This is a genomic window from Brachybacterium sp. FME24, assembly GCF_014897705.1.
In the GTDB taxonomy this organism is placed as follows: Bacteria; Actinomycetota; Actinomycetes; order Actinomycetales; family Dermabacteraceae; genus Brachybacterium.
The window spans coordinates 57,672-240,808 of the sequence record NZ_JABUXV010000008.1; the positions used below are offsets into that span (position 1 = coordinate 57,672).

The 183,137-nt window shown below is 69.4% G+C and carries 163 protein-coding genes, 2 tRNA genes and 1 other RNA gene (1 of these 166 only partly in view); 94 read left to right on the plus strand and 72 right to left on the minus strand.

Annotated features, from left to right (window positions below; translation table 11 throughout):
• The 5 genes in view from INT51_RS10510 to INT51_RS10530 are tightly spaced (at most 54 nt apart) and all read right to left on the minus strand, a layout consistent with a single transcriptional unit that may run on beyond the window.
• Positions 1-1,366 carry the 5' portion of a biotin carboxylase N-terminal domain-containing protein gene (locus INT51_RS10510; RefSeq protein WP_193105258.1) on the minus strand. 413 nt of this gene lie to the left of the window's left edge, so 1,366 of the gene's 1,779 nt are visible here — the first part of the coding sequence; its start codon is at positions 1,364-1,366; its stop codon lies beyond the left edge, outside the window.
• 54 nt (positions 1,367-1,420) lie between these two features.
• On the minus strand, positions 1,421-2,173 hold the full coding sequence (locus INT51_RS10515; RefSeq protein WP_193105259.1) for a nucleoside triphosphate pyrophosphatase: 753 nt from the start codon (positions 2,171-2,173) through the stop codon (positions 1,421-1,423).
• Entirely contained in the window at positions 2,170-3,867 is a 1,698-nt protein-coding gene (locus INT51_RS10520) for a DUF885 domain-containing protein (protein ID WP_193105260.1), read from the minus strand. The genes INT51_RS10515 and INT51_RS10520 overlap by 4 nt, the downstream gene beginning before the upstream one ends.
• Positions 3,868-3,909: 42 nt before the next feature.
• Positions 3,910-4,173 carry a hypothetical protein gene (locus INT51_RS10525; protein WP_193105261.1) on the minus strand — a complete coding sequence of 88 codons (264 nt, stop codon included), beginning with the start codon at positions 4,171-4,173 and terminating at the stop codon, positions 3,910-3,912.
• A complete protein-coding gene (locus tag INT51_RS10530) occupies positions 4,170-5,759 on the minus strand; it encodes an acyl-CoA carboxylase subunit beta (RefSeq protein ID WP_193105262.1) in 1,590 nt (529 codons plus the stop codon). Before INT51_RS10530 ends, INT51_RS10525 begins: the two co-directional genes overlap by 4 nt.
• Positions 5,760-5,937: 178 nt before the next feature.
• Between INT51_RS10530 and INT51_RS10535 the strand changes: the two genes are divergently transcribed.
• The 14 genes from INT51_RS10535 to INT51_RS10600 are packed head-to-tail and all read left to right on the plus strand — an operon-like array spanning position 5,938 to position 22,350.
• On the plus strand, positions 5,938-6,864 hold the full coding sequence (locus tag INT51_RS10535) for a biotin--[acetyl-CoA-carboxylase] ligase (protein WP_193105263.1): 927 nt from the start codon (positions 5,938-5,940) through the stop codon (positions 6,862-6,864).
• Complete coding sequence (locus tag INT51_RS10540) at positions 6,861-8,027, plus strand: adenylate/guanylate cyclase domain-containing protein (protein WP_304502152.1); 1,167 nt, start codon at positions 6,861-6,863, stop codon at positions 8,025-8,027. Before INT51_RS10535 ends, INT51_RS10540 begins: the two co-directional genes overlap by 4 nt.
• 48 nt (positions 8,028-8,075) lie before the next feature.
• A complete protein-coding gene (locus INT51_RS10545; RefSeq protein WP_304502153.1) occupies positions 8,076-8,771 on the plus strand; it encodes a response regulator transcription factor in 696 nt (231 codons plus the stop codon).
• 3 nt (positions 8,772-8,774) lie between these two features.
• A complete protein-coding gene (locus INT51_RS10550; RefSeq protein WP_193105265.1) occupies positions 8,775-10,139 on the plus strand; it encodes a HAMP domain-containing sensor histidine kinase in 1,365 nt (454 codons plus the stop codon).
• Between the two features lie 19 nt (positions 10,140-10,158).
• Entirely contained in the window at positions 10,159-11,379 is a 1,221-nt protein-coding gene (locus INT51_RS10555; protein WP_370540800.1) for a 5-(carboxyamino)imidazole ribonucleotide synthase, read from the plus strand.
• On the plus strand, positions 11,376-11,894 hold the full coding sequence (gene purE, locus INT51_RS10560) for a 5-(carboxyamino)imidazole ribonucleotide mutase (protein WP_193105266.1): 519 nt from the start codon (positions 11,376-11,378) through the stop codon (positions 11,892-11,894). The genes INT51_RS10555 and purE overlap by 4 nt, the downstream gene beginning before the upstream one ends.
• Positions 11,891-13,015, plus strand: a complete 1,125-nt coding sequence (locus tag INT51_RS10565) for an acyltransferase (protein ID WP_193105267.1) — start codon at positions 11,891-11,893, stop codon at positions 13,013-13,015. Before purE ends, INT51_RS10565 begins: the two co-directional genes overlap by 4 nt.
• Positions 13,016-13,038: 23 nt before the next feature.
• Positions 13,039-13,725: an acyltransferase gene (locus tag INT51_RS10570; RefSeq protein ID WP_193105268.1), complete on the plus strand. Its 687-nt coding sequence runs from the start codon at positions 13,039-13,041 to the stop codon at positions 13,723-13,725.
• Complete coding sequence (locus INT51_RS10575) at positions 13,722-14,831, plus strand: DegT/DnrJ/EryC1/StrS aminotransferase family protein (RefSeq protein ID WP_193105269.1); 1,110 nt, start codon at positions 13,722-13,724, stop codon at positions 14,829-14,831. Before INT51_RS10570 ends, INT51_RS10575 begins: the two co-directional genes overlap by 4 nt.
• A 2-nt stretch (positions 14,832-14,833) precedes the next feature.
• Complete coding sequence (locus INT51_RS10580; protein ID WP_193105410.1) at positions 14,834-15,847, plus strand: Gfo/Idh/MocA family protein; 1,014 nt, start codon at positions 14,834-14,836, stop codon at positions 15,845-15,847.
• The gene (locus tag INT51_RS22690; protein ID WP_193105270.1) at positions 15,837-17,333 is read left to right on the plus strand and encodes a glycosyltransferase; all 1,497 of its coding nucleotides are present in this window, start codon (positions 15,837-15,839) and stop codon (positions 17,331-17,333) included. Before INT51_RS10580 ends, INT51_RS22690 begins: the two co-directional genes overlap by 11 nt.
• Positions 17,334-17,373: 40 nt before the next feature.
• Positions 17,374-19,332 carry a DUF6541 family protein gene (locus INT51_RS10590; protein WP_193105271.1) on the plus strand — a complete coding sequence of 653 codons (1,959 nt, stop codon included), beginning with the start codon at positions 17,374-17,376 and terminating at the stop codon, positions 19,330-19,332.
• Between the two features lie 22 nt (positions 19,333-19,354).
• Complete coding sequence (locus tag INT51_RS10595) at positions 19,355-21,229, plus strand: ABC transporter ATP-binding protein (RefSeq protein ID WP_193105272.1); 1,875 nt, start codon at positions 19,355-19,357, stop codon at positions 21,227-21,229.
• Positions 21,226-22,350: a glycosyltransferase gene (locus INT51_RS10600; RefSeq protein WP_193105273.1), complete on the plus strand. Its 1,125-nt coding sequence runs from the start codon at positions 21,226-21,228 to the stop codon at positions 22,348-22,350. The genes INT51_RS10595 and INT51_RS10600 overlap by 4 nt, the downstream gene beginning before the upstream one ends.
• Here the strand turns inward: INT51_RS10600 and INT51_RS10605 are convergent.
• On the minus strand, positions 22,337-24,568 hold the full coding sequence (locus INT51_RS10605) for a glycosyltransferase (RefSeq protein ID WP_193105274.1): 2,232 nt from the start codon (positions 24,566-24,568) through the stop codon (positions 22,337-22,339). The genes INT51_RS10600 and INT51_RS10605 overlap by 14 nt on opposite strands.
• 152 nt (positions 24,569-24,720) lie before the next feature.
• Here INT51_RS10605 and INT51_RS10610 point away from each other — a divergent pair, with 152 nt between their 5' ends.
• The 4 genes from INT51_RS10610 to INT51_RS10625 all read left to right on the plus strand — a co-directional run bounded on the left by INT51_RS10610 (position 24,721) and on the right by INT51_RS10625 (position 29,488).
• Positions 24,721-25,896, plus strand: coding sequence for a glycosyltransferase family 1 protein (locus INT51_RS10610; RefSeq protein WP_193105275.1), 1,176 nt, complete (start codon positions 24,721-24,723; stop codon positions 25,894-25,896).
• A gap of 109 nt (positions 25,897-26,005) precedes the next feature.
• Positions 26,006-27,187: a glycosyltransferase gene (locus INT51_RS10615; RefSeq protein ID WP_193105276.1), complete on the plus strand. Its 1,182-nt coding sequence runs from the start codon at positions 26,006-26,008 to the stop codon at positions 27,185-27,187.
• A 43-nt stretch (positions 27,188-27,230) separates the two neighbouring features.
• Entirely contained in the window at positions 27,231-28,295 is a 1,065-nt protein-coding gene (wecB, locus tag INT51_RS10620; protein WP_193105277.1) for a non-hydrolyzing UDP-N-acetylglucosamine 2-epimerase, read from the plus strand.
• The gene (locus tag INT51_RS10625) at positions 28,295-29,488 is read left to right on the plus strand and encodes a glycosyltransferase (protein ID WP_193105278.1); all 1,194 of its coding nucleotides are present in this window, start codon (positions 28,295-28,297) and stop codon (positions 29,486-29,488) included. Before wecB ends, INT51_RS10625 begins: the two co-directional genes overlap by 1 nt.
• Positions 29,489-29,554: 66 nt before the next feature.
• Here INT51_RS10625 and INT51_RS10630 read toward each other — a convergent pair whose 3' ends face one another.
• The 4 genes from INT51_RS10630 to INT51_RS10645 all read right to left on the minus strand — a co-directional run bounded on the left by INT51_RS10630 (position 29,555) and on the right by INT51_RS10645 (position 34,349).
• Positions 29,555-30,559, minus strand: coding sequence for an acyltransferase (locus INT51_RS10630; protein WP_193105279.1), 1,005 nt, complete (start codon positions 30,557-30,559; stop codon positions 29,555-29,557).
• Between the two features lie 97 nt (positions 30,560-30,656).
• Positions 30,657-32,585: a DUF6541 family protein gene (locus INT51_RS10635; RefSeq protein WP_304502154.1), complete on the minus strand. Its 1,929-nt coding sequence runs from the start codon at positions 32,583-32,585 to the stop codon at positions 30,657-30,659.
• 8 nt (positions 32,586-32,593) lie between these two features.
• Positions 32,594-33,019 (minus strand): DUF2304 domain-containing protein, encoded by a 426-nt coding sequence (locus INT51_RS10640; RefSeq protein ID WP_193105281.1) that lies wholly within the window; start codon positions 33,017-33,019, stop codon positions 32,594-32,596.
• A gap of 4 nt (positions 33,020-33,023) precedes the next feature.
• Positions 33,024-34,349 (minus strand): nucleotide sugar dehydrogenase, encoded by a 1,326-nt coding sequence (locus INT51_RS10645; RefSeq protein WP_193105282.1) that lies wholly within the window; start codon positions 34,347-34,349, stop codon positions 33,024-33,026.
• A 168-nt stretch (positions 34,350-34,517) separates the two neighbouring features.
• Between INT51_RS10645 and INT51_RS10650 the strand changes: the two genes are divergently transcribed.
• Positions 34,518-35,237, plus strand: a complete 720-nt coding sequence (locus INT51_RS10650; RefSeq protein WP_193105283.1) for a glycosyltransferase family 2 protein — start codon at positions 34,518-34,520, stop codon at positions 35,235-35,237.
• 82 nt (positions 35,238-35,319) lie between these two features.
• Here the strand turns inward: INT51_RS10650 and INT51_RS10655 are convergent, their stop codons facing one another.
• Complete coding sequence (locus INT51_RS10655) at positions 35,320-36,828, minus strand: ankyrin repeat domain-containing protein (protein ID WP_193105284.1); 1,509 nt, start codon at positions 36,826-36,828, stop codon at positions 35,320-35,322.
• A 191-nt stretch (positions 36,829-37,019) separates the two neighbouring features.
• Entirely contained in the window at positions 37,020-38,078 is a 1,059-nt protein-coding gene (locus tag INT51_RS10660; RefSeq protein WP_304502155.1) for an LCP family protein, read from the minus strand.
• Between the two features lie 417 nt (positions 38,079-38,495).
• Here INT51_RS10660 and INT51_RS10665 point away from each other — a divergent pair, with 417 nt between their 5' ends.
• From INT51_RS10665 to INT51_RS10690, 6 genes are all read left to right on the plus strand, one after another.
• Positions 38,496-39,503: a glycosyltransferase gene (locus INT51_RS10665; protein ID WP_193105285.1), complete on the plus strand. Its 1,008-nt coding sequence runs from the start codon at positions 38,496-38,498 to the stop codon at positions 39,501-39,503.
• Positions 39,500-40,381, plus strand: a complete 882-nt coding sequence (locus INT51_RS10670; RefSeq protein WP_304502156.1) for a glycosyltransferase — start codon at positions 39,500-39,502, stop codon at positions 40,379-40,381. Before INT51_RS10665 ends, INT51_RS10670 begins: the two co-directional genes overlap by 4 nt.
• Positions 40,382-40,492: 111 nt before the next feature.
• Complete coding sequence (glf, locus tag INT51_RS10675) at positions 40,493-41,650, plus strand: UDP-galactopyranose mutase (RefSeq protein WP_193105286.1); 1,158 nt, start codon at positions 40,493-40,495, stop codon at positions 41,648-41,650.
• A gap of 58 nt (positions 41,651-41,708) precedes the next feature.
• The gene (locus tag INT51_RS10680) at positions 41,709-43,838 is read left to right on the plus strand and encodes a glycosyltransferase (protein ID WP_193105287.1); all 2,130 of its coding nucleotides are present in this window, start codon (positions 41,709-41,711) and stop codon (positions 43,836-43,838) included.
• Positions 43,835-44,770, plus strand: coding sequence for an ABC transporter permease (locus tag INT51_RS10685; protein WP_193105288.1), 936 nt, complete (start codon positions 43,835-43,837; stop codon positions 44,768-44,770). The genes INT51_RS10680 and INT51_RS10685 overlap by 4 nt, the downstream gene beginning before the upstream one ends.
• A gap of 13 nt (positions 44,771-44,783) precedes the next feature.
• Positions 44,784-45,554: an ABC transporter ATP-binding protein gene (locus INT51_RS10690; RefSeq protein WP_193105289.1), complete on the plus strand. Its 771-nt coding sequence runs from the start codon at positions 44,784-44,786 to the stop codon at positions 45,552-45,554.
• Positions 45,555-45,610: 56 nt separating this feature from the next.
• Here the strand turns inward: INT51_RS10690 and INT51_RS10695 are convergent, their stop codons facing one another.
• Together INT51_RS10695 and INT51_RS10700 are read right to left on the minus strand one after the other, a co-directional pair.
• Positions 45,611-46,336: a TIGR03089 family protein gene (locus tag INT51_RS10695; protein WP_193105290.1), complete on the minus strand. Its 726-nt coding sequence runs from the start codon at positions 46,334-46,336 to the stop codon at positions 45,611-45,613.
• The gene (locus tag INT51_RS10700) at positions 46,333-47,598 is read right to left on the minus strand and encodes a coenzyme F420-0:L-glutamate ligase (protein ID WP_304502157.1); all 1,266 of its coding nucleotides are present in this window, start codon (positions 47,596-47,598) and stop codon (positions 46,333-46,335) included. Before INT51_RS10700 ends, INT51_RS10695 begins: the two co-directional genes overlap by 4 nt.
• Positions 47,599-47,736: 138 nt before the next feature.
• On the opposite strand from INT51_RS10700, the gene INT51_RS10705 reads away from it, so the two are divergent.
• From INT51_RS10705 to INT51_RS10715, 3 genes are read left to right on the plus strand one after another with little or no spacing between them, the layout of a single operon-like run.
• On the plus strand, positions 47,737-48,036 hold the full coding sequence (locus tag INT51_RS10705) for a WhiB family transcriptional regulator (protein ID WP_304502158.1): 300 nt from the start codon (positions 47,737-47,739) through the stop codon (positions 48,034-48,036).
• Between the two features lie 12 nt (positions 48,037-48,048).
• Positions 48,049-51,474 carry a hypothetical protein gene (locus INT51_RS10710; protein WP_193105291.1) on the plus strand — a complete coding sequence of 1,142 codons (3,426 nt, stop codon included), beginning with the start codon at positions 48,049-48,051 and terminating at the stop codon, positions 51,472-51,474.
• Positions 51,467-53,116 (plus strand): DUF5719 family protein, encoded by a 1,650-nt coding sequence (locus INT51_RS10715; RefSeq protein WP_226832227.1) that lies wholly within the window; start codon positions 51,467-51,469, stop codon positions 53,114-53,116. The genes INT51_RS10710 and INT51_RS10715 overlap by 8 nt, the downstream gene beginning before the upstream one ends.
• A gap of 49 nt (positions 53,117-53,165) precedes the next feature.
• Here INT51_RS10715 and INT51_RS10720 read toward each other — a convergent pair whose 3' ends face one another.
• The gene (locus INT51_RS10720) at positions 53,166-53,621 is read right to left on the minus strand and encodes a metallopeptidase family protein (protein ID WP_193105292.1); all 456 of its coding nucleotides are present in this window, start codon (positions 53,619-53,621) and stop codon (positions 53,166-53,168) included.
• Positions 53,622-53,709: 88 nt separating this feature from the next.
• On the opposite strand from INT51_RS10720, the gene INT51_RS10725 reads away from it, so the two are divergent.
• A complete protein-coding gene (locus INT51_RS10725) occupies positions 53,710-54,072 on the plus strand; it encodes a DUF3499 domain-containing protein (RefSeq protein ID WP_193105293.1) in 363 nt (120 codons plus the stop codon).
• Positions 54,065-55,780: a phosphomannomutase/phosphoglucomutase gene (locus tag INT51_RS10730; protein WP_193105294.1), complete on the plus strand. Its 1,716-nt coding sequence runs from the start codon at positions 54,065-54,067 to the stop codon at positions 55,778-55,780. Before INT51_RS10725 ends, INT51_RS10730 begins: the two co-directional genes overlap by 8 nt.
• A 67-nt stretch (positions 55,781-55,847) precedes the next feature.
• Here the strand turns inward: INT51_RS10730 and INT51_RS10735 are convergent, their stop codons facing one another.
• Positions 55,848-56,699: an RDD family protein gene (locus INT51_RS10735; RefSeq protein ID WP_193105295.1), complete on the minus strand. Its 852-nt coding sequence runs from the start codon at positions 56,697-56,699 to the stop codon at positions 55,848-55,850.
• A gap of 117 nt (positions 56,700-56,816) precedes the next feature.
• Between INT51_RS10735 and INT51_RS10740 the strand changes: the two genes are divergently transcribed.
• Together INT51_RS10740 and INT51_RS10745 are read left to right on the plus strand one after the other, a co-directional pair.
• Positions 56,817-57,812 carry a stage II sporulation protein M gene (locus INT51_RS10740; RefSeq protein ID WP_193105296.1) on the plus strand — a complete coding sequence of 332 codons (996 nt, stop codon included), beginning with the start codon at positions 56,817-56,819 and terminating at the stop codon, positions 57,810-57,812.
• 16 nt (positions 57,813-57,828) lie between these two features.
• Complete coding sequence (locus INT51_RS10745) at positions 57,829-58,428, plus strand: bifunctional 2-polyprenyl-6-hydroxyphenol methylase/3-demethylubiquinol 3-O-methyltransferase UbiG (RefSeq protein WP_193105297.1); 600 nt, start codon at positions 57,829-57,831, stop codon at positions 58,426-58,428.
• Between the two features lie 11 nt (positions 58,429-58,439).
• Here INT51_RS10745 and INT51_RS10750 read toward each other — a convergent pair whose 3' ends face one another.
• From INT51_RS10750 to INT51_RS10770, 5 genes are read right to left on the minus strand one after another with little or no spacing between them, the layout of a single operon-like run.
• Positions 58,440-59,738, minus strand: a complete 1,299-nt coding sequence (locus tag INT51_RS10750) for a DUF58 domain-containing protein (protein ID WP_193105298.1) — start codon at positions 59,736-59,738, stop codon at positions 58,440-58,442.
• A gap of 10 nt (positions 59,739-59,748) precedes the next feature.
• Positions 59,749-60,819, minus strand: coding sequence for a MoxR family ATPase (locus INT51_RS10755; protein WP_193105299.1), 1,071 nt, complete (start codon positions 60,817-60,819; stop codon positions 59,749-59,751).
• On the minus strand, positions 60,816-62,036 hold the full coding sequence (locus INT51_RS10760) for a DUF4350 domain-containing protein (RefSeq protein WP_304502159.1): 1,221 nt from the start codon (positions 62,034-62,036) through the stop codon (positions 60,816-60,818). Before INT51_RS10760 ends, INT51_RS10755 begins: the two co-directional genes overlap by 4 nt.
• Entirely contained in the window at positions 62,033-62,725 is a 693-nt protein-coding gene (locus tag INT51_RS10765) for a DUF4129 domain-containing protein (RefSeq protein ID WP_193105300.1), read from the minus strand. The genes INT51_RS10760 and INT51_RS10765 overlap by 4 nt, the downstream gene beginning before the upstream one ends.
• Positions 62,722-63,858 (minus strand): glycerophosphodiester phosphodiesterase, encoded by a 1,137-nt coding sequence (locus tag INT51_RS10770; protein ID WP_193105301.1) that lies wholly within the window; start codon positions 63,856-63,858, stop codon positions 62,722-62,724. The genes INT51_RS10765 and INT51_RS10770 overlap by 4 nt, the downstream gene beginning before the upstream one ends.
• A 187-nt stretch (positions 63,859-64,045) precedes the next feature.
• On the opposite strand from INT51_RS10770, the gene mtrA reads away from it, so the two are divergent.
• From mtrA to secA, 7 genes are all read left to right on the plus strand, one after another.
• Positions 64,046-64,741 carry an MtrAB system response regulator MtrA gene (mtrA, locus tag INT51_RS10775; protein ID WP_304502160.1) on the plus strand — a complete coding sequence of 232 codons (696 nt, stop codon included), beginning with the start codon at positions 64,046-64,048 and terminating at the stop codon, positions 64,739-64,741.
• A 16-nt stretch (positions 64,742-64,757) separates the two neighbouring features.
• Positions 64,758-66,518, plus strand: coding sequence for an MtrAB system histidine kinase MtrB (gene mtrB, locus INT51_RS10780; protein WP_304502161.1), 1,761 nt, complete (start codon positions 64,758-64,760; stop codon positions 66,516-66,518).
• On the plus strand, positions 66,515-68,218 hold the full coding sequence (locus tag INT51_RS10785; protein ID WP_193105304.1) for an LpqB family beta-propeller domain-containing protein: 1,704 nt from the start codon (positions 66,515-66,517) through the stop codon (positions 68,216-68,218). Before mtrB ends, INT51_RS10785 begins: the two co-directional genes overlap by 4 nt.
• Before the next feature lie 152 nt (positions 68,219-68,370).
• Positions 68,371-69,162 (plus strand): ComF family protein, encoded by a 792-nt coding sequence (locus INT51_RS10790; protein ID WP_226832228.1) that lies wholly within the window; start codon positions 68,371-68,373, stop codon positions 69,160-69,162.
• 164 nt (positions 69,163-69,326) lie between these two features.
• Entirely contained in the window at positions 69,327-69,995 is a 669-nt protein-coding gene (gene hpf, locus INT51_RS10795; protein WP_193105305.1) for a ribosome hibernation-promoting factor, HPF/YfiA family, read from the plus strand.
• A 92-nt stretch (positions 69,996-70,087) separates the two neighbouring features.
• Complete coding sequence (locus INT51_RS10800) at positions 70,088-71,479, plus strand: winged helix-turn-helix domain-containing protein (protein ID WP_193105306.1); 1,392 nt, start codon at positions 70,088-70,090, stop codon at positions 71,477-71,479.
• Between the two features lie 99 nt (positions 71,480-71,578).
• On the plus strand, positions 71,579-74,647 hold the full coding sequence (secA, locus tag INT51_RS10805) for a preprotein translocase subunit SecA (protein WP_193105307.1): 3,069 nt from the start codon (positions 71,579-71,581) through the stop codon (positions 74,645-74,647).
• A 1-nt stretch (position 74,648) separates the two neighbouring features.
• On the opposite strand, the gene INT51_RS10810 is transcribed toward secA, so the two are convergent.
• Together INT51_RS10810 and INT51_RS22265 are read right to left on the minus strand one after the other, a co-directional pair.
• Entirely contained in the window at positions 74,649-75,050 is a 402-nt protein-coding gene (locus tag INT51_RS10810) for an Rv3235 family protein (RefSeq protein ID WP_193105308.1), read from the minus strand.
• Positions 75,050-75,883: a LysM peptidoglycan-binding domain-containing protein gene (locus INT51_RS22265; protein WP_226832229.1), complete on the minus strand. Its 834-nt coding sequence runs from the start codon at positions 75,881-75,883 to the stop codon at positions 75,050-75,052. Before INT51_RS22265 ends, INT51_RS10810 begins: the two co-directional genes overlap by 1 nt.
• Before the next feature lie 309 nt (positions 75,884-76,192).
• On the opposite strand from INT51_RS22265, the gene INT51_RS10820 reads away from it, so the two are divergent.
• The gene (locus INT51_RS10820) at positions 76,193-76,738 is read left to right on the plus strand and encodes a hypothetical protein (RefSeq protein WP_193105309.1); all 546 of its coding nucleotides are present in this window, start codon (positions 76,193-76,195) and stop codon (positions 76,736-76,738) included.
• Between the two features lie 108 nt (positions 76,739-76,846).
• Here INT51_RS10820 and INT51_RS10825 read toward each other — a convergent pair whose 3' ends face one another.
• Complete coding sequence (locus INT51_RS10825) at positions 76,847-77,086, minus strand: AlpA family transcriptional regulator (RefSeq protein WP_193105310.1); 240 nt, start codon at positions 77,084-77,086, stop codon at positions 76,847-76,849.
• Between the two features lie 239 nt (positions 77,087-77,325).
• Here INT51_RS10825 and INT51_RS10830 point away from each other — a divergent pair, with 239 nt between their 5' ends.
• The 3 genes from INT51_RS10830 to INT51_RS10840 are packed head-to-tail and all read left to right on the plus strand — an operon-like array spanning position 77,326 to position 79,642.
• Positions 77,326-77,946 (plus strand): SAF domain-containing protein, encoded by a 621-nt coding sequence (locus INT51_RS10830; protein ID WP_226832230.1) that lies wholly within the window; start codon positions 77,326-77,328, stop codon positions 77,944-77,946.
• Positions 77,943-79,169, plus strand: a complete 1,227-nt coding sequence (locus tag INT51_RS10835) for a P-loop NTPase (protein ID WP_193105312.1) — start codon at positions 77,943-77,945, stop codon at positions 79,167-79,169. The genes INT51_RS10830 and INT51_RS10835 overlap by 4 nt, the downstream gene beginning before the upstream one ends.
• A gap of 26 nt (positions 79,170-79,195) precedes the next feature.
• Positions 79,196-79,642: a hypothetical protein gene (locus tag INT51_RS10840; RefSeq protein WP_193105313.1), complete on the plus strand. Its 447-nt coding sequence runs from the start codon at positions 79,196-79,198 to the stop codon at positions 79,640-79,642.
• Between the two features lie 436 nt (positions 79,643-80,078).
• On the opposite strand, the gene INT51_RS10845 is transcribed toward INT51_RS10840, so the two are convergent.
• Positions 80,079-80,585: a DUF2505 domain-containing protein gene (locus INT51_RS10845; protein ID WP_193105314.1), complete on the minus strand. Its 507-nt coding sequence runs from the start codon at positions 80,583-80,585 to the stop codon at positions 80,079-80,081.
• A 95-nt stretch (positions 80,586-80,680) separates the two neighbouring features.
• Between INT51_RS10845 and INT51_RS10850 the strand changes: the two genes are divergently transcribed.
• Positions 80,681-82,171, plus strand: coding sequence for a sensor histidine kinase (locus INT51_RS10850; protein WP_193105315.1), 1,491 nt, complete (start codon positions 80,681-80,683; stop codon positions 82,169-82,171).
• Between the two features lie 97 nt (positions 82,172-82,268).
• Here the strand turns inward: INT51_RS10850 and INT51_RS10855 are convergent, their stop codons facing one another.
• Positions 82,269-82,517 (minus strand): WhiB family transcriptional regulator, encoded by a 249-nt coding sequence (locus tag INT51_RS10855; RefSeq protein ID WP_193105316.1) that lies wholly within the window; start codon positions 82,515-82,517, stop codon positions 82,269-82,271.
• Between the two features lie 348 nt (positions 82,518-82,865).
• Between INT51_RS10855 and INT51_RS10860 the strand changes: the two genes are divergently transcribed.
• Entirely contained in the window at positions 82,866-83,315 is a 450-nt protein-coding gene (locus tag INT51_RS10860) for a hypothetical protein (RefSeq protein WP_226832231.1), read from the plus strand.
• A 199-nt stretch (positions 83,316-83,514) separates the two neighbouring features.
• On the opposite strand, the gene INT51_RS10865 is transcribed toward INT51_RS10860, so the two are convergent.
• The 6 genes from INT51_RS10865 to INT51_RS10890 form a co-directional block, all read right to left on the minus strand.
• Complete coding sequence (locus tag INT51_RS10865) at positions 83,515-86,010, minus strand: ABC transporter permease (protein ID WP_304502162.1); 2,496 nt, start codon at positions 86,008-86,010, stop codon at positions 83,515-83,517.
• Between the two features lie 17 nt (positions 86,011-86,027).
• A complete protein-coding gene (locus tag INT51_RS10870; RefSeq protein ID WP_193105318.1) occupies positions 86,028-86,777 on the minus strand; it encodes an ABC transporter ATP-binding protein in 750 nt (249 codons plus the stop codon).
• Positions 86,778-86,962: 185 nt separating this feature from the next.
• On the minus strand, positions 86,963-87,652 hold the full coding sequence (locus INT51_RS10875; RefSeq protein ID WP_193105319.1) for a response regulator transcription factor: 690 nt from the start codon (positions 87,650-87,652) through the stop codon (positions 86,963-86,965).
• The gene (locus tag INT51_RS10880; RefSeq protein WP_193105320.1) at positions 87,649-88,995 is read right to left on the minus strand and encodes a sensor histidine kinase; all 1,347 of its coding nucleotides are present in this window, start codon (positions 88,993-88,995) and stop codon (positions 87,649-87,651) included. Before INT51_RS10880 ends, INT51_RS10875 begins: the two co-directional genes overlap by 4 nt.
• 153 nt (positions 88,996-89,148) lie before the next feature.
• Entirely contained in the window at positions 89,149-89,895 is a 747-nt protein-coding gene (locus tag INT51_RS10885; protein ID WP_193105321.1) for an SOS response-associated peptidase, read from the minus strand.
• A 1-nt stretch (position 89,896) separates the two neighbouring features.
• Positions 89,897-91,060, minus strand: a complete 1,164-nt coding sequence (locus INT51_RS10890) for a YihY/virulence factor BrkB family protein (RefSeq protein ID WP_193105322.1) — start codon at positions 91,058-91,060, stop codon at positions 89,897-89,899.
• A gap of 205 nt (positions 91,061-91,265) precedes the next feature.
• Here INT51_RS10890 and INT51_RS10895 point away from each other — a divergent pair, with 205 nt between their 5' ends.
• The 13 genes from INT51_RS10895 to smpB all read left to right on the plus strand — a co-directional run bounded on the left by INT51_RS10895 (position 91,266) and on the right by smpB (position 102,630).
• Positions 91,266-92,492, plus strand: a complete 1,227-nt coding sequence (locus INT51_RS10895; protein ID WP_193105323.1) for a CpaF family protein — start codon at positions 91,266-91,268, stop codon at positions 92,490-92,492.
• On the plus strand, positions 92,489-93,361 hold the full coding sequence (locus INT51_RS10900) for a type II secretion system F family protein (RefSeq protein WP_193105324.1): 873 nt from the start codon (positions 92,489-92,491) through the stop codon (positions 93,359-93,361). Before INT51_RS10895 ends, INT51_RS10900 begins: the two co-directional genes overlap by 4 nt.
• Positions 93,358-94,302 (plus strand): type II secretion system F family protein, encoded by a 945-nt coding sequence (locus tag INT51_RS10905; RefSeq protein ID WP_193105325.1) that lies wholly within the window; start codon positions 93,358-93,360, stop codon positions 94,300-94,302. The genes INT51_RS10900 and INT51_RS10905 overlap by 4 nt, the downstream gene beginning before the upstream one ends.
• Before the next feature lie 126 nt (positions 94,303-94,428).
• Entirely contained in the window at positions 94,429-94,698 is a 270-nt protein-coding gene (locus tag INT51_RS10910) for a hypothetical protein (protein WP_193105326.1), read from the plus strand.
• A 27-nt stretch (positions 94,699-94,725) separates the two neighbouring features.
• The gene (locus INT51_RS10915; protein WP_193105327.1) at positions 94,726-95,187 is read left to right on the plus strand and encodes a TadE family protein; all 462 of its coding nucleotides are present in this window, start codon (positions 94,726-94,728) and stop codon (positions 95,185-95,187) included.
• A gap of 65 nt (positions 95,188-95,252) precedes the next feature.
• Entirely contained in the window at positions 95,253-95,714 is a 462-nt protein-coding gene (locus INT51_RS10920; RefSeq protein ID WP_193105328.1) for a hypothetical protein, read from the plus strand.
• Between the two features lie 110 nt (positions 95,715-95,824).
• Complete coding sequence (locus INT51_RS10925; protein ID WP_226832232.1) at positions 95,825-96,232, plus strand: pilus assembly protein TadG-related protein; 408 nt, start codon at positions 95,825-95,827, stop codon at positions 96,230-96,232.
• Positions 96,229-97,404 (plus strand): glycerate kinase, encoded by a 1,176-nt coding sequence (locus tag INT51_RS10930; protein ID WP_193105330.1) that lies wholly within the window; start codon positions 96,229-96,231, stop codon positions 97,402-97,404. The genes INT51_RS10925 and INT51_RS10930 overlap by 4 nt, the downstream gene beginning before the upstream one ends.
• A 72-nt stretch (positions 97,405-97,476) precedes the next feature.
• Positions 97,477-98,592, plus strand: a complete 1,116-nt coding sequence (prfB, locus tag INT51_RS10935; RefSeq protein WP_193105331.1) for a peptide chain release factor 2 — start codon at positions 97,477-97,479, stop codon at positions 98,590-98,592.
• 184 nt (positions 98,593-98,776) lie between these two features.
• The gene (gene ftsE, locus INT51_RS10940; protein WP_193105332.1) at positions 98,777-99,685 is read left to right on the plus strand and encodes a cell division ATP-binding protein FtsE; all 909 of its coding nucleotides are present in this window, start codon (positions 98,777-98,779) and stop codon (positions 99,683-99,685) included.
• Positions 99,682-100,599: a permease-like cell division protein FtsX gene (gene ftsX, locus INT51_RS10945; protein ID WP_193105333.1), complete on the plus strand. Its 918-nt coding sequence runs from the start codon at positions 99,682-99,684 to the stop codon at positions 100,597-100,599. The genes ftsE and ftsX overlap by 4 nt, the downstream gene beginning before the upstream one ends.
• Before the next feature lie 2 nt (positions 100,600-100,601).
• The gene (locus INT51_RS10950) at positions 100,602-101,933 is read left to right on the plus strand and encodes a murein hydrolase activator EnvC (protein ID WP_193105334.1); all 1,332 of its coding nucleotides are present in this window, start codon (positions 100,602-100,604) and stop codon (positions 101,931-101,933) included.
• A gap of 193 nt (positions 101,934-102,126) precedes the next feature.
• The gene (gene smpB, locus INT51_RS10955; RefSeq protein WP_193105335.1) at positions 102,127-102,630 is read left to right on the plus strand and encodes an SsrA-binding protein SmpB; all 504 of its coding nucleotides are present in this window, start codon (positions 102,127-102,129) and stop codon (positions 102,628-102,630) included.
• A gap of 22 nt (positions 102,631-102,652) precedes the next feature.
• Here the strand turns inward: smpB and INT51_RS10960 are convergent, their stop codons facing one another.
• Positions 102,653-103,216 carry a hypothetical protein gene (locus INT51_RS10960; protein WP_193105336.1) on the minus strand — a complete coding sequence of 188 codons (564 nt, stop codon included), beginning with the start codon at positions 103,214-103,216 and terminating at the stop codon, positions 102,653-102,655.
• Between the two features lie 213 nt (positions 103,217-103,429).
• Between INT51_RS10960 and ssrA the strand changes: the two genes are divergently transcribed.
• Positions 103,430-103,800, plus strand: a transfer-messenger RNA (tmRNA) gene (gene ssrA / locus INT51_RS10965).
• 71 nt (positions 103,801-103,871) lie between these two features.
• Here ssrA and INT51_RS10970 read toward each other — a convergent pair.
• From INT51_RS10970 to tdh, 4 genes are all read right to left on the minus strand, one after another.
• Positions 103,872-105,902 carry a glycoside hydrolase family 3 N-terminal domain-containing protein gene (locus tag INT51_RS10970; RefSeq protein ID WP_193105337.1) on the minus strand — a complete coding sequence of 677 codons (2,031 nt, stop codon included), beginning with the start codon at positions 105,900-105,902 and terminating at the stop codon, positions 103,872-103,874.
• Between the two features lie 124 nt (positions 105,903-106,026).
• A complete protein-coding gene (locus INT51_RS10975) occupies positions 106,027-106,896 on the minus strand; it encodes a sugar phosphate isomerase/epimerase (RefSeq protein ID WP_193105338.1) in 870 nt (289 codons plus the stop codon).
• A 427-nt stretch (positions 106,897-107,323) separates the two neighbouring features.
• The gene (locus INT51_RS10980; RefSeq protein ID WP_193105339.1) at positions 107,324-108,538 is read right to left on the minus strand and encodes a glycine C-acetyltransferase; all 1,215 of its coding nucleotides are present in this window, start codon (positions 108,536-108,538) and stop codon (positions 107,324-107,326) included.
• A gap of 70 nt (positions 108,539-108,608) precedes the next feature.
• Complete coding sequence (gene tdh / locus INT51_RS10985) at positions 108,609-109,673, minus strand: L-threonine 3-dehydrogenase (RefSeq protein WP_193105419.1); 1,065 nt, start codon at positions 109,671-109,673, stop codon at positions 108,609-108,611.
• Positions 109,674-109,882: 209 nt separating this feature from the next.
• Between tdh and hrpA the strand changes: the two genes are divergently transcribed.
• The 8 genes from hrpA (at position 109,883) to INT51_RS11025 (ending at position 123,358) form a co-directional block, all read left to right on the plus strand.
• Positions 109,883-113,812 (plus strand): ATP-dependent RNA helicase HrpA, encoded by a 3,930-nt coding sequence (gene hrpA / locus INT51_RS10990; RefSeq protein WP_193105340.1) that lies wholly within the window; start codon positions 109,883-109,885, stop codon positions 113,810-113,812.
• A 416-nt stretch (positions 113,813-114,228) separates the two neighbouring features.
• On the plus strand, positions 114,229-114,846 hold the full coding sequence (locus INT51_RS10995; protein ID WP_193105341.1) for a hypothetical protein: 618 nt from the start codon (positions 114,229-114,231) through the stop codon (positions 114,844-114,846).
• A 131-nt stretch (positions 114,847-114,977) separates the two neighbouring features.
• Positions 114,978-116,435, plus strand: a complete 1,458-nt coding sequence (locus INT51_RS11000) for an NAD-dependent malic enzyme (RefSeq protein WP_193105342.1) — start codon at positions 114,978-114,980, stop codon at positions 116,433-116,435.
• Between the two features lie 144 nt (positions 116,436-116,579).
• Entirely contained in the window at positions 116,580-117,746 is a 1,167-nt protein-coding gene (locus INT51_RS11005; protein ID WP_193105343.1) for an exo-beta-N-acetylmuramidase NamZ domain-containing protein, read from the plus strand.
• Between the two features lie 256 nt (positions 117,747-118,002).
• Positions 118,003-119,658 (plus strand): ABC transporter substrate-binding protein, encoded by a 1,656-nt coding sequence (locus tag INT51_RS11010; RefSeq protein WP_193105344.1) that lies wholly within the window; start codon positions 118,003-118,005, stop codon positions 119,656-119,658.
• Positions 119,659-119,672: 14 nt separating this feature from the next.
• Positions 119,673-120,650: an ABC transporter permease gene (locus tag INT51_RS11015; protein ID WP_193105345.1), complete on the plus strand. Its 978-nt coding sequence runs from the start codon at positions 119,673-119,675 to the stop codon at positions 120,648-120,650.
• A 3-nt stretch (positions 120,651-120,653) separates the two neighbouring features.
• Entirely contained in the window at positions 120,654-122,504 is a 1,851-nt protein-coding gene (locus tag INT51_RS11020) for a dipeptide/oligopeptide/nickel ABC transporter permease/ATP-binding protein (protein WP_193105346.1), read from the plus strand.
• Positions 122,501-123,358, plus strand: a complete 858-nt coding sequence (locus INT51_RS11025) for an ABC transporter ATP-binding protein (protein ID WP_193105347.1) — start codon at positions 122,501-122,503, stop codon at positions 123,356-123,358. The genes INT51_RS11020 and INT51_RS11025 overlap by 4 nt, the downstream gene beginning before the upstream one ends.
• A 45-nt stretch (positions 123,359-123,403) precedes the next feature.
• On the opposite strand, the gene INT51_RS11030 is transcribed toward INT51_RS11025, so the two are convergent.
• Genes INT51_RS11030 through INT51_RS11040 form a run of 3 tightly spaced genes read right to left on the minus strand, consistent with a single transcriptional unit; the run spans position 123,404 to position 125,929 of the window.
• Positions 123,404-124,543, minus strand: a complete 1,140-nt coding sequence (locus INT51_RS11030; RefSeq protein ID WP_193105348.1) for a serine hydrolase — start codon at positions 124,541-124,543, stop codon at positions 123,404-123,406.
• The gene (locus tag INT51_RS11035) at positions 124,540-125,403 is read right to left on the minus strand and encodes a MurR/RpiR family transcriptional regulator (RefSeq protein ID WP_193105349.1); all 864 of its coding nucleotides are present in this window, start codon (positions 125,401-125,403) and stop codon (positions 124,540-124,542) included. The genes INT51_RS11030 and INT51_RS11035 overlap by 4 nt, the downstream gene beginning before the upstream one ends.
• A 19-nt stretch (positions 125,404-125,422) precedes the next feature.
• Complete coding sequence (locus tag INT51_RS11040; protein WP_193105350.1) at positions 125,423-125,929, minus strand: VanZ family protein; 507 nt, start codon at positions 125,927-125,929, stop codon at positions 125,423-125,425.
• Positions 125,930-126,018: 89 nt separating this feature from the next.
• Between INT51_RS11040 and INT51_RS11045 the strand changes: the two genes are divergently transcribed.
• Together INT51_RS11045 and INT51_RS11050 are read left to right on the plus strand one after the other, a co-directional pair.
• Positions 126,019-126,402, plus strand: a complete 384-nt coding sequence (locus INT51_RS11045) for a DUF3039 domain-containing protein (RefSeq protein WP_193105351.1) — start codon at positions 126,019-126,021, stop codon at positions 126,400-126,402.
• Between the two features lie 175 nt (positions 126,403-126,577).
• Positions 126,578-128,383 carry a DEAD/DEAH box helicase gene (locus INT51_RS11050; protein ID WP_304502163.1) on the plus strand — a complete coding sequence of 602 codons (1,806 nt, stop codon included), beginning with the start codon at positions 126,578-126,580 and terminating at the stop codon, positions 128,381-128,383.
• A 33-nt stretch (positions 128,384-128,416) separates the two neighbouring features.
• On the opposite strand, the gene INT51_RS11055 is transcribed toward INT51_RS11050, so the two are convergent.
• Positions 128,417-129,796, minus strand: coding sequence for a nicotinate phosphoribosyltransferase (locus INT51_RS11055; RefSeq protein WP_193105353.1), 1,380 nt, complete (start codon positions 129,794-129,796; stop codon positions 128,417-128,419).
• A 123-nt stretch (positions 129,797-129,919) separates the two neighbouring features.
• Here INT51_RS11055 and clpS point away from each other — a divergent pair, with 123 nt between their 5' ends.
• The 6 genes from clpS to rdgB all read left to right on the plus strand — a co-directional run bounded on the left by clpS (position 129,920) and on the right by rdgB (position 134,018).
• Entirely contained in the window at positions 129,920-130,243 is a 324-nt protein-coding gene (clpS, locus tag INT51_RS11060; protein WP_193105354.1) for an ATP-dependent Clp protease adapter ClpS, read from the plus strand.
• Entirely contained in the window at positions 130,243-130,875 is a 633-nt protein-coding gene (locus INT51_RS11065; RefSeq protein ID WP_193105355.1) for a DUF2017 family protein, read from the plus strand. Before clpS ends, INT51_RS11065 begins: the two co-directional genes overlap by 1 nt.
• Before the next feature lie 133 nt (positions 130,876-131,008).
• Positions 131,009-131,821, plus strand: coding sequence for a glutamate racemase (gene murI / locus INT51_RS11070; RefSeq protein WP_193105356.1), 813 nt, complete (start codon positions 131,009-131,011; stop codon positions 131,819-131,821).
• Positions 131,818-132,600: an MBL fold metallo-hydrolase gene (locus tag INT51_RS11075; protein WP_193105357.1), complete on the plus strand. Its 783-nt coding sequence runs from the start codon at positions 131,818-131,820 to the stop codon at positions 132,598-132,600. The genes murI and INT51_RS11075 overlap by 4 nt, the downstream gene beginning before the upstream one ends.
• 21 nt (positions 132,601-132,621) lie before the next feature.
• Entirely contained in the window at positions 132,622-133,380 is a 759-nt protein-coding gene (rph, locus tag INT51_RS11080; protein ID WP_193105358.1) for a ribonuclease PH, read from the plus strand.
• A complete protein-coding gene (rdgB, locus tag INT51_RS11085; RefSeq protein WP_193105359.1) occupies positions 133,377-134,018 on the plus strand; it encodes an RdgB/HAM1 family non-canonical purine NTP pyrophosphatase in 642 nt (213 codons plus the stop codon). The genes rph and rdgB overlap by 4 nt, the downstream gene beginning before the upstream one ends.
• A 109-nt stretch (positions 134,019-134,127) precedes the next feature.
• Here the strand turns inward: rdgB and INT51_RS11090 are convergent, their stop codons facing one another.
• From INT51_RS11090 to INT51_RS11100, 3 genes are all read right to left on the minus strand, one after another.
• A complete protein-coding gene (locus INT51_RS11090; RefSeq protein ID WP_193105360.1) occupies positions 134,128-134,667 on the minus strand; it encodes an NUDIX hydrolase family protein in 540 nt (179 codons plus the stop codon).
• On the minus strand, positions 134,664-135,398 hold the full coding sequence (locus INT51_RS11095) for a histidine phosphatase family protein (RefSeq protein ID WP_193105361.1): 735 nt from the start codon (positions 135,396-135,398) through the stop codon (positions 134,664-134,666). Before INT51_RS11095 ends, INT51_RS11090 begins: the two co-directional genes overlap by 4 nt.
• A 32-nt stretch (positions 135,399-135,430) precedes the next feature.
• Positions 135,431-135,512, minus strand: a tRNA-Leu gene (locus INT51_RS11100).
• Positions 135,513-135,658: 146 nt separating this feature from the next.
• On the opposite strand from INT51_RS11100, the gene INT51_RS11105 reads away from it, so the two are divergent.
• Positions 135,659-136,414: an SDR family oxidoreductase gene (locus tag INT51_RS11105; RefSeq protein ID WP_193105362.1), complete on the plus strand. Its 756-nt coding sequence runs from the start codon at positions 135,659-135,661 to the stop codon at positions 136,412-136,414.
• Between the two features lie 106 nt (positions 136,415-136,520).
• Positions 136,521-136,883, plus strand: a complete 363-nt coding sequence (locus INT51_RS11110) for a DUF3618 domain-containing protein (RefSeq protein WP_193105363.1) — start codon at positions 136,521-136,523, stop codon at positions 136,881-136,883.
• Between the two features lie 78 nt (positions 136,884-136,961).
• Here the strand turns inward: INT51_RS11110 and INT51_RS11115 are convergent, their stop codons facing one another.
• Positions 136,962-137,378: a YchJ family protein gene (locus tag INT51_RS11115; protein WP_193105364.1), complete on the minus strand. Its 417-nt coding sequence runs from the start codon at positions 137,376-137,378 to the stop codon at positions 136,962-136,964.
• A 52-nt stretch (positions 137,379-137,430) separates the two neighbouring features.
• Here INT51_RS11115 and INT51_RS11120 point away from each other — a divergent pair, with 52 nt between their 5' ends.
• Positions 137,431-137,889 carry a GNAT family N-acetyltransferase gene (locus INT51_RS11120; RefSeq protein WP_193105365.1) on the plus strand — a complete coding sequence of 153 codons (459 nt, stop codon included), beginning with the start codon at positions 137,431-137,433 and terminating at the stop codon, positions 137,887-137,889.
• Positions 137,890-137,966: 77 nt separating this feature from the next.
• Positions 137,967-138,551: a sugar O-acetyltransferase gene (locus INT51_RS11125; protein ID WP_193105366.1), complete on the plus strand. Its 585-nt coding sequence runs from the start codon at positions 137,967-137,969 to the stop codon at positions 138,549-138,551.
• Positions 138,552-138,573: 22 nt separating this feature from the next.
• Here INT51_RS11125 and INT51_RS11130 read toward each other — a convergent pair whose 3' ends face one another.
• Positions 138,574-139,470 carry an NAD(P)-dependent oxidoreductase gene (locus INT51_RS11130; protein ID WP_193105367.1) on the minus strand — a complete coding sequence of 299 codons (897 nt, stop codon included), beginning with the start codon at positions 139,468-139,470 and terminating at the stop codon, positions 138,574-138,576.
• Positions 139,471-139,656: 186 nt separating this feature from the next.
• On the opposite strand from INT51_RS11130, the gene INT51_RS11135 reads away from it, so the two are divergent.
• Positions 139,657-139,730 (plus strand) — tRNA-Lys (locus tag INT51_RS11135).
• A gap of 123 nt (positions 139,731-139,853) precedes the next feature.
• Here INT51_RS11135 and INT51_RS11140 read toward each other — a convergent pair.
• The 3 genes from INT51_RS11140 to INT51_RS11145 form a co-directional block, all read right to left on the minus strand.
• A complete protein-coding gene (locus INT51_RS11140; protein WP_193105368.1) occupies positions 139,854-141,782 on the minus strand; it encodes a S9 family peptidase in 1,929 nt (642 codons plus the stop codon).
• Between the two features lie 180 nt (positions 141,783-141,962).
• A complete protein-coding gene (locus INT51_RS22540; protein ID WP_255509779.1) occupies positions 141,963-142,091 on the minus strand; it encodes a hypothetical protein in 129 nt (42 codons plus the stop codon).
• A 208-nt stretch (positions 142,092-142,299) separates the two neighbouring features.
• Positions 142,300-143,031 carry an SDR family NAD(P)-dependent oxidoreductase gene (locus INT51_RS11145; RefSeq protein WP_226832234.1) on the minus strand — a complete coding sequence of 244 codons (732 nt, stop codon included), beginning with the start codon at positions 143,029-143,031 and terminating at the stop codon, positions 142,300-142,302.
• A gap of 110 nt (positions 143,032-143,141) precedes the next feature.
• On the opposite strand from INT51_RS11145, the gene INT51_RS11150 reads away from it, so the two are divergent.
• Complete coding sequence (locus tag INT51_RS11150) at positions 143,142-143,741, plus strand: TetR/AcrR family transcriptional regulator (protein ID WP_193105370.1); 600 nt, start codon at positions 143,142-143,144, stop codon at positions 143,739-143,741.
• A gap of 282 nt (positions 143,742-144,023) precedes the next feature.
• Here INT51_RS11150 and INT51_RS11155 read toward each other — a convergent pair whose 3' ends face one another.
• The 3 genes from INT51_RS11155 to INT51_RS11165 all read right to left on the minus strand — a co-directional run bounded on the left by INT51_RS11155 (position 144,024) and on the right by INT51_RS11165 (position 148,696).
• The gene (locus INT51_RS11155; protein WP_193105371.1) at positions 144,024-144,863 is read right to left on the minus strand and encodes an alpha/beta fold hydrolase; all 840 of its coding nucleotides are present in this window, start codon (positions 144,861-144,863) and stop codon (positions 144,024-144,026) included.
• A gap of 137 nt (positions 144,864-145,000) precedes the next feature.
• Positions 145,001-145,720 (minus strand): GPP34 family phosphoprotein, encoded by a 720-nt coding sequence (locus tag INT51_RS11160; protein ID WP_193105372.1) that lies wholly within the window; start codon positions 145,718-145,720, stop codon positions 145,001-145,003.
• 240 nt (positions 145,721-145,960) lie between these two features.
• Positions 145,961-148,696, minus strand: a complete 2,736-nt coding sequence (locus tag INT51_RS11165; protein WP_226832235.1) for an AAA family ATPase — start codon at positions 148,694-148,696, stop codon at positions 145,961-145,963.
• A gap of 645 nt (positions 148,697-149,341) precedes the next feature.
• Between INT51_RS11165 and INT51_RS11170 the strand changes: the two genes are divergently transcribed.
• Entirely contained in the window at positions 149,342-150,085 is a 744-nt protein-coding gene (locus INT51_RS11170) for a MerR family transcriptional regulator (RefSeq protein WP_193105374.1), read from the plus strand.
• A 59-nt stretch (positions 150,086-150,144) separates the two neighbouring features.
• Here INT51_RS11170 and INT51_RS11175 read toward each other — a convergent pair whose 3' ends face one another.
• Complete coding sequence (locus tag INT51_RS11175) at positions 150,145-150,957, minus strand: CPBP family intramembrane glutamic endopeptidase (protein WP_193105375.1); 813 nt, start codon at positions 150,955-150,957, stop codon at positions 150,145-150,147.
• Positions 150,958-151,162: 205 nt separating this feature from the next.
• On the opposite strand from INT51_RS11175, the gene INT51_RS11180 reads away from it, so the two are divergent.
• Positions 151,163-153,097, plus strand: a complete 1,935-nt coding sequence (locus INT51_RS11180) for a carboxylesterase family protein (protein ID WP_193105376.1) — start codon at positions 151,163-151,165, stop codon at positions 153,095-153,097.
• 338 nt (positions 153,098-153,435) lie between these two features.
• Here the strand turns inward: INT51_RS11180 and INT51_RS11185 are convergent, their stop codons facing one another.
• The gene (locus tag INT51_RS11185) at positions 153,436-154,371 is read right to left on the minus strand and encodes a CPBP family intramembrane glutamic endopeptidase (RefSeq protein WP_193105377.1); all 936 of its coding nucleotides are present in this window, start codon (positions 154,369-154,371) and stop codon (positions 153,436-153,438) included.
• 147 nt (positions 154,372-154,518) lie between these two features.
• Here INT51_RS11185 and INT51_RS11190 point away from each other — a divergent pair, with 147 nt between their 5' ends.
• The 5 genes from INT51_RS11190 to INT51_RS11210 all read left to right on the plus strand — a co-directional run bounded on the left by INT51_RS11190 (position 154,519) and on the right by INT51_RS11210 (position 158,860).
• Positions 154,519-155,151, plus strand: coding sequence for a TetR/AcrR family transcriptional regulator (locus tag INT51_RS11190; RefSeq protein WP_193105378.1), 633 nt, complete (start codon positions 154,519-154,521; stop codon positions 155,149-155,151).
• A gap of 139 nt (positions 155,152-155,290) precedes the next feature.
• Entirely contained in the window at positions 155,291-156,199 is a 909-nt protein-coding gene (locus tag INT51_RS11195; RefSeq protein WP_193105379.1) for an ABC transporter ATP-binding protein, read from the plus strand.
• Between the two features lie 9 nt (positions 156,200-156,208).
• Complete coding sequence (locus tag INT51_RS11200) at positions 156,209-156,949, plus strand: ABC transporter permease (protein WP_193105380.1); 741 nt, start codon at positions 156,209-156,211, stop codon at positions 156,947-156,949.
• Positions 156,950-156,953: 4 nt separating this feature from the next.
• On the plus strand, positions 156,954-158,234 hold the full coding sequence (locus tag INT51_RS11205; protein WP_193105381.1) for a sensor histidine kinase: 1,281 nt from the start codon (positions 156,954-156,956) through the stop codon (positions 158,232-158,234).
• Positions 158,231-158,860: a response regulator transcription factor gene (locus INT51_RS11210; RefSeq protein ID WP_193105382.1), complete on the plus strand. Its 630-nt coding sequence runs from the start codon at positions 158,231-158,233 to the stop codon at positions 158,858-158,860. The genes INT51_RS11205 and INT51_RS11210 overlap by 4 nt, the downstream gene beginning before the upstream one ends.
• Before the next feature lie 33 nt (positions 158,861-158,893).
• Here the strand turns inward: INT51_RS11210 and INT51_RS11215 are convergent, their stop codons facing one another.
• From INT51_RS11215 to INT51_RS11250, 8 genes are all read right to left on the minus strand, one after another.
• A complete protein-coding gene (locus INT51_RS11215) occupies positions 158,894-159,919 on the minus strand; it encodes a hypothetical protein (RefSeq protein ID WP_193105383.1) in 1,026 nt (341 codons plus the stop codon).
• A gap of 84 nt (positions 159,920-160,003) precedes the next feature.
• Positions 160,004-160,777, minus strand: coding sequence for an ABC transporter ATP-binding protein (locus INT51_RS11220; RefSeq protein ID WP_193105384.1), 774 nt, complete (start codon positions 160,775-160,777; stop codon positions 160,004-160,006).
• Between the two features lie 91 nt (positions 160,778-160,868).
• Positions 160,869-163,388, minus strand: a complete 2,520-nt coding sequence (locus tag INT51_RS11225) for an ABC transporter permease (RefSeq protein ID WP_193105385.1) — start codon at positions 163,386-163,388, stop codon at positions 160,869-160,871.
• Complete coding sequence (locus tag INT51_RS11230) at positions 163,385-164,152, minus strand: ABC transporter ATP-binding protein (RefSeq protein ID WP_193105386.1); 768 nt, start codon at positions 164,150-164,152, stop codon at positions 163,385-163,387. The genes INT51_RS11225 and INT51_RS11230 overlap by 4 nt, the downstream gene beginning before the upstream one ends.
• Positions 164,149-164,430: a hypothetical protein gene (locus INT51_RS11235; protein WP_193105387.1), complete on the minus strand. Its 282-nt coding sequence runs from the start codon at positions 164,428-164,430 to the stop codon at positions 164,149-164,151. Before INT51_RS11235 ends, INT51_RS11230 begins: the two co-directional genes overlap by 4 nt.
• A gap of 153 nt (positions 164,431-164,583) precedes the next feature.
• Positions 164,584-165,234, minus strand: coding sequence for a response regulator transcription factor (locus INT51_RS11240; RefSeq protein ID WP_193105388.1), 651 nt, complete (start codon positions 165,232-165,234; stop codon positions 164,584-164,586).
• On the minus strand, positions 165,222-166,493 hold the full coding sequence (locus INT51_RS11245) for a sensor histidine kinase (protein ID WP_304502164.1): 1,272 nt from the start codon (positions 166,491-166,493) through the stop codon (positions 165,222-165,224). Before INT51_RS11245 ends, INT51_RS11240 begins: the two co-directional genes overlap by 13 nt.
• A gap of 115 nt (positions 166,494-166,608) precedes the next feature.
• Positions 166,609-166,983 carry a VOC family protein gene (locus INT51_RS11250; protein WP_193105389.1) on the minus strand — a complete coding sequence of 125 codons (375 nt, stop codon included), beginning with the start codon at positions 166,981-166,983 and terminating at the stop codon, positions 166,609-166,611.
• 78 nt (positions 166,984-167,061) lie between these two features.
• On the opposite strand from INT51_RS11250, the gene INT51_RS11255 reads away from it, so the two are divergent.
• Positions 167,062-167,505: a MarR family winged helix-turn-helix transcriptional regulator gene (locus INT51_RS11255; protein ID WP_226832236.1), complete on the plus strand. Its 444-nt coding sequence runs from the start codon at positions 167,062-167,064 to the stop codon at positions 167,503-167,505.
• Here the strand turns inward: INT51_RS11255 and INT51_RS11260 are convergent.
• Complete coding sequence (locus INT51_RS11260; RefSeq protein ID WP_193105390.1) at positions 167,493-169,772, minus strand: cation-translocating P-type ATPase; 2,280 nt, start codon at positions 169,770-169,772, stop codon at positions 167,493-167,495. The genes INT51_RS11255 and INT51_RS11260 overlap by 13 nt on opposite strands.
• Before the next feature lie 91 nt (positions 169,773-169,863).
• Positions 169,864-170,079 carry a heavy-metal-associated domain-containing protein gene (locus INT51_RS11265; protein ID WP_193105391.1) on the minus strand — a complete coding sequence of 72 codons (216 nt, stop codon included), beginning with the start codon at positions 170,077-170,079 and terminating at the stop codon, positions 169,864-169,866.
• Positions 170,080-170,252: 173 nt separating this feature from the next.
• Between INT51_RS11265 and INT51_RS11270 the strand changes: the two genes are divergently transcribed.
• The gene (locus tag INT51_RS11270) at positions 170,253-171,095 is read left to right on the plus strand and encodes a maleylpyruvate isomerase family mycothiol-dependent enzyme (protein ID WP_193105392.1); all 843 of its coding nucleotides are present in this window, start codon (positions 170,253-170,255) and stop codon (positions 171,093-171,095) included.
• Positions 171,096-171,125: 30 nt separating this feature from the next.
• Here the strand turns inward: INT51_RS11270 and INT51_RS11275 are convergent, their stop codons facing one another.
• The 5 genes from INT51_RS11275 to INT51_RS11295 all read right to left on the minus strand — a co-directional run bounded on the left by INT51_RS11275 (position 171,126) and on the right by INT51_RS11295 (position 175,615).
• Entirely contained in the window at positions 171,126-171,761 is a 636-nt protein-coding gene (locus INT51_RS11275; RefSeq protein WP_193105393.1) for a Pr6Pr family membrane protein, read from the minus strand.
• A complete protein-coding gene (locus tag INT51_RS11280) occupies positions 171,758-172,543 on the minus strand; it encodes an NAD(P)-dependent oxidoreductase (RefSeq protein WP_193105394.1) in 786 nt (261 codons plus the stop codon). The genes INT51_RS11275 and INT51_RS11280 overlap by 4 nt, the downstream gene beginning before the upstream one ends.
• A 48-nt stretch (positions 172,544-172,591) precedes the next feature.
• Positions 172,592-173,359 (minus strand): GTP pyrophosphokinase family protein, encoded by a 768-nt coding sequence (locus INT51_RS11285; protein WP_193105395.1) that lies wholly within the window; start codon positions 173,357-173,359, stop codon positions 172,592-172,594.
• A gap of 173 nt (positions 173,360-173,532) precedes the next feature.
• Positions 173,533-174,369, minus strand: a complete 837-nt coding sequence (locus INT51_RS11290; RefSeq protein WP_193105396.1) for a methylenetetrahydrofolate reductase — start codon at positions 174,367-174,369, stop codon at positions 173,533-173,535.
• 1 nt (position 174,370) lies between these two features.
• Positions 174,371-175,615: a glycine cleavage T C-terminal barrel domain-containing protein gene (locus INT51_RS11295; RefSeq protein WP_193105397.1), complete on the minus strand. Its 1,245-nt coding sequence runs from the start codon at positions 175,613-175,615 to the stop codon at positions 174,371-174,373.
• Between the two features lie 158 nt (positions 175,616-175,773).
• On the opposite strand from INT51_RS11295, the gene INT51_RS11300 reads away from it, so the two are divergent.
• Entirely contained in the window at positions 175,774-176,550 is a 777-nt protein-coding gene (locus INT51_RS11300) for an IclR family transcriptional regulator (protein WP_226832237.1), read from the plus strand.
• 39 nt (positions 176,551-176,589) lie between these two features.
• Here INT51_RS11300 and INT51_RS11305 read toward each other — a convergent pair whose 3' ends face one another.
• The 3 genes from INT51_RS11305 to INT51_RS11315 form a co-directional block, all read right to left on the minus strand.
• Positions 176,590-179,112 carry an FAD-dependent oxidoreductase gene (locus INT51_RS11305; protein WP_193105398.1) on the minus strand — a complete coding sequence of 841 codons (2,523 nt, stop codon included), beginning with the start codon at positions 179,110-179,112 and terminating at the stop codon, positions 176,590-176,592.
• 135 nt (positions 179,113-179,247) lie between these two features.
• Entirely contained in the window at positions 179,248-180,375 is a 1,128-nt protein-coding gene (locus INT51_RS11310) for an alpha/beta hydrolase (protein ID WP_193105399.1), read from the minus strand.
• 385 nt (positions 180,376-180,760) lie between these two features.
• Positions 180,761-181,099, minus strand: a complete 339-nt coding sequence (locus INT51_RS11315) for a helix-turn-helix domain-containing protein (RefSeq protein WP_193105400.1) — start codon at positions 181,097-181,099, stop codon at positions 180,761-180,763.
• Between the two features lie 76 nt (positions 181,100-181,175).
• Between INT51_RS11315 and INT51_RS11320 the strand changes: the two genes are divergently transcribed.
• The 3 genes from INT51_RS11320 to INT51_RS11330 form a co-directional block, all read left to right on the plus strand.
• The gene (locus INT51_RS11320) at positions 181,176-181,832 is read left to right on the plus strand and encodes an FMN-dependent NADH-azoreductase (RefSeq protein ID WP_193105401.1); all 657 of its coding nucleotides are present in this window, start codon (positions 181,176-181,178) and stop codon (positions 181,830-181,832) included.
• 95 nt (positions 181,833-181,927) lie between these two features.
• Entirely contained in the window at positions 181,928-182,182 is a 255-nt protein-coding gene (locus INT51_RS11325; protein ID WP_193105402.1) for a hypothetical protein, read from the plus strand.
• A gap of 154 nt (positions 182,183-182,336) precedes the next feature.
• Positions 182,337-183,137 (plus strand): DDE-type integrase/transposase/recombinase (locus INT51_RS11330; protein WP_193105403.1); only part of this gene is annotated, 801 nt, incomplete at its 3' end.

A 183,137-nucleotide genomic window follows, 5' to 3' on the forward strand; every position in this document is an offset into this window, starting at 1 on the left:
TCTCGATCCAGCGGGTGTGGATGCTGAAGGGAGTCTTGGGGTCCGCAGGAGCGAAGGCGGGATCCTCGACCACCGCGCGGTGGAAGGGAAGCACGGTCGGGATGCCGTCGACGCGGAACTCCGCGAGCGCCCGACGGGAACGCTCGAGGGCCTCCTGACGGGTGGCGCCGGTGACCACGAGCTTGGCGAGCATGGAGTCGAACGCTCCGGAGATCTCATCGCCCGCGCGCACGCCCGACTCGACGCGCACGCCCGGGCCCGAGGGCAGGTCGTAGCGCTGGATGCGGCCGGGGGCGGGCATGAAGCCGCGTCCGGGGTCCTCGCCGTTGATGCGGAACTCGAAGGAGTGGCCGCGCACGATCGGGTCCTCGTTGCTGATGCTCTCGCCCGCGGCGATGCGCAGCTGCTCGCGCACCAGGTCCACGCCGGCGACCTCTTCGGTGATGGTGTGCTCGACCTGGAGGCGGGTGTTGACCTCGAGGAAGGAGATGGTGCCGTCGATCCCCACGAGGAACTCGCAGGTGCCGGCGCCGATGTAACCGGCCTCGCGCAGGATCGCCTTGGAGGAGGAGACCAGCTGGGCGTTCTGCTGGGAGGTGAGGAACGGCGCGGGGGCCTCCTCGACGAGCTTCTGGTGGCGACGCTGGAGGGAGCAGTCGCGGGTGGAGACCACCTGGACGTTGCCGTGCCTGTCCGCGAGGCACTGGGTCTCGACGTGGCGGGGGGAGTCGAGGTAGCGCTCCACGAAGCATTCGCCGCGGCCGAACGCCGCAGTGGCCTCGCGCACTGCGGAGTCGAACAGCTCGCGCACCTCGGACTCGTCGCGGGCGACCTTCAGGCCGCGGCCGCCGCCGCCGAACGCGGCCTTGATGGCGATCGGCAGGCCGTTGGCACGGGCGAAGTCGACGACCTCGTCGGAGTTCTCCACCGGATCCTTGGTGCCTGCGACCAGCGGGGCTCCGGCCTTCTGTGCGATGTGTCGGGCGGAGACCTTGTCGCCGAGCTTCTCGATCGCCGAGGGGGGCGGACCGATCCAGGTGAGTCCGGCGTCGATGACGGCCTGGGCGAAGTCGGCGCGCTCGGAGAGGAAGCCGTAGCCCGGGTGGATCGCGTCGGCACCGGAACGGTGGGCGATGTCCAGGATCTTGTCGACCACCAGGTACGAGCTGGCGGCCGTCGTGCCGCCGAGGGCGTAGGCCTCGTCGGCGATCTGCGTGTGCAGCGCGTCGCGGTCGGGATCGGCGTAGACGGCGACGGAGCGGAGCCCGGCGTCCCGGCAGGCCCGTGCGACCCGCACCGCGATCTCTCCACGGTTGGCGATCAGCACCGTGGACAGGGGGCGGGACTTCGAGGAGCGTGCGGGCATGGTCGAGGGTTCCTTCCGGGAGTCAGCAGAGGCCGAGTCTAGTACCGCGTCCGCTCACTCGGACGCAGGGCTCGATGTGGCCCCTGCTGGCGTGTTCGACGCCTCCTCGAAGGGTGCGTCTTCCCACAGCTCGTGAACGGCGATGCCGATCTCGCGGAGCATCCCGCGCAGCAGCGGCAGGGAGAGGCCGACGACGGCGTGGGGGTCCCCGTCGACACCCTCGATGAACGGCCCGCCCAGAGCGTCGAGGGTGAAACCGCCGGCCACCCCCAGGGGCTCGCCGGTGGCGACGTAGGCGTCGATCTCCTCGTCAGAGAGGGCCGCGAACGTGACCTGGCAGCTCGCGGTCGCCCCGAAGGTGGCGGCGGTGCCGCCGTCCTCCTCGTCGCGGTCGTCGACCAGCCAGTGCCCGGAGTGCAGGGTGCCGGTGCGGCCGCGCATCGCGTGCCAGCGAGCGGTGGCGGCCTCGACGGTGCGGGGTTTGCCGATGACCTCGCCGTCGAGCTCGAGCATCGAGTCGCAGCCCAGCACCACGTAGCCGCCGTCGCTGCGGGAGGTCGCGGCCACGGCCTTCTCGCGGGCCAGCAGCAGCACCTGATCGGAGGGGAGCAGGGCGTCGTCAGGGTCACCGGAGGCCGCCGCCCGCTGGTGGGCCGCGGCGAGGATCGCCTCCTCGTCGAGATCGACGCTCATCGTGCTGTGCTCGATGCGAGCGGAGCTCAGGGTGGCGCGGCGCCCCGCGGAGGCGGAGGCGAGCAGCAGCAGCGGATCGTAGTCGGTGGAGTTCTCGGTGGACTCGGCAGTCATGACAGGGCTCCTTCGAGGACGGACAGTGGCAGGCTTCCCAGCTCGAGGGCGCGGCGGTGGAAGTCGCGCACCTGGTCAGGATGATCGGTGGGGCCGGTCGCGGCCTCGCGCAGCTGCTCCCAGACCCGTTGGCCGATCTTGTAGGAGGGGGCCTGTCCGGGCCAGCCCAGGTACCGGTTCAGCTCGAAGCGCTGCTCGGCCTCGGTGACGCCCCAGTGCTCGGTCATGAAGTCCCAGGCCTTGTCGTAGGTCCACGCGCCTCCGGCGGACCCCGCCAGGGACTCCGGCATGGCCAGGCCGACGTGGAACCCGATGTCGAGCACCACCCGGCCGGCGCGCAGTCGCTGGGCGTCGAGCATCCCGAGCCGGTCGCCGTCGTCGGACAGGTATCCCAGCTGGTCCATGAGGCGTTCGGCGTACAGGGCCCATCCCTCGCCGTGGCCGGCGACCCAGCACATCATCGCTCGCCAACGGTTCAGGGTGGTGGCCTGCAGGGCCTGGGTGCCGACCTGCAGGTGATGGCCGGGGACGCCTTCGTGGTAGACGGTCGTGGTCTCCAGCCAGGTGTGGAACTGCGTCGTTCCCGCGGGAACGTCCCACCACATGCGACCGGGCCGGGTGAGGTCCTCACTGGGCCCGGTGTAGTAGATGCCGCCGGAGCCGGTCCGGGCGATGCGGCACTCGAGCCGGCGCAGCGGCTCGGGGATGTCGAAGTGGGCTCCGGCGAGCTCGTCGATGGCGCGATCGCTGAGGTCCTGCATCCAGGTGCGCAGGGCCTCGGTGCCGTGCAGGATCCGTGCCGGGTCGGCGTTCAGGCTCTCCTTGGCGGCGGCGACCGAGCTCCCGCCGCCCTGGCCGTGGCGTGCGTTGATCCGCCGGGCGACCTCCTCCTGCTCGGCGACGACGGAGCGCAGCTCCTCGATGCCCCAGGCGTAGGTCTCCTCGAGGTCGATCTCGGTGCCCAGGAAGGTGCGCGAGGACAGCTGATAGGTGTCGCGGCCCACGGCGTCGGCCTCCGGGGCGCGGTCCACGAGGGAGGTCAGCTCCTCGGCGAGGGCGAGATAGCCGTCGGCTGCGGTGCGGGCCGCTTCGGCGACCCGGTCGCGCTGGGCGTCGTCCCCCTGGGCCTGGGCGGCGAAATCGGCGAAGAAGCCGTCCTTCGCGGCGAAGCCGCGAGCCTGCTGCGCCCCGAGCAGGAGCTGGCGTCGGGCCGAGACCGCACCATGGTCCGCGGCCTCGCGCAGCGACTCGGCCCAGCTGGACAGTGCGCGCGGCATGGCGGCCATCCGTGCGGCGATCACCTGCCAGTCCGCGGCGGATTCCGTGGGCATCTGATCGAGCGCATCGCGGGATTGCAGGGGGGAGGCAAGATTGTTGACCGTGGCGATGTCCAGGCGCTGCTCGGCGCGCTCGACCTCGAGGCCCAGGCGCTCGGTGAGGGCGGCGCGGGTGACCGCGTCGGTCTCATCCTCATCAGGGACGCCCTCGAGGCGGTTCAGCAGAGCGCGGGCGGCGTCGGTCCGCTCGGCGACTGCTCCGGGGGAGAAGTCGGTGACCTCGGCGTCGTGACCGGCGATGCCGAGCTCGGTGGCGAGGAACGGATCCAGAGCGGCGCTGAGATCGACGTACTCATCGGCGAGGCGGTCCAGGGCCGATGAAGCACGGCCGGGCGCGGGGGAGGGCGTCACGGGCATGTCGGGCAGTCTAGTGCTGGGCGCGGCCGTGCTGAGCCGTGCTCAGCGGTCTGCGAACTGCCAGGCCGTGGGGGAAGCGTGAGCGCGCAGCGCGTGGCCGCGCGGGTGGGTGTGCACACCGTCTCCCCAGGCGCTCTCCTCGCCCGTGCGGCCCTCCGCCAGGTGGCGCTCCTCGGCTTCCAGACGGCTGGTGACGCTCATGGTGGAGACCACCACGGCGATCGCCGCGAGCTCGTCGGCACCCAGGCGGCCCTGGACCAGGCGCACATCGGAGCCGGCCACGCCGGCCGTGTCCGCGGTGCTCACAGCGGGATGTTCCCGTGCTTCTTGGTGGGCAGGGTGTCGCGCTTGGTGCGCAGTGCACGCAGCGCCCGGGAGACCTCGATCCGGGTGTCGGCGGGTCGGATCACGCCATCGATCCACCCGCGCTCGGCGGCGGTGTACGGGGTCGCGAACTGCTCCTCGTACTCGGCCTCGAAGCGGGCCCGCTCGGAATCGACGTCCCCGCCGGACTCTGCGGTGGAGCGCAGATCCTGGCGGTGGAGGATGCTCACCGCGCCCTGGGCGCCCATCACCGCGATCTGGGAGGTGGGCCAGGCGAGGTTGATATCCGCGCCCAGATCCTTGGAGCCCATCACGATGTAGGCACCGCCGTAGGCCTTGCGGGTGATCACGGTGATCAGTGGGACGGTCGCCTCGGCGTAGGCGTACAGCAGCTTCGCGCCGCGACGGATGATCCCGCTGAACTCCTGGTCCGTGCCGGGCAGGAACCCGGGGGTGTCCACGAAGGTGAGCACGGGAATGTTGAAGGAGTCGCACAGCCGCACGAATCGCGCGGCCTTCTCGGAGGCGTCGATGTCCAGGGTGCCGGCGAAGTGCGAGGGCTGGTTGGCGATGATGCCCACGCTGTTCCCCTCGACGCGGCCGAAGCCGACCACGATGTTCTGCGCGAAGGACTGGTGGACCTCGAGGAACTCCTCGTCGTCCAGCACCGTCCGCAGCACCGCGAGCATGTCGTAGGGCTGGTTCGGGGAGTCCGGGATCAGGGCGTCCAAGGTGGAGTCCTGCGGAGTCGGGGACTCCTCGACGCGCATCGGGAACGACGGGGCCGGGGTCAGCGTGTTCGCCGGCAGGTAGCTCAGCACGTCCTTGACGTACTCGATCGCGTCGTCCTCGTCGGGCGCCATGTAATGGGCCACGCCGGAGCGACTCGCGTGCGTCTCGGCGCCGCCGAGCTCCTCGAAGCCGACGTCCTCGCCGGTCACGGTCCGGATCACGTCGGGTCCCGTGATGAACATGTGGGAGGTCTTGCGGACCATCACCACCAGGTCGGTCAGTGCGGGGGAGTAGACGGCGCCGCCCGCTGCCGGACCCATGATCAGGGAGATCTGCGGGATGACGCCGGAGGCGCGGGTGTTGCGCCGCATGATCCCGCCGAACGCGGCCAGCGAGGCCACGCCCTCCTGGATTCGAGCTCCGCCGCCGTCGAGGATGCCGATGATCGGTACCCCGGTGCTCAGTGCGAGGTCCTGGATCTTGTGGATCTTGCGGCCGTGGGCTTCGCCGAGGGAGCCGCCGAAGACGGTGAAGTCCTGGGAGTAGACGCACACCTGACGGCCGTCGATGGTCCCGTACCCGGTGATGATGCCGTCGCCGGCAGGGTGCTTGCGATCGATGCCGAAGCTGCGCGACTGGTGCGTCACGAAGCGGTCGGTCTCGACGAAGGAACCGTCGTCGAGCAGATCGGAGATGCGCTCACGGGCCGTCTTCTTCCCCCGAGCATGCTGCTTCTGGACAGCCACCTCGTCCGCCGCAGAGACCGCGGCAGCGTCACGCTCACGCAGGTCCTCGAGTCGCTGGGCGGTGGTGAGCGGCCGCGGGGCGTCGGTCACGGAGCCTCCTGCTGCGGCCGATGAGGCCGCCATGAATCCGGGGAGATGAACACCGGGATACTACGCTACGAGTCGCCGATGAGGGCCTGCCCCGACGCGGCATGGAGTGACATGTCCCTGTTCGGAGCGGCCTGGTGCGTTACTGGAGAGCAGCAGCACGAGGAAGGGCGGGTGCGAGATGGACGACACGGACGCCGGGGTCCCGGCCGGGATGCCCTCGCCGAGGATCATCCGCCTGGGCACGGTGACCTCCACCCAGGACGAGGCCGCCCAGCGCCTGGTCGCGGGGGAGGCGGTGCCGTTCGCCCTCACTGCTCGGGAACAGCGAGCCGGGCGCGGGCGTCTGGGGCGGCGCTTCGCGAGCCCCGACGGGGGCAACGTGTACCTGACCTATGTTCATCGCACCGGCCTCGACCTCGAGCGGCGCACCTGGTTCCCCCTCGCCGCCGGGCTCGCCGCCGTGGACGCCCTCTCCGCGGTGGTGGGCACGGACGGGGTGCGCCTGGGGCTCAAATGGCCCAACGATCTCCACACCGAGGACGGCCGCAAGCTCGGCGGGATCCTCGTCGAGGGTCGCGGCCCGGACGCCGTGCTGATCGGTATCGGCCTGAACGTGCGCGGTCCGGTGCGTGATGCGGATGGAACGGAGGTGCCCGGTGCGGCCTGGCTGCTCGGGGACCGAGGCGTCCGCCCCGGGGTCGGCGCTCCCGAGATCGACGAGGCCACCCGCACCGACAGCACCCGCGAGCAGATCGAACAGGCTCTCGCGACGGCGCTCGCCGCCGAGCTGGGAGCGCTCGAGTCCACTGACGGAGACGCCGACACAGCAGGCATCGCGCGGCGCTACACTATGACGTGCCTCACATTCGGGCAGGATGTGCGGGTCGATCCCCTGGGGGCGATCGGTGCGGGGGGAGCTCAGGCACGCCCCCTGCACGGCACCGCGCGGAGGGTCGACGTACGCGGCCGGCTGGTGGTCGATCTCGAGGAGGGCGACCAGGTGGCCGTGGATGTCGGTGATGTGAGACATGTGAGGCCGAGCGGATCCGCTCGGCCGACGGCGGACGCCGAGCGAGGCGTCGAACAGGAGGAACACGGCACGTGACCGGCGGCATGGAAGACCTGGAGCGCACGATGTCCTCGGACGGGGAATCCCCGTCAGGGGACCCTGTGGTGACCCCTGAGCAGTCGCCGGATCTGGAGCAGACCCCCCTCGAGGATCAGGAGATCCTCGACCTCAACCGGCGCTTCGCCGAGGTGCGGCGCAGCGTCGGCGCGCTCGAGAAGGTGCTGCTGCAGGGACCGCGCAAATACTCTCGCCGCGACCTCGCCCAGCAGCAGGACATCCCGGAACGGCTCACGTCCGTGTACTGGCGATCCCTGGGCTTCACCCCGGTCGACGAGGACACCGTCGTGTTCACCGAGGAGGACGCCTACTCCATCGGCGATCTCGCCGCGATCGTCGAGGACGGGGTGCTCTCGGAGCGCGCCTTCGAGAGCATCACCCGCGGGCTCGGCTTCCACATGGGGCGCCTGGCGATGTGGATCACCGAAGCCCTGGTCGATGAGGCCAAACACGCCGACGGCGCGGACGACGCCGAGGCCCGCCAGCAGATGCTCGACGCCGTCCCAGAGCTCCTGGAGACACTCGAGTCGCAGGTCATGTTCGCCTTCCGTCGACAGCTGGCTGCGTACGCCGCGCGCGCAGGCTCCGAGGTCCTGCACCGGGACACCGACGAGCTGTTCCCCCTGCAGCGGGCAGTCGGCTTCGCGGATCTCGTCCAGTTCACCCGGCTCGCGCAGGACCTCTCCGGCGCCGAGCTCGCCGATGTCGTCGGCCGCTTCGAGGCCGTGGGTCGCGACGTGATCTCCGTCGGGGGAGGCCGGGTCGTCAAGACCGTCGGTGACGAGATCATGTTCCTGGCCGACACGCCCGAGGACGGCGCCCAGATCGCCGTCAGCCTCGCCGAGAGGATCACGGCGGACCAAGGGCTGCCGCCGGTCCGGGTCGGACTGTCCTGGGGGTCGATGTTCTCCCGGTACGGTGACGTCTTCGGCCCCAAGGTCAACCTCGCCGCTCGTATGGAATCCGTGGCCCGACCCGGATCCGTGATCGTCGACTCCGCGACCGCCGACGCCATCACCCAGGCACTGCCCGGAGGATTCGCCATCTCCGACGGGGAGGACGTGGAACTCCACGGGATCGGGGAGGTGCGAGTGCAGGAGATGCGCCGTGACCGCTCGGCGCCCCTGGACCTGGGGCTGTGAGAATCGGGTCGACCGGCCCGGTACCCGCTGCGACGTAGGATGGAACTCGTGACACGACTGCTTCTCGTCGAGGACGACTCGGCCATCGCTGAACCACTCTCCCGCGCGCTCGATCGCGAGGGCTACACCGTCACGCGCGCCTCCCGAGGCATGGACGCGCTCGCGATCGCTGCCGGCCCCGAGCCGATCGACATGGTGATCCTCGACCTCGGCCTGCCCGACCTGGACGGTCTCGAGGTCGCGCGCAGGCTGCGCAAGGGGGGCCTCGAGTCGCCGATCCTGATCCTCACCGCTCGGGCCGACGAGGTCGACGCGGTGGTCGGTCTCGACGCCGGCGCCGATGACTACGTCACCAAGCCGTTCCGCCTCGGCGAGCTGCAGGCCCGCATCCGAGCCCTCATGCGGCGCTCCCAGGCGATGGAGGAAACCGGCGACGCCTTCGACGTCAACGGTGTGATGCTGGACGTGGCCGCCCGCCGCGCGTACGTCGACGGCGAGGAGCTGAGCCTGTCGGCCAAGGAGTACGACCTGCTGACCGTGCTGGTGCGCGAGTCCGGCAGCGTGGTCACCCGCGATGACCTGATGCGTGAGGTGTGGGGCGCCGAATGGTGGGGCTCCACCAAGACCCTGGACATGCACGTCTCCTGGCTGCGCCGCAAGCTCGGCGACGACGCCACGAACCCGCGCCGGATCACCACGGTGAGGGGTGTCGGCTTCCGGTTCGAGACCGGCACGGAGAACTGACGCGTGTGGCAACGCGTCCTGCAGGCCACGATCATCACCGTGGTCCTGGCGGTGCTGATGCTGGGGATCCCGCTGGGCTGGTCCTGGCTGCAGCTCGCTGAGCAGAGGCTCTACGCGCAGGCCAACGAGATCCTGGACGACACCCGCAACGCCACCGACGCACGACTGAACGAGGGGCGCCCGCTGGATGAGGCGATGCTCCAGAACATCGTCGATCAGCAGACGGATCTGAACATCCAGATCAGCGTGATCCACGACGGCACCACCGTCAGTGCGGGTGAACCCCCCGGCAACGACCCTCTGTCGGTCCGCACCAACGGCGTGGAGCAGCAGCAGATCGCCGTCGACATCCCGAAGTCGGACGTGCGAGCGCACACCGCGAGCGCCTGGGTGCTGATGGCCGTCGCAGGTCTCGCAGCGCTCTCGATCGGCGCGTCGGTCGCCCTGTGGCAGGCGCAACGGATCTCGATGCCGCTGGCCCGGTTGAACCGGCGGGCGGAGGAGATGGGTTCCGGCCGCGCCCGCGGCCCCTGGAGCGCCTCGGGCATCTCCGAGATCGACGACGTCGCCGAGGAGCTCATCCGCTCCGGCGCGCTGCTCACCGAACGCCTCGAGGCTGAGAGCCAGCTCGCCTCGAATGCCTCCCATCAGCTGCGCACCCCGCTGACCGCGCTGTCGATGCGTCTGGACGAGATCCTCGCGACCAGCTCGGAGGAATGGGTGCGCGAGGAGGCCCGGATCTCGCTGGATCAGATCGACCGGCTCACCGAGGTGGTCCATGACCTCATCAACGCCCCGCGCTCCTCGGCGCGCCGCTCCCCGGGAGTGGTCGAGCTGCGCTCGATGCTCACCCAGCAGAGCGAGGAGTGGTCACCCGCCTACCGTCGTGCCCAGCGCGAGCTGCGGATCCAGGTGCCGCGCAGCGCCGCCGTCTGGGGGTCCACCGGTCCGCTCACCCAGGTCATCGCGACGCTCATCGAGAACGCGCTGATGCACGGCGAGGGACGCACCACGGTGAAGGTGCGCCGCAACGAGCACTCCACCGTCATCGAGGTCACCGACGAGGGCGGCGGCATCGACTCCGCTCTCGGCACCCGGATCTTCGAACGATCCGTCTCCGGTCGCAGCTCCTCGGGAACCGGTGTGGGGCTGGCCCTGGCCCGCACCCTGGTCGAGGACGACGGCGGGCGTCTCGAGCTGCTCACCGAGAATCCGGCGAAGTTCGGCGTGTTCCTCATCTCTGCCCCCGGAGAGGACGACGACGTCGAATCGGAGTCGGGGGACCACCAGGGCGACGTGGTCTCGGACGACTTCGGGACGCTTCCCCAAGGGTCCGTGGTCCGGCGCCGTCCGCACTCGCGGGCCTGATCCTCGTACACTGACCGCCGTGTCCGAGACCTCGCAGCCCCCCGACCTCCCCGCCGCCCCGATCTCCGGGGCACGCCGTGTCGGCATCATCGGCGCCGGTCAGCTGGCCCGCATGATGCTCGGCCCCGCCATCGAGCTGGGAGTGACCACCCCCGTGCTGGCCACGTCGCGCCAGGAGAGCGCGGCGATCGTCGCCGGGCAGGTGCGCCTGGGTCGCCACGACGACGAGCAGGCGGTCCGGGACCTCGCCGCCGAGGTCGACGTGATCACCTTCGACCACGAGCACGTCCCCACCGCGATCCTCGAGCAGATCGGGGCGGAGGATCTGGCCGCGGTGCGCCCCGGGCCCGCGGCCCTGGTGCACGCCCAGGACAAGCTCGTCATGCGCGAACGGCTGACCGCCCTCGGCCATCCCTGTCCTCGCTGGTGGCGCGTCGGTTCCCGCGCCGACATCGCCGACGCGCTCGCCGGGACCGGCGGCCGTCTCGTGGTGAAGACCCCGCGCGGCGGGTACGACGCCCATGGAGTGCGGGTCATCGAGTCCGACGATCAGGTCGACGACTGGCTCGCCGAGCACGGCGAGCTGCTCGCCGAGGAACTCGTCCCGTTCACCCGGGAGCTCTCCGCCCAGGTCGCTCGTCGGCCCGGGGGAGAGGCCCTTGCGTACCCCGTGGTGCATTCCGTCCAGAAGGACGGGGTCTGCTACGAGGTGGTCGCCCCGGCACCCGGTCTCGACCCCGCCGCCCAGCAGCGCATCCAGCAGCTCGCCCTCTCGATCGCGGAGGACCTCGACGTGGTCGGCATGCTCGCCGTCGAGCTGTTCGAGACCGAGGGCGGCGCCGTGGCGGTCAACGAACTCGCCATGCGCCCCCACAACACCGGGCACTGGTCCATGGACGGTGCCGTCACGGGCCAGTTCGAGCAGCACCTGCGGGCGGTCGCCGACCTCCCCCTGGGCTCCACCGCGCCGCTCGCCCCGGTCTCCGTGATGGTGAACCTCCTCGGTGGCACCGCCGAGGATCTCGCCCCCGGGGCGTACGCGGCGCTCGCCGCCGATCCCGAGCTGAAGATCCACCTCTACGGGAAGTCCGTGCGCCCCGGGCGGAAGCTCGGCCACGTCACCCTGGTGGGCGAGGACCACGATGACCTGCTCGAGCGCGCCCACCGCGCGGAGCGTCTGATCATCGACGGCCCCGCCGCTCCCGAGACCACCGCACGCCCCGCGAAGGAGACCCGATGACCGAGATCGCGCCCCGCCCCCTGGTGGGCATCGTCATGGGCTCGGACTCCGACTACCCCGTCATGAAGGCCGCCGAGGAGGCGCTCGCCGAGTTCGAGATCGACGTCGAGGTCGACGTGGTCTCCGCGCACCGGATGCCCGAGGACATGCTGAGCTGGGGCCGCTCCGCAGCGGAGCGCGGTCTGCGGGTCGTGATCGCCGGCGCCGGCGGTGCCGCGCACCTGCCCGGCATGCTCGCCTCCCTCACCCCGCTGCCGGTGATCGGCGTGCCTGTGCCCTTGAAGCACCTCGACGGCATGGACTCCCTGCTCTCGATCGTGCAGATGCCCGCCGGGGTCCCGGTCGCGACCGTGTCGATCGGCGGGGCCCGCAACGCCGGGCTGCTCGCCGCCCGCATCCTCGCCGCCGGCGGCGACGACGAGGCCTCCCGACTGCGGGAGCGCATGACGGCCTTCCAGTCCGAGCTGCGGGAGAGCGCGCTGCGCAAGGGCGAGGCGCTCCGGGCCTCGCGGTGACGCCCGCCGCCTCGGCGGCTCCCGGCGACCAGGGCGCTCCGCGCGGCCGGGTCGCCTGGCTGGATCTGGCCAAGGCGACCTCGATCGTCCTGGTCGTCCTCTATCACGTGGCGGCCTCGAACGGGCACGAGCTGCTCGGCGAGGGGACGGCCGCCCGGTGGTGGTCGGCCGCGAACCTGGCGCTGATCCCGTTGCGGATGCCGCTGTTCTTCGTGGTGGCCGGGGTGCTCGCCGCCCGCGCGGTGGAGCGACCGTTCGCGGAGACCGTGGGACCGCGGATCCTCGACCTGCTGTGGCCGTACGTGCTGTGGTGCCTGCTGTTCGCCGCCATCGGCTGGCTCCGGTACGCGCCCGAGGATCCCTGGGGCTTCGTGCGGGGCGAGGTCACGGGACTCCTGGTGGCGGGATCCCCGTACTGGTTCATCGCTGTCCTGCCGGTCTTCTTCGTGCTGACGAAGCTGCTGCGCGAGCATCGCGCGGTGCTCCTCGCCCTGACCTTCACGGCCTATGCCGCCGCGCCGTTCCTGTACCGGGCGATGACGCTCGCGCAGCTGCCCGGCGACCTGAACTACGGAGTGTTCCAGCTCACCGACAACGCCCTGTGGTACGCGGCGGGGTTCGCCCTGCACCCTCGGATCCTGAGGGCAGGGGAGCGGCCGCGAGTGACCAGGGCCGTGCTGCTGGGCGCTGTGTTCGTCCCGATCGCCCTGGTGCTGCGCCTCGAACTGCCCATCGGCCCCGTCCGTGCTCTGGAGCTGGTGGCCTCGCTGTGCGGGCTCGGCGCCTGCATCTCCCTGCTGCCGCTGCTGGCCCGCTGGCCACCGCTCGCCCGGGCAGGCTCCTACCTCGGGGCGCGCACGCTCCTGATCTACCTGGTCCATCCGATCGTGCTCACCCTTCTGGTGATCCTGTGGCGGGCGACAGGAGCCACGACGTGGACCGATTCCCTGTTGGCGGACCTGATGCTGATCCCGGTGGTGACCGTCGGCGCGATCGCCCTCGCCCTCGCGGCGGACCTCGTGATCGCCCGTCGCGGACCGGCGTGGCTGACGTCCGCCCCGCGCCGGCGCGAGATGCGCAACAGCTCGGCGAGGACGGCAGGTCGGGCATCCCGAGGATGATCGCTCGCGGTATCGTCGAGGGCATGAGTGACACCCCTGCCTACCGGGTCGCCCCGGGGGCCGACATCTCGGACGATGCGACCATCGGCGACGGCAGTTCCATCTGGCATCTCGCCCAGGTGCGCGAAGGCGCCGAGCTCGGCACGGACTGCGTCGTCGGTCGCGGCGCCTACATCGGCAGCGGGGTCCGCATGGGCAACGGCTGCAAGATCCAGAACTATGCACTCGTCTACGAGCCCGCGGTTCTCGCCGACGGCGTCTTCGTCGGCCCCGCAGCCGTGTTCACCAACGACCACTTCCCGCGTGCGGTGAACCCCGACCTCACGGCGAAGTCCGCTTCGGACTGGGAGAGCGTCGGCGTGACCTGCGAGACCGGTGCCTCCATCGGTGCACGCGCCGTGTGCGTGGCCCCCGTGACCATCGGCGAATGGGCGATGGTCGCGGCCGGCGCCACCGTGGTCAAGGACGTCCCGCCGTACGCACTGGTCGCCGGCGTTCCCGCCAGGCGCCTCGCCTGGGTGGGACGCTCCGGAGAGAAGCTGGTCCCCGCCTCCGACGGCACCGACGCCTGGGTGTGCCCCACCACCGGCGAGTGGTACATCCCCGACGACTCCACGGGTGGGCTCCTGCTCGCCTCCTCACCGTTGGCCGACGCCCCGCGCCCGGCCGAGCTCATCGACCCCGACGAACAGGACGGACCCTCCGCATGAACAGCGAACTCACGATGATTCCTCCGGCGAAGCCGCTCATCGGGCAGGAGGAGCGGGACGCGGTGGATCGGGTGCTGGCCTCGGGGATGGTGGCGCAGGGTCCGGAGGTGGCGGCGTTCGAGCAGGAGTTCTCGGCGGCGCTGGCGGGTGGCCGTGAGGTGGTGGCGGTGAACTCGGGGACCTCGGGGCAGCATCTGGGGATGCTGGCGCTGGGTCTGGGCCCGGGCGATGAGGTCATCGTGCCGTCGTTCACGTTCGCGGCGACCGCGAACACGGTGGCGGTCTGTGGGGCGACGCCGATCTTCGTGGATGTGGATCCGCAGACGTTCACGATCGATCCGGCGGTGATCGAGGCGGCGATCACGGAGCGCACGGTGGGTATTCAGCCGGTGCATCTGTATGGCCATCCTGCGCCGATGGATCAGATCCTGGCGATCGCGGCGAAGCATGGCCTGTGGGTGTTCGAGGACGCGGCGCAGGCGCACGGTGCGACGTGGCAGGGCGCGCAGGTGGGCACCCTCGGGGACGCGGGGATGTATTCGCTGTATCCGACGAAGAACATGACCTCGGGCGAGGGCGGGATGGTCTCGTGCGCCACGCCCGAGACCGCCCGTCAGGTGCGGTTGCTGCGGAACCAGGGGATGGAGAAGCAGTACGCGAACGAGGTGGCCGGGTTCAACAACCGGATGACCGATATCCACGCGGCGATCGGTCGGGTGCAGCTCGGAAAGCTGGCGGCGTGGACGGCGACCCGGCAGGAGAACGCGGCGTTCTTCGATGCGCACCTGTCCGGTGTGGTGACGCCGGTGGTGCGTGACGCCGCCTCGCATGTGTATCACCAGTACACGATCCGGATCGAGGGCGCCTCGGCGGTCGAGCGTGACGCATTCGCGACGGCGCTGCGGGAGGAGCACAAGGTGGGATGCGGGGTGTACTACCCCACGCCGGTGCATCGGCTGGCGACCTTCGAGGTCGAGTTGGATCTGCCGGTGACGGAGATGCTGGCGCGGGAGGTGCTGTCGTTGCCGGTGCATCCCAGCATCAGCGAGCAGGATCGTGAACGGATTGTGGAAGCTGTGAATTCTGTGGCGAAGGCGGGTGCGTGAGCATGGGGAAGAATCTGCGGGCCGGTCTGATCGGTCTGGGCATGATGGGTCGTCATCATGCGCGCAATCTCCAGGCGCTGGAGGGTGTGGATCTGGTGGCGGTCGCCGATGCGTATGGCGATCCCCATGGGGCGGCTGTGGGGCTGGAGGTGCTGCCGGATGTGGAGGCGCTGATCGCGGCGGGTATCGACTATGCGGTCGTCGCGGTGCCGACCCAGTTCCATCGGGATGTGGCGTTGTCGTTGGCGCAGGCCGGGGTCCATACCCTGGTGGAGAAGCCGTTGGCGTTCGATATCGATGAGGCGGTGGAGATCGCGGGCGCGTTCGAGAAGGCCGGGCTGGTGGGGGCGGTGGGCTATATCGAGCGGTACAACCCGGCGCTGCAGGAGATGCGCAAGCGCATCGCCGACGGCCAGCTGGGGGAGATCTACCAGATCGTCACCCGCCGCCAGGGGGCGTTCCCCGCGCGGATCGCGGATGTCGGGGTGGTCAAGGACCTCGCCACCCATGACCTCGATCTCACCGCCTGGGTCGCGCAGTCCCCGTACGCGTCCGTCGCGGCGGCATCGACCCGTCGCAGCGGCCGCGAGGACGAGGACATGGTCTCCATCGCCGGCCGGTTGGCGGATGAGACGATCACCAACCACCTGGTGAACTGGCTGACCCCGTTCAAGGAACGCGTCACCGTGGTCACCGGTGAGAAGGGCGCGCTGGTGGGGGACACCATCAACGCGGATCTCACTTTCCACGCCAACGGTGAGGCGACCACCAACCTGTGGGAGTCGATGGCCTCCTTCCGGGGCGTCAGCGAAGGTGACTCGATCACCTACGCACTGCAGCGCAAGGAGCCCCTGCTCACCGAGCACGAGGCTTTCCGGGACGCGGTCAACGGAGACTCCTCGAACATCGTCACCATGCGCGAGGGCCTGCACACCGTGCGCGCCGTGGAGGCCGTGCTGGCTTCTGCGCGCGACGGACAGGTGGTGTCCCTGGATGGACCTGCCGGTGAGTCCTGATGTCGGACGACTCGCCCAGGATCTGATCCTCGCCGGGTCCCGGGCAGCTCGACATGCCCCTGGTCCCGTCGGTGGACTGGGAACCTACTTCTGCGCTCTCGACGAGCTCTCCTCCGGTCAGGAGTCCCCTCACTGGGAGCGGAACCGGGACATCCTGCTCGCCCGGGCCGACCGGTCCCTGAGCAGGGGCCGAATCCCCTCCGCCGTGCGCTGGTTCGACAAGGCCCTGCGGATCGCCTATCACCCGACCCTGCACCAGGGAGCCACGTCGCCCCTGATCGACGACACGGACGAGTTCCTGCGGCCGCTGCGGGCCTGCCGGACCGGCAGGCTGCTCCTGGAGACGCCGGTACCCGAGGATGCGGTTCCTCGGTGTCCGGCCCCACGGGTGCCCGACGGTGAGGAGTCCGACACGGTCCGTCTGCTCGTGATCGCCCAGCAGAACTGGACGTTCCTGCGCCCTCTGCTGGACGCGCTGCGCGAGACCGGTCGCTTCGAGATCCTCGAGTTCGAGGTCGACGGATTGCCGGTGGGTGACCGGCCGGATCGTGAGAGCATCCTGCGGGCCCGCTACGACCTGGTCGTGGAGGGGCATCGGATCCCGACCCCCGATCGCCTGGTCGATGCCTACGAGTGGGCCGATGTCGCCTTCGTCGAATGGGGGCACCACATCCTCAGCTGGATCACCATGCTGGACATGGTCCCGCGCCGTCTCGTCGCGCGGTACCACCGTTTCGAGGCCTTCACCCCGTTCCCCCTGCTGCACGACCACTCGGTGATCGACCGCCTCCTGCACGTGTCCCCACCGATCCGGGGACTCGTCGAGACCGTCGTCCCGGCGTCGGCCGGCGTGCCGACGGACATCGTCGGCAACCTGCTCAGCCGCGGCCTCGGCGCCGTGTCGGAAACGTCCCGGGACACCAAGGTCCTCGTCCAGGTGGGATGGAACCGGGAGATCAAGGACGTGCTGTTCTCCCTCGAGCTCATCGAGCGCCTCCACCGCGAGGACGGCGCGTTCCGCCTGAAGCTCGTCGGGCCCGGACTGCCGGACCGGACCTCGGACGACACTCCCTATCAGCGAGCGGTCCGGGATCGCCTCGCCGCACTCCCGGCGGGTGCCGTCGAGCAGCTCGGCGTGCGCCGAGACGTCCCGGAGATCTTCGGAGCCGCCGGAGTGGTGCTCTCATCGTCCTATGGCGAGGGGACGCACGAGTCCGTCATGGAGGGGCTCGCCACAGGCTGCCCCGCCGTGGTGCGCGACTGGCCGCACGCCATCGATCACGGTGGCGCGGCCTCCGTCTACCGCCGCGAGTGGGTGGTGCCTGACGTCGAATCCGCGGCGCACCGCATCCGCGAACTCCAGGACCGGGACCGCTACGCCGAGGAATCCGGTGCGGCACGCGAGTGGGCGGTGCGTCATCGCAGTCCGGAGGCCGTCGTCGCCGGATACGACGGCGCGCTCCGCGCCGGCGTCGCGAGCTCGTGATGACCCTCCGGTGCTCCCTCGGTCAGCGAGGGGTCGCCCGATGAGCTGGATCCTCCCGGTGCTCATCGCATGGGTGGTCCTCGCTGCGCCGGGATACGTGATGCTTCGCGCGGTCGATGCGCGCGTGACGGTGCGCTGGGGCTGGGCCCCTGTGGTCACCGTCCTCCTGGCCGTCCTCCTCAGCGGACTCTTCCACCTGCTCAGGATCCCCTGGCATCTTCTGACCGTCGCCCCGGCCCTCGCGGTCCTCGCGGCGGGAGCCATCCTGCTGAGGCACCGATGGGAGACGCCGGGAGGCGGGGGCCGCCGAATCGCCCGACGGCAGCGGGGCGAGGGCGCACGCGCAGGATGGAGCCCGACGGGCCGGCTGCTCACGACGGGGACCGCCCTGATCGTCGGGGTGGCCGTCGTGGCCTCGTCCGCCCGGCGGATGGGAGGCATCGACACCCTCCAGGGCGGGTACGACGCGTTCTTCCACCTCTCGGCGATCGCCTTCATCCGGGACAACGCAGACGGCTTCCTGACCACGGCCCTGATCGACATCTACGGCGAGCCCACCTTCTACCCGGTGATGTTCGACTCCCTCGCGGCGCTCCTCCCTTTCAGCGCTGTGACCAGTGCCAACGCCATGATGCTCGCGGTTCTCGGGGGGTTGCCGACCGCCGTCGCCGCGATGCTCGCGAGCGTGCTGCCCGCGCACCCGCGAATGCCGATCGCAGCGGCCGTCGGCGGCCTCGCCTCCGCACTGTTCCTCAGCACACCGGCGATGGCCCTGGTGATGGGGCTGTGGCCGACCGTCCTCGGCATCCTCTGCCTGCCCGTGGCGATCGCGTCGGCGCTGCGGCTCTCGGACGACCTTCGCCGCCCGCCCGCCCGCTGGGCGGTGCTCGGTCACCTTGCGGTGATCACGGGCGCGACGCTCGCCCATCCGGCGGTCTTCTTCTCGGTAGCCGTGGTCGGCGGTCTCGCATTCCTCGTGCGCGCGGTGCAGAGGCTGGTGCAGCGCGACGGGGTGCAGCGCGGAGCGGTCCAGCTGGTCATCGCCCTCCTCGCGGCGACGGTCGCGATCGTCGTCTCCGCGACCGTCCTCAGCGGGATGAGTCTGACCAAGGAGAGCGAACAGGACCTCGGCCGCGTCCTGCGGCAGATCCTCGTGGATTCGCCGCGGATCCCCGTCATCGACGACCCGATCTGGCCGATGGCCGCACTCTGGATCGTCGCGGTGGTCGGCATCGTGGTCGGAGCACGACGAGGGGAGCCGATCCCGATCACCGCGGGGGTCGGGGTCCTCGTCTCCCTCGGCCTCTCCGTGGCCACCCAGCTCCCCGGCGCGCTCAGCGAAGCTCTCGTCAATCCCTGGTACGGGGCCAGGGAGCGCATCGCGCCGCTGCTCATGTGCCTGCTCCTGGTCCTGGTCGCCCGCGGGGTGATGGCGGTGGTGGCCCTATCGGATGATCCGACACGTCGGCGACACGCCGCCTACGGCCCGATGGCGGTGGGGGCGCTGGCGGCGACGGCCGTCCTCGCCCTGGTCGTTCCCCAGCGACTGCCACTGCTGGGCTCCCTCGCCTATACCGCGTACGGGGTGCACCTCGCGCCGTATGCCACCGAGCAGGAACGAGCCTTCATCGAACGCACGGCGGCGCAGCTGCCTGCGGACGCGGTGGTCCTCGCGGACCCTCGCGACGGAGCGCCGCTCTACTGGTCGATCGGCGGGGTGGAGACGGTGTTCCCGACCCTCGCGACCCCCCAGACAGGGGACAGCAGGATGCTCGCGGCACGGTTCGTGCACGCCGACGAGGACGAGCGGGTGTGCGCCGCGTATCAGCACCTGCACCCCACCCACCTGTACCGTGACACCTCGGAGCACTCCGGCGTCGCCCTGAACCCGGACGCATCCGCGCCGTGGGACGGACTCCGTGAGATCCCCGAATCACTGCTGGCGCCCGTCGCCAGCGACGGCCCATACGCCCTGTACGAACTGGAGGCCCCATGTTGATGCTAGCGGAAGAGGTCGACCTGTGAAGCAGACCCTCAGGATCGTACGGCGCACTCTCTCGGTGCTGCCCGAGAAGTCCCGACGGTTCCTGGTGACCTTCGGGATCGTGATGAGCGTGCTCGCCCTGCTCGACGTGGTCGCCCTCGGCGCCATCGCCATCGTGATCCCCGGCCTGACCGATCCGAGCCAATCGGTGACGATCCCGGTCCTCGGGTGGGAGCTGCACAGCTTCGAGGAGATGATGTGGCTCGTCGGCGTCTTCGTCGGCCTCATCATCGTCAAGAGCTTCCTGAACCTGCTGACGATCCGCATCGCGACGCAGCGCTTCGCGCAGCACGAGGTCAGCATCGGCCAGACGCTGTTCCGTTCGTACATGTCCTCGTCATGGGTGGACCGGACCTCGAAGTCGACGCAGGAGATCATCCGCATGGTCGACTCCGGAGTCGCCGCCGTGGTCGCCAACGTCCTGATGCCCTCGATGACGGTGGTCGCCGAATTCGCGACGATCACGGTGATCGGCATCGGACTGCTGCTCCTGGACTGGGAGACCGCGCTCGCGACCTTCGCCTATCTCGGATTCATCGCGCTGCTCCTCTCGCGAGTGATCAGCCCGCTGGCCGTGAACAACGGCGCCGCCAACCGGGACAACTCGATCGCGGTGGTGCGCATGCTGGGCGAGGTGCTGGCAGCGCTCAAGGAGCTCACCCTCAAGGGCAACGAGAAGCAGGTGACCGATATCGTCGCCGATCGGCGATCGGCGGCCGCCCGCACCCGCGCCTACGCCCAGTACTACAACCAGATGCCCCGCTTCGTGCTCGACGCAGGACTGGTGGGCGGGTTCGTCGTGGTCGGCGGAGCCGGATACCTGGGAGGACTGCCTGACAACGGACCCGGCGCCGCGATGACCTCGGTGGCGCTGTTCGCCGTGGCGGGCTTCCGCCTGGTGCCTTCGCTGACTCGCCTGCAGGCGACGCAGAACCGCATCCTCACCAACGCCGCCTTCGCGGACTACATCATCGACGACATCGAATTCGCCAAGTCGTCCGTCGAGCGACAGGACGCGCCGGATTCGGCAACCCTGGCCAGCGGCCTGCACGACATCGTGCTCGAGGACGTCACGTTCACGTACCCGAGCCGGGAGGAGCCCGCTGTGCAGGGCGTCTCCCTGCGCATCCCCGCAGGGTCCTCGGTGGCCTTCGTGGGCACCTCTGGCGCCGGCAAATCGACCCTGGTCGATCTGCTGCTGGGACTGCTCACGCCCAGCAGCGGCCGGATCCTGGTCGACGGCACGGATATCACCACGGTGCTTCGCCAATGGCGCTCGACCGTCGGCTACGTGCCGCAGGAAGTCGCTCTGTTCGACGTCACCGTGGGAGAGAACGTCGCTCTGACCTGGGACCCCGCGGATGTTGACGAGGAACGGGTGAAGGCGGCGCTGTCGGGTGCACAGATGCTCGATGTGATCGAGAACCGACCGGGTGGCGCCCAGGGACGCCTGGGCGAGCGCGGCATGACCCTCTCCGGCGGCCAGCGTCAGCGGATGGGCATCGCCCGCGGTCTGTACGGCGAGCCGTCGGTGCTCGTCCTCGACGAGGCCACCAGCGCCTTGGACACCAAGACCGAGGCCGCCGTCAGCGCGGCGATCACCGGCCTCGGCGGGGATGTCACCACGATCACCATCGCGCACCGCCTGGCGACGATCCAGCACTGCGACATCGTGTTCTACATGTCCGACGGAGAGGTGGCCGCAGCAGGAACCTTCGACGAAGTCGTGGCCGCGGTGCCCGCCTTCGCCGAGCAGGCAGCCCTGGCGGGACTCGGCCGAGCCCGCAGCGATGCCGCGGCGCAGTCGACGACCACCCCCGCGGCCGACGGGACCGAGGGCCGCCCGGCATGACGAGCCTGACCATCGTCTCCTTCTCGACGCTCACCCGCGACCCCCGGGTCCAGCGGCAGATCGACCTGCTCACCTCGGATTTCGAGGTCACCACCGTCGGGTTCGGGCCGACACCGCACCCCGATGTGCGCCATGTCGAGCTGCCGGAGGGCGCCCGGGCCTGGCCCAGCAGCAAGAAGCATCTCCTCACCGGCCGCTACAACCGGGCCTACTGGGACATGAGCGCCGTCCGGGCCGCGCGCGCCGTGCTCGAGGACCATGTCGGCCGGGCAGACGTCGTGCTCGCGAACGACGTGAACACGCTGCCCCTGGCTCTGTGGCTCGCCCCCCGTCGGGGCATCCACGCCGACCTCCACGAGTACGCGCCCCGCGAGAAGGAGCACGTGCGCACGTGGCGCTGGTTCATCGCGCCGTACCAGCGGTGGATCTGCCGCACCTGCCTGCCGCGGGTCGACTCGGTGACCACCGTCTCGCCCGGTCTCGCCTCCGAATACGCCCGGGAGTTCGGCGTCGTGCCGGAGGTGGTCACCAACGCGGCCGCCTACGAGGACCGTGCCCCTCGCCCGACCGGGGAGACCATCCGACTGCTGCACACGGGCGTCGCGCGCGCGAACAGACGCCTGGAGTCCATGATCGACGCGCTCCGCGACGGCCCGGACGGGATGACGCTGGATCTCATGCTGGTGCCCAGCGAACCCGGGTACATCGAGGCCCTGCGCGAGCGTGCCCGGGACCTCCCCGCGGTCCGGTTCCGGGACCCGGTGCCGTACGCCGAGCTGGTGGACGCGGTGGCCGAGTACGACCTGTCCATCGTCGTCTTCCCGCCCACGACCTTCAATCTCGAGCACAGCCTCCCCAACAAGCTGTTCGAGGCCGTGCAGGCCCGGGTGGGGGTGCTGGTGGGACCGTCACCGGACATGGCCGACCTGGTGCGCGAGCACGGCATCGGAGCCGTGCTCCCGGGCCCCGACGCAGAGTCCCTGCGCACAGTGCTGCACGGCTTGGACGCAGCCGGGATCGATCGCTTCAAGCAGGCCGCAGACCACTCGGCGAAGGCCCTCTCGGCGGAGGTCCAGACCATGGCCTGGACCCGCGCCCTGGAGCGGATCAGCGGCCGCTGACCTGGCCGTGCAGTCGCGGCAGGTGGCGGGTCGCGAGCGAGGCGGCCATGAAGCGCAGCGGGGCCTCACGATCCAGCACATGCAGCACCTGGCGGGGGAACAGGGTCTCCGGGCGTCCGTGTCGCCGGCGCGCCTGCGCCGCGGCGATGAGATCGTCGGCGGGCACGGCGGGGTCCAGGCTCGCATCGACCAGCCTCCGATCCGCCCGCGACAGCGGCTGCAGGCATCCGGGCGCCCGGGCGATCACGTCAGCCGTGATCGCGGCGAGATCTGCCCGTTGCTCCGGCGTCCAGATCGAGGCCTCATCGCGGTAGAAGATCGCCCCGAAGACATGGATGCGCAGCAGCTTCGTCCCGATTGCACGCCGGGCGCGAGCAGGGAGAGCGCTGAACCACTCCGACTCGAGCAGATCGGGGAAGAAGCCGAGCTGCTCCTGCAGAGGGCGCACGACATAGGTGACCCGATCGCCCGCGTCCTCGCCGATCACGTAGGCCGGGCCGACCCGGTCGTACGCCGTGCGCCTGGTCGCCATCAGCCGCGTGACCATGGCGACGTCGCCACCGATGGTGGCGCCCTCGACGAGGGCGATGCCCGTGGCCTCGAGCATCGAGCGGCGCAGAAGTCCGAGCGGGGCGGAACGGTAGCTGAGCCGATCGGCGACGAGGTCCACGAGACCTGAGCGGCACATGCGCACGGCCGGGGTGGGGACCCCTGAGCCGGCGGATCCGAGGGCCAAGCGGGTGATGACGAAGTCCGCCCCGGTGCGTCGCTGCACCTCCAACCAGGACGCCACGGCGCCCGGGGCGAGAGTGTCGTCGGATCCCAGGATTGCGACGAAATCTCCCTCGGAGGCACGGATCCCGGCATTGAACGGACCGGAGGCGGAGCGATGCTCATCACGGTGCTCGAGGAACCGGACCCGGTCGCGGTGCTCGGGGTGCACCGCCTCCGCGATCTCGGCCACGTCGATGTTGTGGCAGACCACGGTGACACGGGCATGCTCCCCGTTCCCCTCCAGGACGGAGGCCACCGCGCGACCGACGGGCCGGGTCGGGGTGTGGCAGGCGATGATCACGTCGACGGGAGCGCGCCCGAGGCTGGTGCTCGGCCCGCCGTTCTCGCAGACCTGCTCGAGCAGCAGCGCGTACTGGTCGCGATAGCCGGCGCCGACGGTGCGCGAGGAGAAGCTGTCGCCGATGGTGTCGGCGATCTCCTGGGCACCGAGGTCGCGGGTGCGGGCGTCGACCTCGAGCACGGAGTCGGTGTAGGCGTCGACGTCCTGGGCGGCGACGAGCGCCCCGACCTGCGGTCGCACGTATTCGCCCTGGCCGCCGGTGGCGCCGAGCACCACAGGCCGGCCGGCCACGATCGCCTCGGCGGCGGAGACGAAGAAGTTGTCGGCCCGGGTGGGGCCGAAGAACAGGTCGGCACGTGCGAGAGCGGCACGGACCTCGTCGCCGGGGACGCTTCCGGCAAGGGTCAGGCGATCGGAGACTCCGCGATCCTGCGCCCGGCGCAGTGTGTCCTCGCGCAAGGGGCCATCGCCGAGCCATTCCAGGTGGGCGTCGATGCCGCGCTCCACGAGACGCGCGAGCACGTCGACGGCCAGCAGCGGGTCCTTGCGGTCGATGAGCCCGCCGGTGGAGACCAGCCGCAGGGAGCCATCGCTGCGGTCGCGGCGCGCTTCCACCGGGCCGGGTTCGACGATGCAGGGGACGATCTCCGTCGGCCGAGGGCCCCTGACCTCCCGGATCGGCCGTGCCAGGAAGTCGCAGACCGCGGTGACCCGGTCGGGCATCGCCAGCAGGCGACGTAGGACGGGGAGCCCCAGCTGCGCGGGCTTCGGGAGCGTGGCGGGAGTGGTCAGGGCGGACCAGTGCTCGGTGTGGATCCACGGCACGGCGGGGCGGCGCAGCGCGAGGGGGAGCAGCGTGGAGAACGCCATCGAGTGCACGGCATCGGCATCACGCACGGCCTCTTTCACCCCGCGGGCTGCCTGCAGCACCTGGTCAGGGCGCTTGGGATCCATCGGGATGCGCAGCACGTCGATCCCCTCGTGGACCAGCCGGCGGGTGCCGTCGTCGTCGGCAGGGGGCACCAGGTGGACCAGTCGGACGTCGGCGTGGCGCGCGATCGAGTGGATGTCGCGGACCACGAAGGATCCCCGGGAGGGGGCCACGTCGGTGGGGAACCAGGTGGTGATGACCGTGATGCGCACGAGCGTCCCTTCGGGGCAGTCGGAGAAGCGAGGACGACGACATCGTGCCACGACTGCGACCTGCGGCGGCGCGTGCCCGACCCCGCGTACGATGTGGGCTCCGGCCGCGATGGCCACCGCCGATGCACGATCCCCGAGGGAGCACTCCGAGAATGCCACGAGCACGCCTTCTGATCATGTCGTTCTCCGTGCTGACGAGCGACCCCCGGGTGCTGCGGCAGATCGAGATGTTCAAGGATGACTACGACCTGGTGACGGTCGGGTACGGAGACGCCCCGGCCGGGGTCGCGGAGCATGTCGAGGTGCCCGGGCACCTGGATTCGCTGCGGCCGAGCTTCCGGCACCTGATGGCCCTCTACGCGGCCCGCCTCTACCACCGGGCGTATTTCGGCGCGGGGCGCACCAGGTTCGTCCTGGATCGTGTGGCGCCGGGCAGCGTCGAGGTGATCATCGCCAACGACGTGAACGCGGTGCCGGTGGCACTCGCTCTGAAGCCTCGCCTGGGGGTCCATGCGGACCTGCACGAGTACGCGCCGCGTCAGCGCGAGGACGAGCGCTGGTGGCGCACCTTGGTCGGCCCGTTCCAGGGCTGGATGGTCCGCCGGTACGTGACGGCGGCGGATTCGGTGACGACCGTCTCGCAGGGACTGGCTGCGCAGTACGCGACCGAGTACGGCGTGAGGGCGAAGGTGGTCCCGAACGCCTCCCCGTACCGCGCGGACATCGAACCCTCCGAGGTCACCTCCCCGGTGCGCCTGGTGCACATGGGGTCCGCGGTGCGCGGCCGCGGCATCGCCGAGATGGTGCGCGCCGTCATCGATGCCTCTGTCGAGGCTCCCGGCCGACTCACCCTGGACCTGTACCTCAAGGGCGGGGACGCCTCCTACCACCGGGAGCTCGGCGAGCTCGTGGCGGCGCACCCCGCCTCCGGGGTGCGGATCTGCGAACCGGTGCCCTTCGCGCAGATCGTGCCGACTCTGGCGAGCTATGACCTGGGCCTGATCATCTACCCGCCGACGAACTTCAACATCGTCCACGCGCTCCCGAACAAGCTCTTCGAGTATGTCCAGGCTCGGCTCGGCGTGATCGTGGGCCCGGGCATCGACATGCGCGAGATGGTCGAGTCGGCCGGCCTCGGCTCCGCCGTCGAGGAAGCGACCGCAGAGCGGATCAAGTCGGCGCTGCTCGCCGTCGATGCCGAGCAGATCGCCGCCTGGAAGGCCGCAGCCGACGCCCGCGCCGAATCCCTGGGCGCCGAGGCGACCTCCGCGCCCTGGCGCGAGGCGGTCACCGCGATCGTCGATGCAGGCGCTCCGAGCCGTCGATGAGAGGTCACGAAAAGGACACGCCTGGGCGGGGGTGCCCTCCACGGTTCCACAATGTGACGTGCGAGGATCAGTTGGTGATGTCTGATCTTCCGCACCGAGGACGAGTCCGGTGAGCCCCTCGATCCTGGTTCTCTCGCTCTCTCCGATCGAGCGGGACCCGCGTGTCCTGCGCCAGATCGAGCTGCTCCGCGAGCTCGGTGATGTGCACACTGCCGGCTACGGGGCGGCCCCCTCCGGAGTGGCTTCCCACGTGCAGGTTCCTGAGGAGCTCGGGAACTGGCGCGCCGACTACCGGCACTTCTATGCCCTGGTGCTGACCCGGCAGTTCCGTCGGCTCTACGACAACGCCCCGTGGGTGCGTTTCCTGCGCACGCACATCACTCCAGGTGCTCACGATGTCGTCGTGGGGAACGACGCAGCGGCGGTCCCGCTCGCGCGAGCGCTCGCCCCGCGCTGCGGGGTACACGTGGACATGCACGAATACGCGACCCGCCAGCGCGAGGGTGATGCGCTCTGGGAGCGCTACCAGAGACCCGTCGTGCGCTGGATCGTCTCCGAGCACCTCACCAAGGTCGACAGCGTGACCACGGTGTCGCGGGGACTTGCAGAGGAGTACGGGCGGGAATTCGGGATCGCCGCCGATGTGGTGCCCAACGCGGCCCGTCACCGAGCGGACATCTCCGTGCGGGAGACTCCGAAGCAGGGACCCGTGCGCCTGGTGCACACCGGAGCCGCCGGTCGTGCGCGGCGACTGGAGATCATGGTGGACGCGGTCGCCGCGGCGAACGCCCGCCGGCCCGGTGCCTTCACCTTCGACCTGTTCCTGATGCCGGGGGAAGCCGCCTACATCGCGGAGCTCTGCCACCGGATCGAGGTACTCGGGGACCCAGCGATCCGCGTGCTCGAACCTGTGCCCTTCGATCAGATCGTACCGACGCTGACCAGCTATGATGTCGGACTTTTCGTGTGTCCACCGACCACGTTCAACCTGGAGCACACGGTGCCCAACAAACTGTTCGAGTTCGTCCAGGCCCGCTTGGGCATCGTGATAGGTCCCAGCCCGGACATGCGCCGTTACATCGAGTCTCATGAGCTGGGACTGGTGACCGCGGACTTCGAGGCGGAGAACGTCGCCGGCGAGCTGCTCACGCTGACGCCTGAGGGGATCGACACGATGAAGCAGGCGGCGGACGACGCCGCCGCGCCGCTCGGCAGCGAGCGTCTCTCCCTCCCGTGGACGACCGCTGTGAGCAGGCTCCTGCATCCCGAAGGCACTCCTCGGGTCCCGTGAGACCTGGCGTCGAGATCACCCGTACCTGGAAGGAAACCTAGAAATGAAGATCCTGTCCGTCGTGGGCGCCCGCCCGCAGTTCGTCAAGCTCGCCGCGATCGCCGATGCGGCCGCTCAGCGTGACGACGTCGAGCACATCATCGTCCACACCGGTCAGCACTACGACGCCGCCATGAGCGACGTGTTCTTCGCGGACCTGCGGATCCCCGCCCCCGACGTCAACCTCGCCGTCGGCTCCGGCTCGCACGGCCGCCAGACCGGCGCGATGCTGGCCGGGATGGACGAGGTCCTCGAGGAGCACCAGCCGGACTGGACCCTGGTCTACGGCGACACCAACTCCACCCTCGCCGGCACCCTGTCCGCGGTGAAGATGCATCTGAAGGTCGCCCACCTCGAGGCCGGCCTGCGCTCCTTCAACCGCCGCATGCCCGAGGAGCACAATCGCGTGGTCACCGACCACGCCGCCGATCTGCTGCTGGCCCCCACCGAGGTCGCCCGCGAGCACCTCGCCGCCGAGGGGCTGGCCGACCGCACCCTGGTCACCGGTGACGTCATGACCGACGTCTGCCTGCGCGTCGCCGCCTCCGTCCAAGGCACCCCGCTCGCCCTGCCCGACGGCATCGACACCGCCGGCGACTTCGCCGTGGCCACCATCCACCGCGCCGACAACACCGACGATCCCCAGCGGCTGCGGGCGATCATCGAGTCCCTGCAGGCGCTCGAGATGCCGCTGGCCCTGTTCGCCCACCCGCGTCTGGTCGCCAAGGCGAAGGAGGCAGGTATCGAGCTGGCCGGGGGCGCCGTGCACGTCGGCACCCCGGTGGCCTACCCCGACCTCGTCAACGCGGTCCAGCACGCCAGCGCTGTGGTCACCGACTCCGGCGGTCTGCAGAAGGAGGCGTACCTGCTGGGCACCCCCTGCTCGACCGTGCGCACCGAGACCGAATGGGTCGAGACGCTGGAGAACGAGTGGAACCGCCTGGTCTCCGACCCGGCCGAGCTGACCGTCGCCGTGGGCCGACCGCGCCCGACCGCCGACCGTCCCGCCCACTACGGCGATGGCAAGGCCGCGCCGCGCAGCGTCGACGCCCTGCTCGAGCGCGCCTGATGCCCAGCTCGCGCACCCCGCGCCGCACCGGACCCAGCCGCCCGCCGCACGTCGTCGTCGCCACCCGCGTCTACACGCCGGAACCGGTCGCGGCCGCGTTTCGGCAGGAAGCCCTCGTGATCGCCCTGGAGCGGGCGGGGGCCGAGGTCACGGTGCTGACCACGACCGCACCCGGCGCGGGAAGGGTGCGCTCGCGGGCCCGGAAGGTGTCGCGCTGGCCCGTGAAGCGGGACAACCAGGGGCAGGTGCGCGGGTACTTCTCGTATCTGAGCTTCGACGTGCCGCTCGCGCTGCGACTGCTGCTGCAGCGGCCGATGGATGCGCTCGTGCTCGAGCCGCCGCCCACGACGGGCATGGTCGGAATGGTCGCCGCCGCGATCCGCCGGGTCCCATACACCTTCTACGCCGCCGATATCTGGTCCGATGCGACCGACAGCGTCGAGGGGGTGCCGACAGTGGTGCGCTCGATGGTGCGCTGGGCCGAGAAGACCGTGTGGAAGCGGGCCTCGCGCGTCCTGACGATCTCCCCGGGCGTGCAGCATCGCCTCGAGGAGCTCATCGGTGAGCGCTCCCACCTCATCATGGTCGGCAACGGCATCGACACCGAGACCTTCTCCGACCAGGGCGCAACCGGAGGTGAGGACGGCCCGTACTTCGTCTACGCGGGCACCGTCTCCGAATGGCAGGGCGCGACCGTGTTCGTCGACGCCTTCGCCCGGGCACGGGCCGAGCACCCCGAGGCGCGCCTGCTGTTCTTCTCAGAGGGGTCCGGGCGCGACGAGCTCGAGGCGCGCGTGCGTCGGGACGGAATCGAGGGGATCGAGTTCCGAGACAAGATCGCGCCGGCCGCGGTCGCCGCGCACCTGCGCGGAGCCGTCGCCGGGCTCTCCTCGATCACCCCGGGCCAGGGCTACGAGTTCGCGCTGCCCACCAAGATCTACGCCGCCACGTCCACCGGCACCCCCGTGATCCACGCGGGGGAGGGGGCCGCCCACGACCGGATCCGCGACAACGCCCTGGGATGGGCCTGCGACTACGACGCCGACCAGGTGGCCGAGACCATGGTCCGCGCGCTGCGGGGTGAGGGGAGACCCACCAGAGATCATCTGCGGGCCTGGACCCTCGAGAACGCGTCCCTCGCCGGATGCGCCACCAAGGGCGCCGCCGAAGTGCTGGACGGCCTGCGCCGCTGAGCGATGACCGACGGGTGACGGGCGGGCTCGGTCACGCATCGGAGCCGCCGGCCGGCCGCGGGCCGCTCAGAGGATCTCGCGCAGCCCGGGGACCTTCCTGCCGATCAGGGCGAAGGCGAATGCGGCGAGCGTGACCAGGGCGATCAGCGCGGTCACCGTCGCCACGGAGTTCTCGGGGAACCCCGCGTCGCGCACCGGCATGAGGATCGCGAAGTGCACCAGGAACACGCCGAAGGTGGCGTCGCCGACGGTGCGCAGGATCTTCTCGGTGCGCGCCGGGACGGTCCAATCCTTGCCCAGGCCCATCAGCGCGACCACGAGCGCCAACGACAGCAGCATGACCGTCGGCGCGACGTAGGTGGGCAGCAGCACCTGTCCCGGGGGTGCGTCGGTGGTCTTGGACAGGTACGCCCACACGGTCGCCACGGTCAGGATCGGGACGGCGACGACCAGCAGGAGCCGTGATCCACGTCGACCCACCGGCGCCATCCAGGCGGCGCGGCCCAGCACGTAATAGCCGATGAACGGCAGGAAATAGGTCAGGATCCCCATCTGCAGCGGCACCAGGGGCTCCCCGAGCAGCCCCAGCGTGAGCGGAGGGACCGCCATGACGACCAGCGCCCACCCGGCCGCGACCGCGCCGGTGATCCAGGCACGCCGCCCGGAATCGCCCACATAGGTCGCGATCACCGGGGTGATCACGGTCAATCCGAGGATGAGCGGCAGGAAGTACAGGTGGGGATAGGAGGACGCGGTGAGCAGATCTGCGACCTCCTGGCGCCAGTCCACAGGTTCGCCGGCCACGAGGATCCCCATCACCACCGCGTAGAAGGCGGTCCACACGAGGGTGGCCGGAACCAGTCGGCGCAATCGTCGACCGAGGAAGCGGGCCGTGCCGTGACGCATCGCCGCCGGTGCCAGGTTCAGCGCCCCGGAGATCATGATGAAGGCGGGCACGGCCGTGGCCAGCAGCGATCGGAGAACATGCATCGTGACGGTCGAGCCGGATTCCAGGTGGTCGGCGATGACGTGCACGACGATGACGGCGACCACGGCGATGATCCGGATCACGTCCAGCAGCGGTGAATACCGCCGAGCGCTCCGGATCGTCTCCGACGCGGTACCCGCTGCAGGGCCGGTCGCCGGGCGCGGCGCGCGTGTCACAGGCTCAGACGGGGTCATAGTTGCCATCCCCGGGATCGCAATCGATCTCGATCATGCGTGAGTGGTCGGTCTCGAACAGCACCGTGCCCAGGTCCGGGCCGGCGTAGTTCACCGAGTCGGAAGTCTTGTGATAGTTGTACGGTCGGCGCTCCTGGTACACGTACGCGATCCCGTTCTCCTCCAGCAGACGGCAGTTCGCGGGATTCGTCGCGGCGTCCTCCGTCGCATAGATCAGGTCCCGGTCCAGATCCGTGTAGGACATCCCGGCCACCGGCAGTCGCACGTCCTGACCGAACAGGGCGTAGAGGTGCGCCGCGCCGGAGAAGGGGCTGGCCAGCACAGTGCCGCTGGCGTCCATCTGCGGACGGTACTGCTCGAAGAGTGCACGTTCCTCGACCTGCAGATAGCGGCCGCGACCCGGGTACTGCGCAGCGAGGTTCTTGGCGGCGTTGTCGGATCGGGCAGGGATCGAGGCGAGCGTCGCGATCACCGCGGTGACCACCAGCACGACCGTCACCGGCCTCACGCCTGTTCGGCTGGGACGGTCGGGGCGACGGTCTCGGCCTCGGCCGAGCACTCGGGCCCATACCTGCAGCCCCGGGACCACCAGCACGGCCGACAGCATCGCCAGCGGCATCGAGAGGCGATCCTGGCCACGGTAGTAGAGAGCGGAGAGGTTCAACGGGGAATCCAGCGCCGCGTCCAGGTAGATCACGGCGATCACGACCCAGGACACTGCGAGCCAGCGGTGCGGGGCGTCGCGGAACGCGGTGACCAGTCCCGGCCACCACAGCACGGCGAGCATCACCCCGAGGGCCATCGGCCACACGGTCAGCAGGCCCAGGGCGATCTCGCCGAGGGCGAGCCACCAGGAGACCTCGAGCCCGCCGTTGAAGCCGGTGATCTGCGCACCCAGCGGCGTGTAGGACAGCAGGGCGACCGGCAGCAGGGCGAGCACGGGGACGGCGATGAGTGCCGGCCGTCGTCGCCACGAGGAGAACGCGGTCACGGCGGTGAGCACCGCCAGCACGATCAGCGCCGTGACCGCGACGTTCGGATGCAGGAGCCCCAGGCCCAGGCCGGCCAGGCCGATCGCCCCCGCGGAGGCGATAGCGGGACGCAGGGAGATGCGTGGCAGCAGCGAGGTCCACAGCGCGGCCGCTGCGGCCAGCACCCCGGGCAGCGCGGCGAAGCCCGAGAGGTTCGGGACGGGGGAGAGGTGGATCCACAGGTCCAGCGGGGTAGCGGGGATCAGCGCCGCGGCGATCGCCGCGGCGCAGGGTGCCCAGGGCACCTCGGCGAACAGGGTGCGCGCGAGCAGGGCGATGCCGAGGATCCAGGGGACGACGGCCAGTGCCACCACCGTGCCGTTGAGCAGGGTGGGGGTGGTGACACCGGGGACCAGGGTCGCGAGGGCATGGAACGCGGCCGGATAGAAGGCCGGATCGCCCTCGGTGTTCGAGACCGCACCGACCTGCAGGCTCGACGCGATGCCGGTCTCCCGGATGCGCTGTAGCGCGGAGAGGTGGTAGAGCGTGTCCCAGCGTTCCAGGACGGCGTCGGCGCGACCGGCCTGGATCGCGATCGGGGCGATCGCGACGGCGACGGCGCCACCGATCCAGGCGCCAGCTGCCGGCACGGCACGGCGCGGGGCGAGGGCCCCGTCCAGGACGGTCGACGGCAGGCGCACCCCGAGGCGGCGGAGCCCATAGGCCGCGGCGACCAGCAGCGCTGCGGCGAGCACGAACGGCAGCAGGGACCAGGAGAGTCCGACGAACGCAGCGGCGATCGCCCCGACCCCGGCGATCGCGGCGGCCAGCGCCGGAGCCAGGGCGAGGGCCAGCAGACGCGATCCGTCGAGCATCCTGGCGGCGGCGTACCCGGGGAGGTACGCCGCCGCCAGAACGACCAGGATCGTGAGGATCAGGGACACCACGGCGATCATCCGTCGTGCCGGGGCAGGGCCTTCTCGCGGTACTGCTGCGGGGTCACGGCCTCATCGAGAGCCAGTCGGCGCGCGAGATAGGTGGTGCGCTTCTCGGCGGCCTTGGTGCGGGCCTCCTGCAGGGCCAGGAAGCCCAGCAGCACCAGGACGGTGGCATACAGCAGCAGGTCCGCGCCGCGGCCCACCCCCACGAGGTTCGCCACGCGGCTGAGCACCCCGGGGAACAGCACGGTCAGCACCGCGAACACCGAGAAGGCGATGATCAGCAGGCGGCGGACCGCGAGCTGCTTCGCCCCGCGCTTGACGAACAGCCAGGCGATGATCGCCACGATCCCTGCGACCAGCAGGAGCTGGATGATGAAGGTACGGCTGCTCACCCCGAGCGCGGGCCCGAGGGCGAGGATCACCTCGTGCTCACCCATCGGGTCAGGACTCCTCGGCCTGCTGGTGGGTGGAGGCGGAGCCGTCGCCGAGGACGAGGCGGGGAGTGCCGGTCCAGTTCTCGGCGGTGGTGATGTTGCGGCCGTCCACGATCAGCTTCACGCCGGGCACCTCGGCAGCGGTGAGCTCCTTGTACTCGGCATGGTTGGTCTGGACGATCACCAGATCCGCGGCCTCGCCCAGGTGGTACGGGGTCCAGCCGAAGCCGGCGAGCTCCTCGTCGTCGTAGTACGTGTCGTGGACCGCGACCTCGGCGCCGTGCTCGCGCAGGGCCTCGACCACGGGGAACACTCCGGAGAACGCGGTCTCCTTCACGCCGGTGCGGTAGGAGGCGCCGAGCACGACGGCCTTGAGGCCCTTCAGGTCGCCCAGCAGGCTCGAGGCCCGCTTGACCAGCTTCGCGGGGACCGAGGCGTTCAGCATGCGCGCGGTGCGGACGGTCTCGGCCAGAGGATCGGTGGACAGGTACAGCCGCGGGTAGACGGGGATGCAGTGCCCGCCCACGGCGATGCCGGGCTGGTGGATGTGGGAGTAGGGCTGCGAGTTGGAGGCCTCGATGACCTTGTACACGTCGATGCCGTTGTCCTGCGCGAACAGCGCGAACTCGTTCGCCAGGCCGATGTTCACATCGCGGTAGGTGGTCTCGGCGAGCTTGGCCAGCTCCGAGGCCTCCGGGGAGCCCAGGTCCCATACCCCGTTGGGGCGCTTCAGGTCCGGGCGCTCGTCGAAGGTCAGCGCCGACTCGTAGAACTCGCGGGTCCGCTGCGTGCCCTCGGCGGTCAGGGCGCCGATCAGCTTGGGGTACTTCCGCAGGTCCTCGAACACGCGGCCAGTCAGGACCCGCTCGGGGGAGAACGCGGCGTAGAAGTCGACCGATTCCTTCAGCCCGGAGATCTTCTCGATCATCGGCACGAACCGGGTGCGCAGGGTCCCCACCGGCAGGGTGGTCTCGTAGGAGACCAGGGTGCCGGGGGTGATGTGCTCGGCCAGGGAGGTGGTGGCGGCGTCCATCCACGCGAAGTCCGGCTCCCAGGTGGCGTCGTTGACGAACAGGGGGACCACGATCACGATCGCGTCCGCGCCCGGGATCGCCTCGGCGTAGTCGGTGGTCGCGCGGAGCCTGCCCGCGGGGACCAGTTCGGCGAGCTTCTCGGCGAGGTGGGCCTCGCCGGGGAACGGCTCGGTGGCCTGGTTGATCAGCTCGACCTGGCGAGGATTGGTGTCGACACCGATCACCTCGTGGCCGGCATCGGCGAACTGCACGGCCAGCGGCAGGCCGATCTTCCCCAGAGCGACAACAGCAGTCTTCACAGCGGGTTCCTCCTAGTCCGGCACCCCAGTGGGCGCCGCGTGCGCGATGATGACCACCAGTGGCGGTCCACCGTGACAGAGTATCCTCATCGGCCGTTCCGGAGCGTCGTCCCGCGCCGCCTCGACATCGAAGCCACGCCCCCGGTCGCCAGCCCAGAAGGAGAGCCCGTGAGCACCCCCGAGCCCCCGCGCGAAACAGCCGCCGAGGTGACGTCCCCGGGAGCGGACTCCACATGGTTCGTCGTCCCGTTGTTCAACGAAGGCCAGGTCGTGGGCGATGTCATCCGTGACCTGCGTACGCGCTACCCCCTCGTGGTCGCCGTCGACGACGGCAGCCAGGACGACTCCGCCGCGATCGCCGCGGAGGCCGGTGCCGCTGTGGTGCGCCACCCCTTCAACATGGGTCAGGGCGCCGCGCTGAAGACCGGCATCGACTATGCGCTGCGCGATCCGGGCATGCGCCAGATCGTGACGTTCGACTCGGACGGACAGCATCAGGTCGACGATGCAGCCTCGATGATCGCGCTGCGGGATACCGAGGAGGTGGACATCGTCCTGGGGTCCCGCTTCCTCGATTCCCGCACCAAGCCGGGCCTGCTCAAGCGCATGGTGCTGCGGGGTGCGGTCTGGTACACCAACATCACCACCGGGGTGAAGCTGACCGACGCGCACAACGGGCTGCGCGTGATCGGTCGTGAGGCCTGCGAGAAGATCGCGATCGAGCAGAACCGCATGGCCCATGCCTCCGAGATCGTCGAGGAGATCGGCCGGCATCACTTCTCGGTGCGGGAGCATCCGGTGCACATCCTCTACACCGACTACTCGCGGTCCAAGGGACAGTCGATGCTCAACTCCGTGAACATCGTCATCGACATGCTGTTCCGCTGAACCGAGCCCTTTTTCGAAGCTCGGAGTGCTCAGAGCAGAGCGCCCGAGCGTGCCCGGCGCCTGTGCAGGTGCATCGCAGAGCTCACGGCACTGCTCTGCCGGCCACCGTGTCGAGGCGCTCCGCGAGCCGGTCGTGGCCCCCGTGGCGCGCCCAGGCTGCGGCAGGGGCCCGATGGCTCGCATCGAGGATGCCTGGATCCGCGCCGAGCTCGAGGAGCAGCTCGACGACGGACTCCTCGCCGCGCACCGCGGCCTCGTGCAGCGCCGTCGTCCCCGTCAGGGCGTCGATGTCGGATCCGAGGTCGAGGCACAGACGGACCGCATTCGGACGACCCAGCACCGCGGCGCGCGCGACGAGGTCGCGATGCCGTGTCAGGAGCGTCCGCAGGAGGGCGTCGTCGGCCGCTGCTCGCAGTGCAGCATCACGGTCCCCGGACAGGCACGCCCCGACCAGCTGTTCGAGCGGGCCGGCGCCCGAGGTGTCGGCGCCGGCCGCTGCCAGCAGTTCGACAGCGGCGGCGTTCCCGTGGAGCACCGCTCCCTCATAGGGGGTCCGGCCGTGATGGAGAGGATGGGTGCTGCCGCGGTCAGGATCCACGCCGTGCTCCAGCAGCAGCGTGAGCCGGCGGGGAAGGCCCTTCTCCGCCGCGTGCTGCAGTGCGTCCGCGACGATCTGAGTCGGCGCAGGATGCCGAGGAGCGAGCAGTCGGTGCCACGGTCCGCCATCGCCCCGGCCGAGCCCGGCGGCGAGCAGGAGTTCGAGGAACTCCGTGTCGTCACGCACCAACCTGTCGCCCGCGCCGCGGTTGTAGATGGTCTGGTTGTCGTTCGGCTCGGCACCGGCCCCCAGCAGCAGCCGGGCCAGGGGGAGCTCGTCGGGATGCGGTGGTGCGGCCTGCTCACCCCCTCCGAACGCTCCGGTCAGCGCGGTGAACGGCGAGGTCATGCCGTCCCAGAGGAACCCTGCGTTCGGGTCGGCGCCATGGGTGATCAGCAGGCGGGCGACGGCGAGGTGGCCCGCGCCGTCGGCTCCGGGTGCCGAGATGCAGGTCCGTGAGTAGGCGAGGTAGAGCAGGGGCGGCCAGCGGAAGGGCCCGTCCTCGCGGGAGACCGCACCGGGATCGACCGCGAGGATCGCACGCGCCGCGGCGAGGTCGCCGAACGCGGCGGCCGTGCACAGGCTCGCGCCTGCCAGGGCGGGATCCGCCGCGAGGCGCCGGGCCGCTTCCTCGCGGTCGCTGCGGCGATCGGTGCCGTAGTCGAGGCAGGCCAGTCGCAGCAGCTCGTCGGTACCGGTGCACGCCGCCGCGAGATGGGGGCGGCGGGTGAGACGGTGCACCTGGTCCACGTGCCGACGCAGGGCGGGCCAGGAGCGGAAGCCATAGGAGCGGGCCACGGTCAGCTGCGCGTCGGCCAGCCGGAATCCGGTACCCCCGGGTTCGTCCTCGGGCGCGATGCGCGGAGCGGGATGGTGCTCGTGCACAGTCGTGATCGCCTCGGGGTCGGCGTCACGGACACGATCGCGCAGGGACTTCGCCTCACGCCGCAGGGGTGTGAGATCGGGGTGGTCGGGCAGGTGCTGCTGGGGCATGGTGGCCTCCGCTCCGAGCCCGATGTCCGCTGGATCGGGCAGGAGGGGAGACGGACGTCCTCGTGCACGACACCAGAGGGGCTGAGCCCTTCCCGCGGACAGGTGGCGTCACTGGATCGCCGTGACGCATCCTACGTCGGGGACCGCCGGGAGAACAGCGTCCCGGGGCGGGAGCCCGAGGATCGACCGTCTCAGCCCGACTCTGCCGGAGTGGCCTCGGCGGACCCGTCGGCGACGGAGTCGAAGAAGGTGGCGATGTCCTCGTCGTCGGTGAGGATCGCGACGCCGGAGTTGTTGGTCTGGAACTCGGGATCCTCGATCGGCATCGTCAAGGTGCCCGCGCTCATCGCGCTGCGCGCCGTCAGGGCCATGCGAGCCACCGTGAAGATCCCGGTGCCCTCGCTGGTGACCAGCGAGTCGGAGCCGGCGCCGGCCAGCTTCACCTGGCTGAGCGGGTTCAGCAGCACAGCAGGCGAGGCGACGCGGTCCATGAGTGCTCCGACGAACTGCTGCTGGCGCTGCTGGCGCCCGATATCGGCAGTGGGATCGAAGGAGCGGGCGCGCACGAACGCGAGGGCCTGTTCGCCGCCGACGTCGTGGCAGCCCTCCGTCATGGACAGGCCGGACTTCTCGTCCTCGACGTCCTGGTCGATGCACAGGTTCACGTGGTCCACGGCATCGACCATGCCGGAGACGCCGTCGAAGCCGATCTCGACATAGTGGTCGACGGCCAGCCCGGTGAACTCCTCGACGGTCTCGACCAGGAGTGGGGCACCGCCGAAGGCATAGGCGGCATTGAGCTTGTACCCGCCGTGCCCGGGGATGTCGACCAGGGTGTCGCGAGGCAGTGAGACCAGGTAGCTGTTCCCACCCGGTGCTTTGTGCAGGAGCATGATCGTGTCGGTGCGGGCTCCCTCGGTGCCGTCATCGTTGACGGCCTCGCCGCCGCGGCGGTCGGAACCCGCGATCAGGTACGTGGTGCCCTCCGTGTTCTGGGCGTCTGTCAGGGCATCGACATGCTCGATGCGGCTGTCGGCCCACAGGACCAGTCCGGCGCCCCAGCCCACCACGATCACCAGGACCAGGACCAGGAGGGTGGCGCCCAGGCGCAGCGGCCGGGGGACCCGCGAGCGGCGTCGCGGACTGCGCGGAGGCCCCGGGGGAGGGCCGACGGGGGGATGCTCCACACCGGAGCCTCCCCGGGACGGGCCATCGCCCGGATACCCGTCGGCCGGGTGTCCGCTGCTCACGTACGGTGGCGCGTCCTCACCGACGGGGAACTGCCGGGTCGGTGTGGGGTCTGCCTCGGAGGCCCGCTCCGTGGCACGCGGTCGTGGAGATCGGGGTACCGGGCGGGCGCTGCCCCCCGCGCGAGCCCTGTGGCCCGCAGGACGGCGCGGCCCTCCAGGTCGCGGAGAGCGCGGTGGCTGCTGGTCGCTCACAGCTGTCTCCTTCCCTGCCGGGGTCTGTCGGTGTGTACGGCGCTCGACAGAGTAGCTGTCCTGGGAGGGACCAGGGGAGTGCGGCACGGCGGAATGTCCGGCATGCAGAGAACCTCCCGGGAACCTTCACACCTCGGGCATCGACCGGTGCACTCACCCTCCTGTGCGCTCCGTACACTGGTGACCGCGCCGCCGAGGCGGCCACGACCACCAGCAGGAGGCGCCGTGACCCATTCCGCACCCGCAGGCGGCCAGACGCCGCAGCCCCAGACCGCCCACCCCGATACGAGGTCGGCGCGAGTCGTCGCCGTGGTCGTGACCTACAACCGCGAGCAGCTGCTGCGCGAGTGCCTCGACGGCCTCGCCGCCCAGGAGCGGCTCCCGGACGCCGTGGTGATCATCGACAACGCCTCCAGCGACGGAAGCGGCACCGTCGCCGACGAGCACCCGCTCGCTGCGGACGTCGTCCACCTGCGCCGCAACGTGGGCGGGGCCGGTGGCTTCGCGACCGGCATCGCTCGCGCCCTGGTCCGCCACGACGCCGACTGGGTCTGGGTGATGGACGACGACACCGTTCCGCGACCCGCGGCCCTTGCCGAGCTGCTGGGCGCCCTGGACGCCTCCCCGGTGCGACTGAGCGTGCTCAGTTCTCGAGCGGTGTGGACCGACGGGCGCGACCATCCGATGAACGCACAACGCACCCGCCTCGGCGCGAGCGCCCAGGAGAGGCGGGATGCCGCGCACGCCGGGGGCCGCCCCATCCGCACCGCCAGCTACGTCTCCGCCTTCCTCAACGGTCAGGACGTGCGGCGCCTCGGGCTGCCCAACGCGGACTACTTCATCTGGTCCGACGATTTCGAGCACACCGGTCGATTGCTGCGCCACGGGCGCGGGCTGCAGGTTCCCACCTCAGTGGTCGAGCACCGCACAGCGACCTTCAGCAACGCCCAGACCAGCCCCGGCTCACGTTTCTACTACGACGTGCGCAACCGGCTCTGGGCCCTCCTGCGCACGACCTCGTTCACCCCTGTCGAAAAGGTGCTGTACGGCGGACGCACTGCGCTCGGGTGGGCCGGTCAGCTGCTGCGCCATCGGGGCGACCTCATCGGGGTGGGCCTGAGAGGCCTGGCGTCCGCGCTGCGACGAGGGCCTCGCCCGTCGGCCCTGGTGCTGCAGGGCGAGGCCGAGGCCGCGGCGGACGTCCGCGCGATCGAGCGGGCGGCGGGACGGTGAGCGCCGGGCACCAGGTGCAGGTGTCGGCACGCGGCACGCCACCGTTCGCGGTGCTCATGCCCGTGTGGGGTCGAGACCGGTCGGACCGGGTCGAGCTCGCCCTCGCCTCCGCCACCGTCGACCAGCAGCTGCCCCCCGACCTGGTGATCCTCACCGTCGATGGCCCGCTGCCGGCCGCTCTGGAGACCCTCGTCGCGCGAGTCGTCGACGGGGAGTTCGGCCCGGCACAGGTGCTGCGCCACGAGACCCACCGGGGTGTTGCCGCGGCGCTGCAGGATGGCCTGGAGGTCTCGCCCCTGGACCTGGTCGCGCGCGCCGATGCCGACGACATCTGCCGTCCCGAGCGCTTCGCCCTGCAGATCCCCCGTATGGACGGCGACGCCGACGGTGCGGACCCGGTGGATCTCCTCGGCGGCGCGATGCGCGAGTTCAGCGATCGGCTCGAGCCGGGCCACGGGCCGTTGCGCGCCCGACCCACGACCCATGACGAGATCGTGGAGTACATGCCTCACCACAGCCCCTTCCACCATCCGACCGTGGTGATGCGACGCTCGGTCGCGCTCGCCGTCGGCGGGTACCGCGAACTTCCGCTGCTGGAGGACTACTGGCTGTGGGAGCGGATGATGCTCGGTGGTGCCCGGTTGGGGAATCTCCCGGAGGTCGTCGTCGACTACCGCGTCGATGACGACCTGTTCGCGCGGCGCGGAGGCTGGCGCCTCTACGCGAGCGACGTGCGCCTGCAGCGGCACATGGTCCGGGACCGGGTCACCAGCCCGGCGCTGTTCCTGCGCAACCTCACCCTGAGGGGCGCGTATCGCTTCGCCCCGGGATGGGTGCGGCGCCTGGGATACCGCACCTTCATCGAGAAGACGGCATGACCACCGCCACACCTGTCGGCGCGCCGGGTCCCGGTGCTCGGGTGCGCCCCGCCCTCGGTTACTGTGATCTGGTCTCCGGCGGACCCTCCGCATGCTTCGAAAGGACCTCCTGTGTCGACTCCTGACCTCCTGATCGTGGGCTCCGGCCTGTTCGGGCTGACGATCGCCGAGCGCGCCGTCGCCGAGCACGGCGCGAAGGTGACCATCATCGATCGGCGTCCGCACCTCGGCGGCAATGCCTATTCCGAGGCCGATCCGCAGACCGGCATCGAGGTCCACAAGTACGGGGCCCACCTGTTCCACACCTCGAACCAGCGGGTCTGGGACTACGTGAACAGGTTCACCAGCTTCACCGGTTACCAGCACAAGGTGTATACGAACCATCAGGGCATCGTGTACCCGATGCCGATCAACCTCGGCACCGTCAACCAGTTCTTCGGTGCCGCCTACACCCCCGACGAGGCCCGGGCGCTGATCACGGAGCAGGCCGGCGAGCTCGCGGGCACCGATCCCGAGAACCTCGATGAGAAGGGCATCTCCCTGATCGGGCGCCCGCTCTACGAGGCATTCATCAAGAACTACACCGGCAAGCAGTGGCAGACGGACCCCAAGGATCTGCCCGCCTCGATCATCTCCCGTCTGCCCGTGCGCTACACGTACAACAATCGGTACTTCAACGACGACTACGAGGGGCTGCCCACGCAGGGCTACACCGCGTGGCTCGAGCGGATGGCGGACCATCCCAACATCGACGTGCAGCTGAGCACCGACTACTTCGACGAGACGCAGCCGCTGAACAAGAACGCCACCCGCGGCAACCTCCCCGTCGTCTACACCGGTCCTGTCGACCGGTACTTCGACTACGAGAACGGCAGCCTCGGCTGGCGCACCATCGATCTGGAGACGGAGCACCTCGAGGTGGGCGATTTCCAGGGCACCTCGGTGATGAACTACGCCGATGCCGAGGTCCCCTACACCCGGATCATCGAGCCGCGACACTTCCACCCGGAGCGCGACTACCCGACGGACGCCACCGTGATCCAGCGCGAGTTCTCCCGCTTCGCCGAGACCGGCGACGAGCCCTACTACCCGATCAATTCCGGCGGCGACCGCGAGACCCTGCGCGCTTACCGCGAGCTGGCCGACGCCGAGCCCCGCACCCTGTTCGGCGGACGACTGGGCACGTACCAGTACCTCGACATGCACATGGCCATCGGCTCCGCCCTGTCCATGGCCGACAACAAGCTGCCCGACCTGCTGCGGGCGTGACCCGACAGCCCCGCCGCGCACCGAGCGGGGCATCCGACGAGCGCCCATGAGGAGCACCATGAACGCCACCCCCGCCCCGACCGCGACCGCCGAACCTCGCGGCGACGAGACCCCCGAGCTCGCCCCGCAGCGACTGCTGCAACGACTGATCCTGCCGTACGAGGCGTCCCCGGACATCGTGCCGCTGTACATCGAGGCCGAGGATGCCCGCTCCGGCGCCACCGGCGGAGCCTTCGGACTGGGCGGAGCGTCCGATCGCGCTGCCCAGGAGCCTGCCGCGCCGTCCTCGCGCGGGGGCGGGGCCGCTCAGGCGGGCGCGCTCAGCCAGGTGGACATCAGCGAGATCAACGACCGCTACGCCGTGCGTATCCCCGCGCACTCGATGCGCTCCTTCGGGACCTACTTCAACGCCTTCCCCGCCAGCTACTGGCGGCGCTGGACCCCGGTGCGCAAGATCCGTCTGACGATCCGGACCGCAGGGTCCGGGCACCTCATCATCATGCGCTCCACCGCCCGGGGGACCCTGCAGCGACAGGTGTCACGGAACGTCGGCGGCGGCCCGACCGAGCAGGTCTTCGACCTGCCGCTGAATGCCTTCGGCGACGGCGGCTGGTACTGGTTCGACGCGTATGCGGGCGATGACGACCTCACGATCCTGGGCGCCCAGTGGACGGCCGACGCCGATCTCGCCCGCACCGAGGGCACGTTCTCCATCGGCATGACCACCATGAACAAGGTCCCGTACTGCCTGGACAACATCCGGACCGTCGCCCAGGACCCGGATCTGCGCGAGCTGCTGGACGTCATGTACGTCGTCGATCAGGGCACGGACCGCCTGCGTGACCACGCCGAGGATCTGGCGCCGCTGCAGGAATCGCTCGGCGACCAGCTGCAGATCATCGAACAGGGCAACATCGGCGGCTCCGGGGGCTTCTCCCGCGGCATGTACGAGGCCGCCACCGGTGGCACGTCGACCTACGTGGTCAACTGCGACGACGACATCGTCCTGGAGCCGGAGTCACTGATCCGGATGACGACCTTCGCGGACTTCGCCACCAAGCCCACCATCGTCGGCGCCCACATGTTCGACCTCAACAACCGCTCGGTGCTGCACACCTTCGGCGAGGTCGTCGATCCGTGGCGCATCCAGCCCGCCCTGGCCAACCCGGGCGCCGAGATGGGTCACGACTTCGCGCTCGACCCGCTGCGCTCGACCCCGTGGCTGCACCGGCGCGCGGACGTCGACTACAACGGCTGGTGGAGCTGCCTCATCCCGACCGAGGCGGTCCGCCAGATCGGTCTGAGCCTGCCGGTGTTCATCAAGTGGGATGACGCCGAGTACGGCCTGCGCGCGAAGAAGGCCGGGTTCCCGACGGTCTCGCTGCCCGGCGCCGGCGTGTGGCACATGAGCTGGGTGGACAAGGACGACCTGGTGGGATGGCAGGCCTACTTCCACGAACGCAACCGGATCATCACCGCGCTGCTGCACTCGCCGTACGCGAGGGGTGGCCGGGTGATCAAGGAATCTCAGTTCATGGATGTCAAGCACCTGATCTCCATGCAGTACTACACCGAGGCGGGTCGGCTCATGGCGCAGCGCGACGTGCTCGATGGGCCCGAGATGCTCCACCCGTCGATCGGGACGAAGCTGCCGGAGATCCGGGCGATGGCGTCGGACTTCGACGACGCCGCAGCGAAGAAGGATCCCGATCTCTACCCGTCGATCCATGTCGACAAGCCGCCGCGCAAGGGCAAGCCGTTCACCGAGCCGCGTCGCCTGATGCTGCCGGTGTGGACCGTGAAGACGCTCGCCAAGCAGCTGGTGAAGGCGCCGAAGCCGCGGGCGGACGAGAACCCGCAGGCCGCGATCGCCCACCTCGATGCGAAGTGGTGGCGACTGTCCGCCTACGACAGCGCCCTGGTCTCCAACGCGGAGGGCACCCAGGTGTCCTGGTACAAGCGAGATCCGCGCCAGGTGCGCGACATGCTCGCCGATGCGGTCGGTGCTCACCTCGACCTCCACCGTCGTTGGCCCGATCTGCAGCGCTCCTACCAAGGTGCCGCGCAGCAGATCACCTCGTTCGAGGCGTGGGAGAAGACCTTCGCCGAGAACCCGGCCCCGGTGCGCGACCGGGACGTGGTCGACGGTGCAGCTGATGCCTCTGCGACCGGAGGCTCCCCGGCGTGACCGGGAACGGTGACGCGGCTCGCCCCACTCTTCCCGGCGTCCCGTCCTCCGCCGAGCAGGCGGAGGGGTGGCGGGCGCCCGGACAGGACGCCGGCTGGCTGAACCCGGTCCGGGAACGGTTCCTGCTGCGGCTGCTGGTGCGCAAGGAGCTGCGGGTGCGCTACCGCGGCAGCATGCTGGGCATGCTGTGGAGCTACGTGAAGCCCGCAGTGCAGTTCATCGTCTTCTACATCGCGCTCGGGTTGTTCCTGCAGCTGTCCAAGGGGACCCCCGGCTACGCCGTCTACCTGTTCAGCGGCATCGTGGTGATCAACCTCTTCGGCGAGGTCTTCGGCAACGCCACCCGGTCCATCACGGGCAACGGGGCGCTGGTGGCGAAGATCTACATGCCCAGCCAGCTGTTCCCGTGGTCCAGCATGATCGTGGCGCTCGTGCACTTCCTGCCGCAGCTGGTGGTGCTGGTCGTGGGGGCGCTGCTGTCCGGATGGATCCCCTCGCCGACCTCCCTGGTCGCCTTCGGGCTCGGGATGGTGATCCTGCTGGTGTTCACCATGGGGCTGGGTATGCTCGCCGCCGCGCTGAACGCCGCGTTCCGGGACGTCGAGAACTTCGTGGACCTCATCGTCATGGTCGCGACCTGGCTCTCCCCGGTGCTCTACCGCATCTCCATGGTGCAGGAGGCGATCGGCGGCACGATCTGGTGGTGGCTCTACCAGCTCAATCCCCTGACGATCGTGGTGGAGCTCTTCCACGTCGCCTTCTGGCGGTACTCGGGTCCCGTGGTGGAGAAGCTTCCGATGGATCCGACCCTGGCCACCCCGGGGGAGCCCTTCGGCCTGTGGTGGGCGGGACTGCTCATCGCCATGGCGACGTTCGTGGTCGGCACCATCGTGTTCGAGCGCTCCAAGCGGCGCTTCGCCCAGGAACTGTGAGGGGAGCAGACTCATGAGCCCGAATATCCAGGACGTTCCCGAGTCCGCGGCGGTCCCTACCGACCGCGAGATGGTGCGCATCCAGCACATCAGCAAGGAGTTCTCCCTGCGCCACGATCACTCGCTCAAGGAGCTGGTGTTCTCCGCGCTGCAGAAGAAGAAGCTGGCCGACACCTTCCTGGCCCTGGACGACGTGGACCTCACCGTGCACGCCGGGGAGACCGTGGGTCTGATCGGCTTCAACGGCTCCGGAAAATCCACCCTGTTGAAGACGATCTCCGGGGTGCTGTTCCCCGATGTGGGCCGGGTGATGCTGCGCGGCCGGGTGGCGGGACTGATCGAGGTCGGCGCGGGGTTCCACCCCGACCTCTCCGGCCGCGAGAACGTCTACCTCAACGGCGCGATCCTCGGGATGGATCGCGAGCAGATCGACGCGAAGTTCGACGAGATCGTCGCCTTCAGCGAGATCGAGGAGTTCATCGACACCGACGTGAAGTACTACAGCTCGGGCATGTTCCTGCGGCTGGCGTTCTCGGTCGCCGTGCACACCGAGCCCGACATCTTCCTGGTCGACGAGATCCTCTCCGTCGGCGACGAGCCCTTCCAGCGCAAGTGCCTCCAGCGCATCCGCGAGCTCCAGCAGGCCGGCCGCACCATGGTCGTGGTCTCCCACGAGCTGGAGATGCTCCAGAAGCTGTGCACCCGCATCGTCGTGATGCGTGCGGGGAAGGTCATCTTCGACGGCGATCCCACGAAGGCCGTCGCGACTCTGCGCGCCAGCTGATCGAGGCCAGGCCAGGCCAGGCCAGGCCGGACCTGGTCAGGCCGGGCCGGACCTGGTCAGGCCGGGCCGGTCACGGCTTCGTCGTGCGCCTGCCGCTCGCTCACGCCGGCGGAAGGGCCGACGAACCCTCCGCCGGCCAGGAGCGCGGCGAGCACGGCGGGGATCGAGGCCAAGCCATCGCCGCCGACGAGGAGCCGCGGCGCGATGACGTTCCCGGACGCGGATACGGTGTCGTGCGCAGCGAGGGAGGATTCGGGCAGCGACGGTGCTGGCCCTCCCCACGCGGGCAGCACGACGCCGAGCTGATCCGGGCTCGCGCGGACCTCGGCGACCCAGTCGTGCACGAGGGCAGGGAGCTGCCCATCGAAACGGGGGGCGAGCGAGACGGGCTGCACGGCCAGCACCTCGTCCGCGCTGCGGGCGAGCGCGGAATCCGGCCGATCGGTGGCCACCAGGCGCGGAGCGGTCGGGACCGTGGTGCCGGTCTCCCGGCCACCGGTCTCGTCCTCGTTCTCGCCCAGGAGGGTGACGTGCGCGCCGAGGGACCAGGCGGCCAGGGCCAGCACCAGTCGCTTCCAATGCGGCGGAAGATCCAGGACCACGGCGTCGCCGGGCTCAAGGGCGATCTCGTCGTGGAGGTGACCGATCGTCTTGATCACCCAGTTCGCGAGCACATGACCGGACAGCTCGATCCGGGCGGCCTCCCCGTACCAGGCGAGGGCCGGGTTCGGGCCGCTGCGGGCGAGGGCCGTGAGCAGGCGGGTGCTGAGGTCTGCGGTCATCGGGGGTCCTCCTGGGACTCGGGGTGAGCGATCTCGACGCTCAGGGGTGGCAGCGGTTCGCCGAGGCCCTCGGCTCCGAGCGCGGTGCGAAGCCGTTCGGCCAGCTCCCCGGCCGCGATCCAGTCCGCGGGTTCGGTGCCGGCCGGGGTGACCACGATGCGCGCGGCCTCGGAGGCGGTCTTCTCCGGAGGCATCGCCGGCAGGGGACCTGCTGCCCCGGTCGACGGTATCCCGTCCGAACGGTCGGGAGGAGAGGGGGCCGGGGTTGGCAGCGGTTCGAGCAGGCGTGCGGTGGCGGCACGGATCGGGTCGCCGGGTCGGGGGAGCGAGGCCACGGCGAGGGCGCGCTGCACGCGCTCGGCGACGGGCTCGAGGGACATGCGCGCGATCGGTTCCTGCTCGGGGGTCAGTCCCAGGGCGACCCAGACCGATTCCAGACTGGGCCGACGGAACCAGTCCTCGCTGCCGGTGCGTGAGAGGTCCCGGGCAGGTACATCCTCGGTGGTCGCCTCGGAGAGGCCGCGCACGAGAGCGGCCGGCACCCCGCTGGACTTGCCCTTGACGAGATCGGAGGCGGCGGCGAGCTCGTCGGCCAGATTGCGCACCGTCACCGTGAGGGGGCGGCCGTCGGCGTCCACGCCGCCGCGCAGATCCTGCAGCGAAGCGACGCCCGATGCTCCGAGCGCGATGTCGCCCACCCCGACCCGCCAGATCCTGGACGAGGTGTCGGTCAGCAGCACGCCGATACGTACGTCGAGGGCGCTGACCAGGCCTTCTCGTAACTGTTGGGCGCAGGCGTCGGGATCTTCCGGCAGCAGCAGAGGGCCGTCGGGGGCATTGGAGGAGTCGGCTCCGGCCGCCGCCATCACCGGGCCGGAGGGGATCTGCAGGATCGAGGTGACCACGTGGGTGTGACGGCGACGAGCGACGGTGCGCACGGCCGATGCCTCGATGGCAGCGTCCCGCTCATGCGGTGAGACGCGCAGACCGAGCGCTTTGGAGACGATCTTGGTGGAGACGCACAGCACGTCTCCGTCACGCGCATCGAGTCCCCGGATCGCGTCGGCGAGCATGGTGGCGAGGTCGTCGCCCTCCCGGATCTCGCCGATTCCCCGCACCGGGAGGATCTGGACCGCGCCCTGTCCCGGCGGCGGGCCAGACGGAGCCGGCGGAGCGGCCGGTGGGCTCGAGGAGGGTGCCGGTGGCGCGGCGTGCGACGCTGGGATCGGTGCGACCTGCGGGTGCTGCGGCGTGGGGCTCACGGGGCCTCCCGGTCTGTGATTCGGGGCGCGCAGGTGGTCCGACGCGCCGGGCCCGCTTGACGGCCCCTAACTACACGGGTGTATTTTAGGCCGGAACAGGCCTTCGGTGGGCACTCAGCAGTGGAAGGAGAGGTGGCGATGGACGACGAACACGTCAAGGATGACGCACGTGCAGAGCTGACCTTGCTCGATTTCGACGGGCAGGATTCTGACGATGCGGAGATGTCATGGCAGGAGCGAGCCCTGTGCGCGCAGACCGACCCTGAGGCGTTCTTCCCGGAGAAGGGTGGATCCACCCGGGAGGCGAAGAAGGTGTGCGTCTCCTGCGAGGTGCGCGCCGAATGCCTCGAGTACGCCCTCGAGAACGATGAACGATTCGGTATCTGGGGCGGGCTGTCCGAGCGCGAGCGTCGCAAGCTCAAGCGCCGGGTGGTCTGACATCCTGCCTCGGTGAGCGAACCTCATGTCACTGCTGTCGTCCTGCTGAGCGGGGCGACGACCGAACGATCCCATCGGGAGACCTTCGCAGGTCTGCTCGAGCAGACCCGCCCCGCAGACCGCGTCGTGGTGGTCGCGCAGTCGGGCCTCGACGACGACGTCCGGGTCCTCCTGGACCAGCAGATCATCGAGGAGGTCCTTGACGACGTCGTGACGACATCGGCCGCTGTCGGTCGTGCCGGGGCGGTGCACGATGCGCTCGAGCTGCTGGATCGATCGACCATCGGCGAGACCGGGGACGAGGCATCGCGCTCCTCCGAGCAGGCAGCGGAGCCCGCTCCCCACAGGCACGAGGACCGCTCCGCTCCGAGCGGGCGCCGGGCCCGGGACGTCGACAGCGTCGCGGTCGAGCGCCGGCGCACCCAGCAGGCGGAGGATCTCGCCCAGGTGCCGCTGCGGCTGCGCCAGGAGCGCTACCGCTCCGGCCGTCGCGTCGGCCTCGCGCCGGGCGCTCAGGAGGAGAGCTGGCTGTGGTTCCTCATCGAGGGGTCCCCGCCCGGGATCACCGCTCTGGAACGCCAGCTCGAGCTCGCCGCGGGCTCTCCCAACACCGGCGCCGTCGGAGCGAAGCGGGTTCGCCCCCTCGACCCACCACCCGGTGCTGACGAGAGCGTCGATGACGAGCTCGTCGAGCAGGCACCGGGAGCCGCGGCGACTGCGGAGAACGCCGACGTGCTGGTCGACGTCGGTCTCACCCTCACCCACGGCGGCCGCATCATCACCGGCGTCGACCCCGGCGAGATCGATCAGGGCCAGGCCGACTGGCGCCAGGATGTCCTGGCCGTGCCCCTGCCGGGGATGCTGATCCGCGAGCAGACCCTGCGCGAGGTGGGTGGTCTGGATCCCGATCTCCCCGCCCCGTGGGCGGAGATCGACCTGTGCCGCAGGGTGTGGCGATCCGGAGAGCGGGTCGCCGTGCAATCGACCGCGCGAACGCTGTTCCCGCATCCCACCCGGCCCCGCCTGGAGCGCCTCCAGGAGCAGCGCACCGGCCAGATCCTCGTCCTGCTCAAGCACCGGTCCCTGCTCATGGCCGTCGCGATGCTCCTGCTGCTGCCGTTGACCACACTGGTGCGGATGATCGGCGCCGTGGCCGCCTCCCAGCCGCGCCGCGCCGCGATGGAGTTCCGCGCGTGGCTCGCTGCTCTGCCCCATGTGCGCAGGGTGCTATCGCGCGGCCGTACCGGCCGCCGCCGAGCCCGGGTGCCCAGCGGGCGCCTGGCCCCGCTCTACCTCCCGCGGGGGGAGGGCGCTCGTCGATGGCTCGAGGACACCTGGATCCGGCTGTTCGCCGATGACGATCGCAATCGTCGTATCCGCCGCACCACCTGGGGTATCGCCGGCACTCACCATGGTGTCGATGACGCCGACTACGGCCGCCATGTGATGTGGACGGTCGTGGTGGGCCTGGCCTCGACCGTGCTGGGCCTGTTCGCCCTGCGTGGTCTGTTCGGCCGCGGTGACCTCACCGGGATCGGGCTGCGCGCGCTCCCCGAGAGCTGGGCCGCCCTGTGGGGATCCGCCTGGTCGACGTGGATCCCGGACGGGCTGGGGGAGCGCGGACCGGGAGATCCCCTGGTGCGTCTGCTGGGGCATGTCCCCAGCGGTGGGTCGAGCCTCGTCGAGATCATCCTGTTCGCCGTCGTGCCCGCGAGCGCACTGACCGCCTGGTGGGCGGCCGGGGCGATCACCCGCGCCATCGGCGGGCGTCTCACGCTCGCGACCATCTGGGCGCTGGCCCCGTCGTTGATCTCGGCCCTGGTGATCGGAGCCTGGCCGCTGCTGCTGGTCCACGCCCTGCTGCCACTGCTCGCCCTCGCCGTGGGCCGCGCGATCGGACTTCCCCACAAGGTGTCCCAGGCGAGCGTTCCCGCGGCCGCCGCGGCAGGGCTCGTCCTGCTGGTCATCGGGGCGGTGCAGCCGGTGCTCGTGCTGCTCACGGCGCTGGCGCTGGCCCTCATCGCGCTCTCGGTCCCGGGTCGTCGCCTGCGTCTTCTGTGGGTGCTGCTGCCCTCGCTCGCCCTGCACATCGCGTACCTGCCGAGCTACGTCGCCCATCCCGAGACCCTGCTGGCCGTCAGCGGTGTGCCGGCGCGGACAGGCACCGCCACCACGACCGATCTGCTCTCGCTGTGGCCGGTCGCGCCCGGGCTGAGCGACCTGCTCGCTCCCCACGTGGGCCAGACCGGTGCTCTGCTGCTGCCGATGCTCCCGGTGGCCCCTGTGGTGCTCGCCGCGCTCGTGGCCCCTCTGCTCGCGGGCAATGCCGGGCGCGCCGGTCGATTCAGCGTGCTGATGGCCGCCGTGAGCCTGATGACGGCGCTGCTCGCGCGAGGCACCGCCCTCGCGGTCGACGGGGACCAACTGACTCCCGCCCCACTGCACGCGCTGCTCAGCGCGACCCTGCTGGCCCTGTCCTTCGGCGCTGCGGCGAGCTTCGATGCCCTTGCCCGGCGGGAGGAGGGCGATGGTCGCGCCCGGCGTGCGGCGACCAGCGTGGTCGGTGCTCTCGTGGCCGCGGTGTGCGTCGTGACCGTCGCCGGATGGACCCTGCTGCTCCCAGGGCAGCTGCGCATCGAGCGGGTCTCCGGGGGCGAGGTCCCGGCGGCCGCGGCGGACCAGGGACGCACCGATGCGCGGTCCCGGGTGCTCGTGCTGGAGCAGCAGGAGGACGGCTCCATCGGGGCGAGCCTGGTCGTCCACGGCGGCGACTCCGTCATCCAGCATGCCTCGATCGCCGATGCCCGCGCCGTGGACACCGTGCGCTCCGGCGCCGCGGTCGACGAGGACCCGGCGGACGTCGCGCTGCGCGAGGCGGTCTCGCGGATGCTGTCCTCCGGTGCGCAGACGAGCACGGATGACGGCGCCGTGGCGGCCACTGCTTCCCTCGCGCTCGCCTATGTCGTCGTCGAGGGGGACCCGGCTCAGCAGATGGACCTGATGGCGACCCTGGACACCTCCTCGACCCTCGAGAAGGTCACCGAGGGCGCCCGGGGCGGCATGTGGCGGGTGATCGATGCGGGGCCGCGCGCCGTTGTCCTCGGAGGGGACGAACCGGTTGCGCTGGCCAGTGACGTCATCGATGCCTCCGGTCACGTTCCCGGGGCCGACGGTGAACGCACCGTCGTCCTCTCCGAGCGCCACGACACCCAGTGGCGGGCGACTCTCGACGGCACCGAGCTCGACCCCGTCGTGATCGACGGCTGGGCCCAGGGCTTCACGGTCCCCGCCGGCGCGAGCGGCGAGATCGACGTCCATCGCGAGCAGCCCGCTCGGCTGGTCTGGCAGATCGCGCTGTATGCGACCGTCGCACTGACCGTGATGATCTCGATCCCCTGGCGTCTGCGCACCCGGGTCGCTGAGGAGATGTATGGCTGACCACGACCACGAAACCCATCCCGTGCCCGAGCAGGATCCGGGCACGGCGACGGTGCCGCGCGACCCGCGCCGCGGACCGGTGCGCCCGCTGCTGGCTCTGGCAGCCGTGATCCCGCTGGCTGCAGCGGTCGGCGCTGTCGCGATGACGCCCGCCCCTGAGCCGACTGCGGTCACGCGCGCCGAGACGGACTCCCAGCCCGGTGCGAGCTCGCAGTCGTGCCCGGGCCCGCTGGAGGTGCCCGAGAAGCTCCTCGAGGAGAACGCGGACGACGAGCTCTCGATCGTCCCGCCCACGGCATCCGTCGATCTGTCCACCGTGGCTCTCGAGCCCGACTCCTCGGTGCTGTTCGGCACGGTGAGCGGCTCCGAGACGCTGCAGCAGGACGATGGCACCGTGCGTGCACCCGTCATCACCACCACGGGGTCGGACGGCAGCACGCTCGAGGACTCCAGCGCTTCCGCTGACCTCGGCGCCGGGGTGCAGCTCCTCCAGGGAATCGAGGATTCCCCCGTGGTGCATGCCGCGACCGCCGAGGGTGGACGACCCGTTGCGGATGCGGTGCAGTCCACGTCCACCACCAGCGGCGACTTCCGGTCACTGGCACTGACCCGCTGTGCGGAACCGACGACGGACGCCTCCTTCCTGGGGGTCTCGACCGCCACCGGCGACAGCTCGGTGCTGGTGCTGCGCAACCCGACCGAGCGCCCGGCGACCGCCTCCGTCCAGGTCTGGACCGAGGACGGCCCGGCTGCGATGGCGGGCCGCAGTCAGGTCGTCGTCGCCCCCGGTGCCGAGGAGCGGCTCCTGCTGGAATCCGTGGCCGATGGGCACGAGGCCGTGGGCGTGCGCGCCTCGGTGCTCGGCGCGCCGCTGTCGATGCATGTGCAGACCACCGAACGCAATGGGCTCACCCCCGGCGGAGCCGAGATCCTGGAGCCGATCCCCTCCGCATCCCCGGAGCAGGTGATGCCCGGGGTCGGCGTCTCGGGTACGGCCCCCACCGTGGTGGTGGCCAATCCCCAGGGCGCCGACACCTCGGTGTCCCTCGAGATCTCCGGGGCGAAGGGGCCGGTCGACGCCGGTTCCCTCGAGAACATCGACGTGCCGGCCGGAGCCGTCGTCCCCGTGCCGCTGGAGTCCCTGCCGGACGGGAACTACTCGATCACCGTCCGTGCGCAGGACCCGGTCCTCGCCGTGACCCGCAGTTCCGCCTCCGGTGCCGACCTGCCGGGCGACACCGTCGGCGCCCCGGTGGACTTCACGCTGGTGTCTGCCGCTCCCGCTCTCGGCACCAGCGGTGTGCTGGCTCTGCCGGCGGAAGGCGCCGCCGGGGATCTGACTCTCTCCGCCACCTCGGACACCGGCGTCACGGTCGTCCCGCTCGCCGCTGACGGCTCTGCCGGGACACCGGTTCCGGTCGAGGTCGCCGAGGGTGTCTCGCTCACGGTCCCCTCGGCGGACCTGGAGATCGACGGCGCGCCGCCCAGCGGTCTCACCGTGGTCCCGGAGGTTCCCGGGGCCGTGCACGGCGGATGGATGCACCGGGAGAGCGACGGCGAGGGGGGCGCCCTCATCTCGTTCCTGCCGGTGCTTTCCGCGGAGCTGACCAGCGATTCCCTGACGATCCGCCTCCAGGACTGATCAACGGGGCTGATGCTCCGGGCGGATCCTCCGGACTGCTCCCTGCGACTCACTCGCTCCAGGCGTCCGGATCCACGTCCTCGGGCTCGATGTTCAGCAGAGAGCCGATCTGTTCGGACAGCACCTGTCGCACCAGCGTCTCCAGCTCCTGCTCCCCGGCGCACCGGGTCTGGAGGGGCCGGCGGTAGACGATCACCCGCGCGGGATGCTCCCGGGTGGGGGGAAGTGCCCGACCCAGCAGCACGCTCTCGTCATCCCAGGGAGCAGGGTCCGACGGGGGCACCTCCTCGACCAGCACCTGCAGATGGGCGAGGCGACGCGGGAAGCGTTCGGCGAGGGCGGCACCGGCATCGGCGACGGTGTCGTCGAACTGCTCCTTGCGCGTGCGGTACCCGGGAAGATGCGGAGGGATCAGGTCCCATCGGCGTCCACGGCCGCGACGATCACGACGCCGTGCGCCCGGTCGCGGTCCCGGCGTCCCCGGGCGGAGCGGCTCGACATCCATGGGGTCACCCTAGCGCTCAGCGTGACGTCGGAGCCGGCTGGGGCGCGCCGCCGACGCTCCGGTGCGCCACCTGCGTACACTGCTGGACGTGCCAGCTCGTGAATGCTCCAGAACCGCCTGCTCGCGACCGGCCGTCAGCTCGCTGACCTTCGTGTACGAAGACTCGACGGCGGTCCTGGGGCCCTTGTCGCGCAGCAGTGAACCACACGCCTACGATCTCTGCCGCGAGCACGCGACCCGGATGACGGCGCCCCGCGGCTGGGAACTGCTGCGGGTGGCCGGCGGCGGGGAGGCGAGCGACGATCTCGTCGCCCTGGCCGACGCGGTGCGTCACCGTCCCGCGCCGACGCAGCAGCCCTCGCCCCCGGCACCGGGCGACCCGCGGGGATCCGCCGACCAGGGTGGGCAGTCCGAGCGCCATCTGCATGTCGTCCGAGGCACGGATGACTGAGCGGACCCCCTCGCAGCCCCGATCCTCCGGTGCCCTCGCCGATCTCTCCTCGATCGTGAAGGCGTACGACGTGCGCGGCATCGCCGGTGAGCAGTTGAGCATCGACGTGGCCCGCGCTCTCGGCGCCGCGTTCGCGGACTTCCTGTCTGCTCCGGAGCTGATCGTCGCCCATGACATGCGCGTGAGCTCGCCGGACCTCTCGCGCGCCGTGATCGAGGGCGCCGTGCGCCGCGGCGCGATCGTCGCCGATGCCGGTCTCTCCTCGACCGATCAGCTGTACTGCGCCTCCGGCCTGCATCGTGCGGCCGGCGTCATGGTCACCGCCTCCCACAATCCCGCCGCGGACAACGGCCTCAAGCTGTGCTTGCCCGGCGCCCGCCCGATCAGCCGCGACACCGGGCTCGAGACGATCCGGCTCGGTGCCGAGGCATACCTCGCCGCCGGCGAGGTCCCGGAACGCGGCGACGGACGTTCGGAGGCCCTGGACACCCTCTCCGACTACGCCCGGACCCTCCACGACCTGGTGGAGATCCCCGCCCGTCGTCGGCTGCGGATCGTGGTCGACGCGGCCAACGCGATGGCCGGGCACACGGCCCCAGCGGTGCTGGAGACCCTCGACCACCTCGAGATCATCCCCCTCCACTTCGAGCTCGACGGCACGTTCCCGCACCATCCCGCCGACCCGCTGAACCGAGACAACCTGCGTGACCTGCGCGAGGCGGTCGTGCGCGAGGGCGCCGACCTCGGTCTGGCCTTCGACGGGGACGCGGATCGGTGCGTGGTCCTCGAGGAGAACGGCGTCCCGGTCCCACCCTCCGCCCTCACCGCGCTCATAGCTCGCCGCGAGGTGGCACGTGCCCGCGCAGGCGGCGAGGAGCGGCCGGTGGTGGTCGCGAACCTGGTCTCCTCCCGCCACGTCACCGAGACGGTTCTCGAGGCCGGCGGAGAGGTGGTGCGATCTCCTGTCGGACATTCGCTGATCAAGGCGATCATGGCCGAGCAGGACGCCGTGTTCGGCGGGGAGCACTCGGCGCACTACTACTTCCGGGACTTCTTCTTCGCCGACTCCGGCATGCTCGCCGCCCTGCACGTGCTGGCCGCGCTCGCAGAGACCGACGGGCCGCTGTCCGCGCTGGTCGCAGAGCACGACCCCTACCCCTCGAGCGGGGAGGTCAACTCCCGAGTGCAGGATGCGGCCGCCGCGCGGGAGCGCGTGAGGGCGCACGCGGGCACTCTGCCCGGTGCAGAGACGGACGATCTGGACGGTCTCACCGTCGTGCACTGGGACCAGGATTCCCGACCCGAGGAGCGCTGGTGGTTCTCCCTGCGCTCCTCGAACACCGAGCCGCTGCTGCGGCTGAACGTCGAGGCAGAGCTGGAGACCACGATGACCCGGATCCGGGACGAGATCCTTGCGATCGCACAGGATGAGGACCTCGCGAAGCCGATCGCGTCCGAGCCGAGCGTGCCAGGTACGAGCAGCGCCGAGCCGGAGGCGACTCCGGCCGAGGGCGGGGAGCTACCCGCGGGTGCCAGCGGCGCCGATGTTCCCAGCTGGGTGCGTTCTCGGCTGCGGTGCCCCGATTGCGGGGGCGAGCTGCGCGATGTCGACGCAGCCCTGCAGTGCGTGCGCTGCGCCCGCCGCCATCTCGTCGAGGGCGGGATCCCGGTACTCATCGCCGGTCGCCACCAGGTCCCGACGGACTGAGCGACCCTTCCCGTGGGCCCGGCCCTGAGCACAGGGTGACCGGTGCGGGTGCGTCCGGATCTCTCGGTCAGACGGTGAACGGCACGGTGCGGATCTCGGCGGACAGCTCCCGCTGTCGTTCCTGGCTCCGCCGCAGCCGCACCTCGTCCCGACTGGATCTCTCCGCCACCACCGCGGCGAGGAACTCCTCGGGGTCCGTCCCGGGGGGCGGGGCGGGCGCGATGTGGGGGAGGGTGCGCCGCAGCAGGTCCCTGGACAGCTGACGGCGCGACTCGGGGTTGATCGTGGTGGCACGGGGCAGGAAGGATCGAATGTCCTGCATGAGGGTCACCGGGAGCCGACCGACGTCGGCGGCCGCAGCCCAGTCGCTCAGCGAGGCGGGCACCTCGACCCGATCAGGCTCCGCCGCAGTCATGCGTTCCTGGATCACCATGGTCCCGGCCAGCAGATCACCCACGCGGCGCGACCGGCGGTCGATCACCGAGCAGGTCAGGGCGAGGGACCCGGCCGTGGACCAGATCTCCAGCATCGCCATCACCGCACGGATGATGCTCTGGCGCACATGCACCGGCCCGCCGTCGTCGCGCACCACCCGGGTTCCCATCACCAGGCGCCCCACGGAGCGACCGCGCAGCAGCAGCTCGCACAGCACCGGATAGCCGACATAGGCGGTCACCGACATCGTGACGATCGCGGCGGCGATCAGTCCGGCATCGAGATCCGCGCGCTCGGCGACGAAAGCCACCGCAACGCTGCCGCCGACCAGGATGCCGAGCTGCAGAACACCGTCGATCGCGGCGGCGAGCATGCGGGAGGCGAAGGAGGCCGTGCGCAGGTCCAGCAGCACGGCGTCCCCGGTGATCAGCGCCTCGCGGTCGGTGCGTGCCGAGACCGGTGCTGCGGAGCCCATCATTGCCATGGCCCCATCCTGACAGCAGACGACGCCGTCCCTCAGCGCCGAGCGTCGGCTTCCGGCCCCATCCCCTCCGACTTTCGTCGGCCGTCGCGGAGGGGGCAGGGACTCTACCCTGAGGCTGTGGACACCGACGCATTCATCGCCGTGCACCGATCGCAGTGGGAGCGACTCGGGGTGCTGACCCGCGCCAGGACTCTGGACGCTGCCGATGTCGAGGAGCTGCTCTCGCTCTATCAGGAGACCGCCACGCATCTGTCCACCGTACGGTCCACGAACCCGGATCCGGCGCTCACGGCGCGGTTGTCGCTGCTGGTCCACCGTGCGCGGCTGCGGATCACCGGAGCACGCATCCCCCTGTGGAAGCATGCGCGCACCTTCGTGTGGGAGGACCTCCCGGCGGCGCTGTACGAGGCGCGCTGGGCCGTCGCGCTCGCGAGCGCGATCTTCCTGCTCTCGGCGATCGTGTCCGGCGTGTACTTCGGCATGGACCCTGTCGCGCGGGGGCTCGTGGTCCCGGAGGCCGCCCAGCGCTCCCTGGCCCAGCGTGACTTCGTCACGTACTACTTCCAGGGCGAGGCCTCGGGCTTCGCGGCACAGGTATGGACGAACAATGCCTGGATCACGGTGCAGGCGGTCGTCTTCGGCGTGACCGGCTTCTGGCCGGTGATCATGCTGCTGCAGAACGGCCTCAACATCGGTCTGTCCGGTGGAGTGATGAGCGCCTACGGGGGTCTGGACACCTTCTTCGTGTTCCTCCTGCCGCACGGCCTGCTCGAGATCACCTCCGTCCTGGTCGGCGCCGGCGCCGGACTGCGCACCTTCTGGGCCTGGGTGCGCCCAGGACCCCTCCCGCGACTGTGGGCGCTGTCCCGCGCCGCCCGCTCTCTGGTCACGGTTGCGATCGGCCTGGTGCCGGTACTGCTGGTCTCCGGATTCCTCGAGGCGTTCGTGACCCCGAGCTCACTGCCGCCCGCCGTGCGCATCGGCATCGGCGCTCTGGCGTGGCTCGCCTTCCTGGTGTTCATGCTCGGGCGCGGGCGCCAGGTCCACCGGCAGGGGATCACCGGCGACCTCTCCGAGGATCTGGTGGGAGACGCCGTCGCCACCGCCGGGTGAGCCGTACCCTTCACGGATGCAGCACAGCAGCTTTGAACGCGACTTCGCGGCGTACAACGGCGCTCAGAGGGGCAGGGCGGTCAGACCACTCGCCCGTCGTGCCGTGCAGGAGGCGGGGTCCCGACCGGAGAGATCAGTGCACCCGGCGATCGACCTGGGCAGCGGGGTCGGCGTCGAGAGTCGATTCCTCGCGGAGAACGGGTACACGGTCCACTCCTTCGACGTGGACCCGAGCGTCGCGGCGGCGATGGGCGATCTGTCCGCGAAGCTCCCCGTGCACCACACCACGACCGACCTCGCCGAGATCTCCTCGCTTCCCGACGCGGATCTGATCCTGGCCTGCATGTCGTTGCCGTTCGTCCGCCAGGAGGCCTTCGACGACCTGTGGCGCATCATCCGGCGCGCACTGCGACCGGGCGGCATCCTTGCCGTCGACCTCTTCGGCGACCGCGACGACTGGGCCGGGACGGATGGCACGTTCCTGACGCGCGCCGACACCGATGCGCTGCTCGTGGGCCTCGAGGTGATCAGCCAGACGGAGGTCGAGCGGGACGGCACGTCGTTCCGCGGGCCCAAGCACTGGCACACCTACCAGGTGATCGCGCGCCGACTCTGACCAAGCACCCTTCAGAGCCGGCCGGCAGCCTTCAGCGCGAGATAGGCATCGGCGAGGGACTGCGGGGCGCGATCCGGCGGAGCGTCGACGACGTGCGCGCCCACGCGCTCCAGCGCTCGCGAGACCCCGGCGCGCTCGGCGCGCGCCTGCTCGGCGGCCGCTGCCCGGTAGACCGTCTCCAGATCACCGCGACCAGCGGCGAACGTCTCGAGCGACGGGTCGGCGATGGAGGCCACCACCAGTGGATGGTTCTTGGCGAGCCGGGCCGCGACCGGGAGCAGACCGGTGTGGACCACGGACCCTTCCACGGGGGTCACCAGCACCACGAGCGCACCACGGCGGGCGCGAGCGGCGATGGCGGTCGCGGCGAGCTCCCAATCGGTCTCCACCAGGGCCGGATGCACCGCGGCGGTGGCGGTCACCATGTCGTTCAGGACCTTCGTCCGGGTCGACCCGAGCACCGAGACATGCGTGATGCGGTCGATGCACAGAAGGTCGACGCGGTCCCCGGCCTGACCGGCGAGCGCGGTCAGCAGCAGGGACGCGTCGAAGGCGGAGTCCAGGCGGGTCGAGTCCCCGAGCCTGCTCGCCGAGGTGCGAGAGGTGTCCACCACGATCAGCACGTGCCGGTCCCGCTCCGGACGCCAGGTGCGCACCACGACACTGCGCCGACGCGCCGTGGCACGCCAATCGATCGAGCGCACGTCGTCGCCGTCGACGAAGTCCCGCAAGGAATCGAACTCGGTGCCCTGGCCGCGCTGATGGACCGCGGCGAGGCCCTCGATCTCCCGCAGCCGTTGCACGCGCGAGGGCAGATGACGGCGGGATCCGAAGGGATGCAGTGCCAGCAGCCGGCCGGGGGCATCGGCCCGTGCGGTGCGCCGGGCGAGTCCCAGCGGGCCGCGGGAGGCGATCAGCAGGGTGCGCGAGGAATGCTCGCCGCGACGGGTCGGCGTGAAGGACTGCGCGATCGCGCGACGTTCGAGAGCCGGGACCCGCAGCTCGCTGCGCTGCCGCAGGAGGCCCGCGGTCGGGTTCCAGGCGTCGCGCACCTCGAGGTGCGCGGTGCGGCCGGTGGGATTGATCAGCAGCAGTCGCCCAGCGACCTCGTTGCCCAGCCGCACCTGTATCGGGGCCTCCCGGCGCACTCGGATCGCCGCGGGGTCCGGGGCTGCGAACGCGTCGATGAGGACCACTGCGGCCCACACCAGCAGCAGCGACAGCAGCACCCACCAGATCGGCCACAGCACGATCACGGGCAGGGCGAGCAGCGCGGCCAGGGCCGCGCGCGGGGTCAACGAGATCCTCATGCAGCGGGCCTCAGCGGGGTACCGGCACGGAGGCGAGGGTCGCGGCGAGCACGGACTCGACCTGGGTCCCCTCGAGCTCGGACTCGGTGGTCAGCCGCACGCGGTGCGACAGGGTGGCCGGGGCCATCGTCTTCACGTCGTCAGGCGTGATGAAGTCGCGCCCGGTGAGGTACGCCCACGCACGGGAGGTGCGCAGCAGAGCGATCGCGCCGCGGGGAGAGACCCCGAGGGACAGGCTGGGGGAGCGACGGGTGGCTCGGCAGACGTCGACGATGTACTGCACGACGGGGTCCTCGGCGACGACTCGGGCGACGTCCTGCTGCGCGCGGTGGAGGGAGGGCACATCGACCACGGGGCCCAGGCCCATCGCGGCGAGATCCGTGGTGTCGAAACCGTCCGCATGGCGACGCAGCACATCGATCTCGACCTCGCGGTCCGGCAGCGGCATGACTGCCTTGAGCAGGAAGCGGTCCAACTGCGCCTCCGGCAGGGTGTACGTGCCGTCGAACTCGATGGGGTTCTGGGTTGCGATGACGAGGAAGGGATCGGGCAGGGGGCGGCTCGCCCCATCGACCGTGACCTGCCGCTCCTCCATGGCCTCGAGGAGGGCGGACTGCGTCTTGGGCGGCGTGCGGTTGATCTCGTCGGCCAGCAGCAGGTTCGTGAACACCGGGCCCTCGCGGAACACGAGGTCGCTGGTGGTGTTGTCGTAGATGAGGGAACCGGTGATATCGCCGGGCATCATGTCGGGCGTGAACTGCACGCGTCGCATCCGCACATCGATCGCGGCGGCCAGCGACCGCACCAGGAGGGTCTTGGCGACGCCGGGAACGCCCTCGAGCAGCACGTGACCGCGGCAGAGGAGCGCGACGACCAGGCTCGTCACGGCTGCGTCCTGGCCGACGACCCCTTTATGGATCTCGGCGGAGAGACTCTGCAGCTGGGTGCGGGTGTCCTGGTCGACGTCGGGCGCCGGAGCCGGGGGACCCGTCGAGCCGACCTCCTGCGCTGCGGCCCGCTCAGGGGCCAGCGCGGTGGCAGGTCGGGGGGTCGGGGCGGCACCCGGGGTGGTGTCGGTCATCGGTCGATCTCCTTCTCGAGTCGGTCGAGGTCCTGGGCGAGTCGCACGAGGTCCTGGTCGCTGGTGACGGGGGTGGGGCCGAGCAGTTCGCGCAGCTGTTCGGCTGAACGGTCGACGTGGGGAGCGAGCGTCGCCAGGAGACCGTCGAGCGAGGACTCGTGGCGAAGCCCGAGGCGGTCCGCGAGGCGGGTGGCGGCAGCGGAGCGCAGGGCGGTCGCGGCCGCGTCGCGTGAACTGGACTGCTGCAGCAGGCGGGCCCGGCCGAGCACGATCTCCTGCGGCCGTACCGTGACCGGCAGCGGTTCGACGACCACGGGGCCGAAGCGGCGGCCGATCGCCACCAGGGAGATCGCCGCGACGGTGAGGATCCAGAGCGCGAGAGGGCCCGCCCACCGGGGCAGATAGGCCAGCAGCGTCTGACCTGAGGCGCCCATGGGATCACCCTTGGAGGGGACGTACCAGGTCAGCTCGCCGGACTCGCTGAGAGCATTGAGCACCAGGGCGGAGTTGTCGGCCTCCGAGATCCCGTCATTGGTCACGAGGTCCGCACTGCCCAGCACGAGGATTCCCTCCACCTGCGCCACCAGGGCTCCCTCCCCAGCGGCGAAGCACCCTTGGGCGCTGCCCTCCGTGCGATAGAGGGTGGAGGCGCCGTGGAGCCCGTCCGCGCCGGGCACGTGCACCCTGCGGGCCTCGTGAGCGAGGGCACTGCAGTCCGGACCCGCCTCCACATCGGTCGCGGTGCGGACCGAGCCGGTGGGACTGATCTCAGGCGTGAAATAGGAGAGAGTGACGAAGTCCGGCTGGACCAGCACGAGCTTGCCTCCGCCGTCGACCTGTGCCTCGGCGAGGGCCGTGAGCTGCTCGGCCGACAGCCCACTCGGCGCGGTGACCAGCACCGTGCGTCCCGAGCGCACCGCATCGGCGGCGTCGGCCGTGTGACGGTTCACGTCGACGTCGACATCGAGGTCCTCGAGCACCTGCACGACGGCCTTGGAGCCCTGCCCGGTGGGGGCATCAGGTTCCAGCGGGCCGTCGCGGTAGAACCCGCGGGCGACGGCGGCGAGCACGGCGGCGATCACGGCGAGCGTGACCAGGACGGTCAACCAGGGGCGACGGCGCTCGGCCCGGGAGTCCGCAGTCGCGGGCGGTCCCCCGGGGGTGGGACCGGCGGCGGCAGGCGCCGGGGCGATGCGAGGCGAGGCAACGACGTTCACGCACCTGCTCCTGTCCGGGAACGGTCGTGGTCACCCAGCGGATCGGAGGACTCTGCGGCGTCGGTGTCGGAGAGATCGGGTGCCGACTCGGAGATGTATTCGGCCAGGCGCAGCAGGTCGTCGGCCTGCTTGGGGGAGGGCTCGCGATGGGAGTAGGCGGCGGTGTCGAAAGCATCGGCTCCGCGCAGCAGGCGTCCGCGCAGGTCCGGGTAGGACCGGGCGGCCCGGCCTGCGGCTTCGTGCGCGGTCATTCCGGCGGTGACGTCCAGCAGGGTGCGGACCTCGAGGTCCCGTACCAGGGCGCGAAGGGCCAGCACGGTGCCGTCGTCGAGCTGGCCCGCGGTGATGGCGCTGCGGGCCGATGCTCGCAGTTCGGCGGCGGTCAGGACGGGTTCGGCATCGAGCTCGGTGGCGACGGCGAGGGTGTGGCTGCGTCGGATCAGACCGGTGCGGCGCAGCACCAGGACCGCTACGACCAGCAGCACGAGGAGCAGCAGCACAGCGATCCCGGCCTGCGCCGCCGAGGAGCCGTCGATGCCGTCGACGAGATCGGCCAGCCACCTCTCGATCACCCCGAGCAGCCACTGAATGAAGCCGGGGGAGTCGTCGTACTCGGCCTTGGACAGTTCGTCGAGCGTGCGCGAGCGCGCCTCGTCGGGGTCCAAGGGCGGGGGGCCGGCCAGGATCATCGCACGCCGTCCGTGGTCCAGTTCTCCCGGGCCTGACGCGTGAGCTCGATGTCCCAGGCCTCATGGCGCATGCGGTTGTCCGCGTAGAGGGCTGCGAAGCCGGCGGAGAGGAAGGGGGAGAGCATCACGGTCGCGAGGTAACTGCCGACCATCGAGAGGATGGTCAGCACGGTCATTCCCAGCACCAGCGCCTGCATGGAGCTTGCCAGCAGGATCACGAGGTACGCGATGAAGGCGACGGTGCCGAACACTCCGGTGATCACCTGGGTGCCCCCGATGTAGGCGAGGAAGAGCACCAGGCCCACTCCCAGCACGCGCCACAGCTTGCGGCCGCGGGTCATGCGGAAGGAGCGCCGGATCGATCCGAGGACCCCCGTGCCCTCGACGACCAGGGCGGGGATCGACAGCAGAGTGCGGGCCCAGATCCAGAACGCGGCGAGCATGCCCACCACCAGGCCGACGAGGATCGCACCGATCGTGAACACGTTCGGCTCTTGGACGAGGATGAGCGGCAGGGCGCCCAGCACCGCGGGGACAGCGAGCACGACCAGGCTGAGCAGGCCGAGCAGGAAGCTCACGGCGATCGCGGGCAGTGCCAGGCGTCGCGTCTGCTCCCACATCTGGGGGCCGCTCACGCTGCGTCCGGTCGCCTCGCCGATCGCGACATAGGTCAGGGCCACGGTGACCAGGGAGGCCGCGAGCATCGTGACGACCCCGGTGATCGCGGAGGACCCGATCGTGAGCAGCGCATCGGAGGCACCGAAACTGCTGGTCGACGCCGCGGTGGGATCGTCGATCATCGCCTGCATATCGCCGAACAGAGGGATCATCCCTGCGCCGGTGGTGACGGTCAGGATCACGAAGGCGACGCCGTAGACGGCTGCGGCCAGACTCAGCACCGTCTTCGCGCGCAGCCGGTAGATGCGCACGGCCGCCCCGAACACCTCGCCGAAGCTGAGGGGGCGCAGCGGGAACAGGGGGAGGTCCTGGACCAGCTCCCGATGGGGACCGCTGTGCGGGGACGCAGAGCCGTTCGGTCCGGTCGGCGCAGGGCCCGAGAAGTCCCCGGACGCGTCGGGCGCGGGCTGATCGGTGCCCTCGGTCGATCCCGGTGCGGTCCAACTCGTGCTCATCGGTCCTCCTGCTGCTCGTCCCCGTCGCTGCCGTGGCGGCGGCGGGGCGCCGAGAGATTCGACGTCCTGCAGGACAACCTACGGACCCGGGGCACGTTCACCGATCCGACGAACGTCGATGACCTCGCATCTTCCGGACACCCCCTGCCGGGGCGTATGCACGGACCAGGTGCCGCCCGGTGGCACAATGACCTCCATGACGACGCCTTCACGGATCCTCGTGGTTGACGACGACCAGGCGATCGCCGAGATGGTCGGCATCGTTCTGCGTGGAAAGGGCTACGAGGTCGCTACCTCGGCCGACGGTGCCTCCGCACTGGAGACCTTCCCGCGGCTTCGACCCGATCTGGTCCTCCTCGACCTCATGCTGCCCGGTATGGACGGCATCGAAGTATGCCGTCGCCTGCGACGCGAGTCCGGGGTGCCGATCATCATGCTCACAGCGCGCACCGATACCGCCGATGTGGTCGAGGGCCTCGAGGCCGGGGCCGATGACTACCTCACCAAGCCCTTCGAGCCCGAGGAGCTGGTGGCGCGCATCAAGGCGCGCGTGCGGCGCGTGGATCCGCCCACGACGGAGCAGCTGGTGATCGGTGATCTGATGATCGACGTCGACGGTCATGAAGTGCGCCGCGGCGAGGAGCTGATCTCCTTGACCCCGCTCGAATTCGACCTGCTCACCCAGCTCGCCCGCAAGCCCTGGCAGGTATTCACCCGCGATGTCCTGCTGCGCGACGTCTGGGGGTATCGGCACAGCGCTGATACCCGCCTGGTCAACGTCCACGTCCAGCGTCTGCGCTCCAAGATCGAGCACGATCCCGAGAACCCGAGCATCGTCGTGACCGTTCGGGGTGTCGGATATCGCGCAGGAGGCGCGCCCTGAGTGCGTCGGAATGTCCGTGAGCTCCGCAGCTGACAGCGAGGTCAGGGAGGCCAGTGAGGTCAGCGATTCTCGGACAGCGCTGAAGACCCGTACCGCCGATCCGCGCAGCTGGCCCCTCGCCCTGCGGGTCGTGCTGGTGACCACGCTGCTGTCGATCCTCGCCATGCTCGCGGTCGGTGCGTATCTCTCCTCCGTCATCGCCGACGGTCTCTACGAGCAGCGCCGCGACCGGGTCCTCGAGGAGACCGTCGAGGTCCGGCGCGAGCTCACCGAGAGCCTGACCCAGCTCTCGGGTGCGACCACCACCCAGCGCCAGGACGCGGTCAATGCATTCGTCCAGACCGCGGGAGGCCAAGGTGGCGGTGACCGCCGCGAGGTCGCCCTGGTACCGGTGGAGGCCTCGGGAATGGTGTTCCCGGTCGCCTCCTCCGACCGCACCCTCTTCGACGAGGTCGACGACGGGTTCGCGGCCGCGGTCGCGAAGAACCCGGACGCCGTCTCCTGGCGTTCGATCGGGCGTGAGGACGCGCGCGGCGGCACGGTCCCCGCGCTGCTCGTCGGCACCCGCGTGATGGTGCCCGGTGTCGGCTCCTACGACCTCTACCTCGTCTACTCCATGCAGGAGGAACAGGAGACCCTCGCCTTCGTCCAGCGCGTGATCCTCGGTGGTGGGGGTGTGCTCCTGGCCCTCGTCGTCGGCATCGCGATCGTGGTGGCGCGCTTGGTGACCACCCCGCTCAAGCGTGCCGCCCACGCTGCGGAGCGCATGACCGGTGGCGATCTCACCAGTCGTGTCGAGGTCTCCGGGGGTGACGAGCTGGCGCAGGTGGGGGAGTCCTTCAACGACATGGCCCGCAGCCTCGCGCAGAAGGTCGACGACCTCACCGAGCTCTCCCGGGTCCAGCAGCGGTTCGTCACCGATGTCTCCCACGAGCTGCGCACGCCGCTGACCACGATCCGGATGGCGGCCTCCGTGCTCGATGGTCGCCGCAGCGACCTTCCCAGCGACCTGCAGCGCACCGTCGAACTGCTCTCGGCCCAGGTGGAGCGCTTCGAGGTGCTGCTCACCGACCTGCTGGAGATCTCCAGGTTCGATGCCGGCGCGGCAGAGCTCGAGGCGCACCGCGAGGATCTCGACGCGCTCGTGGTCCGCGCCGTCGACGATGTGCGGCCCCTGGCCGGGGCCCGGGGCTGCCTGCTCGACGTGCACCTGGCCGGGCACGGGATGCATGCCGTGGTCGATGCGCGCCGCGTCGATCGGATCCTGCGGAACCTGCTCACCAATGCGATCGAGCACGGTGCCGGCGGTCCCGTGCTGGTGCAGACCGCCTCGAGCGAGGACGCGCTGGCTGTGGTCGTGCAGGACTACGGTCACGGCATCTCCCCGGAGGCCGCCGATCGGGTCTTCGATCGCTTCTGGCGGGCGGATCCTTCCCGTGCCCGCACCCTGGGGGGCACCGGACTGGGCCTGTCGATCTCCGCCGAGGACGCTCGTCTGCACACCGGATGGCTGCAGGCCTGGGGCCAGGAGGGCAAGGGTGCCGTGTTCCGACTGACGCTGCCGCGCCGTCCCGGGAGCCCTTTCGCACGTTCACCGCTGCGCCTGGAGCGCAGCTTCGACCAGGGGGCGAGCGGGACCTACTCCGTGACCTCCACCGGGGAGATCCCCATCGGGCCGGGTCTGCTTCCCGACCTTCACGACCTTCCCGATCACTCAGATCCGGTGGCGGACCCCGACGGCGACCCGGAGTCGCCGACGACAGGAGGACTCCGATGATCCCCGCTCGGCGCGCAGTGCTGCGCGCGGCCGGAGCCGCCGCCGTCCTCGGACTCGGATCCGCCTGTGCGCGCATCCCCACCTCCTCGCCGGTCAGCAGCCGCCCCCTGAGCGGCCACTCCCAGCCCGGCGCTCCCTATGTCCAGGCGCTTCCGCCACCGGCCGACGCTTCCGCCCAGCAGGTGGTCTCGGGATTCGTGCAGGCCGGCGTCGGCTCCGAGGAGAACTTCGCCGTCGCCCGCGAGTACCTCAGCGCCGAGATGAGCGCGAGGTGGAAGCCGGCTTCCGGCATCACCATCTATTCCAGCGGCCAGGAGCTCGAGGTCCAGGAGGTCAGCGAGACCGAGATGGTGCTGGTGCTCCAGGTGCTCGCCCTCGTCGACGGTGCAGGCACGAGGAGCCTGCTCGCCGGCCCGGTGAGCCGGGACGTGGAGATCAGTATGGAGCAGGTCGACGGCCAATGGCGGATCAGCGAGGCACCCGACGGGATCTTCCTGTCCGAGGCCGCCTTCGAGACCCTCTACGCGCCGGCGCGCCTCTACTTCCTCGACGCCCGCAGCCGGCACCTGGTGCCCGACCACCGCTGGTTCTCCCTGCAGCGCGGCACCGCGGCCGTACTCGAGGGGCTCGTCAACGGTCCGGCAGCCTTCCTGGAGAGGGCCGTGCACAGCGAGGTGCCCCGTAGCCCCGGAGTCGCCGATGCCGAGGTCACCACCGGGGCCGACGGCACCCCGGAGGTCGAGGTCCCCACCGCGGTCGCGGCACTGGCCCCCGGGGCGCGTGCGATGGCGCTGGCCCAGATGGAGTCCTCGCTGCGCTCGCTGCGTTCGTTGTCGGGGATCCGGTTGGTGCGCGAGGGCGAGGCGTACGCCCCGAGCGAGGAGGAGGGCATCGAACGGGCGCTGCCGGGTCACCGGCCGATCGCTGCGGGACCCACGGGCGTCATCTCTCTGAACGATCCCAGCACGGAGGCCCCCTCGAGCCAGCTCGTCCCGGACCTCGAGGAGCGGCCGATCGCGTCGCCGGTCATCGCCCAGGACGGGGTGCTCGCCGCAGCGCTCGCCGACGAGGCTTCCATCGTGCTGCTCGCCTCGGCGGATGGCTCGGTGCCTCTGCGCGAGGCCGCGACCGGGGGCGTCTTCGTCGCACCGCGGATCGACGATGCCGGCTTCGTGTGGACCTCCACCGTGCAGAGCGCCGGTGTCCTACTCGCGCTCGCCGGGACCGGGCCCGAGAACGACGCCAAGGTCGACGCCCCGTGGCTCGTCGGCCGTGAGGTGAGAGCTCTGGACATCGCAGCGGACGCCACTCGCATGGTGGTGCTCTCCGCAGACGCAGGTGGGTCGCGACTGGACCTGTGCGCGGTGGTCCGCGACCCCGATGGCGTCCCGATCTCCCTGACCGAACCCGTACAGGTCAGGACGTTCCTGTCGGACGTCACCCAGGCCAGCTGGTACGACGAGGTGGCGCTCATCGTGCTCGGTTCAGATCCTGGGACCGAGGAGCTGCGGGCCCAGATCGTCGATTTTGCGACCGGTCGAGATCCGCTGCCCGCCCTGCGCGAGGACGCGGACCGCATCGCGGGGACCGTCGTCGGGGAGACGATCTGGGCCGGGGCCGCTGACGGGTCCCTGCTGCGCAGTGACGGCAACGGCTGGACCACGGTCGATCTCGACGCGCACGATCCCTGGTTCTACTGAGGCAGTTTCTCCTGAGCCCGGTCCTCCTGAGCCCGGTGCTGCTGGGACTGGTCCATCGGAGCGCAGCGGGCGTCGGTCCTCCCCACGGCCCTGCTGTCCACAATGTGTGCTCCGACCTCGCGATACTCGGCGCGACGCGATGAGATCGCCTGATGGATGACGAGACGGTGGGGCTGGTGCCCAGGATGCGTGAGATCGCGGCGCAGACATGTTCCCTCGTCGCGCCGCGCCAGTGTCCCTGCGGGCACGAGGGTGCATGGCTGTGCCGACGCTGCAGGACGTTGCTGGGCGCCCCGCCGATCCGGGTCGAGTCCTGCTGTGATGCGCTCCAGCAGCTCACCGCCGCCCGGATCCGAGAGCAGCTGGAGGACGGGGTCCCCCTCCCGGCGGGGGTGGACCACACTGCGGTGCTGCCGGTGCTCGCGCTCGGGGAGTACACCGGGCAGCTGCAGCGGATCGTGCTCGCGTGGAAGAACGGGGGGATGCTCCACCTCAGTGGGACTCTGGCGCCCGCTCTCGCCCCGGCGGTCACGGAGCTCGCCGCAGCCGCCGGGGTGCCCCACCCCTCTCTGGTGCCGGTTCCCTCCAGAGTGGGCGCCCGGTTGCGCCGCGGGGAGGACCACACCGCGGAGCTGGTGCGTGCGCTCGCCCGCACCGGGGTCGGCACCTCACTGCTGCTGCGTGCCGCTCCCACCACCGCCCAGGAGGGGCAGGGCGCCCGCCAGCGGCGCACCCGCCGGATTCGGGTGTCGGGTCGCGCTGCTCGTCGGGCAGGCCAGGAGGGTGCGTCGGTCGTGATCATCGACGACATCGTCACGACCGGATCGACCCTGCGCGGAATGCGTGGGGCGCTCACGGCTGCCGGGATGACCGTGCTGGGCGCGGTGGTGATCGCCTCGGCCCGGGTCCCGACGCCGGCCCCGATTCCCGGGAGGTTTCCGTGACCAGAAGAACCGACAGCCAGGAAACGTGGAGCAAAACGTGGCATGCTGGTGCGACTCGTCACACACCGACGAGTCTTCCCCTCATCAGGAGGTGCGAACCCCAGTCGACGAGCCACTGCGGCCGGGCTCAGAGCGGCCGCACCCGGATAGGAGGAGAACCTCTCATGGAGATCAATGTCGTCGGACGTCACATGGACGTCCCGGATCGTTTCCGTCGCCATCTCACCGACAAGCTCGACAAGGTCACCCAGCTCGCACCCGCGGCGCTGCGGGTGGACGTGGAGATATCTCAGGAGAAGAACCCGAGGCAAGCCGAGCTCAGCGACCGTGTCGAGCTCACCGTGCACGACAACGGCTCCGTCGTCCGCTCGGAGGCCCGAGCGGATGATCTCTACGGAGCCCTGGACATGGCCTACGGGAAACTGCTCGAGCGTCTCCGCCGCGCACGGGACCGGCGCAAGGACCGCCACCGCGGGCGTGACCGGTCCCATCAGGGACCCGGCGCAAGCGTTCGCACCCTGCCCGCCGACGAGGACCTGCTCGCGCCGCTCCAGGAGACCCCGCCGGAGCCCGACGCCCAGCAGGAGAGCTCCGAGACGTCGGAGGGACCCGACAAGGATCTCGCCGAGGCCGGTAGCCCGGTGGTGATCCGCGAGAAGAAGCACCCGGCGAACCCGATGGGTATCGACGACGCGCTCTACGAAATGGAGCTCGTCGGCCACGACTTCTTCCTCTTCGTCGATGCCGAATCCGGACACCCCAAGGTGGTCTACCGCCGCAAGGGCTGGAACTACGGCGTGATCGAGCTCGACTCCGAGCTCCAGGCGTCCTGACTCATTCCGCGACGGCCCGGGCGGGAGACGCGCATCAGCGCTCTCCCGCCCGGTGCTGTGACTGATCTGGACCATCAGAAAGAGATTCACCGGTGAGCACCACCCTCAGTTGGACCCAGGCACGGCGCATCGCTCTGCGTGCCCAGGGCATGGGCCCTGCACGCCGCACCGCGATGCCTGCGTCCGCCACCAGCCGTCGTGCCCTTCGCCGCACCCTGGAGCGCACGCACCTGCTCCAGATCGATTCGGTCAGCGTCTTCGCTCGCGCCCATCTCCTGCCCGTGTTCACCCGCTCCGGGAGCTGGGACACCGCTGAATTGGACCGGCTCTCCCGACCCGGCCCCGCGCGACTGGTGCGCGAGGCGCTCGCGCACGAAGCCACCTATGCCACTGATGATGTGCACCGACTGCTGGACTTCCGTCGCCGCGCCGCCGCGCGGCGGGACTGGGGCGCCGTGCGCGAGGCCGCCGCGTCGTCCCCGCACCTGTTCTCCGGGATCTTCGCCTCGCTCGACCAGCTGGGACCTGCCAGCGCCGCGGCGATCTCCCGTCATCTGGGGGATACGGAGCGCGGTGAGGGCTGGGGCTGGCGACGCACCTCGAGTCAATGGGCCGTCGAGTACCTCTTCCGCTCAGGCAGACTCGACTGCGTGGGCCGAAACGCCCAGTTCGAGCGGCTGTACGTCCCCGCCCCCGCCGCCGACGCTGTCCCGGAATCCTGTGCGAGCACCGGCCAATGGGCCGACCCGTCCCTGACTGATGCCGCGCCTGCCGCTGCAGCGCCCGACGCGGCTGATGCGCAGGACGAGGCCTCCGCGATCCGCGAACTGATGGCGCTGGCGGCACGCGCACTGGGTGTCGCCGAGATCAACTCCCTGGCCGACTACTTCCGGTTGCCCATCCGTGATGTACGACCTGCAGTCGAGCATCTCGTGACCACCGGTGAGGTCTCGCCGGTCCGCGTCGACCACCCCGCGGGGCAGCGCGAGATGCTGCTGCACCGTGAGGCCCCGACCCCGACCCCACTGCGCACCTCCGCCCTGGTGAGCCCGTTCGACCCGATCGTGTTCCACCGTCCCCGGCTGTCCCGTCTGTTCGATGTTCAGTACCGCATCGGTATCTACACGCCCGCGATGAAGCGCACGACCGGTTACTACTCACTGCTCTTCCTGTTCGGCGACGTCTTCCCCGCTCGGGTCGATCTGAAAGCGGATCGGGCACGAGGTGTGCTCGAGGTGCGCGGCACCTACCGTGAGGAGCTTCCTCATCTGCCCTCGCGTCAGCGACCTGCTGATCAGGCCGTGACCGACGCACTGCTGGACGAACTGAACCGGGCCGCGATCTGGCAGGGGCTGGACCGGATCGAGGTGCGCACGGGGCCCGGAACCGGAGACCTCGCCGCCGCCCTGGCGGCGCGGAACAGGCAGCTGGTACCGGGCAGCACCCGGCCCGATCCGCCCGCGTCGGAGGACTCCGCAGGGTGAGGATGCACGCACGACGTCACTTCAACCCACTGTGACGCTTACGATGGGTCAGGCAACAGCCGTCCGTGAGGACGTTTTCACTGAACTACGGGAGCACGAGTGGTCAACCTCTTCGACAAGATCCTGCGCGCCGGCGAAGGCCGTGAAGTGCGTCGGCTCGAGGCCATCGCGCGGAAGGTGGCGGAGGCGGAGGACGTCTTCACCGACCTCACCGACGACGAGCTGCGGGAGGAGACCGACCGCTTCAAGGAACGACTGGCGGACGGCGAGACCCTCGACGACGTGATGATCGAGGCGTTCGCCGCGGTCCGCGAGGCTGCCCTCCGAACGCTCGGTCAGCGTCCGTACGACGTGCAGATCATGGGCGGTGCCGCGCTGCACCGCGGCAGCATCGCGGAGATGAAGACCGGCGAGGGAAAGACTCTGGTCGCCACCTTGCCCGCGTACCTCAATGCGCTGTCCGGCAAGGGCGTCCACGTGATCACCGTCAACGACTACCTCGCCGGCTACCAGAGCGACCTCATGGGCCGCGTCTTCCGCGCCCTGGGCCTGACCACCAGCGTCATCAAGTCCGGGATGACTCCGGCCGAGAGGCGCGAGCAGTACGCCGCGGACATCACCTACGGCACGAACAATGAGTTCGGCTTCGACTACCTGCGCGACAACATGACCCTCGCGCCCGAGGACCGGGTCCAGCGCGGTCACAATTTCGCCATCGTCGACGAGGTCGACTCGATCCTCATCGACGAAGCCCGTACCCCGCTGATCATCTCCGGCCCCGGCTCCGGGGATGCCAACAAGTGGTTCAGCGAGTTCGCGAAGGTCGTCACGCTGCTGCGCCGCGACCGCGACTACGAGGTCGACGAGAAGAAGCGCACCGTGGGTGTGCTGGAGTCCGGTATCGACAAGGTCGAGGACCACCTGGGCATCGAGAACCTCTACGAGTCCCTGAACACCCCCTTGATCGGCTTCCTCAACAACGCCATCAAGGCCAAGGAGCTCTTCAAGAAGGACAAGGACTACGTGATCCTCAACGGCGAGGTCATGATCGTCGACGAGCACACCGGTCGAATCCTCGCCGGTCGTCGCTACAACGAGGGCATGCACCAGGCCATCGAGGCCAAGGAGGGGGTGAAGATCAAGGCGGAGAACCAGACTCTCGCCACGATCACCCTCCAGAACTACTTCAAGCTCTACGAGAAGCTGTCGGGCATGACCGGCACGGCCGAGACCGAGGCCGCCGAGTTCATGAACACCTACACGCTCGGTGTGGTGCCCATCCCGACCCACATGCCGATGCAGCGCGATGACGAGGCTGACCGCATCTACCGCACGGAGAAGGCGAAGTTCGATGCGGTCGTCGAGGACATCGTCGAACGCCACGACCGTGGTCAGCCGGTGCTCGTGGGCACCACCAGCGTCGAGAAGTCCGAGTACCTGGCGAAGCTGCTGACCGCGCAGGGAGTGGACCACGAGGTCCTCAACGCCAAGAACCATGCCGGTGAGGCCGCGATCATCGCGATGGCCGGCGCGAAGGGTTCCGTCACCGTGGCCACCAATATGGCCGGACGAGGCACCGACATCATGCTCGGCGGCAACGTCGAGTTCATGGCGCATGCTGCCCTCGAGGCTCGTGGCTTGGATGCCGAGGAGGCCCCGGAAGACTACGAGGCCGCGTGGGACGAGGAACTGAAGCGGGCCAAGGACGCCGTCGGCGAGCAGCACGACGAGGTCGTCGACCTCGGCGGGCTGTACGTGCTCGGTACCGAGCGCCACGAATCCCGACGCATCGACAATCAGCTGCGCGGCCGCTCCGGCCGACAGGGAGACCCGGGCGAATCCCGCTTCTACCTGTCGCTGCAGGACGATCTGATGCGCTTGTTCAACTCCGGCGCGGCCGAGTCCCTGCTGGCACGAGGCGGGGTCGATGAGACGATCCCGCTGACCGGCCGCATGGTCTCCGGTGCGATCCAGCGTGCCCAGAATTCCATCGAGTCCCGCAACGCCGAGATCCGCAAGAACGTCCTGAAATATGACGACGTGCTCACCAAGCAGCGCAAGAAGCTGTACGAGGAGCGCGGGCGGATCCTCGAGGGCGAAGGACTCGATGAGCACGTCGAGCGGTTCATCGACGAGGTGATCGGTGGGACCGTCGATTCGCACACCAAGGGCAAGACCCCGGAGGACGTCGACCTCGAGGAGCTGTGGGGCGCGCTGCGACCCGCCTACCCGGTCTCGATCACGGCCGATGAGCTCATCGAGGACGTGGGCGGCAAGGAGAACCTCGGGGCGGATCTGCTCAAGCAGGAGATCCTCGCCGATGCCCGCGTCGCGTACGAGAAGCGCGCTGATGAGCTCGGCGAAGAGGGCATGCACCAGCTGCAGCGCCGTGTGCTGCTGTCGGTCATGGACCGCCGCTGGCGCGAGCACCTCTACGAGATGGACTACCTCAAGGAAGGGATCGGACTGCGGGCGATGGCCCAGCGCGACCCGCTCATCGAGTACGAGCGCGAGGGCCATCTGATGTTCAACGACATGATCGCGGGCATCAAGGAAGACGTCGTCGGATACATCTACAACCTCGAGGTCCAGGTCCAGAAGACCGAGCCCGTGGTGCCGACGGCCGTCAGCAACCTGCTCCGCACCACGGCGGGGGTGGGCAAGGTCGCGGCCGCGGCCGCCGCGGTGAAGGCGCCCGGGACGGAGTCCCAGCGCACGGAACAGTTCGATGCTGCTGCGTCCCCGTCCGGGCGGACCGCGCCGGAGAAGGACGATGTGTCGCCGGATTCGGACAGCGGTAGCGATGATGTCGAGGCCGGCTCCGGCGCGAACTCCTCGACGTCGGCCGAGGCCGAGACTGCCGAGGACGCTTCTGCGGACGATGCTCGGTCTCGTGCCGAAGCGCTCGAGGAGGAGAAGCGAGTCCAGCTCAGTGCCAAGGGCCTCGATGACCGCCCCGCCTCCGGTCAGCTGCGATACAGCTCGGCCGAGGGCAACGGTGTTCAGGACGACTCGACCCTCTCCCGTGCTCAGCGTCGTCGCCGTGCCCGGCAGGCAGGTGGAACCGCGAAGGAGACGAGCACCGGCGACAAGCCTCAGGACAAGCCCGCCGGTGCCCCCACTGCGGAGAACCAGGGGCCGCGTCGGAACCGCCGCCGCCGGGGCTGACTCAGCCGATCTCCAGAACCGTCACTCGCCAGCCTGAGTGGCGGAGCTCCCACCGCATCGCCAGGAAGCGGGCGCGGTCAGGTTCGCGCAGCACGCAGCTGGCCTCGACGGTGTGCTCGTTGACCACGCAGGTGCGTACTCCGCTGACCATCAGACGCTGGGGCGGGGCGTAGCCGGTGGTCGCACGCAGGCGACGGGTCAGAGCTGCTCGGCGGGACAGCAGCTTCGCGACCTCCGGGGTCACGATCCGTGCCAGAGCGTTCTCCGGTCGCATGTCCCGCACGATCTCCACGGCGCGTCGCGCGACCGGCTCCACCATCCTCTCCACCACGCGCGGATCATCGAGGGACAGGTGCTCGGAGGCATCGCTGGTCGGGGTGAGGCGCTGGTCGGTAGTGGTCATCACTGCTCCTGGGAGGAAAGGGAATCGGGCACGGTGAGTACCTGCCCGGGTTCGAGAAGGTCAGGGTCGGTTCCGATCACGTCGCGGTTGGCCTCGTGGAGCAGAGGCCACGCCGTGGCGATCTCGGAAGGGTGATCCGGAGTCGGACTGAGGAGGTCGTCCGTGATGCTCCAGAGGGTCTCCCCGGGGCGCACCACCACGGTGCTTGCGCTCTGCGGGGCCGCCGTGGGGTCGCCGGACGGCTCCGTGCGGGGCGACGGTGCGGGCGGAGTGTCGTCCTGAGGTGCGTCGGCGGGTGCGGAGGGCGCCTCGGCGCCTGAGGCGCCGGAAGTCTCGGGGGAGGAGCCGCCGGGGGCGGGTGTCTCGCCCCATCCCAGCGGTGCCAGCGGAGCCGAATCCTCGTCCTCGTTCCCGCTCGAGGCCGGTGCGGCGGCGCCGGGCTCCGGCTCAGGTTCTGCCGGTGCTGCGGGGATCAGGTCGGACGCCACGGCTATGGGACGCTGCGAGGTGCCCACGTCGGGCTCGGCATCGGAGCTGGCCGCAGTGGCTGGGACGAGCACCAGCCCGGTGGCCGTCGTGGCCACGGCCGCGCCGACGACGATGCGTCGGGCCACCTGAGGTGCGAGCACTCGAAGCATGCCCAGAAGTGCGACGCCGATTCGGCTCGCCGGCCCCGCGAGGAGGATCAGGGAGGCCATTGCCCAGACCAGAGCCAGATACAGGCAGAGCATGGTGCCGAGGGCGGCGAGCGCGAGGAGCACCCAGGCGATCAGCCCGTCCTCGCCATGGCCCGCGAGCACCGTCGGTCGTAGGGCCGTGGTCGTGGCGGCCATGGCGACCGCGGCTCCACCCGCGAGCACAGTGCAGAGCACTGCAGAGTACGGGTGAGCAGCTCGAACTGCCGAAGTCTCATCGTCTACACCCATGGTTCCCCCTGTGCTGGTGCGACACCCATCGTGCATTACATGTCGTTTGATGCAGTTTGATGCCGTTCGTTCTTCTATGCAGGAAACTAGTGTGCAGTGAGCCACATTGCAAGGGGCGCCGGGTGGCGTGTGGAGAAGCTCGACGGGGGAGGATCAGTCGCCATCGGTCATGACGTCGTGCTCACAGGCAGATTCGTGGCGGCTTAGAGTGGCGGCATGCGATTCGAGCGGATCTTCGACGACCTGGAGGGTCGCTTCGAGCACCATGAGCGCGAGGAGATGCGCGCAGTCTCCGAGGACCTGGCCCGTGCCGAGCGCGCCCAGCTGTCTCTCGCCGATCGCCTCCGGGGAGCGGGCGATCATCCCCTCACGCTCCACCTCGGTGCATCCTTGTGCCTCGGCGGGATCGTCGAGGAGGTCGGCGAGGAGTGGCTGGCGCTGCGCGAGGAAGGGAGCGCTCAGCGCGCCATCGTTCCCTTCGTGGCGATCGCGCTCGTGCAGGGTCTGCCGACGCGGGCGCGGCCGGCGGAGGAGTCCCTGCGCTCTCCGCTCGGGCTCGGATCGGTGCTGCGCGCGATTGCCCGCGATCGCGCCGTCGTGCGCCTGGAGACGACGGCCGGCGGCATCACCGGTCGTATCGCTGCGGTCGGAGCGGATGCCGTGGACGTGAACTCCTTGCCCACCGGCGAGCACGCAACGGTCCCGGGGTCCACGCGGATCACCGTGGCGACGGCGTCCCTGCTCGCGGTGCTCCCGCGCTGAGTGCAACTCCGGCGGACTCCGTCGGCGACTACAGGGACTGCTGAACCTGCGACGACGAGCGCTGGACCACCGCCGGCCGGGGCAGGGCGGTGAACGTCGGAGGTCGGGTCAGCGCTTCCCGTTCGTCTTCTGTCGCTCGAGTTCCCGCTCCGCCTCGAGGATGTGAGCCGTTGCCGCGTAGCCGCGCTCGATATAGGACTCGATCTCGGAGACCTCGACTCTCCACTGGCCGCGCCCGCCGACCTTGATGGCGCGCAGTTCACCGGACCTGACCAGTGCGTATGCCTGTGACGCCGAGATCGACAACATCTCGGCGACATCTGACAACGGTACGAATCGAGGCGTCATCGACAATCCTTCCTGGTCGGGACCACCTGGGTGTGACACGGATAGTCTCACACCCTCGTGCGGCCGTCTGACGATGCGATGTGGACAACCAGAGCCGGAGGGGCATCACCCGAAGTTTTCCACATTCGTGGGCGACGGCCCACGCCCGGCGGCCCCGTCCCGTAGCCTCCGAGCAGGACTCGGCCAAGGGGGCCGGGCACAGGAGCAGGGGGGACGACGTGGCGGCTACCGCACCGGTGATGAGGCTGCGCAGACCGCGATGGAAGGACCCCCGTCTGATCGTCGGCATCGTACTGGTGGTGGCCAGCGTACTGATGGGTGCCCTGGTGGTCTCTCGCCTGGCCGAGACCACCCCGGTCATGGTCGCGAGAACGCCCATCGTGCCGGGCGACGAGATCGATCCCGCCAATCTCTCCACCGTGGAGATGCGCCTGGGAGATCAGGACGAGCTCTATGTCGGCACGCTCGGGGCGATCCCCGACGGCGCTGTTGCCACGCGCGCGATCCAGGCCGGCGAGTTGGTGCCGCTGTCCGCCGTCGGGCAGGCGGAGGATGTCCCGCTGCGACCGGTGGTGATCCCTGTCGATGCGACCGTCGCCGAGTCCGTCGCACCCGGGGCCACCGTAGAGCTCTGGCACACCAGTCCTGCCGCTGAGGACGGCGGTCAGGGGAATGCTGAACTACTGGTGTCCGACAGCATCGTGCGACGGATCGACGAGGGCAGCTCTCTGGGTATGCGGTCCATGGCTGTCGAGGTGCTGGTGCCCCGCGACGACCTCGCCTCCGTCCTGGAGGTTCTCTCCCAGGAGGAGAGACTCGATGTCATCGGTGTCCCCGGAGCGCACGGAGTCGCCCCATGATCGACATCGTCCTGTGCGCCTCCGGCAGCGACGAGGTGCGCATCGTCCACGATCTGGCGCTCGACAGGAGCCGAGCCGCGCGAGTGGTGCGCCGCTGCGCCGATCTGGCCGAGACCTTGGCGGTGACTGCGGCAGGCATCGGAGACGTCGTGCTCATCGACGTCTCGGTACGTGGCTTGGGTCGCGACCCCATCGCGGCGATGATGCGCGAGGCTGCCGTGGTCGGATTGCGGTCCGAGGACGCGGCAGAGCAGACTGCACTGGGCCTGCGCCATGTGCTTCCCTCCACTGCATCGATCGAGGAGATCCTCGCCGCGGTGAACGCCGCAGTCTCCTCGGATGACGAGGACGCGGCCGCCTGGGTGCAGGACCCCGCAGCGTTCGAGACGGACCATCCCCGTCGCTTCGTCGCGGTCTGGGGCCCGACCGGAGCCCCCGGGCGGTCGACGATCGCTGTCAACCTCGCCGCGGAGGCCGCGCTCGCCGGTCAGGAGACCATCCTGGTGGACGCTGATACCTACGGTCCGGCACAGAGCCAGATGCTCGGGGTGCTGGACGAGGCTCCGGGCCTGGTCGCCGCCTGCCGAGCCCATGATCGCGACACCCTCGATGACGATGCCTTGGAGGCACTGCTCCCACACGCCCAGCCGCGGCTGCGACTGCTCAGCGGGATCGGGGTGCCTGCACGGTGGGCGGAGGTGAGGCGCACCTCCATGGATGGTCTCTGGCAGGCACTTGCGCGGCGTGGTGGCCTGGTCGTCGCTGATGTCGGCCCCGTCCTCGAAGAGGACGAAGAACTCAGCTACGACACCGCCGCTCCGCAGCGGAACGCCGCCACTATCAGCGCATTGGAGAATGCGGACGCCGTCATCGCCGTGGTCTCCGCGGATCCCGTCAGCATCACCCGTCTCCTGCGGGACCATTCTCGCCTCGAGGAGCTCGGGGTGAGCGAACTTCACGTGATCATCAATCGGGTCGGAGCGCCGATCCCCGGCGACCGGGTACGGGACCTGATCTCGTCGCGGATCCCGGCGGCTTCGGTCCACCTGCTGCCGGAGGACCCTGCCTCCTGTCGCACAGCAGCCTGGGACGGCGCGCTGCTCGCCGAGGCAGCTCCCCGCTCCGCCCTGCGCAAAGAGCTTCGCGAGATCGCGGCATCCGCAGCGCTGCTCGGCCTGGGCGTCCTCCAGCGTGAACCGGTGGTCGACGCCGCTGACGAATGAGGGTTCCTGGGTGAGAAGATGGCGCCATGAGGATCTACCTGCCATTGACTGCTGAGGATCGAGCGGCCCTCGAGAGCGCCGCTCGGGGACTGGAACTGGCAGCGGAGCGACCTGCGTGGGGCGTGAGCACCGAGGCGAGAGCTGATCGTCCTGGGCAGGACGAGGAGGATCTCGAATACGACGCCCTGCAGGACGCCGCGCACATTGCCTTCAGCCTTGGCGGCGGAGACTCGCGCGCACTCGTGATCGCTGCTGATGCTCCCGACGAAGCGCTTGCGGGTGCGCAGGAGAACGGCGGGGCTTTCGGCGTCGTCACTCGCCGGGCCACCCAGGCACGCATCGCCAGCTTCCACGTGAGCGAGCTGGATGCCGTGGCCGCAGACCAGGACGATACCGATCCTGCTCTACTGTGGTTCGATGCCTCTGAGGGCGCTGACGCCTTGGCCTATCTCGACGGCGCCGGTCAGGACTGACCACCCGGGCACGTCCACGCTCGGACGAACCTGCTCCCTCCTCGGCGCCCGCAGCGAACACGCAGCTTCCTCTGCGCCCGCGGCCGGCTCGGCCGCCGCGGCTGATTCGGACACCCCGGCGCCGGAGGACGAGGACCCGTTGCGACCTTCGGCACGGGATGAGGCTTGCAAGACCGCTCTAAGGTCACAAGAGAAGCAACGAGCCACTGGAGAGCACCGCGTCATGCCCCCCGCTGCGTCGCGACGCGAGCCAAGTCATCATGCTGATCCGCACTCCCGCTGACACTCCCCGCGCCCCTGCCGACGGCGCCGCAGCCCTTGACGACATGCATGGACGGTCGTGCACGCCCCACTTCCGTTCGCGGAAGTCGGACGCACACGACCGTCAGGTCACAGAGGCAGAGGCAGAGAATGCAGCCGGGGCCGGGGCCGACGCTCAGTCGCTCGTGCGTGCCCCATAGGTCGCGGCGGACTTCTCCTCGGCACGAAGCACCTTGGAGACGTAGGGGACGGCCGCTTTCTCGAGTCGGGAACCGAGCAGCGGAACCTTCGCGACCAGATCGCCGCTGATCTGGACGCTGCTGGTCATCTCGCCGGCCGGGGTCAAACGCAATGTCCCTGTCATTCCTGCCGGGGTGCCCGCCACCTCGAGCTTCATGGTGCCGGTGCGGCTTCCGTCGGGCGCCGGGGCGGACCATGCCTGCTCCTCGCGGATCGTCACGGACGACCCCACGAACGGACGCACGATGTCCGGAACCCGATCCGTCGGCATCGCCAGCTCGGTGCGTACGGTGAAGGCCCCGACCGGATCGCCCTCCACCGTGGATTCGGCGCGGTCGGCGCTCAGCGTCTCCTTGCGGATCGCGGTGTACTCCTGGTCGGCGTACATGGCAGCGGCGGCACGGGCCGACAGCGGCAGGTTCAAAGTCTCGCGAAGTTTCATCCTCATCCTCCCCGGGGGATTGGTCGCCCTCAGCCTAAGGCAGAGGGCAGGGCGGTCTTGTCGAGCGCCCAGGGATCGCGCACTATCCTGATCCCATGCCGAGCCTGTCCAAGTTCCTCGCCGACAACCGCGGACTCTCCGAAAGGGAAGCCGACTGGTTGCAGCACCTCGTCGGAGACTGGAATCTGGTTTCCGACCTGCTTCGTTCCGATCTCGTGCTCTGGATCCAGAGTGACGAGGGCCCGCAGGCGGTTGCCCATTGCCGTCCCGCGACGGGTTCCACCGTGTATTACGAGGATCCCGTCGGGATCATCCTGGCAGGTGACGCCGACTCCGAGGTCGCCTCCCTGCTCGGCGGTACCGAACCGACCCGAGAGCCCACGCCCATCGAGCGCGAGGGTCGGGATGCCACCGGACGGCTGATGCCGGTGCGCAAGGAGGGGCGCACCCTGGCCGTCCTCGCTGCGGAGCGCCCCGTCAGCGAAGGCGTGCGCTCGACCAACGAGATCCGCCAGCAGCAGCTCGGACTCCGCCTGCTGCGGATGCTCGAGGGTGGCGCGTTCCCCATCGAGGGTGCCCCCATTCCTCCTCGGCGCGGCGCCCCCCGCGTGGGTGACGGCGTCGTCCAGCTCGACGGCAACGGCGTCGTCCAGTGGACGTCCCCCAACGCCCTGTCTGCCTTCCACCGCTTCGGCATCGAGGGTGACATGGAGGGCATCACGCTGGCAGAGCTCTCCACCGACGTGCTGCAGTCGCGCTCGCCCGTCGACGAATCCTTGCCGCTGGTGCTCATGGGGCGGGCCGCCTGGCGTTCGGATATGCAGGCGCGAGGCGGAACGCTGTCCCTGCGCGCGGTCCCGCTGACGGAGCGCGGTGAGCGTACCGGAGCCGTGATCCTGGTGCGCGACGTGACCGAGTTGCGTCGTCGAGAACGTGAGCTGATCACGAAGGACGCGACCATCCGCGAGGTCCACCATCGGGTGAAGAACAATCTGCAGACGGTCGCCGCACTGCTGCGGATGCAGTCACGGCGCATGAAGTCCGACGAAGCGCGTGAAGCTCTGAGCGAGGCCATGCGGCGCGTGTCCACCATCGCCCTGGTCCATGAGTCCCTGCTGCAGGGCTCTGAAGAAGCGGTCCACTTCGATGGGGTGATCGACCGCTGCCTGCGGCTCGCCGTCGACGCCGCCAGTGCCACCGTGCACCGGGCCGGTGCGCCGCGGCTCACCGAGACTCAGGTGGAGGTGCGCACCGAGAAGCTGGGGCGGGTCGGGTCGATCCGTGCAGAGGAGGCGACCCCGCTCGCCCTGGTGGTCACTGAGCTGGCCACGAACGCGGTCGAGCACGGGCTCTCGGAGACCGGCGGCACGCTTACGGTGCGCAGTGAGCGCACGGGCTCGCATCTGGTCATCAACATCGAGGACGACGGCGACGGCATGGGTTCGGCCAAGCCCACGGGCCTGGGGACGAACATCGCGCTCACCCTCGTGCAGGGTCAGCTCGGCGGGACGCTGACCTGGCAGGATCGACCTGGAGGCGGAACACGGGCCGTGGTCGATGTGTACCTGGACCCGCTGGCGGTCTGAACGGCGACGCCCGAGAGGGGCAGTCACCGCGCAGGACGCCATACGGCGACCTGCGGCGTCTGGGCCAGATGGACCGGACGCCGCAGGACGGAAGGGTTCAGCTGGCGCGGCGGGCGCGCGCGTTGCGACGCTTGAGAGAGCGGCGCTCATCCTCGGACAGGCCGCCCCAGACTCCGGAGTCCTGACCGGTCTCGAGGGCAAACTTCAGACAGGCGGTCATCACGTCGCACCGCTGACAGATCGACTTCGCCTCCTGGATCTGCGTGATCGCCGGTCCGGTGTTCCCGATCGGGAAGAACAGCTCGGGATCATGGTTGAGGCACTCGGCACGGTGGCGCCAGTCCATCGTCACTCTCTCTTTCCAGAACGCCACGCCTCACCCCGTGGGGCGCGACGCGGCGAGGGTCGCTCCGGGTGGGGCGTTCTCGGGTCTTCGGTTCGTCGACGCGGATCCGGGTGCGGCAGGAACTGCTGCAGATCGCGGCGTCGCGGACGAGCCGACCTCCATTCTCTGGGCCGTTCGCGGCCTCGACAAGGGCCTACGTGCGCGACCTGGGTGGCACTTCCCACACGGCCGGGCCGGGGCCGGGCGGACGCGTGATGCCGGGCACTCAGGCGTTGCGAAAGTGCTCGCGGAGTGCTTTAACGCGCCCCTGGGCGAGGAGGGGGGCTCCCTCCCGGATACAGTTCCTCCATGCCCACCGATGCCCATCCCACCGGATCCCGTGCCTCCCGCAGCGCCCCCGCAGAGCCCGCAGATGGCGAGGATCCCAGCCCTCGGATCCGTCCGACCGCTGCCGTACTGCTCGGCGTCGAAGCCCTGATGCTGGCCGCCGCTGCCACCTACTGCTTCGTGATGGTCTCGGCCGGTGACCTCCATGCCCGGCTCGGTACCGGGCTCGGAATCTTCCTCGTGGTGTTCGCGATCGCCGCTGCGATCGCCGCACGATCGATCCTCGCCAAGGGGCGGTTCGGCCTCGGCTACGGCATCACCTGGCAGATGTTCCAGGCTCTGGTGGGCACCAGCATGCTGCGCGGCGCCCTGTACTGGCAGGGAGCGCTCGCCCTCGGGCTCGCGATCATCCTGTTCGTGCTGCTGCTCCGGTTGGTCCGCTCCACGCCGCTGCCGAACCGCGGGAGCTGAGCACTCGCCCTCCTTCTGCTTCGTCCGTCCCTCTTCCGCGCCGGGACCTGCGTCCGCCAGTCGGATCTGCGCGCTGGGGGCCGAGAGCAGCGGCGACAACGGGAGCAACGACGACGGGCCCTGCACCGGAGCGATCCGGTGCAGGGCCCGTTCAGGAGAGCGCACACTCAGCTTCTGAGCTGCTCAGTGCCCCTGCCGGTCATTCAGCGGCAGCGAGCGCGGCGGCCGGCGCCGTGCGAGCTGCGGCGCGACCCGGCAGGACCGAGGCCACTGCGCCGGCGAGGATCGCGAGCCCCAGCACCAGAGCGACCTGGCCCCAAGGGATCGTGATCGAGACCGGATACTCCGACCCCAGCAGGGCATTGATGCCGAGCATCCCGTAGACACTGCCGATCACGATGCCAAGCGCCGCCCCCACCAGAGCGAGCAGCACGCCCTCCCAGGCGAGCATCGCCCGCATCTGGCGCCTGGTGGTGCCCAGCGCTCGCAACAGCGCGTTCTCCCCGGTGCGCTCGATGACCCCGAGGCTCAGGGTGTTGGCCACGCCGACCAGGGCGACCAGCACTGCGACCGCCAGCAGTGCGAGGGTGATGCCCAGCAGGATCGTGAGGATCTGCGCGTACGCCTCCCGTTCGGCGCCTCCGAAATCGGCCGACGTATCCACGTAGCCGTCACCGGACGTCACCTCGTCGACGGCGCTGACGAGGGAGAGGGCGTCCACGTCGGCGCGTTCCGCAGTACCAGGATCAGCGAAGTCAGCAACCACGACCGGAGTGGCGCGGTCTCCGAGCAGTTGCTCGAGGGTCGCCGGGGTCACCAGGGACATCTGCAGGTTCGCATCGACCTGGACACGCAGCTCGTGCGCAGCCCCGTCGGCGCCCTCGATCTCCAGCACCTGGCCGTCGGTGACCCCGAACCGCTCGGAACGCTCCTGACCCAGCAGGACGACCCCATCGACGAGATCGTCGGCCATCTCCGGACGGTGCGAGGTCTCCCGCACTGCCTCGGGCGACATGCCGAACAAGGTCATCGGCTCGGCGACGCCCACCGGCACGTCTCCGCGGGCGGCTGCGTAGGTCGAGTCCATTCCCGTGATCGCCGCGATCTGCTCCACGGCATCCTGTGGCATCTCCTCGCCGGAGACGACCAGGTCGATCGGGCGCCGGGAATCGAGCTCGGAGGTGAGAGTGGCCTCCGCGGTGCGGGCACCGACAGCCATCATCGTCATCAGCGTCGTCCCGATCAGCAGCGCGGCGATCGTCGCGGCGCTGCGCCGGGGGTTGCGGGCCACATTGGCGCTCGCGACCCGCGCAGGCAGTCCGCCGATCCGGCCCATGACCCGGCCGACGAGCGCCGACAGCGGGCGGGTGACGATGACCAGCGACAGCAGGACACCGGTGAAGCTGACCACGCCGCCCACCATCGCGAGCAGGATCCCGATCGTGGCGCTCCCGCTCAGAGCCAGCGCCGTGCCCCCGGCCATCACCACGATGCCCAGGACGATGGCCACCAGCCCCAGGATTCCCTGCACCCCGAGACCCCGGCGCTGCGACGGCGGAACCGGACGCAGCGCCTGCAACGGTGCCACCTTCGTGGCCGAACGCATCGGAGCCAGGCTCGCGGCCAGGGTGATCGCGACGCCCGCGACGATCGGCAGCAGTACGGACAAGGGACTGAACGGCACGAGCATGAGGCTCTCCAGCCAGCCCATCGCGTCGGCTGCGGCGAGCGCAGCCTGCACCACCAGATGACCGCCGATCATGCCGACGACGGCGCCGATCACCCCGACGGCGAGAGATTCCCGCAGCACGACGCCGCGCACCTGTGCACGCGTCGCTCCGAGCGTACGCAGCAGCGCCAGGCTGCGGGTGCGCTGGGCGATGGTCACGGCGAAGGTGTTCGCGATGACCACCGCACTGGTGAACAGGGCGATGACCACGAACACGGCGAGCATCATGCCGAGCGCCGCGAAATCGGACATGACACTCCCGGCGGCTTCTTCCTCCGCCTCCTCGACGGTGCGCACCGTGAGGTCGTCGGAGCCTGCGCTCGCCGCGACCTCTGCAGGGTCGGCGCCCTCGGGCACGGAGGCCAGCCAGGTCTCGGTGACGGTGCCGACGGTCGGCCCGAGCAGGAGTTCGGCATTCGCCTCGGACACCAGGATCCGTGAGTTCCCGCCGAAGACGGCGCCCTCGGCGGCGGGGGCGATACCGACGACCGTGAAGGGCACCTCCTGGCCGGTCATGGAAGACTCCGCCGGCAGGGTGACCTCATCGCCGATGCCGACGCCGAGGGCATCGGCGGCGCCGGCATCCAGCACGATCTCGGTCTCCGAGGCCGCTGGCACGCCTTCGTCCAGGTAGTTCTGGCCGGCGTCACCCGGGGGCAGCATGGCCGCGGTGAGGAACACGCTGTCCGCCTGCGCCGACGAGAGCCCGAGGTAGGAGTTCAACTGGGGCCAGACGGTATCGGCACCCTCGACCTGCGGAGTGTCGACCGGCTCCTCGGAGGACCAGTCCTCGTCGCTCAAGGTCCGCGAGATCTCGAGATCCGCGCCGTCGTACATCTGCGAGGCCTGTGAGCGCAGGGACGCCTGCATGAGGTTCCCGGCCAGCACCATCACGGCGACGAAGGCGCAGGACAGGGCAATGGTGACGACGGCAGCGAGGTGCCGTCGCAGGGGGGTCAGCTTCACGGGGGCACGGCGGGCCATCAGCGCTGACCCCGCAGATCCTCGTCGCCGGCGATGTGACCGTCGGCGAGCGAGATGATGCGGTCGGCGCGCTCGGCGGCGTCGCGCTCGTGGGTGACCATGACGACCGTCTGGCCGAACTGATCGACCGACAGGCGCAGGAACTCCAGCACCTCCTCGGTGGTGTGGGAGTCGAGGTTGCCGGTGGGCTCGTCGGCGAAGACGACGGCGGGAGAGGTCACCAGGGCGCGGGCGATCGCCACGCGCTGGACCTGGCCGCCGGAGAGCTGCGACGGCAGGTGGGAGAGACGGTCCGTGATGCCGAACGCGGAGGTGATGGTGTCCAGCCAGGCGCGGTCCACGCGCTTGCCGGCGAGTTCGAGCGGCAGCAGGATGTTCTGCTCGGCGCTCAGCATCGGCAGCAGATTGAACGACTGGAAGACGAAGCCGATGCGCTCACGGCGCAGCTTCGTCAGCGCCTCGTCGGACAGGCCCGTGATCTCGGTGCCATCGATACGGATCGAGCCGTGGTCGACGACGTCGAGACCTGCCAAGGAGTGCAGCAGGGTGGACTTGCCGGAGCCCGAGGGGCCCATGATCGCCGTGAAAGCGCCGCGGGCGATATCGACGTCCACCGCATCCAAAGCGGTGACGATGCCGGCGCCGGTGCCGAAGGTGCGGGTCAGGCCGCGGGCGACGATAGCGGGGGCATCGGCGGCTGCGGTGGGGTCGCCGGGGGAGGACGGTGCGGCCAAGGGCTGGGCAGTCATCGGAGTCCTTCAGGAGGAGTTATGCGGTCATCCCTGATCTTTCCGTGCCGACCAGGCCACCGGCGTCAGCCCGTGGTCGCGATGCGCGATGTGCAGCGCGACCGCAGGAGGGGAACGTGTCATACCGAGGTATGACCACCTCGTGAGATCGGCGCCGACACCTGGCGCGGACTGCGCGTGCCGGGTCAGTCCGAGCCGGGGGAGACCAGCCCGGTCTCGAAGGAGATGATCACGGCCTGGACCCGGTCCCGTGCCTCCAACTTCGAGAGCACGCGACCCACATGGGTCTTCACGGTCGCCTCGGCGACGAACAGCTCGGCGCCGATCTCCTGGTTGGAGAACCCGCGGCCCATCAGCGTGAGGACCTCGCGCTCACGATCGGTCAGGACCTCGAGCACCGAGGTGTCCTTCTGCTGCGGCTCCGGGGTCGCGACCACGCGTGCCAGCAGGCGCCTGGTGGCCGACGGGGCGATCACCGCGTCACCGCTGTGCACGGTCCGGATCGCGCCGAGCAGATCCTCGGGCTGGGCATCCTTGAGCAGGAAGCCGCTGGCCCCCGCGCGGATCGCGGAGACCACGTACTCGTCGAGGTCGAAGGTGGTCAGCACGACGATCTTCGGTGCGCGACCCTCGGGAGCCTGGGCCAGGATCTGTGCAGTCGCCTCGATGCCATCCATCCGCGGCATGCGCACGTCCATGAGCACCACGTCGACGCTGCGCGAGCGCAGTTCCTGGACCGCTTCGGCGCCGTCGGCCGCCTGTGCGACGACCTCCATGTCATCCTGCGAATCGATCACCATCGAGAATCCAGCGCGCACGAGCGGCTGGTCGTCGACCAGGGCGACGCGCAGGGGGCGGTTCAGCGGTTGGGTCATCGGGGGTCTCCTTCGAAGTGGGGCTGGGGGGTCGTGGGCATCGAGGTGCTCGTCGGTGCTGTCAGGGTGCCGGCAGGGCCTGCGTGAGGGATGGCCTGGTCGGGCGCGATCGAGGTCCCGTCCAGCGGCACCACGGCGCGCACCCGGTAGCCGCGGCTCGGGAGGGGGCCCACCTGCAGGGTCCCGCCGAACACGGACATCCTCTCGCGCATCCCGGTGGTGCCGTGGCCCTGACCGTCGGAGGCCGGGTCGATGCCCTGACCGTCGTCGAGGATCTCGATCTCCAACCGTTGCGCGGTGCGGGAGATCCGTACCGCGGCGGACGCGCCGGGCCCCGCGTGCTTGAGCACGTTGGTCAGGGCCTCCTGGACCAGACGGAACACTGACATCCCCAGAGCCTGCGGGAGGTCCTCGAGGCCCCCGTCCAGCTCGACGGTGACCTCGAGGCCCGCGACGCGCACCCGCTCGACGAGATCGTGCAGCATCTCCGGGCCGGGTTGGGGGCCGAAGCTGGTCTCGTCCTCATGGCGCAGCACACCCAGCAGGGACCGCATGTCCGCCAGGGCCGCGCGGCCGGTCTCCCCGATGGTGGTGAGCACCTCGGCGGCTTTCTCGGGCTTCTGGGAGGCGACGAAGCGGCCTCCGTCGGCCTGGGCGATGATCACCGAGAGGGAGTGGGCGACGACGTCATGCATCTCGCGGGCAATACGGGCGCGTTCGTCGGCGACGGCCAGCGCGGTGCGCTGCTCGCGTTCGCGGGCGGCCTGCTCGGCGCGGTCCCGGGTCAGGGCGAGCTGGCGCACCCGGGCGCGCTGCAGATTGGCCAGTGCCCACACTGCGATGATGGTGATGGTGCCGATCAGGAGCAGGCCGAAGAAGGCGGCGACGGCCTGACCCGGGCCCCCGTACTCGTCGAACAGGGAGACGAGAGCCCAGTACGACGCCTGGGCCAGGACGCCGAGGAATCCGGCGCCGACTCCGATCCCGTGCACGACGGGCTTCCCGTAGGCGACTGCGCAGAACATGGCGTAGAACGTCATGGCATCGCCCACGACGACGGGAATGTTCACAGCCATGTGCAGCACAGCCAGGACGCCGATGATGACCACGCCCAGCAGGGGGCGTATGCGACATACCGCCGCGGCGGCGAACATCGGTACTGCGAAGAGCGTCCACCAGCCGAAGCTCCCGGTGAAGACGGCGCCCGCGAGGACCAGGACGGCTGCACCGCCGAATACGATCAGATCGACGGTCCCGGGGTTCTCGATGATCCAGCGGAACGGGTCGAGCCGACGGGCGCGCCCGCTCGGCGCGTCCGGCCGCATCTGGGGTCCGTTCGTCATGGTCACGAGCGTACGGCGCGCCGGGGAACGCCGCGTCCGACTGCGGTCGGATTCGGGAGTGGGGGCGCGGCCGCTCGGATCAGGCATGAAAAGACAAGATCAGACCGGATCAGTGCAGCGCGCAGCGCCACGGAGAAGTGCAGGAAGGCCGGATCAGAGCAGGGTCTGGGGCTTCTCGAGGAGTTCCGGCCCGTCGTTGCCGACCGTGCCGACCGCGGGATCGACCTCCCGCACCTCGAGGGTGGCGTCCTCCAGCAGGGCCGAGTCCTGCAGGATCCACTGCTGGGCGGCGTGGCGATCATCCATGGTGGTATCCAGCCAGGAGTCCACTGCGGAGCGTCGGAGCATCACGGGGGTGCGATCGTGGATCGCGGCGAGGTCACCGGTGGCCTCTCGGGTGATGATGGTGGCGCTGAGCAGGAAGCTGCCGTCCATGGACGCGGCGGGCCCCTCATGATCGCCGGGGCCCTTCCACCAGGAGACCAGAGCCGCCATATACAGCGGCGACCCGTCGGCCGGTGCGATGAAGTACGGCTGCTTGCGGATGCCCTTCGGGCCCCGGAGCCACTCGTAGTACCCGTCCATCGGGACGATCGCCCGATACCGGCCCAGGCTCCCGCGGAAGCTCGGCTTCTCGCCGAGCGTCTCGCGGCGGGCGTTGAACGTGCGCGAGGAGAACGAGGCGTCCTTCGCGAACGGGGGCAGCAGCCCCCACCGGGCGACCCGCAGGGCCCGCAGCACTTCACCGGAATCGTGGTCGACGGATTCGGTGACCACGTAGATCGGCGCGGTGGGCGGGATGTTCCAGCGGCTGCGCAGGTGCGGGTCGCTGAGGTCGACGGCGTCGAGGTCATCGACCAGCGGCTCGATCTCCTGGAAGAAGGCGAAGCGACCACACATGTCAGGAGTCCTTCGCGCGGGGGCTCTCGTCCGAGCTGTCGGCGGCGCCGGGGTCGACCGTGGGGATGCCGCGTCGGGGTGTGAGACGTGCATCCTCACCGGTGTAGGCCTCGGCATCGCGGTGGAGGTTGCGCAGGCGGATGTCGCGGCCCTCGTCGACGATGTCCTCGTGCTTGGACTCGGCCTTCTCGGCACCCTTGGACCCGCGCATCGGCAGGGCGAGGCCGTCTTCGGCGGGCTTGCCGGCCTCGAGTTCGCGGGCGCGCTCGAACTCGGCGTCGACCTCCGCCCCGAGGATGACGACGATGTTCATGATCCACAGGGCGAACAGGACGGCCATGATGCCGCCGATGGCGCCGTAGCTGGAGTAGCCGGCAACGGTCCCCATGTAGATCGACAGGGCGACCGCGGCGACCGCGATGCCGACGATCGCGAAGACGCCACCGGGGGAGATGAGCCGGAACGGCTTGTCGATGTTCGGGGCGCCCCAGTACAGGATGGAGATCAGCGCGAACGCGATCACCAGGATCACCGGCCACTTCACCCAGGCCCAGATCGGCAGGAACGACTCGGTGAGGAACGTCAGGACCCCCTCGGCGCCGATCGTCGAGGCGATCGGGCCCAGCAGGCCCTCCACGATCGACTGGCTCAGCAGGACAGAGACCATGACCAGGAGGATGCCGAGGATCATGACCACGGTCAGTCCCAGCATCGAGAGGTTCATGCGGATCGGGCCGCGCCCCTCGGGGACCTCGTAGATCTGGTTGGAGACCCGGCCGAAGGCCTTGATGTACGCCGAGGCGGACCACAGAGCGGTCGCGATACCGATGATCAGGGCGATGGTCCCGCCGGTCGCCGATCCCATGAGCGAATTGACGGTCGAGGTGACCGCGTCCCCGGCTCCCAGCTCGGATCCGCTGGCCGCCGATTCGATCCCGGAGGTGATGAGGGCGGCGATCTGATCCTTGATGTCCGAGAGCAGCAGCGTGGCCAGAGAGAACAGGGCCAGCAGCGTCGGCGCGATCGAGAGGACCATGAAATAGGTGAGCTTCGCGGCCTGGTCGGTGCCGCCGTCGCGCGTGAACTCCGAGAGCACGCGCTTGGCCATGTACTTGACGGTGCTGCCGCTCAGGCGCGGGGCCTTGGCATCGGTGGAGTCGGCCATGAGGAGGGCTCCTGACGGTGAAGACGTTCACGAGGGCGGGACGTCGACATCCTGCCATGGGCAGAGGCCGAAGAAGTTGTCCACATTTGCTGGGAGTGACGGGCGGCGGAACGGGATTCCCCCTACAGTGACCGGCGTGGCGTGATCCGCGCCACGGGATCCGACCGGGAAAGGGACCGGTCGGTCGGGGCCGGGAGGGGACTGGATGGACACCGCCACCATCATCGAGGCCGAATCACGCGAGCTGATCCGACGGCGCGGCCTCGATGCGCGCGCCGATCAGCTCGAGCCGCTGATCCGCGAGGTCGTCGCGGACTACGATCACCGTTCGTCCTCAGGCGAGGTCCCCGTCCTTCACGACGACGACACCATGGTCGCCGAGGTCGCGGCCCGGATCGGAGGTTTCGGCCCCCTCCAGGAGATGCTGGACGATCCGACCGTCGAAGAGATCTGGCTGAACTCACCGAGCCAGGTCTTCTGCGCCCGCAACGGGCGCAGCGAGCTGACCACGATCGTGCTCAGCGATACCGAGGTCCGCGGGATCGTCGAACGGATGCTGGTGAGCTCCGGGCGCCGACTGGATCTGAGCACGCCCTTCGTGGACGCCCTGCTGCCCGACGGGTCGCGTCTCCATGTGGTGATCCCCAGCGTGACGCGCACCCACTGGGCCATCAACATCAGAAAATTCGTGGCCAAGGCCTACGACCTCCAGGGGCTGGTCGCCCTCGGGTCCCTCACCACGCAGGCCGCCGACTTCCTCGACGCGGCGATTGCCTCGGGTCTCAACGTCGTCGCCAGTGGCGCGACCGGTGCGGGCAAGACGACCTTCCTGCGCTGTCTCGCGCAATCGGTCGGTGCGCGCGAGCGCGTCGTCACGATCGAGGAGGTCTTCGAGCTGGATCTGGGCCTGCGCGACGTGGTCGCCATGCAGACCCGGCAGGCGAACCTCGAGGGGACCGGCGAGATCTCCATGCGCCGTCTGGTGAAAGAGGCGCTGCGCATGAGGCCCAGCCGCATCATCGTCGGAGAGGTGCGCGAAGCCGAGACCCTGGACATGCTGATCGCCCTCAACAGCGGACTTCCGGGGCTCGCGTCGATCCATGCCAACTCGGCCCGTGACGCCGTCACCAAGCTCTGCACGCTCCCACTGCTCGCCGGGGAGAACGTCTCCAGTCGCTTCGTGGTCCCCACTGTCGCCAGCTCCATCGACCTCGTCGTGCACCTTGACATGCTGGCAGACGGCCGCCGCCGGGTGCGAGAGATCGTCGGTCTCAGCGGCCGTGTGGAGGACGAGATCATCGAGATCTCCGAGCTGTTCTCCCTGCGGGGCGATCGGCTCGTGCGGGGGGACGGCCACCCTCCTCATGCTGATCGGTTCGTCCGCGCCGGGCACGACCTGACGGCACTGCTGGGACGCGCGGAGGCGGCATGAGCGACGGCGCGTTCCTCGGACTCATCGGCGGGCTCGGCCTGCTCGCGATCTGGTGGTCCCTCTGGGAGCAGGAGGGGCAGGAGCCCCGGCGCGGCCGGATCGGCTGGATCATGGATCGCCTGCGCGACGACCTGGTCACCGTCGGACTCACCTCGGTCCCTCCGGTCGCGGTGCCGGCCCTCAGCGCAGGGCTCGGGCTCGTGATCGCGGCGACGTTGTGGGCGATATCCAGCGCCGTCGTCCCCTCCTTGGCCATCGGTGCGGCATCGACGGTGCTGCCGGTGGTGTTCTTGCGTTCCGCCGCCCGCCGCCGCGCGACGGCCATGCGCGAGGTCTGGCCGGAGGCGGTCGACCACGTCAATTCCGCGATCCGTGCCGGGCTCTCCCTCCCCGAGGCACTGGTGCAGCTGGGCAGAAAAGGACCGGAGGAGCTGCGTCCGGCGTTCCATGAGTTCTCCCTGGACTATCAGGCCAGCGGTGACTTCGCAGGCTGCCTCGACCGGCTCAAGGTGCGCCTTGCGGACCCGGTCGGCGACCGAATCGTCGAGGCGCTGCGGATCACCCGCGATGTCGGTGGCACCGATCTCGGCGGGCTCCTGCGTACTCTCGCCGCGTTTCTCCGGGAGGATGCTCGAACCAGGGCCGAGCTGGAGGCACGGCAGTCCTGGACGGTCAACGCAGCACGGCTCGCGCTCGCCGCACCCTGGCTGGTGCTGGCGCTGATGTCGACCCGGCCGCAAGCCGCGCAGGCGTATGACTCCCCGATGGGAATGGCGATGATCGTCATCGGTGCGGCGGTCTCCTTGATCGCCTATCGCGTCATGCTGCAGATCGCGCGCCTCCCGCAGGACGAGCGGGTGCTGAGATGATCGATTCCGGAACAGTCCTGATCGGGGCGCTGCTGGGCTTGCTGCTCGGCACCGGCTTGGCGCTCATCGGCGGCCAGCTGCCCTGGCTGCGGTCGCGGGATCTCGCCGCGCGCATCGACCCCTATCTGCGACGATCGCGCACGGCGTCGCTGTTCAACACCCCGGTCAGCACGAGTCGCGCCCGTCTGGTGCTGGAGAATCTGATGGGTCCGATCGCGCACCGCATCCTGGGCGTTCTCGAGCGGCTCACCGGAGGGGCCGATCAGCTCGAGAGCCGACTCCGTCTTGCCGGTCGTCGCTCCTCCACCGATTCGTTCCGCATCGAGCAGGTCATCCTCGGCGTGATCGGTCTTCTCGCCGGCGTGGCCGTCGCCCTGGTCGCGATCGGCACGCGAGGCGCCAGTCCGCTGCTGGGTCTGTTCATCGTGGCCCTCGGTGCGCTGTCAGGAGTGCTCCTGCGGGACTATCTTCTGGGAGTTGAGATCACACGCCGGGCCTCGCGGATGGCGCGCGAGTTCCCTACCGTCGCCGACCTGCTCGCCCTCGCCGTCGCGGCAGGAGAGAGCCCGATCGCTGCGATGGAACGGGTCGCCCGGACCTCGTCCGGGGCACTGCCCGAGGAGTTCGCGGCAACAGTCGCCGACATCCGGTCCGGCACCAGCGTGTCCCAGGCGCTCACCTCGATGGGCACACGCACGCCCCTGCAGTCCCTGGCGCGGTTCGGAGAAGGAGTCTCCGTGGCGATCGAGCGCGGAACGCCCCTGGCCGACGTGCTGCGTGCGCAGGCGCAGGACGCCCGAGAGTCCTCGAAACGGGATCTGATGGAAACCGCCGGTCGCCGCGAGATCTACATGCTCATGCCCGTCGTGTTCTTCGTGATGCCCCTGGTGATCGTCTTCGCGATCTTCCCGGGCTTGGCCGTCCTGGAGATATCCCTCTGAGCGATCCCATCCGTCCACAGGACCGAAATCGTTCCCGACACGCGCATCACCGCAGACCAGCATCACCAGCAGTCTCATTCCGACCACCCCGGGCACCCGTCCGGATCATCAGCCGAGGAGGCCGATATGACCGTCCACCGAACCCGACTCCACCGTTCGCCCCGCCGCGCCCGCGCACTCACCACATCTCCCGGTCAGGTCGATGCGTCGGGTCGGCCCGGTCTCGCAGCGCGGCTGATCGCACGTCTGGGCTCCGACCGAGGGGACGTGCCCGGCTGGGTCCTCATCACGCTCATGACCGCTGGGATCGTCGTGGCCCTGTGGGCCGTCGCCTCGGACCAGATCGTGCAGATCTTCGAGAACGCCATGGCGCCGTTCCTCGGTGGAAGTCTCTGAGCGGCAGCGCGCTCGAGCACCCCTGCCATGTTGATCACCTCGGAGCCCGACCCCGCTGACCGGTCCCTCTCGGCAGGCCAGGGTTCTCGCGCGCGCAGAGGTCGACGGCTCGCCCGGGCGCTGCGCGCAGAGGAGGGGTCGGCCGTCGCCGAGTTCCCGATGGTCGCGGTACTGATCATCGTGATCGCCCTGGGAGTGGTGCAGGCGGCACTGATCGTGCACACCCGCAACACGCTCATCGACGCGGCGGTCCAAGGCGCCCATCATGCGGCTCTCGTGGGTGCGGCGCCCGAGGACGGCGCGGAGCGCGCCGAGCAGCTGATCGAGGATCGCTTCGGCAGCTCCTTCCAGGTCGACTCCACTGCCGTCCAGAGCGCCGACGGAACCATCGAAGTGGAGATCAGTGCGACGCTTCCGCTGGTGGGGCTGTTCGGGCCCGCCGGGGCCATGAGCGTGGAGGGCCGAGCCCTCGACGAGGAGTCCTGGTGATCCGGGCAGGGCGGGGGAGGTCACCGGTCAGTCCTGCGCGTGGCGGCAGCAGCGATGTCGGCCCCATGATCGGGCCGCGACATCGACGCTCACCGACTCCCAGCAGACTTCGAGCAGAGGACGGCAACACGATCGTCGAGTTCGTCGTGCTCTCGGCCGCGCTGCTGATCCCGTCGCTCTACCTCGTGCTCACCCTGGGCTCCGTCCAAGCAGCAGTGTTCGCGGCGGACACCATCGCTCGTGACGCCGCGCGCATCCACGCCGTCGAGGGCGACCCGCATCGTGCTGCTCAGCGCACCCAGCAGCACACCGCCCTGGTCCTCGAGGACTATCGGCTCGGGGCGAGCGACGTCGTCTCGATCAGCTGCAGCGAGGACCCCTGCTCGACCCCCGGAGGCACGGTCACCGCACAGGTGCGCATCCCCGTCCCGGTGCCGGGCCTCGGTCCGATCCTCGGTGACACCGGGCCGGTCGCCGTCGGCGCCGTCCACGCCGTGCAGGTCGACCAGTACCGGGTGGGGACCTGATGGCGCGGCGCACAGCATGCGGCCCGGCGGGACCACTGCCGCCGTCCGATCGCCACGGATCCAGCGCTGGTGCTCGGCTCCGTTCGAGGCTGCTGGACGCACGCGGATCCATGACCATCCTGACCACAGGCGTGCTCGTCGTCATCCTCATGGTCATCGGTGTCGGGACGGCGATCACCGGCGTCCACCTCGAGCGCACCGAGCTGCAGCACGCCGCGGACAGCGCCGCCCTGGCCGCCTCGCAGGCGGTGGACCCGGTGCGCATCTACGCCTCCGGAGACGGCGCCGCGATCCACGCAGAATCCGCGCGACGGGCAGCGCAGGATCACCTGCGCGAGTACCCCCTGGACACCAGCCGCACCGAGGATCTGCGCATCGCCGATGTCTCCGTCGACGTCGACGGCACCGTCCGCGTGGTCCTGGCCGCGCGGACCCACCCGCCCCTGGCAGGATGGTTCACCCGGGGGACGGGGACATCGATCCCCCTGACCGTCCACGGAGAGGCCAGAGCCCGATGACCCCCACGATCACTGCGCTGCTCGCACCCGACAAGTTCAAGGGAACGCTCAGCGCCGCCGAGGTCGTGGACGCCCTCAGCCGCGGCATCGCGCAGAGCGCACCCCAGGTGCAGCTGCTGTCCTGCCCGATCGCGGACGGGGGCGACGGCACCGTCGACGCCGCGCTCGCCGCCGGCTCGCTGAGCCGTACCACCACGGTGACCGGACCCACGGGACATCCGCGCACCGCGCAGTGGGCGCTCGCCGGGGACGTGGCCGTGGTCGAGCTCGCCGAAGTCGTCGGCCTGCGGGCCCTTCCCGGTGATGTCCTTGCTCCGCGCACAGCCTCCACCCGTGGTCTGGGCGAGCTGATCCTCGCCGCCGCCACGGCCGGTGCCCGCACCGTCATGGTCGGTCTGGGAGGGAGCTCCTCCACGGACGCCGGCGCCGGCCTGCTGCAGGGGCTCGGCGCGCACCTGCTCACCGCCGAGGGCGTCGACATCGCTCCCGGGATCGACGGGCTGGCCACTCTGGCGTCCGCAGATCTCGCTCCTGCGCTCGCCGCTCTCGAGGGCGTGACTCTGATCGCGGCCAGCGACGTCACCAACCCCCTGCTCGGCACGCAGGGAGCGGCGGCCGTGTACGGCCCGCAGAAGGGCCTCACCAACGACGATGTCGACGAGGCCGACCGGGTGCTCGCGGCGGCCGCCGCACTTCTGGATCCACAGCAGAACCACCGTGATCAGGCGGGGGCTGGCGCCGCCGGAGGAACCGGGTACGCCTTGTTCCTGCTCGGAGCCCAGCAGCGCTCCGGGGCCGACGCTGTCTTCGAACTGGTCGGCGTCGACGCGCTGCTCGCCCGCGCCGACGTGGTGGTCACGGGGGAGGGGAAACTGGACCATCAGACCCTGCAGGGCAAGGGGCCCGCGGAGGTCGCGCGGCGAGCACACGCTCAGGGGCTCCCGGTGGCCGCAGTGGCCGGTGTCATCACCCTGGACCCTGCGACGCTGCAGGAGGCAGGCATCACCCGTACCTGGGACCTCGTCACCCGGGCAGGTTCCCCCGAGCAGGCGATCGCCCATGCCCGGGAGTGGCTGGTCGAAGTCGGTCGTGACCTCGGGAGCTGGCTCGCCGGCGTACCTGGCAGAGACGATCACGCCGCGGCGGAGTTGCCGGGTCCGCTCACGATGTGACACGAACCGACGACGATGGGTACGAGCCGTCCCGTCGGCCCGATCCGGGCACCTGCCGTAGACTCTGCGCTCGTGGCTTCCATCGACTTCTCCGCAGAGATCCCCCAGCTCCGGTCGACCTTGTCCTCGATCGAACAGGTGACGGACATCGAGGCGCTCGACGCCAAGATCGCCGACCTGGAGGAGCAGGCGTCGTCCCAGGACCTCTGGGATGACGTCGACAATGCCCAGAAGGTCTCCTCGGCCCTGTCCCATGCGCAGTCGGAGCGTCGCCGCATCAGCGAGCTCTCCCACCGCATCGAGGACATCGAAGTCATGGTCCAGCTCGCTGCCGAGGAGGACGACGCCGACACCCTCGCCGAGGCCGAGCGCGAGCTGGTCTCGATCCACAAGACCCTCGACGAGCTCGAGGTGCGCACACTGCTGGCCGGCGAGTACGACGAGCGCGATGCCGTGGTCACCATCCGCGCCGGCGCCGGCGGCATCGATGCCGCCGACTTCGCCGAGATGCTCCTGCGCATGTACCTGCGCTGGGCGGAGCGCCACGGCTACGCCACCAAGGTCATGGACACGTCCTACGCGGAGGAGGCCGGACTGAAGTCCGTCACCTTCGAGGTCTCCGTGCCCTTCGCCTACGGCACCCTGTCCGTCGAGGGCGGCACGCACCGCCTGGTGCGCATCAGCCCCTTCGACAACCAGGGTCGCCGTCAGACCTCCTTCGCCGCCGTCGAGGTGATCCCGCTGATCGAGTCCACCGACTTCGTCGAGATCCCCGAGAACGACCTCAAGGTCGACGTGTTCCGCTCCTCCGGCCCGGGCGGCCAGTCCGTGAACACGACGGACTCCGCGGTGCGCATGACTCACCTCCCCACCGGCACCGTGGTCTCCATGCAGGACGAGAAATCGCAGATCCAGAACCGTGCCGCCGCGCTGCGGGTCATGCAGTCCCGCCTGCTGCTGCTGAAGAAGGCCGAGGAAGCTGCTGAGCGCAAGGAGCTGGCCGGGAACGTCAAGGCCAGCTGGGGCGACCAGATGCGGTCCTACGTCCTGAACCCGTATCAGATGGTCAAGGACCTGCGCACCGAGTACCAGGAGGGCAACCCCTCTTCGGTCTTCGACGGCGAGATCGACGAGTTCATCGACGCCGGCATCCGCTGGCGCGCAGAGCAGGGCAAGCTCGACTCCTGAGCGAAGGGTTCGGCGTCGGCGAGCCGTGCTCGCGCAACGGGCCCGGTCCGCTGGTGCCGGACGTGACGACTCGCACCCGGGCTTGACCAGGTTTTGACCCTGCCTGTCACCTCTCCTCCGGTTATTCGCCCTCCCGCGCCTCTACGCTGACAGGGCACGACTTTCCCGATGTGAACAGGCACCTGTGATCCGTTTCGACAACGTCACCAAGACGTACATGCGAGGCCAGTACCCCGCGGTGGAGAATCTCGACATCGAGTTCTCCCGTGGGGAGTTCGTCTTCCTCGTCGGGGCCTCCGGCTCCGGGAAGTCCACCATGATGCGCATGGTGCTCAAGGAGACCACCCCCACCCGGGGCACGGTCTACGTGGCCGGACGGGATCTGTCACGGATCTCGTCCTGGCGGGTGCCGGCGCTGCGCCGCGACATCGGCATGGTGTTCCAGGACTTCCGTCTGCTCCCGTCGAAGACCGCCTACCAGAACATCGAGTTCGCCCTCGCCGTGATCGGCACCCCGCGCAAGGTGGTGCGCCACCTGGTGCCCGAGATGCTGGAGATGGTCGGACTCGAGGACAAGGGGAAGCGGCTGCCGCACGAGCTCTCCGGCGGTGAGCAGCAACGCGTGGCCATCGCCCGCGCCTACGTCAACAGGCCCTCGATCCTGCTGGCCGACGAGCCGACGGGCAACCTCGATCCCTCGACCGCAGAGGGCATCCTGGATCTGCTCGCCGAGATCAATGAGCGGGGCACCACTGTGGTCATGGCCACCCACGACCAGTCGGCCGTGGATCGGATGCAGCGACGCGTCGTCGAGATGGTCGGCGGCAAGGTGGTCCGTGACGAGGAGGGCGGTCTCTACGAGACGGTGGCTTCTGCCAGCGTCATCTCCGGCAATCTGCCCGACGATTCCGAACATCGCGCCGAGCACCCGCTGGACGACCCGGAGGACCAGGGTCGGCCCGAGCAGCCCAGCGAGGAGCACCAGGATGTCTCGGATGTCCTGGACGAGGAACTGATCGACGAACGCGATGCCCAGCTGGATCAGGTCGACGACGCGTTCGCCGACGATGAGGACGAGGAGGAGCGGCGATGAGAGCGCGCTACATCCTCGGGGAGATCTTCACCGGTCTCTGGCGGAATATTGCCATGGTGATCTCCGTCGTCATCGTCACGGCGGTCTCGTTGACGTTCGTCGGCACCGGATTGCTGATGCAGAAGCAGATCATGGACATGAAGGAGACCCTGGTCGAGCAGTCCCAGGTGACGATCTATCTGTGCTCACCGCATTCCACGGCCGCGTCGTGCGCGGGAGGGGCGGCGACAGATGCGCAGATCGATTCTGTACGACAGGCTCTCGACGGCGACGTGCTCTCGCCGTACATCGCCTCCTACGACGAGCGCACCTCGGACGAGGCACTCACGATCTATCAGGAGCAGTTCGCGGGGGAAGGATTCGTCTCGAACTTCACCGCCGAGGACATGCCCGTCTCCTTCCACATCACCCTGAAGAACGCGGACGAGTCCGCTGCGGTCGTCGAATTCTTCCAGGGCCGCGACGGCGTCGATGAGGTCACCGACCTCCTCAGCGCCTTCGCTCCGTTCATCGACGTGCTGAACCAGTCCACCCTGTTCGCGCTCGGCCTGGCCGTGCTGATGCTGATCGCAGCCCTGCTGCTGGTCGCCACGACGATCCGCATGTCCGTCGCCAATCGCCGCCGGGAGATCGCGATCATGCGCCTGGTCGGGGCCTCGAACCTCTTCATCCGACTCCCGTTCCTGCTGGAGGGAGCCGTTGCGGCGATCATCGGCGGAGTCATAGCATCAGGGATGCTGTGGATGGGACTGCACTACCTCGTCCAGGGATGGCTCGCCCCGACGCTCGGCAACGAACTCATCACGGTCGGGGTGGCCGACCTGATCTGGGCGGCACCGGTGCTGATCGCTGCGGGCGCCGTGCTCTCGATCGCCTCCTCGGTGGTCTCCTTGAACCGTTACCTGAAGGTGTGAGCATGTCCCAGAGCATCCTGCATCGTCCCTTGACCATCATCGTCACCGCGATGCTGGTCCTCACCCCGATGCTGGCCGGTCCGATGCCGTCGGCCTCCGCCGACGGAGACAAGGATGACAAGGTCGCCGAGCGCGCCACCATCGATCAGGAGCTGGAGGACCTCCGCATCGAGCTCGGCGGAGTCAACGAGGAGCTCGCCGACACGTACCTGGCCCTGGCCGAGACCGAGCTGATGATCCCGCAGGCCCAGCAGGAGCTTGAGGATGCCCAGGCAGAACTGGCCCTCGCACGGGAGGAGGACCAGTTGACCGGTGAGCGGCTCACCGCAGCCCAGGACGAGGAGAAGGAGCTCTCGGGCGACGTCGAGACCGGGCAGGACGAGGTCGACCGCAGCGATGACGAGCTCGCCGAAGTGGCGCTCTCCGCCTACAAGGGCGGCGGTCTGCCCAGCCCTTCGACCATCTACATCGGCGGGGGAAGCCCGCAGGACACCGTGGACCGGTCCATGAATTATCGGATCACGATGGCCTCCCAGGGCAGCCGGCTCGATACCCTGCGCTCCGATCAGGCAGTCACCGAGAACTCCGCGGACCGCCTCACCGCCGTGCGCGAGGAGATCGACGCCCTCAAGCTCGAGGCCGAGGCAGCCGTGGAGCGCACCACCACGGCCGAAGAGGCCGCGGCCACCGCGAAGGCTGATCTTGACGCGCTGTACGCCACCCAGCAGAGCCAGCGGGACGATCTCGAGGCCAAGAAGGTGAAGTACCAGGAGGACGAGGCGAACCTGGAGACCCGCAGCTCCACGCTCGATGAGGAGATCGAGGAGCTCGCGAGCCAGGAACGCGAGCGCGAAGAACGCGCACGTCAGCAGGAGCAGCAGGAGGAGCAGCCTCCGAAGGACAGCGGCGGGGACTCGTCGAACTCCTCCGCGAACACCGGCGGCGGATGGGTCTATCCCGTCAACGACCGCCTGAACTCGAATTTCGGGTGGCGCTACCACCCGATCTACCACACCCGCAAACTCCACGCGGGAGTCGACTTCCCGTCGGCCTGCGGGACGGCTGTGGGCTCCACGCATTCCGGTCGAGTGATTGCTCGCACCTACAACAGCGGCGCTGGCAACAAGATCATCCTCAGTCACGGCATCCACAACGGGAAGCTGGTCACCAGCTCCTACCACCACCTGCAGAGCTACGCCTTGCCGGTGGGTGCGCAGGTCTCCGCCGGGGAGACTGTCGGCTATGTGGGCACCACCGGCTCGTCGACCGGTTGCCATCTCCACTTCGAGATCCAGGAAGATGGCAACTCGATCAATCCGACCAACTACATCTGATCGGCGCGACCACGGTGCGCTCACGATCTTCTGGGCGAGTCCGTGACACCGCTTCTCCCATCGCGAACACGAGTCGGGCGGGCCATATTCGCTCGCGCGCTGCGGTGACCACCGCGTAAGCTGAGACATCCGGTCGTGGCACGAGCCCGATCGGACCACGAACAGCAGATCGACTGCGGAGCGGAGGGACCCCATGGCGGCCAAGAAGGCGGCGAAGAAGGACGCCACGGAGGAGGGCCCCCCGAAGAAGCTCATCGCCTCGAACAAGCGGGCGTATCACGACTACTACATCGACGCGACCTGGGAAGCCGGCATCGTGCTCACCGGCACCGAGGTGAAGTCACTGCGCGACCGCGGTGCCTCCCTGGTCGACGGCTACTGCTTCGTCGAAGGTGGCGAGGTGTGGATGGATACTGTGCACATCGCGCCGTACGTGAAGGGCACCTGGACGAACCACGCTGCACGCCGCAAGCGCAAGCTGCTCATGCACAAGCAGGAGATCGAGAAGCTCGCGAGCAAGTCACGCGAGAAGGGCTTCACGATCGTCCCTCTGCAGATGTACTTCCTGGGCTCGCACGCAAAGGTCGTCATCGGCCTCGCACGCGGCAAGAAGGAATGGGACAAGCGGCAGACCCTGCGCGAGAAGCAGGACCTGCGTGAGGCGCAGCGGGCGATGCGTCAGCGCGAGCTGGCCTGACCATCCGGTCAGGTCCGCGTCGTCAAGCGCGGCGCTCCAGTCGCGCCAGCGTCTGACGGGTCGAGTCGAGCAGGCTCTCCTCCGCGTCGCCGAGGTTCTCTCGCATGAAGAGGGCCCTGCGCGCGTCCTCGAGGGCCGATTCCCACAACGCGGTCATGGCGAGGTTCCGGCCCCCGTCCCGCTCGGAGAGCGCATGCTCGAACCGGCACTTCGCGCGATGCTGGAACACAGCGGCGAGCACGGACAAGGAGGACGTCGACGTCGGGTCGTCGAACCCGGTCTCCTCCGCCGCCAGGTCGAGCTGCTCCTCGGCAGGGAGGAAAGCCCCCTGCCATTGCAGGACGTGCGCATAGCGGGTGCGTCGAACCGCGCGCACCAGTGCGGGAAGACCGGTGTCCTCGAGAGAGCGGCGACCTGCGATCGCGGCCTCGTCCAGCCGGCCGAGCATCCTCAGATAGGCGACCGTTCTGGGGTCCTGCGGGTTCGTCGCACACCAGTCGGCGAGGGCGGCCGGCTCCTCGACCACTTCCCGCAGGGTGTCATCATCGAGAGTCACCTGCACGCCTGCTGCGGAGAATGCGATCATCACGCCATCATGGCGCGAGTGGCCCTCGTGGTCCAGGGTGCGGCGGCTTCGCCGTGAGCTGAGGAATATTGACTTCAGATCGCGGCCCGGTCGAGGTAGACTCGTTCCACGACGTACCGGTTCGCCGTGCGTCAGTGGGATGTTGACAACTGAAGAGTGAGTGCAAGGACGGTCCTTCAGGACCGTCGATTTCTGTGCTGCAGACCCATGCTAGGGGCCGATCGGTTTCGACGGTAGTTGTCCAGCAAGGGGAAGCGGGCCGAGAATCCAGAGTCATCTCGTTAATGTCCTCTGGAAAACAACAAGTGCCGAACCAAAGCGCACTGACTTCGCTCTCGCTGCCTGATCAGCGTTAGCAGTCTGGAACCCCGGGTTTGCTCCTGACCCGGATCGTTCCATCATCTAAGGAGCCACTGCTGCCGACCTTCGTCATCGAGGTCGGATGAACACCTCAGAGTGACTGAGTCCGTCGACGACGCGTCCGTACGATCGTCGGGACTGAGAAAACGCTAAAACGGACTGCGCCCGGAGAAGCCCTGGCTCCGCACTATCGGACGCGGGTTCGATTCCCGCCGGCTCCACCATTGCACTCACTATGAAAGGCCCCCTCACCTGCGCTGATGCGCGGGGGAGGGGGCCTTCTTCATGCCCGAGATCAGCAGGCGTCGTAGGTCAGCCCGTGTCCCAACTGGTAGCGGTTCCCGTCCGCGTCGACGTAGACGTACGGGCGCCCGTCCATATGCTGTTCCTTGGCGTAGCCGGGCACATCGTTCGGGGATGCGCACCGGCCCTCCCCGTCGACGGCGATCGCGCCGGCATCGATCGGGAACGTGATCGGGAGGCGTCCGCTGGGGGAGTAGCCGCCGAGCGCCGCGTCGACCACCGTCGCGTAATCGGATTCGAAGCCGATCAGCAGGCCGTCGGCCAGGGGCTCGATCGAGTCCAACAGCCACGGGTACATCGCGTTCAGCCCGATGACCATCGTGTCGACGCTCTCGCGGATCTGGCGCACCTTGGCGATGTCCACCTGCGAATGGTCGTCGATCGCGAGATCGGCGATGCCCACGAACTCGAAGTAGGCGCCGACGAACGGCTTCATGAGCACGATCGCGACGTCGGCGCGACGGAAGTCGGTGGTGAACTCGATCTCGGGGTGCGCCAGCTCGAGCTTCCCTCGCAGCGCATCGAGCGCCTTGACGGTGATGCCCTGCTCCATGAGCTCCACATAGACCGTCCTCCCGGCGAGCACCTCGGGCCGCAGTGGCAGCGTCGAGTCGTGGTTCTTGGCGAGCACCACCGAGCGACGGTGCGCCTCCGCGGCCGCGGCCGTCGCCTCGGCGCCCGCGACCACGCGGTCCGCCTCCTCGGGATCCGCATACGGGTTCTCGAACAGGCCGAGGGCGAACAGCTCCTCGAGAAGCAGTCGGGCCGCCTCGTCGAGGCGCTCCGCGGTGAAGTGTCCGCTGACGAAGGCTTCACGGACGGAGAGGATGTCATTGGTGTCGGCGAACATATCGGTGCCGGCCATGACGGCCCGCCCGACGCGCTCGGCCGGAGTGAGGTCCTCGACGCCCCAGGCCATCTTCGACAGGATGCCGGAGTCGGAGTTGATGTAGCCGCGATGGCCCATGGCGCGCAGCAGGCCGAGGACTTCACGGTTGAAGGCGAAGCCGACCTGCTCGAAATCCGTGAGGCGGCCCTGCGGGGTCGAGGACTTCTCCTCCGAGGGGATCGCGTAGTACGGCATGATCGACGACGTGCCGGCCTCGATCGCCGCCTGGAACGGCGGAAGGTGGTACTTCTCGAGGGATCCGGGCGTCGGGTAGATGTTCAAGCTGCCCTCCGCGTAGTGCGGATCGGTGCCGTTCTCACGGGCGCCTCCACCGGGGAAGTGCTTCGTGGTCAGGGCGACGCCCTGGGCCGACGGACCATCCTCCCCCTGGAAACCACGCACGATCGCCGCCATCGCCGACGCGACGAATGCAGGGTCCTCGCCGAAGGTCCCCTGGCCTCGGAACCAGCGCGGGTCGGTGAAGACGTCGGCCATGTACATGTAGCCCTTGCGCAGTCCGGCGGCGAACCATTCGGCGCGGGAATGCTCGGCGAAGGATTCGATGACCTCGAGGGAACCTGTCGCGGCGAGACCGAGAGTGCCCGGCCACTGCGTGAACGGCTGGTCCTGAGGCGTGGCGCCCATCTTGAAACCGCCGGCCTCGTTCTTCGAGTTCGCGGCGACGACCACCGGGATACCCCAGCGGGTCGCCTCGGCCACCTCGTTCATCGCATTGATCCAGGTGGCGATCCGTGAACCGGTGGGCTCCTCGCGCATGATGAAGTGCCGCATGTGCAGGGACTCGATCATCTGGGTGGTCCCCTCGAAGGGGAGACCCGCGCTGGTGTGCGGATCGAGCTTGATCGGCAGGTACTGCTCGTCGAGCACCCCGTCGTGGCTGGTGAACGCCGAATTGTGCTGGGAGATGCCCATCGGCCGGGAGCTGATGACCATCAGCCCGATCTTCTCCTCGGGCGACATCCTCGAGGCGAGGTCAGCGGCGCGCTCGGCCGTACCCAGCCGCCAGTCCTCGAACGGGGTGAGCTCACCGTCACCGTCGAGGTCGCGAAAGCGCAGTCCGTCGACCTCGATGATCTGCTTGACGCGGGAGGAGATAGAGGCCTGCTGTGGCATGGGTGCTCCTGGAACGGGTGCGCGGGTGCGGTCGGGAGAGTGCTGCGGGTCGGGCCGGGCCGACCGCAGAAGAACGAGGCCGGGCGCGGCGACATGCCACGACGAGCTGCGTCAGGGATCATGGTCAACCGGTGATGAGCGGTTCGAACCCCAGGGAGACCAGATGCCGGCGGCTCATCGTGAGTGATTCGAAGATGTCGCGGCCGTAGGTCTGGTCCTGCTCGATGAGCAGATAGCGGGCCCCGGAGGCGATGCCCTGGTCGATGACCCGCTTCCAGTCCAGGGTGCCCTCGCCGACCTCGGCGAACTGCACGATCCCGCCGCCCCAGAACTCACCGAAGGCCGACCGGTCGCCGCCGGCGGCGGCGTCGAGCACCTCGGCAGGAGGCATGGTGATGCGGTAGTCCTTGAGGTGCACGAGGTCCAGGATCCCGTCGAACTCCGCGAGGGTGCGCTCGGGGTCCTTGCCGCCGCGCTGCACCCAGTGGCAGTCGATCTCGTATCGCAGGTGCGGCGCCTTCTGACGCAGCTGGTCCAGCAGGGTGACGCCGCCGAGCTTCGCGAACTCGACGTGGTGGTTGTGGTAGCTGAGCTTGAGGCCCGCTTCCGCCATCCGGCGGGCGTAGCCATCCGCCTCGAGCGCGAACGCGTCGAACGATTCCTGGGACTCCATCGCGCTCATCGGCATCATGCCGATGCGGAGCAGGTCGGTTCCCAGGCGACGGGCATGCTCGACGTGCAGGTCGAAATGCTTCTCGAGGGTCAGGTCCTCGCTGTCCGCGGGAGCCGACGTCTTCGCAGAGATCGCGGCGTACTCGATGCCGAGGTCCTCGCGCGCGGCTTCCATCCCGGCGACGTTCTCCTCGGTCATCGGGATCTGGGAGACCTCGACGACGTCGAACCCTGTGTCCTTCACCCGCTGGAGGACGGGGAGGATGCCCTCCTCGGCCACGTGTTCCTTGAGCATCATGAGTTGGATACCGATTCGTGCCATGCGAACCTCCTGAGGTCGATCCGGGCCGCATCGCCCGGGGGACGGAGCTGCCGTCCCTTCACGTGCCTGTCACGATATCCAGCAGCGGGGGAGTCCTCGGAAGTTTGCCGATGGTTGCCCGCGGCGGTCATCGGTACCTGGCCTCGTACCCTGGACCGATGCAGACCTCCGACCCGGCCCCAGGTGCTCCCCGGGAACCCGACGCAGTTCCTGGCACGGTCTGCGATCCCGCCTCGGACGACCTGCCTGCCGAGCGGGACGTCCTGGTCACGCGGAATGCTCCGGCTCCACCGCCGGCCGACCTGCCCGTGGACGCCGACCGGGTAGGGCGGCTCCAGGCGCAATGGGCCCCGAGCCAGGCGTCAGCCTCCAGGAATGCACCTGGTCTCTCGGGGCACGGCCGCTCGGGTCCGGCTCCGGCGTCCGCTCAGCTCTGCACGGCGGTGCGGGAGGCGATGAACGCCTGGACCGCGGCCTCGACGTCGGCCTCCGAGTGCGCGGCGGAGAGCTGCACCCGGATGCGAGCCTTGCCCGCCGGCACGACGGGATAGGAGAAGGCGGTGACGAACACGCCGTGCTCGAGCATCGCGTCGGCCATCCTCGCTGCGAGCGCCGCGTCCCCGAACATCACGGGCACAATCGCGTGCTCGCCCTCCAGCAGCTCGAAGCCCTCCTCGCTCATCCGGCGGCGGAACAGCTCGGCATTGCGGAACAGGGTCGCGCGCAGCTCCGCACTGCCGGCGACCAGCTCGAGCGCGGCCAGCGTGGCGGCGACGATCGAGGGGGCCAGGGAGTTGGAGAACAGGTAGGGGCGGCCCTTCTGACGGAGCATCGCGACGATCTCGGCGCGCCCGGAGACGTAGCCGCCACTGGCCCCACCCAGGGCCTTGCCGAAGGTTCCCGTGTACAGGTCCACGCGGTCCGAGACCCCGAAGTGCTCCGGGGTGCCGGCGCCGGTGTCACCCATGAAGCCCACGGCGTGGGAGTCGTCGACCAGCACGAGAGCCCCGTACTCGTCGGCGAGATCGCAGATCCCCGGCAGCGGGGCAAGGTAGCCGTCCATGGAGAACACGCCGTCGGTGACAATGATGGTGCGCCGGGCGCCCCGGCCCTCGTTCTGCGCCCGAGTCGCCTCGAGCTGGGTGCGCAGGTCGTCGAGGTCGGCGTTGCGGTACCGGTAGCGGGCAGCCTTGGACAGCCGGATCCCGTCGATCAGGGAGGCGTGGTTCAGGGCGTCGGAGATGATCGCGTCGTCCTTGCCGAACAGCGGCTCGAACACAGCGCCGTTGGCGTCGAAGCAGGAGGAGAACAGGATCGTCGCCTCGGTGCCGAGGAACGAGGAGACCGCCTCCTCGAGCTGGAGGTGGAGGTCCTGGGTGCCGCAGATGAAGCGGACCGAGGCCATTCCGAAGCCGCGCTCGTCCAGGGCTTGCTTCGCAGCGTCGAGCAGACGCGGGTGATCGGCCAGGCCCAGGTAGTTGTTCGCGCAGAAGTTCAGCACCTGTGCACCCTCACGGCCCAGGGGGCCGGCCGTGATGCGGTTGCTCTGCGGGGTCGAGATGACCCGCTCGTGCTTGAAGGTGCCGGCCTCCTCGATCTCGGCGAGTTCAGCGGTCAACTGGTCCTTGAGGTCCGTGTACACGGGGGTCCTTCCCTAGCGGGGTGCGGGATGCGGGTGGAGAGAGGGGGCAATCGAGGTGGTGGGAGCGAGCTCAGCCGATGTTCTCCCAATCCAGCAGCACCTTGCCGCCGTCGCCCGTGCGGGCGATCTCGTAGCCGCGGGCGAAGTCGGCCGCAGGGATCACATCGGTCACCGTGCGCGAGACCGTCCCGCGCAGCTCGGGGGAGCTGGTGAGCATGGCGGACATCGCGTTCCAGGTCTCGTACATCTCGCGCCCGTAGATGCCCTGCAGCGTGAGCATGCGGGTGACGACCATCGTCCAGTCGATCTCGAACTTCTGCGAGGGCAGGCCCAGCAGCGAGATCTTCCCTCCGTGGTTCATGTTCCCGATCATCTCCTGCAGGGCTCGCGCCTGGCCGGAGATCTCCAGCCCCACGTCGAAGCCCTCGCGCATACCCAGATTCGCCTGTGCCTCCCGCACGCGGGTCGAGGAGACATCGATCGTGACGTCCGCGCCGCTGTCGGCGGCCATGGCCAGGCGGTGGGGGGCGACGTCGGTGATGGCGATGTAGCGCGCTCCGGCGTGGCGGGCCACCGCGACCGCCATCTGGCCGATCGGGCCGGCGCCGGTGATCAGCACGTCCTCACCCACGACGGAGAACTTCAAGGTGGTGTGGACGGCATTGCCAAGCGGGTCGAACAGTGCCCCGAGCTCGGGGGAGATGAGCTGCGTGCCGCCGTCGTGCTCATGGACCCACGCATTGAAATGGGGGATCACGACGTACTCGGCGAACGCGCCGTCGCGCTGCACCCCCACGGACCGGGTGCGGATGCACATCTGCCGGCGGCCGGCGCGGCAGTTGCGGCAGGTCCCGCACACCACATGCCCTTCGCCGGAGGCACGGTCGCCGACCTTCACGTCGGTGACCTCGTCCCCGACCTCGACGACCTCGCCGTAGAACTCGTGCCCCGGCGTGAAGGGCACCGTGTCGCACATCGCCTGTGCGGAGGCATCCCAGGCCAGGATGTGCAGGTCGGTGCCGCAGATACCAGCACGCAGCACCCGGATCTTCACGTCGAACGGGCCACAGTCGGGCTCGGGCAGGTCCACCATGGTCAACCCGGGACCGGGCTCTGTCTTTCGCAGGGCACGCATCATCGCGGCAGCGATCCTCCTTGAGTCTGTATCGGCCCGCTGTCGCGGGAATCGACCCACCGGGGCGGGCCCGCCCCCGATGGTAGACGGGAGCGGGGCGAGGCAGAGCACGATCGGCAGGGGCGCGTCCGTCACGGCGGGTACGTGCGGCGTGGTCGACGGAAATCACCAGGACTCCTCGGCAGGCGGACACGTAGAGTGGGAGCGCCATGACCACACCCTCCACGACGCCTTCCTCGACTCCTGCCACGAAGCCTGCCGAGACTCCTGCTGCGCCGACGGCCGCGACCTCCGGCCCGCGCCTCTCCTATCCCGCCGAGCTGCCCGTCTCCGGGCGCCGCGAGGACATCATGGCGGCGATCCGCGAGAACCAGGTCGTCGTGATCGCCGGCGCCACCGGGTCGGGCAAGACCACCCAGATCCCCAAGATGCTCCTCGAGCTCGGGTACGGGCAGGGCAGCAGGCTCGTCGGCCACACCCAGCCGCGGCGCATCGCCGCCCGCTCGGTCGCCCAGCGCATCGCGAGCGAGATGGGCGAGAAGCTGGGGGAGGGGACCGTCGGCTTCCAGGTCCGCTTCACCCGCGAGACCGGTCGCGGCACCCGGCTGAAACTCATGACCGACGGCATCCTGCTCGCGGAGATCGGTCGGGACCGGCTGCTGAAGCGCTACGACGCGATCATCATCGACGAGGCCCACGAGCGCTCGCTGAACATCGACGTGATTCTCGGGTACCTGCGCCAGATCCTGCCCCAGCGACCGGATCTGAAGATCATCATCACCTCGGCGACCATCGACCCCGAGCGCTTCGCGGAGCACTTCGGCCGCACCCTCCCCTCGGGCGAGCGCGAGAACGCACCGATCATCGAGGTCTCCGGCCGCACCTACCCCGTGGAGATCCGTTACCGCCCGCTCGTCCTCGAAGCCGACGTCGAGGAGGACGACGAGCTCGAGGACATCCACTCCGTCGAGCGCGACCTCACCCAGGCCATCACCGATGCGGTCGACGAGCTCGCCGCCGAAGGTCCCGGGGACATGCTGGTCTTCCTGCCCGGTGAGCGCGAGATCCGCGAGATCTCCGACGCCCTGACCACCCACCTGGGCCTCGGCACGAAAGGTCGCGCCGCCCTGCCGGTCGAGGTGCTGCCGCTGTTCGGTCGCCTCTCCGCGCAGGACCAGCAGAAGATCTTCAGTCCACCGCCGGCGGGCACTTACCGTCGGATCATCCTGTCGACCAACGTCGCCGAGACCTCGCTGACGGTCCCGGGCATCACCTATGTGATCGATGCCGGTCTTGCCCGCATCTCCCGCTACTCCCAGCGCACCAAGGTGCAGCGCCTGCCGATCGAACCGATCTCGCAGGCCAGCGCCGACCAGCGCTCCGGCCGCAGCGGCCGTACCGCCCCCGGCATCGCGATCCGCCTGTACTCGCAGGAGGATTTCGAGGGCCGGGACGAGTTCACCGAGCCGGAGATCCTGCGCACCTCCCTGGCCTCGGTCGTGCTGTTGATGACGAGCCTGGGACTGGGGGACGTGGAGTCCTTCGCCTTCGTCGAGCCACCCGCCACCCGCGCCATCACCGACGGGGTCCGACTGCTCGACGAGCTCGGCGCCATCGAGGATGCCCCGAAGGATCCCGGCGGGCGCCGACTCACCCGCGTGGGCACCACCCTGGCCCGCTTCCCGCTGGACCCTCGCATGGCGCGCATGCTCATCGAGGCGCACCGTCTCGGGGCTCTGCGCGAAGCGCTGATCATCGTGGCCGCCCTGTCCATCCAGGACCCGCGCGAGCGGCCCTTGGGCCAGGAGCAGCAGGCCAAGGAGAAGCACAAGCGCTTCGAGGACGAGACCAGCGACTTCCTCGCCTTCCTCAACCTGTGGAACCACCTGCAGGCGCGCCGCAAGGCCCTGTCCTCCTCCGCCTTCCGCCGCGAGGTGCGCGCCGAGCACCTGCACTACCTGCGCATCCGTGAATGGTGGGACCTGCATTCCCAACTGCGGGACATGGCCAAGGACGTCGACCTCTCCACCAACGACAACGACGCCTCCCCGCAGGCCATCCACCAGGCCCTGCTCGCCGGTCTGCTCTCCCACGTCGGCCTGCAGGACGACCGCACCCGCGAGTACGCCGGTGCCCGCGGCGCCCGGTTCGCCCTGTGGCCCGGCTCTGCGCTGGCCAAGAAGCGACCGGACTACGTGATGGTCGCCGAACTGGTGGAGACCTCCCGGCTGTGGGGTCGCACCGCCGCACGCATCGACCCCGCCTGGGCGGAGGAGACCGGCGCCCACGTCGTCAAACGCTCCCACTCGGCCCCGCACTGGTCCTCCAAGCAGGCAGGCGCGATGGCCCACGAGAAGGTGACCCTCTACGGGGTGCCGCTGGTCGCCGACCGCGTCGTCGGATACGGCCGCATCGACCCGCCCGCGGCTCGTGAGATCTTTCTGCAGAATGCCCTCATCGAGGGCGACTGGCGAACCCGGCACCATTTCTTCCGCGACAACCGCGCCCTGATCAGCGAGCTCGAGGAGCTCGAGGCGAAGACCCGGCGCCGGGACCTGCTGATCTCCGATGAGCAGCTGTTCCGCTTCTATGACGAACGGATCCCGGCGGAGGTCGTCTCCGGCCGTCACTTCGACACCTGGTGGAAGAAGCAGCGCCACCAGACCCCGGACCTGCTGACCCTGACGGAGAAGGATCTGCTGGCCGCCGATGAGGGCGTCGCCGAGTCGATCCAGGCGGACTTCCCCGATACCTGGGTCCAGGGCGACATCACCGTGCCGCTGAGCTACTCCTTCGGCGAGGTCGGTGCGAAGGGCACCGACGGTGTCACCGCCACCATCCCGTTGGCGGTGCTGAATCGCCTGGAGGTGCGGGGCTTCGACTGGCTGGTGCCGGGTATGCGCGAAGAGCTGGTCACTGAGCTGATCCGTTCCCTGCCCAAGCCCGTTCGGCGCCATCTGGTCCCCGCGCCCGAGCGGGCGAAGGTGGTCGCTGCGAAGCTCCACGATGACGACCCCGACGCCGGTGAAGTGTTCCTCGAGGCGGTCGCCGACGAACTCGTGGCGTTGCCCGGTGTCCCCGATGACCTGCCGCTGTACGGACCGGAGTTCGATCTGACCAAGCTGCCCGCGCACCTGCGGATGCACTTCCGGGTGGTCGATGACAAGGCCCACCAGATCGGCTCCGGCGATGACCTGGCGGCGCTCGCGCAGCAGCTGAAGAAGCGCGTGGACGCTTCAGTCTCCTCGCAGGCCGACGACCTCACCCGACGCGATCTGCCCACATTCCCCGAGCAGGGCGTGGCGACCGTCCATGAGTCCACCGTCGGCGGGCTGAAGGTCACCGGCTATCCGGCGCTGGTCGCGCGCCGCGGCACCGACGGCCGCCTCGACCGGGTGGACCTCGCGGTGCTCGCCACGGCCGACGAGCAGATCCTCGCTCACCGGGACGGCGTGATCGCACTGCTCGATCGGGAGATCGGCACCGACCTCTCGGCGGTGCTCAACGCCCTGCCCAACCCCACCAAGCTCGCCGTGGCGGGATCCGACTACGCCTCGACCGCCGCGCTGCTGGCCGATGCCTCCCGCGCCGCGACCGTCCATCTCGCCGGGGACGCCCAGGTGCGCACCCGCGCCGAGTACGACGCGCTGCTGGCGCGGGTGCGCGAAGGCCATGACCGCCTTGCCGCGCAGGCCGTGAAGGACGCCGCTGCGGCACTCGCCGTCAGCACGAAGCTGCACAAGAACCTCGCGAGGGTCCCGTCTCTCGCGGTGCTGTCCCATCTCACGCAGATCCGGGAGCATGCCGCCTCGCTGCTCGGGGACGGGTTCATCTCCCGCACCGGTCTCGACCACCTCCCGGACCTGCGTCGATATCTCGAGGCCGACGCGATCCGGCTGGAGAAGCTCCCGGAGAATCCGCGCCGCGACGAGCAGCTGTCCTGGCAGATCGGCGATCTCGAGCAGTACTGGAGCACGGAGAGGGCGAAGCTCTCTGCCCGGCGCCGAGCCGAACCGGAGGCGCGGGAGATCCGGTGGATGCTCGAGGAGCTGCGGGTCAGCCTGTTCGCCCAGACCCTGGGCACGAAGCAGACCGTCTCCGACAAGCGGATCCGCAAGGCGGTCGCCGAGCTCTCCTGAGGCCCGACAGCGGGCCCGTTCGAGCGGAGCCGGGCCGCTGCGCAGCTCCCACCGGCCCACGCGGCCATCGTGACCTGGGCCATCGCGAGGTCGGGTGATCGTGGCCCGCGGCACGGATCCGGTGTTCGCGCGGTCACCTTGCAGAACTTTTACATTTCCACTATCGCCGTCCGATCGGCGGGCCGGGAGCCTGCCGTCCCCGGTCCTGGGCGGTGCGACGACCGGGAACGATGCGGTCGGCATGGCGATCTGCCGAATGTGGAGTTCCGGTCATGATCGCCAAAAGATCGCAGCCCGAGGTCATCGGGCTGCTCGAAGCGGACCTTCACACGCCGTGATCATGTCGTTACGTTGGCACGGCCCGGAGCGACCCGGGCAGCGCACATCGCTCCCGGACCTCGAAGGATTCCTGCTCCATGGCTCATTCCCCGACCGCCCCTTCCCCGACCGCCCCGCTCTCCCGTCGGCGTCTCTTCCTCGCCGGCGCCCTCGGACTCGCCTCCGCCGCGTCGCTGGCCACCATCGCGCCCGCCACCGCCGCGGACGATGCCTGGACCGAGGAGTTCATGACCCGCCCGGAGACTCGCGAGGGCTTCGCCATCGACGACATGGACCAGTGGCAGATCGACAACGCCCGGTTCATCATCGCGGCCGTCAAGGGGCACGGGATCGGGGTCGAGGGTGCCACCATCGTGCTGAGCACCGCCATCGTCGAGTCCTGGCTGTACAACTACGAGCCCGCCGTCGACGCCGACTCCGGCGGACTCTTCCAGCAGCGCCCCTCGATGGGCTGGGGAACCTACTCCGAGGTGCGACACAAGAAGCACGCGATCGATGCCTTCCTCGGCGTCGGGACGCGCTCCGCCGCTCCCGGGCTGCTGCAGGCGGCCCCGGACTTCGCGGCCTGGGAGCCGGGCGCCGCCGCGCAGCTGGTGCAGGGTTCGGCCCACCCGGAGCGCTACGCCGAGCAGGTCGCTGCCGCCCGTCTCCTCTGGGACCGCTACGCGGACGACGTCCAGCCGTACACGGACTGAGACCGCCCCGCGGCCCGGAGCGCCCCGTCCGATCAGCTCGGTGGGGCGCTTCGTCGTTCCGTGCGGACGGCAGGCGATCTCCGCCGGTGCGGCGCGCCCCACGGAGTGCTCGACGTCGTTAGTCTTGCCTCATGTCACCGTTGCCATCAGTGAGCTACTCCATCACGATCCGACTCGAGTTCGCGGCGCGATCCGCCGCGGTCAGCGACATCACCGGCCGGATCGAGAGACGCGGAGCCACCGTCACCGCGCTGGACGTCTCCGCCTCCGGGCAGGAGCGGATGCGCGCCGATATCACCGTCCTGACCGCCGGCCACGATCACGCCATGGAGGTCGTCGAGGACCTCAAGGGGATCGAGGGCGTCGAACTCGGCAAGGTCTCGGACCGCACCTTCCTCGCCCACCTCGGCGGCAAGCTCACCGTCGAGTCCAAGCTGCCGATCCGCCACCGCGACGATCTCTCGATGATCTACACCCCGGGCGTCGCCCGCGTGGTGAAGGCCATCGCCGAGAACCCCGAGGACGCCCGCCGCCTGACCATCAAGCGCAACACCGTCGCCGTGGTCTCGGACGGCTCCGCGATCCTGGGCCTGGGTGACCTCGGCCCGCTCGCCGCGATGCCGGTGATGGAGGGCAAGGCCGCCCTGTTCAAGCGCTTCGCCAACATCGATGCCTTCCCGATCTGCCTGGACGCGCACTCGGTCGACGACATCGTCTCCCACGTGAAGGCCATCGCCCCCGTCTTCGCGGGTATCAACCTCGAGGACATCTCTGCTCCGCGCTGCTTCGAGATCGAGGACCGCCTGCGTGCCGAGCTGGACATCCCCGTCTTCCATGATGACCAGCACGGCACCGCGATCGTCGTGGTCGCGGCGCTGCGCAATGCCCTGCGGGTGGTGGAGAAGGACATCGCCACGGCACGCATCGTCCTGTCCGGCGCCGGCGCCGCCGGGACGGCGATCCTGCGCCTGCTGCGCGCGGCCGGGGCGCGCGACGTGGTCGTCACCGACATCGACGGCATCGTGCACGAGGGCCGCGAGAGCCTCGAGGGTCGCCTGCCGTGGATCGCGGAGGTCACCAATCCCCGCGAGCTCACCGGCACCCTGCATGACGCGATCGCGGGCGCGGACGTCTTCATCGGCGTCAGCGCGGGGAACATCCTCTCGGCCGACGACGTCTCGACCATGGCCGAGCGTTCGATCGTGTTCGCGATGGCGAATCCGACCCCGGAGATCGATCCGTCCGAGGCCGCGAGGTACGCCGAGGTCGTCGCCACCGGACGCAGCGATTTCGCCAATCAGATCAACAACGTCCTCGCCTTCCCCGGTGTGTTCCGCGGCCTGCTCGACGCCCACGCCACCCGTGTGAGCGACCGCATGCTGCTCGCTGCGGCGAAGGCCCTGGCCGACGTCGTCTCGATCGAAGAGCTCAATCCGACGTACATCGTGCCGAGCGTCTTCCACGAGGGCGTGACCAAGGCTGTGGCCAACGCGGTCGAGCAGGTCGCCCGGGAGGAGGCCGGCACGATCGACACCATCACCGGCGCCATGCCCGCGGTCTACGCGGACGAGATCACCTTCGAGGCCTGACGGGGCCTGACCGGTATCACTGAGCAGGGGCGAGCACGGCATCCGTGCTCGCCCCTGCGGCGTTGCGTCGCAGTGCTCGAGCCAGGGAGAAGCGGATTGCGTAAGCGGGTTACATAACTGGGGTGAAGTGTGTAACGTACTTACATGTCGTCTGCATCACACCCGATCTCGGGGCTCGATCGCCTGCTCACCGACCCCACCCTTCTGCGCGAGGGACGGGTCGGCCTGCTGACACATTTCGCCGCCGTCACCTCCGATCTCGCGCGGGGCGTGGATGCCCTGGTGGCCGCCGGAATCGACGTGCGCTGCCTGATCTCCCCGGAGCACGGCTACTGGGGGACGGGGCAAGCGGGAGTGGGTCAGGACGAGGAGCGGGACCGAACCACCGCTCTGCCCGTGCTCGACGCCTACGGCCTGGACAGCGAGGCGCTGGAGCTGCTGCTCGCCGACGCAGGCATCGATCATGTGGTCGTCGATCTGCAGGACATCGGGTGCCGTTTCTATACCTACATGTGGAGCATGGTCGACGTGATGGGCGTCTGCGCTCGCCTCGGTCTGCGCGTCACCGTGCTGGATCGGCCCGCACCGCTGGCCACGACGGCACTCGGCCCAGGGCTCGATCCAGGCTGCGCGAGCTTCGTCGGCCGTCTCGGAGTCCCCCTGCGACACGGAGCGAGACTCGGAGACATCGCCCGCACGATCGCGGCAGGTCACCTCGAACAGCCACTGGACCTCCAGATCATCGAGGCCCCCGGGGCTGACGGTGCGGCGCCGTGGATCGCTCCCTCGCCCAACATGCCCACGCTGACCACGGTCGCGCTGTATCCCGGGACCGGCCTGCTCGAAGGCACGGCGCTGAGCGAGGGGCGCGGCACCACTGCACCCTTCGAGCTGTTCGGCGCCCCGTGGTGCGGCCCCGAGCTCGCCGCACGCCTGCGCGAGCTCGAGCTGCCGGGCGTACGCTTCCGGGAGGCGAACTACCGGCCCACCCACAGCACCTTCGCCGGTGAGCGCGTCCATGGGGTCCAGGTGCATCTGACCTCGGAGGTCGGCCCTGCCGGAGATGCTGCGCTCGCGGGGACCGGGGCACCCCTCGACTCCTTCGATCCGCTGCGCGTCGGCCACGCGATCATCGCGACCGTCGCCTCCCTCTACCCGGACCAGCCGCTGTGGCGCGAGGCCCTCCCGGGCCGGCCGGAGTTCATCGACCTGCTGTGGGGATCGTCCGCGCTGCGCGAAGGCATCGCGGACGGTGCGAGCTTCGAGGAGACCCTCGCCGCGTCCCCGCCCCCGATCGAGCTTCTCGTATGAACCGTATGCCCGGGCTCCGACTTCGTGAGGGAATGCACCCCGATGACCTCGCCACGTCGAGCGCCCTGACCGCCACCTCCGCGACGCATGGCGGCTGAAGGGCTCGCCCACGCGTGGTTCCAGTGACCGGCCCCGGGAGCCCGGGGCACCGACTCCACGCAGCACGAGGGCTCGCCCTGCTGCGCACCTATTCCCCCTACACGCCCGCCGTCGCCGGTGAGCGGGCCGGCTGCGGCCATCAGGAAGGACATCAACGATGAGACCAGAGGTCACCCGTCGAGCACTGATGCTCGGCACCGCCGGCGTCGCGGGAGTCACCGCGCTCGCCGGCTGCGGAGGCGAGACCCTTGACGACGAGGACATGCCGGTGCGGATCAAGGCAGCGGACACCACCCTGTTCCAGCCCAATTTCAACCCCTACTCGGGGCAGGCGCTGCAGGGCGCCAGCGGGCTCATCTACGAGCCCATGCAGGTGATCACGGCGATGGACGTCGAGAACCCCGAGCAGTGGCTGGCCTCGACCTTCACCTGGAACGAGGAGGGCACCATGCTCACGGCCGCCGTGCGCGAGGGTGTGAGGTGGACGGACGGCGAAGCGTTCGACGCCGAGGACGTCGTCTTCACCTTCCTCATGATGAGAGATTTCCCCGCCGCCAATACGGCAGCGCTGTCCATCGTGGACGCCGTCGCCGTGGACCCGCTCACCGTGGAGATCACCTTCGAGACCACCACGTTCGCCCAGGAACCCACGATCGGTGCGCTGCCCATCGTCCCGGAGCACATCTACTCCACCTTCGAGGATCCGTCGGCGGAACAGGTCCAGGATCCGGTGGGCACCGGCCCGTACATGCTCGACCGGTTCTCCGACCAGCTGTACACCTTCGTGCGCAACGACGAGCACTGGATGGCCGAGGAGTTCGCCGCGAAGCATCTCGCCTGGCCCTCCTACACCAGTCAGACCATGGCAACTGCCATGCAGGCGGGGGATATCGACTGGGCGGGCGACTTCATCGCGAACATCGACAAGATCTTCGTGGAGCACGATCCGGAGCATCGCGGTCACTGGTATCCCGGCAACGGGGTCTTCAACCTGACCTTCAACCTCGACAAGGAGCTCTGGCAGGACCTCGAGCTGCGGCGCGGCATCAGCCTGGCGATCGACCGCCAAGAGCTTTCCGACATCGCCATGCTCGGCTACGTCGACGTGCCCCACCCGACGGCGCTTCCGCGACCGACCTTCGAGGAGTTCATCGCGCAGGATCTCCACGACCAGGAGTTCGTCTTCGATCCGGACGACGCCGAACGGATCCTCGACGAGGCAGGATACGAGCGAGGACCCGACGGGATCAGGGTCAGCCCGGACGGGACGCCGCTGTCCTTCTCGCTGCAGATCCCGTCGGACTACAACGACTGGGTCATCGCCACCCAGGTGCTCGATGAGCAGCTGCGCCGGATCGGCATCGAGTTCACTCCCCAGGGCGTCTCCTTCGAAGCCTGGACCGAGAGCCGGGACATGGGCAACTTCGATGTCACCCTGTCGATCGTCGCCGCAGGCCAAGGGCCCTGGTTCCTATATCGCTCGATGCTGTCCTCCCAGCACAGCCCGGATGAGGACGGTCGCGTCTACGCGAACTTCCAGCGGTGGTACGACGAGGAGACCGATGAGCTGCTCACGGCCTTCGCGGAGACCGAGGACGAGACGGAGCGGGGCCTCGCGATCGACGGGCTGCAGCGGATCGTCGTCGACAAGCTGCCGGCGATCCCGATCATCACCGCCCCGAACTGGTTCAACTACAACACCGCGCAGTGGACGGGGTTCCCGAGCGAGGAAGACCCCTACGCGCTCGGATCACCCGTCAACGCCGCCGACAGGATGATCATCCTGCGGCGACTGTCCAGGACCGAGAGCTGAGGGAGGCCAACCCCATGAAATTCCTGCTTCGAAAGCTCGGCCTGTACGCGTTCATCGCGTGGGCAGCGTTGACGCTCAACTTCCTGATCCCGCGGATGATGCCCGGCGATCCCGTCAGCATCCTCATCGCCGGGTCGAAGGGCCAGATCGACGCGGAGGCTCGGGACGCCATCGCGGCGCAGTTCGGTATCTCCGAGGACCCGATGATCATCCAGTACGTCCACTATCTGGGTGATCTCCTCCGCCTCGACCTGGGCGTCTCGCTCAGCCAGTATCCGGTCCCGGTGCTGGACATCATCAGCCAGTCCCTGACCTGGACCGTGGGCCTGGTGGGCGTCTCGACCGTGGTCGGATTCGTGCTGGGCACCGGGCTCGGAGTCCTGCTCGCCTGGCGCCGAGGAACCTGGTCCGACCACGTGCTGCCCGGGCTGACGTTCCTCAATGCCATCCCGTACTTCTGGATGGCCCTGATCCTGGTCATGCTGCTGTCGGTCACGGTGAGCATCTTCCCCGCCGGCGGCGGGTACGACCGGTCGATCTTCCCCGAGCTCACCCCGGAGTTCGCCGGGTCGGTGCTCTACCACGCGGCACTGCCCGCGCTGACGATCGTCATCGGCTCCTTCGCCGGCTGGGTGCTCCAGATGCGCAATATGACCGTGACGATCATGGGCGAGGACTACGTCTCGATGGCGGAGGCGAAGGGACTGCCCCAGCGCACGGTCCTGTTCGGATACGCCGCCCGCAACGCGATCCTGCCCAGCGTGACCGGCTTCGCCCTCGCCCTCGGCGCTGTGGTGGGCGGCTCGATGCTCACCGAAGTCATCTTCAACTATCCCGGTCTCGGATACGCCCTTTTCCAGGCCGTCAGCGCACAGGACTTCCCGCTCATGCAGGGGCTGTTCCTCATCATCTCCCTGGCGGTGATCCTGGCGAACCTGATCGCCGACGTCGCCTATGTGTTCCTCGATCCCAGAACCCGACAGGGGGCCTGAACGATGAAGCTCTCCTCGCTCATCCCGCGCAGTGGAAAAGTCCGAACCGGGGTCGTCGTGGTCCTGGTATTCATCGTGATCGCGGTGCTCGGGCCAGTCGTGGCCACGCATGACCCCCGCGCCACCTCCTTCGACATGCTCGAGCCCCCCTCGGGTCGGTACTGGCTGGGGACCACCCAGTCCGGACAGGACGTCTTCGCCCAGTTCGTCCACGGTGCGCGGATCTCGCTGCTGGTGGGCCTGCTGGCCGGTGTGATCTCCCAATTGTTCTCGGTGGTGGTCGGCCTGCTGGGCGGCTACTTGCGGGGCGTCGCCGACGACCTGCTCTACATCGTCACGGCGGTGTTCCTGGTGATCCCCGGGATGCCTCTGCTGATCGTGCTGACCGGTTACCTCCCGTCCCGCGGGATGCTGTCCATCGCGGTGGTCATCGCGATCACTTCCTGGGCGGGAGCGGCCCGCGTGATCCGCGCCCAGACCCTCTCGCTGCGCAACCGCGACTTCGTCGAAGCGGCCCGCGCCACCGGTGAGGGACGCCTGCGGATCATGTTCTTCGAGGTACTGCCGAACATGCTTCCCCTGGTGGCCTCCGGGTTCCTGTTCTCCGTGATCGGAGGCATCCTCGCAGAGGCTGGGCTCGCTTTCCTCGGCCTGGGATCACTGACCACCACGAGCTGGGGCTCGATGCTGTACTTCGCGCAGAACTCGCAGGCGCTGCTGGCGGGCGCCTGGTGGTGGTTCGTGCCCCCGGGCCTCGCCATCGCCGTCATCGGAGCCGGACTGGCCCTGATCAACTTCGGGATCGACGAATACTCGAACCCTCGTCTGCGTACGGGCTCGGCCACGAAGAAGACCAGGACCAGTCGTGCCGCCGGTGGCGACGCGACCGCTGCGAATGCCCAGGTCTCCGGGATCGGTTCGGGAACGCCGCCCACGCCGGGAGGTGCTTCGGCGGCGACTGCGGAGCATGTGGCTCTCACCCGAGAGCGCACCGATGAGGTCGATCCTGAGCTCGCGTCGCGGATCCACCCCTCGCCCATGCCGGGTTCGCCGATCATCGAGGTGGACTCCCTGCGCGTGGACTATCCGACCGCCTTCGGCACCGTCCACGCTGTGCAGGACGTCTCGCTCACGCTGCGCCGCGGGGAGATCCTCGGGCTGGCCGGAGAGTCAGGCTCCGGCAAGTCCACGTTGACCAACGCCATCACCCGCCTGCTGCGCGCCCCGGCGGACGTCGCCGGCGGGTCGATCACCTATCGCGCAGACGATGGCGCCCCCACGGATCTGCTGCACCTGGAGGACAGAGAACTGCGCGCATTGCGGTGGAACGAGATCGCCGTGGTCTTCCAGAGCGCCATGAACGCGCTGAATCCCGTCACCTCCATTCACGCCCAGTTCGACGACGTGATCCGCGTGCACCGGCCGAGCCTGCCAGCCGCCCAGCGCACGGCGATCGCCAAGGAGCATCTCGAGCGGGTCGGGATCGATCCCGGCCGGATCGACGCCTATCCGCACGAACTCTCCGGCGGCATGAAGCAGCGCGTGGCCATCGCCATCGCGCTGGTCCTCGAACCGGACGTGATCTTCATGGACGAGCCCACGACGGCGCTGGATCTGCTGGTCCAGCGCGACGTGCTCGACCAGATCGTGCGGCTGCGTGAGGAGTACGGCTTCGCCATCGTGTTCACCACGCATGATCTGGCGCTGCTGCTGGAGATCTCCGACTCGATCGCCGTGATGCGCCACGGGCGCCTGGTCGAATACGGCCCGGCGGTCGACATCTACCGGGACCCGCAGCACCCGTACACGCAGAACCTGCTGTCCTCGCTCGCAGAACTCGGGAGCCTCGCATGACCATCACCGATACCACCACCGGTTCCGGCCCGCAGCCCCAGGCGCGCACCGTCCTCGAGGGCCGGAACCTCGTCAAGGAGTACCCGGTCGGCGCCCGCAGCGGGCTGCTGCGCCGCCAGCAGACGATGCGCGCCGTCGACGACGTCTCGATCGTGCTCACCCAGGGCCGCGTCACCGCCCTGGTGGGGCAGAGCGGCTCCGGCAAGTCCACGCTCGGGCGGATGCTGGCGCGGCTCATCCCTGCCACCTCCGGCCAGATCCTGCTGGATGGTCGGGAGGTGCCGACCCGCGGAAACGCAGGGCACCGGGAGTACGTGGGCGATGTGCAGCTGACCCTGCAGGATCCCTTCGCCTCCCTGAATCCTCTGCGCAGGATCGCGTACACCCTGGGCCGGGCCGTGCGCATCCACCAGGATGCTCGCGGTGAGGCCGCGGTGCACGAGCGCAGCATCCAGCTGCTGGAGCGCGTCGGTCTGACACCGGCGGAGCGTTACCTCGATCGGTTCCCCCATGAGCTCTCCGGCGGCGAGCGTCAGCGCGTCTCGTTCGCGCGGGCGCTGGCTGCCTCGCCGAAGGTCCTGATCGCCGACGAACCCGTCTCGATGCTCGACGTCACCATCCGCAAGGAGATGCTCGACCTGATCGACGATCTGCGTCGCGACGAGGACCTCGCGGTCCTGTACATCACCCACGACCTCGGCAGTGCCCGCCGCTACTCCTCCGAGGTGCTGGTCATGCACGAGGGGCACGTCGTCGAGGCGGGCGAGAGCGCCACGGTGATCGATGACCCGCAGCACGAGTACACCCGCCGCCTGCTGGCGGCCGCACCGAACCCCGCCGCCCGGCGGCGCTGACGGACCGCCGGGCAGGTGAGGACGATCATCCGCCCGGCCGGGCACTCAGGTGAAAGCGATCCTCGCCAACTCGCGCCGTGAGCGATCGACCGTGAACCGCGCCCGACGGGGATGGACCCGGTTGGTCAGCAGCGCCGCAACGGTGCCGGAGACAGGATCGGCGAGCACCGAGGTGCCCGTGAACCCGGGGTGGCCGACGACATGGGGCAGCAGCGAGCCCGGAGCGGTCTCCTGGCCGATGCGCAGACCGAATCCCTGGCGCCACGGTGCGCCGGTCGCCACTCCTGCGGGCAGCTGGTCAGTGGTCAGGAGCTCCCTCACGGACGTCGAGAGCGTGGGCCCCGGAGCGCGCCCGGCCAGGAGGCGCCCGATCGCGAGGGCATCCTCGAGGGTCGCGAACAGGCCGGCGTTTCCGGTACCGCCCAGCGACCACGCCGTCTCGTCATGGGTGGATCCGCGCACCAGGCCGCGCGGGGGATCGTCCTGGTACTCGGTGGCGGCCGCACCGGCTGCGACGTCCGGATCCGGCGCCCAGCCTGCGGTCATCGCGCCGGCCGGGTCGAGCACGCGCCGGCGTGCGAGTTCGGGCAGGGGAGTGTCGGTCAGCCCCTCCAGGAGGGCGCCCAGCAGGATGAATCCGATGCACGAGTAGGCATGGACGGTGCCCGGGTCGGCGTGCAGCTCGGCCCGCGAGATCGCGGCGATGCGGTCCTCGCGACCTGCGTCGATCTGCCACAGCGGCATCACCGGGGGGAGGCCGGCGGTGTGGGTCAGGAGGTGGCGCACGGTGATGTCGGGGTGCGGGGACGTGAGGGGCCCGGCGAGAAGATACTCGGCGACCGGGGCCTCGGGATCGAGCAGTCCCTCGTCGATCAGAGTCGCCGCCGTGAGCGCCGTGACCACCTTCGTCACCGACGCCATGTCGAACACGGTGTCCTCGCCCACCGCCGTGACCTCGGCGGATCCGTGCGCTAGGCGGGTTCCGTCGGCCCCGAACACTGCCGTCGAGCCGGCGACCGCGCGGGTGATGCCTTCGACGCGATCCACGGCCGCGACGGCGGCGGGCGCGCCCTCGATCGCCGTGCCCTCCGGTGGTGCCGAGAGTGCGGCGGAGGTCAGGACGCCCACCAGCTGCTCGAGCTGCTGCTGGTCCTCGGTGTTCCGGCGGGGCGCTGGTGCGGTCATCGTCTTTTGTACTCCTCGAGGGCGTTGAAGGTGGTGCGCAGAGCGTCGACGGTGGCATCACGGCCGCTCTGGGCGACGGCCACGAACAGGCAGTCCACGATCAGCAGCTGGGCGGATCGGGAGGCCATCGCGCCGGATCGGTAGGTGGATTCGCGCACCGTCGTGCGCAGAACGATGTCCGCCGCCTCGACCACCGGCCCGTGCCCGCTGCCGGTGATGGCGATGGTGGTGGCCCCTGCGCCGCGCGAGGTGGTGAGGAAGGTGGCCACCTCCGTGGTGGTCCCGCTGTGCGAGAACCCCAGCGCGACCTGACCGGGTCCCAGGAGTGCGGCGGAGACGAGCGCATCGTGCGTGTCCGGGATGGAGCGGGACATGCGGCCCAGGCGATGCAGTTTGCGCTCGAAATCACTGCCGCCCGAGGCGGAGGCGCCGATCCCGTGCATCAGCACCAGGGGTGCGGCGGAGATCGCCTCGACAGCTCTCTGCAGGGCGGGGATGTCCAGCGCCGCGGCGGTCTCCTCGATGCCGAGGGTCTCGGTCAGGGCGATCTCGCCGACGATCTCGTGCAGGGCGCTGGCTGCCGGGAGGTCCGAGCCGTGGGTGGGGCCGACCTCGTGTCGCCGCACGCGTTCGGAGGCGATCTCCCCGGCCAGTGTGAGCCGCAGCTTCGAGAATCCCGACAGTCCGAGGCGATGGCAGAAGCGCACCACGGTGGTCTCCGAGGTGGCGCATGCGGTGGCCAGATCGGTGATGGTTCCCTGGAGTATCCGCTCGGGGTCCTCCAGGATCGCGTCGGCGACCCGGAGCATCGAGGGAGGCAAGGACGCTCTGTCGGCCTGGATGCGGGACTGGATGCTCATGCGCCGATCGTAGAGCGGGTCAGGGTCGCGGCAGGGCGTCGTCGGGAACCTCGTCGAGCTCCGCCTCGAGTTCTGCTTCGTGCTCTGGATCTGCTTCGTGCTCTGTCGCGCGGCGACGGCGCAGGCGCTCGCCGATCCACAGCCCCACCCCCAGGGCGATGCCGATCACGTCGAACAGGATGTCCGCACCTTCGGCGCCGCGCTCCGGCAGCAGCAGCAGCTGGACCAGCTCGATCAGCAGCGCGTGAGCGACGGCGAGGAGCACCACCCAGCCCATCGGGAAGCGACGGCGTGGTGCCAGCAGCCGCCCGGCCGCCCAGACCGTCAGGGCGAACACCAGGAGGTGGACGATCTTGTCGAGACCGGGCGCACCGGCCCCCGGAACGCCGGAGGGGATCTGCGGCAGGTAGAAGCCGATGTTCACCACGAGCGCGAGGACCAGGACTCCGGCGCGCCCCGGCAGGGAACCACCTGCTCGACGGACCTCATGCGGCAGGCGGCTCAGGTACTCGGCGACAGCGTCCATGGCGGGCATTGTTCCAGCGGAGGTGGCTGTCTCCGGGGAGGCAGGGCCGCTAAGCTCGCGGGAGCACGACATCGACCGAGGGAGTTGCCATGTCCTCCACATCCGACCCGTCCCGGATGGACCCGTACAGCGATGACCCGGGCGCGTCCCCGGGCAGTACTGCGGTGCTGGACCGCCAGCAGCAGGAGAAGGACCAGACCACCGACGACGGTGACCACGACCGGTACGCCCATTACGTGCGCAAGGACAAGGTCACCCAGGCCGCGCTCGGCGGCTCGCCCGTGATCGCCCTGTGCGGCAAGGTCTGGGTGCCCGGGCGCGATCCCGAGAAGTACCCCGTGTGCCCCGAGTGCAAGGAGATCTACGAGGGGATGCGCGAGCCCCAGGACGGCGGAGGAGGCGGCGGCGAGGGCAGCTCTGGCGGCTCCGGTCGCGGAGGCGGCTTCCGCGGCTTCTTCGGCGGTCGCCGCTAGCCCGACGGAGGGCGCAGCCGACGCTTCACCTGCGCGGCCCGGGCGAATGCCCGGGCCGCGTCGTCGTCCGGTGCGCCCGGACGACGCAGTACCAGCGCGCGCGACGCGCCAGGGACTTCCTCACATCGCACTCGTCGGCGGGTCGTCGCACCGCAGCGGTACGGTTGGTCACGCCGTGAATTCCACTCCTCTCTTCTCCGCGAGCGATCCCCGCCAGCCCTCCGAGGCGGCCGCACGATCGCTGTCCCCGGCCTACCCGGAACGTGCCGCCTGGGGCACGGTCACCAAGCTGCGCGCCTGGCAGACCGAAGCCCTCGAGCAGTACCGTGCCAGCGACCCCAAGGACTTCCTCGCCGTGGCGACGCCCGGCGCCGGCAAGACCACTTTCGCGCTGCAGGTCGCGGCGCAACTGCTCTCCGCCGGCACCGTCCGCCGCATCACGGTGGTCGCGCCCACCGAGCATCTGAAGACCCAGTGGGCCGACGCCGCCGCGCGCGTCGGCATCTCCCTGGACCCCAACTTCAGCAACGCCCAGGGTGCGCACGGCTCCCACTTCCAGGGCGTCGCGGTGACGTACGCCCAGGTGGGCATGCATCCGGCGTTGCACCGTGCCCGCACCGAGGCGGACCGCACTCTGGTGATCCTCGACGAGATCCACCACGCCGGTGACTCGCTCACCTGGGGCGACGGGGTGCGCGATGCCTTCGACCCCGCGGTGCGTCGCCTGTCCTTGACCGGCACCCCGTTCCGCTCGGACTCCTCGCAGATCCCGTTCGTGATCTACGAGGAGGACGGTGAGGGCTTCTCGCGCTCGAAGGCGGACTACATCTACGGCTATGGCGAAGCGCTGCGCGACCACGTCGTGCGTCCCGTGCTGTTCATGACCTACTCCGGGCGCATGCACTGGCGCACCAAGACCGGTGATGAGGTCTCCGCTCAGCTCGGTGCGCTGGAGACCAAGGACATCACCCAGCAGGCCTGGCGCACCGCCCTGGACCCCAGCGGTGAATGGATCCAGTCGGTGCTCTCTGCCGCAGATCGCCGCCTGACCGAGGTGCGTCGCCACGTCCCCGATGCCGGCGGCCTGGTGATCGCCACCGACCAGAAGGCGGCCCGCGCCTATGCGGCCACCCTCCACGACATCTGCGGGCAGGCGCCCACCGTCGTGCTCTCCGACGATGCCGGCGCCGGCAAGCGCATCGAGGACTTCTCCGCCTCCGAGGACCGCTGGATGGTCGCGGTGCGCATGGTCTCCGAAGGCGTTGACGTGCCCCGGCTCTCGGTCGGCGTGTACGCGACCTCGACGGCGACGCCCATGTTCTTCGCGCAGGCCGTGGGGCGCTTCGTGCGGTCGCGGACCCGGGGTGAGACCGCGAGCGTCTTCCTGCCGACGGTCCCGATCCTGATGGCCCACGCCGCCGAGCTCGAGGCCGAGCGGGACCACGTGCTGGATCTGCGACCCGCGAGCGGCGACGAGGAGACCGGCCTCGACGAGAGCCTCCTGGAGGAGGCGAACCGGCCCGAGAAGACCAGTGACCAGCTCGAGATGTCCTTCGAGGCGCTCGAATCCGAAGCGTCCTTCGACCGTGTTCTGTTCGACGGCGGCGAGTACGGCGCCGGTGGCATCGTCGGCAGCGAGGACGAACAGGAATTCCTCGGCATCCCCGGGCTGCTCGACACCGATCAGATGCGCACGGTCCTCCAGCAGCAGCAGGCCCAGCAGCAGGAACGGCGCAAACGCAACAGCTCCGCAGAGCCGGAACCCACGCCCGGCGTGGTCGATCACCGTCAGCTGATGGATCTGCGCAAGGAGCTCAGCACCCTGGTCTCCGCGTGGGCGCGCAAGTCAGGCACCCCGCACGGCTCGGTGCACAAGACATTGCGCGGTCGCAGCGGCGGGCCGGCGGTGGCGCAGGCCGGCGCCGAACAGATCCAGACACGAATCGACATCGTGCGCGGCTGGTTCGTCGGCCGCCGCTGAGGGACCGACCGGCGGCCGGTGACAGCGGAAGCCTCAGCGCAGGACGCGGGCGGCTTCGATGCCGTCGACGACGGTGGGGATCGCAGCCGGACCGTCCGGGCCGTCGTCGGCCGAGAGCTCCAGTTCCGCGACCGAGGCCGCGTGGCGCAGCCGGGCCGCCTCCACTCGCCGCGGGCCGCTCACGGACTGCACCGGTTCGCCGCCGAGGATCATCGGTTCCTGCAGGGGGCGCAGGTGCGTGCGGCTCCAGTCCGGGGAGGCCTCCGCGGAGATCAGCTCCGCGGTGAGCTCTCGCTCGAACTGCGCGATCTCGGCTTCGCCGGGCAGCACCAGCTCCGCGTGGGCGCGGCCGCCCACCAGCATGCGGAAGGCGCGCTTGCCGGCCCCGAGGGTGGCCTTGTCCTGGGACTGCTTGCCCACGGGGTGCATCCGCCCGTCGGAGCCCTCGCGCTCGACCAGCTTGTACACGAACCCGGGGGCGGGGTGCCCGCCGCCGGTGACCAGGCGGGTCCCGATGCCGTAGCCGTCCAAGGGGGAATCGGCGAGCTCCTCGACCCGGTACTCGTCCAGGTCACCAGTGGCGGTGACCCGGGTGCTGGTCGCACCGAGCGAATCGAGCAGCGCGCGCACCTCGCCGGCCTGCGCGGCGAGGTCCCCGGAGTCCAGCCGCACGGCACCCAGCTCGGGACCGGCCAGCTCGACCGCGGTACGCACTGCCGTCTCGACGTCGTAGGTATCCACCAGGATGGTCGTTCCCGCACCCTGGGAGGCGAGCTGGGCGCGGAAAGCCTCCTCCTCGGTGTCGAACAGAAGCGTGAACGCGTGCGCCGCGGTACCGGCGACCGGGATGCGGTAGTGCGCGCCTGCGGCGAGGTTCGAGGAGGAGGCGAAGCCGACGATGTAGGCCGCCCTGGCCGCAGCGATGGCGGCGTCCTCATGGATCCGGCGTCCACCCATCTCGATGCAGGGCCGTCCGCGAGCGGCGGTGATCATGCGCGATCCCACCGAGGCGACCCCACTGTCATGGTTGAGGATCGACAGCACCACGGTCTCCAGCATCACGGCGTCCTCGAAGGTGCCCTCGATGCGCAGCACGGGAGAGTTCGGGAAGAACAGCTCACCTTCCGCGTAGCCGTGCACGTCTCCAGTGAAGCGGTAGTCGGCCAGGTGCTCGAGAGTCGCCTCGTCGAGGACGTCGGCACGGCGCAGGTAGCGCAGGTCGGCGTCGTCGAACCGGAAGTCCGCGATCGCCTCGAGCACGCGGCCGGTGCCGGCGAGCACGCCGTAGCGCCGCCCTGCGGGGAGGGACCGGGTGAACACCTCGAAGACGCTGCGACGCGAAGCGGTGCCCGCCTCGCGGGCACCTTGCAGCATCGTCAGCTCGTAGAGGTCGGTGAGCAGGGCAGAAGTCACAGTGTCCACCGTAATACGTGCCAGGTGGGCAGGGTGACGGGCGCGCCCCGTAGACTCGTTCGCGCCGCTTCTGCACGACCCCCTTCACTGATCGATGCGCGGCGTGACACAGGAGGAGCACGGATGCCGGTGGAGCTGCGGCGGGCGGAGCCCGCGACGGGGTCGCTGTCCGACCCCTCCGGCAGCGTGCAGGTGAGGGTCGAGACGGACGGGCCCTGGCGCACCGTCGTCTGGAACGATCCGGTGAACCTCATGAGCTATGTCGTGTTCGTCTTCCGTCGTCACTTCGGCTATTCGCGCCTCATCGCCGAGCAGCTGATGATGCAGGTGCACGACGAGGGGCGTGCGGTCGTCTCGCACGGTTCCCGGGAGCGCGTCGAGACTGACGTGCAGGCCATGCAATCCTTCGGCCTGCGCGCGACCCTGGAGAAAGCGGGGGAGGACTGATGGCCCACGCATTTCGTCGTCGCCCCGACGGCAGCCTCGCCTGCCGGCTCGACGGGGAGGAGAAGGCGATCATCACTCAGGTCGCCCAGGAGACCGCAGACCTGATCCGCGCCGACCTGGGAATCGATGCTGACCCCGACGTGCTGCGCCACGCGGCCGACAGCGACGACCCGCTGCGACGGCTCGAGGCCGAGTTCGCCGGTCGTGACGCCCGGGAACCTGCGGATTCGGCCGTGAAGCGACTGTTCCCGGCGGCGTCCGACGATCCGAACGCCGCTGCGGAGTTCCGCCGGCTGGGGCAGCAGGATCTTGCCGACGGCAAGCTCGCCGACCTCCAGCGTGTGATGAAGATCCTGGACGCGGCCGGAGCCGGTCACAGTGAGGTCGTCCTGGACGACGAGGAGGCGCTGGCCATGCTGCGCGCCCTCAACGACGTCCGGATCGTGCTGGCCGACCGCCTCGACCTGCAGCGTGACGGGGACTTCGACACCGTGCGGATGCTGCAGCAGATCGGCGAGCGCGTCGAAGAGGCGGGCGAGAAGGAGGATGACCAGGTCGGCTCCGACATCGTGATCGCCGTCTACGAGCTGCTGTCCTGGCTCCAGGAAAGCCTGCTGCGGGCTCTGGACTGAGTCGGCCGGGCGGTCCGGCGGTCGGTCGCTCGGGCAGAGCCTGAGCGGGGAACCATGAGCTCGGACTGTGAAACTGCACCCAGTGAGCGTGCCGTCACTGCCCCGGGCGGCGTTCGACATTAGCCTTGCCGGGATGAACAACGCGCCGATCGGGATCTTCGACTCCGGGGTGGGCGGGCTTACCGTCGCCCGAGCCATCCTCGACCAGCTGCCGCAGGAGGAGCTGGTGTATATCGGCGATTCCGCGCACGGTCCCTATGGGCCCCGTCCGATCGCCGAGGTGCGCTCCCTGACCTTGGACATCATGGACAACCTGGTCGAGCACGGCGTGAAGATGCTGGTGATCGCCTGCAACACGGCCTCCGCCGCCGTGCTGCGCGATGCCCGCGAGCGCTACGACGTGCCCGTCGTCGAAGTCGTCCAGCCGGCTGTGCGCCGCGCGGTCGCCTCGACCCGCAACCATCGCGTCGGCGTGATCGCCACTCAGGGGACCGTCACCTCCCGGGCTTACGAGGACGCCTTCGCGGCCGCCCCCGATCTGGACATCATCACCCAGGCCTGTCCCCGCTTCGTCGAGTTCGTCGAGAACGGGGTGACTGCCGGTGAAGAGGTCATCGAGGTCGCCGAGCAGTATCTGGCCCCGATGCGCGAAGCCGGGGTGGACACCCTGGTGCTCGGCTGCACCCACTACCCGATGCTGGCGGGCGCCATCAGCTACGTCATGGGCCCGGAGGTCACCCTGGTCTCCTCCGCCGAGGAGACCGCGCTGGACGTCTACCGCCAGCTGCGGGGCACCTCCTTGCTGCGCGTGTCCGAGCGGGCTCCGCGCCACGTGTTCGCGCAGACTGCCGAAGGTGCCGGCAGCGAGTCCTTCGTGCGCCTGTCGAAGAGATTCCTGGGACCGATGCTCGATGTGACCGCGACCTTGCCGGTGGTGACGGCATGAGGGTCCACATCATCGGTTGCAGTGGCAGCTTCGCCGGCCCCGAGAGCGCCGCCTCCAGCTATCTCCTCGAGCAGGAGGACGAGCACGGACGCACCTGGCGCGTCCTCATGGATCTCGGCTCGGGGGCTTTCGGGCCGCTGCAGTCGGTCATCGACCCGGCGGACCTGGACGCTGTGATCATCTCGCACCTGCACCCGGACCATTACCTCGACCTCACCGGTCTCGAGGTGTTCTGGGCGTACCACGAGCGCACCGACCTGCCGCGGCTGCCGATCCACGCTCCGGAGCCCCTGCCCGAGCGGCTCTCGGCCGTGCTCAGTCGCAAGGGCCGCGTGCCCGACGGTGTGGACCGCGAGCCCTTCGCCTACGAGGTCCTCAGCGATCAACAGCGCTTCTCGATCGGTCCCTTCGAGATCGTGGTGCGCAGCGTGCTGCACCCGGTCGAGGCGTACGGCTTCCGGATCACCGCCGGCGACGCGGTGCTCGCCTACTCCGGGGACTCCGACGCCTGCCCGGCGCTCGACGAGCTCGCCCAGGGGGCGGACCTGTTCCTGTGCGAGGCGGGATACATCGAGGGCCGCGACGACCGCTTCAGCGGCGTGCACCTGACGGGCCGTCGCGCGGGGGAGTGCGCCTCGCGCGCCCGCGTCGGCCAGCTCGCCCTGACCCATATCCCCGCGTGGACCGATCCAGCGGTCACCCTCGCCGAGGCCCGGGAGGTCCACGACGGACCGATCCGTGTGGTCCGCCCGATGGATATCCTCGACGTGACCACCTGACGACTTCGAGGAAGGAGCTCCATGAGCTCACAGGACCAGACCCTGACCGGCGATCGTGTCGACGGTCGCACCCCTGACCAGCTGCGCGAGGTGCGGATCACGCGCAACTGGCTCGATCATGCGGAGGGCAGCGCGCTGATCGAGTTCGGCCGCACCCGCGTGCTGTGCGCGGCCAGCTTCACCGAAGGCGTGCCGCGGTGGAAGAAGGGCTCCGGCTCGGGATGGGTCACCGCCGAGTACGCGATGCTGCCGCGCGCGACCAACACGCGTGGTGCCCGCGAGAGCGTCAAGGGAAAGATCGGGGGCCGCACCCACGAGATCTCCCGTCTGATCGGCCGTTCCCTGCGCGCGGTCATCGACCTCGACGCACTGGGGGAGAACACCATCCAGCTCGACTGCGACGTGCTGCAGGCCGACGGCGGTACGCGCACTGCGGCGATCACCGGCGCCTACGTCGCCCTGGCCGACGCGATCTCCTGGGGCAAGAAGCACACGTCGGTCCCCGCGGCCCGTGAGGTCCTCACCGATTCGGTGAGCGCCATCAGCGTGGGCATCGTGGAAGGCCGCCCCCTGCTGGACCTCGAGTACCGCGAGGACGTGAGCGCGCAGACAGACATGAACGTCGTCGTCACCGGCTCCGGTTCCTTCGTCGAGGTGCAGGGCACCGCCGAGGGCGCCCCCTTCGACCGGGCGGAGCTGGGCTCCCTGCTGGATCTGGCCACGGCCGGCTGCGAGCAGCTGACCGCGATCCAGCGGGACGTCCTCGCGCAGCAGCGATGAACGAAGCGACCACGCCCGTCCCAGCGGGGGCCCGGGTCATCCTGGCCTCCCACAACGCCAAGAAGCTGCGCGAGCTGCAGCGGATCCTGGCGGCATCGGTGCCGGGTCTGGACGAGGACGCGATCATCTCCTCGGCAGGCATCGCCCTGCCCGATGTGGTCGAAGATGCGATCACCTTCGAGGGCAACGCCCTGCTGAAGGCGCACTCCGCGGCGGCAGCGACGGGGCTGCTCGCGGTCGCCGACGACTCCGGTCTCGCGGTCGACGTGCTCGGCGGCGCTCCGGGGATCTTCTCGGCCCGGTGGAGCGGACGCCACGGGGACGACGAGGCGAACAACGACCTGCTGCTCGCACAGCTGTCGGATGTGCCCGATGCCCATCGCACCGCGCGCTTCGTGTGCGCGGCGGCGCTGGTGGCCCCGGACGGCACCGAGGTGGTCGAGCGCGGCGAGATGGTGGGTCGACTGCTGCGGGAGCGGCATGGCGAGGGCGGGTTCGGCTACGACCCGCTGTTCCTGCCCGTCGGGCAGGCGCGGACCTCTGCCGAGCTCACCGCCGACGAGAAAGACGCCATCTCACACCGCGGCATCGCCTTCCGCGCGATCGCGAAGCACGTGGCCCCGCTGCTCGGGAGCTGACATGAGCTGAGCGCACCTGAGCTGGCGCCGAGACGCAGGACGCCCCAGATCCATGCGGATCAGGGGCGTCCTGTGCGTCGGAGTAGTGGAACGACTGTCGTCGGCAGTGTCAGGCGGCGCCGACGTGGGCGAGGGCGCGGCGCACGATGAGATCGCGGCCCCCGTTCATCTCCTGCAGCGGCGAGGAGTCCGATGTCAGCTCGTCGAGTCCGAACCAGGTCATCTCCAGGGCGTCCTCCTGCGGGGCGCTCTCCCCGTCGATCGGGACGATGTAGGCCATCGAGATCGCGTGCTGGCGCGGATCATGGAAGGGCGAGTTCCCCGGGGTGGGGAAGTACTCCGCGACCGTGAAGGGCACCGGGGAGACCGGGATGCGGGGCAGAGCCATGGGTCCCAGGTCCTTCTCGACGTGCCGGGAGATCGCCTCGCGGATCGTCTCGTGGATCATGACGCGACCGGAGACGATCGCCCGCACGATCTGCCCGCTGCCGGAGGCCCGCAGCAGCAGGCCCACCTCCACCACAGAGCCGTCGATGTCGGTGCGCACCGGCACGATGTCGACGTAGGGGATGGGCAGGCGACGGCGCAGCTGCTCGATGTGCTCGGGCTCGAACCACGCCCCTTCGGTGTCCACGGCGGTACGGCTCATCGGGGGCCTCCCTCGGAGGTATCGGTAGGAACGGCGGCATCTTCCGCCGGTGAGCCAGCGGCCTTTACAGCATCGGGCTCCGCGGCGGCGGACGTCACGAGCTGAGCGGGTGCCAACTGACCCTTCTCGACGAAGAAGCGCGGATTCTGCTCCCGGCCGGCGACCTTCACGGAATGGTCGACATACTGGCCGGCGATCATCGTCACCCGCCAGGTCGTCTTCTCGAGCTCGACCAGCGACAGCGTGGCATTGGGGATCGACGGCAGCGGCTGCTCGATGATCCCGGACAGGATGAAGCGGATCAGGGTCCCGTGCGCGACGACCAGAACCTTCTTGCCCGGGTACCGCTCCTCGAGTGCTTCGAGACCGTCGTAGCCGCGGTCGGCGACCGCCTGATGGTCCTCGCGGCCCGGGAAGGAGCGATCGGGATAGCGCTCCTCCATCTCCTGCACCGGGTTGCCCTCGGCAGCACCCCAGTCGATCTCGACGAATCGTGGCTCGGTGCCGCCGAAGGGGATGGCGTGGTCCTCGCCGATGATCCGACCGGTGTGCTCGGCCCGCTTCAGCGGTGAGGTGACGATCACGTCCCAGTCCACGGCCGGGAGCTCGTCGAAGGCGGCATGCGCCTGGGCGATCCCGGTGTCGTTCAGGGGGATGTCGGAGGACCCCTGGAAGAGGTTCTGCAGGTTGTAGTCCGTCTGCCCATGGCGGACGAGGCCGAACAGGGTCATGAAGTGTCTCTCCTCGTAACAGGGGTGATCCGTGCGCGAGAAGGGACTCGAACCCTCACGCCCTGGGGCACTGGAACCTAAATCCAGCGCGTCTGCCAATTCCGCCACTCGCGCGCGCCACCAGCTTATCGGCCGAGAAGCAATGATCCAGGTAGGCTCGGTGCGCTGGTGGCGCGATGCACCCGTCCTCCATCCCGGACCGTGCGACCGCGACGCCCATCGCTACGACCCCGTCACCTCTCGACATCCCAGGAGTTCCCATGAGCGCCCTCGCAGGCAAGACCGCCGTCGTCACCGGATCCTCTCGCGGAGTCGGCGCCGCCACCGCGAAACTGCTCGCCGGGCAGGGCGCCAACGTCGTCATCAACTATCGCCAGAAGGCACCGCGCGCCAACAAGGTCGTGGCCGAGATCGAAGCCGCCGGGGGCAAAGCCATCGCCGTCGGTGCAGATCTCACCGACCCCGAGAGCGTGCGCGGCCTCATGCAGAGCGCGGTCGACACCTTCGGCGGCCTCGATCTGCTCGTCCTCAACGCCTCCGGCGGCATGGAGAGCGACCTGGGGGAGGACTACGCGATGCGTCTGAACCGCGATGCCCAGTCCGATGCGCTCTCCGCCGGACTCGAGCTGCTCCCCACCGGCGGTCGCGTCGTGTTCGTGACCAGCCATCAGGCGCACTTCATCGACGAGGTCGAGACCATGCCCGAATACGAGCAGGTCGCGCGCTCCAAGCACGCCGGCGAGATCGCCCTGACCGAGCGCCTCCCGGAGATGTCCGAGAAGGGCGTCTCCTTCGTCGTCGTCTCCGGTGACATGATCGAGGGCACGGTCACCGCGACGCTGCTCAACCGCGCCCGCCCCGGCGCACTCGAGGAGCGCCGGGAGGCCGCCGGAAAGCTGTACTCCGTCGAGGAGTTCGCCGCGGAGGTGGCGGCCATGGTCTCCGCCGATGTCGAGACCGGCCACGTGGAACTGGTGGGCGGCGCCGACGACTTCCTGACGCGCACCCAGGGCTGACGAGCGCAGACCCACCGCGGACATCACGCGGCGCGGTCGATTCCGATCGGGCGGCCTGCTCGCGATACGATCATCAGGATCAAACTGACGAACCCCGGAGGCAGTGGTGGCCAAGAAGAAGAGCCTGGACGACATGCGCGACGAGGCGTTCCGCCGGCAGGACAACCTGGCGTCGGACGTCGACGAACTTGTCGACCGCGTGAATCCCAAGAACGCCGTGACCCGGTGGAAGAACGAGCTGGTCGGTTCGGTGAAGAGTTTTTCCGACGCCGGTGACGAGAAGTCCCCTGTGACGCTCCCGGTAGCGATCGCAGGCGGCGTCATCGGCGTGGTCCTCATCGGTGCAGGTATCGCGGCCGCGATCGCCCTCTCCGGAGGCGACGAGAAAGCCGAGAAGAACGCTGAGAAGCAGAAGGCCAAGGCCGCCACGGCGAAGGCCAAGGAGAAGGCCCACCGCGCGGGCAGCTGATCCACAGCGGAAGCCCGTCCCCGTCAGATGCGCGTCACGGCGCCGATCGCCTCGAGCGGTCGGCGCCGTTCGTGGTTCTCAGACGTCACCGTCGACGTACAGCCACGCGCCGCCCTCCCGCACGAAGCGCGAGATCTCGTGCTGCTCCTGACGGCCCCGTGCTGTGCGGGCGATCGCGACGAACTCCACGGTCCTCTCATCGTCGAAAGGGCCGCCGCCGGAGGTCGCCCGGATGTCGAGGCGCAGCCAGCGCGCATCGTCCGTGAGGGTGGATTCCAGGTCAGAGCGCGTCGGCCGCTCGTGCGGGTGCCAGGTGCGCAGCAGATGCTCGATGTCGCCGGTGGCGAAAGCTGTGTAACGAGACCGCATCAGCGCTTCCGCGGTGCCGGCGCGACGCTCCTGGCGCAGGATCGGGCCGCAGCAGGCCCCGAGGGTGTCACCGCTGCCGCACGGACAGCGCGAGTCGTCGGCCAGGGTGCGGGGAGAAGTGCTCATCCCTCGAGTATCGCGGTATCGCCCTCGCCCCGCCGGATGACAGGATCACGGCATGAACCTCCACGACCGCGGCTCCGCCTCCGAATCGGCGTGGGCGGAGCTTCCATCGGGCTACCGGGTGCGCCACGAGGCGCCCACGAGCGCGGAGTATGTGCGCCTGCGGGAGGAGACAGGGCTGAGCCCCCGCACCCCCGCGCAGGCCGCCGGAGCCCTCGCAGCGAGCTGGGCCTGGACCGTGGTGCGCGATGAGCGTGATGCCCTCGCCGCCATGGGCCGCGTGATCGGCGACGGCACCTGGTACTTCCACCTCGCCGACATCGCCACCGCACCGGATCATCAGCGCCGCGGCCTGGGCCGCGTGGTGATGGAGGACCTCATCTCCCGTATCGATGCCGCTGCGCCCCCGAATCCGTACATCACTCTGCTCGCCGATCCGCCGGGTCAGTCGCTGTACCGCTCCCTGGGGTTCGTGGAGTCCGACCCGAGCGTGGGGATGCGCCTGCCACGCTGAGCGAGCGCGCTGCGCTGCAGCTCACGTCGAGGTGGCACACCGGCGAACGACGGCGGACCGTTCCGTAGGCTCGTCCCATGCAGAGCTTCCACCTCGACGAGAACGACCCGCGCTCCCCGCTGGAGCGGATGCGAGCCGGGGACTGGTACATCGCCGATGACCCGGCCATCCAGGAGGCCTATCTCCACGCGCTCGCGCAGACGGGCCGGTTCACCCGTGAGTACCCGGACGCCCCCGACGCCGCCCAGCGCATCCTCCACGATCTGCTGGGCACTCTCGGCGATGGTGCCCACGTGCGAGCGCCCCTGTTCCTGGACTACGGCACGAACCTGCACATCGGCGAGGGCACCTTCGTGAACTACAGCCTCACGGCGCTGGACGTGGCGGACATCCGCATCGGGAAGAACTGTCAGCTGGGCCCCAATGTCCAGCTGCTGACCCCGATCCACCCGCTCGAGCCGCAGCCGCGGAGGGCTGGCTGGGAAGCCGCCGAACCGATCACCATCGGTGACAACGTCTGGATCGGCGGGGGAGTGACCGTCCTGCCGGGAGTGAGCATCGGGGCGGACTCCGTGATCGGCGCCGGCGCCGTCGTCACCAAGGACGTGCCCGCGCGCAGCGTGGCCGTCGGCAATCCCGCGAGGATCCTCCGCACCCTCTGAGAAGACGAATGCGACCGGGTGGTCAGCGGCGGGACCACCCCGGGGTGGATGGACCCACCGTCGGTCGCCAACCGGTCTCGGACATGAACCGCACCGAGGAGACCCGCAGCGAGCGGCGCTGAGTGTCCAATCGAGTACCCACGATGGCCTGCGTGATCTCCGGGTAGAACTTCGCCGGGGCCTCGACGCCCGCCTCCATGGCCAGATCCTTCGCCCAGCGGGCCTTCGTGATCGGCTCGCCGCCGACGTTGTAGAAGCCGCTGTCGGCGCGCAGAGCGGCCACGAACGCGCGCCCCGCGTCCGTGTGATGCAGCAGAGTCACGTAGTTCTCGGGCTTGCCCAGCAGGATCGGATCGCCGCCCCGGGTGGCCTTGAGCGCGTGCGTGGTGTTGGGGTCACGACCGAAGAGCTGACCCAGGCGCAGGACGACGGCGCTGCGGCCGGGGGCCGCGAAGTCCACGGCGGCCCGCATCTCTGCCACGCGGGGTCGGAACGCCTGGTTGCGGACGCTCAACGGCTGGTCCTCACCGATCCAGTCGGAGCCGTTGTCCGGATACAGGTAGATCGTGGACTCCTGGACCAGCTTGCGCACGCCGGCGGCTGCTGCGGCCTTGGCGATCGCGACGGAGGCCTCGAGGTGGAGCTTGTCGTCCTCGCGCCAAGCCAGGGGCCGCAGGCCGGCCATGCCGACGGGGACGTGAGCGAGAGCGTTGATGACCACGTCGTATCCGCGGAAGGCGCGGGCGAGATCGGAGGCATCGAAGACGTCGGCGACGACCGCATTGCCGCCACGACCCTCGATGATCGGCACACCGGAATCGCGTCGGGTGATGCCTGTGACGTCATGCCCGGCGGCGATGAGCGCCTCCACCGCCTCCTGGCCGAGCACACCTGTGGCACCGGTGACCGCGATCCTCACGCTGACCTCCTTCGCCGACGGTCCATGGACCCTCGCGCGTCGACCTTCCTGGGAGGATCAAGTCTATGTGATCAGCGGAAGCACCATGTCGGGTGACCAGAAGCCGTCGCTGCTGTCAGCTCGCTCACAGAGGCGCTCCTCGAGTTGGCGGCTCAGTGCCTTGGGGGTAAAGTTCCTATCTGTTCGGCGCCATTAGCTCAGTTGGTTAGAGCAGCTGACTCTTAATCAGCGGGTCCGGGGTTCGAATCCCTGATGGCGCACCCGAGCGAGAAGCCCCACCGGTCACCCGGTGGGGCTTCTTCGTGTCGCCGAACAGTCCGAGGCCGTCGTAGAGGTCGGCCTCCGAGACGTCGAAGTGCTCGGCAAGCGCGGCGACGGATGCCTCAGGAGGTGGTCGAGGATCGCCCTCCCAGGTGCCGGGCGAGGAAGCGCTCGAGGGTGCGGTACTGCTCGATGTTGCTCTCCGTGTTGACGAACCCGTGTCCTTCGGTGTCGTTGAGCAGGTACTCGACCTCGGCGCCGCGGGCGCGGAGGGCCTCGGCGACCCGATCGGCATGGCGGCGTGGCACGCGGACGTCGTTGGCGCCGTGGATCAACAGCACCGGAGAGACGATGTCATCGACGCGGCTGATGGGCGAACGGGCGAGCATATCAGCCCTCTGATCGGGGATCTCAGGGTCGCCGAGGTACCGCAGGTAGCTGTTCTCGACGGCTCTGCGGGCGAACGGGACGACTCCCTCGACGACATCGACGAGGTCGGACATACCGGTGTAGCTGGCAGCGGCGGCGAACCGGTCGGGCGTGAAGGCGGCTCCGACCAGCGCCGCGTACCCGCCGTAGGAGTGGCCGTAGATCGCGACCCGGTCCGGGTCCGTGAACCCCTGCTGGATCGACCAGTCGAGAGCGTCGAGGAGGTCGTCGTGCATGCGCCCGGCGAACTCGCCGATCCCGGCCTCGAGATGGACCTTCCCGTACCCGGTGGAGCCGCGGAAGTCGACCTGCAGCACCGCGTACCCTCGGTTGGCGAGGAGCTGCACCTCCGGGTCGTATCCCCAGCTGTCGCGGTACCAGGGCCCGCCGTGCACCAGAAGAACCGTCGGGAGGTCCTTCGGCTCGAGACCGAGCGGGAGCGTGAGGTGGACAGGCAGGGACAGACCGTCGCGGGCTGTGAGCGTGATGGGGGTGACCGGTGCGAGCTGGGCCGGGTCGAGGTGCGGGTAGGGGCGGAACAGGCGGCGCGCCTGCCCCGTCGTGTGGTCGTAGAACCAGGTGACGCCGGGGTCGCGGTCATGGGTGAACTCCACGACCCAGCGCTGCGCCGTGGCGTCGCTGGAGATATGGGAGAGGTCGCCGTCCGAGAGTTCGGCGATCCGGGGCAGCACCTCGGCGAAGTGCGGGTCCAGGGCGTGGATCTCCTGGCGCGCTCCGAGGTAGCGCGCACCGAGCAGATCACCGGTGACCGGAATCAGGATGAGGGACGACGGCAAGCGGGGATCCGCCTCCGCGCGGGGGGTGTCCAGGTCGAACGACGGGTGGCTGTCCTCGTCGACGCCTTCTCCGCTGTCCAGGTCGAGGCGGACCAGGCGAATGCGGTCCGAGCCACGCGCGGAGCCGATCCACAGCCCTGCGCCGTCCGGGGTGGGGGCGACGGGGGGCACGCCGAAAAGGGAGTCAGTGGGGGAGAACCGCGCGATCGTGCGTCGGTCGTCGCCGGTCCACTCGGACAGCACCGTGACGCCGCCCTCCTCGATCGTGAAGGCCAGCAGCCGGTCTCGGACACGTACCCAGGAGATGACGTCGCCGGGATTCTCGGCGATCGTCGTCAGACGACCGGTCGAGAGGTCGAGCTCGAAGGCATCCATCATATCGGGGCGGCGCTTGTTGAGCTGAACGAACGCGATGTCCGGGCGGTCCGATGACAGCTGCAGATCGATCACACGCACGCCCGGGTACGGGGTCAGATTGACAGCCGGCGCATCTGGCCGGGCCGGGTCGGAGCGATACAGGTGCCAGTTCTCGTCCCCGTCCGAGTCCTGCTGGAAGAGCAGATGGCGACCGTCGTTGCTCCAGAAGAACCGGTCGATGCTGCGTCGGGTGTCGGAGGTGATGCGTCGGGCCCCAGGAGCGTCGGCGCCGTGCACGAGATCGGGCGTGGACCAGTCCGAGTCCACGTCCCGGAGGAACACATTGAGCCGACCGCGCCAGGGAGCGAGAAAAGCGACCGTCGTGCCGTCCGGGGACAGCAGGGCGCGGCTGCGGGTGGGCGGGCTGTAGAAGTCTTCGACGGGGATCAGGGCCGTACTGGTGGTCATAGCGGGTCCTTCGACTCGGCGGTTCTGGATGCCCCAGAGTCAAAACCCCGACGTCGCGTCACCCTCAAGGCGTTGGAGATCTGGATCACAGTCGCCGCCGGACGCGGCTCGGCGAGAAACCCCCTCGGTGGTTCCAGCACGGGACGCGTGCGCGGTGGTCGGCGGCCCGCGCCACGTGGATCACGAGCCCTCGGATCGGGCCAGCTGCTCGTGGAGCCGGTGCACCGCGCGGTCCTTCACGGGCCGAAAACCGCGCTCGTTCAGTTCGTCCCACAGGGCGAGGGTCTTCGGCTCGAGGGGGCAGGTCATCCGCACTCCGCAGAAGCGCGCCCTCGACGAGGCGGCACCTGCTGTGGTCTCGTCCGGCACCGGCGACGAGTGGTTTGCGGGCGGCGAAGACCTCGATATCACGTCGAGGTCGAGGGCATCGGGCCCACGCTGCGGCAGATGCCGAGGGTGGCGCTTCCCGGCGCAGACCGCAGGAAGCGGCACCCTCAGTGCTGTCGGACGCCGCGGCTCAGAGTTGATTGACCCCACCGTCGACCAGAACGTTCGCGCCCAACATGAAGCTGCTGTCGGAGGACGCGAGGAACGCCACCGCGGCCGCCATCTCCTCGAGTCGTGCCGTTCGGCCGATGGGGATGCTGGCGACCAGGCCTTCGTTGTATGCGGCCACGTTCTCCGCTCCGACGAGCTCGACCACCCCGGAGGTGTCGGTGGGGCCCGGTGAGATGGCGTTGACCCGGATCCCTCGGTCCTTGAGCTCGCTCGCCCAGGTGCGCGTGAAGCTGCGCAGGGCCGCCTTCGAGGCGGCGTAGGCGCCCATGCTCGGAGCACCGCGGTCCGCTGAGGTGGACGCATTGATGATCACCGATGCGCCGTCGTTCAGGAGCGGGATCGCCGTCTGCACCGTGAGGGCTGTGCCGACGACGTTGACACCGAGGACGTTCTCGAGATCGCCCTTGGTCATGTCGTCGATCGTCGCGAAGGTGGCGATGCCTGCGTTCGCGAACAGCACGTCCAGTCCCTTGCCGCGAGCGGCGACCGCCTCGTAGAGGCGAGTCAGATCAGCCTGCTTCGTGATGTCCCCCTGCACGGCCCTCACATTGCGTCCGATCGCCGCGACAGCGTCTTCCAGCTCGCTCTCACGGCGTCCCATGAGGAAGACATAGGCCCCTTCATCCACCATTCGCGCTGCGGCAGCCCGCCCGATCCCGTTCGTGCCGCCCCCTGTGACAACTGCCGTCATTCCGTCCAGTCTGTTCACGTCTGACCTCCCTCTCAGTTCAGCACCGATCGGTGCAATTGAACCGTAGCGCACTTTCGCACCGACCGGTGCCGATGTGTTAGCGTCGCCTCATGGAGAACGTAAAACCTGGCAGGCCGCGTTCCTTCGACCCCGATGCCGCCCTTGAGAAGGCCCTCACTGTCTTCTGGGAGCATGGGTACGAAGGGGCGAGCCTCGCGATGCTCACCGAGGCCATGGGCATTTCGCGCAAGAGCATGTACGCCGCTTTCGGCAACAAGGAAGAGCTGTTCTTCAAAGTTCTGCATCTCTATGAGCGCGGACCCGGCGCGTACGTGCAGGAATCGGTGCGCGCGCACACTGCGCGCGAGGTCGCCCGAGATTACCTCTACGGCGCGGTGCACGCCGGCACGCAGCCCAACCGGCCGGCCGGGTGCTTGGGCGTGCGCGCGGCTCTCGCCGTCGGAGCTACGGGGAAGGACGTGCAGGACGCTCTCGCCTCATGGCGTGCCAAGAGCCAGGAGGACTTGCATGAGCGTTTCCAGCGGGCCGTCGTCGAGGAGGATCTCCCCTCCCATGCCGATGCCGACATGATCGCCCGATACCTCACGACGGTCGCCGACGGGGTGTCCGTGCAGGCGACAGGGGGAGCGTCTCGCGAAGCCCTGGAGCGGGTGGCTGACGCCGCACTCCTGAACTGGCCGCCGGCCTGACGGCCCGGTAGGCGACGCCGGCGCGCGGTACATGGGGGCGCCAACGTGATGGTCCGCGCCATGGAGAAGCCGGCAGCCTCTTCGCGCAACCTGAGCCCGGGTCTACTGACCCGCATTCTGGAGTGCAGGAGTGCCCTCGTGGCGCGCATCGACCCCTCACCGTCTGAGCCGATTGGTCCGTGACCAGCCGGATCCACGAGACGCGCCGACGACGCCACGACCCCGCCCATCCCGTGCTGCATGGGTGGCGCCGTCGGCACGTGTCCTGTTGGGACGGCAAGGTCAGCCGAGGAACTTCCTCAGTGCATCGTTGACCTCGACGGCATGAGTCCACAGCAGACCATGCGGAGCTCCCTCGACCTCCACGTATTCAGCCTCGGGGAGCGCGACGTGGAAGCGACGACCGGTGGCGTCGATCGGGAGGATCCTGTCGGCGGTGCCGTGCAGGATGAGGACCGGCTTCCCACTTGCGCGAACAGCGTCGACATCCGTACGGAAGTCTTCGAGCCAGCTCGATACCACCGCGTACGCGGCGACTGGGGCGCTGCTGATCGCAACATTCCAGCTGCCGGAGACCGCATCCTCGCTGATGCGTTCGCCGAGATTCTCATCCAGGTTGTAGAAGTCGGAGAAGAACTGCGTGAACCACGCGTAGCGGTCTGCCTTCGCCGCCACCTCGATTCCGTCGAACCCGTCCTGCGGGAGACCCTCCGGGTTGTCGTCGCGAGCGACGAGGAACGGCTCCAGTGAGGCGAGGAATGCGAGCTTCGCAACGCGGTCGTGGCCATGATTCGCCACGTATCGGGCGAGCTCCCCGGTCCCCATGGAGAAGCCGACCAGGACGACGTCCCGCAGATCCAACGCTTCGAGCAGGACGTGGAGATCATTCGCGAACGTGTCGTAGTCGTAGCCGGTGCCGACCTTCGAGGACTGGCCGAATCCGCGGCGATCGTACGTGATGACACGATGACCAGCCGCGAGCAGTTCGCGCGTCTGCTTCTCCCAGCTGTGCCCGTTCAGAGGATAGCCATGGATGAGCACGACGGGCTGTCCGGTGCCCTGGTCCTCGTAGTACAGCTCAACGGGAGTGCTGTTCTCCTCGCTGACGGTGATGCGACCCATGATGATGCCTCTCTGTGCAATCTGACTGGTGCGGAGTCCTTGCTCGTACTCGACACCCTGTTCGCGGAACATGGTCAAGCATCAGGCGTGTTCCCGAGGTGGCCGTGCCGATCAGCAGGTCTCCGGGCGCCGCAGAATCAGCCGCCGTATCGTGCAGGGGCGGTTGCGGCCAGCGCGGTGATGACCGCGAGCGTCGAGTGATTCACGCTCCAGCCGGCTGCCGCTGCGCCCTGGTCCCCGACTTCGAACTCGCGGGCGCGCTGGATGACACGCGAGGTCCACGGGATGTCCGGGTCGAGCTGGTGGAGCTGCGTGCTCGCCGACAGCAGCGCCGTCACCGCAGCCGTCATCTCGTCGGGAGCTTCCTCGTCCACCAGAACCGCCCGTACCCGGGAGAGGAGCTCCTCGCGCCGAGCGCTTCCCAGCGCGATCGACTCCGTGGGCACGATTCCCAGCAACTTCTTCCGGGTCCGGCGCAGATGCCCCTTCGAGACGAGGGTTTCGACGACCTGATTGCGCAGGTCCGGCCCCACCGCGGCGATCACCGTCTGAGGAGACCGGGGTTTTGTCGATATGTAGTCCCATGCAGAGCGGAGGAGATCCTCTCGAGGTGGCGTCGTCCCGCGGGACGTGACCCGCCCGGAGGAGTCACCCGCCAGCTGTGCCATGTCACGCATGGCGAGCTCCGCGAGGACTGCACCCCCCAGGACGTAGAAGAGGGTGGACTCCCCGGCAATGGCCCCGGAGCGTGGCTGAAAGAGCAGGAGCAGCACATCTTCGACGAGCAGAGGCGTCTCGCTGTGCCGCCCGGACCCTGGCGAGGACCTCTCGGCAGGTTGGTCACGGGATTCCTTCATCTGTCCTCCTCGGTGCGACGTCGGCATCCATCTCGATCACTGGTTCGTCGGCGACCAGGTCGTGGAACACTCCCTCGGTGATTCAGTGAGCGTCAGATGTCTCGACCCCAGGCAATACTGTGTTCCCGGAACCCGGTCAAGAGTCGATCGCGCAGGAGCTTTCGTCGGGCCGGTGCTGAGCTCCTGCTCAGTCCGCTGATTTCGCCCTGACTGCTCACAAGGCTGCGCAGTGTCCTCGAGTCAGGGAAGAGAAAGCCCCTTGAGCTGTCGTCGCGAGGTGACTCCGAGTTTGCGGAAGATGTTGCGCAGGTGCGCGTCGATCGTCCGTGGGCTCAAGAAGAGCTGTGTCCCGATCTCGCGCGACGTCAACCCGCTCGCCACCAACCGCGCGATATGCAGCTCGTGGTCGGTCAACGTGTCACTGAGATGGGCAGCTCGTTTGCGAGGATGCTCGCCGGTTGCGCGGAGTTCTCGGGCGGCGCGCAATGCGAATGCCTCGGCTCCCATCGTCGTGAGGAGGTCATGAGCTGTGCGCAGTTGCGCGCGGGCGTCCTGTCGTCGGCCCTCACGGCGAAGCCACTCGCCGTAGACGAGGTGGGTACGGGCGAGGTGAGTAGACATTCGGCAGCGTTGGAGCTGATCAATCGCCTCGCGGTACTGCTCCTCGGCGACGGTGCCGGAGCTGGTCAGCGCGCGTGAGCGTGCGGCGAGTCCGAGCCCCCAGGGTGTTCGGCTGGCGTTGGCTCGGGCGGTGAGCTGCTCCACTGCCTCTGCAGCGCTCTCCGACCGTCCTGATCGGCTCGCTGCCTCGATGAGTTCGGAGTGGGCCAGGTTGCTCTGTGTCAGCTCATCGCATTCGAAGGCTCTCGCCGCGGCCGCGTGGGCCGCTGGGTAGTCGCGGTGGCCGTTGTGCAGCACCGCCATGGCGTACTGCGCCAGGGCGACCTCTGTGGTGTTGCCGTGACCGGCAGATCGCTGGGTGAGACTTGCATAGATGTCGGTGGTCTCGTCCACGCGACCGCGCCAGGCGGCCAGGATGAGTTGGGCGTGGAGCAAGGGGACAGCCTCGGTCGCAGCTGCGATCGCAGTCTGTTCAGCGGCCCGGGCGAACTCGCCGGCGAGGACCAGCATGACCGATTGCACGAGGAGGGCGGCCGGGAGCGCAGAGAGAGCGCCGGCCTCACGAGCCAGCCTGACGTGACGGGCGGCCAGCGCGTGGGCCAGCTCGTCATCGAAGACTGCCATAGCAGTTCGGCCGGTGAGCCACCCCCATCGTCGGAGGTCAGTGTCGTTCGCCTCGTCAGCGCCTGGTTCATGGCCGGCGAAGGCCTCCAACGCACGCCGCAGTCCGGGTAGGCCGGCTGCGTACCCCTGGGTGAACGTCGAGACCAAGCCATCGAGGAGGAGGTCCGCAGGCCGTGGCGACGTCGGTGGGGTCGGCGCGCCACGCGCGGCTTCGGCCACGTCGAGCACTGCACGCCCAGGACCGCCAGTGACGAGCGCAGCATCGAGCGCCTGCAGATAGGTTGCGCGGGATAGCCCCGGATCCAACGGCGCGAGGCTCTTGGCGGCACTCAGGAACAACCCCGGTCCCTCGTCATCTCTCGCGAGGTGGAACCCTATCTGGGCGCGCAGCAGCTCGAGGCGAGCCTGCTGCAGCGGTGCGAGCGGCCCCGCCGCGGCAACCGCCAGCAGCTCCGACGCAGCGTCAGACGCGCCGGCTTCGTGCTTGGCATGCGCCGCCTCCAGCGCCCGGCTCGCACGGATGGTGGGATCAGGGGTCAAGGGGACCGCCTGCTCCATGAACGCCGCAGAGGCGGCCAGACCGCCGCGGGCACGCGCTCGTCCTGCCGAGCGGTCCAGCTCCGCCGCAACGTCTTCGTCGGTGCCCAGCACCGCCTGCGAGCGGTGCCATCCGCGCCTGTCGGGGTCGAGGTCCGGATCGGTGGCGGCAGCCAGCGCGCCATGCGCACGGCGACGCTCCGTCGGGGTGGCTGCACGGTAGACCGCCGAACGCACCAAGGGGTGACGGAACCGCACTCGGCCATCGATCTCCAGCAGGCCGGCAGCTTCTGCAGGCGCGACGTCGTCACGGGAGATCCCCAGGTGCGCAGCTGCGCGCCACAGCAGCACCACATCGCCGGTCAGATCGACCGCGGCGATCAACAGCAGCAGTCGAGTCTGCGCCGGAAGGCTGATGGAGCGGCGCCGGAAGCTGTCCTCGACGCGGTGTGGGGTGCTTCGCTCGCGAAGCTCGAACCCACCGGCCAGCCAAGCCGCCGACGTGCTGTGCGGAAGCTCCAGCAGTGCGAGAGGGTTCCCGCCCGCCTCGGCGAGGATACGGTCCTGCAGCCCGTCGTCCAGCGGGGTACGGGCCGTCCCGGCGAGCAACGCCCGTGCGTCGAACTCGTCGAGTCCGCCCAAACACACCTGGGGGATACCGTCGAACGAGTGCAGGGTGCTCTCAGCGGGGTCACGCAGCGCGAACACCAGTGCTATCTGTTCGGCGGACACACGCCGCGCCACGAACGCCAGGACCTGCGCGGATGCTTCGTCGAGCCATTGCGTATCGTCGACGAGGCAGAGCAGCGGACCCTCCTCGGCGACCTCGGCCAGAAGGTGGAGAGTCGCCAAGCCGACCAGGAACCAGTCCGGCGCGGCACCATCGTGCTGGCCGAAGGCCACCCGCAGAGCGCTCTGCTGAGGAGCGGGCAATGCACCAGCGCGGTCCAGCAGCGGCGCGCACAACTGGTGCAGGCCCGCGAACGCGAACTGCGACTCCGGCTCCACCCCGATCGAGGACTCCACGCGGAACCCCGCGGAGACCGCCTCGTCGCGGGTGTGCTCGAGCAGGGCGGTCTTTCCGATCCCGGCCTCGCCGCGCACCACGAGTGCCCCGCTTCGCCCGGCCCGTGCCGAGGAGAGGAGCTTGTCCACCGCGTCGCGCTCGGCGCGCCGGCCCAGAAGAACTGTCAAATTTCCCCTCCAGAGAACCTCAGCGCCTTTATAGGCAATTGTCGCTGACGCGAGCGATGCCGACCAGACCCAGCTGCCTCGCGAGGTAGGCGGACCTGGAGGGGCACCACCGACGCGGAGACGCCGCCGGCCGGACGATTCTGACTGTATGCGCCGAGAGGGGAACGAGATCATGGATCAGGTCATCGTCGAGACCGAGGGCCGCACCCCTGTCGAGGCACATGACGAGGACCAGAGGGCGCCTCGTCCCGTCGCCCCGGTTCACAGCTGCCCCCGGCACGGGCACAGTTGGGAAGAGCAGGCCCATGAGCTGCGCACCGTGAGCGCACCGTCACCCGTCACGCAGCCCAGCGCCGTCACCACCTCGTACGCCACGCGAGAGATGCAGGCACTGACACGACATCGAGCTGCGAGCGGAGACGTTCGCATCCGAGATGCGAGGGGAACACGCCTGGCAGCGGTGCTCGGCGGCACCCTGCTCAGCACATTCGGAGAGCACGTTCGCGATGGTCGCTGACGTCAACCATCGGCGACAGCGACCGCTTCCTCGTCGGGCCCCAGCTCAACGGTGTCATCCGAACCTCGCGAGGACGGCGCACCGTCTTCAGAGGAGCCCGCTCGGTGGCTTCAACGGAGAGAGGTCCCATGACCTGGAGCACGCGTGAGCTCGCTGACCTGGCGGGCACGACCACGAACACCATCCGCTACTACCACCGGCTTGGCCTGCTCGATGAGCCCGAACGCAGAATCAACGGCTACAAGCAGTACCGGGTGCCGCATCTGGTGCGGCTGCTGCGGATCCGACGGGTGGCCGCCCTGGGTGTGCCGCTCTCGCAGGTACCGCCCGTCGGCGCGGACACCAGGAGCATGGTGGATGTGCTGCAGACCCTGGACGCAGAGCTCGAGGAGCGCATCGAGCTCCTGAAACAGGCTCGGACCGACATCGACGTGATCCTCCGCGAGGACGCGCCGGCGGACGCGCCGGCGGGATTCGTCTCCGTCGCCTCGCAGCTCTCCGAAGCCGACAGCTCGATACTCCATATCTACGCGCAGCTCTACAACGAGGACGCGATGGCGGATCTGCGACGCATGGTGGACATGGACGATGCAGCCCGCACGGTCGGTGACGAGATCGCCGCGCTTCCGGCGGATGCGGACGAGACGACCCGGCAGCGCCTCGCTGAACAGCTCGCCCCCACCCTCGTCCAGAACCTGATCGACTATCCATGGCTCTCAGACCCGGATGGACACCTCTCGAAGAGTCGGCACCTGACCCAGCAGACGCTCATCGAGGCGGTGGGGGAGCTCTATGACCCGGCGCAGATCGACGTGCTGACACGCGCCGGCGCCATCGCCCGCGAGAAAGTGCGGGCGAGTCGCGCGGCATGAGCCTCGAGGTGGTGATCTCTCCACCGATGGAGGTGCCCCACTGTGGCAGTCGTTTCAGATCAATCGGAGTTTCTGCCTGAACCTTCTACCGGCACGCCCGAAGGGTAGACGCTCTCGGGGGTCATGCGTGAGTTCCGCTCACGGCGGAGGAGGGCTATCGACACGATGACGCCGGCGATGCCAAGAATGGGTGCTACGAGCCCGGCATATGGCTGGCTCGACGAGAAGATGGAGAAGTCCCACAGTCCGTGAAGGATGATTGCCGGGATCAGGGAGCCGGTGGAGCGGAAGGCAAGGTAATAGACGGAGCCCAGACCGAACTGGACGACAACCTGGAGGATGGCGAGCGAACCGATGCCGAAGAAGGCATTGGGTAGGTGCAGCAGCGAGAAGAAAAGGGTGGAGAAGAACCAGACGCCGGTCTCGCCGAATCTGCTCCGCAGCGCCGTGAGGAGCTGGCCACGCGCAATCACCTCTTCGTTGAATCCCACGAGCACGCTTCCCAGTACGAGCAGCACCCACATCGTCGCGGTCACTCTGGAGAATTCGCCGAGAACGAGATTGAGGATCGCTGCGAAGGCCATGAGGGCCGGCACCACCATGCCGACTTTGGGAAGTCGACGCTTTTCCACGAGCGCCGGTCGCCACCAGCCGAGTGATGAGACTGCGATCAGGACGACGAGGAGGCCGCCGGTCAACGGTGCCACGTACCAGGCGAGCAAGGTCTCGCCGCTCTCTCCGACGCGGGCATAGTCGATGCCGTTGACGATCCAGATCGTGTAGAACACGGCGAGGTACGCGGCGAAGGTGACAAGTCCGAGCCAGACGCGAGGGCGGACGCGCAACGACGTCATAGTGGAATCGGTGTGCATGACATGACCGAACACCATGTTGCAGGTACACGGTCAAGCCGTCCGTCCGCTCAGCGCCCAGGGCTCACCGCGCCTGTCGCAGGGCCGGATTGTCGGCGGCACCTGCGGTGCTCTCCCCTGAATGAGCATTCCACCGTCGGAGTCGTGCGTCCTGGACGGCCCGGCGGCGCCACTGCTTGACCATGTTCCCGGAACCAGGTGTCGAATGTCCCCTGTGCAGAACTCCCTCCTTCCGGGGCGTCGTCGGAGCGAGGGTCCGGACCGCCGACCGCGCCAGGAGAGAGCAGTGGAGGACGATCACGATCGGCAGCGTCAACGCCTCTGGCAACGCCTGCAACGCTGGATTCCGCTGCTGCTTCTCGCGGCGGCAACGGGCGTCGTGATCTGGCTCGATCAGAGCCCGTGGTGGGGTTCGCTGCTCGTGGCCGGTCTGCTCACCGTTGTCGCAGGGGCAACACGCTGGTGGGTCCGGGGCCACATCGCTCTCCAGATAGGGGCCTGGGTTCTCGCAGCGGCGTTCGTGCTCTCCACGGCGGTGCTCATCCACCCGCCTGCACAGCCTCGGGCCGCCGGCGGAAGTGATCCGCGGCCCTCTGCCCTGGTTTCCACGCAGGAGGGGCCTGTGCGGGGCGTCATGAACGATCCGGGCACCGTCGAAATCTTCGCTGGTATCCCCTACGCCCAGCCACCGGTGGGGGACCTGCGCTGGCGGCCTCCCGAACCGCCCGCACCACGAGGGGAGATCCTCCTCGCGGACCGCTTCTCCGAGGTGCCCGTTCAAAGCACTTCAACGTTCTCGTCCCGGGCACTGTCCCAGCTCGTGGACGTCCCCCTCGAGGGCACTCTGCTCAACCCCTTCCCTGTGAGCGAAGACAGCCTCTCCCTGAACATCTGGCGAAGCACGGTCCGCCCCTCGACCGCCCTCCCGGTGCTCGTCTATATCCCGGGCGGCGGCTTCGCGACGGGATCTGGTGCGCTGCCGCTCTACGACGGCGAGGCGCTCGCCTCTCGTGGTGACGTGATCACGGTGACCATCAACTATCGCCTGGGAGTGCTGGGATTCCTCTCGCACCCCGAGTTGGCCGCGGAATCCAGTTTTCATGCCTCGGGCAACTACGGAATCCAAGACCAGATCGCCTCCCTGGAGTGGGTCCGAGACAACATCGCGGCCTTCGGTGGTGACCCTGAACGGGTGACGGTCGCCGGGGAATCCGCTGGCGGAGAGAGCGTGTGCATCCTCGGTGCGACGCCCGGAGCCCAGGGCCTCGTCGACGGCATCATCGCTGGCAGCGGGGCGTGCATGGGCACCACAGGGAACACGGAGAACGGTGACCAGGCCGATACTCGACAGGTGGCGGAGGACGCCGGTCGCCGTCTCAGTTCAGAGCTGGGAGGGGCGAGCATCGAGGAGATGCGCGCAATGCCTGTTGATCGCGTCCTGGATGCAGCGGAGTCTCTGGGTCCTCACTGGCGGCCCACCATCGACGGCCATGTCCTGGAGAAGTCACCAGCGCAGATCTATGCCTCCGGAGAACAGCTCGATGTGCCGATTCTGGTGGGTAGCAATGCCGATGAGGCCTCACTCGCCAGGGCTGGCCCGCCGGACGCCGACGTCGACGAGTACCGGGCGATGGTTCGCCGGACGTACGGCAGCTCGAACGCGGCGAGGTTCCTCGACCTCTATCCCGTGGCCACCGAGGATCAGGTGCTCACCTCACTGCTGCAGGCGGAGACGGACAAGATCATGACTCGCGCCATGCACCGCTGGGCTCACCTGCAGTCCCGCACCGGGTCCTCGAACGCTTATCTGTACTACTTCTCGCATATTCCCCCCGAGAAAGGATTGGAGGAGTACGGCGCCTATCACGGGGCCGAGGTCGCCTATGCGTACGACAATCTCGGCGCTGACAGCGATGCCGACTATGGGGACTCCGACTACCGGCTGCGCGATCACATGAGCGCATACTGGGTTTCCTTCGCAACCACCGGCAACCCCAACGCCCCGGGACTGCCCGAGTGGCCGACCGTCGCCGCAGCGACTGACCAGGTGATGAACTTCAGCGATGGCAGCACCGTGGTGCCACATCCGCGCTCTGAGGAAATCCGCTTCTGGGAGGCGTACGACGGACCGATCCCCTAGGACTGGTCGGTCGTGAGGTCATCACCTCCCGCGCAGAGCCGTGAGGCCGAAGGGCCAGCAGTGCATGCGCCGGTGCTCATCAGTTGAGCTTGCCCTCGGAGTCGGCTATGGAATGGACTGCGTTGAGCTCGAGCAGCAAGTGGCCACAAGGAGTCGCGAGGAGTCTCGCTGCGGACGTCGAGTACTCGTCCGCCGGCTGGGTCGACCGGTGCAACGGTCGACGCCTCCACGGCTCGCGCGGGATGCTCGCCCCGATAGGACTCGAGAGGCTCCACTATCAGGCCGTCAGCGCAGAGCCCGACCCCGCGCAGTTGATGCAGAGAACCCGGGCCGGTTCATCACCGTGGTCGGGACGCACGTGCGGGGCCGGTCCTGCGCGTGATCCACCAGACGACTGCCGTGATGAGAACCAGCGCGGCGCTGGGGATGAGGGTCGCGATCGAGCCTGCGATCTCTCCCCGACTGCTGAGCGCGCCGCCGAGATCGACGTGCAGCGTCGTGCCGAGCACGAGTGCCGAGACGTTGTAGACGGCGTGGATGACGACGGCGGCCTCGAGTCCACCGGTGCGCCACGTGATGATCGCCAGTGACCCGAACAGCACGAAGTATGAGGTGAGGATGTAGGGGTCGAGAGAGCCGTGGAAGAGCGAGAAGAGGACGGTCGGGATCACGATGCCGATCACCGTGCCGAAGCGAGCGCCGCGGGTCCATCCGCCGACGACGCGGAACATGAAGCCGCGGAACCCGTACTCCTCGCCGGCCGCCGCCAGCGGTGTCAGCACCATCCCGACCACGAAGAGCGCGACGAGATCGACGGTCGTCCACGGGACCGACTCGCTGGGTTGCAGAAGGAAGCCGAAGGAGACCACGACGAGCAGAAACGGGCCGAAGGCGAGCAGCGACCGAGCGAAGACGCCGTACCTGAAGCGCCCGGCGACGGAGTGCAACGTGCGGGCGGGCACCCCGTAGAGCACGCGCTGCAACAGCATGCAGTACGGGATGAGCAGGGCGAGCGAGAGCGCACCGGCAGCCTGCTGGAGCGGTGTGAACCCGGTGCGGCCGAGGATCTGCGTGTCGAGGGCGGTGGCGCCGAGGAGGAACAGCTGGGCGAATCCGATGAGGCCGACGACGAGCAGCACTATCGCAAGGATTCCGCGGAGGATCCTGCGTTTCTCGCCTGCGTAGAGGCGGTGGTACTCGACGGCGGCACGCACGCGGGGCATGGGTGTCGGTTCGTCGCCTTCGAGAAGCCAGTTCGAGGTGGTGTTCGGCATGGTGTCCCTTCGGGGTTTCAGCGGGCGAGGTCGTCGAGCGAGGTCGACTGCACCCGAAGTGCACGCTCGCGCCCTCGACTAGTACGCTGTAGTAGTAGTCATCAACTTAGCACGCTGTAATAGAGGTGTGTGGCGAGGAGGACAGCCATGGTTTCCCCACCCGCGGAACCCGGTACGCGCGACAAGATCCTGATCGCCGCGGCGACGATGTTGGGCGAGGACCCGACCGCGCGCCTGAGTGTTCGAGCGGTCGCGGCGCGGGCGCAGGTGAGCACGGGCTCGTTGCGGCACTTCTTTCCCACCCAGCGATCCCTCCTCGACACCGTCGTCGCGGGGATCTACGACGTCGACCTCCCTGATGATCCGATCGACGATCACGCACGCACGCCGACCGAGCGCCTCATCGCTGGCCTGCGACTGATGCTGGCGCACGTGGGCGCCGGAGATCGCGCTCGACAGCACTGGGGTGCTCTGTACGAGGCATACGTGGCATCCACGCCGTCCGACGACGAGGCGGCCACCTACCTCGCACTCGAGCGCATGGGCCGCCATCGCATAGAGCGATGGTTGGCCACGCTCATCGAGGAAGGCGCGATTCCCGCGGGCGAGATCGAGCAGAGGGCGCGGTTCCTCACGACTGTGGTCAGCGGCCTCATGACAGAACGCGCTCTGCCCGCCGAGGGGGTGCAGGTCGAGTCCGAGGCGGCAGCACTCCGTCTCGCCGTCCACGCTGTGACGTCTGCCTGGACTCAGGCCTCGACCTCCGACGTCGCACCCTGACCAGTCGAAGACTGGTGCCAGCGTTCCCTGCTGACCCGGGCATCCACTGATCGGTGGATGCCGGCATCCACCGGATTCCACACCATCCCTGCCCCCGCGGTCGATGCGACGCAATGCTGCCGGGCAGCACGCTGACATCATGGCAACCATTGAGGTAGACGATCTCGTCAAGCGGTACGGCGACCACACGACGGTGAACGGGGTGAGCTTCGCCGTCGAGCGGGGCGAGATCTTCGGCATCCTGGGTCCGAACGGAGCCGGCAAGACCACCATCGTCGAGTGCATCGAGGGACTGCGCGCCCGGGACGGCGGGGATGTCGCTGTCTGCGGCATCGACCCGCGAGGTGACACCAGCGAACTCAGACAGCTGCTCGGGGTGCAGCTCCAGGAGAGCGAACTGCCCGGCAAGCTCAAGGTGGGCGAGGCGATGGAGCTGTACGGCTCCTTCTACCGCGACCCGATCGATTGGCGGGAGCTGATCGGCGCCCTTCGACTCACCGACAAGATCGACTCGCAGTTCCGGCGGCTCTCCGGCGGGCAGAAGCAACGGTTGTCGATCGCGCTCGCGATGGTCGGCAGCCCGGAGGTCGTGGTGCTCGATGAACTGACCACCGGTCTCGACCCGCAGGCCCGCCGTGACGTCTGGGACCTCATCGAGGGCATCCGGGACCGGGGCGTGACCATTCTGCTGGTCACGCACTTCATGGAGGAGGCAGAACGTCTCTGCGACCGGTTGGCCGTGATCGACGCCGGCCGGCTGGTCGCGCTGGACACTCCGGCCGGATTGGCCTCGTCCCTCGAGGGCCGGCAGCGGATCCGGTTCCGGCCTTCCGCACCACTGGATCGCGCCCTGCTGATGGCGTTGCCCGAGGTCACGGCAGTCGAGTGGGCTGGAAGCCAGCTCGTGGTCACCGGCACCGGGAACCTCCTGTTCGCCGTGACCAGCCTGCTCGCCCACCACCAGGTCATCGCGGCCGGCCTGCGGGTCGAGCAGGCGACGCTGGACGATGCGTTCGTCGCGCTCACCGGCCGCACCATCGACGACTGAGGAGTCTGTATGTCAGCCCTGTTCCGACTCACCGCCACTGAGACGAAGCTGTTTCTCCGGGAGCCGATCAACGTCCTTTTCGCGCTCGTGCTCCCTCCGCTCCTCCTCGTCATCCTCGGTGTGATCCCGGCGTTCCGGGAGCCTGACGACGACCTCGGTGGTCTGCGGGTCATCGATCGGTACACGCACATCGTGGTCGCTCTGGCCATCGCGATGTTCGCACTGACCAGCCTGCCCCAGCAGTTCGCCAGCTACCGTGAGAAGGGTGTGCTGCGGCGGATGCGGACCACCCCGGTCAGACCTGCTGTGATGCTCGGTGCGCAGCTGCTCATGTGCACGCTCCTGTCCACCTTCACGATGCTGGTCGTGCTGGCCACCGCCCGACTGCTGTTCGCCGTGACCCTGCCGCGCCAGGTGGCGGTCTACGTGGTGGTCTACCTCCTGTCAGCGCTGGCGATGTTCGCGATCGGGCTGCTCGTGGCCTCGCTGGCACCAAGTGGTACGGGCGCCAGCGCGATCGGGATGGTGCTGCTGTTCCCGAGCCTGTTCTTCGCCGGGCTGTGGATACCGCGAGACTCGATGAGCAGCGTCCTGCGGACGATCAGCGACGTCACCCCTCTGGGCGCCGGCGTAGAATCCCTGCAGGTCACCACCGGCGGTGACTTGCCGCACCTGGTGCATGTGGCAGTCCTGGTGGGGTGGACGATCGTGGCCGGTGGGCTGGCCGCACGGTACTTCCGATGGGAGTAGATCGATGAGCATCGAGGCGGAGCTGGGCGAGGAGCTCGATCGCTGGGAGCGCCGCGAGCATGCCGTCATCATGGCGCTCCCGTTCCTTCTCCTGGCAGTCAGCACCCTCATCACCCTGCTGCAGGCGGTGCGGGAGGCGCCGGTGCACGTCCCGGCGGTTCTGGGACTCACCGTCGCGACCGCGATCTGGGTGTTCTGGTTCATCACGCTCCACCCGCGATGGCACCGGAGCGGCCCCCTGATGGGTCTGTACTACGCGGGCCTGATGGCCTTGGCGGCCGGTCTGGTGGTGCTCGCACCGTGGTACGGCATCTTTGCCTTCGTCGGCTACGTCCACGCGTTCGTGGTCCTCACGGGTCGCTGGCGGTACGTCGGCCTCGTCACGACATCGATGATCATGGCGGTGACGTACATGGGCGGGATCGCCCGGATCGGCGCCGACGAGTGGTGGCTGTGGCTGGCGATCAGCCTGGTCAGCGCCGGTCTGGCCGCGACGTTCGTCTCTTTCATCGAGAACACTGATCAGCAATGGCGTCAGCAGAAGCGAGCACTCGATGAGGTGCACGAGGCAAACGTCAAACTCGAAGAAGCGCTGGCGGAGAACGCGGAACTGCAGGCCCAACTGCTGGTCCAGGCCCGCGAGGCCGGAGTGCTGGATGAGCGGCAGCGGATGGCGCGGGAGATCCACGACACCCTGGCCCAGAGCCTCGCCGGGATCCTCACCCAACTCCAGGCAGCCGAACAGTCGATGGAGGAGCCGTTCACGCTGCGCCGCCATATGTCGAGTGCGACGAGCCTGGCCCGGGAGAGTCTCACCGATGCCCGCCGAACGATTCTCGCAGTGGAGCCGGAGCTCCTCGCCGACGCCCGACTCCCGGATGCGATCAGCGACGTGACCAGGAGCTGGTCAGAGTTGAACCACATCGATGCGGTCCTGACCACCACCGGCGACCCGCGACCGATGCATGCCGACGTCGAGGTGACGCTGCTGCGTGCTGCGCAGGAGGCGCTCAACAACGTGGCCAAGCATGCGAAGGCCCATCGCGTCGGCCTGACGCTTTCGTACATGGAAGACCTGGTGACCCTCGATGTGCGCGACGACGGAATCGGGTTCGAGCCCGACGCCCGTCGCGCCGATGGTACGGCTGACGGCGGATTCGGGCTGCTCGGGATGCGGCAGCGGGTGCAACGGCTCGCTGGCCGGCTCGACATCGAGTCAGAACCTGGCGGCGGCACCGCGATCTCGGCTACCGTTCCGGCGATATCGGCGGGAGCTGAGCAGTGATCTCACTTCTGATCGTCGACGATCATCCCGTGGTGCGGGACGGATTGCGAGGCATGTTCGCAGCCGACCCGCGCTTCGAGGTGCTCGGAGAGGCCGGCGACGGCGCCGAGGCCATCGTTGCCGCGGAAAGGCTCCGCCCCGAGGTGATCCTCATGGATCTGCGGATGCCGATAACCGACGGCGTAGCGGCCATCAAGGAACTCGCTGAACGTGGAGTGTCGGCCCGCGTCCTTGTGCTCACCACCTACGACACCGATAGCGACGTTCTGCCCGCCATCGAGGCCGGCGCCACCGGGTACCTCCTCAAGGACGCCCCGAGGCAGGAACTGTTCCATGCGGTGGAGGCTGCCGCGCGGGGTGAGGCAGCGCTCTCACCCTCCGTCGCGACGCGGCTCATGGGGCAGATGCGTCAACCGGTCTCCGCTCCACTGTCGCAGCGTGAGTTGGAGGTGCTGGAACTGATCGCCCGCGGCTCGACGAATCGTGAGGCGGCGAAGCAGCTCTTCATCAGCGAAGCAACTGTCAAGACGCACCTCCTGCACGTGTATGCGAAGCTCGGTGTCAACGACCGTGCCGCAGCCGTGGCCACCGCGTTCTCCCGCGGCTACCTGACACTGCCGACCTGACAGGTGCCCGCGGGAGGCACGACGTGATCGAGCTCAGCCGGCGATCTTCTGGCGCGGTGCTCCAGCGGAGAGGGCGTTGCCGACCGTGATGCCCCACATCGCGGGGAACTCCGTGGGGAAGATGCGCAGTGGGTCCGTGCTCCCGATGCGGGCGCTCGTCGCGACGAGGGCCCCTCGCCCCGACGGCACTCCCTCGACGAATATCTGCGGCGGAGCCTCGCCGCGCTTGTCCTGGGCCAGAGCGAGGTGCAGTCGATCGGAGAGGTACGAGACATCGGCCGGGGCGAAGTGCGAGGCGATGCGCTGGGCGTAGGCCTGAACAGTAGCTCCCGAGTGGGTGTCGAGCCCGAACTGGTGCGCGGTCTGGACGATCAGCCCGTGGATCCACTCCATCACGGCGCCGTTGGACAGTGCCGTCACCCGCAGGGTGTCCGCCGAGTCCGTGGCGTCGCGGGTCTCGAAGAGAGCGAAGAGCGCATCGCCCATGAGGTCGTGACGCGTCGTGGAGGCAAGGGACAGGTGCACGTCCGACATCCCCTGGATCGCCGCGGAGTGGACCCCTCCGGCGATCGAGGTCCGCTGGCCGGCCGCATACCCGACGCCGAACGAGTGTCCGAACATGCTGAACTGGTGCATGAGGGTGCCGCGGGCCTCTCCCGCGGTCTTCTCGTCGAAGTGGCGCTCGACTTCGAGGACGCGGCGGGGGTCCAGGCGGATCACGGCGTCCGAGGTGTACGCCCGGGAGGGCAGCGCAGTCAGCAACTGCTCGGCGTGGGCGGCGACGGCCTCGGCCATCGCCCAGTCCTCACGGTTGATCCGGCGAGCCTTGGATTCCCCGAGAACACCGACGATGGTCAGCACGATGCCGGGGACCCAGAGAAGGGTGGTGAGGACCAGGACGGTGATCATGCCGCCGAGCGCGCCCCCGGCGCTCCCGGCGAACAGCCACGGAAGGATGAGGAGCCCTGCTGTGACGAGGAGGAGAAGGGGGCCGATGATCAGAGAATTGCGATGCAGGTGGCGGCGTGCACGACCGCACATGCTCGGGGATGTGCTCATGGAACCACCCTAGAGGTGAAACCGGACACGTCAGGACGTTCCCTCTCGGGTCGACCCTCCGTCGGCCGACGGCCCTGCTGTGCGTCAGCGGAATCGCTGCACGGCCGCCGGGGCACTCAGGGCGAGCTCACGGATCTCCTCGTGCTCGGTCTGCGCGAGCACGTCCTGCAGCGGGCCGCGGGCCAGGATGCGGCCCTCGCCGAGGAAAGCCACCTGTGGGCACATCCGCTGCAGCAGCTCGATGTCGTGCGAGGCGATCAGCACGCCGATGCCGAGACGCGCGATGATCTGGGCGAGGGCGGCGGAGATATCTCCGCGCATACCCGGGTCCACGGCGGTGAGCGGCTCGTCGAGCACCAGGATCTCCGGGCGGGTGGCCAGCGCCGTCGCGAGCGCCACCCGCTGCGTTTCTCCGCCGGAGAGGGTGCGCATGCGCCGGGGCAGGACGTGCTCGCCCAGGCCCACGGTCGCGAGCATCTCGGCAGGGGAGACCGAGTGCGTGCGACCTCCCTTGCGGGCCTCCTTCGCTGCCAGTGCGAGGCGTGAGGAGACCGTTTCCTGGGGATCGGCGATGGTCATCGCGTACTGCGAGACGAATCGGACGGCGGCGCGGAAGGTGCGACGGTGTGCCCCTCGCAGCCGGTGCACGCTGCGCCCCGCGTAGGTGACCTGGCCGGAGGCGGGCTTCAATTCGCCGCGCAGCACGTGGATCAGGGTGGTCTTGCCGGCGCCGGAGGAGCCGAGCAGCCCCAAGGGGGGAGCCCCTGCTCCGATCGAGAGGTCCACACCCTCCAACACGGATTCACCGGGGTATCCGGCGTGCAGAGCGGTGGCGGTGAGCGTGGTCGAAGCAGGCATCGGGGGTCTTTCCTCGCAGGTGGGGGACGCGGTGCACTGTAGCGGCGTCGCCTGTGCCGTCACTGCGCCGCGCCGCGCCCCGCCCCAGCGTTCAGCGATCTCCCGCGAGGGTCGCGACCGGTGGGCGCCGCAGGGCCCGCCGCGCCGGCAGCATCATCGCTGGATACGCGACAGCGACGACGACCGCGACGATGAGAGGGATCGCCCAGAGCGGCCCCTGAGGCCAGGGCCGCCCGAGCAGTCCCAGGCCCAGCAGAGACGCGGCCGGTACCGAGAGCGCGAGCCCGGCGGCCGCTGCCAGCGCCGCCGTCAGCAGCGTCTCCCTCCGCATCATGGCCAGCACTTGGCGGGGCGTCGCCCCGAGCCTCCGCAGCAGCCCCAGCTCCCCGGCGCGCCGGGTGGTCGCCGCCACCAGGGAGTTCGCGCCGCCCATCACGACATATCCCAGCAGGACCAGGTTGAGGACGAGACTGAGCCACTGATCCGGTAGCAGCCCGCCGGAGCGCGCACCGGCCTCCTCCAGCTGCAGCTGGGCACCTGGTCGGTCGTGCGCCCAGTCCTGGATCACTGCCGGATCTCCGGTGACGAGTACCGCGTCGTAGGGGCGCTCGCCGGTCGCGCCCTGCAGCAGATCCGTACTGGTCACGAGACTGCCGTAGGCGAAGCCGCGGTCGTAGGTCGCGATCAGGTGGGCGGTGATCGGACGGCCGTCATCGCTGATCAGCTCGATCGGATCGCCCACGTCGAGTCCGGCCAGCCGGGCCGCACCGACCTCCATGGCCACAGCGTCCCCCTCAAGCTCCGCGAGGGAGCCCTCGACCACACCCGGATCGACGACCTCGGTCGCGCCCGGGCTGAAGGCACTGGTGGTGAGCGGATCCAGGGCGGTCCCCGCTGCCGTCGCGCGAGTGCGCAGCAGGGTCGTGGAAACCATGCCGACGGCTCCGGTCACACCCTCGGTACGCGCGAGATCGGCGCGGTTCGCCTCTGTCAGTCCGGCCCCGGCGGAGGAGGAGACGGTGGCGTTCTGGAGGCTCCCGGCCTCGAGCTCGGCGCGCTGGGTGACCGCCTGGGTGGACAAGAGGAACAGCTGGGTGATGGCCAGGGCGATCGCGAGCGCCAGGACGGTCACCGCGCCCGCGGTGCGCCCGGCATACGCCTGGGAATTGTGAGCTGCCAGCCAGCGCACCACGGACGCACTGCCGGAACCGACCATGGTCCAGCCGGTGATCCGTCGCACGAGTGCGGGACCGGCGAGCGCGAGCCCGATGACCCCGATCAGGACGCTCGAGGATGCCGAGACCAGCGCGGCCTCGCTGCGCAGGAAGAGCGGGACCAGGGAGGAGACCAGCGCGAAGGCGAGCAGGGCCGCGCCGATGGTCGTGCGTACCGCGGAGGCGGGGCGAGGCTCGATCTGGGAGAGCGCAATCGCCTCGGTCGGGGCGATCCGCGAGATCCTGCTCGCCCCGGCCAGCGCCGCCACCGTCACCGTGCCCAGCAGCAGCGCCGTCGTGGCGAGAGCCGGGATCGGGCCGAGCACGACCTGCACGCTCGCGGGCAGGATCCCCGAGGAGTCCAGCCACTGCCCCAGCGCGGCGGCCAGCAGATAGCTTCCCGCGACGCCGACGGGCAGGGCGACGAGCGCAGCCATCAGCGCCTGGACGGCGACCAGCCACCTCACCTGACGGGGCGTGGCACCGGTGGCGCGCAGCAGGGCGAGCTCGCGGCGCTGCTGCGTCACCGAGATTCCCACGGCCGCGCTGACGACGAAACCGACGGTGAGGAGCAAGGTGCCGCCGAGGCTCCCGGCGATGGCGAGGAGCTGACCGCGCTGCGAGGCGGCGCCGACCTGGGCGGCGTCCCCACGGTCCGCGCCGGTGCTGACCTCGAGGTCGGAATCCTCCAGCGACCCCGAGAGCATCGTGGCCACCGACTCCGGGTCCGCGCCGTCCGCGACGGTGAGGCCGATCAGGTCGACCTTGTCCGGATGCCCGGCGAGCTCTTCGGCCACGGCGTCGGCGAAGAACACCGAGGCCCCTGGGGTATCGACGACCGCGGTGACCACGAGGAGGGACTGCTCGCCGGCGACGAGGAGGGACTGCTCGTCGCCGACGGCGAGGTCCAGGGTGGTCGCGAGCTCGCGACTGACGGCGATCTGGTGGGCAGAAGTCGGTGCCGCGCCGTCGACGGCCGGGGAGCCCAGCAGGGCGAATTCCCAGTTGGCGCCGGCGCCTCCCGGGAGAGAGCTCGGCATCGGGTCGCCCTGTGCAGAAAGCGGGACGACAGGGACCCCGATGCGCCCGACCGCCCCGGCGACCTCCGGACGGTCGGCGAGCTGATCTGCGACCTCGCGCTCGACGCCGGACCGCTGGGTCAGCGGAGCGGCGAAGTCCTCAGCCTGCGGGACCTCCTGCTTCCCGGAGACGACCAGTTGGGCCGCGGTGAGGGAGCCGACCGGGGTCCTGGAGGCGAGTCCGGAGTTGGCGAGGATACCGCTGCCGGCGATGAGGAACGCGCCACCGGCGACAGCGAGCACGATCGCGAGCAGGGCGGGCAGCCGCCGCCGCGCCATGGCCACCGCGTCGGGAAGCATCGCGAGCTTGCCCGTCATCGGAGGCCACCTCGCAGCAGCTCGGTCGCGACGGACTGCGGCGTCGGATGATCGATCACCGTCGTGATGGCGCCGCCGGCCATGACCACCGCGTGATGCGCACGGGCCGCCGCGGCCGGGTCGTGGGTGACCAGGACGACGGTCTGGCCGAGGTCGTCGACGAGCTCGCGCAGCAGATCGAGCACTTCGCGAGCGGAGGCCAGGTCCAGCGCGCCGGTGGGCTCGTCCGCGAAGACGACGTCCGGCGAGCCGACCAGCGCGCGGACGATGGCGGCGCGCTGCTGCTGGCCGCCCGAGAGCTGCGAGGGCAGATGGTGCAACCGGTCGCCGAGGCCCACACGCTCGGCGAGCTGGGCGAGATGGTCACTGTCCACCTCGCGCCCCGCCAACCGGGCCGGCAGGGTGAGGTTCTGGTGGACGGTGAGCGACTCGACCAGGTTGTACGCCTGGAACACGAAGCCGATGCGGTCACGGCGCAGGAGGGTGCGACGGGTCTCGGTGAGGCCGGAGATCTCGGTGTCACCGAGATGGATCGTGCCGCTGGTGGGGGCGTCGAGGGCGGCCGCGGTGTGCAGCAATGTGGACTTCCCCGATCCGGAGGGGCCGACGACCGCGGTGAAGCGGTGCGCGGGGATGTCCAGCGACACCCCGTCCAAGGCACGCACCTCGGTGGCGCCACCACCGTAGACGCGGGTCACCTGACGCAGACGGGCCGCTGCCTGAGCCGACGCGGGGCGGGGGAGGACGGGGGCCGGCGCGGTCATCGGGACCTCCGAGCGAGACGCCGCCTCACCAGAGCGATGCCCAGACCGATGACGATCAGGCCGGCGAGGAGCGAGGGGACGAGCAGCCCGGCGATGCTGAGGACGGTGTTCAGGGCGAGGGCTGCAGCGAGCAGGACCCACAGGACGAGGTCCGTGGTGCCGCGCACGGCGCCGGGGTCCTCGGAGATGGGACGAGCATCGGTCGGAGCGGGGGCAGCGGTCGTACGGTGCGCACCCGTGCCTGCGGGGCCGTGAGGGTGGTCGGTGGGGAGGGCCATGGTGAGTCCGTTCGGTCGGAGCGTGATCTGATGCTTCGAACGTACGGCGCGCTGACCAGCTGCTCCACCCGGCCAGCAGGTCACTGCGCGGTACAGCAGGGGGTACCGGCGTCGAGCGGGCGCGCGGGGCTCGGTGGAGTCCGGGCCCAGCCTCTACCGGGTGCCCTCGAGGTACCGCAGCACGGCCGCGACCCGACGATCCGAGCTGTCGTCGGGGGAGAGGCCGAGCTTGGCGAAGATGGACCGGATGTGCTTGTGCAGCGCGTTGTCGCTCAGCGCGAGACGGGCGGCGACGGCAGTGTTGCCGAGCCCCTCGGCCATCGCCGCCAGCACCTCGCGCTCGCGCGGGCTCAGCGCGTCCAAGCGGTCGGCGCCCCGACGCCGGGCGAACAGCTGGGCGACCACCTCGGGGTCGATGGCGGTGCCGCCGTCGGCCACACGGTGCAGCGCGGCGACGAACTCCGAGACCCTGCCGACCCTTTCCTTGAGCAGATAGCCGACGCCCTGGGCGCCGGAGTGCAGGAGGTCCGCGGCGAAGGACTGCTCGACGTACGCGGACAGCACCAGCACCGGCAGGCCCGGGATCCTCTCGCGCGCGGCGACCGCAGCCCGGATGCCCTCGTCGGTGTGCGTCGGGGGCATCCGCACGTCGAGCACCGCCGCATCGGGACGGTGCTCGTCCACCGCCGACAGGAACTGCTCCCCGTCACCCACGGCGGCGACCACGTCGAGATCCTGGGCGCGCAGCACCATGGTCAGTCCCTCGCGCAGCAAGGCGTCGTCCTCGGCGATCACGATCCGCACGGCAGCTCCACCTCCAGCAGCGTCGGCCCACCGAGGGGACTGTCGATCTGCACCGTGCCGTCCAGCGCCGCGACCCGGCGCGCGATCCCGGTGAGCCCGGTCCCGGAGCTGCTGCCCGGTCGGGCACCGCCGCGGCCGTCGTCCCGGACGGAGACCCGCAGCCGGTCTCCGGTGCGCCGGACCTCGAGCTCGGCACGGCTCGCGTCGCTGTGACGGGAGACGTTGGTCAGCGCCTCCGCTGCCACGAAGTAGGCGGTCGACTCCACGCTCACGGGGCAGCGCACGGCCACCTCCACCTCACAGGTGCACGGCACGGCGCACGCGGCGGCCAGCGCGCTCAGAGCCCCCTGGAGACCGCGGTCCGCGAGCACGGGGGGCAGGATGCTGCGCACCACGCCGCGCAGCTCGGCGAGGGCGTCCTCGGCGGCGCCGTGCGCGCGCTCCATCATCGCCTCTGCCATCTCGGGGTCCTGGCGCACCGACTCCCGGGCGGCGCCGGTGAGCATCGCGACCCCGACCAGGCGATTCTGCGCGCCGTCGTGCAGGGCGCGCTCGATGCGCCGCAGTTCGACGCCGTGGGCGTCCAGCGCCGCCGCGCGGGTCGCGGTCAACTGGGTGATGCGCGCCGAGAGGTCGACGTCGGGGTGCGGGGAGAGGAGCCGGAGGCCGGTCTCCTGGGTCGCCCGGTCGAGCAGCGGGGTCAGCACGAAGAACACGATGCCGGCAAGGAGGCCGGCCGCGAGGGCGATGATCCAGCCCTGCCCCACGTCCACCTGCACCAGGCCGAGCAGGACCGTCGCCTCCCCGCGGGGCAGCAGGCGGGCCCACAGCGGAGACGTCAGATCGGTGACCATCGCGGTCCCGGACTGGACGCCGATCACCGCGAGCACGAGCCCGCCGGTGCCGTGCAGCGCCAGCCAGCCCAGATCGCGCCGCGTCGCCCGGTCCTCGCGCACCGCCTCGACGGCGCGCCGCCACCCCTTCGGCAGCGGATCGTACGGAGGGGTCATCGGATGACCGAGCCGTCGCAGGCGGCCGCGTTCGAGGTCTGCGATCGATCGCACCAGCGCCAACCAGGGACGCACGAGCAGCAGGCCGAGCCCGATCAGACTGAGGACCGCGACGGCGAGCCCGAGGAGCACCGCGCACAGCGCGAGCAGTCCCGTGCCCGCGGCGAGGACGAGGTGGACCCAGGCCCGGACGGCCGCCTGCGGACGGCGCAGGATCGAGCGCCCGTCGTCCCTGATCCTGTGGTTCACCGATGCACCGTCCTCGCTCGTGCGTCAGCGTAGCCGCGAACGACAGGGCTCGGTGGGCCGCCCGACGCCGTGGTGGTCCTCTATGCCGGGGGCTGACAGCCCCGCGCGCCGGCACTCACCCCTGGGAGTGGATCGTGATGACGTACCCATCCGGATCCTGGAAGGCGAACTGGGTGCCGAACGGTCCCTCGATCGGTTCCTGCACGATCGCAGTGCCCTGCTCGAGCAGCAGCGCGTGCAGCGCACGGGGTTCCGCGTGGCGGAACCACAACCCGATGCCCGCGCCGAGCTGCCCGGTGGCGTCGAGATCCGTACCGGGGAACTGATCGCGCACCGCGAAGGTGAAGCCGTCCGCGGAGAACACGGCCGCGACGGGATTCGGCGCCGGGACGCGGGACAGGCCGACGACGTGCTCGTAGAACGCGGCCGATGTCTCCCGGTCGCGCACCTGGATCGAGACGAAATCCGGTCCGATGGTGGATGTGGTCATGCCGAGCTCCTCGGGGTGATGGGTGTCGTTCAGTGTCAATACCCTGACACCCATGCCCACGTATGTCAAGATACTGACATGATGATCGAGAAGGAGCCCGCAGAGGTCGAGCAGCTGGGACTGCTGATCAAGGAGACGCAGTCACTCCTGAATCAGCGCATGGACGAGGTGCTGCGACCACTGGGCCTGAGCGTCGCGCAGTACGCGTGCCTCCACACCCTGCGCAGTGCCCCGGGGGTTACCGGATCGGAGCTGGCCAGGCGAGTCTTCGTCTCCCGGCAATCCATGAGCGTGCTGCTGCAGGGACTCGAGAAGAGGGGACTGGTGGAGCGGTCACAGGAGCCGGGCCCGCGCCGGGAACGTGCAGCGGAGCTCACCGAAGAGGCGGCAGAGCTCACCGAAGCCGCCGATGGTCGCGTTCGCGGTGTCGTCTCCACCATGGCGGGGGATCTCGTCGGGGATGAGCCGGAGCGGCTGCTGGTGCTGCTCGGCAGCTGCCGCGATGCGCTTCAGGGCGACTGAGGGACTGCCCGACTCCGGAACGACCGCAGGCGCAGGCTGTTGCCCACCACGAAGACGCTGGAGAACGCCATCGCCGCACCCGCGAGCATCGGGTTCAGCAGGCCCAGCGCCGCCAGCGGTATCGCCGCGGTGTTGTAGGCGAAGGCCCAGAACAGATTGCCCTTGATGGTGCCGAGGGTTCGCCGGGAGAGCCGGATCGCGTCGGCTGCGCCGCGCAGGTCGCCACGCACCAGGGTGATGTCCGAGGCCTCGATCGCGACGTCCGTGCCGGTACCCATCGCCAACCCCAGATCCGCCTGGGCAAGGGCGGCGGCATCGTTGACGCCGTCGCCGACCATGGCCACGACCTTTCCCTCGCCCTGGAGGCGGAGGACCACGTCGATCTTGTCCTGGGGCAGCACCTCGGCGATGACCTCGGCGATGCCGACCTCGGCGGCGATCTGCTCGGCTGCGGCGCGATTGTCGCCGGTGAGCAGGATCGGGGTCAGGCCCAGCTCCTTCAGCTGCCCGATGGCCTCCGCGCTGCTGGGCCTGACGGAGTCGGCGACCACGAGCACGCCGCGCGCCCGACCCTCCCACCCGGCCACCACGGCGGTCTGGCCCCGGGACTCGGCAGCGGCCACGGCCGAGGCGAGCTCTGCGGGCAGCGGGGGGTCGTCGAAGAGGGACGCGCGACCGACGAGGATGTCGCGGTTCTCGGTCGTGCCGCGCACCCCGAGCCCCGCCAGGTTCTCGAACTCGTCCGCGCTGGGAAGGGTGCCGATCTCGTGGGTGGCTCCGCGAGCGACGGCTTGGGCAATCGGGTGCTCGGAGGAATTCTCGACGGCGCCCGCGAGGCGCAGCAGCTCGGCGCGGTCCACACCCGGCGCGGGAATCACCTCGGTGAGGGCCATCTTCCCGGTGGTGACGGTGCCGGTCTTGTCGAGCACCACGGTGTCGACGCGGCGCGTGGACTCCAGGACCTCGGGTCCCTTGAGGAGGATGCCCATCTGGGCGCCACGGCCGGTGCCCACCAGGAGTGCGGTCGGGGTCGCGAGTCCCAGCGCGCAGGGGCAGGCGATGATCAGGACGGCGACCGCGGCGGTGAAGGCCGCCTCGACCGGGTGGCCGGTGAGCAGCCAGCCGAGGAGCACCAGGGCGGCGAGCACGAGGACGACCGGGACGAATATTCCCGAGACGCGATCTGCGAGGCGCTGCGCGTCGGCCTTGCCGGACTGGGCATCCTCGACCATGCGAGCCATCTGCGCGAGCTGGGTATCGCTGCCGACGCGGGTGGCACGCACCAGCAGCCGGCCCCCGGCGTTGACCGTCGCGCCGGTGACCCCATCGCCCTCGCCCACCTCGACCGGCACGGACTCTCCGGTGAGCATCGACGCATCCACGGCGGAGGTGCCGGAGACGATCGTGCCGTCGGTGGCGATCTTCTCCCCGGGGCGGACGACGAATTCCGCGCCCACGGCCAGCTCGGTCACCGGGATGCGGGTCTCGACGCCGTCGCGCAGTACGGCGACGTCCTTGGCACCCATGTCCATCAGCGCCCGCAGGGCGGCACCGGCCTGTCGCTTGGACCGCTTCTCGAGATAGCGGCCCAGCAGGATGAACATGGTGACGCCGGCAGCGACCTCGAGGTAGATGTTCGCCGAGCCGTCGGACCGGCCGATGGTCAGCGAGAACTCGTGGGTCATGCCGGGCATCCCGGCCGTCCCGAAGAACAGGGCGTACAACGACCACAGGTAGGCGGCCGAGGTTCCCACGGAGATCAGGGTGTCCATCGTCGCCGCACCGTGGCGCAGGTTGGTCCAGGCCGCCTTGTGGAACGGCCAGGCGGCCCAGACGATCACCGGGGAGGCCAGGGCGAGGCTCGCCCACTGCCAGAAGGTGAACTGCAGAGCAGGGATCATCGAGAGCAGGATCACCGGCACCGAGAGCACGACGGCGCCGATCAGTCGCTGGCGCAACGAGGTCAGCTCCGGATCCTCGGGAGCCTCCGCAGGGCCACCCCGACTCTGCCCCTGCTCCGGGTCCGGGAGTACCGGCAAGGTCGCGGAGTAGCCGGCCTGCTCGACCGTGCTGACCAGATCCTGAGGGTCGTACCCGGCGGGCGCGGAGACCTTCGCCTTCTCGGTGGCGTAATTGACCGATGCCGAGACCCCTTCGAGCTTGTTCAGCTTCCGCTCGATCCGATTCGCGCACGAGGCGCAGGTCATTCCGCCGATCGCGAGGTCGATATCGGCGCCCAGCGGCAGCTGGGCCGGCGAAGTGGTCATGGGGTGGGCTTCTCTCTCGTGGACTGAGGGCTGGTACCGGCGGCCTGCGTGAGGTGGCGCCGTCGGCGGTTCGGTGGTCGGGCCGTCCGTCTCAGGTTCGCGCCGCCGAGTAGCCGGCCTCGGTCACCGCGGCCAGCACGGCAGAATCGTCGACGGGCTGCTCGGAGGTGACCACGAGTGCGCCGGTCTCGTGGCTGACCTCGACCTGCTCGATCCCCGGGACCTCGCTGACCTCCTCGCGGACGGACATCTCGCAGTGACCGCAGGTCATGCCGGACACGTGGTAAGTACTCGTGATCGCGCTCAAGGGGCTCTCCTTCGCCAGTGTGGTACCCAGGAGGGGTATCTGCTGCGCCCACTGTATACCCTATGGGGGTATACAGGCGAACCGTGTTCACGGTCGGGTGAACGGGGGGACGGCCGAACAGGTGCACGGCAGAAAGGGTGTCGAATGTCGCGCGGGAGTGCTTCGATGGGCTCATGAGCATCGATGCCACTGCCATCATCCGCGAGGAAGCGGACCGGCTCGCCGCCGTCCTTCTCGCCACCGATCCTGATCAGCAGGTCCCGACCTGCCCGGAGTGGAATGCTGCAGACCTGCTGTGGCACGCCGCCGAGGTCCACGAGTTCTGGGCCGCCATCCTCGCCCAGAGGGCGCTGACCGAGGAGCAGGTGGAGGAGATCTCGGGGGCGAGGGGTGCGCGGCCCGATGACCTCGAGGCGCTGACGGATCGTCGCGCCGCTGCGACGGACGCACTCCTCGCCCAGCTCGAGACCCGCCGCGACGACGAGGCCGCCTGGTTCTGGCTCTCGACGCAGCAGAATGTCGGCGTGATCCGCCGTATGCAGACCCATGAGGCGATCATCCATCGGGTCGACGCGGAGCTCGCCGCGGGCCGCCCCGTCACCCCGATCTCGACCGAGGTCGCTCACGCCGGGCTGGACCACGTGCTGCGCGTGATGTGGCCGGCAGGAATCGAGTGGATCCCGCAGTGGGCCCGGATCACGCCGACCGCCGTGATCGAGATCGAGGCGGGCGGGAGCGGCACCGAGCAGCTGCTCATCAGCCGCTGGTCGGGGACGCGCCCCCGCGACGGCGCGCGCTTCGATGTCCCTGTCGGCCGCCTGCTCGAGAACGCTGGGGAGGGCGACTCTCTCCCGCGCGCCACCGTATCCGGTTCTCCGTTCGCCCTGGACCTGTGGGCATGGGGGAGGGGCCTGGCTCTCGAGCACCTCACCGGCGGGTCCGAGAAGGTCGAGATCGTCGGCGATCCGGAGGCCGTGCAGCAGATGAGGGCGCTGATCGCCGAAGGGCACGACTGAGGTCCGTGGGAGCTGGGGAGCGCCCGCGCCTCACCGCGCAGTCTGCACCGGTGCGATCTGCGCTGCAGGCACCTGCCGCAGTCGACCGTCGGCCAGATGCATGAGCGTCGCGATCGCGAGGAACGCCCCCAGCACCACGACGGTGGTGATCAGCACCTGCGACCAGGACGACGCGGTCGGATCCAGGAACGCGTAGGGGTACCAGGCGGTGACCCCGCCCCGCATCCAGGTGGCAGCCAGGTACGCGAGAGGGAAGGCCTGCCACCACAGGATGCGACGTGAGGAAGCAGGGTGCTCACGGGGTGTCAGGGCCCAATCGGCGATCGCCGCCACCGGCGCCAGACGGTGCAGCACGATCCCGGTCCAGCCGATATCCCATCGCAGCAGTTCGTCCAGCGGGGCCACCAGCAGCGCGTAGATGATCCCCGTCATCGCGAGATAGAACGCGACGGCTCCGCGCGCATCGTCGAACCAGGCGGGCCGACCGGTCGCCATGGCAGTGCCCACGCCCACGAGGACCACGAACATCAGGTTCGATTGGTTGGTGAAGTAGGAGACGTGCTGTGCGAGCAGACCCTCGTGCACGGCGCCCAGGGCATCGCTGACCAGCGCAGCGAGAACCAGCAGTGCGATCGCCGACCGCGCCGCCGTGGCCGGGCTGATCACGACCCGTGGGGCCAGGAATCTCGCACGTCGGCGCCGCCTTCGATCACGGTCTCCCGGCCACCGGTCAGATCCGTCCAGGAGTCCTGGGGGCGGTAGCCCAGCTCGAGGGTGGTGTTGGTCATCGACCAGCGCCGATTGGGGTTGTCGGAGATCGCATAGAACACTCCGAATCGCACCTCGGCCTCGATCGCCCGACGCACCACCTGCGCACAATCGCGCGGGCTCAGCCACAGGGCGCGCAGGATGTCCTCCTCGACCGTGAGCGGATCGTCGGTCACCCAGCCGATGCGCAGCGCGATCACGTCCAACCCGTACTCGTCGTAGTAATAACGACCGAGGGCTTCGCCGAAGATCTTGGAGACGCCGTAGAGGGAGTCTCCGCGGGGGATCTGGTCCGGGTACACCGGCCACTGCTCGAGCCGGTCGTACATACCCATCGCATGGTTCGAGGAGGCGAGGACGACGCGCCTGACGCCGGCTGCTCGGGCCGCCTCGAGAACATTGCGCTGTCCGATGAGATTCGCTTCCAGCACGAGCTCCCAGCTGGATTCCGGGGAAGCGGCGCCGGCCAGGTGCACCACCGTGTCGATACCGTCCATGAGTGCGAGGACCTGGTCGTAGTCGCCGAGCTCGGCGACCCGGAAGTCGGAGCCCGGCGGGGCATCATCGGCGCTGCGGCCATGCAGGACGAGCTCGTAGTCCTCATCCAGGGCCGCAGTCAGGTCGGAGCCGACGCCGCCCGTCGCGCCGGTGATCAGCACACGCCTGTTCGAGTTGCTCATGCGGCCATTATGGTCGCTGCGATCCCGACGGGGGCGGCTCCAGGGACGTCAGGACGTGCGGGCCCCTGCCTGGTGGTCGCCGTCCCGGTCCGGCATCGGCCGGATCTCGGTGCGCATCCGCTCCATGCGTGAGTCCAGGTCCGCGGCGACGCGCGCGGCGTCGTCCAGCTCCTCGCGCAGGCGGGGAGGGAGGTTCTTGCGGTACTTGTAGCTCAGCTTGTGCTCGGTGCTGGCCCAGAAGTCCATGGCGATGGTACGCAGCTGCAGCTCGACGGGCACGTACTCGGTGTGCTCCGAGAGGAAGACGGGAACCTGCACGATCAGGTGCAGCGAGCGATACCCGTTGCGCTTCGGAGAAGCGATGTAGTCCTTGACGGTGAGCACCTCGAGATCCGGCTGACGGCGCAGCATGTCCGCGATCCAATACACGTCCGAGACGAAGCTGCAGGTGATGCGCACCCCGGCGATGTCATGGACCCGCGTCCGGATCGCCGGGATCGTCATGTCGCCGCCGGTGCGCACGGCTTTCTCGATGAGGCTCTCGGTGGACTTCAGGCGAGAGCGCACGTGCTCGATCGGACTGTAGTCGTGAATCTGCTCGAACTCCTGGCGCAGGATGTTCACTTTCGTCTCCACCTCGTCGATCCCGAACTGGTAGTGCATCCGCAGCCGGGTGAATTCCTGGTGGACCTGCTTCAGCTGCGCGGCGAGGAGCTCCTGGTCGGCATCCGGCCGTACCAGCTGGGCCTGCTGTGCCTGCACCAGGGCACTTACCCGCTGCGAGGTCTCGCCGTCGATCGTTTCCGCGTCGTCCATGGAGTGACAGCCCTTCGAGGGGGAATCCGAACTCCCCGACCATGCCAGATCCGGCTGGGGAGGCGGTGCAACCGCGTCGACAACCGTAGATCTGTTCGCCACGAAGGAGAAGCGGTGTTCACGAGGCGAGGGTGGCACGTTCGGAGGCTGACCGCCCATGACCAGGCAACCCGCTATTCGGCCACCCGCGAGCCGATCCCCCACGACCCGGTGGCAGCGAGATCATTGAACGTGTACACGTGAGGACCCTGCAGCATCGACGTCGGATCCCGGTAGGCCGGGGCGAGCTCGTCGAGCAGAGCATCCGGTCGCCACGAGCCCGGGCCCACGAGGCGGCGAACCCCGGAGGTCGGAGCTGTCAGCAGGCGCAGCGAACGGCCCACCCCGATCCGCGCCCCGATGCGCAGCAATCGCGCTGTGCCGACGGGGGCGGCGATGCCCGGACGCACCGGGAGGGTGACGCCTGCGTCCCGGATGTTCTGCAGCCACGACAGCAGCGGCGCAGCCTCGAAGCACATCTGGGTCACCAGATAGGAAGCATGCTCCGCCTTCGCCTTCAGCAACCGCAGAGCCTCCTGCTCCCCGACGAACGGGTGCCCCTCGGGATGCGCGCCCACGCCGATGGTGAACCCGCGCCTCTCCGCGTCGATGACCTCCACCAGGTCCAGCGCTCCGGTGAAGGCGCCGGCAGGCCGCGGGGCATCGCCGGCGATCACGAATACTTCGTGCACGCCGGCGGAGGCGAGTTCCGCCAGGATCCCACGCAGTTCCCGCACGTCGGCGATCTGGCGGGCGGCCAGGTGAGGTATCGCCGTGAACCCCCGTTCCGCCAGGGCCAGCGCTGTCGAGATCGTCGCCGCCGTCCCGTGCGCCGGTGAGGCGGTCACGGTCACCCGTGACCCCGGCGGCAGATGCTCGGCCACCTGCTCGGCGATGTCCCGCAACGGGATCACCTCGAACTGTGGCCTGCACTCCTGCGCCGACGGGTCGCGCGGAACCTCGCTGGTCATCTCAGACTCCCAAGGCAAGCTCTCCTGCCGCCGCATCAGGTGTTCCGAGTGCGGTGACGTCCCCCTTGGGCTGATCCTTGGCCGGGTCAATGAACGGTTTGGCGACGACGACGGCATCGACCAGATCGGTACCGGAGGCGTCGCGGGCGCCGATGTCGACCTGCAGCTGCGTGCCCACCTCTGCGGCCTCGATCGACACCATCGCCAGTCCGATGTTCTTCGCCAGCCGCGGGGATCGACAGGCGGAGGTGACCTCGCCGATGCGGGTCCCGTCACGGTGGACGGGCAGGACGTCGATCATCGAGCCGTCGTTGTAGGTACCCAGCTCCGGCCCGCCGATCTCGAGCCCGACCAGCTTCCGATGCGGACCCTCCGCCTTGATCCGGCGCAAGGCCTCCTTGCCGATGAAGTCGGCCTCCTGGTCGAGGTCCACCATCCAGTCGTAGCCCATACCGACCTCGAAGGGGTTGGTGTTGATCGTGATGTCCGCGCCGTGAGCGAGCATGCCGCCCTCGATGCGCCGCATATGGCACGGCCCGATGACCCGCAGATCATGGGCCCTGCCTGCTTCCCAGACCAGCTCCCACAGCCTCTCGGCATCGCGCGACGCGTGATGGACATAGATCTCGTACCCGATCTCGCCGGTGTATCCGGTGCGCGAGACCGTCACGTCGATCCCGTCGATCGTGTAGTCGTGCAGGTAGTAGTAGCGGATGTCGGCCACCGAGTCGCCGAGCAGGTCGCGCATGAGTGCGAAGGACTTCGGTCCCTGCACCTGCACGGGGCCGACGTCGATCTCTTCGATCCGCACGTCCATCCCGGCGTGCGTGGCGACGCCGCGGGCCCACAGCAGGATGTCGCTGTCGGCGAGCGAGAGCCAGAAGCGGTTCTCCTCCAGTCGCAGCAGGATCGGGTCGTTCAGGATCCCGCCGTGCTGATCGGTGAGGAAGACGTACTTGCACTGTCCGACCTTGCACTTCGACAGGTCGCGGGTGATCAACAGGTTCGTGAAGTCGAAGGCGTCGGGGCCGGAGATCTCGATCTGGCGCTCGACGCCGACGTCCCAGAGGGTGACGCCCTCCAGCAGCGCCCAGTACTCGGCGACGGGGTCACCGTAGTGCCGGGGGTGATATGTGTGGTTGTAGACGCTGTACATCGCGACCCCGTGGCGCCGGGAGGCGTAGAAGAACGGGGACTTGCGGATGCGGGGGTAGAGCAGCACTTGAGGATTCGGGTTCACAGTCATTGTGGCCTCCAGGAATCGTGTCCGTGCCCAACTGTGACATTCCCGTGCGCAATGCGCAATGATGTGCGTAGTACGCATGACAGGTACGAGAAAGCCAGGGAGACGAGGACGCATCGAGTGCGATGAGCGCGATGCGGTCACCGGTCAGGAGGAGCCAGATGATGACGGGAACGGGAGCAGTGCAGTCCGTCGACAGAGCGGTGCAGGTGCTGGAGATCCTCGCCCGCGACGGCGGGTCGAGCGTGGGTCGGGTCGCGGCCGAGCTGGGGGTCCACCAGTCCACGGCCTCGCGTCTGATCGCCGCGCTGGAAGGTCGCGACCTGGTGGAACGAGCCGGGGAGGGCGGGCCCGTGCGGCTCGGCGTCGGCGTGCTGCGGCTGGCGGCGGCGACGCACTCCCGGCCCGACCTCACCGCCGTCGCCGGCCCGGTGTGCGACGCGCTCGCCGAGCAGCTGGGCGAGACGGTGAACCTCGCCGTATACCGCTCGGGAGCGGCGGTGAATCTTCACCAGGCCCAGGGCACCAGGACGGTCGCGATGCACAACTGGGTGGGGGACCGGACAGTCCTGCACGCGACCTCGAGCGGGAAGGTGCTGCTCGCGCACCTTCCGCTGGCGGAGAGCGAGGCTCTGCTGGCAGCACCCCTGGAACGATTCACGACTCGCACGGTCGTCGACCCGGTCGCGCTGCGGGAGCAGCTGCGGGAGGCCGGGACCCGCGGCTGGGCGGTGGCGGAGGAAGAGTTCGAGGAGGGACTGAACGCCGTCGCCGCGGCGATCCGTGGGCCGGAGGGGAACGTGGTCGCGGCGCTGTCCGCGGCCGGGCCCGCCTACCGGCTCGGCTCCGCGGACCTCCCGCAGATGGCTGAGCAGCTGGTGCGGGCCGCCACGGACGTCTCACGAGCGTTGGGGCATCGCCCCGACCTCACGGGCTGACCCGCCCTGGCCTGGCAGGCGCCCCGTCCAGGATCGGTCTCAGCCCGTCATCCGAGCGTTCTCCGGGTCGAAGGGCGGTCGGCGCCCGACGCTCAGCACCTCCACCGGGAGCAGCGACCCCAGGTACTGGACGTGCAATGCCGTGCCCACCACTGATAGTTGCGGGGGGAGATATGCCAGGAGCAGGTAGCGTCCGATCGACGGCGCGGGACCGGCGGAGGCGACGAAGGAGCGACGTCCTCGGGAGTCGAGGATCGGCTCACCGTCGGGCGTGAGCACCGGTTCATGACCGGTCGGGAAACGTGCGGCGTCCGGGTTCGAAGGAGGTTCCGCGAGGGCGAGGGTGCACAGTGTGGCGGCCGGTCCCCGATCTCGGGAGGCGAGGTAGGACTGCTTGCCGACGAAATCGGCCCGCTTCACCTTCGGCAGCGCGAGATCGGCCTCGACCGGGTCGTACTCCCCGGTGAGCTCGGCGCCCATCAGCCGGTAGGCCTTCTCCAGGCGCCCCGTGGTGCCGTACACCCCGATGCCCGCGGCAATCGCGCCATGCTCCTGGCCGGCTTCCCACAGCAGGTCCCACAGGCGCAGACCGTGCTCGGTGGCGACGTGGATCTCCCAGCCGGATTCGCCGACGTAGGAGATCCGCAGCATCGAGACCGGGATGCTGCCGAGCGCCATGTCCTGGGCGGTGCCGTACCCGAATGCCTCGCCGCCGAGGTCGATATCGGTGAGGGCCGAGACCAGATCACGGGCCCGCGGGCCCCATACCCCGATGGTGGAGACCGCCGAGGTCATGTCCGTCAGCTGCACCGATCCGTCAGGAGGCAGATGGCCCCGCAACCACGCGAGGTCCCGGCCGCCCTCGGCGCCGCCGGTGATCACCCGGAAATCCGCCACCCCGCGTCGCACGATCGTCAGGTCCGAGCGGAACGTGCCCACCTCGGTCAGCAGCGGGGTGTAGACGACGCGGCCGACGCGCACATCGATCCGCGCCATGGCGAGATGCTCCAGGTAGGCCAGGGCGCCGGGCCCCGTCACGTCGAAGATCGCGAAGGCGCCCAGGTCGATCATCGCCACCCGCTCGCGCATCGCGAGGTGTTCGGCCTCGATGAGCGGTGACCACCAGCGGGCATCCCACTCGTGGTTGCGCTCGGAGAGGCGGGCTCCGAACTCGGCGAGGAGCGGGGCGTTGGTCCGGTACCACTGCGGGCGTTCCCAGCCGGCGGCCTCGAAGTACTCCGCCCCGAGCGCCTCGGTGCGGGGATGGAACGGGCTGGTGCGCATCGGGCGGCCCGAAAGCCACTGCTCACGGGGATGGCTGATCCCGTAGACCCTCGGGAACCCCTCGGCGGCGCGCGCCTTCACGTGGGCCTCGGTGCGGGCGGCGGGGTGGAAGCGAGCGATGTCCGAGCCGTGCGGATCGATCTCGCTGGTGCCGTCGGTGATCAGCTCGGCGAGCAGGCGGCCCACCCCCGCGGCCTCCTTGATCCAGACCGCTGCCGCCGACCACAGGCCACCCACCTCGGGCGTCTCGCCCACCAGGGCGCCACCGTCCGGGGTGAGGGAGAGGAGCCCGTTGATCGCTGTCTTCCGGGGTGGTTCGGGGTCGGTGAGCAGCTCCGGGAACATCTCCCGCGCATGCTGCATCTGCTCGGTGAAGTCGTCCTCGGTGAAGGGGAAGCTGGTGGGGCTGGCCTGCCCGGGATGGGCACCGACCGGAGGGATCTCCTCCGTGCGGTGCAGCAGCGGGCGATGCGCGTAGGACCCGATCTCGAGGTCGGGCCCGCGCTGACGCTCGTACATGAGGCGGTCCATGTCCCGCAGGAGCGGGAAGCTGACCCAGTCATCGGTCGCCGCGAGCTGCGGGATCGGGCCGACGTCGATCATCTGGTGCACCGCCGGGGTGAGCGGGATGGCCGCCCCCGCGAGCGCTGCGACCCGCGGGCTCCACACGCCGCAGGCGATGACCACGATCTCCGTCTCGATCTCACCGCGGTCGGTGACCACGCGACGCACGCGTCCTGCTGTGACCTCGAGGCCGGTCACCTCGGTGTCGGGGACGGTGGTGAGCGCGCCGAGGCCTTCAGCACGCTCACGCATCAGCTGACCCGCCCGGATCGGGTCGACGATCGCACCGGTCGGGGTATGGAAACCACCGATCAGCAGGCTCGCGTCGCAGTACGGCACGAGCTCCTGGATCTCCGCGGGGGAGAGCAGGTGCGCCTCGACGCGCCACGATCGGGCCGACGTCATCCGTCGGGTCAGCTCCTGCATCCGTCGCGCGCTGCGCGCCACCTCGATGCCGCCGCAGCGGGTGAGCACCCCGAGCTCCCCGTACTGCCGCAGGGAGTCCACGGTGAGGTCGGTGATCTCCTTCGAATGGTCGACGGGGAACACGAAGTTCGAGGCGTGCCCGGTCGACCCACCTGGATCCGGCAGCGGACCCTTGTCGATCTGGACGATACTGCGCCATCCATGGTCCGCGAGGTGGGCGACGGCGGCATTGCCCACCACACCGGCTCCGATGACGACGATGTCTGCGCGATCCGGCAACTGTGCCATGGCGTCCTCCCGAACTGGCCCTGGGCATCCTCACGGTAGACCGGTCTGCGGCGTTTGACCAGGGGTACCACGATCGCGGTCCAGGCCCCGGCCCCGGTTCCGCCGAGCTTTCCAGATCCTCGGGATGGGCGCTGCCTACCGCCGGTCCGCGGAGTGCACGGTGTGCTGGTCGAGGAAGTGCTCGACCCCCTCGAGGACCGCGCGGTTGCGCGGCGAGGCGAAGACGTCGAAGCCGTGCTGCGCACCCGGCAGCTCCGCGTACGCGACGGCGTGGTGCGACCCACCTCGTAGATGGGCTACGAGGTCACGGGCCTGCTGAACCGGCACGTAGGTGTCCTGGTCGCCATGGAACAGGACGACCGGGGGTGCCTCGTCGGCCGGAAGATCCAGGGGAGCCGAGGTCGGATGCTCCTCCGCGCCGCGCCCGTAGTACCGGCCGTAGTAGCCGTACAGTCCGACCACCGCTGAGATGCGGGTGTCGACGTCCTCGAAGCCCGGCTGGAGATCTGGCTGGTTCGCCGTCAGCGCGGCGTGGACGGCCAGGTGCGAGCCCGCGGAGCTGCCGGCAACCACGAGCGTGGTGCCGTCCATGTCGAACTCCTCGGCGTGCGCATGCACCCAGGCGAGCACCCGTTTGACGTCCACCAGGTGCTCGGGCCATGCGGACTGCGGGCGCAGGGAATAATTCGCGCTGAGCACGATCCAGCCGCGCTGTGCCATCCGCTGCCGCAGCGGTCCGGACTCGAAGTGCTTGTCGCCGCCGACGTATCCGCCGCCGTGGAGATAGATCAGCACCGGAGCCGGCCCGGTCAGGTCGCGCCGTCGAGACAGATCCAGCAGGTGGTGCTGGCCCCCGGGGGCATAGGGGATGTTCGAGATGCGTTCGACGAGCCGTGTCGGGCGCAGAAAGGGCAGCACCGATGCCCCGCGGAACGGGCGTGACCCGACGGGGACGCCGACGGTCCTGACGATGACGCGACGTGCGCGGGCGACCGACACCTGCAGGGCGATCATCCCTGTGGCCACGAGCGCCGCTGCGGCCAGGGCCAGGGGGCCGAAGGGCGTGGACAGGAGATTGTCGAGAAGGAGTGCCTGCGCGGTGGCCAGGGCGAACAGGATCAGTCCCAGGAGCGGCAGCTCGTTCAGGACGACGCTGAGAAAGTACACGCCCCGGGCAATCCAGATCGGCCGGCGGGGCGGTCGGAGCATGGCTGCGGTGGCCAGGCCCCAGATGAGGATGGTGACCAGGTAGCCGTAGGGCATGGCGGGAGCCTTCCTGGGATCGGATGCAGGGCTCCCCGACGCGGAATCGAGACGTGGGATGCTGCGTCGTCGTCGTCGTCGTCGCCGATCGAGTCCCGTCCCAGGTGCTCTGGGGTGGGTAGATCGTCGATGATCATGTGTCCACCGTGAGCCATGAATTTACAGATGGCAATGGTCGCAAATCCAGCCGGGGCATGACTGGGCATGAGGGGCGACCTGCCGCCAGGGCGCTCCTCGGGGTCCCCGCTAGCAGCATTCCTCGTCGGACAAGATCGCTGGTTGCACCTTGGTACCGGAGTGACTGTCAGCGCGTGGGGCGTGCGCCATCGTCAGCGGCGACGAATGGGATAGGCGTCGATGAATCCGAGCGGCGTCCCGGACGGCGTCAGTCCGTGGGAGCGGAGAGGTTGACGACCGCCCAGCTGCCCAGCTGTTCGAGGATCGGCAGCAGACTCTCGCCGCTCGGGGTGAGTGCGTAGGAGACGGTGACGGGAGGGCCGGCGTCCACGGTGCGCGTGACGAGTCCCGCCAGAGCGAGTTCTGCCAGACGGTCCGAGAGGACGGAGTCGCTGATGCCTGAGACGGCACGGCGCAGGGCGACGAACGAAGTAGATCCGGAGCCGAGGGTCGCGACGATCATGCCGTTCCAGCGTTTGCCGAGCACGCTGAAGGCAAGGGTGACGGCTTCATCGCACACCTGGAGCTCACGGTCGATCTCGGACATGGCTCCATCATACGTGCTACGCTCCGCCGAGTCGCTAGCTAAAGCATAGTGACTCCGAGAATCGAAAGGTACTGTCATGTCGCTCTTCCGCCTGGACGCCAGCATCATGCCCGCGACGTCCGCCAGTCGTTCGCTCGCCGACCTCGTCGAGGCAGAGTGGTCTGCCGCCCATCCGGACTCCGTCGTCACTCGTCGTGACCTTGCGCAGGATCCGGTGCCTGCGAACGCCTGGTCCGACGTAGTCACCTCGGGTCACCTCGCAGTCGGGGAGCGGACCGGGGAGCAGGCCGCAGCTCACGCTTTGGCCACGACGCTCGCCGATGAACTGATCGACGCCGATGCGCTGCTGTTCGCGGTGCCGTTGTACAACTACGGCGTCTCTCAGCACTTCAAGGCCTGGTTCGACGTCGCATATGCCGATCCGCGCATCGATCCCACCGGCACCGCGCTGCAAGGCAAGCCCGCGACTCTCATCACGGTGCTGGGCGGAAACTACGCTGTGGGGTCGCCGAAGGAGGGATGGGATCACTCCACCGGGTGGCTGCGTCGCGTCCTCGAGGACGTCTGGGGTCTCGACCTCCGCGTCGTCCAGCGTCCGTTCACGCTCGTGGGCGTCAACCCCGCGCTCGACGCCTTCACTGATGTCGCGAACGAACTCAAGGAGGATGCCGAGAAGTCCGCGCAGGCCTACGGGCGCGAGCTCGCGGCAACTCGGAGGATCCACGTCGCCTGATCGGATCGATCCGCTGCTCCCGGCCGGCGGTGGACTCACCGTCACGATGAGCCCACCGCCGGCCGGGCGATGAGGCTCATCATGCAGACATGCACATGCGTCACCTGTTCCGCAGTGGCGAGCCCCCGATCTGGACGACTCGCCGAAACAGGGGCAGCGGGCGACTGACATCCACGCCCGCTGCGGCGGCGCAAGAAGGCAGGCCTGGCCGCCTGCTCATCGCCCACGACGACGTCATCATCGCCGATCTCGACACCGCCACCCTCTTGGCCGAGTTCACCATCGACCTCACCCGCGGCTACCAGACAAAGAAGCAGGGCCCCGGTGAAAACCGGGGCCCTGCTTCATGAACCATGTCCCGAGACATCTGCGAACGATGTCCTGAGACTTCACATTGGGGTGATCGACGGTGTCTGGTCTCAGGACATAGTTCGCATCTGTCTCGCGACATCGTTCGCATCCGTGGCCGGGTGATGTCTCGGGACATCGTTCGCACAATGAGCGATGGCGAAGAACCGGGTGATCGTGCTGTCCATCATCGAGAGCGGGCTGCGGCCGGCGGAAGCCGCACGACGCTACGGCGTCTCGCGTCGCTGGGTCGAGATCCTGCTGGTCCGCTACCGCACGGGAGGCCTCGACGCCCTCGACCCCGGCTCCCGCGCGCCACACCACAGGCCCCACGCCACGCCCCCGGACGTGGTCGAACGGATCGTGCAACTGCGCCACGAACTGAGCACCACCGGTCAGGACGTCGGCGCCGTCACTATCTCCATGCGCCTGGAACGTGAAGGCCTCCCCAGCCCCTCCCGCGCCACGATCCACCGAATCCTGCGCGCTCACGACCTGGTCACCCCGCAGCCCCGCAAACGACCCCGCTCCTCGTGGCACCGCTTCGAAGCCGATCAACCCAACGAGATGTGGCAGGCCGATTTCACCCATTGGCCCCTAGCTGACGACACCGACGTCGAGATCCTCGACTTCCTCGACGACCACTCCCGATTCCTGCTGACAGCCCGCCCCTTCACTCCGGTCACCGGCCCTCTCGTCACCGCCACGTTCATGGACCTGACCCGCACCTACGGCGCCCCCGCCGCGATGCTGACCGACAACGGGATGGTCTTCACCACCCGCTTCGCCCAGGGCCGCCGAACGCTGAAGACTCTGAACTCGTTCGAACGCGCCCTCCAGGACCTCGGGGTCCGCCAGCTCAACGGCGCCCCGAACCATCCCCAGACCCAAGGCAAGATCGATGAAGCGCCCTGGGTTTCGTTCCGAGTCTCAGCAAGGAGAATCGGAACATGCCCA

Bases quoted from the DNA above. Each gene is read 5' to 3' on its own strand.
- INT51_RS10515 (WP_193105259.1), bottom strand. From the start codon at position 2,173: ATGACTGCCGAGTCCACCGAGAACTCCACCGACTACGATCCGCTGCTG.
- INT51_RS10520 (WP_193105260.1), bottom strand. From the start codon at position 3,867: ATGCCCGTGACGCCCTCCCCCGCGCCCGGCCGTGCTTCATCGGCCCTG.
- INT51_RS10535 (WP_193105263.1), top strand. From the start codon at position 5,938: ATGGACGACACGGACGCCGGGGTCCCGGCCGGGATGCCCTCGCCGAGG.
- purE (WP_193105266.1), top strand. From the start codon at position 11,376: ATGACCGAGATCGCGCCCCGCCCCCTGGTGGGCATCGTCATGGGCTCG.
- INT51_RS10570 (WP_193105268.1), top strand. From the start codon at position 13,039: ATGAGTGACACCCCTGCCTACCGGGTCGCCCCGGGGGCCGACATCTCG.
- INT51_RS10575 (WP_193105269.1), top strand. From the start codon at position 13,722: ATGAACAGCGAACTCACGATGATTCCTCCGGCGAAGCCGCTCATCGGG.
- INT51_RS10580 (WP_193105410.1), top strand. From the start codon at position 14,834: ATGGGGAAGAATCTGCGGGCCGGTCTGATCGGTCTGGGCATGATGGGT.
- INT51_RS10590 (WP_193105271.1), top strand. From the start codon at position 17,374: ATGAGCTGGATCCTCCCGGTGCTCATCGCATGGGTGGTCCTCGCTGCG.
- INT51_RS10600 (WP_193105273.1), top strand. From the start codon at position 21,226: ATGACGAGCCTGACCATCGTCTCCTTCTCGACGCTCACCCGCGACCCC.
- INT51_RS10610 (WP_193105275.1), top strand. From the start codon at position 24,721: ATGCCACGAGCACGCCTTCTGATCATGTCGTTCTCCGTGCTGACGAGC.
- wecB (WP_193105277.1), top strand. From the start codon at position 27,231: ATGAAGATCCTGTCCGTCGTGGGCGCCCGCCCGCAGTTCGTCAAGCTC.
- INT51_RS10625 (WP_193105278.1), top strand. From the start codon at position 28,295: ATGCCCAGCTCGCGCACCCCGCGCCGCACCGGACCCAGCCGCCCGCCG.
- INT51_RS10640 (WP_193105281.1), bottom strand. From the start codon at position 33,019: ATGGGTGAGCACGAGGTGATCCTCGCCCTCGGGCCCGCGCTCGGGGTG.
- INT51_RS10655 (WP_193105284.1), bottom strand. From the start codon at position 36,828: ATGCCCCAGCAGCACCTGCCCGACCACCCCGATCTCACACCCCTGCGG.
- INT51_RS10680 (WP_193105287.1), top strand. From the start codon at position 41,709: ATGAACGCCACCCCCGCCCCGACCGCGACCGCCGAACCTCGCGGCGAC.
- INT51_RS10690 (WP_193105289.1), top strand. From the start codon at position 44,784: ATGAGCCCGAATATCCAGGACGTTCCCGAGTCCGCGGCGGTCCCTACC.
- INT51_RS10695 (WP_193105290.1), bottom strand. From the start codon at position 46,336: ATGACCGCAGACCTCAGCACCCGCCTGCTCACGGCCCTCGCCCGCAGC.
- INT51_RS10705 (WP_304502158.1), top strand. From the start codon at position 47,737: ATGGACGACGAACACGTCAAGGATGACGCACGTGCAGAGCTGACCTTG.
- INT51_RS10715 (WP_226832227.1), top strand. From the start codon at position 51,467: ATGGCTGACCACGACCACGAAACCCATCCCGTGCCCGAGCAGGATCCG.
- INT51_RS10720 (WP_193105292.1), bottom strand. From the start codon at position 53,621: ATGGATGTCGAGCCGCTCCGCCCGGGGACGCCGGGACCGCGACCGGGC.
- INT51_RS10730 (WP_193105294.1), top strand. From the start codon at position 54,065: ATGACTGAGCGGACCCCCTCGCAGCCCCGATCCTCCGGTGCCCTCGCC.
- INT51_RS10735 (WP_193105295.1), bottom strand. From the start codon at position 56,699: ATGGCAATGATGGGCTCCGCAGCACCGGTCTCGGCACGCACCGACCGC.
- INT51_RS10745 (WP_193105297.1), top strand. From the start codon at position 57,829: ATGCAGCACAGCAGCTTTGAACGCGACTTCGCGGCGTACAACGGCGCT.
- INT51_RS10750 (WP_193105298.1), bottom strand. From the start codon at position 59,738: ATGAGGATCTCGTTGACCCCGCGCGCGGCCCTGGCCGCGCTGCTCGCC.
- INT51_RS10755 (WP_193105299.1), bottom strand. From the start codon at position 60,819: ATGACCGACACCACCCCGGGTGCCGCCCCGACCCCCCGACCTGCCACC.
- INT51_RS10765 (WP_193105300.1), bottom strand. From the start codon at position 62,725: ATGATCCTGGCCGGCCCCCCGCCCTTGGACCCCGACGAGGCGCGCTCG.
- INT51_RS10770 (WP_193105301.1), bottom strand. From the start codon at position 63,858: ATGAGCACGAGTTGGACCGCACCGGGATCGACCGAGGGCACCGATCAG.
- mtrA (WP_304502160.1), top strand. From the start codon at position 64,046: ATGACCTCCATGACGACGCCTTCACGGATCCTCGTGGTTGACGACGAC.
- INT51_RS10785 (WP_193105304.1), top strand. From the start codon at position 66,515: ATGATCCCCGCTCGGCGCGCAGTGCTGCGCGCGGCCGGAGCCGCCGCC.
- INT51_RS10790 (WP_226832228.1), top strand. From the start codon at position 68,371: ATGGATGACGAGACGGTGGGGCTGGTGCCCAGGATGCGTGAGATCGCG.
- hpf (WP_193105305.1), top strand. From the start codon at position 69,327: ATGGAGATCAATGTCGTCGGACGTCACATGGACGTCCCGGATCGTTTC.
- INT51_RS10810 (WP_193105308.1), bottom strand. From the start codon at position 75,050: ATGACCACTACCGACCAGCGCCTCACCCCGACCAGCGATGCCTCCGAG.
- INT51_RS22265 (WP_226832229.1), bottom strand. From the start codon at position 75,883: ATGGCCGCCACGACCACGGCCCTACGACCGACGGTGCTCGCGGGCCAT.
- INT51_RS10820 (WP_193105309.1), top strand. From the start codon at position 76,193: ATGCGATTCGAGCGGATCTTCGACGACCTGGAGGGTCGCTTCGAGCAC.
- INT51_RS10825 (WP_193105310.1), bottom strand. From the start codon at position 77,086: ATGACGCCTCGATTCGTACCGTTGTCAGATGTCGCCGAGATGTTGTCG.
- INT51_RS10830 (WP_226832230.1), top strand. From the start codon at position 77,326: ATGAGGCTGCGCAGACCGCGATGGAAGGACCCCCGTCTGATCGTCGGC.
- INT51_RS10835 (WP_193105312.1), top strand. From the start codon at position 77,943: ATGATCGACATCGTCCTGTGCGCCTCCGGCAGCGACGAGGTGCGCATC.
- INT51_RS10840 (WP_193105313.1), top strand. From the start codon at position 79,196: ATGAGGATCTACCTGCCATTGACTGCTGAGGATCGAGCGGCCCTCGAG.
- INT51_RS10845 (WP_193105314.1), bottom strand. From the start codon at position 80,585: ATGAAACTTCGCGAGACTTTGAACCTGCCGCTGTCGGCCCGTGCCGCC.
- INT51_RS10850 (WP_193105315.1), top strand. From the start codon at position 80,681: ATGCCGAGCCTGTCCAAGTTCCTCGCCGACAACCGCGGACTCTCCGAA.
- INT51_RS10855 (WP_193105316.1), bottom strand. From the start codon at position 82,517: ATGGACTGGCGCCACCGTGCCGAGTGCCTCAACCATGATCCCGAGCTG.
- INT51_RS10860 (WP_226832231.1), top strand. From the start codon at position 82,866: ATGCCCACCGATGCCCATCCCACCGGATCCCGTGCCTCCCGCAGCGCC.
- INT51_RS10870 (WP_193105318.1), bottom strand. From the start codon at position 86,777: ATGACTGCCCAGCCCTTGGCCGCACCGTCCTCCCCCGGCGACCCCACC.
- INT51_RS10875 (WP_193105319.1), bottom strand. From the start codon at position 87,652: ATGACCCAACCGCTGAACCGCCCCCTGCGCGTCGCCCTGGTCGACGAC.
- INT51_RS10880 (WP_193105320.1), bottom strand. From the start codon at position 88,995: ATGACGAACGGACCCCAGATGCGGCCGGACGCGCCGAGCGGGCGCGCC.
- INT51_RS10885 (WP_193105321.1), bottom strand. From the start codon at position 89,895: ATGTGTGGTCGCTTCGCCTTCTTCCAGGAGATCGAGCCGCTGGTCGAT.
- INT51_RS10890 (WP_193105322.1), bottom strand. From the start codon at position 91,060: ATGGCCGACTCCACCGATGCCAAGGCCCCGCGCCTGAGCGGCAGCACC.
- INT51_RS10895 (WP_193105323.1), top strand. From the start codon at position 91,266: ATGGACACCGCCACCATCATCGAGGCCGAATCACGCGAGCTGATCCGA.
- INT51_RS10900 (WP_193105324.1), top strand. From the start codon at position 92,489: ATGAGCGACGGCGCGTTCCTCGGACTCATCGGCGGGCTCGGCCTGCTC.
- INT51_RS10905 (WP_193105325.1), top strand. From the start codon at position 93,358: ATGATCGATTCCGGAACAGTCCTGATCGGGGCGCTGCTGGGCTTGCTG.
- INT51_RS10910 (WP_193105326.1), top strand. From the start codon at position 94,429: ATGACCGTCCACCGAACCCGACTCCACCGTTCGCCCCGCCGCGCCCGC.
- INT51_RS10915 (WP_193105327.1), top strand. From the start codon at position 94,726: ATGTTGATCACCTCGGAGCCCGACCCCGCTGACCGGTCCCTCTCGGCA.
- INT51_RS10920 (WP_193105328.1), top strand. From the start codon at position 95,253: ATGATCGGGCCGCGACATCGACGCTCACCGACTCCCAGCAGACTTCGA.
- INT51_RS10925 (WP_226832232.1), top strand. From the start codon at position 95,825: ATGACCATCCTGACCACAGGCGTGCTCGTCGTCATCCTCATGGTCATC.
- INT51_RS10930 (WP_193105330.1), top strand. From the start codon at position 96,229: ATGACCCCCACGATCACTGCGCTGCTCGCACCCGACAAGTTCAAGGGA.
- ftsX (WP_193105333.1), top strand. From the start codon at position 99,682: ATGAGAGCGCGCTACATCCTCGGGGAGATCTTCACCGGTCTCTGGCGG.
- INT51_RS10950 (WP_193105334.1), top strand. From the start codon at position 100,602: ATGTCCCAGAGCATCCTGCATCGTCCCTTGACCATCATCGTCACCGCG.
- smpB (WP_193105335.1), top strand. From the start codon at position 102,127: ATGGCGGCCAAGAAGGCGGCGAAGAAGGACGCCACGGAGGAGGGCCCC.
- INT51_RS10960 (WP_193105336.1), bottom strand. From the start codon at position 103,216: ATGATCGCATTCTCCGCAGCAGGCGTGCAGGTGACTCTCGATGATGAC.
- INT51_RS10970 (WP_193105337.1), bottom strand. From the start codon at position 105,902: ATGCCACAGCAGGCCTCTATCTCCTCCCGCGTCAAGCAGATCATCGAG.
- INT51_RS10975 (WP_193105338.1), bottom strand. From the start codon at position 106,896: ATGGCACGAATCGGTATCCAACTCATGATGCTCAAGGAACACGTGGCC.
- tdh (WP_193105419.1), bottom strand. From the start codon at position 109,673: ATGCGTGCCCTGCGAAAGACAGAGCCCGGTCCCGGGTTGACCATGGTG.
- hrpA (WP_193105340.1), top strand. From the start codon at position 109,883: ATGACCACACCCTCCACGACGCCTTCCTCGACTCCTGCCACGAAGCCT.
- INT51_RS10995 (WP_193105341.1), top strand. From the start codon at position 114,229: ATGGCTCATTCCCCGACCGCCCCTTCCCCGACCGCCCCGCTCTCCCGT.
- INT51_RS11000 (WP_193105342.1), top strand. From the start codon at position 114,978: ATGTCACCGTTGCCATCAGTGAGCTACTCCATCACGATCCGACTCGAG.
- INT51_RS11005 (WP_193105343.1), top strand. From the start codon at position 116,580: ATGTCGTCTGCATCACACCCGATCTCGGGGCTCGATCGCCTGCTCACC.
- INT51_RS11010 (WP_193105344.1), top strand. From the start codon at position 118,003: ATGAGACCAGAGGTCACCCGTCGAGCACTGATGCTCGGCACCGCCGGC.
- INT51_RS11015 (WP_193105345.1), top strand. From the start codon at position 119,673: ATGAAATTCCTGCTTCGAAAGCTCGGCCTGTACGCGTTCATCGCGTGG.
- INT51_RS11020 (WP_193105346.1), top strand. From the start codon at position 120,654: ATGAAGCTCTCCTCGCTCATCCCGCGCAGTGGAAAAGTCCGAACCGGG.
- INT51_RS11025 (WP_193105347.1), top strand. From the start codon at position 122,501: ATGACCATCACCGATACCACCACCGGTTCCGGCCCGCAGCCCCAGGCG.
- INT51_RS11030 (WP_193105348.1), bottom strand. From the start codon at position 124,543: ATGACCGCACCAGCGCCCCGCCGGAACACCGAGGACCAGCAGCAGCTC.
- INT51_RS11035 (WP_193105349.1), bottom strand. From the start codon at position 125,403: ATGAGCATCCAGTCCCGCATCCAGGCCGACAGAGCGTCCTTGCCTCCC.
- INT51_RS11040 (WP_193105350.1), bottom strand. From the start codon at position 125,929: ATGGACGCTGTCGCCGAGTACCTGAGCCGCCTGCCGCATGAGGTCCGT.
- INT51_RS11045 (WP_193105351.1), top strand. From the start codon at position 126,019: ATGTCCTCCACATCCGACCCGTCCCGGATGGACCCGTACAGCGATGAC.
- clpS (WP_193105354.1), top strand. From the start codon at position 129,920: ATGCCGGTGGAGCTGCGGCGGGCGGAGCCCGCGACGGGGTCGCTGTCC.
- INT51_RS11065 (WP_193105355.1), top strand. From the start codon at position 130,243: ATGGCCCACGCATTTCGTCGTCGCCCCGACGGCAGCCTCGCCTGCCGG.
- murI (WP_193105356.1), top strand. From the start codon at position 131,009: ATGAACAACGCGCCGATCGGGATCTTCGACTCCGGGGTGGGCGGGCTT.
- INT51_RS11075 (WP_193105357.1), top strand. From the start codon at position 131,818: ATGAGGGTCCACATCATCGGTTGCAGTGGCAGCTTCGCCGGCCCCGAG.
- rph (WP_193105358.1), top strand. From the start codon at position 132,622: ATGAGCTCACAGGACCAGACCCTGACCGGCGATCGTGTCGACGGTCGC.
- rdgB (WP_193105359.1), top strand. From the start codon at position 133,377: ATGAACGAAGCGACCACGCCCGTCCCAGCGGGGGCCCGGGTCATCCTG.
- INT51_RS11090 (WP_193105360.1), bottom strand. From the start codon at position 134,667: ATGAGCCGTACCGCCGTGGACACCGAAGGGGCGTGGTTCGAGCCCGAG.
- INT51_RS11095 (WP_193105361.1), bottom strand. From the start codon at position 135,398: ATGACCCTGTTCGGCCTCGTCCGCCATGGGCAGACGGACTACAACCTG.
- INT51_RS11105 (WP_193105362.1), top strand. From the start codon at position 135,659: ATGAGCGCCCTCGCAGGCAAGACCGCCGTCGTCACCGGATCCTCTCGC.
- INT51_RS11115 (WP_193105364.1), bottom strand. From the start codon at position 137,378: ATGAGCACTTCTCCCCGCACCCTGGCCGACGACTCGCGCTGTCCGTGC.
- INT51_RS11120 (WP_193105365.1), top strand. From the start codon at position 137,431: ATGAACCTCCACGACCGCGGCTCCGCCTCCGAATCGGCGTGGGCGGAG.
- INT51_RS11125 (WP_193105366.1), top strand. From the start codon at position 137,967: ATGCAGAGCTTCCACCTCGACGAGAACGACCCGCGCTCCCCGCTGGAG.
- INT51_RS11140 (WP_193105368.1), bottom strand. From the start codon at position 141,782: ATGACCACCAGTACGGCCCTGATCCCCGTCGAAGACTTCTACAGCCCG.
- INT51_RS22540 (WP_255509779.1), bottom strand. From the start codon at position 142,091: ATGACCTGCCCCCTCGAGCCGAAGACCCTCGCCCTGTGGGACGAACTG.
- INT51_RS11145 (WP_226832234.1), bottom strand. From the start codon at position 143,031: ATGACGGCAGTTGTCACAGGGGGCGGCACGAACGGGATCGGGCGGGCT.
- INT51_RS11150 (WP_193105370.1), top strand. From the start codon at position 143,142: ATGGAGAACGTAAAACCTGGCAGGCCGCGTTCCTTCGACCCCGATGCC.
- INT51_RS11155 (WP_193105371.1), bottom strand. From the start codon at position 144,863: ATGGGTCGCATCACCGTCAGCGAGGAGAACAGCACTCCCGTTGAGCTG.
- INT51_RS11160 (WP_193105372.1), bottom strand. From the start codon at position 145,720: ATGAAGGAATCCCGTGACCAACCTGCCGAGAGGTCCTCGCCAGGGTCC.
- INT51_RS11170 (WP_193105374.1), top strand. From the start codon at position 149,342: ATGACCTGGAGCACGCGTGAGCTCGCTGACCTGGCGGGCACGACCACG.
- INT51_RS11175 (WP_193105375.1), bottom strand. From the start codon at position 150,957: ATGCACACCGATTCCACTATGACGTCGTTGCGCGTCCGCCCTCGCGTC.
- INT51_RS11180 (WP_193105376.1), top strand. From the start codon at position 151,163: ATGTCCCCTGTGCAGAACTCCCTCCTTCCGGGGCGTCGTCGGAGCGAG.
- INT51_RS11185 (WP_193105377.1), bottom strand. From the start codon at position 154,371: ATGCCGAACACCACCTCGAACTGGCTTCTCGAAGGCGACGAACCGACA.
- INT51_RS11190 (WP_193105378.1), top strand. From the start codon at position 154,519: ATGGTTTCCCCACCCGCGGAACCCGGTACGCGCGACAAGATCCTGATC.
- INT51_RS11195 (WP_193105379.1), top strand. From the start codon at position 155,291: ATGGCAACCATTGAGGTAGACGATCTCGTCAAGCGGTACGGCGACCAC.
- INT51_RS11200 (WP_193105380.1), top strand. From the start codon at position 156,209: ATGTCAGCCCTGTTCCGACTCACCGCCACTGAGACGAAGCTGTTTCTC.
- INT51_RS11205 (WP_193105381.1), top strand. From the start codon at position 156,954: ATGAGCATCGAGGCGGAGCTGGGCGAGGAGCTCGATCGCTGGGAGCGC.
- INT51_RS11215 (WP_193105383.1), bottom strand. From the start codon at position 159,919: ATGAGCACATCCCCGAGCATGTGCGGTCGTGCACGCCGCCACCTGCAT.
- INT51_RS11220 (WP_193105384.1), bottom strand. From the start codon at position 160,777: ATGCCTGCTTCGACCACGCTCACCGCCACCGCTCTGCACGCCGGATAC.
- INT51_RS11225 (WP_193105385.1), bottom strand. From the start codon at position 163,388: ATGACGGGCAAGCTCGCGATGCTTCCCGACGCGGTGGCCATGGCGCGG.
- INT51_RS11230 (WP_193105386.1), bottom strand. From the start codon at position 164,152: ATGACCGCGCCGGCCCCCGTCCTCCCCCGCCCCGCGTCGGCTCAGGCA.
- INT51_RS11235 (WP_193105387.1), bottom strand. From the start codon at position 164,430: ATGGCCCTCCCCACCGACCACCCTCACGGCCCCGCAGGCACGGGTGCG.
- INT51_RS11250 (WP_193105389.1), bottom strand. From the start codon at position 166,983: ATGACCACATCCACCATCGGACCGGATTTCGTCTCGATCCAGGTGCGC.
- INT51_RS11255 (WP_226832236.1), top strand. From the start codon at position 167,062: ATGATGATCGAGAAGGAGCCCGCAGAGGTCGAGCAGCTGGGACTGCTG.
- INT51_RS11260 (WP_193105390.1), bottom strand. From the start codon at position 169,772: ATGACCACTTCGCCGGCCCAGCTGCCGCTGGGCGCCGATATCGACCTC.
- INT51_RS11270 (WP_193105392.1), top strand. From the start codon at position 170,253: ATGAGCATCGATGCCACTGCCATCATCCGCGAGGAAGCGGACCGGCTC.
- INT51_RS11280 (WP_193105394.1), bottom strand. From the start codon at position 172,543: ATGAGCAACTCGAACAGGCGTGTGCTGATCACCGGCGCGACGGGCGGC.
- INT51_RS11285 (WP_193105395.1), bottom strand. From the start codon at position 173,359: ATGGACGACGCGGAAACGATCGACGGCGAGACCTCGCAGCGGGTAAGT.
- INT51_RS11290 (WP_193105396.1), bottom strand. From the start codon at position 174,369: ATGACCAGCGAGGTTCCGCGCGACCCGTCGGCGCAGGAGTGCAGGCCA.
- INT51_RS11295 (WP_193105397.1), bottom strand. From the start codon at position 175,615: ATGACTGTGAACCCGAATCCTCAAGTGCTGCTCTACCCCCGCATCCGC.
- INT51_RS11300 (WP_226832237.1), top strand. From the start codon at position 175,774: ATGATGACGGGAACGGGAGCAGTGCAGTCCGTCGACAGAGCGGTGCAG.
- INT51_RS11305 (WP_193105398.1), bottom strand. From the start codon at position 179,112: ATGGCACAGTTGCCGGATCGCGCAGACATCGTCGTCATCGGAGCCGGT.
- INT51_RS11310 (WP_193105399.1), bottom strand. From the start codon at position 180,375: ATGCCCTACGGCTACCTGGTCACCATCCTCATCTGGGGCCTGGCCACC.
- INT51_RS11315 (WP_193105400.1), bottom strand. From the start codon at position 181,099: ATGTCCGAGATCGACCGTGAGCTCCAGGTGTGCGATGAAGCCGTCACC.
- INT51_RS11320 (WP_193105401.1), top strand. From the start codon at position 181,176: ATGTCGCTCTTCCGCCTGGACGCCAGCATCATGCCCGCGACGTCCGCC.
- INT51_RS11325 (WP_193105402.1), top strand. From the start codon at position 181,928: ATGCGTCACCTGTTCCGCAGTGGCGAGCCCCCGATCTGGACGACTCGC.